General features: G+C 56.7%; 224 protein-coding genes, 1 tRNA gene, 1 pseudogene and 1 riboswitch (2 of these 227 only partly in view). Of the genes and pseudogenes, 120 read left to right on the top strand and 106 right to left on the bottom strand.

The genetic code is table 11. The features are described from left to right. The 7 genes in view from GOX61_RS12915 to GOX61_RS12885 are tightly spaced (at most 54 nt apart) and all read left to right on the top strand, a layout consistent with a single transcriptional unit that may run on beyond the window. Positions 1-29: the final stretch of an alcohol dehydrogenase family protein gene (locus tag GOX61_RS12915; protein ID WP_254436853.1), read on the top strand. The gene continues 1,054 nt to the left of window position 1, outside the view; only the last 29 of its 1,083 coding nucleotides appear in the window; its start codon lies beyond the left edge, outside the window; its stop codon occupies positions 27-29. After that, a complete protein-coding gene (locus tag GOX61_RS12910) occupies positions 26-622 on the top strand; it encodes a dimethylsulfonioproprionate lyase family protein (protein ID WP_170334273.1) in 597 nt (198 codons plus the stop codon). The genes GOX61_RS12915 and GOX61_RS12910 overlap by 4 nt, the downstream gene beginning before the upstream one ends. After that, a complete protein-coding gene (locus GOX61_RS12905) occupies positions 622-1,728 on the top strand; it encodes a mandelate racemase/muconate lactonizing enzyme family protein (RefSeq protein ID WP_170334271.1) in 1,107 nt (368 codons plus the stop codon). Before GOX61_RS12910 ends, GOX61_RS12905 begins: the two co-directional genes overlap by 1 nt. Next, the gene (locus GOX61_RS12900) at positions 1,725-2,009 is read left to right on the top strand and encodes a cupin domain-containing protein (protein ID WP_217353853.1); all 285 of its coding nucleotides are present in this window, start codon (positions 1,725-1,727) and stop codon (positions 2,007-2,009) included. The genes GOX61_RS12905 and GOX61_RS12900 overlap by 4 nt, the downstream gene beginning before the upstream one ends. Beyond that, positions 2,006-3,112 (top strand): mandelate racemase/muconate lactonizing enzyme family protein, encoded by a 1,107-nt coding sequence (locus GOX61_RS12895; RefSeq protein ID WP_170334269.1) that lies wholly within the window; start codon positions 2,006-2,008, stop codon positions 3,110-3,112. The genes GOX61_RS12900 and GOX61_RS12895 overlap by 4 nt, the downstream gene beginning before the upstream one ends. Beyond that, complete coding sequence (locus tag GOX61_RS12890; RefSeq protein WP_170334267.1) at positions 3,109-4,215, top strand: mandelate racemase/muconate lactonizing enzyme family protein; 1,107 nt, start codon at positions 3,109-3,111, stop codon at positions 4,213-4,215. The genes GOX61_RS12895 and GOX61_RS12890 overlap by 4 nt, the downstream gene beginning before the upstream one ends. Before the next feature lie 54 nt (positions 4,216-4,269). Further along, entirely contained in the window at positions 4,270-5,550 is a 1,281-nt protein-coding gene (locus GOX61_RS12885; RefSeq protein ID WP_170334266.1) for an aspartate aminotransferase family protein, read from the top strand. A 14-nt stretch (positions 5,551-5,564) separates the two neighbouring features. On the opposite strand, the gene GOX61_RS12880 is transcribed toward GOX61_RS12885, so the two are convergent. The 3 genes from GOX61_RS12880 to GOX61_RS12870 form a co-directional block, all read right to left on the bottom strand. After that, a complete protein-coding gene (locus GOX61_RS12880) occupies positions 5,565-5,783 on the bottom strand; it encodes a DUF1127 domain-containing protein (RefSeq protein ID WP_367646965.1) in 219 nt (72 codons plus the stop codon). Positions 5,784-5,919: 136 nt separating this feature from the next. Next, positions 5,920-6,315 (bottom strand): carboxymuconolactone decarboxylase family protein, encoded by a 396-nt coding sequence (locus GOX61_RS12875; protein ID WP_170334264.1) that lies wholly within the window; start codon positions 6,313-6,315, stop codon positions 5,920-5,922. Positions 6,316-6,317: 2 nt separating this feature from the next. Continuing rightward, positions 6,318-7,136 (bottom strand): cyclase family protein, encoded by an 819-nt coding sequence (locus tag GOX61_RS12870; protein ID WP_170334262.1) that lies wholly within the window; start codon positions 7,134-7,136, stop codon positions 6,318-6,320. A 199-nt stretch (positions 7,137-7,335) separates the two neighbouring features. On the opposite strand from GOX61_RS12870, the gene GOX61_RS12865 reads away from it, so the two are divergent. Together GOX61_RS12865 and GOX61_RS12860 are read left to right on the top strand one after the other, a co-directional pair. Beyond that, positions 7,336-9,429: a 3-hydroxyacyl-CoA dehydrogenase NAD-binding domain-containing protein gene (locus GOX61_RS12865; RefSeq protein ID WP_170334260.1), complete on the top strand. Its 2,094-nt coding sequence runs from the start codon at positions 7,336-7,338 to the stop codon at positions 9,427-9,429. A gap of 130 nt (positions 9,430-9,559) precedes the next feature. After that, positions 9,560-9,976 carry a PaaI family thioesterase gene (locus GOX61_RS12860; protein ID WP_217353852.1) on the top strand — a complete coding sequence of 139 codons (417 nt, stop codon included), beginning with the start codon at positions 9,560-9,562 and terminating at the stop codon, positions 9,974-9,976. Positions 9,977-10,125: 149 nt separating this feature from the next. Here the strand turns inward: GOX61_RS12860 and rpe are convergent, their stop codons facing one another. Further along, positions 10,126-10,815 (bottom strand): ribulose-phosphate 3-epimerase, encoded by a 690-nt coding sequence (gene rpe, locus GOX61_RS12855; RefSeq protein ID WP_170334256.1) that lies wholly within the window; start codon positions 10,813-10,815, stop codon positions 10,126-10,128. Positions 10,816-11,023: 208 nt separating this feature from the next. Here rpe and GOX61_RS12850 point away from each other — a divergent pair, with 208 nt between their 5' ends. The 6 genes from GOX61_RS12850 (at position 11,024) to GOX61_RS12825 (ending at position 16,942) form a co-directional block, all read left to right on the top strand. Beyond that, entirely contained in the window at positions 11,024-12,082 is a 1,059-nt protein-coding gene (locus GOX61_RS12850) for a DUF4274 domain-containing protein (protein WP_170334254.1), read from the top strand. A 113-nt stretch (positions 12,083-12,195) separates the two neighbouring features. Beyond that, the gene (phnC, locus tag GOX61_RS12845; RefSeq protein ID WP_170334252.1) at positions 12,196-13,017 is read left to right on the top strand and encodes a phosphonate ABC transporter ATP-binding protein; all 822 of its coding nucleotides are present in this window, start codon (positions 12,196-12,198) and stop codon (positions 13,015-13,017) included. A gap of 68 nt (positions 13,018-13,085) precedes the next feature. Continuing rightward, a complete protein-coding gene (gene phnD / locus GOX61_RS12840) occupies positions 13,086-13,988 on the top strand; it encodes a phosphonate ABC transporter substrate-binding protein (protein WP_170334250.1) in 903 nt (300 codons plus the stop codon). 66 nt (positions 13,989-14,054) lie between these two features. Continuing rightward, positions 14,055-14,936 (top strand): phosphonate ABC transporter, permease protein PhnE, encoded by an 882-nt coding sequence (gene phnE, locus GOX61_RS12835; RefSeq protein ID WP_170334248.1) that lies wholly within the window; start codon positions 14,055-14,057, stop codon positions 14,934-14,936. After that, positions 14,933-16,300 carry a phosphonate ABC transporter, permease protein PhnE gene (gene phnE, locus GOX61_RS12830; protein ID WP_170334246.1) on the top strand — a complete coding sequence of 456 codons (1,368 nt, stop codon included), beginning with the start codon at positions 14,933-14,935 and terminating at the stop codon, positions 16,298-16,300. The genes phnE (GOX61_RS12835) and phnE (GOX61_RS12830) overlap by 4 nt, the downstream gene beginning before the upstream one ends. Positions 16,301-16,324: 24 nt before the next feature. After that, positions 16,325-16,942: a chloramphenicol acetyltransferase gene (locus tag GOX61_RS12825; RefSeq protein WP_170334244.1), complete on the top strand. Its 618-nt coding sequence runs from the start codon at positions 16,325-16,327 to the stop codon at positions 16,940-16,942. 106 nt (positions 16,943-17,048) lie between these two features. On the opposite strand, the gene phnF is transcribed toward GOX61_RS12825, so the two are convergent. After that, the gene (gene phnF / locus GOX61_RS12820; protein WP_155148831.1) at positions 17,049-17,759 is read right to left on the bottom strand and encodes a phosphonate metabolism transcriptional regulator PhnF; all 711 of its coding nucleotides are present in this window, start codon (positions 17,757-17,759) and stop codon (positions 17,049-17,051) included. Positions 17,760-17,862: 103 nt separating this feature from the next. Between phnF and phnG the strand changes: the two genes are divergently transcribed. Genes phnG through phnN form a run of 8 tightly spaced genes read left to right on the top strand, consistent with a single transcriptional unit; the run spans position 17,863 to position 23,448 of the window. Beyond that, a complete protein-coding gene (gene phnG, locus GOX61_RS12815) occupies positions 17,863-18,324 on the top strand; it encodes a phosphonate C-P lyase system protein PhnG (protein WP_170334242.1) in 462 nt (153 codons plus the stop codon). Further along, positions 18,321-18,896 carry a phosphonate C-P lyase system protein PhnH gene (gene phnH, locus GOX61_RS12810; RefSeq protein WP_170334240.1) on the top strand — a complete coding sequence of 192 codons (576 nt, stop codon included), beginning with the start codon at positions 18,321-18,323 and terminating at the stop codon, positions 18,894-18,896. The genes phnG and phnH overlap by 4 nt, the downstream gene beginning before the upstream one ends. A gap of 3 nt (positions 18,897-18,899) precedes the next feature. Beyond that, positions 18,900-19,991: a carbon-phosphorus lyase complex subunit PhnI gene (locus GOX61_RS12805; RefSeq protein WP_170334238.1), complete on the top strand. Its 1,092-nt coding sequence runs from the start codon at positions 18,900-18,902 to the stop codon at positions 19,989-19,991. After that, positions 19,988-20,584 carry an HAD family hydrolase gene (locus GOX61_RS12800; protein ID WP_155148839.1) on the top strand — a complete coding sequence of 199 codons (597 nt, stop codon included), beginning with the start codon at positions 19,988-19,990 and terminating at the stop codon, positions 20,582-20,584. Before GOX61_RS12805 ends, GOX61_RS12800 begins: the two co-directional genes overlap by 4 nt. Next, positions 20,581-21,441: an alpha-D-ribose 1-methylphosphonate 5-phosphate C-P-lyase PhnJ gene (locus GOX61_RS12795; RefSeq protein ID WP_170334236.1), complete on the top strand. Its 861-nt coding sequence runs from the start codon at positions 20,581-20,583 to the stop codon at positions 21,439-21,441. Before GOX61_RS12800 ends, GOX61_RS12795 begins: the two co-directional genes overlap by 4 nt. Continuing rightward, positions 21,438-22,208: a phosphonate C-P lyase system protein PhnK gene (phnK, locus tag GOX61_RS12790; protein ID WP_170334234.1), complete on the top strand. Its 771-nt coding sequence runs from the start codon at positions 21,438-21,440 to the stop codon at positions 22,206-22,208. The genes GOX61_RS12795 and phnK overlap by 4 nt, the downstream gene beginning before the upstream one ends. Positions 22,209-22,219: 11 nt before the next feature. Further along, a complete protein-coding gene (gene phnL, locus GOX61_RS12785) occupies positions 22,220-22,903 on the top strand; it encodes a phosphonate C-P lyase system protein PhnL (RefSeq protein WP_170334232.1) in 684 nt (227 codons plus the stop codon). After that, entirely contained in the window at positions 22,900-23,448 is a 549-nt protein-coding gene (gene phnN / locus GOX61_RS12780) for a phosphonate metabolism protein/1,5-bisphosphokinase (PRPP-forming) PhnN (protein WP_170334230.1), read from the top strand. The genes phnL and phnN overlap by 4 nt, the downstream gene beginning before the upstream one ends. Here phnN and GOX61_RS12775 read toward each other — a convergent pair. Next, positions 23,430-24,113, bottom strand: a complete 684-nt coding sequence (locus GOX61_RS12775; RefSeq protein ID WP_170334228.1) for a DUF1045 domain-containing protein — start codon at positions 24,111-24,113, stop codon at positions 23,430-23,432. The two genes, phnN and GOX61_RS12775, sit on opposite strands and share 19 nt — an antisense overlap. A gap of 53 nt (positions 24,114-24,166) precedes the next feature. On the opposite strand from GOX61_RS12775, the gene GOX61_RS12770 reads away from it, so the two are divergent. After that, on the top strand, positions 24,167-25,309 hold the full coding sequence (locus tag GOX61_RS12770) for an alpha-D-ribose 1-methylphosphonate 5-triphosphate diphosphatase (protein WP_170334227.1): 1,143 nt from the start codon (positions 24,167-24,169) through the stop codon (positions 25,307-25,309). A gap of 11 nt (positions 25,310-25,320) precedes the next feature. On the opposite strand, the gene GOX61_RS12765 is transcribed toward GOX61_RS12770, so the two are convergent. From GOX61_RS12765 to GOX61_RS12735, 7 genes are read right to left on the bottom strand one after another with little or no spacing between them, the layout of a single operon-like run. Beyond that, a complete protein-coding gene (locus tag GOX61_RS12765; protein WP_170334225.1) occupies positions 25,321-25,797 on the bottom strand; it encodes a class I SAM-dependent methyltransferase in 477 nt (158 codons plus the stop codon). Between the two features lie 18 nt (positions 25,798-25,815). Beyond that, positions 25,816-26,568: a polysaccharide deacetylase family protein gene (locus GOX61_RS12760; protein WP_170334223.1), complete on the bottom strand. Its 753-nt coding sequence runs from the start codon at positions 26,566-26,568 to the stop codon at positions 25,816-25,818. Continuing rightward, positions 26,565-27,707 carry a glycosyltransferase family protein gene (locus tag GOX61_RS12755; RefSeq protein WP_170334220.1) on the bottom strand — a complete coding sequence of 381 codons (1,143 nt, stop codon included), beginning with the start codon at positions 27,705-27,707 and terminating at the stop codon, positions 26,565-26,567. Before GOX61_RS12755 ends, GOX61_RS12760 begins: the two co-directional genes overlap by 4 nt. Next, positions 27,704-28,288, bottom strand: coding sequence for a histidine phosphatase family protein (locus GOX61_RS12750; RefSeq protein ID WP_155148860.1), 585 nt, complete (start codon positions 28,286-28,288; stop codon positions 27,704-27,706). Before GOX61_RS12750 ends, GOX61_RS12755 begins: the two co-directional genes overlap by 4 nt. Continuing rightward, the gene (locus tag GOX61_RS12745) at positions 28,285-29,361 is read right to left on the bottom strand and encodes a glycosyltransferase family 4 protein (protein ID WP_170334218.1); all 1,077 of its coding nucleotides are present in this window, start codon (positions 29,359-29,361) and stop codon (positions 28,285-28,287) included. Before GOX61_RS12745 ends, GOX61_RS12750 begins: the two co-directional genes overlap by 4 nt. After that, positions 29,361-30,608, bottom strand: a complete 1,248-nt coding sequence (locus tag GOX61_RS12740) for a glycosyltransferase family 4 protein (RefSeq protein ID WP_170334216.1) — start codon at positions 30,606-30,608, stop codon at positions 29,361-29,363. The genes GOX61_RS12745 and GOX61_RS12740 overlap by 1 nt, the downstream gene beginning before the upstream one ends. Further along, positions 30,605-31,819: a glycosyltransferase family protein gene (locus tag GOX61_RS12735; protein ID WP_170334214.1), complete on the bottom strand. Its 1,215-nt coding sequence runs from the start codon at positions 31,817-31,819 to the stop codon at positions 30,605-30,607. The genes GOX61_RS12740 and GOX61_RS12735 overlap by 4 nt, the downstream gene beginning before the upstream one ends. A 388-nt stretch (positions 31,820-32,207) precedes the next feature. On the opposite strand from GOX61_RS12735, the gene GOX61_RS12730 reads away from it, so the two are divergent. Further along, entirely contained in the window at positions 32,208-34,589 is a 2,382-nt protein-coding gene (locus tag GOX61_RS12730; RefSeq protein WP_170334212.1) for a mechanosensitive ion channel family protein, read from the top strand. Between the two features lie 89 nt (positions 34,590-34,678). On the opposite strand, the gene GOX61_RS12725 is transcribed toward GOX61_RS12730, so the two are convergent. The 5 genes from GOX61_RS12725 to GOX61_RS12705 are packed head-to-tail and all read right to left on the bottom strand — an operon-like array spanning position 34,679 to position 41,902. Next, positions 34,679-36,034, bottom strand: coding sequence for a CoA transferase (locus GOX61_RS12725; RefSeq protein ID WP_170334210.1), 1,356 nt, complete (start codon positions 36,032-36,034; stop codon positions 34,679-34,681). Beyond that, complete coding sequence (locus GOX61_RS12720) at positions 36,031-37,185, bottom strand: ABC transporter permease (protein WP_155148872.1); 1,155 nt, start codon at positions 37,183-37,185, stop codon at positions 36,031-36,033. Before GOX61_RS12720 ends, GOX61_RS12725 begins: the two co-directional genes overlap by 4 nt. Next, a complete protein-coding gene (locus tag GOX61_RS12715; RefSeq protein WP_170334208.1) occupies positions 37,182-38,210 on the bottom strand; it encodes an ABC transporter permease in 1,029 nt (342 codons plus the stop codon). Before GOX61_RS12715 ends, GOX61_RS12720 begins: the two co-directional genes overlap by 4 nt. 13 nt (positions 38,211-38,223) lie before the next feature. Then, complete coding sequence (locus GOX61_RS12710) at positions 38,224-40,137, bottom strand: ABC transporter substrate-binding protein (protein WP_170334206.1); 1,914 nt, start codon at positions 40,135-40,137, stop codon at positions 38,224-38,226. Beyond that, on the bottom strand, positions 40,130-41,902 hold the full coding sequence (locus tag GOX61_RS12705; protein WP_170334204.1) for an ABC transporter ATP-binding protein: 1,773 nt from the start codon (positions 41,900-41,902) through the stop codon (positions 40,130-40,132). Before GOX61_RS12705 ends, GOX61_RS12710 begins: the two co-directional genes overlap by 8 nt. A gap of 231 nt (positions 41,903-42,133) precedes the next feature. On the opposite strand from GOX61_RS12705, the gene GOX61_RS12700 reads away from it, so the two are divergent. The 7 genes from GOX61_RS12700 (at position 42,134) to GOX61_RS12670 (ending at position 50,176) form a co-directional block, all read left to right on the top strand. Next, a complete protein-coding gene (locus GOX61_RS12700) occupies positions 42,134-42,631 on the top strand; it encodes a class I SAM-dependent methyltransferase (protein WP_367646964.1) in 498 nt (165 codons plus the stop codon). Positions 42,632-42,726: 95 nt separating this feature from the next. After that, positions 42,727-43,356, top strand: coding sequence for a glutathione S-transferase family protein (locus GOX61_RS12695; protein ID WP_170334200.1), 630 nt, complete (start codon positions 42,727-42,729; stop codon positions 43,354-43,356). A gap of 113 nt (positions 43,357-43,469) precedes the next feature. Then, complete coding sequence (locus tag GOX61_RS12690) at positions 43,470-45,872, top strand: GcvT family protein (RefSeq protein WP_170334198.1); 2,403 nt, start codon at positions 43,470-43,472, stop codon at positions 45,870-45,872. After that, a complete protein-coding gene (locus tag GOX61_RS12685) occupies positions 45,869-47,389 on the top strand; it encodes a trimethylamine methyltransferase family protein (RefSeq protein ID WP_170334196.1) in 1,521 nt (506 codons plus the stop codon). Before GOX61_RS12690 ends, GOX61_RS12685 begins: the two co-directional genes overlap by 4 nt. Positions 47,390-47,403: 14 nt before the next feature. After that, entirely contained in the window at positions 47,404-48,078 is a 675-nt protein-coding gene (locus tag GOX61_RS12680; RefSeq protein ID WP_170334194.1) for a TetR/AcrR family transcriptional regulator, read from the top strand. Further along, positions 48,075-49,379, top strand: a complete 1,305-nt coding sequence (locus GOX61_RS12675) for an NAD(P)/FAD-dependent oxidoreductase (RefSeq protein ID WP_170334192.1) — start codon at positions 48,075-48,077, stop codon at positions 49,377-49,379. The genes GOX61_RS12680 and GOX61_RS12675 overlap by 4 nt, the downstream gene beginning before the upstream one ends. A gap of 56 nt (positions 49,380-49,435) precedes the next feature. After that, entirely contained in the window at positions 49,436-50,176 is a 741-nt protein-coding gene (locus GOX61_RS12670; protein ID WP_170334190.1) for a hypothetical protein, read from the top strand. Here the strand turns inward: GOX61_RS12670 and GOX61_RS12665 are convergent. Then, positions 50,155-53,583 carry an indolepyruvate ferredoxin oxidoreductase family protein gene (locus GOX61_RS12665; protein WP_170334187.1) on the bottom strand — a complete coding sequence of 1,143 codons (3,429 nt, stop codon included), beginning with the start codon at positions 53,581-53,583 and terminating at the stop codon, positions 50,155-50,157. The genes GOX61_RS12670 and GOX61_RS12665 overlap by 22 nt on opposite strands. Before the next feature lie 146 nt (positions 53,584-53,729). Here GOX61_RS12665 and GOX61_RS12660 point away from each other — a divergent pair, with 146 nt between their 5' ends. Continuing rightward, positions 53,730-54,188, top strand: coding sequence for an Lrp/AsnC family transcriptional regulator (locus GOX61_RS12660; protein ID WP_170334185.1), 459 nt, complete (start codon positions 53,730-53,732; stop codon positions 54,186-54,188). Positions 54,189-54,190: 2 nt separating this feature from the next. Here the strand turns inward: GOX61_RS12660 and GOX61_RS12655 are convergent, their stop codons facing one another. Further along, positions 54,191-54,580 (bottom strand): DUF3307 domain-containing protein, encoded by a 390-nt coding sequence (locus tag GOX61_RS12655; protein WP_155148899.1) that lies wholly within the window; start codon positions 54,578-54,580, stop codon positions 54,191-54,193. 171 nt (positions 54,581-54,751) lie between these two features. Here GOX61_RS12655 and GOX61_RS12650 point away from each other — a divergent pair, with 171 nt between their 5' ends. Then, positions 54,752-57,793: an ABC transporter transmembrane domain-containing protein gene (locus tag GOX61_RS12650; protein WP_170334183.1), complete on the top strand. Its 3,042-nt coding sequence runs from the start codon at positions 54,752-54,754 to the stop codon at positions 57,791-57,793. Positions 57,794-57,799: 6 nt separating this feature from the next. Here GOX61_RS12650 and GOX61_RS12645 read toward each other — a convergent pair whose 3' ends face one another. The 9 genes from GOX61_RS12645 to GOX61_RS12605 all read right to left on the bottom strand — a co-directional run bounded on the left by GOX61_RS12645 (position 57,800) and on the right by GOX61_RS12605 (position 66,040). Further along, positions 57,800-58,087: an ArsR/SmtB family transcription factor gene (locus tag GOX61_RS12645; RefSeq protein WP_155149177.1), complete on the bottom strand. Its 288-nt coding sequence runs from the start codon at positions 58,085-58,087 to the stop codon at positions 57,800-57,802. Between the two features lie 113 nt (positions 58,088-58,200). Next, positions 58,201-59,433 (bottom strand): mandelate racemase/muconate lactonizing enzyme family protein, encoded by a 1,233-nt coding sequence (locus GOX61_RS12640; protein WP_170334181.1) that lies wholly within the window; start codon positions 59,431-59,433, stop codon positions 58,201-58,203. A gap of 24 nt (positions 59,434-59,457) precedes the next feature. After that, the gene (locus GOX61_RS12635) at positions 59,458-60,552 is read right to left on the bottom strand and encodes a Zn-dependent alcohol dehydrogenase (protein WP_170334179.1); all 1,095 of its coding nucleotides are present in this window, start codon (positions 60,550-60,552) and stop codon (positions 59,458-59,460) included. Between the two features lie 83 nt (positions 60,553-60,635). Beyond that, on the bottom strand, positions 60,636-61,835 hold the full coding sequence (locus GOX61_RS12630; RefSeq protein WP_170334177.1) for a TCR/Tet family MFS transporter: 1,200 nt from the start codon (positions 61,833-61,835) through the stop codon (positions 60,636-60,638). Positions 61,836-61,964: 129 nt separating this feature from the next. Next, complete coding sequence (locus tag GOX61_RS12625; protein ID WP_170334175.1) at positions 61,965-62,678, bottom strand: alpha/beta fold hydrolase; 714 nt, start codon at positions 62,676-62,678, stop codon at positions 61,965-61,967. Positions 62,679-62,690: 12 nt separating this feature from the next. Further along, the gene (gene pcaD / locus GOX61_RS12620; protein WP_170334173.1) at positions 62,691-63,479 is read right to left on the bottom strand and encodes a 3-oxoadipate enol-lactonase; all 789 of its coding nucleotides are present in this window, start codon (positions 63,477-63,479) and stop codon (positions 62,691-62,693) included. A gap of 76 nt (positions 63,480-63,555) precedes the next feature. Continuing rightward, entirely contained in the window at positions 63,556-64,530 is a 975-nt protein-coding gene (locus GOX61_RS12615) for a threonine ammonia-lyase (RefSeq protein ID WP_170334171.1), read from the bottom strand. After that, the gene (locus GOX61_RS12610; protein WP_170334168.1) at positions 64,527-65,354 is read right to left on the bottom strand and encodes an alpha/beta fold hydrolase; all 828 of its coding nucleotides are present in this window, start codon (positions 65,352-65,354) and stop codon (positions 64,527-64,529) included. Before GOX61_RS12610 ends, GOX61_RS12615 begins: the two co-directional genes overlap by 4 nt. Then, the gene (locus GOX61_RS12605) at positions 65,354-66,040 is read right to left on the bottom strand and encodes a haloacid dehalogenase type II (RefSeq protein WP_170334166.1); all 687 of its coding nucleotides are present in this window, start codon (positions 66,038-66,040) and stop codon (positions 65,354-65,356) included. Before GOX61_RS12605 ends, GOX61_RS12610 begins: the two co-directional genes overlap by 1 nt. 125 nt (positions 66,041-66,165) lie before the next feature. Here GOX61_RS12605 and GOX61_RS12600 point away from each other — a divergent pair, with 125 nt between their 5' ends. After that, positions 66,166-66,594, top strand: coding sequence for an FKBP-type peptidyl-prolyl cis-trans isomerase (locus tag GOX61_RS12600; protein ID WP_155148912.1), 429 nt, complete (start codon positions 66,166-66,168; stop codon positions 66,592-66,594). A 10-nt stretch (positions 66,595-66,604) separates the two neighbouring features. Here the strand turns inward: GOX61_RS12600 and GOX61_RS12595 are convergent, their stop codons facing one another. The 4 genes from GOX61_RS12595 to fabA are packed head-to-tail and all read right to left on the bottom strand — an operon-like array spanning position 66,605 to position 69,443. After that, positions 66,605-66,799: a hypothetical protein gene (locus GOX61_RS12595; RefSeq protein WP_155148914.1), complete on the bottom strand. Its 195-nt coding sequence runs from the start codon at positions 66,797-66,799 to the stop codon at positions 66,605-66,607. A 59-nt stretch (positions 66,800-66,858) separates the two neighbouring features. Continuing rightward, positions 66,859-67,650 (bottom strand): enoyl-ACP reductase FabI, encoded by a 792-nt coding sequence (locus GOX61_RS12590; RefSeq protein ID WP_155148916.1) that lies wholly within the window; start codon positions 67,648-67,650, stop codon positions 66,859-66,861. Between the two features lie 5 nt (positions 67,651-67,655). Continuing rightward, positions 67,656-68,885, bottom strand: coding sequence for a beta-ketoacyl-ACP synthase I (gene fabB, locus GOX61_RS12585; RefSeq protein ID WP_155148918.1), 1,230 nt, complete (start codon positions 68,883-68,885; stop codon positions 67,656-67,658). Between the two features lie 48 nt (positions 68,886-68,933). Continuing rightward, complete coding sequence (gene fabA, locus GOX61_RS12580; RefSeq protein ID WP_093964585.1) at positions 68,934-69,443, bottom strand: bifunctional 3-hydroxydecanoyl-ACP dehydratase/trans-2-decenoyl-ACP isomerase; 510 nt, start codon at positions 69,441-69,443, stop codon at positions 68,934-68,936. Between the two features lie 188 nt (positions 69,444-69,631). Between fabA and irrA the strand changes: the two genes are divergently transcribed. Beyond that, positions 69,632-70,051 (top strand): iron response transcriptional regulator IrrA, encoded by a 420-nt coding sequence (irrA, locus tag GOX61_RS12575; RefSeq protein ID WP_155148920.1) that lies wholly within the window; start codon positions 69,632-69,634, stop codon positions 70,049-70,051. Here irrA and GOX61_RS12570 read toward each other — a convergent pair whose 3' ends face one another. Beyond that, a complete protein-coding gene (locus tag GOX61_RS12570; protein ID WP_170334164.1) occupies positions 70,052-70,948 on the bottom strand; it encodes a LysR family transcriptional regulator in 897 nt (298 codons plus the stop codon). Between the two features lie 86 nt (positions 70,949-71,034). Between GOX61_RS12570 and GOX61_RS12565 the strand changes: the two genes are divergently transcribed. After that, positions 71,035-71,832 (top strand): phytanoyl-CoA dioxygenase family protein, encoded by a 798-nt coding sequence (locus tag GOX61_RS12565; protein WP_170334162.1) that lies wholly within the window; start codon positions 71,035-71,037, stop codon positions 71,830-71,832. Positions 71,833-71,838: 6 nt separating this feature from the next. Here the strand turns inward: GOX61_RS12565 and GOX61_RS12560 are convergent, their stop codons facing one another. Next, entirely contained in the window at positions 71,839-72,702 is an 864-nt protein-coding gene (locus tag GOX61_RS12560) for a hypothetical protein (protein ID WP_170334160.1), read from the bottom strand. 123 nt (positions 72,703-72,825) lie between these two features. Here GOX61_RS12560 and miaB point away from each other — a divergent pair, with 123 nt between their 5' ends. The 11 genes from miaB (at position 72,826) to cmk (ending at position 84,618) form a co-directional block, all read left to right on the top strand. Next, the gene (gene miaB / locus GOX61_RS12555; protein WP_155148928.1) at positions 72,826-74,145 is read left to right on the top strand and encodes a tRNA (N6-isopentenyl adenosine(37)-C2)-methylthiotransferase MiaB; all 1,320 of its coding nucleotides are present in this window, start codon (positions 72,826-72,828) and stop codon (positions 74,143-74,145) included. Positions 74,146-74,320: 175 nt separating this feature from the next. Beyond that, positions 74,321-75,085: an outer membrane protein gene (locus tag GOX61_RS12550; protein WP_367646963.1), complete on the top strand. Its 765-nt coding sequence runs from the start codon at positions 74,321-74,323 to the stop codon at positions 75,083-75,085. 162 nt (positions 75,086-75,247) lie between these two features. After that, positions 75,248-76,270, top strand: a complete 1,023-nt coding sequence (locus tag GOX61_RS12545; protein WP_155148930.1) for a PhoH family protein — start codon at positions 75,248-75,250, stop codon at positions 76,268-76,270. Between the two features lie 45 nt (positions 76,271-76,315). Continuing rightward, the gene (ybeY, locus tag GOX61_RS12540; protein WP_170334157.1) at positions 76,316-76,810 is read left to right on the top strand and encodes an rRNA maturation RNase YbeY; all 495 of its coding nucleotides are present in this window, start codon (positions 76,316-76,318) and stop codon (positions 76,808-76,810) included. 36 nt (positions 76,811-76,846) lie between these two features. Beyond that, positions 76,847-77,734, top strand: coding sequence for a hemolysin family protein (locus GOX61_RS12535; RefSeq protein WP_170334148.1), 888 nt, complete (start codon positions 76,847-76,849; stop codon positions 77,732-77,734). Continuing rightward, complete coding sequence (lnt, locus tag GOX61_RS12530) at positions 77,731-79,230, top strand: apolipoprotein N-acyltransferase (RefSeq protein ID WP_170334146.1); 1,500 nt, start codon at positions 77,731-77,733, stop codon at positions 79,228-79,230. Before GOX61_RS12535 ends, lnt begins: the two co-directional genes overlap by 4 nt. A gap of 48 nt (positions 79,231-79,278) precedes the next feature. Then, positions 79,279-79,327: riboswitch (SAM-SAH riboswitch) on the top strand. 5 nt (positions 79,328-79,332) lie between these two features. Beyond that, a complete protein-coding gene (gene metK / locus GOX61_RS12525; protein WP_170334144.1) occupies positions 79,333-80,514 on the top strand; it encodes a methionine adenosyltransferase in 1,182 nt (393 codons plus the stop codon). A 114-nt stretch (positions 80,515-80,628) separates the two neighbouring features. Beyond that, on the top strand, positions 80,629-81,342 hold the full coding sequence (trmB, locus tag GOX61_RS12520; protein WP_170334142.1) for a tRNA (guanosine(46)-N7)-methyltransferase TrmB: 714 nt from the start codon (positions 80,629-80,631) through the stop codon (positions 81,340-81,342). Between the two features lie 90 nt (positions 81,343-81,432). Next, positions 81,433-82,506: an amidohydrolase family protein gene (locus tag GOX61_RS12515; protein WP_170334140.1), complete on the top strand. Its 1,074-nt coding sequence runs from the start codon at positions 81,433-81,435 to the stop codon at positions 82,504-82,506. 97 nt (positions 82,507-82,603) lie between these two features. Then, positions 82,604-83,956, top strand: coding sequence for a 3-phosphoshikimate 1-carboxyvinyltransferase (gene aroA / locus GOX61_RS12510; protein WP_170334138.1), 1,353 nt, complete (start codon positions 82,604-82,606; stop codon positions 83,954-83,956). Positions 83,957-83,961: 5 nt separating this feature from the next. Beyond that, positions 83,962-84,618, top strand: a complete 657-nt coding sequence (gene cmk / locus GOX61_RS12505; protein ID WP_170334135.1) for a (d)CMP kinase — start codon at positions 83,962-83,964, stop codon at positions 84,616-84,618. On the opposite strand, the gene GOX61_RS12500 is transcribed toward cmk, so the two are convergent. Then, positions 84,615-85,094: a YHS domain-containing (seleno)protein gene (locus GOX61_RS12500; protein WP_170334134.1), complete on the bottom strand. Its 480-nt coding sequence runs from the start codon at positions 85,092-85,094 to the stop codon at positions 84,615-84,617. The genes cmk and GOX61_RS12500 overlap by 4 nt on opposite strands. Before the next feature lie 217 nt (positions 85,095-85,311). Here GOX61_RS12500 and GOX61_RS12495 point away from each other — a divergent pair, with 217 nt between their 5' ends. Together GOX61_RS12495 and GOX61_RS12490 are read left to right on the top strand one after the other, a co-directional pair. Then, positions 85,312-85,827 carry a hypothetical protein gene (locus GOX61_RS12495; protein ID WP_170334131.1) on the top strand — a complete coding sequence of 172 codons (516 nt, stop codon included), beginning with the start codon at positions 85,312-85,314 and terminating at the stop codon, positions 85,825-85,827. Between the two features lie 182 nt (positions 85,828-86,009). Next, positions 86,010-87,695: a tryptophan halogenase family protein gene (locus GOX61_RS12490; RefSeq protein WP_155148951.1), complete on the top strand. Its 1,686-nt coding sequence runs from the start codon at positions 86,010-86,012 to the stop codon at positions 87,693-87,695. A 97-nt stretch (positions 87,696-87,792) separates the two neighbouring features. Here the strand turns inward: GOX61_RS12490 and GOX61_RS12485 are convergent, their stop codons facing one another. Further along, positions 87,793-89,268: a sulfatase-like hydrolase/transferase gene (locus GOX61_RS12485; protein ID WP_170334130.1), complete on the bottom strand. Its 1,476-nt coding sequence runs from the start codon at positions 89,266-89,268 to the stop codon at positions 87,793-87,795. A gap of 437 nt (positions 89,269-89,705) precedes the next feature. On the opposite strand from GOX61_RS12485, the gene rpsA reads away from it, so the two are divergent. The 7 genes from rpsA to GOX61_RS12450 all read left to right on the top strand — a co-directional run bounded on the left by rpsA (position 89,706) and on the right by GOX61_RS12450 (position 95,328). Then, complete coding sequence (gene rpsA / locus GOX61_RS12480; protein ID WP_039532111.1) at positions 89,706-91,382, top strand: 30S ribosomal protein S1; 1,677 nt, start codon at positions 89,706-89,708, stop codon at positions 91,380-91,382. Positions 91,383-91,652: 270 nt separating this feature from the next. Further along, positions 91,653-91,937, top strand: a complete 285-nt coding sequence (gene ihfB, locus GOX61_RS12475) for an integration host factor subunit beta (RefSeq protein ID WP_050603110.1) — start codon at positions 91,653-91,655, stop codon at positions 91,935-91,937. A 7-nt stretch (positions 91,938-91,944) separates the two neighbouring features. Next, positions 91,945-92,295 (top strand): lipopolysaccharide assembly protein LapA domain-containing protein, encoded by a 351-nt coding sequence (locus GOX61_RS12470; RefSeq protein ID WP_170334128.1) that lies wholly within the window; start codon positions 91,945-91,947, stop codon positions 92,293-92,295. Positions 92,296-92,304: 9 nt separating this feature from the next. Beyond that, positions 92,305-92,949, top strand: coding sequence for a phosphoribosylanthranilate isomerase (locus tag GOX61_RS12465; RefSeq protein WP_155148957.1), 645 nt, complete (start codon positions 92,305-92,307; stop codon positions 92,947-92,949). Positions 92,950-92,995: 46 nt separating this feature from the next. After that, complete coding sequence (locus tag GOX61_RS12460; RefSeq protein WP_155148959.1) at positions 92,996-93,331, top strand: hypothetical protein; 336 nt, start codon at positions 92,996-92,998, stop codon at positions 93,329-93,331. A 67-nt stretch (positions 93,332-93,398) separates the two neighbouring features. Next, on the top strand, positions 93,399-94,646 hold the full coding sequence (trpB, locus tag GOX61_RS12455; RefSeq protein WP_155148961.1) for a tryptophan synthase subunit beta: 1,248 nt from the start codon (positions 93,399-93,401) through the stop codon (positions 94,644-94,646). A 49-nt stretch (positions 94,647-94,695) separates the two neighbouring features. Next, a complete protein-coding gene (locus GOX61_RS12450) occupies positions 94,696-95,328 on the top strand; it encodes a class I SAM-dependent methyltransferase (protein ID WP_254436852.1) in 633 nt (210 codons plus the stop codon). Here the strand turns inward: GOX61_RS12450 and GOX61_RS22545 are convergent. From GOX61_RS22545 to GOX61_RS12420, 7 genes are all read right to left on the bottom strand, one after another. Then, the gene (locus tag GOX61_RS22545) at positions 95,316-95,438 is read right to left on the bottom strand and encodes a hypothetical protein (RefSeq protein ID WP_302478289.1); all 123 of its coding nucleotides are present in this window, start codon (positions 95,436-95,438) and stop codon (positions 95,316-95,318) included. The genes GOX61_RS12450 and GOX61_RS22545 overlap by 13 nt on opposite strands. A gap of 11 nt (positions 95,439-95,449) precedes the next feature. Next, positions 95,450-95,770, bottom strand: a complete 321-nt coding sequence (locus GOX61_RS12445) for an antibiotic biosynthesis monooxygenase family protein (RefSeq protein WP_170334126.1) — start codon at positions 95,768-95,770, stop codon at positions 95,450-95,452. 85 nt (positions 95,771-95,855) lie between these two features. Further along, positions 95,856-96,233, bottom strand: coding sequence for a DUF2237 family protein (locus tag GOX61_RS12440; RefSeq protein ID WP_170334124.1), 378 nt, complete (start codon positions 96,231-96,233; stop codon positions 95,856-95,858). 9 nt (positions 96,234-96,242) lie between these two features. Then, a complete protein-coding gene (locus GOX61_RS12435; protein ID WP_170334123.1) occupies positions 96,243-97,406 on the bottom strand; it encodes a serine hydrolase domain-containing protein in 1,164 nt (387 codons plus the stop codon). Positions 97,407-97,488: 82 nt separating this feature from the next. Next, positions 97,489-98,172 carry an aminoacyl-tRNA hydrolase gene (gene pth / locus GOX61_RS12430; RefSeq protein WP_170334121.1) on the bottom strand — a complete coding sequence of 228 codons (684 nt, stop codon included), beginning with the start codon at positions 98,170-98,172 and terminating at the stop codon, positions 97,489-97,491. 91 nt (positions 98,173-98,263) lie between these two features. Beyond that, a complete protein-coding gene (locus tag GOX61_RS12425; protein WP_170334119.1) occupies positions 98,264-100,183 on the bottom strand; it encodes a DUF3604 domain-containing protein in 1,920 nt (639 codons plus the stop codon). A 166-nt stretch (positions 100,184-100,349) separates the two neighbouring features. Beyond that, positions 100,350-101,006 (bottom strand): 50S ribosomal protein L25/general stress protein Ctc, encoded by a 657-nt coding sequence (locus tag GOX61_RS12420; protein ID WP_155148972.1) that lies wholly within the window; start codon positions 101,004-101,006, stop codon positions 100,350-100,352. A 148-nt stretch (positions 101,007-101,154) separates the two neighbouring features. On the opposite strand from GOX61_RS12420, the gene GOX61_RS12415 reads away from it, so the two are divergent. After that, a complete protein-coding gene (locus tag GOX61_RS12415) occupies positions 101,155-102,327 on the top strand; it encodes an MFS transporter (RefSeq protein WP_170334118.1) in 1,173 nt (390 codons plus the stop codon). Positions 102,328-102,359: 32 nt separating this feature from the next. On the opposite strand, the gene GOX61_RS12410 is transcribed toward GOX61_RS12415, so the two are convergent. The 3 genes from GOX61_RS12410 to GOX61_RS12400 form a co-directional block, all read right to left on the bottom strand. After that, the gene (locus tag GOX61_RS12410; protein ID WP_170334117.1) at positions 102,360-103,526 is read right to left on the bottom strand and encodes an alpha-hydroxy acid oxidase; all 1,167 of its coding nucleotides are present in this window, start codon (positions 103,524-103,526) and stop codon (positions 102,360-102,362) included. 161 nt (positions 103,527-103,687) lie between these two features. Continuing rightward, positions 103,688-104,479 (bottom strand): tryptophan synthase subunit alpha, encoded by a 792-nt coding sequence (gene trpA, locus GOX61_RS12405; protein ID WP_155148978.1) that lies wholly within the window; start codon positions 104,477-104,479, stop codon positions 103,688-103,690. A gap of 79 nt (positions 104,480-104,558) precedes the next feature. Continuing rightward, positions 104,559-105,044 (bottom strand): acyloxyacyl hydrolase, encoded by a 486-nt coding sequence (locus GOX61_RS12400; protein WP_170334116.1) that lies wholly within the window; start codon positions 105,042-105,044, stop codon positions 104,559-104,561. Positions 105,045-105,244: 200 nt separating this feature from the next. Between GOX61_RS12400 and ychF the strand changes: the two genes are divergently transcribed. Further along, complete coding sequence (gene ychF, locus GOX61_RS12395) at positions 105,245-106,342, top strand: redox-regulated ATPase YchF (protein WP_170334113.1); 1,098 nt, start codon at positions 105,245-105,247, stop codon at positions 106,340-106,342. 55 nt (positions 106,343-106,397) lie between these two features. Here the strand turns inward: ychF and GOX61_RS12390 are convergent, their stop codons facing one another. Continuing rightward, a complete protein-coding gene (locus GOX61_RS12390) occupies positions 106,398-106,910 on the bottom strand; it encodes an ester cyclase (RefSeq protein WP_170334112.1) in 513 nt (170 codons plus the stop codon). A gap of 165 nt (positions 106,911-107,075) precedes the next feature. On the opposite strand from GOX61_RS12390, the gene GOX61_RS12385 reads away from it, so the two are divergent. From GOX61_RS12385 to GOX61_RS12365, 5 genes are all read left to right on the top strand, one after another. Then, positions 107,076-107,957, top strand: a complete 882-nt coding sequence (locus GOX61_RS12385; RefSeq protein WP_155148986.1) for a LysR family transcriptional regulator — start codon at positions 107,076-107,078, stop codon at positions 107,955-107,957. 86 nt (positions 107,958-108,043) lie between these two features. Further along, on the top strand, positions 108,044-109,744 hold the full coding sequence (locus GOX61_RS12380; protein WP_170334110.1) for an NAD(P)H-dependent oxidoreductase subunit E: 1,701 nt from the start codon (positions 108,044-108,046) through the stop codon (positions 109,742-109,744). A gap of 13 nt (positions 109,745-109,757) precedes the next feature. Then, positions 109,758-112,541, top strand: a complete 2,784-nt coding sequence (gene fdhF / locus GOX61_RS12375) for a formate dehydrogenase subunit alpha (protein ID WP_170334108.1) — start codon at positions 109,758-109,760, stop codon at positions 112,539-112,541. Positions 112,542-112,657: 116 nt separating this feature from the next. After that, a complete protein-coding gene (locus GOX61_RS12370) occupies positions 112,658-113,434 on the top strand; it encodes a cyclase family protein (protein WP_170334106.1) in 777 nt (258 codons plus the stop codon). Positions 113,435-113,577: 143 nt separating this feature from the next. Continuing rightward, a complete protein-coding gene (locus GOX61_RS12365) occupies positions 113,578-114,099 on the top strand; it encodes a thioesterase family protein (RefSeq protein ID WP_367646962.1) in 522 nt (173 codons plus the stop codon). Between the two features lie 6 nt (positions 114,100-114,105). Here the strand turns inward: GOX61_RS12365 and GOX61_RS12360 are convergent, their stop codons facing one another. The 4 genes from GOX61_RS12360 to GOX61_RS12345 form a co-directional block, all read right to left on the bottom strand. Further along, a complete protein-coding gene (locus tag GOX61_RS12360) occupies positions 114,106-115,890 on the bottom strand; it encodes a gamma-glutamyltransferase family protein (RefSeq protein WP_217353851.1) in 1,785 nt (594 codons plus the stop codon). 74 nt (positions 115,891-115,964) lie between these two features. Then, positions 115,965-120,053: a translocation/assembly module TamB domain-containing protein gene (locus GOX61_RS12355; RefSeq protein WP_170334104.1), complete on the bottom strand. Its 4,089-nt coding sequence runs from the start codon at positions 120,051-120,053 to the stop codon at positions 115,965-115,967. Continuing rightward, on the bottom strand, positions 120,053-121,858 hold the full coding sequence (locus GOX61_RS12350; protein WP_170334102.1) for an autotransporter assembly complex protein TamA: 1,806 nt from the start codon (positions 121,856-121,858) through the stop codon (positions 120,053-120,055). The genes GOX61_RS12355 and GOX61_RS12350 overlap by 1 nt, the downstream gene beginning before the upstream one ends. Positions 121,859-122,006: 148 nt before the next feature. Next, entirely contained in the window at positions 122,007-123,230 is a 1,224-nt protein-coding gene (locus GOX61_RS12345) for a urate hydroxylase PuuD (protein ID WP_170334101.1), read from the bottom strand. 95 nt (positions 123,231-123,325) lie between these two features. On the opposite strand from GOX61_RS12345, the gene GOX61_RS12340 reads away from it, so the two are divergent. Beyond that, entirely contained in the window at positions 123,326-124,240 is a 915-nt protein-coding gene (locus tag GOX61_RS12340; protein WP_170334099.1) for a LysR family transcriptional regulator, read from the top strand. 4 nt (positions 124,241-124,244) lie between these two features. Here the strand turns inward: GOX61_RS12340 and uraH are convergent, their stop codons facing one another. Beyond that, positions 124,245-124,601: a hydroxyisourate hydrolase gene (gene uraH / locus GOX61_RS12335; protein ID WP_170334097.1), complete on the bottom strand. Its 357-nt coding sequence runs from the start codon at positions 124,599-124,601 to the stop codon at positions 124,245-124,247. Positions 124,602-124,810: 209 nt separating this feature from the next. Here uraH and puuE point away from each other — a divergent pair, with 209 nt between their 5' ends. The 3 genes from puuE (at position 124,811) to GOX61_RS12320 (ending at position 128,203) form a co-directional block, all read left to right on the top strand. Further along, on the top strand, positions 124,811-126,229 hold the full coding sequence (gene puuE, locus GOX61_RS12330) for an allantoinase PuuE (RefSeq protein WP_170334095.1): 1,419 nt from the start codon (positions 124,811-124,813) through the stop codon (positions 126,227-126,229). Next, positions 126,226-126,711 (top strand): ureidoglycolate lyase, encoded by a 486-nt coding sequence (locus GOX61_RS12325; protein WP_170334093.1) that lies wholly within the window; start codon positions 126,226-126,228, stop codon positions 126,709-126,711. Before puuE ends, GOX61_RS12325 begins: the two co-directional genes overlap by 4 nt. Positions 126,712-126,775: 64 nt before the next feature. Next, positions 126,776-128,203 carry a nucleobase:cation symporter-2 family protein gene (locus tag GOX61_RS12320; protein ID WP_170334091.1) on the top strand — a complete coding sequence of 476 codons (1,428 nt, stop codon included), beginning with the start codon at positions 126,776-126,778 and terminating at the stop codon, positions 128,201-128,203. A gap of 49 nt (positions 128,204-128,252) precedes the next feature. Here GOX61_RS12320 and GOX61_RS12315 read toward each other — a convergent pair whose 3' ends face one another. From GOX61_RS12315 to GOX61_RS12305, 3 genes are all read right to left on the bottom strand, one after another. Continuing rightward, on the bottom strand, positions 128,253-129,239 hold the full coding sequence (locus tag GOX61_RS12315; RefSeq protein WP_170334089.1) for a type I glyceraldehyde-3-phosphate dehydrogenase: 987 nt from the start codon (positions 129,237-129,239) through the stop codon (positions 128,253-128,255). 54 nt (positions 129,240-129,293) lie between these two features. Next, on the bottom strand, positions 129,294-129,617 hold the full coding sequence (locus GOX61_RS12310; RefSeq protein WP_254436851.1) for a hypothetical protein: 324 nt from the start codon (positions 129,615-129,617) through the stop codon (positions 129,294-129,296). 108 nt (positions 129,618-129,725) lie between these two features. After that, on the bottom strand, positions 129,726-130,559 hold the full coding sequence (locus tag GOX61_RS12305) for a bifunctional allantoicase/(S)-ureidoglycine aminohydrolase (RefSeq protein WP_170334087.1): 834 nt from the start codon (positions 130,557-130,559) through the stop codon (positions 129,726-129,728). Positions 130,560-130,731: 172 nt separating this feature from the next. Between GOX61_RS12305 and GOX61_RS12300 the strand changes: the two genes are divergently transcribed. Next, entirely contained in the window at positions 130,732-131,088 is a 357-nt protein-coding gene (locus tag GOX61_RS12300) for a hypothetical protein (protein WP_170334085.1), read from the top strand. A gap of 12 nt (positions 131,089-131,100) precedes the next feature. Here the strand turns inward: GOX61_RS12300 and GOX61_RS12295 are convergent, their stop codons facing one another. After that, positions 131,101-131,397, bottom strand: coding sequence for a DUF1330 domain-containing protein (locus GOX61_RS12295; protein ID WP_155149016.1), 297 nt, complete (start codon positions 131,395-131,397; stop codon positions 131,101-131,103). Beyond that, complete coding sequence (locus GOX61_RS12290) at positions 131,390-132,082, bottom strand: GntR family transcriptional regulator (RefSeq protein WP_170334083.1); 693 nt, start codon at positions 132,080-132,082, stop codon at positions 131,390-131,392. The genes GOX61_RS12295 and GOX61_RS12290 overlap by 8 nt, the downstream gene beginning before the upstream one ends. Before the next feature lie 103 nt (positions 132,083-132,185). Between GOX61_RS12290 and GOX61_RS12285 the strand changes: the two genes are divergently transcribed. The 7 genes from GOX61_RS12285 (at position 132,186) to GOX61_RS12255 (ending at position 140,297) form a co-directional block, all read left to right on the top strand. Continuing rightward, the gene (locus GOX61_RS12285) at positions 132,186-132,788 is read left to right on the top strand and encodes an amino acid synthesis family protein (protein WP_170334081.1); all 603 of its coding nucleotides are present in this window, start codon (positions 132,186-132,188) and stop codon (positions 132,786-132,788) included. Continuing rightward, positions 132,760-133,587, top strand: coding sequence for an alpha/beta fold hydrolase (locus GOX61_RS12280; RefSeq protein WP_170334080.1), 828 nt, complete (start codon positions 132,760-132,762; stop codon positions 133,585-133,587). The genes GOX61_RS12285 and GOX61_RS12280 overlap by 29 nt, the downstream gene beginning before the upstream one ends. Next, a complete protein-coding gene (locus GOX61_RS12275) occupies positions 133,584-134,519 on the top strand; it encodes a flavin reductase family protein (RefSeq protein ID WP_254436850.1) in 936 nt (311 codons plus the stop codon). The genes GOX61_RS12280 and GOX61_RS12275 overlap by 4 nt, the downstream gene beginning before the upstream one ends. Before the next feature lie 6 nt (positions 134,520-134,525). Beyond that, positions 134,526-135,563, top strand: a complete 1,038-nt coding sequence (locus GOX61_RS12270; RefSeq protein ID WP_170334078.1) for an LLM class flavin-dependent oxidoreductase — start codon at positions 134,526-134,528, stop codon at positions 135,561-135,563. Positions 135,564-135,577: 14 nt separating this feature from the next. Continuing rightward, positions 135,578-137,041 (top strand): aldehyde dehydrogenase, encoded by a 1,464-nt coding sequence (locus GOX61_RS12265; protein ID WP_170334074.1) that lies wholly within the window; start codon positions 135,578-135,580, stop codon positions 137,039-137,041. A gap of 66 nt (positions 137,042-137,107) precedes the next feature. Next, positions 137,108-138,778, top strand: coding sequence for a BCCT family transporter (locus GOX61_RS12260; protein ID WP_170334072.1), 1,671 nt, complete (start codon positions 137,108-137,110; stop codon positions 138,776-138,778). A gap of 70 nt (positions 138,779-138,848) precedes the next feature. Then, a complete protein-coding gene (locus GOX61_RS12255) occupies positions 138,849-140,297 on the top strand; it encodes an NAD-dependent succinate-semialdehyde dehydrogenase (protein ID WP_170334070.1) in 1,449 nt (482 codons plus the stop codon). A gap of 434 nt (positions 140,298-140,731) precedes the next feature. On the opposite strand, the gene GOX61_RS12250 is transcribed toward GOX61_RS12255, so the two are convergent. Next, entirely contained in the window at positions 140,732-141,136 is a 405-nt protein-coding gene (locus GOX61_RS12250; protein WP_170334068.1) for a helix-turn-helix domain-containing protein, read from the bottom strand. Between the two features lie 65 nt (positions 141,137-141,201). Here GOX61_RS12250 and GOX61_RS12245 point away from each other — a divergent pair, with 65 nt between their 5' ends. After that, positions 141,202-141,693, top strand: a complete 492-nt coding sequence (locus tag GOX61_RS12245) for a DUF2938 family protein (protein ID WP_170334066.1) — start codon at positions 141,202-141,204, stop codon at positions 141,691-141,693. 273 nt (positions 141,694-141,966) lie between these two features. Next, positions 141,967-142,785 (top strand): DUF2189 domain-containing protein, encoded by an 819-nt coding sequence (locus GOX61_RS12240; protein WP_170334064.1) that lies wholly within the window; start codon positions 141,967-141,969, stop codon positions 142,783-142,785. Between the two features lie 212 nt (positions 142,786-142,997). Here GOX61_RS12240 and GOX61_RS12235 read toward each other — a convergent pair whose 3' ends face one another. Further along, positions 142,998-143,942 (bottom strand): LysR family transcriptional regulator, encoded by a 945-nt coding sequence (locus tag GOX61_RS12235; RefSeq protein ID WP_170334062.1) that lies wholly within the window; start codon positions 143,940-143,942, stop codon positions 142,998-143,000. Between the two features lie 64 nt (positions 143,943-144,006). On the opposite strand from GOX61_RS12235, the gene GOX61_RS12230 reads away from it, so the two are divergent. The 4 genes from GOX61_RS12230 to GOX61_RS12215 all read left to right on the top strand — a co-directional run bounded on the left by GOX61_RS12230 (position 144,007) and on the right by GOX61_RS12215 (position 148,120). After that, a complete protein-coding gene (locus GOX61_RS12230) occupies positions 144,007-144,966 on the top strand; it encodes a tripartite tricarboxylate transporter substrate binding protein (RefSeq protein WP_170334060.1) in 960 nt (319 codons plus the stop codon). A 67-nt stretch (positions 144,967-145,033) separates the two neighbouring features. Further along, positions 145,034-145,501, top strand: coding sequence for a tripartite tricarboxylate transporter TctB family protein (locus GOX61_RS12225; protein WP_170334059.1), 468 nt, complete (start codon positions 145,034-145,036; stop codon positions 145,499-145,501). Between the two features lie 5 nt (positions 145,502-145,506). Next, on the top strand, positions 145,507-147,021 hold the full coding sequence (locus tag GOX61_RS12220; protein WP_170334056.1) for a tripartite tricarboxylate transporter permease: 1,515 nt from the start codon (positions 145,507-145,509) through the stop codon (positions 147,019-147,021). Next, positions 147,014-148,120 carry a lyase family protein gene (locus GOX61_RS12215; RefSeq protein ID WP_170334054.1) on the top strand — a complete coding sequence of 369 codons (1,107 nt, stop codon included), beginning with the start codon at positions 147,014-147,016 and terminating at the stop codon, positions 148,118-148,120. Before GOX61_RS12220 ends, GOX61_RS12215 begins: the two co-directional genes overlap by 8 nt. 350 nt (positions 148,121-148,470) lie before the next feature. Here the strand turns inward: GOX61_RS12215 and GOX61_RS12210 are convergent, their stop codons facing one another. Then, the gene (locus GOX61_RS12210) at positions 148,471-148,854 is read right to left on the bottom strand and encodes a ribonuclease E inhibitor RraB (protein ID WP_170334052.1); all 384 of its coding nucleotides are present in this window, start codon (positions 148,852-148,854) and stop codon (positions 148,471-148,473) included. 288 nt (positions 148,855-149,142) lie between these two features. Then, on the bottom strand, positions 149,143-149,445 hold the full coding sequence (locus GOX61_RS12205; RefSeq protein ID WP_170334049.1) for an SH3 domain-containing protein: 303 nt from the start codon (positions 149,443-149,445) through the stop codon (positions 149,143-149,145). Positions 149,446-150,237: 792 nt separating this feature from the next. Here GOX61_RS12205 and GOX61_RS12200 point away from each other — a divergent pair. The 10 genes from GOX61_RS12200 (at position 150,238) to GOX61_RS12145 (ending at position 167,890) form a co-directional block, all read left to right on the top strand. Beyond that, entirely contained in the window at positions 150,238-151,050 is an 813-nt protein-coding gene (locus GOX61_RS12200) for a tetratricopeptide repeat protein (RefSeq protein ID WP_170334047.1), read from the top strand. A gap of 413 nt (positions 151,051-151,463) precedes the next feature. Continuing rightward, positions 151,464-151,985, top strand: a complete 522-nt coding sequence (locus GOX61_RS12195) for an invasion associated locus B family protein (RefSeq protein WP_170334046.1) — start codon at positions 151,464-151,466, stop codon at positions 151,983-151,985. Next, a complete protein-coding gene (locus tag GOX61_RS12190; RefSeq protein ID WP_170334044.1) occupies positions 151,985-153,709 on the top strand; it encodes a ShlB/FhaC/HecB family hemolysin secretion/activation protein in 1,725 nt (574 codons plus the stop codon). Before GOX61_RS12195 ends, GOX61_RS12190 begins: the two co-directional genes overlap by 1 nt. Positions 153,710-153,751: 42 nt before the next feature. Next, positions 153,752-161,044: a two-partner secretion domain-containing protein gene (locus GOX61_RS12180; protein ID WP_217353849.1), complete on the top strand. Its 7,293-nt coding sequence runs from the start codon at positions 153,752-153,754 to the stop codon at positions 161,042-161,044. After that, entirely contained in the window at positions 161,041-161,298 is a 258-nt protein-coding gene (locus GOX61_RS12170) for a hypothetical protein (RefSeq protein WP_170334042.1), read from the top strand. The genes GOX61_RS12180 and GOX61_RS12170 overlap by 4 nt, the downstream gene beginning before the upstream one ends. 123 nt (positions 161,299-161,421) lie before the next feature. Continuing rightward, a complete protein-coding gene (locus GOX61_RS12165; RefSeq protein ID WP_170334040.1) occupies positions 161,422-161,865 on the top strand; it encodes an SMI1/KNR4 family protein in 444 nt (147 codons plus the stop codon). Between the two features lie 144 nt (positions 161,866-162,009). Further along, positions 162,010-162,237, top strand: coding sequence for a DUF7660 family protein (locus GOX61_RS12160; RefSeq protein ID WP_170334038.1), 228 nt, complete (start codon positions 162,010-162,012; stop codon positions 162,235-162,237). Positions 162,238-162,382: 145 nt separating this feature from the next. After that, the gene (locus tag GOX61_RS12155) at positions 162,383-162,874 is read left to right on the top strand and encodes a hypothetical protein (protein ID WP_170334036.1); all 492 of its coding nucleotides are present in this window, start codon (positions 162,383-162,385) and stop codon (positions 162,872-162,874) included. 759 nt (positions 162,875-163,633) lie between these two features. Next, on the top strand, positions 163,634-164,770 hold the full coding sequence (locus GOX61_RS12150; RefSeq protein ID WP_254436849.1) for an efflux RND transporter periplasmic adaptor subunit: 1,137 nt from the start codon (positions 163,634-163,636) through the stop codon (positions 164,768-164,770). Then, entirely contained in the window at positions 164,771-167,890 is a 3,120-nt protein-coding gene (locus GOX61_RS12145) for an efflux RND transporter permease subunit (RefSeq protein ID WP_170334032.1), read from the top strand. It begins immediately after the preceding gene. A gap of 34 nt (positions 167,891-167,924) precedes the next feature. On the opposite strand, the gene GOX61_RS12140 is transcribed toward GOX61_RS12145, so the two are convergent. Together GOX61_RS12140 and GOX61_RS12135 are read right to left on the bottom strand one after the other, a co-directional pair. Continuing rightward, positions 167,925-168,680 carry an isochorismatase family protein gene (locus tag GOX61_RS12140; RefSeq protein WP_170334030.1) on the bottom strand — a complete coding sequence of 252 codons (756 nt, stop codon included), beginning with the start codon at positions 168,678-168,680 and terminating at the stop codon, positions 167,925-167,927. A 16-nt stretch (positions 168,681-168,696) separates the two neighbouring features. Further along, positions 168,697-169,128, bottom strand: a complete 432-nt coding sequence (locus tag GOX61_RS12135) for a VOC family protein (protein WP_170334028.1) — start codon at positions 169,126-169,128, stop codon at positions 168,697-168,699. Between the two features lie 85 nt (positions 169,129-169,213). Here GOX61_RS12135 and GOX61_RS12130 point away from each other — a divergent pair, with 85 nt between their 5' ends. Further along, positions 169,214-170,110 (top strand): LysR family transcriptional regulator, encoded by an 897-nt coding sequence (locus GOX61_RS12130; RefSeq protein WP_170334027.1) that lies wholly within the window; start codon positions 169,214-169,216, stop codon positions 170,108-170,110. A 114-nt stretch (positions 170,111-170,224) separates the two neighbouring features. Here GOX61_RS12130 and GOX61_RS12125 read toward each other — a convergent pair whose 3' ends face one another. The 3 genes from GOX61_RS12125 to GOX61_RS12115 are packed head-to-tail and all read right to left on the bottom strand — an operon-like array spanning position 170,225 to position 172,688. Further along, entirely contained in the window at positions 170,225-170,863 is a 639-nt protein-coding gene (locus GOX61_RS12125) for an MBL fold metallo-hydrolase (RefSeq protein ID WP_170334025.1), read from the bottom strand. Between the two features lie 4 nt (positions 170,864-170,867). Continuing rightward, complete coding sequence (locus GOX61_RS12120) at positions 170,868-172,289, bottom strand: MFS transporter (protein WP_170334023.1); 1,422 nt, start codon at positions 172,287-172,289, stop codon at positions 170,868-170,870. A gap of 27 nt (positions 172,290-172,316) precedes the next feature. Next, on the bottom strand, positions 172,317-172,688 hold the full coding sequence (locus tag GOX61_RS12115) for a DUF1330 domain-containing protein (RefSeq protein WP_170334021.1): 372 nt from the start codon (positions 172,686-172,688) through the stop codon (positions 172,317-172,319). Between the two features lie 102 nt (positions 172,689-172,790). On the opposite strand from GOX61_RS12115, the gene soxR reads away from it, so the two are divergent. Continuing rightward, positions 172,791-173,264: a redox-sensitive transcriptional activator SoxR gene (soxR, locus tag GOX61_RS12110; RefSeq protein WP_170334019.1), complete on the top strand. Its 474-nt coding sequence runs from the start codon at positions 172,791-172,793 to the stop codon at positions 173,262-173,264. Between the two features lie 436 nt (positions 173,265-173,700). Here the strand turns inward: soxR and GOX61_RS12105 are convergent. Both GOX61_RS12105 and GOX61_RS12100 read right to left on the bottom strand, forming a co-directional pair. Further along, positions 173,701-173,776, bottom strand: a tRNA-Ala gene (locus GOX61_RS12105). A 143-nt stretch (positions 173,777-173,919) separates the two neighbouring features. Further along, the gene (locus tag GOX61_RS12100; protein WP_155149090.1) at positions 173,920-174,246 is read right to left on the bottom strand and encodes a TIGR02300 family protein; all 327 of its coding nucleotides are present in this window, start codon (positions 174,244-174,246) and stop codon (positions 173,920-173,922) included. A gap of 100 nt (positions 174,247-174,346) precedes the next feature. Between GOX61_RS12100 and GOX61_RS12095 the strand changes: the two genes are divergently transcribed. From GOX61_RS12095 to GOX61_RS12085, 3 genes are all read left to right on the top strand, one after another. Beyond that, positions 174,347-175,039: a M48 family metallopeptidase gene (locus GOX61_RS12095; RefSeq protein ID WP_254436848.1), complete on the top strand. Its 693-nt coding sequence runs from the start codon at positions 174,347-174,349 to the stop codon at positions 175,037-175,039. Between the two features lie 35 nt (positions 175,040-175,074). After that, positions 175,075-175,722 (top strand): GntR family transcriptional regulator, encoded by a 648-nt coding sequence (locus tag GOX61_RS12090; protein WP_155149093.1) that lies wholly within the window; start codon positions 175,075-175,077, stop codon positions 175,720-175,722. Between the two features lie 123 nt (positions 175,723-175,845). Further along, positions 175,846-176,976, top strand: a complete 1,131-nt coding sequence (locus tag GOX61_RS12085) for a lytic murein transglycosylase (RefSeq protein ID WP_170334015.1) — start codon at positions 175,846-175,848, stop codon at positions 176,974-176,976. Positions 176,977-176,980: 4 nt separating this feature from the next. Here GOX61_RS12085 and GOX61_RS12080 read toward each other — a convergent pair whose 3' ends face one another. Continuing rightward, complete coding sequence (locus GOX61_RS12080) at positions 176,981-177,943, bottom strand: acetyl-CoA carboxylase carboxyltransferase subunit alpha (protein WP_170334013.1); 963 nt, start codon at positions 177,941-177,943, stop codon at positions 176,981-176,983. Between the two features lie 124 nt (positions 177,944-178,067). On the opposite strand from GOX61_RS12080, the pseudogene GOX61_RS12075 reads away from it, so the two are divergent. Both GOX61_RS12075 and GOX61_RS12070 read left to right on the top strand, forming a co-directional pair. Then, positions 178,068-178,283: pseudogene (locus GOX61_RS12075) on the top strand (AraC family transcriptional regulator); the annotation flags it as partial. Between the two features lie 297 nt (positions 178,284-178,580). Further along, on the top strand, positions 178,581-181,574 hold the full coding sequence (locus tag GOX61_RS12070; RefSeq protein ID WP_170334011.1) for a glycoside hydrolase family 99-like domain-containing protein: 2,994 nt from the start codon (positions 178,581-178,583) through the stop codon (positions 181,572-181,574). A 223-nt stretch (positions 181,575-181,797) separates the two neighbouring features. Here the strand turns inward: GOX61_RS12070 and GOX61_RS12065 are convergent, their stop codons facing one another. Continuing rightward, positions 181,798-182,394, bottom strand: coding sequence for a LysE family translocator (locus GOX61_RS12065; protein WP_170334009.1), 597 nt, complete (start codon positions 182,392-182,394; stop codon positions 181,798-181,800). A 73-nt stretch (positions 182,395-182,467) separates the two neighbouring features. On the opposite strand from GOX61_RS12065, the gene GOX61_RS12060 reads away from it, so the two are divergent. Both GOX61_RS12060 and GOX61_RS12055 read left to right on the top strand, forming a co-directional pair. Then, positions 182,468-182,920 carry an Lrp/AsnC family transcriptional regulator gene (locus GOX61_RS12060; protein ID WP_170334007.1) on the top strand — a complete coding sequence of 151 codons (453 nt, stop codon included), beginning with the start codon at positions 182,468-182,470 and terminating at the stop codon, positions 182,918-182,920. Between the two features lie 120 nt (positions 182,921-183,040). Beyond that, positions 183,041-183,619, top strand: a complete 579-nt coding sequence (locus tag GOX61_RS12055) for a PA14 domain-containing protein (protein WP_155149105.1) — start codon at positions 183,041-183,043, stop codon at positions 183,617-183,619. A gap of 71 nt (positions 183,620-183,690) precedes the next feature. Here the strand turns inward: GOX61_RS12055 and GOX61_RS12050 are convergent, their stop codons facing one another. Beyond that, a complete protein-coding gene (locus GOX61_RS12050; RefSeq protein ID WP_170334005.1) occupies positions 183,691-184,653 on the bottom strand; it encodes an L-malyl-CoA/beta-methylmalyl-CoA lyase in 963 nt (320 codons plus the stop codon). 295 nt (positions 184,654-184,948) lie between these two features. Between GOX61_RS12050 and dgcN the strand changes: the two genes are divergently transcribed. The 3 genes from dgcN to GOX61_RS12035 all read left to right on the top strand — a co-directional run bounded on the left by dgcN (position 184,949) and on the right by GOX61_RS12035 (position 187,851). Next, complete coding sequence (gene dgcN / locus GOX61_RS12045; RefSeq protein ID WP_170334003.1) at positions 184,949-185,950, top strand: N-acetyltransferase DgcN; 1,002 nt, start codon at positions 184,949-184,951, stop codon at positions 185,948-185,950. 63 nt (positions 185,951-186,013) lie between these two features. Continuing rightward, positions 186,014-186,979 (top strand): N-acetyl-D-Glu racemase DgcA, encoded by a 966-nt coding sequence (gene dgcA, locus GOX61_RS12040; protein WP_170334002.1) that lies wholly within the window; start codon positions 186,014-186,016, stop codon positions 186,977-186,979. Positions 186,980-186,990: 11 nt separating this feature from the next. Further along, a complete protein-coding gene (locus tag GOX61_RS12035) occupies positions 186,991-187,851 on the top strand; it encodes a D-amino-acid transaminase (protein WP_170333999.1) in 861 nt (286 codons plus the stop codon). 72 nt (positions 187,852-187,923) lie between these two features. Here the strand turns inward: GOX61_RS12035 and GOX61_RS12030 are convergent, their stop codons facing one another. The 3 genes from GOX61_RS12030 to GOX61_RS12020 form a co-directional block, all read right to left on the bottom strand. Further along, positions 187,924-188,238, bottom strand: coding sequence for a DUF1244 domain-containing protein (locus tag GOX61_RS12030; protein ID WP_155149113.1), 315 nt, complete (start codon positions 188,236-188,238; stop codon positions 187,924-187,926). Positions 188,239-188,347: 109 nt separating this feature from the next. Further along, complete coding sequence (locus GOX61_RS12025) at positions 188,348-188,587, bottom strand: DUF6868 family protein (RefSeq protein WP_155149115.1); 240 nt, start codon at positions 188,585-188,587, stop codon at positions 188,348-188,350. An 87-nt stretch (positions 188,588-188,674) separates the two neighbouring features. Beyond that, the gene (locus GOX61_RS12020) at positions 188,675-189,412 is read right to left on the bottom strand and encodes an N-formylglutamate amidohydrolase (RefSeq protein ID WP_170333997.1); all 738 of its coding nucleotides are present in this window, start codon (positions 189,410-189,412) and stop codon (positions 188,675-188,677) included. A 118-nt stretch (positions 189,413-189,530) separates the two neighbouring features. Between GOX61_RS12020 and pyk the strand changes: the two genes are divergently transcribed. The 5 genes from pyk to rplT all read left to right on the top strand — a co-directional run bounded on the left by pyk (position 189,531) and on the right by rplT (position 194,013). Further along, a complete protein-coding gene (gene pyk, locus GOX61_RS12015; RefSeq protein ID WP_155149118.1) occupies positions 189,531-190,976 on the top strand; it encodes a pyruvate kinase in 1,446 nt (481 codons plus the stop codon). 268 nt (positions 190,977-191,244) lie between these two features. Beyond that, positions 191,245-191,682, top strand: coding sequence for a universal stress protein (locus tag GOX61_RS12010; RefSeq protein ID WP_170333989.1), 438 nt, complete (start codon positions 191,245-191,247; stop codon positions 191,680-191,682). Positions 191,683-191,696: 14 nt separating this feature from the next. Continuing rightward, positions 191,697-193,250 (top strand): alanine/glycine:cation symporter family protein, encoded by a 1,554-nt coding sequence (locus GOX61_RS12005; RefSeq protein ID WP_170333987.1) that lies wholly within the window; start codon positions 191,697-191,699, stop codon positions 193,248-193,250. Between the two features lie 182 nt (positions 193,251-193,432). Then, complete coding sequence (gene rpmI / locus GOX61_RS12000) at positions 193,433-193,633, top strand: 50S ribosomal protein L35 (protein ID WP_005981143.1); 201 nt, start codon at positions 193,433-193,435, stop codon at positions 193,631-193,633. Positions 193,634-193,647: 14 nt separating this feature from the next. Beyond that, entirely contained in the window at positions 193,648-194,013 is a 366-nt protein-coding gene (gene rplT, locus GOX61_RS11995; RefSeq protein ID WP_008756009.1) for a 50S ribosomal protein L20, read from the top strand. 108 nt (positions 194,014-194,121) lie between these two features. Here the strand turns inward: rplT and GOX61_RS11990 are convergent, their stop codons facing one another. From GOX61_RS11990 to GOX61_RS11980, 3 genes are all read right to left on the bottom strand, one after another. Continuing rightward, a complete protein-coding gene (locus GOX61_RS11990) occupies positions 194,122-194,385 on the bottom strand; it encodes a hypothetical protein (RefSeq protein WP_155149122.1) in 264 nt (87 codons plus the stop codon). 124 nt (positions 194,386-194,509) lie between these two features. After that, positions 194,510-194,971 carry a hypothetical protein gene (locus tag GOX61_RS11985; RefSeq protein WP_155149124.1) on the bottom strand — a complete coding sequence of 154 codons (462 nt, stop codon included), beginning with the start codon at positions 194,969-194,971 and terminating at the stop codon, positions 194,510-194,512. Positions 194,972-195,133: 162 nt separating this feature from the next. Beyond that, on the bottom strand, positions 195,134-196,531 hold the full coding sequence (locus GOX61_RS11980) for an aminotransferase family protein (protein ID WP_155149125.1): 1,398 nt from the start codon (positions 196,529-196,531) through the stop codon (positions 195,134-195,136). 223 nt (positions 196,532-196,754) lie between these two features. On the opposite strand from GOX61_RS11980, the gene GOX61_RS11975 reads away from it, so the two are divergent. Then, positions 196,755-198,386: an acyl-CoA synthetase gene (locus tag GOX61_RS11975; protein WP_170333985.1), complete on the top strand. Its 1,632-nt coding sequence runs from the start codon at positions 196,755-196,757 to the stop codon at positions 198,384-198,386. Here GOX61_RS11975 and GOX61_RS11970 read toward each other — a convergent pair. The 8 genes from GOX61_RS11970 to hmgA all read right to left on the bottom strand — a co-directional run bounded on the left by GOX61_RS11970 (position 198,383) and on the right by hmgA (position 205,663). Then, positions 198,383-198,724, bottom strand: a complete 342-nt coding sequence (locus GOX61_RS11970; protein ID WP_170333983.1) for a DOPA 4,5-dioxygenase family protein — start codon at positions 198,722-198,724, stop codon at positions 198,383-198,385. The genes GOX61_RS11975 and GOX61_RS11970 overlap by 4 nt on opposite strands. A gap of 87 nt (positions 198,725-198,811) precedes the next feature. Further along, positions 198,812-199,450: a maleylacetoacetate isomerase gene (gene maiA / locus GOX61_RS11965; protein ID WP_170333982.1), complete on the bottom strand. Its 639-nt coding sequence runs from the start codon at positions 199,448-199,450 to the stop codon at positions 198,812-198,814. 10 nt (positions 199,451-199,460) lie between these two features. Further along, positions 199,461-199,658 (bottom strand): DUF2783 domain-containing protein, encoded by a 198-nt coding sequence (locus GOX61_RS11960; protein ID WP_170333979.1) that lies wholly within the window; start codon positions 199,656-199,658, stop codon positions 199,461-199,463. A gap of 5 nt (positions 199,659-199,663) precedes the next feature. Next, entirely contained in the window at positions 199,664-201,274 is a 1,611-nt protein-coding gene (locus GOX61_RS11955) for an FAD-dependent oxidoreductase (RefSeq protein WP_170333977.1), read from the bottom strand. Between the two features lie 137 nt (positions 201,275-201,411). After that, on the bottom strand, positions 201,412-202,362 hold the full coding sequence (locus GOX61_RS11950; protein WP_170333975.1) for an MBL fold metallo-hydrolase: 951 nt from the start codon (positions 202,360-202,362) through the stop codon (positions 201,412-201,414). Between the two features lie 10 nt (positions 202,363-202,372). Next, entirely contained in the window at positions 202,373-203,629 is a 1,257-nt protein-coding gene (fahA, locus tag GOX61_RS11945) for a fumarylacetoacetase (protein WP_170333973.1), read from the bottom strand. A gap of 45 nt (positions 203,630-203,674) precedes the next feature. Beyond that, entirely contained in the window at positions 203,675-204,298 is a 624-nt protein-coding gene (locus tag GOX61_RS11940) for a LysE family translocator (RefSeq protein WP_170333972.1), read from the bottom strand. A gap of 9 nt (positions 204,299-204,307) precedes the next feature. Further along, positions 204,308-205,663, bottom strand: a complete 1,356-nt coding sequence (gene hmgA, locus GOX61_RS11935) for a homogentisate 1,2-dioxygenase (RefSeq protein ID WP_155149142.1) — start codon at positions 205,661-205,663, stop codon at positions 204,308-204,310. A 57-nt stretch (positions 205,664-205,720) separates the two neighbouring features. Here hmgA and GOX61_RS11930 point away from each other — a divergent pair, with 57 nt between their 5' ends. Together GOX61_RS11930 and GOX61_RS11925 are read left to right on the top strand one after the other, a co-directional pair. Next, complete coding sequence (locus tag GOX61_RS11930; RefSeq protein WP_170333970.1) at positions 205,721-206,173, top strand: MarR family winged helix-turn-helix transcriptional regulator; 453 nt, start codon at positions 205,721-205,723, stop codon at positions 206,171-206,173. 61 nt (positions 206,174-206,234) lie between these two features. Beyond that, a complete protein-coding gene (locus GOX61_RS11925) occupies positions 206,235-207,470 on the top strand; it encodes an adenylate/guanylate cyclase domain-containing protein (RefSeq protein WP_170333968.1) in 1,236 nt (411 codons plus the stop codon). On the opposite strand, the gene GOX61_RS11920 is transcribed toward GOX61_RS11925, so the two are convergent. Beyond that, positions 207,467-208,276, bottom strand: coding sequence for a division plane positioning ATPase MipZ (locus GOX61_RS11920; protein WP_155149148.1), 810 nt, complete (start codon positions 208,274-208,276; stop codon positions 207,467-207,469). The genes GOX61_RS11925 and GOX61_RS11920 overlap by 4 nt on opposite strands. 218 nt (positions 208,277-208,494) lie before the next feature. Here GOX61_RS11920 and GOX61_RS11915 point away from each other — a divergent pair, with 218 nt between their 5' ends. The 3 genes from GOX61_RS11915 to GOX61_RS11905 all read left to right on the top strand — a co-directional run bounded on the left by GOX61_RS11915 (position 208,495) and on the right by GOX61_RS11905 (position 211,263). Continuing rightward, the gene (locus GOX61_RS11915; RefSeq protein WP_170333960.1) at positions 208,495-209,382 is read left to right on the top strand and encodes an AEC family transporter; all 888 of its coding nucleotides are present in this window, start codon (positions 208,495-208,497) and stop codon (positions 209,380-209,382) included. 178 nt (positions 209,383-209,560) lie between these two features. Then, a complete protein-coding gene (locus GOX61_RS11910; protein WP_170333958.1) occupies positions 209,561-210,565 on the top strand; it encodes a fatty acid desaturase in 1,005 nt (334 codons plus the stop codon). Positions 210,566-210,585: 20 nt separating this feature from the next. Beyond that, on the top strand, positions 210,586-211,263 hold the full coding sequence (locus GOX61_RS11905) for a hypothetical protein (RefSeq protein WP_170333957.1): 678 nt from the start codon (positions 210,586-210,588) through the stop codon (positions 211,261-211,263). A gap of 100 nt (positions 211,264-211,363) precedes the next feature. Here the strand turns inward: GOX61_RS11905 and rpmE are convergent, their stop codons facing one another. Continuing rightward, on the bottom strand, positions 211,364-211,585 hold the full coding sequence (gene rpmE, locus GOX61_RS11900; RefSeq protein WP_155149154.1) for a 50S ribosomal protein L31: 222 nt from the start codon (positions 211,583-211,585) through the stop codon (positions 211,364-211,366). An 11-nt stretch (positions 211,586-211,596) separates the two neighbouring features. Continuing rightward, entirely contained in the window at positions 211,597-211,980 is a 384-nt protein-coding gene (gene rplS / locus GOX61_RS11895; protein ID WP_155149156.1) for a 50S ribosomal protein L19, read from the bottom strand. Positions 211,981-212,372: 392 nt separating this feature from the next. Here rplS and GOX61_RS11890 point away from each other — a divergent pair, with 392 nt between their 5' ends. Then, complete coding sequence (locus tag GOX61_RS11890) at positions 212,373-213,179, top strand: glycoside hydrolase family 25 protein (protein WP_170333955.1); 807 nt, start codon at positions 212,373-212,375, stop codon at positions 213,177-213,179. A gap of 5 nt (positions 213,180-213,184) precedes the next feature. Here the strand turns inward: GOX61_RS11890 and GOX61_RS11885 are convergent, their stop codons facing one another. From GOX61_RS11885 to GOX61_RS11820, 14 genes are all read right to left on the bottom strand, one after another. After that, on the bottom strand, positions 213,185-213,601 hold the full coding sequence (locus GOX61_RS11885; RefSeq protein WP_170333952.1) for a hypothetical protein: 417 nt from the start codon (positions 213,599-213,601) through the stop codon (positions 213,185-213,187). A 135-nt stretch (positions 213,602-213,736) separates the two neighbouring features. Further along, complete coding sequence (gene trmD, locus GOX61_RS11880) at positions 213,737-214,546, bottom strand: tRNA (guanosine(37)-N1)-methyltransferase TrmD (RefSeq protein WP_155149162.1); 810 nt, start codon at positions 214,544-214,546, stop codon at positions 213,737-213,739. Then, positions 214,543-215,358, bottom strand: coding sequence for a hypothetical protein (locus GOX61_RS11875; protein WP_170333950.1), 816 nt, complete (start codon positions 215,356-215,358; stop codon positions 214,543-214,545). The genes trmD and GOX61_RS11875 overlap by 4 nt, the downstream gene beginning before the upstream one ends. Beyond that, entirely contained in the window at positions 215,358-215,861 is a 504-nt protein-coding gene (gene rimM / locus GOX61_RS11870) for a ribosome maturation factor RimM (RefSeq protein ID WP_170333948.1), read from the bottom strand. Before rimM ends, GOX61_RS11875 begins: the two co-directional genes overlap by 1 nt. Next, positions 215,854-216,003, bottom strand: coding sequence for a hypothetical protein (locus tag GOX61_RS11865; RefSeq protein WP_170333946.1), 150 nt, complete (start codon positions 216,001-216,003; stop codon positions 215,854-215,856). Before GOX61_RS11865 ends, rimM begins: the two co-directional genes overlap by 8 nt. A gap of 6 nt (positions 216,004-216,009) precedes the next feature. Continuing rightward, complete coding sequence (gene bluB / locus GOX61_RS11860; RefSeq protein WP_170333944.1) at positions 216,010-216,645, bottom strand: 5,6-dimethylbenzimidazole synthase; 636 nt, start codon at positions 216,643-216,645, stop codon at positions 216,010-216,012. Between the two features lie 13 nt (positions 216,646-216,658). Then, positions 216,659-217,048, bottom strand: a complete 390-nt coding sequence (rpsP, locus tag GOX61_RS11855; RefSeq protein WP_010437590.1) for a 30S ribosomal protein S16 — start codon at positions 217,046-217,048, stop codon at positions 216,659-216,661. A gap of 67 nt (positions 217,049-217,115) precedes the next feature. Further along, positions 217,116-217,412, bottom strand: a complete 297-nt coding sequence (locus GOX61_RS11850; protein WP_155142187.1) for a chorismate mutase — start codon at positions 217,410-217,412, stop codon at positions 217,116-217,118. Then, complete coding sequence (locus GOX61_RS11845) at positions 217,409-217,960, bottom strand: GNAT family N-acetyltransferase (RefSeq protein WP_170333942.1); 552 nt, start codon at positions 217,958-217,960, stop codon at positions 217,409-217,411. Before GOX61_RS11845 ends, GOX61_RS11850 begins: the two co-directional genes overlap by 4 nt. Further along, a complete protein-coding gene (locus tag GOX61_RS11840) occupies positions 217,957-218,493 on the bottom strand; it encodes a GNAT family N-acetyltransferase (protein WP_170333940.1) in 537 nt (178 codons plus the stop codon). Before GOX61_RS11840 ends, GOX61_RS11845 begins: the two co-directional genes overlap by 4 nt. Then, the gene (locus GOX61_RS11835; protein ID WP_155142192.1) at positions 218,490-219,041 is read right to left on the bottom strand and encodes a GNAT family N-acetyltransferase; all 552 of its coding nucleotides are present in this window, start codon (positions 219,039-219,041) and stop codon (positions 218,490-218,492) included. The genes GOX61_RS11840 and GOX61_RS11835 overlap by 4 nt, the downstream gene beginning before the upstream one ends. Next, on the bottom strand, positions 219,038-219,550 hold the full coding sequence (locus tag GOX61_RS11830; protein WP_170333938.1) for a GNAT family N-acetyltransferase: 513 nt from the start codon (positions 219,548-219,550) through the stop codon (positions 219,038-219,040). The genes GOX61_RS11835 and GOX61_RS11830 overlap by 4 nt, the downstream gene beginning before the upstream one ends. 41 nt (positions 219,551-219,591) lie before the next feature. After that, entirely contained in the window at positions 219,592-221,097 is a 1,506-nt protein-coding gene (gene ffh / locus GOX61_RS11825; protein ID WP_170333936.1) for a signal recognition particle protein, read from the bottom strand. Between the two features lie 160 nt (positions 221,098-221,257). Further along, complete coding sequence (locus GOX61_RS11820; RefSeq protein ID WP_155142198.1) at positions 221,258-221,776, bottom strand: hypothetical protein; 519 nt, start codon at positions 221,774-221,776, stop codon at positions 221,258-221,260. A gap of 88 nt (positions 221,777-221,864) precedes the next feature. On the opposite strand from GOX61_RS11820, the gene GOX61_RS11815 reads away from it, so the two are divergent. After that, positions 221,865-222,395 (top strand): prolyl-tRNA synthetase associated domain-containing protein, encoded by a 531-nt coding sequence (locus GOX61_RS11815; protein ID WP_170333934.1) that lies wholly within the window; start codon positions 221,865-221,867, stop codon positions 222,393-222,395. Between the two features lie 5 nt (positions 222,396-222,400). Here GOX61_RS11815 and GOX61_RS11810 read toward each other — a convergent pair whose 3' ends face one another. Together GOX61_RS11810 and GOX61_RS11805 are read right to left on the bottom strand one after the other, a co-directional pair. Further along, positions 222,401-223,141, bottom strand: coding sequence for an aspartate/glutamate racemase family protein (locus GOX61_RS11810; protein WP_170333933.1), 741 nt, complete (start codon positions 223,139-223,141; stop codon positions 222,401-222,403). A gap of 73 nt (positions 223,142-223,214) precedes the next feature. Continuing rightward, positions 223,215-223,796, bottom strand: coding sequence for an FMN-dependent NADH-azoreductase (locus GOX61_RS11805; protein ID WP_170333931.1), 582 nt, complete (start codon positions 223,794-223,796; stop codon positions 223,215-223,217). Between the two features lie 117 nt (positions 223,797-223,913). On the opposite strand from GOX61_RS11805, the gene GOX61_RS11800 reads away from it, so the two are divergent. Beyond that, positions 223,914-224,792 carry a LysR family transcriptional regulator gene (locus GOX61_RS11800; protein ID WP_170333929.1) on the top strand — a complete coding sequence of 293 codons (879 nt, stop codon included), beginning with the start codon at positions 223,914-223,916 and terminating at the stop codon, positions 224,790-224,792. Beyond that, positions 224,789-225,709: a DMT family transporter gene (locus tag GOX61_RS11795; RefSeq protein WP_170333927.1), complete on the top strand. Its 921-nt coding sequence runs from the start codon at positions 224,789-224,791 to the stop codon at positions 225,707-225,709. The genes GOX61_RS11800 and GOX61_RS11795 overlap by 4 nt, the downstream gene beginning before the upstream one ends. On the opposite strand, the gene GOX61_RS11790 is transcribed toward GOX61_RS11795, so the two are convergent. Then, positions 225,706-226,050 carry an ArsR/SmtB family transcription factor gene (locus GOX61_RS11790; protein WP_170333925.1) on the bottom strand — a complete coding sequence of 115 codons (345 nt, stop codon included), beginning with the start codon at positions 226,048-226,050 and terminating at the stop codon, positions 225,706-225,708. The genes GOX61_RS11795 and GOX61_RS11790 overlap by 4 nt on opposite strands. A gap of 84 nt (positions 226,051-226,134) precedes the next feature. Between GOX61_RS11790 and GOX61_RS11785 the strand changes: the two genes are divergently transcribed. After that, positions 226,135-226,239 carry the start of a DMT family transporter gene (locus GOX61_RS11785; RefSeq protein WP_170334390.1) on the top strand. It continues 807 nt past the right edge of the window, so 105 of the gene's 912 nt are visible here — the first part of the coding sequence; it begins with the start codon at positions 226,135-226,137; the stop codon falls past the right edge of the window.

Genomic DNA, 226,239 nt, shown 5'->3' with positions numbered 1-226,239 from the left:
ATACCGGCAACATTGTGGTGATCCCGTGACCCGACCTGCATTTGAAAATCTACTGGAACAGGCGCGTACCGCGCATGGCAGTCAGGCCTGCCTGACTCAGTTCTGTCCTTTTCCGGACGACCTGCGTGAACAGTCTGTAGAGCCCTTCCACATCCCGGCTGCGGATATTCTGAGCCGTGAAACCGGTCTTTATTCGGATGCTTTGTCAGAGTTCCGCGATGCTTTTGTTGCGGCCAGCCCGGTGGCGCAATGGCGCGAGACCTATAAGGGCACGGATATCGGCCAGGATTTCATGGATCGGTTTGCCTGCTACACGCTGATCGGTGAGGGTGGTCCGTGGCTGAGCGCGCAGATGAGCAGCTATGTGGTCTATATGCCGCCCAACCTCTATTACCCCTGGCATCATCATCCTGCCGAAGAAATGTATCTGGTTCTGGCGGGTGAGGCCGAGTTTATGCGTGAAGGTGACGAGCCGGAAACGTTGCGGCCCGGCGATCACTCCTTCCATGCCAGCAATCAACCGCACGCCATGCGGACCGGGGATCATCCGGTTATGGCCTATGTGTTGTGGCGCAACAATCTGGAATCCCCTCCGGTTCTGACAGAACGCGACGTTGCCTGATGAAGATCACCCGTATCCGTATTTTCCAGACCGGTCTGCCCTATGTGGGCGGTGCTTATGTCTGGGGTGCGGGGAATGCGATTGAGACGGCCACGGCGTCAGTCGTTGTCATCGATACGGATGCGGGTTTGCAGGGTTGTGGTGAGTTCACGCCCTGCGGCGAGAATTACATGGTGGCCCATTCCGAAGGAGTGCCGGCACTGGCCCGGCTGGTTGCTCCGCATCTGTTGGGAGAAGACCCACGCAACGTGGCGCGGATCGAACAGGTCATGGATCATCTGGTGCAGGGGCATGGCTATGCCAAGTCCCCGTTTGATGCGGCCTGCTGGGATGTTCTCGCGCAGTCGCTGAGCGCCCCTTTATATGCGGTTTGGGGCGGCAAGCTGACGGACGGTGCGCCGATGTACAGGGTCGCACCGCAAAAGGGGACCGAGGAGACCATTGCTGAGATGGACCGGTACCGCGAACAGGGCTATCGGCAGTTTCAGATCAAGGTCGGTGGCGATTGGGCTGCGGATATTGACCGCATTCGTTCGACCGTTCCCCTTTTGAAATCTGGTGAGAAGGCCATGGCCGACGCCAATCAGGGCTGGCGGGTGGACAATGCTCTGCGGGTGGCGCGGGAGACGCGGGATCTGGACTACATCTTTGAACAACCCTGCCGTACTTATGAGGAGTGCATGCAGGTCCGTGCCCGCATCGATCTGCCGATGAAGCTGGACGAATGCGTGACCGGCATGCACATGGCGCAGCGCATCGTGGCGGATCATGCAGCGGAGCTGGTATGTCTGAAAATCTCGAACCTTGGTGGCCTGAGCAAGGCAAAGCGGGTGCGCGACTATCTGATCGAGAACCGCATCCCCGTGGTCGCCGAAGACACCTGGGGTGGTGAGATCACAACAGCGGCGCTGGCGCATTTCGCGGCAACAACGCCACACGAATACCTGCACAACACCACAGACCTGATGAATTACAACACCCGGTCGACCGGTATTGGCGGGGCAACGGCGCGTGACGGGAAACTGTATGCACCCGAGACGCCCGGCCTTGGCGTGGCTCCGGATTTCGACAGCTTGGGTGATCCGGTAGAGGAGTTCAGCGCATGACAGAGCAGGCCATCGCAACCGTGATGATCGACGATGACCGCGTGCGGGTAACGCGGTTCGATTTTGCCCCCGGGGCGGAAACCGGCTGGCATCGCCATGCGATGGACTATGTGATCACCGCCGTGACCGATTGTCATATGCGTCTGGAGCAACCCGATGGCACCGCAAAGGATGTCATCGTTCCGGCCGGAACGGCCTATCGCCGGGATGAAGGTGTCGAACACAACGTCATCAATGCCGGAACTGAGCCCATGTCTTTTGTCGAAGTGGAGCTGAAATGAAGATTACCCGCATCTCGGTCTATCACGTCGATTTGCCGCTAGAGCATCCCTATTGGCTGTCCGGCGGACGGTTGAAGTTCGAGGTTCTGGACGCGACTCTGGTCAAGATCGAAACCGATGCGGGGCTGACAGGCTGGGGTGAGGGTACGCCGTGGGGGCATACCTATGTGCCCGCCCATGGCCCCGGCATTCGCGCCGGGATCGAGACGATGGCGCCGTTTGTCATGGGCCTTGATCCACGCCGGGTGCTGGATGTGGAGCGGGCGATGGATATCGCCTTGCCTGGGCATCTGTATGCCAAAAGCCCCATCGACATGGCATGCTGGGACATTGCCGGGCAGGCGGCAGGTTTGCCGATTGCCGATCTGATGGGCGGTGGCTCCCGCACGCCGCGCCCGATTGCTTCGTCAGTCGGGGCCAAGACGGTGGATGAAACCCGCGGCGTGATGGAGCGGTACCGCAGTCGCGGATACATCGCGCATTCCGTGAAGATCGGCGGCGATGTCGAGCGCGATATTGCCCGGGTCCGGGATGTCGAAAGCATCCGGAAACCCGGCGAGATCGTCCTTTATGATGTGAACCGGGGCTGGACCCGTCAGCAGGCTTTGCGGGTCATGACCGCTTGTGAAGACCTGAACGTGATGTTCGAACAGCCATGCGAGACACTCGATGATATCGCCGCAATCTCGGGCCGCCATGGGTCGCCTGTTTCCGTGGATGAAAGCCTGGTGACCTTGCAGGATGCTGCACGGATTGCCCGTGATGGATTGGCTGAGGTTTTTGGGATCAAGCTCAACCGGGTTGGCGGGCTGACCAAGGGGGCACGGATGCGGGATATCGCCCTTGCGCATGGGATCGATATCTTCGTCATGGCTACCGGCGGCACGGTTCTGGCGGATACCGAAGCATTGCATCTGTCGGCGACCATTCCCGATGATAACTGCCATGCGGTCTGGGCGTGTCAGGATATGATCACGGTCGATATCGCGGGTGGGCGTGGTCCACGCAATGTCGAGGGCCATTTGCACCTTCCAGAAACTCCGGGCCTTGGTGTGCATCCTGATGAAGAGACGTTGGGCGATCCGGTGGCGGTATATCAATGACCAAAATTACGCGGATATCGCTGTGGCATGTGCCACTGACCAGCCACGAGGCCTATTACATGGCCGATGGCAAAACCTGTGACACGGTCGAGACCGTAGTTCTGGCAATTGATACCGATGATGGGCGGACGGGTTGGGGAGAGGTCTGTCCGATCCCGCACTATCTGCCAGCCTATGCGCGAGGTGTGGCGCCTGCAGTGCAGGAGATGGCGTTTGTCCTGTTGGGCGCCGATCCGGTCGGGCCTGAGGCGTTAATGGCGCAGCTGGACCGGCATTTGCAGGGGCATGTGTATGCCAAGTCTGCCATCGATATTGCATTGTGGGACCTGACCGGGCAGGTCGCAGGTCTGCCGCTTTATGCCTTGCTGGGCGGGCGGCGTGCAGAGACGATGACGCTTTATCATTCGATCACCTGCATCGCACCTGATGAGATGGCCCGGATCGCACAGGAAACGCAGAATCAGGGCATCCGGCAGTTTCAGGTCAAGCTGGGCGCTGATGGGGACTGGCAGGCAGATGTCGCGCGGTTGCGGCTGGTGCGCGAGGCGGTCGGCGATGGCCCATTGGTCTATGGCGACTGGAACTGCGGGGCTACCTCTCTGGATGCAACCCGGGTGGGCCGGGCCGTAGCTGATCTTGATGTCATGCTGGAACAACCCTGCGCCACGATAGACGATTGCGCCCGCGTACGCGCGGCGACCGGGTTGCCGATGAAGATGGATGAAAGCGCCCATGATACCGCCAGCTTGCTTGAGGCCCACGCCAAGGGGTGCATGGATGCGGTGGCGGTGAAACTGTCGAAATTCGGTGGCTTGTCCGCCTCGCGCCGTGCGCGTGATCTGTGCCAGCATTTGGGTGCAAAGATGTGCATCGAGGATACGTGGGGATCGGATATCACCACCGCTGCCCTGTTGCATCTAGGAGCGTCTACCGACCCGGCGAGGGTGATGAATGTGTGTGACCTGTCGGGCTATGTCGCGCCACGCCTCGCCCCGATGGGGCCGGTTCGAAAGGATGGACGTATTGCGCCGCCTGAGGGGGCTGGACTTGGGGTTGCGCCGGACCGGCATTCATTGCCTGAACCGGATATGGTTCTTGACTGAAATTTGACTCTTTGGTCAAAATTAACACAGCCGAACGCCAGAGGAACGGATCACATGGACAAAATCATCTCACAGACTGACTGGATCGAGCGCGCCAAAGCTGTGCTGCCGGGTGGCGGGTTCGGGAACTTTGACCCTTCGATCTTTATTCGCGATGGCCAGGGCAGCCGGGTCTGGGATGAGGATGGCAAGGAATATGTCGATCTTCTGATCGGATCGGGTCCGATGTTGCTGGGCCATGGTCACCCGGAGGTTCTGGAGGCCGTTGCCGAACAGATGCCCAAGGGCATGACCTTTTTCGCCAACAATGCCCGCGCCATCGAACTGGCCGAAGAGATCTGTTCGGCTGTCCCATGCGCCGAGCAGATCCGCTATGTCTCATCCGGCGGTGAGGCAGATATGTACGCGATCCGTCTGGCCCGCGCCTTTACCGGTCGCGACAAGATCGTGAAATTCGAAGGCGGTTATCACGGGATGAGTGCCGAGGCGCAGATGAGCCTTGCACCCGACCGGATGGTAAACTTCCCGCAGGCCGTTCCGGATAGCGCGGGCATTCCCGAAAGCGTTCAGGCCGAGATGCTGATCGCGCCGTTCAACGATCCGGACTATATCCGTTCGCTGCTGGCTGAACATGGGGACGAGGTCGCCGGGATCATCGTCGAACCGCTGCAACGGATCATCCCGCCCGAACCCGGATTCCTGCAGCTGCTGCGGGAAGAGGCGGACAAATACGGTATCGTGCTGATCTTTGATGAGGTCGTCACCGGTTTCCGCTTTGCCTATGGCGGCGCGCAGGAGCTGTATGGCGTGACGCCGGATTTGGCGACACTCGGCAAGATTATCGGCGGGGGCTTTCCGCTGGCCGCGATTGCCGGACGCACTGATATCATGGCGCATTTCGACAAGGCTGCTGTCGGGGCCGATAAGTGGCTGATGCAGCTGGGTACGCTGTCCGGTAACCCGGTTGCGGCGGTCGCGGGCCTCAAGACGATGGAAGTGCTGAAGCGGGATGGTCAGTTCGACCTGCTGCGGGCCAATGGGCAGCGGCTGATGGATATGGCCAAGGCAGCGCTGGACACGCATGGCATCGCGCATCGGATCGTCGGAGACCGTACCCTGTTCGAGATCGTGTTCACCAATGGTGAGATTCGCGATTATCGCGATGTATTTGGCGCGGATACGACCAAAGGCGCGAAGTTCAATGCGGTCCTGATGCAAAACGGTATGTTCAAATCGGCAGGCAAGACTTATCCATCACTGGCGCTGACGGACGCTGATTTCGAACTGTGCGAAGCCGCCTATGCCAAGGCCGCACAGGCGGTTGCCGAAATGTAGCGGGCAGGCGGGGCTCAGTACACGTCTGCCATGACGAGGCGCACAATGTCCTCGCGCTGGATGCCGCGGGCTGCAAGCTCTTCGTCGGTCAGCTCGTGCAGGGCCTTGATTCTGAGGACCTTTGCATTGGCTTCCCCAACGCTGATCAGGGCCTCGTAGATACCGTTGAATATATCGCCGACGACCGCCAGCAGGTTCATGGCGGCTGAACGATGAGATGTGGAATGTGCCACGAGCAGTTCCCCTTTTGGTCTGAAACCGACGCGGGGAACTTAAGCTCTGTGCTGCGGTGCAGCTAGCCGCTTTTGCGAATAGCCGCTGTGCGTTTCGTGCAAATCTGCATTGGAAATGCCAGATTTACGGGCGGGTTCAAGCCGAAAACATCTCATCTGTCGGCACCTGCAGGGCTGTTGCCAGTGCATTGGTCTGGCTTGCCATTGCGATAACTGCAAGCAACTCGCCATACATCTCGTCCGTCATGCCCTTGGCGCGTGCGGCTGCAGAATGTGAATGGACGCAGTATTCGCAGTTGTTTGCCGTCGATACGGCGACATAAAGCAGTTCCTTGACCAACGGATCAAGCGCACCCGGTGCCATCACTGTTTTCAACCGGTTCCATGTCGCGCGCAACAGATCGGGGTCATGGGCTAGCGCGCGCCAGAAGTTGTTGATGTATTCCGTGCCTCGGGTGGCGCGAATATCTTCAAAGACAGCCAGCGCCTCGGCGCTGACGTCTTCGTCCGTCAAAAGGCGAACTGTTGCCATGATCAGGCCATCGCAAAGATGCGGGCCGGGCCGCCCGAGCCGCCCCGGTGGGCTGGAGCTCCAACAACCAGCGTTGCGCCTGTGGCCGGAACCTTGTCGAGATTGGCAAGGTTCTCGATACCGTAGCGGTTGGTTGGCAGCCAGGCATAGTGGGTCGCGAAATCAGCTGACGGCCCGTGATCCAGCGACAGCGTATCAACGGCCATTGCAATGGCCCCGGTGTCTTCCATCAGCATCTGCGCGGCTTCGACGTGGAAGCCGGGAAAATGCATCTTGCCTTCGCCATCGGCATTCCGGAACCCGGGGGTTGCGGTTTTGGGCCCCCAGCCGGAATGCATGGCAATGCAGAACCTTTCGGGGAACGGGCCATTGGTGTCGATCCAGATGTTCAGATCATCAGGCGTGACCTGCGTATCCGGATCATCCTGCGCCCGCTCGGCGATATCCACAACGCATAGCGGGCAAACCAGATTTGAAACCGGGATTTCGTCGACGGACTGGCCATCGGCAGAAAAGTGCAGCGGGGCATCAATATGCGTACCGGTGTGTTCGTTCACAGCCAGATTGAACAGATTGAAGCCATGGTCCTTGAAATTGAAGGCCTGGGTCGCCTCAATCCCGGGTTCCCCGAAATAGGTCGGGAATTCGGCGTCATAGACATGGGTCATATCCACAACCTCACCATGGCCCTGAGCCATTGCAGGTGTTCCGGCTACTGTTCCCAGTGTCGCTCCGGCGGCCATTGCAGCACCGCCTTTGAAAAATGACCGCCGTGACAGCATTCTGTCTTTCACGGCGTTCATCACGCAAACATCACACATAATAAAGCTCCCTGTTCTAAAAATTCCCTGTAGGTCCGGAGTTTGCGCCGGATACGTTGATCAACCTAGCACGAATCCCCGATTGTCCCCTTTATGGGGTTGAACATACCTTTCGATGCGTTCAATTTGTTGCGAAATACAATTCCGCATAGCGAAATCATGCATCGTGAATGCTGATTTGAAAGAGGAGACAGGGCTGATGTCCCAGGCAGTCGAATATGAATGTATCGGCGAAATCGCGGTGCTTGCGGCAAACAACCCGCCGGTCAATGCGCTGGGTGTTGACGTGCGTCGTGGCCTGCTGGCCGGGATCGAACGCGCCGAATCCGAGGGGGCAAAGGCCGTTCTGATTTACGGAAAAGGCCGGACGTTTTTTGCCGGGGCAGACATTCGTGAATTCGGTAAACCACCTCTGGAACCCTTTTTGCCGTCGTTGTGCAATCGGATCGAGGCGTCTCCTTTGCTTGTCGTCGCAGCCCTGCATGGAACGGCGTTGGGAGGCGGGCTGGAGGTTGCATTGTCATGCCATTATCGCATCGCTGTCCCCTCGGCCAAAGTCGGACTGCCCGAGGTCAAGCTGGGAATCATTCCCGGTGCAGGCGGGACGCAGCGCCTACCCCGTATCACCGGTGTCGAGGCCGCATTGGATGTGATCACCACGGGACGGCAGGTGCAGGCTGATGAGGCTCTGGAATTGGGCGTTGTCGATAAGGTTGAGGACGGCGAACCGCGCGACGTCGGGTTGGCCTACGTCCGGGAGTTGCTGGACATGGATGCGCCGCGCCGCGCCGTGGGCGAGTTGCCTGTTCCTGATCCGGTAGATTTCGATTCTGTCTATGATTCCGTGTTGAAGAAAGGCCGTGGTCAGCTGTCTCCGGCGGTCGCGGTGCGCGCTGTGCAGGCCTGCTGCGAAGCCGAGAGTTTTGCGGACGGCATGGCGCGTGAGCGAGAGCTTTTCCAGGATCTTTTGGTGTCGGATCAGAGCAAGGGTCTGAGGCATGCCTTTGCCGCCGAACGCACCGTGGGAAAGCTGCCGGAACTGAAAGACGTGGACCCGCGAATGGTGCATCAGATCGGTGTGATCGGTGGCGGTACGATGGGTGCGGGGATTGCCACGGCGGCTTTGCTGTCGGGGTTACCCGTTGTTCTGTTGGAAATGTCCAATGAGGCTGCAATTGCTGCGAAGGAGCGGATTGCAGGAAATCTGGCCGGGGCCGTGAAGCGTGGAAAGCTGAGCACGGAAGACCACGACGACATTCTGGAGAACAAGCTTGAGCTTGCCACCGGCTATGGTGCACTGAGCGGCGTTGATCTGGTGATCGAAGCCGTGTTCGAAGACATGGCGGTCAAAAAGCAGGTCTTCACCCAGTTGGATGAGGTCTGCAAAAAGGGTGCGGTTCTGGCGACCAACACCTCATATCTTGATGTGAACGAGATCGCGGCGATGACCAGCCGGCCAGAGGATGTGATCGGGCTGCATTTCTTCTCGCCCGCGCATGTCATGAAGTTGCTGGAGATTGTGGTTGCGGACAAAACCGCGCCTGACGTGGTTGCAACCGGGTTTGCCCTGGGGCAGCGGCTGCGCAAGGTTTCGGTGCGGGCGGGGGTTTGTGACGGCTTTATCGGCAACCGTATCCTGAACACATATCGCGCCTGTGCCGATCACATGGTTCTGGACGGTGCCAGCCCGTATCAGATCGACAAAGCGCTGACGGATTTCGGTTTTGCCATGGGGCCGTTTGCGGTGTCGGATCTGGCGGGACTGGATATCGGTTGGGCGGGGCGCAAGCGTCGTCGGGCCGAGGGGATGGATCCACGTGCACGCGACAGCTCATACGCAGACAAGCTGTGCGAGGACGGTCATTTCGGTCAAAAGACCGGCAAGGGCTACTACATCTACGAGAAGGGCAAGCGCGGCGGCGTGCCGAACCCGGATGTGATGCCATTGATCGAGGCGGATTGTGCTGCGCAAGGGATCACGCCGCGGGATTTTTCTGATGAGGAAATTGTACGCCGGTATATGACCGCCATGGTCAATGAGGCTGCTAGGGTCGTGGGCGAAGGTATCGCGCGCCGTCCGTTGGATGTGGATGTGACGCTGCTCTATGGTTACGGGTTTCCGCGCTATCGCGGCGGACCACTGAAATGGGCTGATCTGCAAGGGTTGGCCGGGGTGTTGTCAGATATCCGGAACTGGTCGGAGGAAGATGACTATTTCTGGCAACCGGCACCTTTGCTGGAGCAGCTGGTGGCTGAAGGGCGCACATTTGAAGATCTGAACAAAGCTGGTTGAGAATTTGGCTTCAGGTGTAGTCTCGAGGGAAGGCCTGACAGCACGCCGGCATATCCGTAGCCGTATTGCAAAACGCATTGGCTGATCGCAGTGTTGGCTTGCAGTTTATGTTCGGAGCGGTGAAGTGCACTTGAAACAGAATGACGGAGATCACCCACGGGTCCGGCGATCGGGCTGCCAAAATGCGGTCGGGTTCGAGATTGATTTGTCAGACCCCGAGGGATGTGCTCGCTGTCACCTTACGATCTGTGAGGATCACCTGAACAGTCAGGGCATCCTGCATGGCGGGATCATCGCCATGTTGCTGGATGTGGCATGTGGGAACACTGCCTCTGCCTGGTTCGATCGCCAAGAGCACCCTATGGTGCTGACGCTTTCGCTGAACACCAGCTACGTTGCAGCAATCAGAAAAGGCCGGGTGACCGCCGTGGGACGACCGTCAGGAGGCGGACGCAAGCTGGCCCATATCCATGGAGAACTGCACAGTCAGGATGGCGTTTTGATCGCCACGGCAGCAGGAGTGTTCAAGCGCGGTTCCGCAAGATAAAGCGCGGAGTTCGTTCGTGTCCGCGCGACATTGGCTTTACCAATCCAGCCAGTGGTTTTGGGCCCGGCATCGCGCAACGCGCGATGCCGGGCCCAACAGACGGAGATGTTCCGTCAGGAACATTAACGACTGGCGGGAGAGCGCCGAGGTTAGTCGAGCGCCGTTTCTGCCGCCGCACGAACGGCGCGGATGTTTTCGCCATACACCTCGGGATTGGATACGGAGCCACCCTTGAAGACCGCTGAACCGGCCACCAGAACATCAGCGCCAGCGGCTGCAACCAGTGGAGCGGTTTTTGGGTCGACACCGCCATCAATTTCGATGTGGATCGGGCGGTCTCCGATCATGGATCGCAGCCGGCGGACCTTGTCGGTCATGTCGATGAATTTCTGGCCGCCAAACCCCGGGTTCACTGTCATCACGCAGACAAGATCTGCAAGGTCCAGAAGATGCTCAACCGCTTCAGCCGGAGTGCCGGGGTTCAGTGCGACACCGGCTTTCATTCCAGCCGCCCGGATTGCTTGCAGCGTGCGATGGGTGTGAGGTCCTGCCTCGACATGGGCCGTCAGGATATCAGCCCCGGCGTCAGCATAGGCCTGAATGTAAGGGTCGACCGGAGCGATCATCAGATGCACGTCCATCACGGTTTTCACATGTGGCCGAAAGGCTTTTACTGCTGGCGGACCAAATGTCAGGTTCGGAACGAAATGCCCGTCCATCACGTCGACATGGACCCAGTCGGCGCCCTGCGCCTCGATGGCCTGAATCTCCTGCCCGAAATTGGCGAAATCGGCGGAAAGGATCGACGGAGCGATCTTGATGCTGCGGTCAAAGCTCATGCTGGCCTCGTGGATTGGAGTGCGTTGCGGCTGATATAGGTGGTTTTTGCGGTCGCGGACAGTCGTATCTGCGTAAACGCGGTGCATTGTGGTGCTGCAAATTGATCTGCTACAACCTGTGCTGTTCACCGCAAATTCTGATTTCAGTTGAGGACTTAGGACCTGTACTCGGATTGTCTGACCCGTATCTTCATAACTATATGAAGAGATGAACTATTTCGGGGAACGGACAATGTTCGGTTTCAGGTCATCCAAAAAAGGCGCGCAGGTGCAGGCCGACTACGAAAAAGGCCGGAAGGATGTACTCTACTCAAAACAGCTCAGTAAACGTGGCCGAAAAATGATGTGCTGGTTGTCAATCGGGCTGATCATGGCACGCGCGAAAGTGAGTGGTGCGGAGAAACCCGACTTTTCGTTGATTCCCGCTTGGGCCAGTCTTGCACCGGTCGAGCGCAAAGCGCTGAGAATTGCGCATCTTGCCATGTACGGGGATGAGGGTGATGTGATCGATGCGATGACTGCCCACCCGCATTTGAGCGGCTGGGTCATGTCCATTCAGAGCAGCGCCAGAAGCTACATGGAAGAACTGGGTAGCAAGACCCTTGATCGTGCGATGCTCTATCATGAATATCTGACCGATTTCGGTCACTGGTCGAATCTAAAGCCCTATCCCCATGCAGAGGGCGCGGCCCGCGTGCCGCATTTCATTGCGGTCCTCGTCTATACGACCCTCTCAGCCGAACTGCGTTTTCTTGACAGGCGATACACCCTTCCCGACCCGGGTTTTGAAATCTCGATCAGTGACAATGGGTTTCTCAATTGGCTTGAAGAATACCGTGATCCGGATTTCTGGCCTGAACTGATCCGGGGAATGAACCCGGATCTGGATTCGGCGCTGCCTGTCATCGGATGGATCGTTCAGCAGCCAGATTGCGATCGTGCTACTGCGGCGCAGGCGTTTGTTCTTTTGGATGGAGACAGCATTGTTGGCAAAAGCAGGGCAGACTTGTATGGCCAGCGCGAGAACCTTTGCGCGGATATCTGCGAGCGGGCCGCGAATGGTGGTTATGAGCGTCAGGAGTTGTCATTGGCGGCAGTGGGTCTGGCCGAGGACCCGGCGGAACGGTTTCGAAGATACGCGAACGCCGAGATCAGCGGCGACATTCCTTCACCTGCTGCCCTGTTCGCTGGTTCTGTCGATGGAAGAGCCCTACAAACACCGTTTTACATTCACTCGGAAGATACAGTCGCGCTGGCACTGATCTGACCGTTGGCTGATGGGCAGCCCGCCCGCCGCCGTTACAAAACTTTCATCGCAGTGACACACAGCCGTTGATTCCGAGCTTTAGCTGACCCCCCAACACGATTTGGGGGTGGCACGTGCTGCGCATAGAAAAACTGACCAAGCGCTTCGGCGAAAATGTTGCCGTGGATGCTGCGACGCTTGATGTAGACAAGCCGTGTATGATCGGAATTATCGGTCGGTCCGGTGCAGGCAAGTCGACACTGCTGCGGATGATCAACCGCCTTACGGATTCGAGTGACGGTCAGATCCTGTTTGAAGGTCGGGACATCACTCAACTGAAAGGTCGCGACAAGCGCGCGTGGCAGGCTGACTGTGCGATGATCTTTCAGCAGTTCAATCTGGTACCCCGCCTTGATGTCGTATCAAACGTTCTGCACGGGACGCTGAACCGGCATTCGACCCTGGCCACAATGTTCAACCTGTTCCCGATGGAGGATATCCACCGGGCCATCGATATCCTGGACCGCCTGGGCATTGCCGAGCATGCGCCTAAGCGGGCCGAAGCCTTGTCGGGCGGCCAGCAGCAGCGCGTCGCCATCGCGCGCGCTCTGATGCAGGATCCCAGCATCATTCTGGCGGATGAGCCGATTGCCTCGCTGGACCCGATGAATGCGCAGGTCGTGATGCAGGCCCTGCGCCGTATCCACGAAGAGGACGGCCGCACTGTCATCGCAAACCTTCACACGCTGGATACCGCACGTCGCTATTGCGATCGCGTGGTTGGCATGCGCGACGGGCGCATCGTGTTTGACGGGTTGCCCGAGCAGCTGACCACGGGGGTTGCCCGCGAAATCTATGGCGCCGACGCCAGCTTCTCGGAAGAAGCGACATCGACCGAGATCGAAACGCTCGACGCCACCCAAAAGGCCCTGATGGAAGCCGAGGCCACCATCTGAGCCACCCCCACCACCTTTCATCGCCCGGCCCGATGAGAGGTCGGGGTAATCAAACTGGAGAGAGACAGATGAAAATACTAATGGCTGCCCTTGTTGCGACCACTGCCATGGCCGCACCTGCAATGGCTCAGGACATCAGCGAATTCCGCATCGGTATTCTGGGCGGCGAAAACGCTCAGGACCGTCTTAACAACAACGAGTGCCTGCGGGAATATACCGAAGATGCGCTGGGCGTTGAGACCAAGCTGTTTGCCCCAGCCGACTATAACGGTGTTATTCAGGGTCTGCTGGGCGGCACCATCGACATGGCATGGCTGGGCGCGTCGGGCTACGCCAAAACATATCTGAGCGATCCTGAGGCGGTTGAGCCGGTTCTGGTCAAAGTGAATGTCGACGGCGGCTACGGCTACTACTCGATCGGGTTTGCCCGCAAGGACAGCGGCATCACCTCGCTGGACGACATGAAGGGCAAGACCTTTGGTTTTGGCGACCCGAACTCGACCTCGGGCTATCTGATACCGTCGATCGAAATCCCGCAGGCCACTGGTGCGACCATGGATTCAGGCGACTACTTTGGTGAAGTGAAGTTCACCGGCGGTCACGAGCAAACCATCGTTGCAGTCAACAATGGCGACGTTGACGGTGGCGTTACCTGGGCTGACGGTCTGGGCAACTGGGAAGACGGCTACAACTCGGGCGCCCTGCGCCGCGCTGTTGATGCCGGTCTGGTCGACATGAACGACATGGTCGAAATCTGGAAATCCAAGCCGATCCCGGAAGGTCCGGTAGTTCTGCGCACCGCGCTGCCTGCGGATGTCAAAGAAAAGATGACTGCCCTGATGGCTGGCCTGCATGAGAAAGACCGCGAATGCTTCTACGGTGTTGCCGCGGGTGAGGCAAAAGCGTTCGAGCCGATCACGCATGACGCCTACGAAATCATCATCGAAGCACGCAAGCTGAAGTCCAACTAAGCCTGCTTATCCAATGATCGGGGTCTGGTATTGAACCGGACCCCGTTTTCCCTTCAGGAGCATTCCATGACAGACCTGACTGCAGGGTCCCAAAGCGTCGATCAGATCCGCGACGAATATACAGCGATGACGCGACGCAAGAGGGTCTATGGTGGTATCCTTCTGATCCTGTTCGTGGCTTTGATGGCTGCGGGATTCCGCACCGCTGACAGCCGCAATGCGGGAAGCTTCACCGACGGCTGGCATCGCATTCTGGACTATCCGGCAGAGGTGCTAACGGAAGCTTGGGAAAAGATCGGCGCGATGCCGGCGAACCTTGTCGAGTTTTTTCCCGCATTGATCGAGACGCTGAACATCGCGGCGGCGGCGACTTTGGTCGGGACGATCGGCGGAACGTTTCTGGCGCTGATGTCGACGCGGGGCATGGCGCTTTGGCCATCCCTGATCCCGGTCTTCCGCCGGATCTCGGATATCTTCCGCGCCATACCCGAGATCGTGATTGCGCTGGTTCTTATCTTCATTCTGGGTGGTGGCCCGATCCCGGCGATGATCGCCATTGCCATTCACACGGCGGGCGCGCTGGGCAAGCTGTTCTCAGAGGTCAATGAAAACGCCTCGCTAAAACCGGTTGAAGGGTTGCAGTCGGTCGGGGCCAACTGGTCGCAGCGCATGTATCTGGGCGTGATCCCGCAGGTCGGGCCGAACTATGTCAGCTATGCGCTATTGCGGTTCGAGATCAACATCCGCGCCTCGGCCATTCTGGGCTTCGTCGGTGCGGGTGGTCTGGGCTATGAGCTGCGTAATGCCATGTCCTGGGGACAGGGGCGTTACGATGAGGCTGCGGCCATCTTCATCCTGCTTTTCGTCACCATCGTTATCGTGGATCAGCTGTCCGGGCTGCTGCGCGATCGCCTGACCCACGGGTCGGAAAAAGGAGCTACGGCATGAGTACCTTTGCCACCGACCTGTCGATAGATGACCTCAAGGCCGAGGCCGACCGCCTGTTCAGCCGCAAGCGTATCGTGAACTTTGGATTGCCGGGTCTGGTTGTTCTGTACCTGATCTATGTCTTCTTCGCCTTTGACGTGCCCGGGCTGGCCGAACGCGCCAATTGGGAAAACGGCAAGACGTTGGTTTCGGACAGCTACAGCTACAAAACCCATGTCGAGCGCGACAACCGCAATGGAGAAGTCTCGGTTGCCATCGAGGGTGAGCGCAAGGGTGCCTATCCCGAGGGGACCGCACCGGATTGGGTCGCGTTGGGTGAGACGACCGTGATCGATCTGGAAGACGGACACGTTGTGCGCTTTGGTCCCGATACGGTCGAGTACGACATCCCCGGTTATGGTATGGTACGCGCGACACCCAGCCGATCCGCTGGCGTGCAGGCGGAATTGCCATCAGAGGATGTGCCTGAATGGATCAATGTCTCCAAGAACCGTTTGGCGATCACGACGGATGCGGGCCGTCTGACGGTTACCCGCAACCGATCAGAAGTGTTCCGCTATTTCACCGGTTGGGAGCTGTTCTGGTTCACGCTGGATAGCCCGTATTACGGAAAATCCTTCTCGGAGTTGATGGGGCGTGCCGCATCAGGTGAAGCCGGTGCGATCTTCAATGACTTCTGGACCAACAAGATGTGGCGGCATCAGGATGTGGCCTGGGCGATCTTTGAGACCATTCTGATGGCCTTTCTGGGAACCCTTGGGGCTGGCCTGATCGCATTGCCGCTGGCCTTCATGGCGACGCGCAATTTCAATCCGTTGCGGTCGGTACGCTTTGTCACGCGCCGGGTGTTCGATTTTGTCCGTGGCGTGGATGCGCTGATCTGGACAGTTGTTCTGGCCCGGGCCTTTGGTCCCGGTCCGCTGACAGGGGCGCTGGCCATTCTGGTGACGGATACCGGCACATTCGGCAAGATTTTCTCGGAGGCGCTGGAAAATGTGGATCAGAAGCAGATCGAAGGTGTGCAATCCACCGGAGCGAACGCGCCACAGCGCTATCGCTTTGGCGTGATTCCGCAGATCACTCCGGTGTTGTTGAGCCAGTTGCTTTACTTCCTCGAATCCAACACCCGCAGTGCCACCGTAATCGGTGCGATCACCGGCGGCGGAATCGGTCTGCTGCTGACGCAAGCCATCATCACGCAAAAAGACTGGGAAGAGGTCGCCTACTACATTGTTCTGATCATCCTGATGGTGATGCTGATGGATTGGTTCTCGGGCTGGCTGCGCCGACGTCTGATCCAGGGTGAAACCGGAAAGACGCGCAAGCCGCGGGATCGCAAGGGCAAGCCGTTCCTATTGCCGTGACCTAAGAACAAGGACAAAAAGACCATGGCGCGACTGCGTTCTGACCAGCCGTTCATCCATCCCGATTGCCAGATTACCGGCAGCACTTTTGGCGAGTTTGTCGAGATCGGTGCTGGTACCCGCGTAGCGAATTCCGAGTTCGGCGATTACTCCTATTGCGACCGAACCTGCGACATCGCCAATGCCCGGATCGGCAAGTTTGCGAACATCGCCAGTTTCACTCGGATCGGGGCGACCGATCATCCGATGGAGAAAGCCTCGCTGCATCATTTCCACTATCGGTCAGCTGACTATTGGGACGATGCCGAGGACGATGCCGACTGGTTTGCCCATCGCGCGGGTCGCACAGCGTTTATCGGCCATGACACGTGGATTGGTCATGCCGCGATCATCAAGCCCGAGGTTACCATAGGCCATGGCGCGGTCGTCGCCTCGGGTGCGATTGTCACCAAGGATGTAGCGCCCTACACGATTGTTGCTGGTGTGACTGCACAACCGGTGCGTCGTCGCTTTCCCGAGGATATTGCAGATCGCATGATGGCACTGGCCTGGTGGGATTGGGACAACAGCAGGCTTCGTACTGCCCTGCCAGATTTCCGTGCCATGTCTGCCGAAGCATTTCTGGAAAAACACGAGGCGTGATCCAGTCAGCCAAGACGACTCCCGCGCCCGCAGGGGCATAGGCTGCGCCGGGCCCAACGGGATGAGGCCTCCGTCAGGAGGCTGAAGACGTGCAGGAGCACTCCATTTATTCATCGCTTAGGGTGAGTGTCACGCGCTCACCCGCGAATACGGTCTTGCCATATTCAACGGGCTGTCCGTCAGGATCAGCGTTTACCCCCAGCGAATGCAGCACGGGGGCGCCTTCGGTCAAATGCAGGTGCAGTGCCTGCGTTGCGCTGGCGGATCGCGCGGTCAGGCGGGTCGAAATACGGGTGTAATCCGGCACCCCACAGGTCTGCAGTGCCTTTGTAACCGATGCATTTTCGGACAGGGCATCCAGCAGATCGGGAAATCGCTCTGCCGGAAAGACGCTCTGAAACAGACCCACAGGTTGCCCGTCAGCCAGAGACAAGCCGTCATAGACATGAACCGGGTCACCTGTTTGCAGGCCGAGCGCTTCGGCCTCGGCCTCATCAGACGCGCGGGTTGTCAGGGCCAGCACTCGTTTGCCCGGGATCTTGCCGCTGGCCGAGATGTTCTTGTGGTATCTGACACGTTTGCCAATCGGGTAGTCGGTGGGGCGAGCCGAAACAAAAACGCCTGCACCGCGCCGGGCGTGGACCAGCCCGCGCTCGGCCAGATCGGACAGCGCCCGTCGGACGGTATGCCGGTTTACGCCATGGGTGGCGGCTAATTGCGCTTCGGTGGGCAGGCGGTCGCCGGTGTTGTAGCGGCCCTCGGCAATGTCCGAGGTCAGGGTCAGAGCGATGCTTTTCCAGATCGGTGTTTTGCTCATGTCATAAAAACTTCACGGCTGAGGAGATTGCGACTCGAGATCGACAGGTGTAATATTTGTCTAGTTGTATAGTAAAAATAGACAACCTGGCCAAGAGGCTTTGATGGTGGAACAGACAGATAAATCAGCCGAAGCGCGGCAAGCATGGATGGGTGTGCTGGCCCGGGCGCCGCAGGATGCCCTGATGGCACTATGGGACGGCCTGCAGCTGAACCCGACATATGAATGGCTGCGTGCGCCCGAAATCGGTGGCGTCATGGTGCGGGGTCGCACGGGTGGCACGGGTGCCCCGTTCAATCTGGGTGAGATGACAGTGACGCGATGCTCACTGCTGCTGAAGGATGGCACGGTCGGGCACGGCTATGTTCAGGGTAGGTCCCGGGATAAGGCCCGGACGGCAGCTTTGGTCGATGCGCTGATGCAGACCGGGTCTGCCGACATGGTCCGGGCAAAAGTGATAGATCCGCTGACGATGCAGATGCAGGCCGCCAAAACGGCACGTGCGGCCAAGGCAGCAGCCACCAAAGTCGAGTTCTTCACCATGGTACGCGGAGAAGACCAATGAACGCACAAACCCAATTCTCGGGCGGTTTCCGAAACGCTCCGGTTGATGCCTCACATGCCTTTCGTGCGGCAATGACCGTCATGGCGCGACCTGGAGAGATTCGTGACCTGACTGGCGCTGAACCCCCTGCACCTTTGTCCATAGCGGCGGGTACGTTGCTGTTGACCCTATGTGATCCAGAAACCCGCGTTCACCTTGCCGGGGAGGCTGATACCGAAGCGGTGCGGAAATGGCTGACCTTCCAAACCGGTGCGCCGATTGTTGCGGCAGCCGAGGCCGATTTTGCGGTGGGTCGCTGGGATGATCTCATGCCGCTGAACACCTACCGGATCGGTACGTCGGAGTATCCCGACCGGTCTGCCACGCTGATCGTGGAATGCGATGCGCTCGAACAGCAGGGTGCAGTACTCAGCGGACCGGGCATCAAGGAGGTGGCGCATCTTTCGCTTCCGGATATCGCTGTCCTGACAGGCAATGCGGCGCTCTACCCACTGGGATGCGACTTCTTTTTCACCAGCGGAACGCAAGTCGCGGCATTGCCGCGCAGCACGCAGATCAGGGCGGAGGGTTAAGCGATGTATGTTGCTGTAAAAGGTGGTGAGAAGGCCATCGAAAACGCCCATGCCTGGCTGGCTGAGGAACGGCGCGGATCAACGGATGTTACCGAACTGAGCCTTGCGCAGATCCGGGAACAACTGAGCCTTGCCGTGAACCGCGTGATGGCCGAAGGATCCCTGTTCGATCCTGATCTTGCGGCGCTGGCGATCAAACAGGCGCGCGGCGATCTGATAGAGGCGATTTTCCTGATCCGGGCCTATCGCACGACACTGCCGAGATTTGGCTATTCCAATCCGGTTGAAACAGGTGACATGGCGTGTGACCGTCGTATCTCAGCCACTTTCAAGGATGCGCCAGGCGGGCAGGTGCTGGGCCCGACTTTTGATTACACGCACCGTCTGCTGGATTTCAAGCTGGCCGCTGACGGAGAGGTGGCTGCCGCGCCCGAAGGTTCTGCCCGGCAGGAGCCAACACCTCATATCACCGAATTCCTCAAGGGTGAGGATATCATTCAGGACGAACCGCCCAGCGACGCAACACCGGGAGACCTAACGCGCGAGCCGATGGAATTTCCGTCAAACCGGCCACTGCGCCTGCAATCCCTGACACGCGGGGATGAGGGGTTTGTGCTGGGCATGGCTTACTCAACTCAGCGTGGCTATGCCCGCAACCACGCTTTTGTCGGAGAGTTGCGGATCGGCAAGGTCGCTGTTGAGATGGATATCCCCGAACTGGGGTTTGCCATTGAGATCGGCGAGATCGAGTTGACCGAATGCGAAACGGTGAACCAGTTCAAGGGTTCCAAAACCGAACCGCCGCAGTTCACGCGCGGATATGGGCTGGTATTCGGCCAGTCGGAACGTAAATCCATCGCCATGGCTCTGGTAGACCGTGCCCTGCGCTGGGAAGAATTGGGTGAGGACAATCTTGGCGCCCCTGCGCAGGATGAGGAATTTGTCCTCAGCCACTCAGACAACATTCAGGCCACCGGATTCCTCGAACACATCAAGCTACCGCATTACGTGGATTTCCAATCCGAGCTGGAACTGGTCCGCAAACTGCGCCGTGAGGCCGAAGAGCGGATCACACCGAAGGAGGCAGCGGAATGAAGGCCGTCGTTTTTGATATCGGTGGCGTGCTGATTGACTGGCAGCCGCATCTTGCCTGGGTTGAAGTATTGGGCTCAGAAGAGGCCGCGCACGCGTTCATTGAGCGCACGGATTTCCTGACGCGTAATGCCCGCGGAGACAACGGCGAACGCTTTGCCGATCTGGCGCAGGAACTTGAGGACCCGCAGGATCAAACCCTGTTTGCCGCTTACGTCGAACTGTACACGCGCACCGTTGAAAACCCGATCCATGGTACATGGGATGTGCTGGAGCGGCTTAAGACGCAGGGGACTCCGGTTCATGCCATCACCAACTGGTCAGCTGAAACTTGGCCGGAAGGGTTGAAGGTTCATCCGCGTCTTGGCGATGTTTTCGGAACGCTTGTCGTTTCGGGGCAGGAGGGTGTGATGAAGCCCGACGCGCGGATTTTCGAGCTGCTCTGCGAACGAGCAGGTATCGCGCCTCAGGACTGCGTGTTCATTGATGACGGTTTGCACAATGTCGAAGGCGCGCGCGCTGTCGGCATGGACGGCATACACTTTACCACTCCGCGAGCCTTGGAGATTGAGTTGACCGAAAGAGGTTTCCTATGAGCGAGTATAATTTCGCCTATCTGGATGAACAAACCAAACGAATGATCCGCCGCGCCATTCTCAAAGGGCTGGCGGTGCCGGGTTATCAGGTGCCTTTTGCCAGTCGCGAAATGCCGATGCCCTATGGCTGGGGAACAGGCGGGGTGCAGGTTTCTGCCGCAACCCTGACGCCCGAGGATACGTTCAAGGTGATCGATCAGGGTGCGGATGATACGACCAACGCCGTTTCTATCCGTAAGTTCTTTGAAAACACCGCAGGTGTTGAGACCACGGAAGAGACCGAGAAAGCAACGGTCATCCAGACGCGCCACCGTATCCCCGAGGCAAAGCTGCGCGAGGATCAGATCATCGTCTATCAGGTGCCGATCCCGGAGCCTCTGCGCTTTCTAGAGCCGCGCGAGACCGAGACGCGCAAGATGCACAGCCTCGAGGAATACGGTCTGATGCATGTGAAGCTGTACGAGGATATCAGCCAGCACGGGGCGATTTCGACCGCCTATGCCTATCCGGTGAAAGTCTCGGATCGCTATGTCATGGACCCGTCGCCGATCCCGAAATTCGACAACCCCAAGCTTGAGATGGACGCGATCCAACTGTTTGGTGCGGGGCGCGAGCAGCGGATTTACGCGGTACCCCCGCATACCAAGGTCGTGAGCCTTGATTTCGAGGATTACCCGTTCGAGGCGACCAAGGCCAATCATCCATGTGACCTGTGCGGGGCCGAAGACAGCTATCTGGACGAGGTGATCATGGATGACGCAGGCAACCGGATGTTTGTTTGCTCGGATACCGATTATTGCCGGTCACGCCGCGAGGCGGGCCATGTGGGCCGACTGGCCGAGGAGGACGCGGCATGACCCCCCTGTTGCAGGTCAAAGGCATCGAGAAACGCTATGGCGCGCGGATCGGATGCACGGATGTAGGTTTCGATCTCTACCGTGGTGAGGTGATGGGGATTGTCGGTGAAAGCGGATCGGGCAAGTCGACGCTGCTGAATTGTCTGGCCGGGCATCTTGAGCCTGATGCAGGGCAGGTGGTTTTTGATACCCGTGCCGATGGGCCGGTGGATACGGTTACCATGTCGGAACCCGAGCGCCGGATGCTGAGCCGAACGGACTGGGCTTTCGTGCATCAACATGCGCGTGATGGCCTGCGCATGTCAGTCAGTGCCGGGGGCAACATCGGAGAGCGGCTGATGGCCGTTGGTGACCGGCACTATGGTGATATCCGCGATAAGGCGATCGACTGGCTTGGGCGGGTCGAGATTGAAGCGGCGCGGGTTGATGACCGGCCAACAGCGTTTTCGGGCGGGATGCAACAGCGCCTGCAGATTGCGCGCAATCTGGTGACCGGCCCCCGGCTGGTGTTCATGGACGAACCAACGGGTGGTCTGGATGTTTCGGTTCAGGCGCGTTTGCTGGACCTGCTGCGCGGACTGGTGCGCGAAATGGGGCTGAGCGCCATCATTGTTACCCATGATCTGGCGGTCGTTCGCCTGTTGGCGGACCGGTTGATGGTGATGAAAGACGGTCACGTGGTCGAGGCCGGGCTAACCGATCAAGTATTGGATGATCCGCAGCATGCTTACACTCAATTGCTGGTCTCCAGTGTGCTGCAGGTGTGAGGGCGAGGAAGATGATTGAACTCAAGGACGTGAGCAAAAGCTTCACACTGCACAATCAGGGCAGTGCGGTAATCCCGGTGATGGAAGGCGCTTCGCTAAAGGTTGCCCCCGGAGAATGTGTTGCCCTGACCGGTGCGTCAGGCGCAGGCAAATCGACGCTGATGCGGGTGATTTATGGCAACTATCTCGCCGCATCGGGTCAGGTGCTGGTAGGTGGGCTTGATGTGGCCAAAGCCGAGCCACGCGAGATTCTGGCGCTGCGCCGGGAAACGCTTGGTTATGTCAGCCAGTTTCTGCGCGTCGTGCCGCGGGTGCCGACGCTCGAAGTCGTGGCAGAGCCTTTATTGGCTGTGGGTTGTGAGAAGCAGGCGGCGCTGGACAAGGCGGCTGAATTGTTGAAGCGGTTGAACATACCTGAACGTTTGTGGACCCTCAGCCCGACAACATTCTCGGGCGGTGAACAGCAGCGGGTGAACATTGCGCGCGGGTTTGCGCATGAATACCCCGCGATGCTGCTGGATGAACCGACGGCCAGCCTGGACGCACAGAACAGGGAAACCGTTCTGTCGCTGATCAAAGAGGCAAAGGAACGCGGTGCAGCAATTGTCGGGATCTTTCACGATGTAGATGCGCGGGAACGGGTTTGCGATCGCGAGGTCAACGTTTCGGAATTCACGCCGGGGGTGGCCGCATGAGGCTGGCGCCTGTCATAGCGGTTGTCGGACCTTCCGGGGTCGGCAAGGACAGCGTGATGGAGGCGCTGGAGGCGCGGGCCAACGGCATTCAGCGGGTTAGGCGGGTTATCACGCGTCCTGAAGGTGAAGAAGGCGAAGAATTTGAGAGGGTCTCGGTCGATGTGTTCGAGCAGATGTTGCTGGATGGCGCATTTGCTTTGCACTGGCCTGCACATGGTCTGCATTATGGAATTCCGCAAGAGATTGTGGAACAGCGGCGAGAGGCAAAGGCCGTTCTGGTCAATCTGTCGCGATCCGTATTGTTGCAGGCGCAGGACGAGTTTGGTGAGTTGATCGTGGTTTCGCTAACTGCTGATGCAGAGGTTCTTGCGCAGCGCCTTTCGTCGCGCGGCCGGGAAAGCTCGGCAGAGCAGATGCGTCGATTGGGCCGGGCGAGGGCACCGCTGCCTGAAGGTCTGAACCGGGTTATCGAAGTCGATAACTCCGGATCGCTTGATGACACGGTGAATGAAATCCTGACCGGTCTTCAACCGGAGAGGGCGTAGCGATGGATCAGGTGAAACCGACCGTCATCAGCCTCGCCCATCAGTGCCAGATCATTGATCCGGAATGGGGTGGGCAACAGCGGACCAAGACGGGTTTCCAGCGCCGCTTGAACACTACTCAGCGTGGGCTTGTCCAGTTTGCCGCTGAGCGTGATGTGAAAGCGAAACGAGTCCAGAACATAAGGGTAGCCCCAGTTGGTCAGGTTGGCATCCTGTTCCATCGACAGGCCCGCAGCGCGACGGCGGGCCAGTTCATCCTCGGTCGCGGGTGCCCGGAACCGGTCGAGGTCACGCACGCAGGCAGCAGCCAGCTCCCCAAGCTGGCCGGTATTGCCGTGAGGGCGCAGAGCCAGGAAACGGCCCAACCGCGCAATCTCCAAACCATCCAGCGAGATCGGGGCGTAAGACGCGGCAAGTTGCGCGCAAGCATCCTGCAGCTGCGTTACCGACCGCCCCTGGTACAGGCGGAAGGGCGGTTTCATAGTGGCATGCAGCCCATATTTGCGCGGAGTTTCGGTAACCGAGGCCACATCGATACCATCGACGACCGGATGCGCCGCCTCGGATCCGGCTTCCATGTCCCAACCCAACCAGTTGGTTGCGAATTTCGTCCAGTCCGCATCGGCGGGTGGCGCAAAATAGATCGCGTATCGCGTGAATGTCACATTGGCCTCCTATTGCGTGGCCTACCCAATAGTTCAAACTACGTGAAGTTCAGATGACAGAAGAATTGATCCTTGCCAATGCCACGCTTGTTCTGCCCGAAGAAACTGTAATCGGCAGTGTCCGGATTGTCGGCGAGAACATCACCGAAATCGATACGGGTAACTCGGTTCCTGCGGGCGCGATCGATTGTGAGGGGGACTACATCAGTCCCGGTCTGGTCGAGCTGCACACCGACAATCTGGAGCGTCATATTCAGCCACGCCCGAAAGTGGACTGGCCTCATGCTGCAGCGATCATTGCGCATGATGCTGAACTGGCAAGCACGGGTATCACGACGGTGTTTGACGCCATGCGTGTGGGGTCGATCCCCAGTGGTCAGGCCCGGTATCTGAAATATGCGCGCGGATTGTCCGAAGAGCTTTGGCAGCTACGGGAACAGGATGCGCTGAAGATCAGCCACTTCCTGCATTTGCGGGCCGAGGTTTGTTCCGAGACGCTGGTTGATGAGCTGGATGAGTTTGGCCCCGAGGATCGCGTCGGTCTGGTGTCTCTGATGGATCATACACCTGGGCAGAGGCAGTTTCGCGACCTCTCAAAGCTCAAGGCTTATGTACAGGGCAAGCACAGCATGGACGATGATATGTTCAAGCAGCATATCGACCAGTTGCAGGGGCTGCGGGACCGGAACGGTGACCGGCACGAGGTCGAAACGGTCAAGGCAGCCCGCCGCTTTGGCGCGGTGCTGGCCAGCCATGATGACACGACCGAGGATCAGGTTCGTGTCTCGGCAGGGCACGGTATTCGCCTTGCCGAGTTTCCAACCACGGTCGAGGCCGCACGCGCCTGCCATGATCACGGTATCAAGGTGATGATGGGCGCACCGAACGTCATCCGGGGTGGGTCGCATTCGGGCAATGTGGCGGCGCGAGAGCTGGCCGAGCTTGGCCATCTGGACATCATGTCTTCGGATTACGTGCCGTCAGCATTGCTGCTTTCCGCAGCGATGCTGGGCGAGATGTGGGGTGATCTGGCAAGGGGTATGAAAACCGTCACGCTTACCCCTGCACAGGCCGCCGGTTTGACTGACCGTGGAGAATTGCGGGCCGGAACGCGCGCCGATCTGATCCGGTTCCGGATGCGTGCCGGTGTTCCGGCGCTGAGTGCAGTCTGGTCCCGAGGGCGTCGGGTCGCCTGACGAAGGGCCGTTCAGGTGCGATAGAACAGATAACGGTCCGGGGCTATGGTCTCGGGCCCTTTGATCTGATCGAAGCCTACCAGAGGCTGGCCAGAGATCAGCAATCCACCCGGCAACATTACATTGGCAATCATCGGGCTGAGCCGCGCGGCCTCGGCCACGTCTTCGGATTTGATGCCGCGCCCGAAATCGTAATGCGCCATAGCAATGCCCCTACCGTTTTGTGCCAGTTTTTCCAGCATCGGTTCGGCCTCGCCCTGCAGAAAGTCCTCGGCTGGCGGAGTGCTGTCGGGATGGCACTGCAGCACACGGTCCATCACCCAGATCCGGCGGCTGGGCAGGATTTCGCGCAGGTGATCATAGGTGCGGCCATTCCCGAGCCCCATATCCAGAACATCGCCGTCGACGCCGCTGATCTGTGCGGCAGCCCAGTTCAGACCATCGCGCTGCGCGGTCAGGCGGCGCAGCATGGAATCCAGTCGGCTCATCGGGAACTCCTTGAGTAGTCAGTCGCGCGGCATTGTCCAGACGGTTGCCGGACCGTCCAGAAGTCTGCGCAGTAAATCTTCGGTAAAGGTCCAGATGTCTTGATCATGAACAAGGTGATGGGTCAACACGCCAAAGGGTTCGGTGTTATCTCCAGAACCTTCTCGGCGGTCTTTCAGTAACTGGACGGTTTTGGCGATCAGCATATCTGGGGCCGCCAAGCCGCGCGTACCGCGCCAGTCAATGGGGTCAAGATGGGTGTTGATCTGTTCCAGTCCGGGTGCCGCGTTTGCGGCCTTTCGTGGCGTGGCAGTCGACAGAACACGATAACCCATCCCCGGAAGCTCGGCGGCAACCTCTGAATCAATTCGGTTCCACGGGGGAACGAACATCGGTCGCAGCGTTTCACCAAACAGCTCCCGTAGTCTTGTCAGGCCCGCTTTTGCATCGGCAGTGATGTCATCCAGCGAGCGGTGCAGGCGGAATTCGGCCTTCTTTTCCTTTTTCGGAGCGTGATTTTGATGCGCCCAGCCGTGTACGACAGGGATCAGGGCAGGCTCTTTGGCCATATATTTTGACAGTGCCTGATCCGCATCGCGGGGAATGACGGCAAGGTGGACGGGCAGGTCGAGGCGGTTGCTCAGGTCGGTTAAGACATCCAGTTGTGGGGTTGGGGTCACGGCGTCATCATCGCGCCACCAAAGCGGAAGGGTCAGACCTTGGGTCTGCCATTCCTCCAATTCTGCGTGCAGGGGGCGCCAGTCTGGGGTCATTGTCTGCGCTCCAGTAAGCCTGTTGCGATTTCAACAGATCGCTTAGCACCGTCAAAGCCGTGCTGCATCGCGTCGCGCGGCCCGTCCGTGATGACGCGCATCAGCGCATCAGACAGGCTTTGTCCGTTCAATTCACTGCTGGGCAGAACCTCGATTGCCGGAAGTTGTGCGAGGCTTTGCCCCCGCAGGCCTTGCTCGACCTCTTTGCCATCGTCAAACGGTATCAGAACGGACGGAGTGCCGGATTGCAGCAGGTCCATCGCAGTGTTGTAGCCGCACATGCTGACCGATGCCTTGGCCAGCGGCAGCATCTGGCGAAAGTCAGGGCGTACCGGTTCAAGTGTTACAGGTGCATCACCAGCAAGCTGTGCCAGTTCACTGATGCGGGTGGTTGCATCCTGACCGCCGACCAACATGCGCCAGTGCGTGTTTGGCATCTTTCGGGCGGCCTCGATGGCTGCGCGAAAGATCGGTTGTCCGACCGAGCCTCCACCAGCGCTGACCAGAATCTCGTCTGTTCCGATGCTTTCGGGATGGGGTGATGGCGCAGAGGGCGCAACGAAACCCGTATAGTGCAGCCGGTCCGCCAGAGCTTCCGATACCGGCCAACTGATGTTCAGCGGCGTGATCCGGGGATCAGAGTGCACGAGAATTCCGTCATAGTACTGTGCCACAACCTCATCGGCACGTTCTGCCTTTGAGGGTTTTGAGGGCGGCGCGAGGATATCGCGGATCGAGCCCAGAATGACGGGGCGTGTAGGGAGCTCCTGTGCGGCCTCAAGTGCGGCCTGAAACTCTGCCGCCAGACTGCGGCGTCCGAACGGATAAAGCTCGGTTATCAGAATCTGAGGCTGAAAGCTGCCGACAGCCTGTATCAGCGCATTGGCGCGAGCCTCCTGATAGGCTGGCGTGGCGATGTCGCCGGTCTGGGTCAGAAGTCGCGTGAAATCGGTGCCGTCTGATCGCAGGGGCGGCAAACCAAGCAAAGTCATTCCGCTGGTGTCCAGCTGCGGTGCGGGCATCCCGCCGGAGACCACAAACACGTCATGCCCTTGTTCAACGAAGGCACGGCCAAGGGTCAGGGCCCGGCTCAGATGACCGGTTCCCAGCAGATGGGTGACGACGATCATCACCCTCATGCGGACACCTCGCGCGGCGTCAGGCGGACGGGTTCAGGCACCGGGGCCATCGTGTCGAGATCCACGACGAAAAGGCGGTTGCGTTTGATCTTGAACGGGGCGGGACCAGAGAAATCCCAACCCCACGCTTTTGCCAGAATGACCCGCATGATACCGATATGGCACACGGCAATTGCATCGTTCTGCAATCCCGACACCCACGGCTCGAGACGCGCCCAGAGCTCCGCAGGGCTTTCGCCATTCGGGGGGCGGAAATCCCAGCCCCAGTCTTCGATGTGGCGATAGCCGCTGTCCGCCTCTTCGATGAGGTCGACGCCGCGCTGTCCTTCCCAGTCGCCCCAGTTCATCTCGATCAACGCATCTGAAGTCTGTGGATCATGGCCAGCCACCAGTTGCGCCGTCTCAAAGGCGCGGCCAAGTGGGCTTGCCCACAGCGAGGCCGTGTTCCACGGGTCCGGCAGTTGGTACCCGGCCAATTCAGCGCGCGCCTGCTCATCAAGTGCAATGTCGCTGCGGCCCTGAATGCGACCCGCGCGGTTCCAGTCGGTATGGCCATGACGCAGCAGTGCCAGTTTGCTCATGAGTGTTTCTCCAGCAGGGGTCGAACTGTGGCCCAGAACCGTTCTGTTGCAGATGGGATCAAATGGCGTTGGGCAACATAGGCCCGCGCCTTCGCACCCTCGGACTGACGCAATGCGGGATCGGCCAGCAATGTCTGAATTCGTTTGGCCAGCCCCTTTGCACCCGTTTCAATGGCAGGATGGTCCGCTGACATCAGCACATCGCGGACACCGGGGCGATCCTGCGCCACCACTGGCAGGCCGCTTGCCTGCGCTTCCAGATAGATCATTCCATAGGCCTCGTTCACACCGGGCCAGACAAGCATCGAAGCGGTTTCGTACACCTTCTGCAATGCGGTACGATCGAGCTGACCCAGAAACTGTACCCTATCATCAAAGGGTGCCACCAGGGTCTCGACCTCGGCACGGGCAGGGCCATCGCCTGCGATGTTCAGCTGCCAGTCGCCAGAGAGATGTTCCAGCGTGTCGGCCAGAATTTCATATGAGGCGAATTTGTCGCCGTGGCGCATCATCCCCACCGCCAGCATCGGCCCGTTGCAGGAAGACGCACCGGGAAGTTCGGAAATGGGCAGAAAGGGTGGCAGCTCGGACAGGGTTTGATTGCCGTACCGCTCCCGCTTTAGCGTGATCAGGTCGTTGGCGGTGTGATAGAAAATCACCTGTGCCGCGTCACAGGCATCGTGCGCAGATTGCGCAAAGCCGGACCATGGCCCCGTAAGTCGGCTGGTCGCACGTGTGCTTTCAAGCTGTACATACGGAATGCCGCGCGCGTGGGCGACCTTTGGACCCAGCAGGTCAGGGGCTTTGTAGTAGTTGTGGTAGGTCACCCAAAGATCGGTATCCCCGGGCATTTCCGCGACTAGGCGTGTAGCCTCCGCCTCGGCCGCTGTACGCAGCCTGTCCTGAATGGTGCTGTCGCCTGTTTTGTCGTAGATCCGCAATTCGGAGACCAGATCGACCCTATCGCCCTGTGCACCGATCGCATGCATCAGGTTCCGGGCCATTTCGCGATCACCCGAAGGAACCGGGCTTTGGGGTGACTTCATCGGAGCATAGAAGGCGACCCGGGCCATCAGGCCTCTTCCATGCACAATGCGTTCAGGCGTTCGGACAGGCGTGCGATACCGGGATCCATGCGGAATTCGGCGATCAGGCGATCGTAGGCCGCCTTTGCCATCCGTTCAGCTGCGCCGGGATTATTGGCCAGCGTTGTGATTGCCTGAGCCAAAGCAGCGGGATCATCATCGGACAGGATGCCGTGGACACCGGTTTCGATAAATTCGGGGATAGCCGATACGGGTGTGGAGAGGATGGGCAGACGCTGCGAAGCGGCTTCCATCAGCACATTCGGTAAACCGTCGCGGTCACCATCCTCGGCAATGCGGCTGGGCAGAACGAACAAATCGGCCTTGCGCATTTCGGCAATGACTTCGGGCTGATCACACGCGCCTTTCCATGTGATCCGCTCCGACAGACCTGCAGCTGCTGCGCGATCCTGAAGCGCCTTGTCGAGGGTACCGCCACCGATATGGGTCCAGTGCCAATCCAGCGAGGATGGCAGCATGGCAAAGGCATCAATCAGCCGGTCAAAGCCTTTCTTTTCGACCAGCCGGCCCACCGATATCATGTGGAATGGGCCATCCGGTAAACGAGGGTCACGCTGTGGCGGATCAGGAAAGCGCGACAGATCAAGCCCGTGGTAGATGAGTTCAACCCGCGCGGGGTCATCAGCCAGCTCGCGCAAATGCCGCGCACCGATTGCGGTGCAGGTCGCCCCGAAGGTGGCGCCATAGGTCGCGGCCTGCAGCTTTTCCTGCTTTTCCCAATCCGGGGATGTCCAGATGTCCTTGGCGTGGGCGGCAAAGCTCCACGGTATGTCGCGCATGATGGCAGCGTAGCGCGCGACCGAAGATGGCGTGTGCATGAAATGCGCATACATTGCATGGGTCGAAGCAGGAAGCTCGGCCGCCAGCACACAGGCCTGACCGAAACGCCGGATGCGATTGTGGGTCGGATCACGGCGCAGGTCTTGCCGCCAGATTTCGTAGGCCCGGGCGTAGCCGGGCAGGCGTTTTGCAACTTCGCGCGCGGCCCAGATACGTTCGGGTACATCGTAAAGATATTCAGGCAGGTAATGCACCTGACCCTTGAACCGGTCATGCAGCGGGTGCCGTTTGGTATCGGTCGGATGGCGCAGCGACCAGATGTCGAACTGATGCCCGGCATCCTGAAGGGCCACCAGTTCCTGTGCAATAAACGTCTCGGACAGGCGCGGCCACCCTTTGACCAGCACCGCCAGTTTGGGTTCGGTTGTGGTCATCCGGTTGCCCGTTCCTGTTCCCCACCCAGAAGGGCGTCAATGCGATGGGTGACGTAGTCCAGCCCATCCAGCAGACCGCTGCTGATTGCCTGCGACGGCAGCGGCTGATGTGGCAGGTTGCGGATCGCCTGGATCATCGCATCTGCGCTGAGCCCGTCGCGGGTTTCATCCAGCATCCGAACAAGCCCAAGATCCTCGGCACGCGAGGCGCGGATCCACTGTTCGAGCCGTGGTGTGGTGCGCGGGACGATGACGGCGCGCTTGTCGAAGGACAACACCTCGCAGAAGGTGTTGTAGCCGCCCATGCACACAACGCCTGCAGCACCGGCAAACAGCGTTTCGATCTGAGATTCGAAGCCAACGGCGGTGACACGGCCGTTCAACGCGGCAACACGCGTCTCGAATTCTTCGCGAAGCTCGCCCGACAGGAAGGGGCCATAGACCAGAACGGCGCGTGGTGACAGTTCGGGGTCTTTCTCGTAAGCCGACAGGACCTGATTGACCATCGCCTTACCGTCGCCACCCCCACCGGGAGTGATGAGGATATAAGGTTGTTCGGGCGGTTCGCCGACCGGACCCAGATCGCGGCGCAAATACCCGGTCCAGTGGATACGGGATTGCGCCGCGGGGCTAAGCGGCAATCCTTTGGTCGGGTCATAAACAGACTTCAGGCCGTAGACCCATATTTCGTGATAAAAGCGCTCGGTTGCGGCCACGGCTTCTTTACGTGCCCATTCAGCGGCCAGAACCTCGGGTTCGTCCAGAACGTCGCGCAGGCCAAGAACCAGCTTTGTGCGGTGCGATCTTTCGAGACGCTCAAGCGTTGGCAGCAACTCACCTCGAAACCCGGTTGGTTCCTTGTCGACGATCAGAATATCGGGGTCAAACTGCTGCACAGCAGTCTGAATCAGGCCCGAACGCAGCTCGGTCACTTCATCGATGCCCATGCCGATGGTTTGTGCGGCATAGGATCCGTCAGCCCGTTTCGTCACGCCGGGCAGGCGAACATGATCGACGCGGCGGGGAAAGGTGAAACGGCCAGCCACTGGCGAGCCTGTCAGAATCAGTGCCGAGGCAAGCGGATCGGCCTGTGTCATCGCCGCTGCCAGAGCGCGAGAGCGTCGCAGATGCCCAAGTCCGAACGTATCATGGCTGTAGAAAAGTATGCGCGGCGCTCGGCCGGTTTTGTCTTTCGAGATGCCTAGGCTCATGCCCTCGCCCGTTTTCCTGGTTTCGGTGCAATATCCGCGCGTCCGCACCTGATATCGCATATTTTCCGGTTCCGCTTGCCAAAGGATGCCAAACCATGCAGCAAATGCGCCAAGCATTGCGATTTGGCAACAGCATTTTGAGTGTTTTCAGACATGTTAAACCACTGTGCAGCGCCGCTGGCAGATGGTGGACAAAATCAAAACCTTGCCAGCATCCGCTTACGAAACCGGTCATATTCAATTTTTGCTAACATGAAAATACCCGGCCCGGATCATTGCGCCAAGAACACGGGTCCACACGATGTCAAAAATGTCCGTGGGAGTATTTGAACACCGCCCGGGGGTTCTGTAGTCTGTCGGGCAGCAATCGAGTTGGATGCAAGACCCTATGAAAACGAACTTTCTCGCCGGACTAATTCTGGTCATTTGGACTGCGGCCTTAGCCTTTGCTACGGGTGCGGTGGCGCAAACCTCGTTAATCCCGGGCTATTCCTCGGGTTCAAGTAGCGAAACGGCGACCACGACCGACAGCGATCTGGCCACGGCAATCCGTTCTGCCACCGAGGCCGGAGCCAGTGTGATTGTGATCGACAGCGCGGGTCAGGTCGTTTCGTCGGCGGGTCAGCAGACTGATGCCGCAGCCGAGGCGGCATCTTCCGATCCCATGGGGGACGGATCGCAGCTGATGAAGGCACAGGAGCGGTTTTCCAAGTTCCGCGAGTCGCTTGTATCCCGTCTTCAGGCATTGCCCTATTCGATTTTTGAAGTGCAATACATTCTGCGCCAAACCAGTCCGGACGGCCGTATTCAGACCTATTTCGAAGTGCTTGGCTGGAACATCCTGTTCCTGTTGCTGGGCCGGTGGCTGTCGATCGAGATCTACGGAAAACGCATAGCCAAGCGGCTGGTTGTCGCGCGGATCAAGGAAAATCCGCAGGGCTATCGCGAGAAGATGCCGTTCCTGGTGTTCCGCTTCCTTATGGGGATCGGTGCCACGATATTTGCCATGATCATGGCGCTGATCGTTGGGTATCTGTTCTTTGGCGAAGCCGAAGATATCTCGATCCAGTTCACGATAACGGCAATCTTTAGCGCGTTTTTCCTGGCCCGCACCGTATCCGATCTGTGGCGGATGGTGCTGTCACCTTTCCTGAGCCAATATCGCTTGCCTCCGTTCTCCGATCGCGATGCAAAGCGGTTGTATATCTGGGCGTCGGCACTGGCGACTTATGATATTTCGGTCGTCCTGTTTGCGACCTGGGTGGCTGATTTTGGCCTTAACTACAACGTCTATGCCATGGTGTACGGCAGCCTGACCATGGTGGGTGCATTGGGGAACATCCTGATGATCCTGTTCAATGCGCGCGCCATTTCGAATGCCATCCGGGGCGGGCGTGCGGCGGATCAGGTCTCGTGGCTGCTGCGCTTTGTTTCGTTTGGATGGGCACCGGCACTAATCGTCTATATCGGGTTCAGCTGGTTCCGTCTGGCGGTTGACCTTGCGTTGGAAAACCCGACGCCGTTGCCGTTGATCGTCAGCTCTTACCTGATCTTCATGTCCGTGGTCATCGCCTATGGCGCGATGAACTATATGCTGGAACGCTACTTCGATCGCTCGCGCAAGATCGAAGAGATGAATGCCGAAGTGGTTGAGGGCGAAGTTGTCGAAATGGCTGAGACCGCCGAGGCTGAGCAGAGAAAACACTATCTGCTAACCTATGAAGATCTGGCCCGGCGGGTCGCAGGTATTCTGGCCTTTGTCATCGGGGCCTATGCGCTTGTCGTGATCTGGTATCCCGAAGCCGACTGGAGTCAGGACCTGCCGGTTGAGCGGGCGCTGGATGTGATGGTGATCATCTTCATCGGCTATATCCTTTTCCATTTTTTCCGCATCTGGATCGACAGCAAAATCGCCGAGGAATCCGATGACGGAACCGCAGAAGCTGAGCTGGGCGATGAAGGTGGTGAGGGCGGACAGAGCCGGCTGGCAACATTGTTGCCATTGTTCCGGGGTGCAATCCTGGCCGTCGTCGTTGTTACCATCGTTCTGATCGTGCTGATGGAACTGGGCATCAATGTCAGCCCGCTGTTCGCCGGTGCGGGTGTTGTCGGACTGGCTGTTGGTTTCGGTTCTCAGACCTTGGTGCGGGATATCTTTTCGGGGGCGTTCTTCCTGTTGGACGACGCGTTCCGGAAGGGCGAATATATCGATATCGGTGATGTCAAAGGGACGGTCGAGAAAATCTCGGTCCGCTCCATGCAACTGCGTCACCATCTGGGTGCGCTGAACACCATTCCCTTTGGTGAGATCAAGGTTCTGACCAACTATTCCCGTGACTGGGTGATCATGAAATTGCCGCTGCGGGTCACCTATGACACGGATGTCGAAAAGGTGCGGAAACTGATCAAGAAGCTGGGCCAGCAATTGCTGAGCGACCCGGTGATCGGCGAGAACTTTATCCAGCCGTTGAAATCGCAGGGTGTGATCGAAATGCAGGATTCGGCCATGATCATCCGGGTCAAGTTCATGACCAAGCCGGGGGATCAGTGGCTGGTGCGCAAGAAAGTGTATCAGGAAATCCGAGAGCTGTTTGCCCGTGAAGGTATCCGCTTTGCCCACCGTGAAGTCACCGTCCGGCTGGCGGATGGGAAAGAAGCCGAAGACCTGACCCCCAAACAGCGCGAAGCTGTGACTGGCGCGGTACAGGCCGCCATCGACGAGGATTATCTGGATGATATCGGTCCGGGCGGCGGCGGGGATGATCGGTAAGAGCCTCTCCCGCCCCATTTGATCTGCGTCTCTGACGAGACGCCCGTCAAAAGCATTGGGCTGGGTCGCGAGTTCGACCCAGTGGGTGCTCAGGGTTGCGATGAGGGCCAGGCCGGTTCGGAGGTTCCCGTTTTTGGTGCAGGCAGAGACCAGCGCATAGTCGCGTTTCCGACGCTTAATGCGGGTTTCAGCCTGTGGCCTGGTCCCCAGCCTGAGGCTTCGGTGTTTTCGGTATAGTCGTCGGCTTTGGCGGCCGTGATGTCTTCGCCCTCGCTGGATTTAGCAAGGCTCGCCAACAGCTCAGCCGTACGGGCGAGGGACAGGCGCGCATCCATCACGGCGTTATGCAAGGCAGCCTCGGCCAGAGCCGAGAGCACGGCTGCGGCCATGAAGTAACCGGTCGCATGGTCCAGCGCCTGTACGGGCAACGGGGTTGGTTTATCAGCCTTGGCCCATTCGCGCCCGGCATCCGCGATACCCGAGCTCATCTGAACAAGGCTGTCGAACCCTCGCCGCATGGCCCAGGGCCCTTGCCAGCCGTAAGCGTCCAGTGTGACCTCAATTCGGTTGGGCGCCAGTGAATCTCGTTGAGTTTTGTCCAACCCAAGCGCGTCGAGCGCGCCGGGGCGGTATCCATGCACGAACACATCGGCCTGCGTCAGAAGTTCCTTCAGTCGCTCAAGACCAGCGGGCGACTTCAGATCCAGATACGCGCAGGTTTTGCCAAGGGAGATGTCCGGGATCACCCCGGGTTCGTCCCAGCCGGGTGGATCAAGGCGCAGAACCTCGGCCCCGAAACCGGCCAGAGTACGGGTCGAGACCGGACCGGCCAAAACACGGGTCAGGTCCAATACGCGCAGGCCTGCCAACGGGCGATCAGTCGTTGCCTCAGGGCGTTCGCGCAAAGTGATGCTGCGTGGCCCCTGCCAACCGATCAGGGGATCACGGGCCACGGCCCGTCCCTGTGGGTGATCCAGCCACTCAGTCCGACTGCGCATGGCGGCGGCAACGCCACCCTCGGCCACGATCGCGGTTTCAAGATCGGAAATTGCCCAGTCCCTAATGGCCTGACCAACGATTGAACGATCGGCCTTGGTGCCGAGAACCTTCAAAGCGGCGGCACGGTGATGCGGCAGGTTGGTGTGCAGCCTGATCCAACCATCCGAGGCCCTGTAGTCACCAGCCACGGCGTCCCAGAGGCTGGGCATTTCCCAACCATCGGGTTTGAAGGAGTAGCCGTACCACAGCGAGGCGAGCCGATGATCGACCGTTACCTTGGGTAGTTTATCGGTCAGGTTCTGAGCAACCAGAAAACGCGCCAGTTCCTGACCCACCGCAGCAAAACTGGCCGTGGCGAGTTCGGACACCGCAAACACGCTGGGCCGCGCGCCTGTGCCCGTTACTTCATAGGTGTCAGTTGAGGGAAGCGACGCGAGCAGTGTCATTGCTGATACGGATCCAGACTGTCGCGCAGGCCATCACCCAGGAAGTTGAACGCCAGAACAACTACGATGATCGGCAACATCGGGATCGCTGTCCATGGATAGATCTCGATCGAGGCGAGGTTCTGCGCGTCGTTCAGCATGACGCCCCAACTGACCGCCGGAGCACGCAGGCCGAGGCCGAGGAAGCTGAGTGCGGTTTCCCCGAGGATCATGGCGGGTATCGAAAGTGTGGCCGAAGCGATCAGGTGCGACATGAAATTGGGCAGAAGGTGCTTTCGGATCACGCGGCCCGAGCTTGCGCCCATCATTTCAGCCGCGCGTACATATTCCTCTTCGCGTAACGACAGGAATTTGGCGCGCACGGATCGGGCGAGGCCAGGCCAGTCGAGAATGCCGAGAATGATCGAGATGATGAAGAAGACCGCAACGGGGCTCCAGTTCGACGGGACCGCGGCAGACAGTGCCAGCCACAACGGCAGTTCAGGCAGGGACCGCAGAATCTCGATGACCCGGTTGATCACCCAGTCGATGCGCCCGCCAAAGTATCCCGCCATCGAACCGAACAAGATGCCGAGGAAGAAAGAGACCGAGATACCGATCAGGCCAACAGTCAGCGACAGTTGGGCTCCATAAAGAATACGGCTGAACACGTCGCGCCCCAGACGGTCTGATCCCCATAGGAACAGGGTCGCGCCTTCGGGGGCGCAGAACAGGTGGGTGTCCGATTTGATCAGGCCCGCAAGCTTGTATTCCGATCCTTCACAGAAGAATCGGATCGGGCGCGGGTCTTCGGTATCGGGGACGAATTTCCACTGGAAGGTTTCCAGATCGGCCTCGGCAACGATGGGATAGATGTAAGGCCCGATGAACTTGCCATCGTGGAACCAGTTCACCGATTGCGGTGGGGCATAGAGATGTTCGCCATTGCGGTCATTGGGTCCGTAAGGGGCGATGAAGCCCGCAAATGGCAGCATCAGGTAGCACAGGAGCAGGAAGATGCCCGAAATCAGGCCCAGCTTGTGCGTTTTGAACTTGCGCCAGACCAATACCCAGTTGGGGGCATCCAGATCCTTGCGTTCAAGCTGTTGCAGGGCGGCCTGCGGATCGAATGGGGCGTCGTCAACATAACGACCGTCGGGTTTATGGGTCATGCTTCACGCCCCTCGTACCGGATGCGCGGGTCAAGCATGACCAGCAGGATGTCAGAGATCATGGTGCCAATCAGGGTCAGCAAGGCCACGAACATCAGTATGAAAGCGGACAGGAACTGGTCCTGAGTTTTCAGAGCCGTCAGCAGGGTGGGGCCGATGGTTTGCAGGCCGAGAACAACCGAGACCAGAACCGAGCCTGAAACCATCGACGGCAGCAGGTTGCCGATATCGGCCACAAAAGGGTTGAACGCCACGCGCAGCGGATACTTGGTTAGCATTCGCGTCGGGGCCATGCCTTTGGCGATGGCCGTTTCGACATAGGGTTTGCCAAGTTCGTCCAGCATGTTGGCGCGCAAGCGCTGCATCATGGCGGAGGCACCCGAGGTGCCGATGACGAAGGTAGGCACGATCAGGTGTACCAGTATGGATTTGAGCTTTTCCCAGCTCATCGGCTGGCCTTCGAAGGACGGGTCCATCAGGCCGCCGATCGGCAGGTTGAAGTAGCGGTGACCATAATAGAAAAGGATCAGCGCCAGCAGGAAGTTTGGAGTTGCCAGACCCAGATAACCGACGAAGGCCGATGTATAGTCAATCCATGTTCGTGATCTGGCCGCGGCAATGACGCCCAATGGCAGAGCAACGGCATAGACAAACAGGATCGCAGCCAGGTTCACAACGACGGTTAGCCAGAGTGTGTCGCCGACGATCTCACGCACGGGCCGGTCAAATTCGAACGACCAGCCATAGTTGCCTTGCAGTAATCCTTCGAAGCCGTGTGGACCGGGCCAAAATCCGATCCAGATCAGATATTGCTCCCACATGGGGCGATCCAGCGCATATTCCTTGCGCAGGAACTCAGCCTTGGCGACTCCGGCCGATTGGCCCGAGGCCTGCAGTTCGGCAATCTGATTGCTCAGGTAATCGCCGGGCGGCAGGTTGATGATCACGAAGATCAACACCGACACCACCAGCAGCGTCAGCAGCATCGTGAAAAAGCGGTACACCGCGTAGCGCAGCATGATCATTTAGCTGCTCCTGTCAGTCGGCGAAAAAGAACTCATCAGGGCGGTGGATACCGAAATGCGCCCCCGGTTCCCATGCCCACATTGCCTTTTCAGGCACGTTACGCAGGCGGTTCGAAACGACGATGGGTTGAGGGGCACCGTTCAGAATTCCGATTGCATAGAGCTGATTGGCGTGAATCTTGAGCATTTCGGACCAGACAGCCTCACGCTCTTCGTCGGTTGTGGCAACCTCCCAGTCATGGGCCAGAGCCATCAGGCGTTCCGCGTCGGGCATGTCAGGCGGCTCACCGGCTTCGCCGCCAGTCTGATAGTACTGACCCCATTTGGGCCAGGCCAGAAAGACCTGATCGGTCGGTGCAAGGTAAGCAGGCGAGGTATGGGCCTGTGGAATGCCATCATCCCAGCCGAACCAGACAGAGGCCATGGTGTTGCCGGAAAATACACGGTTGCGCAGGATGTCCCGATCCAGCGGACGCATGACCAGTTTGACACCTATGTCGCGCCAGTTGTCAGTCACGATCTGCAGGGCGTTCTCAACCTCTTGCCGCTCGCCCGCTGTTTCAATCACTAACTCCATAGGGCGGCCATCAGGCAGCAGGCGGATGCCATTGCCGTCACGTTGATCCAGCCCAGCCTCGTCCAGCAGGGCATTGGCCTGATCGATGTCATATTGCGCCCACGCCTGAGCGTTTTCTTCGTCATAGAAGGGGGAAGCCGGCAGCACCGACATCGCACCGGGGTGGGCCAGCTTGAAGTAGAGCGCCTGATTGATCGTCTTGCGATCGATGGCAAGCGACAGTGCACGGCGGACGCGTACATCCCTCAGCACTTCACGCCAGCCATCATCGGCAAAATTCAGGTTCGGATAAATCGCAATCTGCGAGGCCACTCCGGTCTTCCAAAGCAAAGTCTTGTAGTTGCCTTGTTCCTCGCCCTTTTTCAGGATCGAGGCGTCACGGAACGCCAGCCCGCGTCCTTGCAGATCGCTTTCACCCGCATTCGTCTTGGCTGCGACCAGACCCGGAGCCACGATCTCCATCTCGACAACATCGATATAGGGCAGTTGAACACCGTTTGTATCGACGCGGTGGTAGTATGGATTGCGCACAAAGTTGTGGCGGATTTTCTTGCCCGAGCTTGCATTCAGCCAAGGCTGCAAGGTGGGCAGTTGGTGATTGTCGAACTTGTAGAGGTTATCCAGTTTGTTGTGCAGCGCAGCCCAGCTTTTGACCCGCGCGTCGTCGACCTCAAACGCCAGTTTGTCGGGATCGGCGAATTTCTCGTGATACTGCTTCAGAAACTCGGCCGGACGATAGATGAAGGGTGGGCGGGCCTGGGCAAGCGATTGCAGAAAGTCCGGATTGGGATCTTCCCATTCGTAGACAATGGTTGTTTCATTCGGGAAGGAAACTGTTGGCAGCTTGTCTTCGACAATCAGGAAATCTGGCGGGCCGGAGGGGCTGAGCAGTTCGTTATTGGCGACATCTTCCCACCAATAACGGAAGTCTTCCGAGGAAAAGGGTGTTCCGTCGGACCACTTGTGCCCGTCGCGCAGATGTAGCGTGAATTTCCGGTTACCCTCGTTTTCATAGGATTCCAGAAGATCGGGAACTATTTTGTAGTTCTCGTCAAAACCAACCAGCCGGGCGTAGCCATAGACCACCATCTGCCGGATGTCTTTCGAACGGGTAACCATGGTGCGCAGGGTTCCGCCAGGCGTTCCGAACTCGCGCCCTTTGGCGGACAGATCGACGATCAGGGGTTCTTGAGGGATACGATCCTGAACCGGAGGAAGGTTTCCGTTTTCGACTTCAGACTTCCAGAATGCGCTTTCCTGAAGATCAGGGATGTTTCCTGCCGTGGCGGGCAGCATCCAGGACACGGCCAGAGATGTGGCCAGAAACAAATTTCGAGTGGTCTTAAACATGGCAACGTACCTTATGGCCGGGCTCCATCTCCACGAGTGAGGGTATCACGGAGTCGGAGAATCTAAAGGCGTCATCCCAACTGTCTGGCGCACCAGCGCCCAATGCAACCAGTTTCAGGTCGATCGGGCGATTGATGTCAGGCTCGGGCTGGGCGGCGATCAACGCCTTGGTGTATGGGTGGCGGGGGTTGTAAAACAGTGTTTCGGGAGGGGCCTGTTCGACGACGAGACCCTGCCGCATGACGGCAACTTCGTCGGCGATGCGCGCGACAACCGCCAAATCGTGAGAGATAAAGAAGTAGGACAGGTTCAGGCTGTCCTGCAGTTCTTCCAAAAGCGTAAGTATCTGTTCTTGAACGGATACATCCAGTGCGGAGGTCGGTTCGTCACAAACGATCAGCGACGGATCCAGCATCATGGCACGGGCGATCGACAGGCGCTGGCGCTGCCCGCCAGAAAAGGCGTGAGGGTAGCGTTTGAGCATATCGGAGTTCAGGCCGACACGCTTGAGCATTTCAGCTGCCTTGTCGCGCTGCTCGGAGGTTGTACCTATGCGATGGATTTCCAACGGTTCGGTCATCGCGTCCTGAATGCGCATTCTGGGGCTGAGCGAACTGTAGGGGTCTTGAAACACCATCTGTGCCTTGCGCTGAAACGCCGTACGTTCTGCGCGAGTCATGCGATGAACTTTGATCGTGTCATCATCGGGGCCGGGCCGAAACAGGACCTCTCCGCCCTCGTCGGGCAGTTCAGCGCCGAGGGCGATCCGGGCTGTGGTGGTCTTGCCGGATCCGCTTTCACCCACTACGGCCAGCGTTTTGCCGCGGGCCAGCTTCAGATCGACACCGCGACAGGCGAAGATCTGTTTATCCGACCGCCAGCCTTTGCTGGATCGCATCGTGTAGGTTTTGCAGACATCCTTCATCTCGAGGATCAGATCTTCCTCTGGCATCGGAATGCCGACGGCGTCCTGATCGGGGATTTCCGGTGCTGCGTCAAAGAGTTGGCGTGTGTATGGGTGGGCGGGATCGTTCAGGATCAGCTCGGCCGGTCCGGCCTCCATCACGCGACCCTTGTGCATGACAACGACCTGTTCGGCCATATTCGCAACTACGCCCAGATCGTGGGTCACAAGGATCAGGGCCATGCCCGTTTCCTGCTGCAGTTCCTTGATCAGCCCAAGAACCTGCGCCTGTGTGGTCACATCAAGTGCGGTCGTCGGTTCGTCGGCAATCAGCAGATCCGGTTTCGAGACCATCGCCATGGCAATCATCGCCCGCTGACGCATGCCGCCAGACAACTCGAACGGGTAGGAATCGTATGCGCGGGCAGGATCGGGAAAGCCGACCCGCTCGAACTGGGTCAGAACTTCTTTGCGCGCTTGCGCCTCGGACGCGTTGCGGTGCAGCCACAGAACTTCGCTGACCTGATTGCCGATCTTATGAAGCGGGGACAAAGAACGCATGGGTTCCTGAAAAATCATCGAGATTCGGTTGCCGCGGATATCGCGCATTTGCCGCTCGGTGATTTTGGTGAGTTCTGCCGTGCCCTTCGAATCGTTCAGCGTGATTGAGCCGCTGCGAATTTGCGCTGTTCGGGGCAGAATGCGGAGCGCAGCGCGGCAAGAGATGGTTTTTCCAGACCCGGATTCGCCAACCAATGCCAGAGTTTGCCCGGGTTCAACGTCAAAATTTACGTCTTTGACAACGGCTTCATCTGCGCCAAAGCCGATGCTCAGGTCGCGCACAGATAACAAGGCCGTCATGCGGAATCCCCGCCTGGTTGGCCGTGTATTGAGGTCGGCATTACAACTCCCTGTTTTTTTGTCACAGTTTCGCGCGCTTGGGACTCAATAGTCAAACCCCTTCTTGGGCTGAAATGTCGCGGAATTGTGAAACTGAGGGCAATGCACCTACACAAAGTGTTGAGTTTTTGTCATCTAGGGCACGCTCGGCACCATCCTGGCTGCCAACAGGTATCAAAGAGAGATTTTAACGTGTCCGACAATCAAAGCCGTCTGGATCTTTTCATCGACCGCATGGTGTCACAGCGTGCGTGTCTGGATTTTGCCATCGATCAGACAGCGGATCAGACAGGTCCTGTGTTCGAGCTTGGGCTGGGGAACGGTCGCACGTACCACCACATGATGCAGCGCATTCAAGGGCGTCCGATCTACGTTTTTGAAAGAGCAGTGGCCTCGCACCCGGATTCCACTCCGTCAGATGACCAGCTTATTCTGGGCGATGTGCGTGAAACCCTGCCAGCTTCGGTCGAGCGGTTTGGGGCCACAGCCAGCCTGATCCATGCGGACCTTGGTGGTCACAACCGGGAAAAGAACGATGTCTTTGCCCGTTTCGTCTCTCCCCTGATTGAACCATTGCTGGCCCCCGGTGGGCTGATGGTATCGAGTGACCGGATGTATTTTGAAGGTCTGTCAGAGCTTCCGCTGCCCGAAGGTGCGGTCGAAGGCCGGTGTTTCATCTATCGCCGCTAAATACTGGTGCCGCAGGGTCACATCAGGATGTGACTCGATCCGCTATGTGAATGCAGTCTAACCTTCGGGTGTTTGCCCGAGGAAGGACTGCGCCGATGTTATTCTACGATTGCTCAACCGCCCCCAATCCACGCCGCGCACGGATGTTCATTGCGGAAAAGGGTTTGGAGATCGAGACACGCGAGATTTCGATCGCCAAGGGCGAACAGTTGAGCGATGCGTTTCGCGCCGTGAATCCGCGCGCAACGATCCCCGCTTTGGTCACCGACGAGGGTAGCGTGTTGACCGAAAACCTTGGGATAGCGGCTTATCTCGAAGCGCGTTTTCCCGAACCGCCACTCATGGGACGAACCCCTGATGAAAAGGGTATGGTCCTGATGTGGAATTCGATTGTCGAGCAGCAGGGCGGTGCGCCTGTGGCCGACGCTTTGCGCAATACGCACCCTGCGTTCAAGGATCGGGCTATTCCGGGGACAGTGAACTACGAGCAGATTCCTGCGCTTGCACAGCGAGGGATTGCTCGGGTGGGCGCCTTCTTTGATCTGCTGGAAGAGCGGCTTCAGGACAGTCCGTTTGTCGCCGGAGAGGCGTTTTCGCTCGCCGATATCTCGACGTTTGTGTTTGTCGATTTCGCACGTGTGATCAAAATGCGAATTCCAGAGGGGAATACTGCCACTCTCGAATGGTTTGAAAAGGTTCAGGCCCGCCCCAGCGCCAGTCTTTGAAAATTGACCAGCAAATGGTGCAGTCATCATTTGCTTTGGACTGTACAGAAATGTCTAGACAGAAGTGAACAGTGCAACTAGCGTCTGCTGTGAATCATCCAGGGGAGGTCGGGATGAAATCTCAGTATCGCGTAGTAGTCATCGGTGGTGGCGTTGTTGGCGCCTCAGTTCTCTATCATCTGGCCAAGTTTGGCTGGTCGGACGTGGTGATGTTGGAACGCAGGCGTCTGGCATCGGGGTCTTCGTGGCACGCGGCCGGGGGTATTCATGCGCTGAATGCCGACCCGAACATGGCATCGCTGCAGGCCTATACGATTGATCTGCTGAGCGAGATCGAGAAAGAGTCGGGGCAGAACATCGGCTTGCATATGACCGGTGGTCTGACCCTTGCCGGCACGCCTGAGCGCTGGGAATGGCTGCAGGCCAACTATCGTATCTTCCAGTCCATCGGCATTGATGATTGTGAGTTGCTGTCACCTGAAGAGGCTCAGCGCCGATGCCCGATCATGTCAACTGATGGTGTGCTGGGTGCGATGTGGGCAGATCGTGAGGGGTATATCGATACGACCGGCACGGTTCAGGCCTATGCAACGGCGGCAAAGAAACGCGGCGCGGAGTATTTCGAGGAAACCAAGGTCGAGGAGCTGATCCAGACTGATGATGGCTGGCAGGTCGTGACCGACAAGGGCACGATCACCTGTGAACATGTGGTCAATGCGGCCGGGCTTTGGGCCAAGCAAGTGGGCCGTATGGCAGGCGTCGAACTGCCGGTTTCGCCGCTCAAACACCATTACCTGATTACTGACTCGGTCCCCGAAGTGGCTGCTGCTGATTTCGAGATGCCGATGACAGTCGATCTCGAAGGTTTCACCTATATGCGGCAGGACCAGAAGGGTGTTCTGGTCGGGATTTACGAGGTCGATCACGAACACTGGGCCATGGATGGCGCGCCGTGGAACTATGGTGAAGAGTTGTTTCAGGAACAGCTCGACAGGATCGAGAACGAGTTGACGCTGGGTTTTGAACGGTACCCGTCGATCCAGAATGTCGGCATCAAGACTTGGGTGAATGGCGCCTTTACCTTCTCACCAGACGGCAACCCACTGGTCGGTCCTGTGCCGGGCAAGCGGGGCTATTGGTCGGCCTGCGCTGTGATGGCGGGTTTCCTGCAGGGTGGCGGTGTCGGCAAGACATTGGCCGAGTGGATGATCCACGGAGAGCCCGAGGCGGATGCGTGGCCGATGGACGTGGCGCGCTATGGTGATTTTGCCCAGAACAAACGTTACATCCGCGAAACCACGGGTCAGTTCTATTCCCGCCGCTTCGTGATGACCTATCCGAACGAACAGCTTCCAGCGGGGCGCCCGCTAAAGATGGCCCCGGCGCATGATGCGATGGCCGAAGCGGGCTGTAAGTGGGGCGTGAGCTGGGATCTAGAAGTACCGCTCTATTTTGCACCGAAAGGGTTTGAGGAAACGCCCACGCTCAAGCGGTCAAACGCGCATGACATCGTAGCCGAAGAGTGCAGAGTAATCAGGGAAGGCGTCGGCCTGATGGATATCTCGGGCTTTTCCCGTTTCGAGGTCTCCGGGCCGAATGCAGAACTCTGGCTGGATAAGGTGATGGCCTCCAAGCTCCCCGCGCCGGGTCGTGCGAAACTGGCCCCGATGTTGGGTGAGAACGGGCGACTGAAGGGTGATCTGACGGTGCTGAACTGGGGCGACGGTACCTGGTGGATCATGGGCAGTTACTACCTGCGTGCCTGGCATATGCGCTGGTTTGACGATCATATGATAGATGGCGTCGAGATTCGGGATCTGGGCGAGGAATACTGCGGCTTTGCTGTTGTTGGGCCGAAATCGCAGGATGTGGTCGAAAAGCTGGCCGAGCAGGACATCTCGGGACTGAAGTTCATGGGATGTGGCGATTTCGATATCGGCCTTGTGCGGGCCAGAGTCGCGCGCATGTCGGTCACAGGCGAAAAGGGTTATGAGATCAACTGCCGTTACGGCGATCATATCAAGCTGCGCCGGATGCTGCTTGAGGCCGGAGCTGACCAAGGTATTCGCGAATGCGGCTTCAACGCGATGCTGTCAACGCGGCTGGAAAAGAGCTTTGGCATCTGGTCGGCGGAGTTCACGCAACTCTATACCCCCGGGATGACGGGGATGGATCGCTGGATCGACTGGGGCAAGGATTTTATCGGTAAAGATGCCGCCTTGGCAGAGCGTGATGGAAATGGTCCGGCACAGGTACAGGTGACGTTGGAAGTTGATGCGCTGGATGCGGATGCCAGCGGGTATGAACCCGTCTGGCAAGACGGTGAGCGTGTCGGGTTTGTGACGTCAGGCGGGTATGGGCACTACACGGGTAAGTCACTGGCCATGGCGCTGGTTGATCACGACAAGGCTGAACCGGGGACAGAGTTGTCGGTTCACGTTGTTGGTGTCGAAAGGCCTGCACGTGTGATTGCGCCATCCCCTTATGATCCGCAAGGCAAGGCGATGCGCGCATGACACGGCGCGGTCGCAGAGCACGAGCCGAAGCTGCGGAAACACCGCAGCGGCAGGTGGACTATCGCAATCTGCGCAATCCGTTCCCGCCCATGGCGGCTTTCACCGAGGATCGGATCGAAGCACTGCATCAGGCCTCACTGACCGTTCTGGAAGAGATCGGGATCAAGGTCTTGCTGCCTGAGGCGCGCAGGCTGTTTCAGCAGGGCGGCGCGCGCGTCGATGATGAGATGGTCTATATCGGCCGTGAAATGGTCGAGGCTGCGCTGTCAACCGCGCCACGTTCTATCGTCATGAAAGGGGCGGTGCCGGATCGGGACATCACGCTGGAACTGGGGCGACTGGTCTTTCAGCCGGGTGCCGGTGCACCACATGCGACCGACCTTGAACGCGGGCGGCGGCCGGGAACACTGAGCGATTTTCGCGAGATGGTTCAGATCACCCAAGCCTTCGATGTTCTGCACATGGTTCCGCCTTTGGTCGAGGCGCAGGACATTCCTATGCACCTGCGCCACTACGCGATGACCGAGGCAGAACTGACGCTGAGCGACAAGGTTCCATTCATCTATTCCCGCGGTACGCCTCAGGTGATGGACGGGTTCGAGATGGTGCGCAGTTTTCGCGGACTGACCGACGATGAATTCAACGCGCAACCCTGGTGTTACACGATTATCAACACAAACTCGCCGCGTGTGATTGACATGCCTATGGCCCAAGGTCTGATCGACTTCGCACGCGCAGGTCAAATGTCCATCGTGACACCGTTTACGCTGATGGGGGCGATGGCCCCGATCACCGTAGCAGGGGCTATGACGCTGAGCCACGCCGAGGCACTGGCGGCGATCACACTGACCCAGCTTGCCAAACCCGGCGCACCGGTTTGCTACGGGACCTTTACCAGCAATGTGGACATGAAATCCGGGGCACCTGCATTTGGGACGCCCGAGCATTTCACCGCTTCACTGGTTGCGGGCCAACTGGCCCGTCGGGTCGGGCTGCCTTGGCGTTGTGCCGGGGGCAGCGCGGCCAATATCAATGACGCGCAGGCCGCGAACGAGACACAGTTCGGCCTGTGGGGGTGCCTGATGGCAGGCGCCACGGTGGTCATCCATTCTGCAGGTTGGCTGGAAGGCGGGCTGACGGTTTCGTTTGAAAAGATCATCACTGATCTGGAAGTGTTGCAGATGGTGGCTGAGCTGTGTGCGGGTACTCCGGCAACGGATGCCGACATTGCGCTGGACGCATTGCGCGAGGTTCAACCATCGGGCCATTTCTTTGGTGCCGGGCACACGATGGAGCGGTATCAGACCCAGTTCTACGAGCCGTTGGTTGGGGACTGGTCCAATTTTGGTACCTGGAGCGAACGCGGCGCGATTGACGCCAATCACAGGGCCACAGGGATCTGGAAGAATATCGTTGAGAACTTCGACGCCCCGGCTCATGATGCGGATCGGTCAGAGGCGTTGCGTGCGTTCATTGCCCGTCGTACGGAAGAGGGCGGCGCACCGCCGGAAAGCTGATCGGGTTCAATATCATGACCACCAAACCTGTACTCCACCGTGACGATCCCGATGCCGAACCTCTGGTCGGCAACATCAAGGTGACACGTGACGACTGGCTGAATGTGGCCATGGATGTGCTGATTTCGGATGGGGTCGAGCAGGTCAAGGTGCTGAATCTGGCCGAGCGGATGGCGGTCTCGCGATCATCTTTTTACTGGTACTTCAAATCCCGGCAGGAATTACTGGACGCATTGCTGGCACGCTGGCAGGCCACGAATACGGCTGCGTTGATTGCGCAGACCGAGGCCCCGGCTCAAACGATCACGGCCGCCGTCTGCAATGTGCATCGCTGTGTCGTCAATACAGCGCTGTTTGACACCGCGCTGGATTTTGCGGTGCGGGATTGGGCCCGCAGGTCTGGCAAGGTGCGTCGGATGCTGGATCAGTCGGACGCAAAACGACTGCAAGCGTTGCACGCGATGTTTGCACGCTTTGGGTATTCGGCGGATGAGGCCGAGACGCGGGCGCGAGTTCTTTACTACATGCAGATCGGTTATGACCTCGCACAGTTGAACGAGCCGCTGGCCACGCGGTTGTCGCTGGTTCCGCACTATCTTTATGTTTTCACAGGGGTCGAGCCGCGACCGGAAGAGATCGAAGAATTCAGCGCCTATGCGCGACGTTTCTGGGAAGGGGATCCATCATGAGCCAGCCTGATGCAATCATCATCGGCACCGGCGTAATCGGTGCGGCCATCGCGTTCGAGATGTCCAAGGCAGGGTGGAAGACCCTGTCGCTGGATCGGAACACGCAAGTAGGCCACGGCTCAACCGCCGGGTCCTGCGCGATCATAAGAATGCACTATTCCACATTCGACGGGACTGCGTTCGCTTGGGAGGGTTATCACTATTGGCGCGACTGGGCCGAATATCTGGGACTGCCTGTGGAAACCAATCTGGCGCAGTTTCGCGAAACCGGATGTCTGGTCATGAAGACTGCAGCCAATGAATTTCTGGAAAAGCACAAGAAATACAGCGCTGAACTGGATTGTCCGTTCGAAGAGTGGGGGGCAGAGCAGATCAAAGATCGGCTGCCTGTCTACACATTGGACAGCTTTGCCCCGGCCAAACGCATGGATGATCCCGACTTTGGTCAACCCAACGGAGGGCATATGGAAGGCGCGGTCTATTGGCCTCAGGCAGGTTACGTGACTGACCCGGCGCTTTCAGCGCAGAACCTGATGGATGCTGCGAAACTGCACGGGGCTGGATTGCGAACCGGGGCTGAGGTCGTCGAAATACTGACCGCGGGGGGCCGTGTCTCCGGGGTTCGGCTGGCGTCAGGCGAAGAAATCCACGCAAAGGTAGTTATTAACGTTGCCGGTCCCGGTTCTGCAATCATCAACCGGATGGCAGGTGTTCTGGATGACATGACAATCGAAACCCGCCCCCTGCGGCAAGAGGTGGTACATGTTCCGGCCCCGGATGGGTTCGATTTCGAACAGGATGGCACGATCGTATCTGACAGCGATATCGCCTGCTATTGCCGTCCGGAACATGGCAATCACATTCTGATCGGATCGGAAGACCCGGAATGCGATCCCCACCAGTGGTGCGAGGATGACGTTAACTACAATCACGATTTCACGGATCAGTGGACGACGCAGGCAATGCGTTATGCCCAGCGCGTGCCTAGCCTTGGTATCCCGTCGAAAACCCGCGGGGTGGTTGATCTGTACGATGCGTCGACCGATTGGATTCCGATCTACGACAAGTCCAGCCTACCCGGATTTTACATGGCCTGCGGAACCAGCGGCAACCAATACAAGAATGCGCCGATTGCGGGCAAGATGATGACGTCCCTGATCGAGTACTGCGAGGGTGGGGCCGATCACGATGCTGATCCTCTGAAATTTGAGCTGCCTTATATCAAGCGCAGCATCAATGTGGGGTTCTATTCGCGCAAACGGCCGATCAACGAAGAAAGCAGTTTTTCCGTTTTGGGCTAGAGAGACAGAAAAAACGGACTAAGTCGCCTGTGGAGTGGTAAGAGGCCCAGCAAGGCATGACCGATAAACGTCCAAAAGTTCTGATACTTGGAAGCGCCCCTTCGGCGATGGCTGCGCGGGACTGGCCGCGTGGCCCGTTTTCGCATGTGCTTGCGATCAACAACGCCTGGCGGATTCGCGATGACTGGGACATTTTGGTTCATCCCGAAGATTTCCCAGTCGAAAACAGACCCAGGAGAACTGAGCGGTCTCAGAGAATTGTCAGCGCAAAAGAGTATGTCCCGGCGCAGAACAAGTATGGCGGCTTTGTCTATGCCGGTGGAACGATGGCGTTCACCGCAGGGTATTGGGCTCTGGCTGCTCTGAACCCGGCGGTCCTTGCCTATCTTGGATGTGACATGGTGTATCCCAAGTCGGGTAAATCTCATTTTTACGGGCGGGGCACTGCGGACCCCCTGCGCCCCGATGTGACTCTGCGATCGCTGGAGGCAAAATCAGCGCGGCTTGCCCTGATGGGCGCTGGGCAGGGATGCCATGTGGTCCGGTTGTCGTCTGGGCACAGCCGTTTGGCGTTTCCCAGCGTTTCAAAGGACGATCTGAGTGCTGCAGGTTTGCCCGATGCAACTGGAATGCAACGCGCGTTGAGCGCCGAAGCAAAGATCGATTACTCCGTTCCGTCAGGACGATATTGGGAAGTCGAACAGAGGTTCGACCCCAATGTAGTAGACAGGTTGGATCGGCTATGGCTGTCGACCTACAAAGCCTCGATTCCGGATCAGGCAGTCTGTTCTGTCTGATCCTGAACCATTTGCGAAACATTTTTGCGGGCCGTTTCTGCAGACTTGATCCGAACTGGACCATAGCCACGGATTTCGTCGGCACAGGCGAATATCTCCACCCATGTACCCGCATTCGCGTCAGTATAGCTTGTCATGAGTTGGTCCAGCAGATCCTGGTACCACGACAGTAGCTCTCGATGCAGTCTCGCCTCTTCATGGTAGCCGAAGGGATTGAATACGGTGCCGCGCAGGGGGCGGGCATTAGACAGAACTTTCAGAACGGGTTGCAGCCATGGACCAAAGACCTGTTTGAGTGGGCGACCGCGTTCATCTTTGCCACGGCTCAGAAGAGGGGGCGCCATGTGGAATTTTACCGAAAAGTCGCCTTCGAATTTCTCGGATAGCTCCTTGGTGAATTGGCCGTTTGTCATCAGGCGTGCCACTTCGAATTCGTCTTTGTAGGCCATAAAGCGGAACAGGTTTTTGGCAACGCTCTGCAGCAATTTCTCATCTGCATTGGGTAGCGCGCTTCGAAGCTCAGCGATCCGATCCTTGTACTTTTGGCTGTATTTTTCGTTCTGATAGTCACGCAGAAACTCGGCGCGACGTTCAATCATCTGATCCAGTGTTTCTTCGTTGGCGGTGGTATCGCCAAACCGGGTCAACTCGTCGGGCCGTGCAGCGATATTGCGCCCGATGGCAAAGGCCAGCCGGTTCTTTTCGATCGCAACACCGTTGAGTAATATGGCCTGACCCAGCGCGCTATGTGAAACCGGAACAAGCCCTTTTTGCCACGCATATCCCAACATGATGACGTTGGCGAAGACGGCATCGCCCAGCATGTTTTCAGCGGCGGCGTTGGCGTCAAATCCGGACAGGTTATCTGCCCCAACGACACGTTCGATGGCCTCCTCCCGCGCCTTCACGTCCAGCTGTGCATCGCGGCGCAGAACCAGATCGCCCGTCGGCATTTCTGCGCGGTTCAAAACCACCTGAGTCCCTTTGCGATAATGCGCCGAAGCTTTGGGTGCGGAACTGACCACAACGTCGCATCCAATCACCGCATCTGCGGTTCCCTGATCAATCCGGACCTGATTGAGCGCGTCGGGAGAACCTCCCAGACGGATATAGCTGAGGACGGTCCCAAACTTCTGCGCAAAGCCTGTGAAATCCAGTACCGATGCACCTTTCCCTTCGAGATGTGCGGCCATGGTGATCAAGGCCCCGACCGTGACAACGCCAGTGCCACCGACCCCGGTGACCAGCAGATCAAATGGCCGACCCAGTTCAGGCAGGTCGGGGTGCGGCAGGCCGCTTTCGAGCCTGCCCGGATCCAAATCGACCGCTTTCTTATGCCTTGTTGCACCCTCGACCGTGACAAAGCTGGGGCAGAAGCCGTTCAGGCAGGAAAAGTCCTTGTTGCAGGAGCTCAGATTGATTTTGCGTTTTCTGCCAAGCGGTGTTTCGCGCGGCTCGACGCTCAGACAGTTGGAGGCGACCGAGCAATCCCCGCATCCTTCGCAAACCAGATCGTTGATCCAGACAAAGCGTTTGGGATCCTCCATGGTTCCGCGCTTGCGTCTGCGGCGCTTTTCGGTGGCGCAGGTCTGTTCGTAGATCAGGACCGTTACACCGGGTATTTCCCGCATCTCGCGCTGCAGAGTATCCAACGCGCCCCTGTCATGGAACGTGGTCTGGGGCGGAAAGTCTGTGCCATGAAACTTGGAGATGTCATCCGAGACAATCGCTATTCGTTCGACGCCTTCGGCGCGGCAGGTTTGGGCGATAGCGGCAACGCTGACCGGGCCATCGACAGGTTGCCCGCCTGTCATGGCGACGGCATCATTGTAGAGGATCTTGTAGGTGATGTTTGCACCCGCTGCGACGGCTTGCCGGATCGCAAGAGAGCCCGAGTGATACCAGGTGCCTTCGCCCAGATTCTGAAAGATATGCTTGCCGCCGTTGAACTTGGAGGCGACCACATGCGGCACACCTTCGCCGCCCATCTGCGCGTAACCCACTGTCTGCCGATCCATCCAGCTGGCCATGACATGACACCCGATCCCGCTGGCCGCGGTTGAGCCTTCGGGCACTTTGGTCGAGGTGTTATGCGGGCAGCCCGAGCAGAAATAGGGCGTGCGTGTAGCGCCGGGCACATTGATGAGCTGTGGGGGTGTATCGGTTAGGGCTTTGGCTTTGGTGGGCAGGTTTTCTTCGGGGAAGAACCGATCCAGCCGAGCCGCCACAATAGGAGCCAGCATCAGCGGGCTCAGCTCACCCGTCCATGGGATCAGAGGCTCGCCATGACTATCGTATTTCCCGACCATCTTGTGCGGCTTGTCGCCGGGCCAGTCATAGAAGTACTCCTTGAACTGGCTCTCAATAATGCCGCGTTTTTCCTCGACAACCAGAACCTCGGCTTTTCCCTTCACAAAGCGTAGCGCGTTGCGCCGGGCCAGCGGCCAGACCATGCCGACCTTGTAGATATCGATGCCCAGACGGCGGCAGGCGGCTTCATCCAGACCCAGCAGGCGCAGGGCCTCCATCAGGTCCAGATGGCCTTTGCCGGTAGTGACAAATCCAAAACTGGCCTTGTCGATGTCATAGATGCGCCGGTCTATCGGGTTGGCTTCGGCGAAGGCGCGAACAGCGCGCAGTTTTTGCCGAATGCGGGTTTCGATCTCCGGAGAGGGCAAGTCGGCCGAACGTACATGCAACCCGCCTGCGGGCAGATCGATCTCGGGCAGGACAAAGTTTCGGTCAGGTTTCAATTCGACCGAACGCGCGCTTTCGACGGTTTCCGATATCGCCTTGAACCCGACCCACGTGCCGGAATAGCGGGAGAGCGCCAACCCATATTCGCCGAACTCGAGATATTCATCTACCGAGGCCGGGTTCAGGGTCGGCATGAACCACGCCATGAAGGCCACATCAGACTGATGCGGCATTGAGGAACTGACACAGCCGTGGTCGTCCCCGGCCACTACAAGCACACCGCCCTTGGGTGACGATCCATAGGCGTTTCCGTGCTTGAGCGCATCGCCAGACCGGTCCACGCCGGGGCCTTTGCCGTACCACATGGAAAAGATACCTTCGACCTCGCACTGTGGATCGAGGGTGGCTTGCTGTGCGCCCAGAACGGCGGTGGCCCCGAGATCTTCGTTCACTGCGGGCATGAATGTGATGCGCTCATCCTTCAGCCGCGCTTTCGAACGCCACAACTCCAAGTCCAGCCCGCCCAGAGGTGAGCCGCGATAGCCGGAGACAAAGCCTGCAGTGTTCAAGCCAGCCTCGCGATCCCGTCGGGCCTGATCCATCATGATTCTGGCCAGAGCTTGAGTGCCGGTGAGGAAGACCCGTCCGGTCGTCAGGTCATAACGGTCTTCAAGTTGGTATGTTCGGGGGGCGGGGTCATGATGGCTCATTGCTCAGTTCCATGGGGCTGCCTTTGGAATTGAGGAAGATTAAACCGGTTCAGGTGGAAATTTATGCCTGATTGGTCGGAGTATTGTACGTGAAGTGAAAATATTGTTCAATTTTGCCATGATTTACGGAAAGTGTGGCCAAATCTATGTTGCTAGATGAACGAGACCGTCGAATTCTAACGATGTTGCAGAAGGACAGCCGCATCTCGAATGCTGATCTGGCCGAAGCCGTTGGTATGTCGGCATCGGCATTGTGGCGCCGGGTTCGCAGCCTGGAAGAGGCAGGGATCATCGAGCGCTATGGTGCTGTCGTGAACCCAACCGCGATGGGGCTGAGCTTTGAAGCTATCGTGCATGTTCACCTGACGCGGCATGACCCCGAGAAGATTGTCGAGTTCATTCGTGCCATCGAAATCAGCCGGGAAGTGCAGGACTGCTACGCAACAACAGGGCAGGCGGACTACCACCTGCGCGTATTGTGCGCTGATCTGGCCGCATACAATTCCTTCCTTGAGGATTTCCTGTTCCGCCTGCCTGCTGTTGCCAGCGCGCAGACGAATGTGGTTTTGCGACCGATCAAGCGGAACCGTCCTGTTGAATTCTGAGATCAGGCCACGAATTTCACCCATGCCCAGGCCATGGCGATATAGGTCAGATTGTGCATGCACTGATCCAGCCCGGCCGCACGCCAGAACGCAGCCTGATCAGGCTGCAGCTTTTTCTTGTCTGAATAGCTGGCTTTGAAAAAGTCGATGTTGAAATGAACAATCCACTCTAGTGCGGCGATGATCAGGATGAACTGAAGTGGCGCGCCAATAACCAGAAAAACAAGAACAGACCCAACAACATGCACTGCGGCATGCTGGGCGCGTCCAACGTGAAAATATTCCCCTCGCCCAGAGAGCATCTTGGGCGTTTGCAAGTAAAAGTCGGCAAACATGTGCTTGATCTGCAATAGGCAGAGCAAAAGCAACACCGTGCCAAGAGTAGCAGGCAAAAGTACCTCCCGATATCGTCCTGGATGTAGAGACTAGGCACTAAAATCGTGTCGCGCAAATGAACTAGTTCACACAAGCTAAATAAAAGTGAAAAAATAGGAAACTATTTGCCTAGCCTGATGCCGATGCAGTAAATTCCCAGTGCTAGGTCTGGGTAAAGATCGCCATATTTGGATAACGGTTCAGTTGCAGGGGCAGGTGCCATAGAACGCACAATCTTCCGTTTCATCTGGAAATACTCAAAACGCGATCAGCTGATCCTGCTGGCCGTGACGGCGACGCTGTTTCCGCTGTTGTATCTGACGTTGGAGTTGCCAAAACGCATCATCAACGACGCGATCGGCGCAACCAGTTCGATCGTCAATGTCTGGGGCTACAGTCTTGAGCAAACCACCTTTCTGGTGATTCTGTGTTTTGCCTTTCTTGCTGCTGTTCTTGCGCATGGTCTGATGAAAATGCGGATCAACACCATGAAAGGTGTGCTGAGCGAACGTATGCTGCGCAGGTTCCGCTATCAGCTGATCAGCCGGGCTCTGCGATTCCCGCAGCCGTATTTCGAACGCGTCAGTCAGGGTGAACTGGTCTCGATGGTCACCGCCGAAAGCGAGCCGATGGGCGGCCTGATGGGGGATGCCATCAGTCAGCCGGTTCTGCAGGCCGGGCAGATGCTGACGATCCTGTCCTTTTTGTTCCTTCAAAGCGTTTGGTTCGGGCTTGCCGCAATTGCGCTGATCCCGTTGCAGGCCTGGCTGATCCCGCGCCTGCAGCGCCAGATCAATCTGCTGAACAAGAAACGCATTCAGGAAGTGCGCGTGCTGGCCGCGCAGATCGGCGAAAACGCGGCCGGGGCCTCGACGTTGCGGGCAAATGGTGGCTGGCGCTATCGGCGCGCGATGATCTCGGATCAGTTAGGCCGCCTGTTTGGCATTCGGTTCGAGATCTACCAAAAGAAGTTCTTTATGAAGTTCATAAACAACTTCATCTCGCAGCTGACGCCGTTCATGTTCTATCTGATTGGTGGACTTCTGGTTTTGCAGGGATCGGTTTCGCTGGGCGCGCTGGTGGCGGCGCTTGCAGCCTATAAGGATCTGAGCTCACCCTGGAAAGAGCTGCTGACATACTACAACCAGACACAGGACATGTCGCTGCGCTGGGAAGTTGTCATCGAACGCTTTGCACCGGATGGTATGCTGGATGAAAAGCTGTTCGAAGGAGAGCCGACTGAGCGGCCAAGACTGAACGGCGACATCGTGCTGGATCACGTTTCGGTTCGCGATATGGACGGAAATCAGGTTCTGGATGACCTGGATCTCACATTCCCCTCGGGCAAAACAATCGGTATCGCGGCCCCCAGCGAAGAAGATCGCCGTGCCCTGGCGGAAACGCTGACGCGTGAGATATTGCCAAGTTCCGGTAAGGTAGGGATTGGCGGGGTAAACCTGTCTGATCTGCATCAGGGCGTTGTTGCGGCAAGGATCGGGCACGCCACCTCGCGCCCGGTGATGTTTCAGGGAACTGTGGGCGATAACGTCATGATGCCGATGCGGTTCAAGCCGCTCTCGGATCAAGCCAACGATCCCGATTTTCACGAGACATTGCGTGCAGGAAACAGCAGCGATCCTTTCCGGACCGAATGGTTGGATCCGTCACTAGCCGGGTTTGAGAACCCCTATCTGCTGCGCAACTGGTGGCTGCAACTGATCGACGGCATGGGATCAGGCGCGACCCTGTTCCAGCGCGGCAGTGAACAGGTCTTTGACGCCGCCGAGCATCCTGAACTTGCGGCCAAGCTTGTTGAACTGCGCCCGCTGGTGCAGGTGGCCGTTCGTCGGGAGGGGTTGGAGCAACAGGCACTGGTCTTTGACCGGGCGACATATAATCCTGCATTGCCGGTGGTCGAAAACCTGTTGTTTGCCACACCACGGGTTCCGGTCACGCAAAAGTTGCTGTCAGAGCAAACGATTTTCCTGGGTCAGTTGCGGGAACTGGGCCTGGATGAAACCCTGATCAGCTTGACGCGTGACGTGATCGAGATGTTGCGCCAGATCTTTGGTTTGGATGGCACCGACCATCCGCTTTTCCGCAAACTGGGGCTTGAGGCTTCGACCTATGAGGCCGCTGTTGAGTTGGTCGAAAAGACGCGCAAAGACGGCGCTGTTGGTCTGGATGATGAGCAGCTTGCCAGTATGCTGGCTGTGCCTTTTGTCATTTCGGCCGAACAGATCGGTCCTGCCTTCAGTGAAGAACTAAAAAGCCGCATTCTGGAGTTGCGACACAGCCATTCAGCTGAGCTGATGGAACGGTTGTATGATGTGTTCGTCCCGCTGGATCCATCAGAATTCGCACCCGGTCTGACCGTCATGGAAAACGCCCTGTTCGGTAAGGTCAGCCAGATCGGCGGCGCGCGTTCGGACGAAGCACGCAAAGTAATTGTGGATGTTCTGGCTGAAAACGGAGCCCGGTCTCTGGTGGTCGAGCTGATTTATGACGTGCCTGTTGCGCTGGGTGGGCAGAACCTTCCGGCAGCGTTGGCTGAGCCGCTGGCCTTTACACGGGCCACGATCAAGAAGCCCGACATTTTGATCCTCGAAAATGCGCTGGCCAGCTATGACATGGACACGCAGATCGCGGTGTACAAAAACCTTCGGGAACTTCTGCCTGAAACCACCGTCATCTACCTGAACGATCAGTTTGAAGAGCCAGATGTCTTCGACATGTTCGTTGAGATCCGACAGGGCCGGGTCGTTTCTGATCAGGGACCGGCAGATGTTGAGGGCGATGGCGCGGCGTCGGCAGACCTGGCGCGCAAACTACGGGCACTGGAGCAGACGCCACTCTTTTCTGGCCTGGATCGCCGGCAGCTACGCCTGCTGGCCTTTGGTGCGCGCTGGTTTGAGGCCAAAGCTGGTGAGGTTGTGTTCCTGAAAGACGACCAGCCAACCGATGGCGCGTATATGATCCTTGAGGGCGAGGCGGGCTTGTATCTGCCGCAGGATTCCGACCCGGATCAGTTGATCACGCGCGTGGGTGGCGGAACGCTGGTGGGCGAGCTTGGATTGATCCGCAAAGAACCTCGCGCGCTGAGCATGGTTGCCGAAACGGATCTGGTCTGCCTGCGCATCGGTGAAGAAGAATTCCTGGCCGTTGTCGAGAATGATGCGGCCACGGCGTTCAAGCTGTTGCAGGTTGTTGCGGGATACGTTGCGAGCTAGTGCAACTTAGCCATCCGCCTTGCAGAACTGGGAATAGAGCAGCTCAATGACCTGTGCTGTGTTGCCATCACTCAGCGAGTAATAGATCGTCTTGCCTTCGCGTCGGGTTGTCACAAGGCCTTCTTCACGCAGCCGTGCCAGCATCTGACTGACCGCGGCCTGACGCAGTTCCAGCAACGCCTCCAGCTCTCCGACGGATCGTTCACCCGCACCCAGATGACACAGGATCATCAGGCGACCTTCGTGTGCAAGCGTCTTGAGAAACGCGGCGGCCTTCGCTGCGCTTTCCTTCATGTTTGCCGGTGTTTCGGGCGGCAGGTTTTGCGGTTCGATATCTTGAATTGTCACGGAAGTGCCGGTCTGGGGGTTTGGGGTTGGCGCAATATGCCCCAACCCAAGCTAATTTGTCACCCCTCTGTCGCGGGAGCACCACCCTGAAAGGCGTTGCCGTTGACATAGTCGCAGGGTTCTTCCTGCATCTGCAGGTGCAAGCCATCGCCAGAATAGGGATGCGCGCGGGCCAGATCTTCGTCCACCTCAATTCCCAGACCCGGCGTTGTCGGCGGAGTGACGAAGCCGTTTTCAACGCGGATCGAGCCTTTGATCAACTGATCGTGGAATGGGGTCTCAATGGTTTCGAGTAGCAGCAGGTTCGGAATCGAAGCCGCCAAATGGATGTTTGCTGCCCATTCCACCGGACCCGCATAGAGGTGCGGTGCCATTTGCGCATTGAATACCTCTGCAATGGCGGCAACTTTCTTCATTTCCCATATCCCGCCTGCACGCCCCAGCGCCGGTTGCAGGATTTCCGCTGCACCTGCACGCAAGACCGCACCAAACTCGGCTTTTGTGGTCATGCGTTCGCCGGTTGCGACCGGAATGCGGACGTTGCGTGCCACACGCGCCATGTCCTCGATCATGTCCGGCGGTGTCGGCTCCTCGAACCAAAGTGGAGAGTAGGGTTCCAGTGCTTGTCCAAGACGGATCGCACCCGCGGTGTTGAACTGACCATGAGTGCCGAACAGCAGGTCGGCTTTGTTGCCGACTGCTTCTCGGATCGCTTTACAGAATGCCACGGACATCGAGATGTCGGACATGGCCGGCATATGCCCGCCGCGCAAGGTGTAAGGGCCTGCCGGGTCGAACTTGACGGCCGTAAAGCCGCGCCGAACCATTTCAGCGGCGCATTCCCCGGCCTGCTCGGGAGAGGTCCAGAAATCCGTCAGATTATGTTGCGGCAGCGGATAGAGGTAAGTGTAGGCGCGAATGCGTTCATTCATCTTGCCGCCGAGCAGAGCATAGACTGGGCGGTCGCGATCTTTACCCAGGATATCCCAGCACGCGATTTCCAGCCCCGAGAATGCGCCCATGACGGTTAGGTCGGGTCTTTGGGTAAAGCCACTGGAATAGGCGCGCCGGAACATCAGTTCGATGTTTTCGGGGTTTTCGCCTGCCATGTGCCGTTCGAACACGTCCCGAATGACGTGCTCCATTGCCTTTGGCCCGACAGAGGAAGCATAGCATTCCCCCCAACCCGTGATGCCGGTATCGGTGGTGACTTTCACCAGTATCCAATACCGGCCACCCCAGCCCGGTGGGGGCGGCGCGGTGACGATGATATCAAGATCCTGCAGTTTCATCGGGTGTTCTCCCCCTGAATGGCGTCAGCCCCGGTCAAACAGGATCACGTTGCGCTTGGCCGATCCGGTTTTGGTGTCTTCGATCGCGTCGTTGATCTGATCCAGCGACCATCGGCCCGAAATCAGTTCATCCAGTTTCAGTCGCCCCTGTTCGTACAGGTCGATCATCCATGGGATGTCGCGCTGAATGACAACATCACCCATTTTCGAACCGATCAGACCTTGTCCGATGGCGGCCAGAATGACGGGCTCATAGCTTGCCTGAGCGCCGGAATGGGGCATGCCGATCATGATCGCCTTGCCGCCGCGACCCAGATAGCGAGGGGCCTGATCATAAGCGGGTATCGCACCGACCGTGATCAGAACCGCATCAGCACCGCGCCCGCCAAGTGCCTTGTAAGACGCTTTCCAGGGTTCTTTGAGAGTTGCCAGAACACCATGGGTGGCGCCGAATTCTTTGGCAATCTCAAGCTTCTCTTCCGTCATATCGACTGCCACGATGCGCCGCGCGCCTGCCAGCCGTGCACCCTGAATGGCGTTCAGGCCGACGCCACCTGCTCCGATCACCACGACATCCTGACCCGGGCGCAAACCGGCGGCGTTGACCGCAGCGCCCACGCCTGTGATCACGCCGCAAGACAATAGGCTTGCCACATCCTTGGGCATGTTTTGTGGAATTTTGACAATTTGCCGGTGACTGACCACAACCTTTTCAGCAAAAGCACCACAGGCCATCGCCTGTTCAAGAGGGCCACCATCGGCGGTGCGCAGCGGGCCCTTGACGGTATCGTAAGGTGTTTCGCAAATGGTCGGCTTACCGCTGGCGCACGAGGGGCAGGAGCCACAGGCGCGGATCAGTGTCACAACAACCGAATCCCCAACCTGAAAATCCCCTGCCGCATCTCCGACAGCGGTAATGATGCCTGCCGCTTCGTGCCCGTAAACGGCTGGCAGGAAACCGCCCCACGCGCCGCTGGCATAGGTGATGTCCGAGTGGCAGATGGCTACCGCGTCCAGAGTAACCTCGACCTCGCCCATCCCGGGCGGGGCGATTTGGATTTCCTCAATCACCAGTGGTTCATTAAAGGCGCGGCATACGGCGGCTTTGATGGTTTGCATGGCTTCCCCAAAATTTGCTTTGGGTCACGGTGGCGCGTCGAGCATCAAGCTGCAAGGCGGAAACCGCCATAGATGTGTCGTTGTTACACCTCGGCAGGGCGAGAGCGCAGAAAAAGGACAAATCCGACCAGCATCAGGCCCAGGGCCAGCAGGAACGGTGCCCCAGGGAGGTATATTGGTGCGCTTTCCTTTGCGAATTGGGCGAACACACTGGTCATAACCAGCGGGGACAGGATCATGGACAGCGCATGCAGGGCTGCAAGAACCCCCTGTAACTCACCCTGCTGAGAATCGGGCGTTGCACGGGACATCATGGCCTGTAGTGCCGGTGTCACGACTGCGCCCAATGCCGTTATCGGGATCAACATCAACGCGATTTTGCCACTGGTCAAAAACGCCAGCAGCGCAAAGCTGATGACTTCAAAACCCATACCGGCGAATATCGTTACCCGCTCACCCAGATACCGCGTTGCGGGGCGGATCAGGCCACCCTGAACCGCTGCCATGCCGATTCCATATATCCCCAGCGAGAACCCGATGATCTGTGGGGACCAGCCAAAACGTTCGACTGTGAAGTAGGACCAGATTGCCGGATAGACGTAGATCGAGACCGAGTAGAGGAAGTATACCCACAGCATCGGTCGAATGCCCGGCAGCGCAGCGATGGCCTTTAAAGAGCCGGCCGGATTGGCACGACGCCAGTTGAAGGCACGCCGGGTTTTGTCCGTTACGGTTTCCGGCATTACGAGGCAGCCCGCGATAAAGCCAAGTGCAGATAATCCGGCAGCAGCCCAAAAGGGAGCGCGCGTTCCAAATTCGCTCAACAGCCCGCCAAGCAGGGGGCCGAGAACAAAACCTACTCCAAATGCTGCGCCAAGCAGACCAAAGTTCGCTGCCTTCTCATGTGGCTTTGAGACATCTGCCATGAACGCCGCCGCGGTCGAATGTGTGGCGGCAGTTATCCCACCGACGATGCGGCCGATCAGCAGCAGCCAGATCGATCCCGCAATTGCCATCACTACGTAATCCAACGCCATCACGAACAGCGAAACCAACAGAACCGTCCTGCGTCCGTATGCGTCTGACAGGTTTCCAAGAACCGGGCCGAACAGGAATTGCATGGTGGCAAAAGCCGTGCTCAGCACGCCGCCCCAGATCGCGGCATTGGCCAGCGATCCGCCCTGAACCTCGACGATCAGCTCGGGCATGATCGGCAGGACAAGACCGATACCCATCGCGTCGATCATCACGGTGCAGAGTACAAACAGAAAAGGCAGGCGCATGGGAACCGGGTTCAAGTATCTTTGGGCGGACCCTAGCCCCGGTCGCATCCGGTTGAAAGAGATGCTTTTGGGCAAATCACCTCTGGTTCACCTGACGTTCCGTAAGTCGCGGAGTGTGGTGACCTGAACTTAGAAATTCCGGGTGATCTGATGGATCATTCCCGCCAGCGTCTGGGGGTGAGAAAAGAACGGAGAATGCGACCCATCTATGTTCAAACGCATGTCGGGAGATGCGCAATGGCTCATTTGTTCTTCGTATTCGGTCGGAATGGTATGGTCATCCAATGCGCGGATATAGCCTTTTGGCACTGAGGCAAAATTCTCGCTGAGCTGTAGCGGCGTATCCTGAGGCAGGATCGCCTGAGGACACAATCTGGGCAGAGCGTAAGACGTCACTTCGGGCGGGCAATCATGGTAGAAAAGATCATGCACGCGATCCGGCAGAACCGTGTAGGACAATCCATCTGCGGACTTTTCGACAGCGCCTTCGGTCAGCTGTCGCGGTGCTCGTTTGCGCATTTCAATCATCGAAACACCGGATTGCGGGACGTAGGCACAGACATAGATCAATGCGCGCATTGAGTCGGGTGAGGCCTCTGCAGCGGCGCTGATCGGATAGCCGCCCCAGGAATGACCGACGACGATGGTTTCCGGGCTGGATGCCTTCAGAACCGCATCCCGGCAGCTGTCCAATGTAACCTCGGCGATTGGGGTTGGGTCCGATCCATGGCTGGGCAGATCAATCGCACGTGCGGTGTGACCGAGCGCCGCCAGTTCGGGTAGCAGATCGCGCCAGCACCAGGCGCCATGACAGGAACCATGAACCAATAAGAAATCGGCCAAAGAAACTCTCCTTCAAATATGCCCAATATCGACTAAAAATTCTTTGAGTATCTCGGCGTACCTGACCGGCTGTTCAACACAGGGCAGATGCCCGGCTTTGCGCATCAATTCAAATCTTGAGCCGGGGATCAGGTTGATGGTCTCACGAACCAGATCAGGGGGTGTTGATCCGTCATCGCTGCCCGCGATGCCAAGCGTGGGCAGGCGTAAACCGCTGGTGGGGGTGTAGAAATCTGTGCCTGAAATTGCTGAACAACAACCCAGATACCCTTCCAGCGGCTGGCGCACCATCATGTTTCGCCAGAGCTCCATCGCTGGCGTTTCGCGGAAGGTTTTGGTGAACCAGCGTTCCATTGTGGCATCGGCAATCGCCTCGATGCCGCTTGCACGGATTGCATCAATGCGATCCTGCCAGATCGATGGGGTCGCGATTTTTGCGGCGGTGTTCGACAGCACCAGCGCCCGCACTTGATCCATGCGTTTGACGGCCAGACCCTGCGCGATCATGCCGCCGATGGACAAGCCGACAAAGACGCAATCTTTGACTTGCAAGTGATCTAGCAGGTTCTCGGCATCTCGGACCAAAGCGCCCATCGAGTAAGGCGCGGGCGGCTGCGAAGACAGGCCATGGCCCCGCTTGTCATAGCGGATGATCTGGAGACCTGCGGGCAGCAGCGGCAGGATTGGGTCCCATAGACGCATGTCTGTGCCCAGTGAATTCGCGAACACAATGGGTGCGCCATCGGGATCGCCATCGATCCGATAATGCAACTTTACGTCCCCGAGATCGGCGATCTTCATAAATCGGCCCTTGTCTGCGCTTTTTCCGGTCGGAATTTGTGGTGCCTGTCCAGATTGCACCGGTTTCCGTCCGTTGTCAGGTCAGGAATTCCAACGCTTTAGCAAAAATTTGCGGATCAACATTCCCGCCCGAGGCAACAACAATCACCGCATCCCCCTCGATCTGATCCTTGCGGAACAGCGCCGAGGCCAGCGAGACGGCCCCGCCGGGTTCCAGCACGATGTTCAAGCGCAGGAATGCCAGCGCCATCGCATGCAGTGCTTCTTGCTCGGAAACGGCAAGACCCGGCCCACAGAGACGGTTCAGGATCGGGAAGGTGATCTGCCCGGGTTGAGGCGTCAGGATCGCATCGCAGATATTGCCGGATGTTGCGTTGTTGTTCTGAATGCTACCCGATGCAAGCGAGCGTTTGACGTCGTCAAAACCTTCGGGCTCGCAGGGGCGGGGCCGCAGGCCGGGGGCGTGTTTTTCCAACGCCAGCGCGATGCCGGACGTCAGGCCTCCGCCACCACAGCACACCAGAACATCGGCTTCTGTCACGCCCAGTTCTTGCGACTGGCGGGCGATCTCAAGCCCGGTCGTGCCTTGTCCGGCTATGACCAGCGGTTCGTCATAAGGACGGATCAGGGTCAGCCCGCGCTCGGCAGCCAGTGCTTCGCCAATTTCTTCCCGGCTTTCATTGGCGCGGTCATAGAGGACAACTTCGCCCCCCAGCGCACGGGTATTGTTGATCTTCAGCTGAGGCGCGTCCGATGGCATGATGATCACCGACGCTATCCCGTGTTTTGAGGCCGCCATCGCGACACCCTGAGCGTGATTGCCTGATGAATAGGCGATAACACCACGCTGACGGGCAGAATCATCAAGGGCTGAAATCGCAGACCACGCACCCCGAAATTTGAAGCTGCCTGTATGCTGCAGGCATTCCGGTTTGATCAGCACTTTTCGACCTGCAATCTCATCCAGAAACGGAGAGGTCAGGATCGGCGTCTCCCGAACATGCCCGTTCAGCCGCTCGGCGGCCGCCTCGATCATCTCAATATTGCTCATGCGGCGTCCAATACTTTGCGAATGAGTTCAAGTGACTGTGGTTCATCCAGAAACGGGACGTGACCCCGATCCGGTATTTCGGCTGAAACAAGGTTGGGATGGCGTATGTGCATCTCCGCCAGTGTTGCGGCCCCAAGTACATCGGAGTTCGCCCCGCGGATCACACCAGTTGGTATGCTGCGCAGTGCGTCGAAAAGGTCCCACAGATCCGGCGGTACACCCGCAGCAGCCTGTTCGATCAGCGCAGTTCGCAAGGCGGGATCATAGCGCAGAGCCAGACCATCCGCGGTTTCGCGATACTGAGCTTCGGCATGCTTGCGCCAGACAGTCAGCGGAACGCCGGGAAACTGGGGCTCCAGCGCTTGTTTCAGAGTTTGTGCCGCCTCGTCATAGGTCTTTGAGGCGGGTGGTTTGCCAACATATTCCATGATCCGCGCAATCCCGGTGGGCTCGATCACCGGACCAACGTCGTTCAGGATCACCCCGGCCAAACGCTCGGGGTGGCTGACGGCAAGCGCCATCGCGATCAGGCCGCCGCGTGAAGTGCCGATGACCAATGCCTTGTCCAGTCCCAGGTGATCAAGCAATTCGATTGCGTCCTGGGCTTCGCGAATGATGTTGTAGTTCATGTAGTCGGGGTCGTAATCCGACTGACCGCGCCCCCGATAATCCATGGCGATCATGCGCAGATCTTTCACATGTGGTGCCAGCGATGCAAAATCCTGCGTGTTGCGCGTCAGCCCGGCCAGGCAGAGAACCGACGTGCCATTGCCGGTATCCTCGAAATAGAGGCGCATGCCGTCAGACGCAGTGAAAAATGCCATCAAAGCCCAGCCAGTTTCGGGATCGTCGTCAGGTCGGACAGTACATGTGCAGGCGTCCAAGGCAAGCGGTCCATTGGCTCACCGGCACGATTGACCCAGGCGGTCACAAAACCATACCCGCTGGCCCCCGCAGCGTCCCATCCGTTCGAGCTGACGAACAGCACTTCATCCCGGGCGCATCCAAATCGGTCCTGCACCAGATCATAAACCTTTGCATGGGGTTTGAAGACGCCGACACTCTCAACCGACAGGACATCGTCCAACACATCCCCAATCCCGGCAGATTGTACGGCCCCATCCAGCATTGGCGGTGAACCATTCGACAGAATAGCCGTCTGCATACCACCCGCTTTCAGTGCCTTTAGCATTTCAGGAACTTCGGGATAGGCTTGCAACTCCCAATACAGATCCAATAGCCGCTGGCGCAGGGTCGCGTCGCCCTGCAGGCCTGTCGCCTCAAGCGCCCAGTCCAGACCATCCTGCGTCACGTCCCAGAAATCGGTATGCGCATCGGCAACGGCCCTGAGCCAGGTATATTGCAACTGCTTCAAACGCCAGTGATTGGCCAGTTCCGGCCATTTTTTCTGCAGGGCCTCAAATCCCGGCTCTCCTGCGGCCTGACGTGCAGCCGCTGCAACATCGAACAAAGTGCCATAGGCATCGAAAACGCAAGTCGTGATTGCCATCTGCTTCTCCCCTGATCCGGCGCAGGTTGGCACAAGAGCTGAAGGGGTAAAAGAGCCAAGGGTTTACATTGTCGTGTTAGCCCCTAGGCTTGGCCGTTCCTTTCCTTATGAGGCCGGAGGCCAATATGACCGCAATCAAACAGGGCGACACGGTTCGCATCCATTACACCGGAACTTTGCTGGACGGTAACGTCTTTGACAGTTCCGAGGGACGCGATCCGTTGGAATTTGCGGTCGGGTCCGGGCAGATCATTCCGGGGCTGGATGCTGCGATTCCGGGAATGGAAGTTGGCGAGAAGAAGCGTGTCGAAATCCCGTGCACCGAGGCATATGGCCCGATCAACCCGGCGATGCGGCAGGATATCCCGCGCGAGGGTATCCCGGATGATATCCCGCTTGAGCCCGGTACGCAGCTGCAGATGCAAACTCCAGATGGGCAGGCCCTGCCGGTGACTGTGGTCGAGGCCAACGAGGCGACCGTTACGCTGGACGCAAATCACCCGTTGGCGGGACAGGATCTGATTTTTGATATCGAGATCGTTTCGGTTAACTGATCAGTCTGACCTACAGGCCCGGCAACTGGTTCAGAAACGGCCCAACCGCGTCACGCACCTGCGGTTGGGTGTAGAAGACGAACAGAATCAGCAGTGTGGAGAGGGTCAGCAGCATGATACGCGCGCGGTTGCTGCGCATCCCCGACTTGCGCCGGGATTGAGCTGCACGCGCGTTGCTTGCGATAATCTGGTCAAGTTTGTTCATAATGCCATCCCTGCCGCTGAAAGATGGTCAAATCTTGGCGGCGACAGGGAAAGATATGGTCACATAGAATCGGGCTGAGGCATGCCCAAAACGTGGAAGCCGCCATCGACGCGAATGATTTCGCCCGAGGTGCAGGCGCCAGCGTCCGAAGTCAGATAAACGGCGGTGCCACCGACGGCTTCGAGCGTTGCGTTTGAGCGCATCGGAGCGTTCTGATCGCAGAACTTGTAGGTCTTGCGCGCGCCACCGATCGCAGCACCGGCTAATGTCTTCATCGGGCCGGGCGAGATCGCGTTTACGCGGATACCTTCGGGGCCAAGATCGTTGGCCAGATAACGGGTTGCCGATTCCAGTGCGGCTTTGGCGACGCCCATGACGTTGTAGTTCGGAACAACCCGGTTTGACCCCTGATAGGTCAGGGTCAGCAGCGTGCCGCCATTTTCCTTCATCATCGGATAGGCGCGGCGGGCCACTTCGATGAACGAATAAGCCGAAACATCCATGGAATGTTTGAAGTTGGCACGGGTGGTGTTCAGGAACCGTCCGGTTAGTTCGGACTTGTCCGAATAGGCGATGGCGTGCACGACAAAGTCGATGGTTGGCCAGCGCTCGGCCAGTTCACCAAATGCGCGGTCCAGGGATTCGTCGTCAGTGACATCCGCATCAACCATAAAGTCGCTGCCAAGGCTTTGGGCCAGCGGTTCCAGCCGCTTGCCGAATGCCTCGCCCTGATAGGTGAATGCCAGTTCAGCGCCGGCCTCGTGCATGGCCTTGGCGATGCCCCATGCAATTGAGCGGTCATTGGCCACGCCCATGATCAGGCCGCGTTTACCCTTTAGAAGATCCGACATCATTTTCACCCGTTATACTTTGACAGAACCATGGATCCGTTCGTGCCGCCAAAGCCGAAGCTATTGGTCATGACACTGTCCAAGCCTGCGTTTTCAACTACTTGAGTTGCAATTTCACCGGGCAGGATGCCTTCGGCAAGTGTGTCGACGTTGATCGACGGAGTAATAAAATCGTTGTCCAGCATGAGCAGGCAGAAGATCGCCTCAAGCGCGCCCGCCGCGCCCTGTGCGTGCCCTGTCATTGATTTTGTTGAAGAAATCGGAGGGACATTACCTTCGCCAAAGATGCGGCGAACAGCTTCGACCTCACCCACGTCCCCGACTGGTGTCGAAGTGCCGTGCGCGTTGATGTAGCCAACCTTACGTCCTTCGGGAACGGTCGAAAGCGCCAGACGCATCGCGCGCTCACCACCTTCACCGGACGGGGCCACCATGTCATGGCCATCCGAAGTAGCGGCATAGCCGGTGACTTCGGCATAGATTTTTGCGCCGCGTGCCAACGCGTGATCCAGATCTTCCAGAACGACGATGCCGCCGCCGCCAGAGATGACAAAGCCATCACGGTTCTGGTCGAACGCGCGTGAGGCCTTATCCGGCGTGTCATTGTATTTCGAAGACATAGCGCCCATGGCGTCGAACAGGCAGGACAACGTCCAGTCCAGTTCCTCACCGCCGCCCGCGAACATGACGTCCTGCTTGCCCAGCATGATCTGCTCGGCGGCGTTGCCGATGCAGTGCAGCGAAGTCGAGCAGGCCGATGTGATCGAGTAGTTGATACCCTTGATCTTGAACGCGGTCGCCAAGTTGGCGGAAATGGTCGAGCACATGCATTTCGGCACGGCAAAGGGGCCGATGCGCTTGGTCGCACCGTTTTTCAGAACTGTCTGATGTGCGGTCAGCATCGCGCTGGTCGACGGGCCGCCGGATCCAGCGACCAGACCGGTACGTGGATTCACAACCTGATCTTCGGTCAAACCTGCGTCGGCAATCGCCTGGCTCATGGCGATATGGGCATAGGCCGCACCGGGGCCCATGAAACGCAAGGTGCGCTTGTCCACATGTTCCGTGACGTCGATCTTGAGCGAGCCGGCGATCTGGCTGCGGAAGCCATGTTCAACCATCTGCTCATTGGCCTCGATGCCGGATTTGCCTGCTTTGAGCGAGGCGAGGACCTCTTCGGCATTGTTCCCGATGGAGGAGACTACCCCCAGACCGGTGACGACGACGCGACGCATAAGCGTACTCCTGTGTTCCGTTCCCTGTTGCTTGTCCGTCAGTTGGGGTCAGCTCTCGGACAATGCAACCTTCATGTCTTTGACCTGATAGATCACTTCACCATCGGCTTCGACCCGACCATCCGCCACACCCATGGTCAGGCGGCGTGTCTGCACAGCCTTTGTGAAATCTACATAATAGGTCAGCATCTTGCGGTCGGGGCGCACCATTCCGGTCAGTTTGACCTCGCCTACACCCAGTGCGTATCCACGACCCTGCCAGCCGCGCCAGCCCAGGTTAAAGCCTGTCAGCTGCCACAGGCCATCCAGGCCGAGGCATCCGGGCATGATCGGGTTGCCGGGGAAGTGGCAGTCAAAGAACCACAGGTCAGGTGTGATGTCGAACTCGGCCACAACATGACCTTTGCCATGCGCGCCGCCATCACCCGAGATATCGGTGATCCGGTCCATCATCAGCATCGGCGGGGCAGGCAATTGTGCGTTGCCGGGGCCGAATAATTCGCCACGGGCGCATTTCAGCAGATCGTCCTTGTCAAAGCTGCTCGGGAATTGGGCCATTCTGCCGCCTCTCCTGCCAGGGGTCCGTTTATTCAATCTGGCCTCGTCTAGCACCCGTATGCAAGGTCCTGCAAGAGCAGCGGACAACATCGTGTCGCACGTAGTGCATTCTTTGCGAATGAATTTCATTTGAAATTCCCATCAGACCGCACTTATATATATGGTCAGCAAAAACGGGTATCGGATTCATGACGCCTCAGAGCCGGAACATCGCTACAAATTGGTTGGTTGATGCAGGATTGCGTCCCACACGTCAGAGGGTTGCCCTGGCGGAGTTGCTGGTTGGCGACGGACGTCATCGCCATGTAACCGCCGAAAGCCTGTTCGAGTCGGCCAAGAAAAACGGCGACGCGGTATCGCTGGCGACTGTTTACAACACACTGCGCGCGTTCTGTGACGCCGGAGTGTTGCAGGAAATCACCGTTGACGGATCAAAAAGCTATTTTGATACCAACACACACGATCACCCGCATTTCTTCTGGGAAGACGAAAGCCGCCTGAGCGATGCACCGTCTGATCAACTGGTCATCCAGCGTTTGCCCGAAGCACCCGAAGGGGTCGAGATCGCTTCGGTTGATGTGGTGATCCGCCTGCGCAAAAAGCCGTAACTACTCAGTTCGCAAACATTCGATGAGCGACCGCTCGGCTGCTGCAATAAGCGAGTCGGTGGGCCCGGTGCCGTGGCGGGCCAGAACGACGGCTTCGGTCGCATCGGGGTCGGCAATGGGCAGGCTGACCAAGGGCATGTGATCATAACTGAACTCACTATCCGGGCTGGCATAGCTGATGCCGATCCCTTCGCCGTGAGCGGCCAGACTGCGTTGAATTTCAAGCGATTCTGCCCGGTGAGAAACGGTGGGGTTCAGGCCGCGGCTCCGGAACAGTCCAAGTACGTGCTGGGCGGACAATCCTTCTTTGGACAGGATCAGCGGATATGCTTCGAGTTCTGTGAGTGATGTCTGGTGTGACGCTGCCAGAGGATGATCTGGTGCCACAAGTGCGCGCGGACCGCTACTGAACAGTCTTTGGCGTGTAAAACCGGCATCCATTCCCAGATCATAGGTGACCGCCAAATCAAACTGACCGTCGGTCAGACCGGTGATCAGGCCTTCGAAACTCTCGACGCCATGAGTCACAACAACATCGGGGAGCGTGTCGCGGAGTGTGTGGAGGGCTTTGGCCAAAAGAAATGGCGCCAGATCCACGAAACACCCAAGCCTCAATCGGCTGGCACCCGTCACCGGTTGCTTCGAATCTTCCAGCAAGGCGGCGCTGTTCAGCAGGGCTTCGGCCTCTTCAATGAACTTTCGTCCCTGTGGTGTCAGCGCCATCGCCGCCCCACGCCTGCGTGAGAACAACGGGTACCCCAGATGTGATTCGACACGGGTAAGTGCATTGGACAGAGCAGGCTGTGACACGTTCAGGTGTTGCGCCGCTGAAGACAGGCTGCCGTGGCGGCCAATGGCGCACACATATTCGTATTGCCGCAGTGAGATATATAACATGAAGTTAATAGTTAGTTTGAAAGATATGATTTGAACAGTGGTCACAAACATGCGCAGATCGGGTCGAGCTATCCAAGGAGACCATCATGACCCACCCCCTTGTTTCCCAAGAGATGATCGACACCTACCAGACAGACGGCGTTGTCTTGGTCAAAGGCCTGTTCGCTGATCATGTTGAAGCGTTGCGCGACGGCGTCGCCGCCAACATGGCCGAGCCCGGGCCTTATGCATCTGAAAACAAGAAAGAGGGTGAGACCGGTCGTTTCTTTGATGATTACTGCAACTGGTCGCGAATTCCGCAATTCAAAGAGGTCATTGAAACCTCGCCGGCTGCCGAAGTGGCTGCAGACCTCATGAAGTCGCAGTCCGTCCAGATGTTCCATGATCATGTGCTGGTCAAGGAACCCGGGACGTCGATGGCCACGCCGTGGCATCAGGACGGCCCTTACTATTTTGTCGAAGGGCAACAAACGATCAGCTTCTGGTCTCCGCTTGATGCTGTAAAGAAGGCCACTCTGCGCTGCGTTGCGGGCTCACATCGCTGGGAAAAGGAGGTCCTGCCGACACGGTGGGTGTCTGAGGAAGGGTTCTTTGCGGATGAGGGTCAGTACATTCCTGTTCCGGATCCTGACGCCGAAGGTATGAAAGTCGTGGAGTTCGAAATGGAACCCGGCGATGCGGTAGCCTTCAACTACAAGACATTGCATGGCGCGCGCGGCAATCAGTCTGACAGCCGACGCAGAGCGTTCTCGCTGCGGCTTGTTGGTGATGATGCGCGATACGTGGAACGTCCGGGCCGCACATCGCCCCCTTATCCGGGCCATGACATGCAGCCGGGTCAGCGTCTGCGCGAAGACTGGTTCCCGATTTTGTTGCAGCGCTGAGGCTGATCAGAACCACTGGCCGGGTTCGATCAGACCCAAATCCATCAGCTGGCGCGAATTCCACTGGAACGGAACGGAATTGCGCCAGCGGAAGCTGGGGATATCAAAGGTCGATCCCGCATTGCTTTTCAGCGCCTTGGCTGCGCGGAACGAACAGATTGCTGCGGTCAGGTTATGGTGCCAGGGGCAGGAATAGGTGTTGTATTCCGGTTCATTGAACGTGTGATCCGGTAGCAGGGTGAGGCCCTTCTTTGCCTTGAACAACGCGATCCGGTCGATGCGCCGCCGCTCATAGGGAATGTGATCCTCGAACCGCCAGCGCAGGCCGCCTGACATGTCCAACTGGCGCTCCAGCAGTTGCCCTCTCGCATCATGCCGGGCGTGAGCATAGTAGCCGGTGCCGTCCAGCATCGCGTGATCGACATCCACACCGTTGGGGTGTGTCGTGAGGTCGTCAGCATAAAGATCGATGACGTGGCTGAGCATCGCATTGCGGCGTTCTTCAGTGTGAAAGGCCAGCATCTCACCGACGCTGCGTGTCTCGCAGAAGGGAAAGTAGAGATACTCGGCGTTATAGCAGTAGTACATCCAGACACCGGGAGCGGCCTGAATGATCTGGTTGATGATCTCGAAGACGACTGATCTGGGCGCGCAAGTCAGTGTGACCCGGTGAATTTGCTCTGTCACTTCCTCGGACAGTTTGAAATCCAAAGGCATGAAGGTGATCACTGATTTGAAACCGAGATCGATGTGATGTCGTAGCGTATTGTCCAGTTCTACGTCGTCCTCGACAAACACCAGTGCGATTGGTCCCTTGGCCAAGGCGCTTTGGCCGGTTTTCAGAAAGTGGTCGAGGGATTCGTACTGCATCGCTTGTATTGTGTTTGGACCTTGCTGGAATTTCCGGCCAAATTCGGGTAATTGCGCCAGCATTGCAAGCGGCGTTCTAAGGGTATAGACGACGCCGACCCAGCGAATGCAAAGGCCCGTTCCATGTCCGAACCGAAAAAGCTGTTTATCAAGACCTATGGCTGTCAGATGAATGTCTATGACAGCGAGCGTATGGCCGAAGCGCTGGGCGGTCAGGGTTATGTCGAGACCAAAAGCCCTGACGACGCGGACATGATCCTGCTGAACACCTGCCATATTCGCGAAAAAGCTGCCGAAAAAATCTATTCTGAGCTGGGGCGCTTTAAGGGGCTGAAAGCTGAAAATCCTGATCTGAAGATCGGTGTCGCTGGCTGTGTTGCGCAGGCAGAAGGCCAGGAAATCATGCGCCGTCAGCCGATGGTTGATCTGGTTGTCGGACCGCAAAGCTATCACCGCCTGCCCGAGATGGAAGCGAAGACGCGCGCGGGTGAAAAGGCACTGGATACGGATTTTCCCGAAGAGGACAAGTTCGAGAAACTCAAGGGCCGCCCCAAGGCTAAGCGCGGCCCCACCGCATTTCTGACGGTTCAGGAAGGTTGCGATAAGTTCTGCGCGTTCTGTGTGGTGCCTTATACGCGTGGGGCGGAAGTCAGCCGTCCGGCAGATCGTATCCTGCGCGAAGCAAATGAACTGGTTGAACGCGGCGTGCGGGAAATCACGCTGCTGGGGCAGAATGTGAACGCCTATCACGGCGCAGGTCCAAATGGGGACATGACGCTGGCCGGTCTGATCTGGGAGCTGAACAAAGTTGATGGGCTCGAGCGCATCCGCTTTACCACTTCGCATCCCAATGACATGGCCGATGATCTGATTGAGGCGCACGCGACCTGCGATAAGCTCATGCCTTACCTGCATCTGCCTGTGCAGTCGGGATCAGACAAGATTCTGAAGCGCATGAACCGCAGCCACACCGCCGAAAGCTATCTGCGATTGATTGAACGCATTCGCGAAGCGCGTCCGGATATCCTGATGTCGGGTGATTTCATTGTCGGCTTCCCGGAGGAAACCGAAGAGGACTTTCAGGCGACCTTGGATCTCGTGGAAGAGGTCAGATACGGTTATGCCTATTCTTTCAAGTACTCTACCCGCCCGGGAACGCCTGCGGCAGAACGGCCACAGGTGGACCAAGAAGCGGCAGATGACCGTCTGCAGCGGCTTCAGGCAATGATTACGCGCCACCAGCGTGAGATTCAGGATTCCATGGTTGGCAAGAAAGTCAGTGTTCTGTTTGAAAAGCCGGGCCGCTTACCTGGCCAGATGGTCGGGAAATCCGAATATCTTCATGCGGTTCACGTCTCGGGCGGGGAAATTGCCAAGGGCGAGTTGAGGGATGTCATGATCACGGCATCCGGTGCCAATTCCCTTGCTGGCGAGCTGCTGTAAGCTTGTAGTTATTCTCGCTTTAGACACCATACATGGTGTTTGTTTCCAATTTTTACCCTTGATTTGTTGCTTGGAACCATGTTCCGAGAATAGTTAACTTTTTTCCGGGGCGGCGTCAGCGCACAATGCGGGCGGGTCGTCGTGACCGGGTGTTTGTTTGTGATGGAGGGTACGAGTGGCAATCTTTGCGAAGGCTTTGAGGCCGAAGGGCAAGCAAGTTTTGTTCGGGGCGGCCTTGACCGTCTCGTTTGCTGGCGCGACGGTTGCCGGTGATTTGACAACTCCTGTCTCGGACCCAGTGGTTGTTGGCCCTGAACGATATTCTGATGATGTCAGTGCGTTTTATCTTGGTCTGAATGCGGGTTACGGATTTGGTGGAACTGATCGGTTCGGGTTGAGAACCGGCGGTGGTACCTTCGATGTCGGAAACCTCAAGCCTTCCGGGACCTACGGTGGCATTCGTGGAGGATGGCGCGGTGTCGTGCCAGCAACGGGCGGTCGCGACTATGTCTACGGTTTTGAGCTTGGGTATGATTTTGGCTCGTTGGAAGATACGGTTTCAAGACAGATCGGTACTACGACTGTCACGGGCGGGTCTGAGATATCGGATGTGCTGTCGCTCAAATTTCGGAATGGCCTGACAAACAAGAGTGGAAGCGTTTTGTACTTCGTGTCATTTGGTCTGGTGCAGGGTGAGGTCGCGACGACGAACAGCACCACCAGCGGGGGGGCAACCCGGGCCTTTGAGGATAAAGGACGCCGCAACGGGTTGTCTGCCAGTATCGGAGCCGAGCACCAGTTGAATGACAGCTGGTCGATCACCGGTGAGTACGAGTATGTCCAGTTCGAGTCGAAAGATGTGGTTTTCGGTTCGGGATTCTCAACGAAGTCTACGCCAAAATACAGCGGCCTGCGGGTTGGCCTGAACTACAAGTTTTAATCCACCACGAGGTTCTTCGGCCTTAAATCGCCTTGTTCCAAGGCGGATTTTTGCGTGCCATTGGCGGTTTTATCATAAGGTGTAAATTTTTAGAAACTGCGGCTTGCGCCGACCCGGTTTTGTTGTCACGCTTGAGGTGAAACGCCAAGACAGGAGAACGGATTGGCCATCGGTGCCCTTACCCCACCGCAAGATGAGATGCCCCAACGCGAGGCGCTTGTAGAATTTCCTGACAATCGGTTGCTGATAGATCTGTGCGGCGAGTATGACCGCAATCTGACTGATATTGAGCAGAAGCTTTCGGTTCAGATCGTGAGGCGTGGCAATCAGCTTGTCATCATGGGCGAAGAGGATGCCCAGAAACAGGCCATTGAGGTGTTGCAGGCGCTATACACTCGGCTGGAAGGTGGCCGCGACGTTGAAGCCGCCGATGTCGACCGGGAATTGCGGATGGGCAATTCCGAGGTTGGAACAGGTTCGCGTGATGGTGACCAGCTCGAAATGTTCAAGGGCGGCACGGTCGAGATCAAGACCCGTAAAAAGCTGGTCGAGCCGCGTACGGACGCTCAAAAGGCTTATGTTCAGTCTCTGTTCAACAATGAACTGGCCTTTGGCATTGGACCAGCGGGCACCGGTAAGACCTATCTGGCAGTCGCTGTTGGTGTGTCGATGTTCATAGGGGGTCATGTTGACCGGATCATCCTCAGCCGTCCGGCGGTCGAGGCCGGAGAAAAGCTGGGCTACCTTCCGGGTGACATGAAGGACAAGGTCGATCCGTACATGCAGCCGCTATACGATGCCTTGAACGACTTCCTGCCGGGCAAACAGCTTGCCAAGCTGATTGAAGAGAAGCGAATCGAAATCGCGCCGCTGGCCTTCATGCGGGGACGGACGCTGGCAAATGCCTTTGTCGTGCTGGACGAAGCACAAAACGCCACCACGATGCAAATGAAGATGTTCCTGACCCGTCTGGGCGAGGGGAGCCGGATGGTCATTACAGGCGACCGGTCTCAGGTGGATCTGCCTCGTGGGGTTCAATCCGGTCTGGCCGATGCCGAGAGGTTGCTGAAAACGATCCCGAATATCAGCTTCAATTACTTCACCTCCAAGGATGTGGTGCGTCATCCGCTTGTCGCTGCGATCATCGAGGCGTATGAGGCCGATGCGGGCCGTGAAACAGGATAGAATGCCGGGCCTCTGATAAGTTGGGGCCTCAAGGAATATAGTGGCATGAACCTGGAATTATCCGTTGAGGACGCACGCTGGACCGATCTGGAGCTTTTGTCCGGGCGGGCGATCGATGCTGTTCTGGAACGGTTCGGGATCGATTCCGACATATGCGAAATCAGCCTGCTGGGGTGTGATGACGCCAGAATTGCTGAATTGAACGCCGAATTCCGTGAAAAGCCGTCAGCGACAAATGTGTTAAGCTGGCCTGCAGAAGATCTGGCCGCAGAGGAAGCGGGGCAGCATCCGTCTCTGCCGAGCCCTGATTTTACAGGGGAAATTGCTTTGGGTGACATCGCAATTTCGTACGACACATGTGCCCGCGAGGCGGAGGCCGCCGGGAAATCCATGGATGATCACGTGACCCATTTGATCATTCACGCAATGTTGCATTTGCTTGGTTACGATCACATTCGTGACCGCGACGCCACTTTGATGGAAAGCATCGAGGTCGAGATACTTGGCAAAATGGGTATTGATGACCCATATAATGGGTAATGTGGGCAATTCTGCCTGAATAGTTGGAACAGGATAATGGGCGATACAGACGGCAGTTCTAGGGCGGCGCAAAGCGCGCTTCCAGAGAACGGCAACAATGACACCGAAGAGAAAAGCGGATTTTTTACTCGAATAATTGATGCCTTCTCCTCGCATGGTGAGGAAGAGGCCGGGTTGATAAACGGCCACGAAAGCGTGAGCTCTCAGCCTCGGGGCATGATAAACCTGCGCCGGATGCGGGTTGAAGACGTTGCGATCCCGACGGCGGAAATCGTGTCAGTTCCCTCGACAATCGCCAAGGATGAACTTGCGCAGGTGTTCCGCGATAGCGGTCTTTCCCGGATCCCTGTGTATGATGGTACCTTGGATACGCCTTTGGGATTTGTGCACCTCAAGGATTTTGCCCTGACGCACGGCTTCAATGGCGGGTCGTCCGAGTTCGATTTGCGATCAATGCTCAGAACGCTTCTGTTTGTGCCGCCGTCCATGCCCATCGGGGTTCTGCTGACTAAGATGCAGACCGAACGCCGCCATATGGCACTGGTGATCGATGAATACGGTGGTGTCGATGGTCTGTTGACGATCGAAGATTTGATTGAACAGGTCGTTGGTGAAATCGCGGACGAGCACGACGCCGACGAAGATCAGCTGTGGATCCAGGAAAAACCGGGCTGTTATGTGGTTCAGGCCCGGGTCTCGCTTGAGGATTTTGAGGCCGAGATCGGCCGCTCGTTGACCAGCCACGAAGATGTGGATGAAGAAGAGATCGACACTCTGGGCGGACTGGTCTTCATGTTGTCGGGTCGTGTACCTGCGCGGGGCGAGGTTGTGTTGCATCCTGAAGGACCCGAATTTGAGGTGATCGATGCCGATCCACGCCGCATCAAGCGTCTGCGTGTCATGTTACCGGATATCGCTGCATGAACCCTGCCACAGGCTGGCCCTTTTGGCTGATACTTGCGTTAGCAGCCTTGCTAGGCGCAGTTGGTGCTTATGGGTTGGCCCCATTCGGCTATTGGGGCGCGACACTGATTGCACTGGTGTTGATTGCCCCACTGTTTCTGGCCAGTGAAACCCGGGCCAGAGCAGCCTGGATTGGATGGTTCTTCGCAACCGGTTATTTCGCCCATGCGTTGAACTGGATCATCGAACCCTTTCAGGTCGATGCTGACCGCCATGCCTGGATGGCACCTTTCGCCCTTGTTTTCATGGCGGGAGGGTTGGCCCTGTTCTGGGCACCTGCCTTTTGGATATCGCGAAGGCCAGCGTTTTCAGCTGTGCGACAGAGTGTATTGCTTGCTGTAGCTTTATCCATCACTGAATTCGCGCGAGGTTACGTGCTGACCGGATTTCCGTGGGCAGGTGTCTCGCAGGTTTGGGTGAACACGCTGGTCGCGCAGCTGTTATCCCTGATCGGTCCCTACGGATTGGCCGCACTGACCTTCGCCGCGACGCTGCCGTTGGGGGCTGCCTTGTCTGCACCCAAGGGGTCACGAGCAGTGGTCCTTCCTTTGGCTCTGAGTGTTGGCTTTGCTGTGCTGGCGCTGGGCTACGCATCGATCCGCCCGGCTGTAGTTGAAACCGAAAACACCGTGCGTCTGGTGCAACCCAATGCGCCGCAACATCAGAAATGGGATCCGGATTACGCGCCACTGTTTTTCGCGCGACAGATTGAGTTCACCGCAGCAGAGCCACAGCCGGATCTGATCGTCTGGCCGGAAACATCTGTTCCCGCCTGGTTGGCAAGCGCCCAGCCGTATCTCAGCGCTATTGCACATGCGGCTGACGGAACGCCGGTCTTTCTGGGTATTCAGCGCGGAGACGGTCCGCGTATCTACAACTCGATGATCTATCTCGATGAGAACGGGCGGCAAAGCGGTCTATACGACAAGCATCATCTTGCGCCGTTTGGTGAATATGTGCCCTTCGGCGATCTCATGGCGCGGTTTGGGATTTTCGGTCTTGCCGCGACCACCGGCAATGGCTTCAGTGCAGGACCCGGTGCTGCGCTGATGGATGCAGGTAAGCTTGGTAAGGCGTTGCCATTGATCTGCTATGAGGCAGTTTTTACGCAGGATGTATTGGCGGCCCCGGACAGGGCAGACTTTCTGTTGCAAATCACCAACGATGCCTGGTTTGGAACGCGGTCAGGGCCGTATCAACATCTGGCACAGGCACAGATGCGCGCGATCGAGCAGGGTCTGCCGATGATGCGTTCGGCCAATACAGGCGTATCTGCGATGATTGATCCGCTTGGGCGGGTGACACACTCCCTGGCACTTGATCAGGCTGGGTATGTGGACGCGACATTGCCGCAGCCACTGAAACCCACGATTTATGCCCGAACGGGCGATTTTCCGGTATTTCTGATGTTATCCGCCCTGTTTCTGCTGCTTGTGCGCAACGTCCGGAAGGATTGAGGCTAATTTCCGATTGACCCTTTGTTTTTCTGGGCGTATCCCGTCGGGCGCCTGTCACAACGGCTTCCTGACGTGGCAGGGAAATCTCAATGGAGCACTTTCATGTCCAGACTGAACTACACATTTACTTCGGAATCCGTATCCGAAGGGCACCCGGATAAGGTCTGTGACCGTATTTCCGATGCAGTACTCGACGCATTTCTGAATGAAGAACCCGAAGCGCGCGTGGCGTGCGAAACCTTTGCTACGACCAACCGGGTCGTCATCGGTGGAGAAGTAGGTCTGTCTGATCAGGAAAAGCTGCATGACTACATGGGCCGTATCGAAGAAATCGCGCGCGCCTGTGTCAAAGACATCGGTTACGAGCAGGATAAATTCCACCACGAAACCGTTGAAGTAACAAACCTGTTGCACGAGCAGTCTGCGCATATTGCCCAGGGCGTTGATGCATCCAGCGATAAAGACGAAGGCGCTGGTGACCAGGGCATCATGTTCGGTTATGCGACGACCGAAACACCTGCACTGATGCCTGCACCGATCCAGTACTCGCACGCGATTCTGCGCCGTCTGGCCGAAGTGCGTAAGAACGGCACCGAGCCTGCGCTGGGCCCGGACGCGAAATCGCAGCTGTCGGTTATCTATCGTGACGGCAAGCCGGTCGGCGTAAGCTCGATCGTTCTGTCGACGCAGCATTTGGATGAATCCCTGACATCGGACGATATCCGCAAGATTGTTGAGCCCTACATCACTGAATCCCTGCCCGAAGGCTGGCTGAGCGACGAGACCGAGTGGCACGTGAACCCGACGGGAAAATTCGTAATTGGCGGCCCTGATGGTGATGCCGGTTTGACCGGTCGCAAGATCATTGTGGATACCTACGGTGGTGCCGCACCTCATGGTGGTGGCGCCTTCTCGGGTAAAGACCCGACCAAGGTTGACCGTTCGGCGGCTTACGCTGCGCGCTATCTGGCCAAGAACGTTGTGGCTGCCGGCATGGCCGAGCGCTGCACCATCCAGCTGAGCTATGCGATTGGTGTTTCCAAGCCGCTGTCGATCTACGCGGACGCACATGGCACAGGTCAGATCGCGAATGCTGAGATTGAAAAGGCAGTTAGCGAAGCCATGGACCTGACGCCGCGTGGCATTCGTGAGCATCTGCAGCTGAACAAGCCGATCTATCAGCGCACGGCAGCATATGGCCACTTTGGCCGCGAACCGGATGCAGATGGTGGCTTTAGCTGGGAGCGCACCGATCTGGTCGACACCCTGAAAAAAGCAGTCTGATCTGCAAACATTGCAAAGCGCGCCCTCCGGGGCGCGTTTTTCGTTGCGGGAGCGTCATGGTTCACCTGACCTCGCCTCTTGCAACGGTACCGGTCTCAAAGTAAGGCCACCGCCATGAGCACCGAGACCCCAAAACGCCCCCGCAGGAATTTCTATGGCCGCTTCAAGGGAAAAACCCTGAAGCCCAGCCAAAAGACCTATCTGTCCGAGGATCTGTCCGATCTTTCGCCGGGTGCAGTGGATTGGGAGACCAACCCCGAACGGACACCGATCGATCTGGATGCACGGTTCGGTGGCAAACCCGTCTGGCTGGAAATTGGCTTTGGTGGGGGCGAACATCTGGTGCATCAGGCGCAGCAGAACCCGGACATCGGAATCATTGGCGCTGAACCTTTCATCAACGGTGTGGCCATGCTGTTGGGCAAAATCCGCAAGGCGGGTGTCGAAAATCTGGCGGTGCATCCTGGGGATGCGCGTGATCTGTTCGATGTGTTGCCAGACGCCAGCATTTCACGCGCGTTTCTGCTGTATCCCGATCCATGGCCTAAAAAGCGGCACCACCGCCGCCGCTTTGTCACGCCTGAACACCTTGAGCCGCTGGCTCGGGTGCTGAAGCCCGGATCGATTTTTCGGGTTGCAACGGATATTCCCGACTACGTTCGCCAGACCCTCGAAGAGGTTCCGCGCGCAGGCTTTGAATGGCTGGCTGAACGACCGTCCGACTGGCGCGAGCCTTGGGATGACTGGATCTCGACACGGTATGAGCAAAAGGCTCTGCGCGAAGGGCGGACACCTCATTATCTGACCTTCCGCCGGACCGAGGGCTGATCCCTTTCAGATTTCTGTAATCCTGATCGCTATGCTAGGCTGGGAACGCCACGCGCGTTTCTTTCGCACAAGTATTTTTCAGGAATTGCCATGTCTGATATTCAGATCACAAATTGCCATACCCACTTATTCCACGGGCGGCATGTGCCCGAGGATTATCCTTATCCGGCGCTCAAGCCCTTCAAGAAAATGCCATGGCTTCTAAAGCTGCTGGCATTTGGGGCCCGCCTGATCGGACAACATCCCGTTGCGGAAAAGTTGGATCGGCTGTCGCGTTTCCAACAGGAGACTGCAGAAGACAGCCAACGCGACATTCTCGACAACATGCGGCGACACTATCCGGGCAACACCCGATTTGTCGTTCTGCCGATGGAGCTGTCTGCATTTGGGTACGGCGCACCAGAGGTTCCGCTTAATGCCCAGCATGACGAGTTGGCCAAGCTTGCTGGTGACCCTGAGGTCGGTGGGTCTGTTATTCCATTTGCTACCATTGACCCACGTGCTGACCCGCAGGCAAAGGAGGTGTGGCGCGCAATTGACGGTCTGAAATTTCGTGGCCTCAAGCTATACCCCCGGCTGGGGTTTGCCCCGGATGATCCGGTATTGATGCAATATGTCTATCCTCGTCTGGAGGAAATGAACCTGCCGGTCATGTCTCACTGCTCGCGCGGTGGAGTGCAGGGGCGTTATCTGTCCGATTACTGGGCAGACCGGTACACAGAGCCCGAGGCCTTTATCCCGGTAATGCGGGCTCATCCCAAGCTTAGGATTTGTCTTGCGCATTTCGGTGGGCAACGCGACTGGGAAGCCTATGCCAACCCGGATCGGGAAGAACCTCTGGACGATGCATTCAGCCAGAACTGGCAAGTGGAGATCCGGCGTATGATTGGCAGCGGAGATTATCCGGGCCTCTGGACTGACATCTCGTACACGCTGTTTCAGTTCGAGGACTATGCGCCTTTCCTGAGAATGTTTCTGACCGGAGATGATGAGGAAAGCGAGAGATTGCGCTCCCGGGTTCTGTTCGGGTCGGATTATTACATGACCCGTCAGGAAAAGCTGTCGGAGAAGGCAGTATGTATTCGTTTGCGGAATGCGCTGGGGGAAGAAGTGTTCCGGCAGATCGCCGAAGAGAATCCGGCAAAATGGCTGGGAGAGGCCTGACAAACCGCGTTGCGGTCAATGTGCATATCATTGCCGCTGGACCAAGCGGCCCCAATTCGCTAATCGGCCTAGGACTGATAGCGCAAAAGGAGCCCCCATGTCCGGACACGGCACGCCCATCCCGATGACCTCGCATCCCTGCGGCCCGCTGACCGGTACAGCTGAGGTGCCCGGAGACAAGTCGATATCGCACCGTTCGCTGATCCTTGGCGCCATGGCTGTGGGTGAGACGAAAATCTCGGGCCTGCTTGAGGGTGAGGATGTACTGGATACAGCCAAGGCGATGCGGGCTTTTGGGGCTGAAGTCACGGATCACGGCGGCGGAGAGTGGACCGTGCATGGTGTGGGTGTCGGCGGCTTTGCCGAGCCTGATCAGGTGATCGATTGCGGCAACTCGGGCACCGGTGTTCGACTAATCATGGGCGCGATGGCGACTTGTCCGATCAATGCAACCTTCACGGGCGACGCCAGCCTGAACAAACGTCCCATGGCGCGCGTCACCGATCCGTTGGCATTGTTCGGAACTCAGGCGGTTGGCCGTTCGGGTGGCCGTCTGCCGATGACCATTGTTGGTGCTGCTGACCCAACCCCGGTGCGGTATGAGGTTCCGGTGCCGTCGGCTCAGGTTAAATCGGCGGTGCTGCTGGCGGGTCTGAACGCTCCTGGCCAGACCGTAGTGATCGAGAAAGAGGCCACGCGCGACCATTCCGAGCGTATGCTGGCCGGTTTCGGTGCAGAGATCACTGTTGAAGACACGGATGAGGGGCGTGTGATCACCCTGACTGGTCGTCCCGAACTCAAGCCGCAAGTCATCGCGGTTCCGCGTGATCCGTCCAGCGCGGCGTTCCCGGTCTGCGCGGCGCTTATCACGCCGGGATCGGATGTTCTGGTGCCGGGGATCGGTCTGAACCCGACCCGCGCAGGCCTGTTCACAACCCTGCGTGAGATGGGCGCCGATCTGACCTATGAGAATGAGCGCGAAGAAGGTGGCGAGCCTGTCGCCGATCTGCGCGCGCGCTACTCGCCAGACATGAAGGGCATCAATGTTCCGGCGGAACGAGCGGCCTCGATGATTGATGAATACCCGGTTCTGTCGGTTATCGCGGCAAATGCCACCGGAACCACGATGATGGGCGGTGTCAAGGAACTGCGTGTCAAGGAAAGCGACCGGATCGATGCAATGGCGCGTGGTTTGCGCGCAAATGGCGTGACAGTCGAAGAGGGTGATGATTGGTGGTCTGTCGAAGGGCTGGGTATCGGCGGAGTGCCCGGTAACGGCACTTGCGAGAGCTTTCTCGATCACCGCATTGCCATGTCCTTCATGATTCTGGGGATGGGTGCAAAACAGGGCGTTACGGTTGATGATGCAGGCCCTATCGCCACATCTTTCCCGATATTTGAGCCTTTGATGGCAAGTCTTGGCGCTCAGCTGCGCCGGAACAATCGGTAAATCCGATGCCGACAGCCAGCTTCACAGTCGCGATCGACGGACCGGCAGCTGCCGGGAAGGGTACCATTTCCAAAGGGGTGGCGGCCCGGTTCGGGTTGGCACATCTGGATACCGGATTGTTGTACCGCGCCGTTGGGCGACGCACGCTGGATGGTGTTGACCCGGTTACCGCAGCGCAATCGCTAACTGCCGAGGAGCTGGAGCAGGGTGATCTGCGTACGGCCGATATCGCTCAGGCTGCATCGAAAGTTGCGGTTATTCCCGAGGTTCGGTCTGCGCTGGTCGACTTTCAGCGCGCCTTTGCCCGCAGGGCAGGCGGTGCTGTACTGGATGGTCGGGACATCGGGACCGTGATCTGCCCGCATGCCGAAGTAAAGCTGTTCGTAACGGCGAGCCCTGAGGTCCGGGCTGAGCGTCGCTATCTGGAGCTGAACGCCAAAGGCGCAGACGTGACGCGGGAACAGGTATTGGCCGATGTGCGGGAGCGTGATTCCCGCGATGCCGCGCGAAGCGCGGCCCCTATGAAAGCGGCAGATGACGCTGTTCTACTGGATACTTCAGATTTGAGCATTGATGACGCTTTGGCACAGGCAATTGCGGTTGTGCAAAAGAAGTTGCCCGTAGCGGATCAACGCCACGGGCAGAGAGCAGGCAAAATTTAAAGTTCGCCCACAGCGATGCTCTTGATCTTAGACCACTGATCATCTGCAGTTTTTGCCGTGGCGGTTACGTCCTCCAGGAAGCTGGCGCGGGTTGCAGCGTTCAGGAACAGATAGAGCTTGCCATCGGCAACAAGATACTGATCCGGATCCCCGTCGAACTTTTTGCCGACAGATACCCCAAACGAGCAAAAACCACCGTGCTGCGGAAGATAGGCTGCAGGGTTGGCCTCGAATGCCTCGCGGTTCTCGGATGAGGTGAAGTAATAGGATGCACCGTCATATGTGGCCGAGTGGTTGGCAAATCCTTCGACCGGATTGCCGTCCTGAACCAGCGCAACCAGATCGACACCATGTGCCGCCAGCGGTGCACCACCCGCCGAGATACCATTCGAGACGTTGATCTCATCTGCAGCAAAAGCGGGGGCGGCAATCAGGGGCAGGGTTGCGATAAGCGTGGTCAAAACAAGGGACTTCATTCTGTTTTCCTTTCAATTTGGGTTTGGGTCAGATGCGTTTCCGACCGGTATTGCGAAAGTAGGGGCAGATGGCTGAACGTGTTATCGCAGGTAGGACAGCAAACATTGCAGAACGTTCAGAGTTTGGGATTAGCCGAATATCCCGCTCACCAAGCTTTGTTTGGCCAGTGTGAAACCAGCCGCCTATTGTCGAGGTATAATTTGCAGGAGTGACCCAATGATCCGACTAGTCCTGATAATGATGTTTCTGGCCACAGGGCTTGCCGCACAAGAGGCTGAGCCACCGATGACTTATGAGCGGCTGGGTAAGATCATCTTTGCCCTTGATCCGGATGCGCAGCCGCAAGGTCCAGGGTTTGAGTTTACGGTGTCGGATGTGCCTGTGTTGGTCATTACCGATACAAATGCGGATCGAATGCGGGCCATGGTTGCGATCCGCAGCGCCGAAGAATTATCGAACCAGGACCTTCAGCGCATGATGCAGGCCAATTTCGATAGTACGCTCGATGCGCGTTATGCGATCGCAAACGGAACTCTGTGGGCTACGTATATTCATCCGTTGTCATCGCTGGAAAAGGACCAACTGATCTCAGGGTTGGCACAAACCGTAAATATCGCAAATACTTACGGCACCTTGTATTCTGGCGGCGCCGCGGAGTTTGGCGGGGGTGACAGCCATGATCTTCAGCGGGAGCTGATTGAAGACCTCTTGAAGAAAGGCGAGGAAATTTGAGGATCGTGTGGATTTCGCATCTGTTCTGATGGCGCGGAAACCGTTGCGTCACAGGCCCTAGCTGGATGCAGGAAAGCTGCTATAGTCTCTCATAAGCTAAAAGGGAAAGCTGCTCTACAAGCCCAAAAACAAAAAAGGGCAAGCGGCTACAAAATCCCTCAAGCCAACAGGGACAAAAAAATATGAATAATCGTTTGCGCAAGATCACCATCGTTGGTGGTGGCACAGCGGGATGGATGACCGCGCTAATCTTGGACATGGTGTTTTCTCGCACCTCAGCAGAAAAGGATCGTCCGCGTATCTGCCTGATCGAAAGCCCCAATATCTCTACAGTGGGTGTCGGCGAGGCTACGGTGCCGCGAATGCCGGTCACTATCCGTCAGGCGGGCATTTCAGAGCGAGACTTTTTCCGCGAGACCAACGCGTCTTTCAAGCTGGGTGTGAAATTTTGCAACTGGAACAAGGACCCCAAGGGTAATCGCATCGACTATGTGAACCCCTTTGCCCACGGCCAGATGGTCGAGGGATTGGAGGCCGCCGAGTATTTCCTGCGCTTTGGCAACGGGGACCGGGATTTTACACAATCAATCTCGCCGCACGATCATCTGGGCCGCATGTGCAAAGGCGCACGCCAGCTTGGCCAGCCTGAGTTTGAGCAGCGGTTTGGTTATGCCTATCATCTGGACGCTGTTAAATTTGCGGGCATGCTCACCAAGGTCTGCACCAAACGCGGTGTGGAGCATATTCAGGATGAAGTGCAGGCGGTTGAGCTGGATGAGCAGGGCAATGTCAGCCATCTGATGTTAGAGCGCAAAGGTCGTCACGACATCGAGATGGTCGTGGATTGCACCGGGTTCCGCGGGCTGATTATCAATCAGGCCCTTGGCGAGCCGTTCATGGACTACTCGGATTATCTGCCCAACGATCGCGCCATGGCGTTGCAGATCGAGCATCCTGATCCAGATAAGATCGAAAGCCTCACGCGTTCTACCGCGCTAGGCGCAGGCTGGACATGGCGGGTGCCGCTCTACAACCGTGTGGGCACAGGCTATGTGTTCTCATCCGCGCATCGAACTGATGATCAGGCGGCAGATGAATACCTTGAATGGCTGGGCGACAGTGGAAAGGGTGCGACGCCGCGCGTGATTCCGATGCGCGTCGGGCGTGTGCGCAATGCCTGGGTCAAGAACTGTGTGGCGGTCGGTCTGTCCGGTGGGTTTATCGAACCGCTGGAGAGCACCGCGATCCATATGATCGATCACGCGGTGCGCTGGTTTGCCGAGCACCTGCCAACCCGGGATATCGAGCCGTCGCTGCGGGACAGATATAACCGGCAGATGGACAAGCTGTATAATGAGGTTCTGGAGTTTATCTGCCTGCATTATCGATTGGGCAACCGCACCGATGACCAATACTGGATCGACGCGCGCACCGAGATGAAACTGCCAGACCGGTTGGCCGAGAACCTGGAACTGTGGCAACACCGTTTGCCCATGGACCACGATATCGAGTTTGCCACGCTCTTCGACAGCCGCGTTTATCAGACGGTTCTTCTGGGCAAACAGGTCTATGATACGGGCTATGGTCCCGGTATCCGGGACCGTCTGCGGCCGTTGAAGAAACCGATTTGGTATCAGGGCATGAAGACTGCGAAAGCGGACCTTGCTCAGATACTCAAAATGATGCCGGACCACAAAACGCTGCTGCGCGATATACGCGGAGAGCTAGAGCAGCCAGCCTTTGGTATGGCGGCCGCAATGCAGCCGACAGTGGCAATGCCGGGCGCAGCACCGGCACCTGTTGCGATCCAAAACATGCCCAACTTTGCAGAAATTCAAAGTGGCGAAAAGGATCTGCAATTGTTCTAGAGGTTCTTTGCGATCCACTTGTTTAGCGGCGGTGACAGGTGTTGCCTGCACCGCGCGCTGATCATGGGACCGCACAGAAGAGGCTGAAAGAGCTGAGCTAGAGCGCGGGGCCTTCGCGCAGCTTGTCCTGTTCGGACGGAGTTGGGGTGTGATTGAACACGAATGCAGTGCGGCAGGCTTCTTCGCCGCCCAGCTCCTCGATCTTCTTGCGCTGATCAGCAAAGGCGCGGGCGTTGACCTCTTCGGGGTCGCAGATTTCGCGTAAGCGCCGTTCACCTTCAATCAGTGCCGCCTGAACCTGTGGATCATTCACCCGATCCAGCGCGCGATTGACCTGTTCATGCGGATCAGATGCCAGATCGAACAACTGCGGCGGGTGGCCTACGTAATATACGTATTTCCAACTGCCCCATCGCACCATGAAGCTGCCGGTTTTTGATCCGCCATCATGATATTCGCTGAACCCGGTTCGCTCAGCTTTGTCCGGCGCGTTGGCCAATCCAACCAGAGAGGTGCCGGGTTGGTTGGCGTTTCCATCGTCATCTTCTACGCCGCAGACATCGCGGGCGGTGGCGGCTATGTCCGTCAGGTTGGTGCATGTCGTAACGCGTCGCCCCTCCGGGATGCCCGGGCCAGCCGCGATCATCGGAACACCGGCGCTGGCCTCGTACATGACCTGCTTGGTCCAGAAACCCTGATCGCCCATCATATCCCCATGATCTGACACATAGACCACAACGGTATTGTCTGCCTGACCACTATCGGACAGGGCTTTTAGGATACGCCCAACGCAATCATCCATCAGGGAGGTCAGGCCGTAATAGGCTGCCTTTGCCTCTCGCATCTTCTGCGCATCAAAGTAGTCGTCGTAGTTGAAGAACGATGCGATGTTGCGCAACTCCTCATGATTGGGCAGCCCTTCACCGTAGCCGACTGGCAGATCCATTTTGGCGGGATCATAGAGATCGTACCATTCCTTGGGGCAGGTCAGGGGATAGTGCGGACTGACCAGTGACACGAACGCGGCCCATGGCTGATCCTGACGCGCTGAGTCTGCGAGCCACGCCTCGGATGCCGCAGTGATATCCAGATCATAGTCGGTGTATGTGCTGGAGCCTACGCCCACGTCGCCCGCCAGTTCTGCCGCCGAATCGTATTCAGGTGGGTTTTCACGAAGCAGACCGACCGCCCAGCCGACACCGCCAACTACGTGCATCGGCAGGATTTCCTGCGAGAACCCGTTGTCGTCCTCGGCGGACCGGAAGTGCAGCTTTCCGATCGAAACTACCTCTCGTCCGGCGTCCCTCAGCTGGCGCATCCAGCTCCGCGGCTTTCCGGTATAGGGCGTTGCGCTGTCCCAGTTTCCTGTCTTGTGAACCCAGTCACCCGTCGCGAGTGCCGCCCGCGTGGGGACGCACATGGGCGAGGGCGTGTAGGCGGATTCGAACATCGTGCCCCGTGCGGCCAGTGCGTCCAGATTTGGTGTTTTGACAATCGGATGGCCGGCGCAGCCCATGGCGTCTTTACGGTGTTCGTCTGAAATGATCACAAGAAAGTTGGGTTGCTGGCTCATAAGGTCCTCCGCTTTTGGCAAAGATGCGTTTTGCAGCTGCCTTGTGCTTTTCGAAACGCGACATTCCTCACCGGAAACGGCCGGTTTGGACAGTCTGCCTGAACGCGATCGCGCAATCCTAGTTTCAGCGGGATGCGCGAATTTGGGCTCCCAAGGGGTGATCAGGCTGATCGGCAGGATCGCGCCAAAGGTGCCCCGGGCCTTGCATAACAGGGCTTTGCTCTTGCACCTGCCGGGGAATCCGCCTATACGCGCGCTGTCGATACAAGGGCGGTCAACGTCCGGATGACGTTTCTGAGCAGGGCCGGGTAACCTCGGCCCTTTGTGTTTGTTTGCTCAGGAGCGCACCGGGTCACGTCTGAAGACATCATGAAACAAGACCGGCGGAGACAACCGCTCGGCCAGCAAAAACGTACTGTAAAGGAAAATGACGCCACATGGCTAACGCATCCATGGAGGAATTCGAAGCCCTCCTGAATGAAAGCTTCGAAATGGACACACCCGAAGAGGGTTCTGTTGTCAAAGGTAAGGTTCTGGCGATCGAAGCCGGCCAAGCCATCATCGACGTAGGCTACAAAATGGAAGGCCGCGTTGATCTGAAAGAATTCGCTAATCCCGGCGAAGCCCCAGAAATCGCTGTTGGTGACGAGGTCGAAGTTTACCTGCGTGCCGCAGAAAACGCCCGTGGCGAAGCCGTCATCTCGCGCGAGATGGCCCGCCGTGAAGAGGCATGGGACCGTCTGGAAAAAGCATACGCCGACGACCAGCGCGTCGAAGGTGCAATCTTTGGCCGCGTCAAAGGTGGTTTCACTGTCGATCTGGGTGGCGCAGTTGCGTTCCTGCCCGGTTCGCAGGTTGATGTTCGCCCCGTGCGCGACGCTGGCCCGCTGATGGGTCTGAAGCAGCCGTTCCAGATTCTGAAAATGGACCGCCGCCGTGGCAACATCGTTGTCTCGCGTCGCGCAATCCTGGAAGAATCGCGTGCCGAACAGCGTGCCGAAGTTATCGGCAACCTGTCCGAAGGTCAGACCGTCGAGGGTGTTGTCAAGAACATCACCGAGTACGGTGCATTCGTTGACCTGGGCGGCGTTGACGGCCTGCTGCACGTCACCGACATGGCATGGCGCCGTGTGAACCACCCGTCCGAGATCCTGACGATCGGCGAAACCATCAAGGTTCAGGTCATCAAGATCAACAAAGAGACCCACCGCATCAGCCTGGGCATGAAGCAGCTGCAGGAAGATCCATGGGATCTGGTTGCTGCGAAATACCCGCTGGGCTCGGTCCATCAGGGTCGCGTCACCAACATCACCGACTACGGCGCGTTCGTCGAGCTGGAAGCCGGTGTCGAAGGTCTGGTGCACGTGTCCGAGATGTCCTGGACCAAGAAAAACGTTCACCCCGGCAAGATCGTTTCGACCAGCCAGGAAGTCGACGTCATGGTTCTGGAAATCGACGGCGCCAAGCGTCGCGTGTCTCTGGGCCTGAAGCAGACTCAGCGCAACCCATGGGAAGTGTTTGCAGAAACGCACCCCGAGGGCACCGAGGTCGAAGGCGAAGTCAAGAACATCACCGAATTCGGTCTGTTCATTGGCCTCGAAGGCGACATCGACGGCATGGTTCACCTGTCGGACCTGTCCTGGGACGAGCGTGGCGAGGATGCGATCCAGAACTACCGCAAAGGCGACATGGTTTCGGCCGTCGTTTCGGAAGTTGACGTTGAGAAAGAGCGTATCTCGCTGTCGATCAAAGCCCTGGGCGGTGACAAGTTCGCCGAAGCCGTGGGCGGCGTGAAGCGTGGCTCGGTCATCACCGTTGAAGTCACCGCGATTGAAGACGGCGGCATCGAGGTCGAGTACGAAGGCATGAAGTCGTTCATCCGTCGTTCGGACCTGTCGCGTGACCGTGCCGAACAGCGCCCCGAGCGTTTCTCGGTCGGTGACAAGGTCGACGTCCGCGTCACCAACGTTGACAGCAAGACCCGTCGTCTGGGCCTGTCGATCAAGGCACGCGAGATCGCCGAAGAGAAAGAGGCCGTGGAACAGTACGGTTCCTCCGACTCGGGCGCGTCGCTGGGCGATATCCTGGGTGCAGCGCTGAAATCCGGCGACTAATCCGGGGCACATCCCAAAGTGAATTTACGGCCTCGCACCATGGTGCGGGGCCGTTTTTGTTGCGAATCAATGTGTTCCAAATTCCAGCGTTGAATTTGAATATGTACACGCATTAAGTGTCCAAACCGGGGTTCAACCCCAAAAATTATCGAAGTTTCCTAAAAAAGGGGACCCGGACACACAGAGTTTACGTTCCCCCCCACGGCGTTTTTTCCTATACTGACCAGACCAGTAGACGACGTAACACGGTGACCTGGGAGGGTAGCACGCATGATCCGTTCAGAACTGATTCAGAAAATCGCCGACGAGAACCCGCATCTTTATCAGCGCGATGTCGAGCGGATCGTGAATACCGTTTTCGAGGAAGTAACTGATGCAATGGCGCGCGGTGATCGGGTTGAACTGCGCGGCTTTGGCGCATTCTCAGTGAAGAAGCGGGACGCCCGGGTGGGCCGCAACCCAAGAACCGGCGAAACTGTGCAGGTCGAGGAAAAATGTGTGCCGTTTTTCAAAACAGGTAAGTTGCTACGGGACCGTTTGAACGGTAAAGCGTGATCTCATGATGCGCTACATTCGCTATGCTTTTCTTGCGATCCTCGGGATCGTTCTGGTTTCAGTTTCACTGGCCAATCGCCAGATAGTTGAACTGAAACTGATGCCCGACGCTTTGTCCGAGCTATTAGGCTTTAACCCATCCACCTCTCTGCCGCTGTTTTTAGTGGTCCTGGGGGGCGTGGTTGCCGGATTGGTGATCGGATTTCTTTGGGAATGGCTGCGCGAACATAAGCATCGTCGCGACGCCACCGCCAAAACCAGCGAAGTGCGCAAGCTTGAGCGTGAGGTCAAGAAGCTTAAGAAAAAGCAGAATCAGGGACAGGATGATGTTCTCGCCCTGTTGGACGAGGCAAGCTGAGGCCCTCTGATGTCGGACAATGTGAGCGTAAAGATCTGCGGATTGACCGCACCGGAACACGTGCGCGCTGCAGCTGATGCTGGTGCACGTTATGTTGGGTTTGTGTTCTTTCCCAAGTCTCCCCGACATCTGGAGATCTCCAAAGCGGCAGAGCTTGCACATCTGGTTCCGGCCGGTGTTGCAAAAGTCGCGCTCACCGTAAACGCGACAGATGAGGACTTGGACCAGATTTTGGCGACCGTTCCGCTGGACATGCTGCAACTGCATGGCAAGGAAAGCCCTGATCGCGTTTCCGAAGTCCGGGACCGATTTGGTCTGCCGGTGATGAAAGCTGTAGGTGTAGCCGAGGCAGAGGATCTGGCTGCCATAGACCTTTATTCCGAGGTCGCGGATCAACTGTTGATCGACGCCAAACCACCGAGGCATTCAGAGTTGCCGGGTGGCAATGGGCTGGCTTTTGACTGGCGTTTGCTGGCCGGACGAAAGTACTGGAGCCGACCCTGGATGCTTGCAGGTGGTCTGACGTCCGATAACGTGGCCGAAGCGATCCGCATGACCGGGGCACGACAGGTTGATGTTTCTTCAGGTGTTGAAAGCGCACCGGGGATCAAGGATCCGATCCGTATCAGAGACTTCATCGACGCGGCAAAGTGATCTGACCAATACCATGCTGCGTATCACTGGTCGGGGAGGATTAGTGATGCTGGCTGCGATTGGTGGAGTTTCCTTAAAACACTGGTACAACGCGCCCGAGTTCTTTTGGCGCGCGGGGCGTGCGTTGCAACAGGCAAGGGGCGATGCGCTTTGCCTTCATGCCTCGGTCTTCCCCCATAACGGGCTCTATTTTTCTTACAGTGTCTGGCAGGATATCGAGGCCATGCTGACCTTTTCACAGTCTGGTCCACATCGCCGTGTGCTGCAGGTGACAACGCGTCTGGCCAGCACTTACAGGTTTTGTCATTTCTCCTGTATCGCCGTGCCGTCCCAGGAGCAGGCCTTGCGTATCTGGAGTGAACGGGGTCTAGCCGCGAAATGATGCGTTTTGCCATGGCAAATCCTGCCGCCACCTCCTATGAACAACGGGCACGACGATGGAGACACCCATGGCCAATGATCTTTTCAACTCCTTCATGTCCGGTCCTGATGAGCAGGGCCGTTTTGGCATCTTCGGCGGACGGTTCGTCAGCGAAACGCTGATGCCACTAATCCTGTCGCTGGAAGAAGAATACGAGAAAGCTAAGGATGATCCGACATTCTGGGCAGAAATGGATGATCTCTGGGCGAATTACGTCGGTCGCCCGTCGCCGCTGTATTACGCTGAACGCCTGACCGAGCATCTGGGCGGCGCCAAAGTCTATATGAAGCGGGATGAGCTGAACCACACTGGTGCTCACAAGATCAACAACGTACTGGGCCAGATCATTCTGGCGCGCCGTATGGGGAAGACCCGGATTATCGCTGAGACCGGTGCGGGCCAGCACGGCGTGGCAACAGCCACCGTCTGTGCCAAGTTTGGTCTGAAATGCGTGGTCTATATGGGTGCACATGACGTTCAACGTCAGGCCCCGAACGTGTTCCGTATGCGTCTGCTAGGGGCCGAGGTCGTGCCGGTGACATCTGGTCGAGGTACGCTGAAAGATGCGATGAATGACGCGTTGCGCGACTGGGTAACCAATGTTCGTGACACGTTTTATTGCATCGGCACCGTGGCTGGCCCGCATCCCTATCCCGCGATGGTTCGCGATTTTCAGTCGATCATCGGTAAGGAGGCCAAGCAACAGATGCAGAAGGCCGAAGGCCGTCTACCCGACACCATCATTGCCGCGATCGGCGGTGGTTCGAACGCGATGGGCCTGTTCTTCCCGTTCCTCGACGATAAAGAGGTCAACATCATCGGCGTCGAGGCAGGTGGTCGCGGTGTGAACGAAAAGATGGAGCATTGTGCGTCGCTGACAGGTGGCCGCCCCGGCGTTCTGCATGGCAATCGCACCTATTTGCTGCAGGATGATGATGGTCAGATTCTCGAGGGCTATTCGATTTCAGCTGGCCTGGACTATCCGGGTATCGGCCCGGAGCATTCGTGGCTGCATGAAGTGGGTCGTGCGCAGTATGTCTCGATCACCGACAAAGAGGCGCTTGAGGCGTTCCAGCTGTGCTGCGCGACCGAAGGTATTATTCCGGCGCTCGAACCCAGCCACGCTTTGGCTCATGTGATGAAGATTGCACCTGATCTGCCTAAAGATCACATCATCTGCATGAACATGTGTGGCCGGGGTGACAAAGACATCTTCACCGTAGCCAAGCATCTGGGCTTTGACATGTCCGATACCGAAGGTCGCGACGCGGACTGAGTTTGCGCGAAGACTGTTCGCCCTAACTGAATTGTGTCAGGTTGCGCTTATGCGCAACCTGACCTCACCAATCAGTAAAAAGCAGCTCGATCAGAAATACGACGCTGCCGCCCCTGGCTGGGCGGACAAGATGCGTTTGCTTGGCTACTTTGATGCCTATCTGGGGTTTCTTTCAGCGGATCCATCCATGGAAATGGGTTGTAATGCGCTGGATGTCGGATGCGGAACCGGAGCGTTTGCCGAAGCGCGCGCAGTCGTGCAGTCCAAGGGACGCATCACACTGCTGGAGCCGTCGGTGAAGATGCTGCAGCAAGCCAAACATGCATTGTCCGCCCGTGGTATTGACGCCGACACATCGCATTCCAGACTAGAGGATTTTCAGGCAAGCAGGCCTTTTGACTGTGTTATGGCGGCACATGTTCTGGAGCATTGCACTGACCCCGTGGCTGCACTGCGACGGATGCGAAATCTGGCAGAGCCGGGCGCCACACTGTGGCTGGTGGTCAGCAAACCTCATTGGTGCAATGCCATCATCTGGTTTCAGTGGCGGCATCGGTCTTACCGTCCAGAAGCGGTGGCGGAAATGTTGGAGAAGGCGGGATGGCAGCTGACGGCTGAACACTGTTTTCCAACCGGTCCTCCATCACGTACATCGCGTGGGTATAGGGCTCAAGCGGTCTGACCCCAGACGGTGTCTGTGGCGCGTTTCGGAAGGCTGCAGATCGCATGGCTGCTTGCCAGTTCATTGGCAATAGGGGCAGCGATGAAGTGATGCTGCCCGCTATAACTCATGCGGTTGGTTGCTAACCCTCTTGCAGGACGGTTTCAAACCCTTCGAACTGCGGCGGCCCCATCAACGCAGACTGGGTGTTGCTTTTCCCTGCATTCCTGTGGGCATCGCGAAATTGCTCAGACTTGGTCCAGGCTTCGAAATCCTCGCGCCGATCCCAGATCACATGGCTTGAATACAGGCGATATCCATCCCCTTCCGGCCCTTTCAGCAGTCGAAATTCCCGGAAGCCGGGCAGTTCGTTCAGCCGGCTCTGACGTGATTTCCAGACTGTTTCGAAATCTGTTTCACTACCCAGCCGGACTTTGAACCGGTTCATGGCGATAAAGCTCATGGCTTACCTCATTCGTTTGTGGTGCAGCGCTGGCTTAACGGTGGTCTGGCTCGCCTTTTGATAGGGGTGGAGTAATACGTCGTGATCAACCCGTCTGCACGGCATGTTGCCGCAGAATATTCAGGGGTACGATCTCCAGAGCCCTCTGGTGGGTCGCCTCCAGATGGACTTTTGGGGCGCATCCTTCGTCATGGGCCTGGAGGAATCGACCGGCGCACAGGCACCAGCTGTCACCGGGTTTGAGGCCAGAAAAGTCGAACTCGGGCCGAGGGGTACTCAGATCATTACCGACATACTTGGAATAGGCCAGAAACTCGGCTGTCATGACCGCGCAGACCGTGTGGCTGCCCTGATCCTCGGGGCAGGTATTACAGGCGCCATCACGAAAGAACCCTGTCAGGGGATCGCGTGAACAGGGGGCAAGTACGCCCCCCAGCACATTGATGCTGTCTTGCTTTTGCATGCGAGCACCTTACAGGCTTTGAGCGATCTTGCGGAACATTTCGATATTTTGCTCGTTGACGCCTTGTTCACGGAACTTTCGATCCGCACCAGTCGACACTATCAGGACGCCGCGCGGCTGATCGAAGTAGATATATTGGCCATAGACACCACGCGCCAGAAACTCACCTTCATGCGCGCCAAGCGGGATCCACCATTGGTAACCATATCCGATTTTTCCCTGAGCAGTCGGTGCACTGGGCTGGGTGGATTCCGCGATCCAATCAGCAGGCACCAGTTGCTGGCCATCATGCACCCCATTTTGCAGGATCATCTGGCCGAAACGCGCGAAATCACGGGTGGTGAAGTTCAGCCCCCCCAGGACAAAGGCAACGCCGGCCCCGTCAGTGATGTAATATCCATCGCGTTCCAGCCCCAAAGGTTGCACGATTTTCTCTGTCATCAACTCGGATACGCTGCGGCCTGTGGCCCCGCGGATCACCATGCCGATCACATGGGTGTCGATTGAGACGTATTGCCAGGTCTCTCCGGGTGTCGTGAAACTCTCCTCCAGCGAAGCTGCGAAATCATCCAGCTCTCCACCAAGGGCGACGACACGGCCCATCCGGTTGATGTCTGAGTTGTAGTCCAGATAGTCTTCATCGAAGGTCACACCGCTGGCCATGTTCAGGACATTTCGGATCGTTGCGTCCTGATAGGCACTGCCTTCCAACTTGGGCGCATACTTGGTTACCGGGTCATCCAGCGAAGCAATGGCGCCTTCTTCCATCAGAATGCCAAACAATGCCGACAGATAGCTTTTGGCGACCGACCACGAAATCCTTCGGTCATCAGCCCCGGTCCCAAGGTAATACTCTTCGAACCGGATCTGACCGTCCTGCATCACCAGCAACGAGGTAACCGCGCGATCTTCGATCCATTGATCCGTCCCCTCGGGCAGGTCGAATCCGCTTCCGTAAGAGAGTTCCGAGGTCGCTCCATCCCCGCGGGGCAGGTCGATTGTCAGAAAAGCCTCGTTCATGTGCGAAAAGTTGTGAACGATCTTGTCCTCGGAGAACAAAGAGTTCACGGCCATCAGCCGCTGAATCTCTTCACGTTTCCAGATCCCTACAACAACTGCCGCCAGTACAAAGACCAATACAATACGCAGCAGCCACTTAAAAAATGTTCGCATCTGTCGCCTCCCTATATGGGCGACATTGGAGCGTGACGTGACCCGTTCCGCAATTGATACGTTACGGAAACCTGCGGTCAGATTATTTAAACTTGTCCAACAGCTTTTGCATTGCCGAGCGATTATCAGGTTCTGGTTCCGGCTCTGCCACGGCTTTTACCGCTGGCTGAGGTTTGGCTGGTGACTTTGAAGAACGTGCGGGGGCTGTTCGCAAGGCAACCGCGTTCATGAATTTACCGCCTTCACCATCGGCCAGCTGACCCGCGCCATCCGAAACGCCGCGCAAGACATCGTCCAGCCAGTCCGCCTCGGATTTGGCAAAATCGCTCAGGACATAGGGTGAGACCATTTCCTTGCGCCCCGGATGTCCGATACCCAAACGCACTCGATCATAAGCGGCACCGATGTGATCATGGATCGAGCGCAGCCCATTGTGGCCCGCATGGCCACCACCGGCTTTAACGCGCACCTTGCCCGGTGCCAGATCGAGCTCGTCGTGAAAAACAGTCACATCGGTCGAGTCGAGTTTGTAGAACCTCATCGCTTCGCCCACGGACTGGCCCGAGCGGTTCATGAAGGTTTGCGGCTTGATAAGCAGCACTTTCTCAGTGCCCAACCGACCCTCGGAAATTTCGGCCTGAAACTTGGATTTCCACGGGCCGAACCCATGATCGTCGGCTATCCTGTCCAGCGCCATGAAGCCGATATTGTGCCGGTTCCGGGCATACTTCTGACCCGGATTTCCCAGTCCGACAAACAGTTTCATGGCTCTGCTCCGCGCTTCCTTGTTCGCTTTGCCCTCTCATGCCCCGAATTGGATCGGAAATCCAGCCGGGGCAGGGAACAAAGGACGGGTCTCAGCCTTCGGGCGTGTACCAGATTGGCGAAGTATAGGCGCGTTCGGTCGTCGTCATCGGCACGTTGGAATCCATCTGGACGTTGAACCGTTTGGCCTCGTACGCTGTCCAGCGCGGTGTCGGTATTTCGATGACGCGGACGTAGTAGAACGCCCGTTGCGACGGATCGAAGTCGGGATCCTGCCAATACGTGATCAGCTCTGGTGCACCTATTGTGTTGGTCCAAGTGGCGTTTTCCACGTCAACGGTGTTGCCGACCGAGGGCAGCTTGCCGTCTGCTCCGGGTGCGCGATCACCGCCCCACGCCACGTCATAGACCTTTTCGCCCCGCGTCCCGTCGGCGTTCAACCAACCTTTGACGACCTGAACGCGGTCAAGGTTTCCGCTGTAGGGGTCTTTCAGCGCTGCAATCAGGAAGTTTGGCGCACCGTCACTTGGGTTGTTTGGCAGGTCCGATCCCATCGGAACACCCTTGGCATAGCCGATATCGGCCGGCAGTCGGGAAAGCGCATCCTCTTCCGCAAAGTCCCAACCTCCGAAGAACCGTACAAGGATACGAGAGCCAGTAGTGCCGTAGACTTCGCGCCGCTCCAGCGCATCAAAGATAGCTTCACGCGTGTTTTCGGCGGCCCAAACCGCCGCGTAGCCGCCTGAGGCCTGTTTCCATCCATAAATCGAGAACTCGGGGTCCGGCGCTTCGATCACCAGATGCTCCCACCGGTTTGGTTCAGGTTCAACGCCGGAATGCTTGCCAAAGAAGTTTTCTTCTTCCACAGCAGCCATACCCGTATGTGCATCGGTCGAGCCAATCTGACCGACCTTGTAGGGATTGATGCCCAGCTGCTCTTCCAGCATCAGCCCGGTTTTGTAGGCCTCGCGCGAGTATTCGTACTGCAGCATGTCCTGAGTTTTGGCCTCGGTACCGTTCAAGTTCGACGCATCCCAGGTGTCGAAATCAGCAAACTCGTCGTCTGGGCTCAGGAATGGATGCGCCTCACTGTCACCTTTGATCTGGGTCGTTTCGATGACCGGTTCGAACCGGGCACGCAAACGCGCGTTTTCTTCTGTCAGCGGGGTGCCGTCGAAATTCGACACAGAAAACAGACGTCCATTGGAAAGGTTGCCGTTATGCGGAATCGCCAAAACGTCGCCACCGGTTCGATCTTCGTAGTCAGCCAGATGTGCCCAGAGTTTTTCAGGGTTTTTGCTGTCGAATTGCGAGAACGGCAGCACCTGATTGGCCATGGCTGCGCCATCCCTGAAGATCACGTTGCGATGGATGTTGTCTCCACCTTCAGACGTCCATTCGTACCCGATCAGCGCTGTAAATACGCCCGGCTCGTTATAATGATCTGCGAGCGCCGTATAGTTTTGCCAGGCATCCTTGATCGCTCTGGGGTTATCTATCGGCGGTTCATCACCTGACAGTGAGGCGACAATTTCCATTGCGGTCGCAAAGACCAGATCGGAATCGTTGCTGGTCAGCGCATCGTACCAGGCTTTGCCCTGTGGCGTGGACAGGACATTCTGATCGCCTCCAAGCAACTGAGGCATCAGCCCATACATCTCTGCATGGTCCGAGATAACAAGCCAATCCAGTGGCCGAGACAGTTTCGCCTGAAGCCCGTGCGTCGTGGTGACCTCATGACCACGCGCAAAGCGGAAGGCATCTTCCTGGCTCAGCCGGGTCATCGTTCCAGCGTCTACAGATACCTCAGTGTGGAGATGGGTATCACCCCACAGAGGCTGCGTCGGGAAATTTCGGCCCGCATAGGGCGAGAAATGATCCGAAGTGAACCGTTCGGCGACATCGTCCTTACTGGGCAAAGTGTCCTGTACCTGCGCATACGCAGCGCAGCTGCAAGCAATTCCGCCAATCGTTGAAATCAAGGTTGCTGAAAATCTGTAACGCTTGGACATCATTGCAGGCTCCGTTGAACTGATCGCTGGCAAGTGACCCTGAACTGCGGTCACTGGCGACGAGCCTAGCATAGTTTGCGTTCAAATTCTAAAATTCGCATTTTGCAAAACGAAAACGGGGCTCCGATGGAACCCCGTTTCAAAATCAGAACAGTCGAAACTGAACTTATTCTTCAGCTTCCTGACCGACGACTTCAACTTCGTCTGCGGCCACTTCTGCTTCATCACCTTCTTCGTCGTCGCTGGTCGACAGACCGGTCGGTGCCGAAACGTTCGCGATCACGAAGTCACGGTCGATGGTCGGCTTGGTGCCTGCGGGCAGGTCAACCGACGAAATGGTGACAACGTCGTTGATGTTCATTCCGGTCACGTCGACAACGATCTTCTCAGGAATGTCACCTGCGGTGCACATCAGTTCGACTTCCGGGCGGACAACGGTCAGAACGCCGCCCTTTTTGATGCCGGGAGCTGCATCTTCGTTGATGAACTCAACGGGGATGAACAGCGCGATCTTGGTGGTCCGACGCAGGCGCATCAGGTCCAGGTGGGTCGGCAGGTCTTTGACAACGTCACGCTGAACGTCGCGGCAGATGACGCGAACGTCTTCGTGGCCTTCGACTTTCAGGTTCCACAGGGTCGACTTGAACCGGCCTGCTTTCAGGCGCTTGAACAGGACGTTGAACGGGATCTGGATCGGCAGTGGCTCTTTGTCACCACCAAAAACAATGCCCGGAACCATGCCGTCGCGGCGTGCCTGACGAGCGGCGCCCTTGCCTGTCCCCGTCCGTTCCAGAGCTACGAGATCAGGAATCTCTCCAGCCATGATAATTCTCCAATGTTAGGGCGGGCATCCTCCAAGGCTGTATGCCCGCGTGAAGGCTGCCGTTTAAACCGGATTGACGAGGTTGAAAAGGCCTAAAATGCTATGGTTTTGGCTGGACGAGCGCAATTGGCTGTGTCAGCGGTAGCGTATGCGAATTAAGGACGATCTGTACGCGTCACGACGGGCGCTGGCCGGTTTTGTCGTGATTGGGCTGGGCTGGGCAAGTTTCTCAGCCCAAATGCCTGTGATCAAGGCGCAGGTGGACGTAAGCGATGGGTTCTGGGGAACCCTGGTTCTAATGGGGTCGACAGGGGCCTTGATGGCGATGTGGCTGGCCCCTCTGGTCTATCGGGTATTGGGGGCATGGGCGATGATCGCCGGTGCCTTCGTGATGGCAAGTGGCTTTGTGCTGGTCGGAATGGCACATGGGCCGTTCGTTCTGGGCCTGGCGCTGTTCCTTGCCGCAGGTGGGTCAGGTGTGGCGGACGTGTTGGCCAATGCCGAGGTCAGCGAAGCTGAGGCTGAGACAGGTCGGAGCCTGATGAACCTGAACCACGGATGCTTTTCGTTGTTCTACGCCTTCGCCGCTGTTTGCGTAGGTGCAGCGCGAGGCGCTGGATTAGGGCCGGTGATGATATTCACTGGGACCGCGCTGGCGATCGCGATCCTCGCGATCTGGATGAAACTGCCAGATCGTCAAGAGCATGATGATGACCCTGCCGAAGCGAAAGGTATGCCCTACGGGCTTGTCTGGGTCGGTGGCTTGGTCGTGCTGTCCGCATTTCTGGGTGAGGCCGCTTCGGAAGGTTGGTCGGCCCTGCATGTGGAGCGCACATTGGGCGGTGGTCCTGCCGAGGGTGCGATGGGCCCGGCGCTTCTGGCCGCAGGGATGGCCGTCGGTCGGCTTGGTGGACACGTGATCGGGGCAGGCTGGCCGCCAATACGAACGATGATAATCGCCTCGTGTATTGCTGGGTCTGGTTTGGCGCTGTCGGGGATCGCGCCAGATATTCCAGTCGCCTATGCGGGTTTCTTGCTGGGCGGGCTGGGAGTTTCTGTTGTAGGCCCCCTGGCCCTGGGCCTTGTCGGTCAGGCAGTGCCGGGGCATTTGCGATTGGCTGCGATTTCGCAAGCCGCAGCTCTGGGCTATGCGGCGTTTTTCCTAGGGCCAGTCTTGATGGGCTACGTGGCAGAAGGTTTCGGACTACGCGTTTCGTTTTATGTGATCGCTGCGGTGATGTTTATGGTCGCTGCAGTGCTTGTCCCATTGTGGGCGCGACTGTTGGCAGGGCAGCGCGCAGGTCGGCACATCCGTTCCTGAAACTGACGCGTGCCGACCAAGAGTGGGCTACATTATTCCTGCCAGCGACCTTCAAAACCTTCGGGGACAAGCAGATTGTGACGTCCCAGATCGCAGACATTCCGCTCTCCGCAGAGCGCCATGGTGGTGTCGAGCTCTTTCTGGATAACCTCCAGCGCTGTGGTCACGCCCTTTTGCCCCATAGCGCCAAGCCCATAAACAAAGGCGCGCCCGATATAGGTGCCCTTGGCCCCCAAAGCGAGAGCCTTGAGGACGTCCTGTCCAGAACGTATGCCGCTGTCGAGATGTACTTCAACGTCACCGCCCACGGCGTCCATGATCTGGGGCAGCATGCGGATCGAACTCAGCGCGCCGTCCAACTGCCGGCCGCCATGGTTGGAGACGACAATCGCATCTGCGCCAAGTTTGGCCGCCATTTTGGCATCTTCGGCATCCAGAATACCTTTGAGGATGACCTTGCCACCCCATTGCTCCATCAGCTTTTCGATCTTGTTCCAATCGAGGCTTGGATCAAACTGTTCAGCAGTCCAGGCGCCCAATGAAGATGCGTCTGAAATGCCTTCGACATGACCGACGATATTGCCGAATTCACGTCGCTTGGCCCCCAGCATCTCGATGCCCCATGCCCATTTGGTCATCAGGTTGGCAATGGTCTTCGCAGTCAGCTTTGGCGGCGCGGACAATCCGTTTTTCAGGTCTTTGTGGCGTTGGCCAAGAATCTGCAGATCCAGCGTAATCACCAGCGCAGAGCATTTGGCATCCTTGGCGCGCTGGATCAGGCGGCTGACATAATCCTCGTCTTTCATTGTGTAGAGCTGGAACCAGAACGGTGCGCTGGTGTGTTCCGCCACATCTTCGATCGAGTTGATCGACATGGTGGACAAGGTGAAGGGGGCGCCGAACTCCTCAGCTGCTTTTGCGGCTTTCATTTCCCCATCAGCGTGCTGCATGCCGGTCAGGCCCACAGGTGCCAGGGCCACGGGCATCGATACATCCTGGCCAATCATTTGCGAGGCTGTTGACCGGCCTGCCATATCAACGGCGACCCGTTGGCGCAGGCGGATATCTTCGAAATCCGAGCTGTTTTCACGAAATGTCTGTTCAGTCCAGCTGCCGCTTTCAGCATAGTCGTAGAACATGCGAGGCACACGGCGTTCGTAGATACGCTTCAGGTCTTCGATGTTGGTGATAACGGGCATAAAATCAGACCTCGGGGAGTTTTGGTTAGGTTTTCTTACCAATTCAGGGGCGCGATCGCAATGATCTAGCTTGTCGCAGTATTCAGTCACTGCAATTCAAAAAAACCGCCGCAGAATTGGGTTCTGCGGCGGTTAGTCGATTTGCTCTCTTAAGCTCTGTATCAGGCGCTGTGTGCACCATCCGAAAGCGATTTTACAAACTCAAGCACTTCGCCAACGGGTTTGCCCGCGCCGATCTGGCTGACGATTGCAGAGCCTACGACTGCGCCGTCAGATACACTTGCGATATTGCGGGACTTCTCTGGTGTGTTGATCCCGAACCCGACAATTACTGGCAGATCGGTTGCTGCTTTGATACGTGCGACTTCCGGTCCGACATCAGTTGCCTGCGCTTCGGCTGCGCCTGTGATCCCGGTGATCGATACGTAATATACAAAGCCCGAGGTGTTCTGAAGAACGCGCGGCAAGCGCTTGTCATCGGTGGTCGGGGTGGCCAGACGGATAAAGTTCAGGCCTGCAGCCTGAGCAGGCAGGCACAGCTCCTCATCTTCTTCGGGCGGCAGATCCACAACGATCAGCCCGTCGATGCCTGCATCTTTTGCGTCGACCAGAAACTTATCGACGCCACGGCTGTAGATCGGGTTGTAATACCCCATAAGAACAATCGGCGTGGTGTCATCGGTTTCCCGAAACGCCTTTGCCAGATCCAGCGTACGCTGCAGGGTCATGCCGCTGTCCAGCGCCCGCTGTCCGGCAGCCTGAATTGTTGGTCCGTCCGCCATCGGGTCGGTGAAGGGCAGACCCAACTCGATTACATCCACACCCGCGCCGGGAAGACCTTTGACCACCTCAAGAGAGGTTTCATAGTCGGGATCCCCTGCCATGACATAGGCGACAAAGGCTTTTTTCCCTTCCGCTTTCAGGGCGGCAAACTTGGCGTCGATACGGGTCATCGGATGTCCTTGCGATCAGGTTTCGACCTGATGTGCAGAAACTTTGCCCGAAAATCAATCCCGCTCCTGATCGGATAAGTCAGAAGCCGTAGTGATACCGAACCAGAAGTGAGTTGACGCCCGGGTTATTATCCTGCGTGCTGGCGTTTGATTTATGGGTAATAGCCATCGAAATCTTGTTGCCGCTGTTCAGTGTATAACCGACGCCGAACAGGCTGCGGATCTGAAAGCTGCCACCCAGATCATTCAGAGCGTTTGACTCGTCATAGTAACCGGGCATGACGCTGCCTTCGAGGAACCAGCGGTCAGCAAAGGTGTAGATCCCGATCAGGCCAACACCAACATGTGTATCGCCGTCCTTGTCGACCGAAAGCGCACCGCCCCATGTGGCGCTGAAACGGGTGGCTTCGTGAAAGGGCCTGTGCTGATACTCAAGCGAGAAAATCGCCTGATCAACTGATTGGCTGTCGGAGTAGTCCGCATATCCGGCGCCAAAGATTAACGACTGGGCCTGCGCCGCTGATGCAGCGGCCAAAATCGCAACAGAAACGAGTAAAGATCTCATGATGGGGCTTCGCTAATTGTTTGTTCGCAAATCGTTAGGTGGTCATCCTAGGGATCAAATTTCAATGTGCGCAACTGCGCAGGGCGACAACAATTTTGTGATGTTGCCAATTGATCCTAGTTCTGCAGGTCGTTTGTCTGGCTTGCGCATCGACGCTGACCTGCATAGAAGCAGCCGTCGAATGGCTTCAGGAGACCGTCATGGGCTTTAAAATGGGAATCGTGGGTTTGCCGAATGTAGGCAAGTCGACCCTCTTCAATGCGTTGACCAAAACCGCAGCCGCACAGGCGGCGAACTTCCCGTTCTGCACCATCGAGCCCAATGTGGGTGATGTGGCTGTACCTGATGATCGTCTGGACAATCTGGCGGCCATTGCCAGCTCAAAACAGATCATCCCGACCCGGATGACGTTCGTGGATATTGCGGGCCTTGTGAAGGGTGCGTCCAAAGGCGAGGGATTGGGCAACCAGTTTCTGGCCAACATTCGCGAAACCGACGCTATTGCCCACGTGTTGCGTTGCTTCGAAGACGGCGACGTAACCCACGTGGACGGCCGCGTCGATCCCGTGGCCGATGCCGACACGATCGAAACCGAACTGATGCTGGCCGATCTGGAAAGCATCGAAAAGCGTCGCGCCAATCTGGTGCGTAAGCTGAAGGGCAACGACAAAGAGGCCCAGCAACAGGACCGTCTGCTGGCCGAAGCACAAGCGATGCTGGAAAACGGCAAGCCCGCGCGTCTGGTCGAAGTGTCGGACGAAGACGCCAAGGCCTGGAAAGTGTTGCAGCTGCTGACCACCAAACCGGTCCTCTACGTCTGCAACGTTTCCGAAGAGGAAGCAGCAGACGGCAACGAGTATTCTGCCAAGGTTGCCGAGATGGCTGCGGCACAAGGCAACTCTCACGTCATCATCAGCGCCAAGATCGAAGAAGAGATCAGCCTGTTGGAAGATGACGAGGCGCAGATGTTCCTTGAGGAGATGGGCCTGGAAGAGCCCGGTCTCGATCGTCTGATCCGCGCCGGTTATGACTTGCTGAAACTGGAAACCTATTTCACCGTTGGCCCCAAAGAGGCCCGCGCCTGGACCATCCGCACCGGTACCGCTGCACCGCAGGCGGCGGGTGTGATTCACGGTGACTTCGAAAAGGGTTTCATCCGCGCCGAGACCATCGCCTATGACGACTACATCGCCGCAAACGGTGAGCAGGGTGCGAAAGAGGCTGGCAAGATGCGCGCCGAAGGTAAGGGCTACATCGTCAAGGATGGCGATGTGATGCACTTCCTGTTCAACACCTGATTAGTGCTGAATTGCCCGGCCTACTGTCAGGCCGGGCGCACTGTATTCGCGGCTCTTAGTTTTCCAAACCAAGCTGCTGTCGCTGCGTGAAGAAATCCCACACAACCCAGCTTTCTGCTATTTGGCCATTAGAAAACCGGTCGATCTGAATGCCGGTCCAGTCAACCGACCGCCCAGTGGCGGGCAGCCCGAGATAAGCGCCCTTCTGGGTTCCATAAAAGCGCCAATGGGTGGATACGCGGTCGCCTTCGGCAGTCTGCCCCAAAATCTCAACCTTCAGGTCTGGAAAGGCCTTATGGTTCTCTTCGACGATGCTGACCCAGGTGGTCAGGTCGATGCTGCCGGTGCCTCCGGTAGCCAAGGGGGCTTGATGGTTCTGATAGCCATCGGCGAAAATCGATTCATCAATCGTGGAATCTGCGGCCCACATCTCGAGGACCTGTCGGGACAGGTTTTTTGCTGTTGAAATGTCGTTCTCCTGCGCCATGGCACCTCCTACTGCCGTAAAAGCAAGCGATACTGTCAGTATCCAGATATGCGCGACCAAGCCGAATTGCTGTCTGACCATTGAAATCCTCCGCCCGTCATCTCGACTCTGTTTCACGATAGCGCGCTGTTCGTGAAAGAAGAAAGCGCATTTCACAGCTCAACTTCATAGTCGAACTACAACTATAGCTTTCACCGCGACGCAAACGCGTTACTGTGCATCTGGTCAGATTTGGGACAACGCTGAATGATCGAAATCCGCGATTTGCAATTGCTCAGCGCTTTGGCGCGGCACCGACACTTTGCCAAGGCAGCGGAGGAATGCGGGATTTCTCAGCCTGCCTTTTCCATGCGCATCCGCAACCTTGAGGATCGCCTGGGAGTCTCCATCGTCCGTCGCGCCAATCGGTTTCAGGGTCTGACCGAAGAGGGCGAGATGATCGTCCAGCGGGCACGTCGTATACTGGATGATACCAAGGCACTGGAACAGCAGGTGCTGGCGGCCAAAGGCGAGATCACGGGCACTCTCATCCTAGGTGTGATCCCAACCGCGATTGCATTTACCGGGCGGCTCACCAAGCGATTGCGGCAGGCGCACCCGCGTATTGTGACGCGCATCGAGACGATGTCCGCTTCCGCCATCCAGCATCGGTTGGACGAGGGGAGTCTGGATGCAGGCGTGACCTATGGCGATAGTATAGGGACTGACTTGCGTCAGGTGCAGCCGCTCTACGAAGAGACGTACGTATTGCTTGTTCCGACGCATATGACAGACGAAACCGGGCCGGTTCCCTGGGCGCGTGTGGCCGAGTTTCCTTTGAGCTTGCTGGAGCCTCAGATGCAGAACCGGCGCATTCTCGACCGAATCTTTGCTGATCAGGGGCTGCATCCCGATGTTGTTGCCGAAACCAGCGGATTTACAGCGTCCATGGTCATGGCGCGCGAAGGGTTGGCGGCAACTGTTGTACCTCGTGTACTGGTTCGTGCGCTGGGCGATCTCAAGGGGACGAAAGTGCTGCCTCTGGTCGATCCTGTTGTAAGTAAACCAATTTGTCTGGCGACGCTGACGCGGGATCCGGAATTGCCAACTGTCGAGGCTTTGCGAGCTGTGGTGACGTCTTTACGGTGATAATCTTTCGTTATCGTGCGATTGAGATTTGCGATTTGACGATATGCTACTCTGATGAGAGACGGATGTCTCATACGGAGGAAAGCATGGCACCACTGGATACCAAGCCATCCGACGCAAAGGGCGTTTGGAAGTCAGGTAAAGGCAAAGGGCGGCACACGCCCAAAGGCCGACAGTTTACGGATGAAGCACAGGCCGAAATTGCGCGCCTGCTGGGTGATCGCCCGCGTCGCCGCGACCTGCTGATCGAGTTCCTGCATTTGATTCAGGATGAACATGGCCATATCAGCGCCGATCATATCGCCGCACTGGCCGTTGAGATGCGGATCGGGCAGGCCGAGATTTACGAAACTGCGACCTTCTATGCCCATTTCGATGTGGTCAAAGAGGATGAAACGCCCCCTCCGGCGTTGACGATCCGTGTCTGCGATTCCCTGTCCTGCGAAATGGCTGGTGCCCAGCAGTTGCAGAAGGCGCTGGAAGATGGACTTGATCCTTCCGAAGTTCGTGTGCTGCGCGCGCCTTGTATGGGCCGTTGTGACACCGCTCCGGTGCTCGAGATCGGTCACAACCACATCGACCATGCGACACCGGAAAAAGTGCAGGCTGCCATAGCTGCCGATGATACCCATGCTCACCTACCCGACTACGAAACCTTCGCGGCCTATGAAGCCGATGGCGGCTATGCCAAGCTAAAAGAACTGCGTGACGGCGGCGACTGGGAAAAGGTACAGGAGAATGTTCTGTCCTCGGGCTTGCGCGGTCTGGGCGGCGCCGGTTTCCCGTCCGGCAAGAAATGGGGCTTTGTTAGAATGAACGAAGGTCCGCGCTATCTGGCCGTGAACGGCGATGAGGGCGAGCCCGGTACATTCAAGGATCGCTACTATCTGGAGCGTACGCCGCATGTCTTTCTTGAGGGTATGCTGATCGCGGCATGGGCGGTCGAGGCTGAGACCTGCTTCATCTACATGCGCGACGAATATCCGGCCGTTCTGGAAATTCTGCGCCGTGAGATTACGGCGCTGGAAGAGGCCGGGATCGTTGAGCCGGGCTACATCGACCTGCGCCGCGGTGCTGGTGCTTATATCTGCGGTGAAGAATCCGCGATGATCGAGTCGATTGAGGGCAAAAAAGGTCTACCGCGTCACCGTCCCCCGTTCGTGGCGCAAGTTGGGGTCTTTAACCGTCCAACGCTCGTGCACAATGTTGAGACACTTTATTGGGTCTCGAAGATCTGCCGCGAAGGGCCGCAGATCCTGAATTCTGTTGAAAAGAATGGCCGCAAAGGTCTGCGCAGCTACTCGGTTTCAGGCCGTGTAGTGAAGCCCGGTGTTTACCTGCTGCCAGCAGGGTCGACCATTCTTGACGTGATTGATGCCGCCGGCGGCATGGCCGAAGGTCATGTGTTCAAGGCGTATCAACCGGGCGGGCCGTCGTCAGGTCTTCTCCCCTCCAGCATCGACGACGTCCCGCTCGACTTTGACACACTGCAGCCGTTGGGCACCTTCATCGGGTCTGCCGCTGTGGTGGTTCTGTCTGATCAGGACACTGCCCGCGATGCGGCGCTGAACATGCTGCGGTTCTTCGAGGATGAAAGCTGCGGCCAGTGCACGCCCTGCCGGGCGGGCTGCGAAAAGGCTGTGAAGCTGATGCAGGCCGACAAGTGGGATCAGGACCTACTGGAGGACCTGTGCCAGGTCATGGGCGACGCGTCCATCTGCGGTCTGGGGCAGGCAGCCCCGAACCCGATCCGCCTGGTCATGAAACATTTCGCTGACGAAATCTGAGGGAGACAGAGCCATGCTTGATGCAAGCCCAACCAAGACCGTCACCTTCAACCTGAACGGCGAAGACGTTACCGTCCCCGAGGGCTGGACCATCTGGGAAGCCGCCAAGGGGCAGGGGTTCACTATCCCCCACCTGTGCCACAAGCCACAGCCGGGCTATCGCCCCGACGGCAACTGCCGTGCCTGTATGGTCGAGGTGGAAGGCGAGCGCACTCTGGTCGCCTCGTGTATCCGTCCTGCAGCCGAGGGAATGGTCGTCAAGACCGACAGCGACCGCGCCGAGAAATCACGGGCCATGGTCATGGAACTGCTGGTTGCCGACCAGCCCGAGGAAGCGCACGATAAATCGAGCCACTTTTGGGATATGGCCAAGCTGAACGATGTCAGCGACAGCCGTTTCCCGGCAAAAGAGGCCGAGAAGATACCGCTGCTAGATGACAGCCACGTTGCGATGCGCGTCAACCTGGACGCCTGTATCAACTGCAACCTCTGCGTGCGTGCATGCCGTGAAGTGCAGGTCAATGACGTGATCGGCATGGCTGGTCGTGGCCACACCTCACAGGTTGTGTTTGACCAGAACGACCCGATGGGCGCATCAACCTGTGTTGCGTGTGGCGAATGCGTTCAGGCCTGCCCAACCGGGGCGCTTATGCCTGCAACTGTGTTGGACGACAAGCAGCAGGGCGACAGCAAGGACTATGATTCCGAGACTGAAAGCGTCTGCCCGTTCTGCGGTGTGGGCTGCAAGGTCTCGCTGAAAGTCAAAGACGGCAAGGTCAAGTATGTCGAGGGCATCAACGGCCCTGCGAACGAAGGTCGTCTGTGTGTCAAAGGTCGCTTTGGCTTTGACTATATCCATCACCCGCACCGCCTGACCAAGCCGTTGATCCGGCGTGAGGATGCGCCAGAGAAGGGCCTGAACGTCGATCCGGGCAATCTGTCGACCCACTTCCGCGAAGCAACGTGGGAAGAGGCGATGGACCTGGCTGCCACCAAACTGAAAGCCCTGCGCGCCGAAGATCCGCGCTCGGTTGCAGGCTTTGGTTCGGCCAAATGCACGAACGAAGAAGCCTATCTGTTCCAGAAGTTCATTCGTCAGGGATTCAAGCACAACAACGTCGACCACTGCACGCGTCTGTGTCACGCCTCTTCCGTGGCGGCATTGATCGAAAACGTTGGTTCAGGTGCGGTGACCGCGACCTTCAATGAGGTCGAAAACTCGGACGTGGTTATCATCATCGGAGCTAACCCGATCGAGAACCACCCGGTTGCGGCGACTTACTTCAAGCAGTTCACCAAACGTGGCGGCAAGCTGATCGTGATGGACCCGCGCGGCGTTGGCATGCGCAAGTTCGCAGACGAAATGCTGCAGTTCCGCCCCGGTGCCGATGTTTCGATGCTCAATGCGATCATGAACGTGATCGTCGAAGAGGAACTGTACGACAGCCAGTACATCCACCGCTGGACCGAAAACTGGGAAGCCGAGAAAGAGCACCTGCGTCAGTTCACGCCCGAGGCGATGGCGCCGATTTGTGGCATCGAACCGGATCAGTTGCGCCGTGTCGCGCGCACCTTTGCGCAGGCCAAGGCCGGCCTGATCTTCTGGGGTATGGGGGTTAGCCAGCACATCCACGGAACGGACAACTCGCGCTGCTTGATCAGTCTCGCGTTGATGACCGGCAATGTCGGTAAGCCCGGTGCCGGTCTGCACCCGCTGCGTGGTCAGAACAACGTACAGGGCGCGTCTGACGCGGGCCTGATCCCGATGTTCCTGCCGGACTATCAGTCGGTCACCGATGACGGTATCCGCGCGAAGTTCAATAACGTGTGGGACTCAGATGATTTCTCGAACGAGAAAGGCCTGACAGTCACCGAGATCATCGACCAAGCCTATGCGGGCAACATCAAGGGTATGTACATTCAGGGTGAAAACCCGGCCATGTCAGACCCGGATGTTGGCCACGCGCGTGATGCGCTGGCCAAGCTGGAACTGATGATCGTGCAGGATATCTTCCTGACCGAGACCGCGAACTACGCCGACATCATTCTGCCGGCCTCGGCGCTGTATGAAAAGAACGGCACCGTGTCGAACACCAACCGTCAGGTGCAGCGGGTGCGGCCCGCCGTGGCACCTCCGGGTGAGGCGCGCGAGGACTGGAAGATCACAGTCGAACTGGCACAGCGGATCGGTCTGAACTGGGATTACACCGATGTGTCTCAGGTCTTTGACGAGATGAAGCTGACGATGAACTCGCTCGACAATATCACTTGGGATCGTCTGAAAACCGAAACGATCACCTACCCCTCGCTCAGCGAGACTGACCCGGGGCAGGCGATTGTGTTTGGTGATGGCTTCCCGCGTGCTGACGGCAAGGCCCGGTTCACTCCGGCCAGCGTCATCCCACCGGATGAGGCACCGGATGAGGAATATCCGATGATCGCCACCACGGGTCGTCAGCTGGAGCATTGGCATACGGGTTCGATGACCCGCCGGTCGAATGTTCTGGACGCTGTTGAGCCGGAAGCGAACTGTTCGATGAACCCGCGAACGCTGAAACTGATGGGGATCGAACCGGGTGAAATGATCCGTCTGACAACCCGCCGTGGCTCAATCGAGATCATGGTGCGGGCTGATCGGGCCATTGCCGAGGATATGGTGTTCATCCCGTTTGCCTATGTTGAAGCAGCGGCGAACATCCTGACCAACTCGGCCATCGACCCCTATGGTAAAATCCCCGAGTTCAAGTTCTCGGCGATCCGGGTCGAGAAGATCAAAGACGCCATCGCGGCGGAGTAATACCACTACCACTCACGAAGCAGGATCAGGCGGCCCGAAAGGGTCGCCTTTTTCACTTCTTGACAGTCGCTTACGCGCAGCCAACCCTTAGGTGGAGTGCAGCCGGGGAGGAATTCATGCCGCGCCGTTTTGTCGATCTGTCCGTACCTCTGGAAACCGGTATCGTATCGGACCCGCCGATCATGTTGCCGGAAATTGAGTACATGAGCCATGACCAGACTGCAGAGCAGGTCATGTCATTCTTTCCAGGATTGAAAAAAGAAGACCTGCCCGATGGGGAAGGTTGGGCCATTGAACGGCTGCAGATCGCGACACATAACGGGACCCATCTGGATGCGCCGTATCACCATCATTCGACCATGAACAAAGGCGAGCGTGCGATCACAATCGACGAAGTCCCATTAGAATGGTGCATGAACCCCGGCGTAAAGCTGGATTTCCGCCATTTCGATGATGGCTATGTCGCCACCGCAGCCGACATCGAAGCCGAACTGAAGCGCATCGGTCACGAGTTGCAGCCGCTTGACATCGTTGTGGTCAATACTGCTGCCGGGACACGCTATGGCGAGGCTGACTATCTGATGAAAGGCTGCGGGATCGGGCGCGAGGCGACGCTCTATCTGACAGAGCGTGGGGTACGTGTAACCGGCACCGATGCCTGGAGCTGGGATGCCCCATTTCCTTTAACCGCGCAGGAATATGCAGAAACGCATGACCCTTCGATCATCTGGGAGGGACACCGCGCCTCGATGGATATCGGGTATTGCCACATCGAAAAGCTGACCAATCTGGAAGACCTGCCACCAACAGGGTTCGAGATTTCCTGTTTCCCTTTCAAGATCAAAGGTGCTTCTGCCGGGTTTGTACGGGCCGTGGCTATTTTTGAGGAATAGGACTCTTTTCATGTGATTAGGTGTCTGATGCGTCCAATTTGGTCAGCGTACCGGACAACGTTGCGACCCAGATAGCGACGCAGGTTTTCGCGGCGGGCGTTCTGCTGCATCATGAGTGGATGAACACACGGAGGAAGACGTAAGTGTCATCAGCTGAAACGACAGGAGCGGGATACGACGGGCCCTATCCCGCGCCGATCGAAGTTCATGGTTTTACCGCAAAACCAGAGTGGATCGACTACAACGGCCATATGAACGTCGGCTACTATGGGGTCGCCTTTGACAACGCGCTCGAGGTATTCATGGTTGACCATCTGGGTCTGGGTGAAGTGCAGGTGGCTCAGTCCGGGCAGGGCCCATACATCATCCAGTCGCATCTGCATTTTGTCCGAGAGGTCTTGGAAGGTGCGGCGTTTTATATCCGAGTTCGCCTGCTGGATGCCGATCACAAGCGCGGGCACTACTTCGCTGAGATGTTGACTGAGGCCGATCACAGCCTGTGTGCAACGCAGGAAGCGTTGTTTATGAATGTCTGCCACGAAACGGGGCGCTCCATACCCTATCCCGGCTGGGCCGCCGCTCGACTTGCGCAAATGGTGCAGGATCACAGCGGATTGGAGCCCGTATCCCAGATCGGCCAACCAATCGGCATTCGCCGGAAATAGGTGGGCTTAGCGCCCAATCGCATAGGCCTGCATCAGGCGCGGAGTCGCTGCGGCATGCAGCAGGCCGTCAGTCTGTCGGCGCGCCGCCGTCAATCTGCCCACAGTCCAGGGCTCTGCCTGTTCGATTTTGTGGCCGCGGGCCTGAAGGTTAGCGATGGCCTCGGACCCAAATCCAGGCTCGATCATCAAATGCCCGGGCCTTGTTTCGCGAGGATAGAACGAGCTTTGGAAGTGAGCTGTATGGAACAGCGGTGCATCAATAGCTTCCTGAAGGTTCATGCCATGATGAACCAATCGCAGCAGATAGATGAGCTGCCACTGATCCTGTTGGTCGCCACCGGGTGTGCCAAAGGCAAGTTCGCTGCCATCAGGTGCACGTGCCATGCTGGGCGACAGGGTCGTACGCGGGCGTCGGCCGGGGGCTAGTGATGTTGGCAATCCCTCCTCAAGCCAGAACATCTGAGCGCGAGTGTTGAGCGGCATTCCTAGCCCGGGAACAACTGGAGAAGATTGCAGCCACCCGCCCGAAGGTGTGGCGGACACCATGTTGCCCCAGCGGTCGATTACGTCCAGATGTACCGTGTCGCCGCGCTTTTCAGTCAGATGCGCCATGGTAGGCTCACCCGCGCCGATCTGATCTGCTGGCTGATAGGCTTCAGACGCATGGGTAAGCGCCGCATCGACCCAATGCTCATATCCGGGAAGACGACCCGGTCTTTGATCGGTTGATGCAGAAGCACTGATCAAAGCGCGGCGCGCATCTGCATATTCTGCTGACAGAAGTGTATCGATGGGAATGTCTACCTGAGTCGGGTCCCCGTAGTAAGCCTCACGGTCGGCAAAGCTGAGCTTCATTGCTTCAGTCACGAGATGGACAAACTCGACATCATCTGCGGCGTTCAGATCGAACCCAGTCAGCAGATTGAGCGATTGCAACAGCGTGGGTCCTTGGGTCCAGAGGCCCCCCTTCCAGACAGTCCAGTCGTGATAACTGGTTGAAATTGGGGGCTCATAACCGGCCTGCCATTCGGCCATGTCCTGCCCCGTCAGAACGCCTTTGTGCCGATGGCCCGACGCATCCATAACGCAGGCGTCGCGTAGAAAATGGTCGATGGCCTCGGCAATGAATCCGCGATAGAAAACCTGTCGCGCCTTTTCGAATTGTGCGGTTCTATCGCCAACCGTTTCCGCTTCGTTCAGCAGCCGCTGCCAGGTTGCAGCAAGCTGTGCATTTCGCATCAACGCCCCAGCGACCGGAGCCGACCCGCCCGGTATCCACGTATCATAGGAAGTCGGCCATTCTTCGTGAAAGAACTCAGCCAAACCGGCAATCGTATTGGCAACACGGGGCAGGGCCGGATGTCCAAACTCGGCATAGTGGATGGCTGGTTCCAGTATGTCTCGCAGAGGCAGTGAACCATGATCACGCAGCGTGATCATCCACGCATCAAAGGCGCCGGGAATAACGGTGGCCAAAAGCCCCGTGCCAGGTATGCGCTGTAAACCCTGATCCCGGTAATGCGCGATCGTGGCCCCGGCAGGCGCGGTACCCTGACCGCAGACCATGGTTGGTGTTTCCGAGCCTGCAGGTTTGATCAGCATTGGCATATCGCCAAGCGGGCCGTTCAGATGTGGCTCGACCACATGCAGGACAAACCCCATGGCAGCGGCGGCATCAAAGGCGTTGCCGCCTTGTTCAAGGATCTTCATGCCGACGGCAGATGCAATCCAGTGCGTGCTTGTCGCGACACCGAATGTACCGGCGATTTCGGGGCGTGTGGTAAAGGTCATAATGGCTCGGCTGCTGTTTCAAGCCGATCCTGCATGCCCCTGACAGAGGGTCAAGTCACCGCTGCGAGAGGCATTTAATAGTCGCGTTCAAAAAAGATACCAATGCCGGTTTCTCCACGTCCGTCTACCGTGCCACGTACCGTGAAACTGTCTGTGACATCCAAGTTCAGGTTCACCTCAGTGTCGCCCTCAGTATTCACAGTGAAATCGGTGTAGAGATTGTCACTGAGATATGCGCCGGCGCCCAGACGGCCAGCGCCGCCTTCGGTTGCGCCAATATCGATCGTATCGACACCGGTTGCGTCCCTCAGACCTTTGGTCGCGTCCCCGCCTGCGCCGCTCAACTGCGCCAGAGAAGCTGCCATCTGGGCGATAACGAATGGGGAGAGTTCTGAGAAGCGGTTGCCGAACAACAGCATCGCCAGCGCTTCTTCTGCCGGGCGTTCCGGGTCTGAGAAGACGTCAACTTCGGGTGAATCCAGCGGACCGGCGATTTCGATTGTGGCAGTGCCATCAGATGTACTGGTCGAAGATTCGAACTCGATATAGGGCGTCAGGTCGCCTTGCAGCGTGACGATGCCTTTGGTCAAGGCCAGTCGGCGCCCGAGAATGTCGATGTTACCCCGGATCAGTTCGATCTGCCCCGATGGAACGACGGCGGCCGTCGTCCCTCCGATCTGGATTCGGCCGCCGAGTTCAGCGTTTACACCACGACCGCGTACAAAGACTGCTTTGGGAGCTGACAGGCCAATGTCCAGAGAGATGCGCGAGTTGCTTTTTTTGGCGCCTTCCACTTCGACCAGTCCGGCCCGTTCCCGGGTGACATAGCTGGCGCTGCTTTCGTTCAGGTGTTCGATCTCGGGGATCGGTGCCGCGCCGACGGCACCGGTAGCCGCGGCAAGATTGATATTGGTTTCGCCAAAGTTGATCTGCCCGGCGAGCGAGCTGTTCCCCGCCAGTGCCCCCGTCAACGCAATTTGGCCGTTCAGGATCGTTTCGTACAGCAACTGATCTGTCAGCACGAGATTATTGAGCGCTGTCGTGATCTGCGCATTGAAAGGTGGTTTGAGATCTACTGGACCACTGACAGTAAAGTTCCCTCCGGCACGGACCCCACCCTGCAGCGAGACCGTGGCCCGGCTTTGCGCCAGATCGACCGATCCACCGATGCCGGTAAAGGTCAGGCCGACATCCGGGATTGCCATCGAGGTGCCCGAAGTGGTGACCGACCCGCTCAGCGCATCCAGCGACGGTTTACCTTTCAGCGCCAGATTGAACTGAGCGGTTCCATCGATCTTGTTGGGGGTGATGAAGATATTCGCAATACCGATATTCACGCTGCCCTGAGCGGTCAAGTCGGCCGCGGTTGTTGCCTCGTCAAAGGTGCCGGCCACTTTGCCATTGATGCCTGCCGGGCCTTCTGCGCTCGCATCGATCGTCCATTCACCGTTGTCGCGCTTGGCGCTGCCTTTGGCTGCAAGGCTGCCCGGGAATTCTGGTGCAAAACGTTCGATACGATTGAACTTCGCATCGAAGTCCAGATCGGCTGCGCCGTTGGTGTCGACTGTGCCGACTAGATTTGCATATGAGCTATCGGGCCCCTGAAGCCGTGCAGTGCCCTCAATCCCGGTGTCTGTCGGGGCCACGTTCCCATCCAGTTTCAGCGGCCCAGACAAAGTGGCCGACAGACGGCTGAGATCATCCAATGCAGCAGAGAAATTCAGTCCACCAGCTTCCCGATCCAGTTGACCCGACGCGTTGGCGGACAAGGCCGTTCCGCTGAGGCGGAAGTTTCGAATGTTCAGCCCCTGATCGTCATTCAATGCGTCTACCGTGAGTGTTGTGCGCCCCTGGATAAGAGAATCGACTGTATCAATGCCGGTTTTGATGTCGTTGGCATCCACACTGCCCTGAATATCGAAGGTCTTGCTGCCTTTTGCACCTTTGCCTTTTGCATTCGCTTTGACCGATCCAGCCAGATCCCGACCGGTAATACCAGAGAATAAAGACAGATCAGGTGCGTTGACCTGCGCCTGCCCATCGACGGACAGGTTGCCAGTAAGGTCATCGATTGTGGCTGCAACACGCGCGGTCAGCGCATTGCCATTGACGGTGGCATTTCGGATTACCACCTGATCGCCGGATTTGGCGCCGTCAAATTTGATGGTTGTACGCCCGTTCAGCAGTGGGTCAAACTCTGCCATGCCGGTTTGGATGTCATCACCGGTTACGCTGGCTGTGCCGTCGAACTCGAGTGTCTGAACCGTGCCCTTGCCGTCGAGCTGCGCTTGCAATGCACCTGACAGATCTCGCTGCGCGAGGCCTGAGAAGATCGACAAGTCGGTGGCGTTTACATTGGCTTGCCCGTCAATGGTCAGGTTCCCATCCGGGGTGGTGACATCGCCATTCGCCTGCGCATTGAGGGTTTCACCAGTGATGGTGAACTCCCGAATGGTCACACCGTCCGATCCGCGTTTGCCATCCAGTACGATGTCGGTTTCTCCGGCAATTACTGGATCAATGTCATCGCGACCGGTGGAAAGGTCGCGCCCGCTGACAACCAGTTTGCCGTCAAAACTGCCTTCCAGCGGCGATCCGTTGCCTTCAACCCGAGCCGAAGCGGATCCACCAAGGTCGAGTTTGGCAAGCTCGGAAAAGCGCGACAGATCGGTCGCCTGTAACGAAGCTGAGCCATCGATCTGCAGACCGGTTGCGAGCCCACTGATCTGCGCATCGGCCCCAAGCTCATAGTCGCTTCCGACCAGCTCAAAGCCCGACAGCCTAAGCGACTGATCGCTTCCATAGTCGAACTGACCATCCAGTGTGATGCGGTCACCAATGGCGGTATTAAGTGCGGGATCGGCCATATCGATCCCGTCGAGTGCCGCCTGCAGGTCACCATCGACGCTCAGGCCGCTGGTCTGATCCAGGGTCCCCTGACCGGTAATGCGCGCGTGGTTCAGACTGATTTGACGCGAGTTGACGTCGTCTGCCGTAACGCTCAGATCCCAGAGATTACCGTTCTTTGCGTCGAACAGTGCCGAAATCTGAGCTGCACCAATCGAAGTGTCCCCACCGCTGACCGGCAAAACTACTTTGTCTCCATCAGGCGGCGTGATGCGGCCCTGCAATGCAGCCAATTGCAATTTGCCACCTGCTGCGAGGCTGAGTTGGCTTTCCAGTTTCAGAGCCTGCGAGGTGATTTCGATATCTGAAACATCCAGCGCGCCATCGGAATGGGTTTGCCCATCAACGAACAAGCGTGTGTCTGTGCCAAAGAACGTATCCATGTTCTCAGCCAGAAACGGGGTCAGGTCGCCATTCAGATCGGCAGTGAAGGCGATGCCATCGGTGGATGTCTCATTTGTCTGGTCTGCACTGCGCAATCGAACCTGACCAGAGACCCGATCAACATTGTCGCTGCTCAACCCGATGTCGGCAGTAAAATCGGTGACCGGACCTGATCCCTCGGCCGTCAACCCGATTGGCGGACTGTCGGGAATACCCAGCGCAGTCGAGATCAGGCCGCCAGACGCTTCGGCCACAGTCAGATCCAGATCGATCTGCCGCGTTTCATTCTGGAACCCGGCGGCCAGATTGATTGAATCTCCGGCTCGATCCAACCGATTGATGGCTAGATTTGTATCCAGCGCGCCATCCGCGAGCGATAGATTGCCGTTCACCGCAAGCTCAGCGGCCACGCCGATCAACGGTTCGCCCAGCGAGACTTCGTCAATGCGTATCTCGCCAATTTCGATGGATACGGGGAGCTCGGGAAGCTGAAAGGGCTGGGTCTCTGCCGAGGTGGGTTCTGCCTCTTTTGTTGTCGTACCGGGTGCCCGGGCGACATCAATTTCTTCTGCGGTCAAAGCGTTTACCGAAAACCGGCCGCGTATAAGTGCCAGCCGGTTCCAGTCCAGTACCGCGTTTTTAACCGTTAGCCAGACGCCTTCGTCATCCGCGACCGTAATCTCTTCGATAGTTGCACGAGAACTCAGCGCGCCCTGCAGCCCGATAACCTTGATGTTCCGGTCTTCCCCGGACAGCGTGTCCTGCAGGAAATTTTCGAGCATGCTGCCGCCGCCATCCTCCTGCGCCTGCACTGCAACAGGCGCTGCGACCATCATGGTTGTAAAGACCAGAGGATATGAAACGCGTCGCATCAAAAGGCTTGTCCGATCCCAAGATAGAATTGCAACCCATCGCCGGTATCGCCCTGAACGGGGTAGGCCAGATCAAACCGAAGCGGCCCGAAGCCGCCCAGATCATACCTGACGCCGATCCCCGCACCTGAATGGAATTCTGCGTCTGCGGTTACGAAGGACGAAGTATCGACCATACCGTAGTCGTAAAACCCAACCAGCGACAACTTTTCTGATACTTTGCCGCGCACTTCACCCGAGAAGCCAAGGAAAGACTTACCGCCCGCAACCCCTGTGCCAACAGGAATGCCCAGACTCTCATAGGGTTGACCGCGAACCGTTCCGGCCCCGCCCGAGAAGAACAGAAAGTCAGGTGTCACCCCATCTGCCGGAGGTCCGATTACAGACCCAAGCTGTATGCGACCGGCCAGTACCAGCCGACCAGAAGTGCGAAGATCCGTGTAGGCGCGACCGTCAAAGAATAGCCGCAGACCTGATTTGGTTCCTGAAACGCCAACGAATGGCATGGCCTGGCTATCCAGATAAAAGCCGCGCGTAGCACTTACCTTGCTGTCGCGTTCATCCCATTCAGAACGGAACGGAACGATAAAGTATCGAAACTTGCGGCCATCACCATATGCGTCATCTGCGTTCGATACCGAGAAGCCAACGGCTGCTTCGGCATAAAGCCTGTCAGAGAATGTGCGACGAGCACCATAGGCCAGCGAGGCTACGCTCACATTGTAATTCTCTGTGTTTCTGCGTTCCAGCAATGCGCTCCAGAAGGTGTTGTCATCCGGACCCAGACGATCGGGTTGATCAAGGCGCAGGCCGATGCGGCCATCGATATCTTCGGCCCCGCCTATGTTTCGGATGGCAGCTTCAAAGCGTAGCCGCTCGGCTCGTTTAAAAACGTTACGGTGGGTCCAGGTTGCTGTGACGTCGAGACCATCCCGGGATGCAAGCTCGACACCGAATGTCAGCCGACGTTTGGGCAGATCTTCGAATGTTGCATCAAAATCCAGCGTGCCATCGGGATTGGGTGTATCGCGCTCCTGAATCGAAACGACACTGAATGTTCCGGTGCGTCGCAACCGGGTGCCGACCTTTTGAATCTGCTGCGGTGAATAGACCTCGCCCGTCGGAAAACCGGCGATTTTTTCAATCGAACGGGTGCGGACATCCGTGTCGCCATGGATGAACATCTTGCCGAATGTAAGCCGACGTCCGGGATCAAGATCAATCTGGGCATCCAGACGTGCCTGAGCGTGACGTGCGATGACCTTCTGGTCGGCCACATCGGCCTTCGCGTGCCCTGCATCCCGCCAGCCCTGAACTCCGGCCGAGGCAGCCTGTTGTATCGCCCCGGTGGTTGCCCGTTTTCCGGGGGCAAAATCAGCGGGCAGTTCGGTTTCGGGGGCCAGTGGTTGCACCACCGCGGTTCCGAAGTTGTATGGAGGCCCGGGATCAACAGTGATCGTGGCGCGGTTGATTTGCGCAGGCACGGTCAGAGAGCTGATGGTCGCGGCCTCTTGCCCATCCAGTTTGATGCTGACAACCGGGGCGAAATACCCCTCGTCATACATGATCTGAACGATCGTGCGGTAATCGGACAGGGCGGCAGACAAAATCTCCAGAGGCGTATCAAGCCCACGCGCTTCGGCAGTTGTGACCGAGGAGGTTTCCTTAAGACGCTCAACCAGTTCCTTGGGGGCGCCGGGGGCCGCCAGGGTGGTTTCAAGTGCGAACAGAGCGGTTGGCGCCAAAGCCGTCAGAGTGCCCAAAAGCCAGCACCCCAGAATGCCTCGCGGCCTGCTTCTCTGCATCAGATGGCTCCAACTGCCCCTAGTCGAAATCACTCGCGCCGCATTGTGTCTTGCTGCAGCTCGTTAAATTCATGTTAGAGCATTTGAACCCGTTCAGGGAAAGGGGTTTAGTGCGCTGGCCGGTATTTTGACCTGAACTGTGGTCGCTTTACAGGCCCGCGTTTCTGAACCAGCGAATGATGGCTTCGCGATCTTCGGGTTCCATATAGGTCACGTTGGCAGGGGGCATTGCATGTGTGACGCCCGACTGCAGATAGATTTGCTGCGCATTCCGCGCGATGTCACCTTCGGTTTCCAGCAGAACGCCTTTGGGAGCCCATAGAATGCCTTCCCAAACCGGTTCGCGGGCGTGGCACATGGAACAGCGGCCCAGCACGATATCGTGCGCCTCTTCAAACCCGTCCGCGGCCGCGAATTTCTGTTCATAAGGCGTCAGCGGCTGTGCTTCGGCCTCTTCCAGCGGTTTGTACATGGGGGCAGTGGACAGCCACATGATCGCGATGAATAGCAGTGCGGTGACCAACCACGTCCATGTCGGGTCACCTGCACGTGCGTGCCGGGTGTTGAAGTAGTGCCGGATTGTGACACCCATCAGGAACACCAGCGCCGCAATGATCCAGTTGTATTCGGTCGCGAAGGCCAGCGGGTAATGGTTCGACAGCATCAGGAACACGACCGGCAATGTCAGGTAGTTGTTGTGCGTCGACCGAAGCTTGGCGATCTTGCCGTATTTCGGGTCGGGCGTGCGGCCGTTCTTCAGGTCGTCCACCACAATCCGCTGGTTCGGCATGATGATGAAGAACACGTTTGCGGTCATGATCGTGGCGGTGAAGGCACCAAGGTGCAGCATCATCGCGCGGCCGGTGAAGATCTGGTTGTATCCCCAACCCATCGCCACCAGCAGAACAAACAGCAGCACCATCAACAGGGTCGGACGCTCTCCCAGACCGGATTTGCACAGGAAATCATAGACCAGCCAACCCACAGTCAGCGACGCAGCCGAGATCAGGATGCCCTGCCATAGTGCCAGATCGGCTTTCTGCGCGTCGATCAGATACAGCTCTCCGCCCACCCAATAAATGATCATCAGCAATCCGGCCCCGCTGAGCCAGGTCGCATAGCTTTCCCATTTGAACCAGGTCAGGTGGTCCGGCATCCGTTCGGGTGCCACTAGGTATTTCTGGATGTGATAGAAGCCACCACCGTGTACCTGCCATTCCTCCCCGTCAGCGGGTCCGGGAATATCCCGGTTCAGGCCAAGATCCAGCGCGATGAAATAAAAGGACGATCCGATCCACGCGATGGCGGTAATCACGTGCAGCCAGCGCACAGCGAATGCCATCCAGTCCCAGAACACGGCGAAGTCGTACATGCAGATGTCTCCGATTGCTTGCGGCCACACTAGGCAAGCGGGCTTTTCTTCGGTATTCCCGTATATTGTCAAACTGTATCAAAAAAAACGAGAAGATGTCCTACCTCGATAACATCCGAACCTTTGTCAGGGTCTACGATCTGGGCAGCATGTCTGCTGCAGGGCGCGATTTGCGTATCTCACCTGCGGTAACTTCAGCGCGGATTTCGCAGTTGGAGGACCATCTGGGCGTGCGCCTGTTCCAGCGAACCACCCGGAACCTGACGCCAACCGAACAGGGGCGAGCCTTCTATCCCGGTGCTGTTGGGGTTCTGGATGCCGTAGACGAGGCCGAAGCACAGGTCGTGCATCTGACCGAAGCGCCGCGGGGGTCATTGTTTGTTGCCGCACCTCTCGGGGTGGGGCGTCGATTACTTGCGCCGCATGTCCCTGACTTTCTTTCAGAATACCCTGAAATCGATGTCCGGCTGCGACTGACGGACCGATCAGTTGATCTGACGACCGAAGGTCTGGATCTGGCGTTCTTCATCGGACAGCCCGAGGACAGCACGTTGCGTATCCGCAAGATTGCGGACTGTCAGCGCGTGCTGTGCGCGGCACCAGACTATGTTGAACGTCGCGGTATGCCGGAAACAGGGGCGGACCTGATCTCGGACGGGCATGAGTGTCTGAACCTGCGCTTCCCCGGGGCAACCGAGTTTCAATGGCTGCTTGAAACGCCCGATGGGCCAAAGCGGTTCGCAGTCTCGGGCCGTTTTGAATGTGATGACGGTGATGTGCTGACCGATTGGGCGCTGTCAGGGCAGGGCATCGCGATGAAGCCGGTTTTTGAGGTGGCTGATCATCTCAAGGCCGGACGCCTGGTGAAGGTAGCTGCACAAACGCCTCCGGTTCCGGTGCAGATGGCGTGTTTGTACACCCATCGCCGCCACCAGGACCCGAAGGCGCGTCTGTTCATGGACTTTATGATTTCGCACATCGCGAAAGTGGTTAAGAGCGCAGAAGCCTGAGTGATCAGCTGCCGCGATAGGTTGAATACCCAAAGGGCGACAACAATAGAGGCACGTGATAATGCGCCTCTTCATCTGACATGCCAAATCGGATTGGGACCTGATCCAGGAACAGAGGATCCTCTGCCGCCTGACCTGTCGCATGCAGGTAATCACCGGCGAAAAATATCAACTCGTAGGTGCCTGCCTTGAATTTCTCTTTTGGCAGGATCGGGCTATCTGTCCGGCCATCGGCGTTGGTTTCCATCTCGACCAGTTTCTTGTGCGAGTTGCCGGATACCCGATAAAGCGCGATTTTCAGGCCTTCTGCCGGGCAGCCGCGGGCCGTGTCCAATACATGGGTTGTCAGATAGCCTGCCACGGTCATCTCCTGTTATCCTGTCGATATTCCCGTTTGCCGCATGTCGCGAACCTTGGCAAACAGGTTTGGTTTGACACAGTCTCAATTGAATTCACAGACTTTGGGAACGCAGAAAGAAATGGAAACAGCGTTCGGATTGATTTGATAATCGTCTGCCGTTTTCTGCGCTATTGATTGAATATTGTAACCAGACGAAGACGGAACACAGCATGCAGCCCCCTCGTTACCCCCGTGATCTGATCGGATACGGAGCCAACCCGCCTGATGCGCAATGGCCCGGTGGCGCAAAGCTCGCTGTACAGATTGTACTGAACTACGAGGAAGGTGGTGAAAACTGCGTTCTGCATGGGGATGCCGCGTCCGAGGCGTTTCTGTCTGAGATCGTGGGCGCGGCGCAATGGCCGGGTCAGCGCCATTGGAATATGGAATCCATCTATGAATACGGCGCGCGGGCAGGGTTCTGGCGATTGCATCGGTTGATGAAGGATTTGCCTATCACTGTCTATGGTGTGGCGACAGCACTGGCGCGCTCGCCCGATCAGGTTGCCGCGATGCAAGATGCAGGCTGGGAAATTGCCAGCCACGGGCTGAAATGGGTCGAACACAAAGACATACCCGAAGACGAAGAGCGTGCACAGATTGCCGAGGCGATCCGCCTGCACACCGAAGTCGTGGGGGAACGCCCGCGTGGGTGGTACACTGGCCGCTGTTCAGAAAATACCGTTCGGCTGGTCGGTGAAGAAGGCGGGTTTTCCTATGTCGCGGATACCTATGCTGATGATCTGCCTTATTGGACGCAGTCAGGTGGGCGCGATCAGTTGATCGTGCCTTATACGCTGGATTGCAACGATATGCGCTTTGCAACGCCGCAGGGGTTCAATTCGGGCGATCAGTTCTATTCCTATCTCAAGGACAGCTTTGATGCGCTGTACGAAGAGGGCGAGGCGGGTGCACCCAAGATGTTGTCGATAGGCCTGCATTGCCGCCTGATCGGACGTCCCGGGCGTGTCATGGCCCTCAAGCGGTTCCTGGACTATGCGCGCGGCTTTTCTGATGTGTGGTTTGCGACGCGGTTGCAGATTGCCGAACATTGGGCCGAGGCCCATCCGCCACAGCATCATCCAAAACCCTCGCAGATGGGGCGAGAAGAGTTCGTGCAGACCTATGGCGGGATTTTCGAACATTCGGCATGGATTGCCGAGCGCGCCCATGACCTTGAACTTGGCCCTGCACATGACACGGCCGGAGGATTGCACAACGCTTTGACCCGCATGTTCCGCTCAGCCTCCGAAACGGAGCGGTTGGGGGTACTGACGGCGCACCCGGATCTGGCGGGTAAGCTGGCACAAGCCAAGCGCCTGACCCAAGAAAGCACGTCTGAACAGGCTTCTGCCGGTTTGGATGCGCTGACCGATGAGGAACGAACCACGTTCACCGAACTGAACAGTCAGTATACGAAAAAATTCGGTTTCCCTTTCATCATTGCGGTACGCGATCACGATAAGGCGTCGATCCTGCGGGCTTTCCACCGGCGGATCGACCACGATCGTGCAACGGAGTTTGCCGAAGCCTGCCGACAGGTTGAACGGATCGCCGAATTCCGTCTGCGGGATGTGCTGCCGTCATGAGTCGCCAGATCGTGATTGAGCCGATCTCGGCAGAGGCATTCGCCCCGTTTGGCGATGTTATCGACACATCCGGAACGCCCGATAAGATCATCAATCAGGGGCAATGTGGCCGGTACCATGACCGGGCTGCACTTGATTTCTCGGGCGGGTGCGCCGGTATCAGTTTGTTCGACGCCAACCCGCGGGAACTGCCCTATCGGTTGGAGATGGTTGAACGGCACCCCGATGGAAGCCAGGCGTTTATTCCGATGACGCACCAACCCTTTTTGGTCATCGTTGCGCCGGATGAAGGTGGCAAGCCGGGTGAGCCAAAGGCGTTTTTGACGCTGCCCGGGCAGGCGGTGAACTATCATCGCGGTACATGGCATGGTGTTCTGACGCCATTGCACGGGCCCGGTCTGTTTGCAGTGGTCGACAGGATCGGCGCAGGAAGCAATCTCGAAGAATACTGGTTCGACACACCCTATGAGGTCGTGCCGTAACCCAATGAAGCCGCGGGATAAGCGGCAATAACCCCGTGAAATCTGAACTGGGAGGACAGTACTCATGGCCGAAACTTCAATAGGAACACCCGAACAGCTTCGGGATCCAAACTATACACCGGCACTGCACAAGGCGATCCCGTTGGGTATCCAGCATGTGCTGGCGATGTTCGTCTCGAATGTTACGCCTGCCATTATCGTTGCGGGGGCGGCAGGCTTCGGGTTCGGATCGAATTCGCCCGATTTCCCTGAACTTTTGTATCTGATCCAGATGTCGATGCTGTTTGCGGGTATCGCAACGTTGTTGCAGACCATCACTCTGGGCCCAGTAGGGGCGGCCCTGCCCATCGTTCAGGGGACAAGCTTTGCCTACTTGCCGATCATGATCCCGCTTGTGGCGGGTAAAGGCGTTGACGGACTTTCCGCGCTGTTCTGTGGCGTGATCGTCGGTGGAGTGTTTCACGCTTGTCTGGGGGCGGTGATCGGTAAAATCCGGTTCGCTTTGCCACCGCTTGTCACCGGCCTCGTTGTTACCATGATTGGTCTGGCGCTCGTCAAAGTCGGTATCCAGTATGCTGCAGGTGGAGTGCCAGCCATCGGAACGCCGGAATATGGCTCAATGTTGAACTGGTCCGCAGCAATGGTCGTTGTTGTCGTAACCCTTGCGCTGAAGTTCTTTACCCGGGGGATGCTCTCGGTATCGGCTGTTCTGATCGGTCTTGCGGTTGGTTATGCCTATGCGCTGATGGTGGGGATGGTTACCTTCGAGGCGATCGGTACAAGCTGGAGCCGTGCGTCGGCCTTTGCGCTGCCCGTTCCGTTCAAATACGGCTTTGAGTTCTCGTTTGCAGCGGTGATCGGCTTTTGCCTGATGGCGTTTGTCTCGGCGATTGAAACCGTAGGGGATGTGTCTGGAGTGACCAAAGGTGGTGCCGGGCGCGAAGCGACGGATAAAGAGATCGCAGGCGCCACCTATGCTGATGGTTTTGGTTCGGCTCTGGCAGGTGTGTTCGGTGGATTGCCTAATACGTCCTTCAGTCAGAATGTCGGCCTGATTGCGATGACTGGCGTGATGAGCCGCCATGTCGTCACCATCGGTGCCTTGTTCCTGATCCTGTGCGGTCTGGTTCCCAAGGTTGGTGCAATCATCCGCACCGTCCCGATCGAAGTGCTGGGTGGCGGTGTGATCGTCATGTTCGGTATGGTTGTGGCGGCCGGTGTCTCGATGCTGTCCGATGTCGACTGGAACCGGCGCAACATGGTGATCTTTGCCATCTCGCTTTCCATCGGGTTCGGTCTTCAGCTTGAACCGGATGCGGTTCAACACTTGCCAGATACGCTTGGCATTCTGATGAAAAGCGGCCTGCTGCCTGCAGCGTTGATTGCCATCGTCCTCAACCTGATCCTGCCCGAGGAACTGGCCGAAGAAGCAACCGAAGAAGTGTCGGGCGGTATGGCTGGCCACGGGTCGGGAAGCCTGCCTGGCGAATAGTGTCGGGATGAGAAAGCAGATCGCAGCGCGAGCCAGCGCTGCGGTCTGATCAGGTATCAGCCATCAGACGGGCAACATCCAGCATGCGTGCGGAAAAGCCCCATTCATTGTCATACCAGCCAAACACGCGAACCTGGTTCTGGCCCACCATTCGGGTTTCCGGACCTGCAATGACCAGAGATTCTGGGCGCGCGCGCAGATCAGATGACACCAGCGGCAGATCAGTCCAGCCGAGCACAGGTGAGTCCTCGACAGCATTGCACAAGCTCGACAAGAATGCTTCAGCGCTCATGCTTTTCTCTAGCGTCACGATCAGATCCACTGCCGAAACACTGGCGGTTGGAACACGCACCGCTGCACCGGATATGCGACCCGCCAGATGCGGTAAAACCACATCGATCAAATGTGTTGCGCTTGAAGTCGTCGGAACCATGGACATGGCTCCGGCACGGGAGCGGGCCAGATCCCCACGCGGGGCATCCACCATGGGCTGGCTGTTGGTGTAGCAGTGGATCGTGGTCATGTGACCCGATGCGATGCCACCCAGGCCATCCAGCAACTTGACCAGCGGCGCAAGCCCGTTGGTGGTGCACGAAGCGTTTGAGACGATCCGGGCGGTGCCCAATTCATCTTCGTTGGCACCCAACACAATTGTTGTTTCAGCTGCAGGCGACGGGCCCGAGATCAGGACCTTGCTGGCACCCGCGCTCAACCCCCTGCGCGCGACATCGGAGCTTCTTGCAATTCCGGTGCAATCAAGCATCACATCGACGCCGGTCAGGTCCACTCGTGTCAGGTCGGAGCTGTGGGACATCGGAATGACATGGCCGTCAATCACAAGCGCCGCGTCACCTTCCAGCACCGTTCCGGGATATGGGCCAAATGTGCTGTCGTACTTGAACAGATATGCGCAGGTTTCCAGCGGTGCGATGTCGTTGATCAACACCAGCTCGATGTCAGATTCTTTTGGCAGGGCCAGAACCTGCCGCAGAATTGTACGACCGATACGGCCGAATCCGTTGATTGCGAGTCTCATGCGCAAGCTATGGCAGGCCGCCGGGGCGACCTCAATGGCCGTTCTGACGCAGTGTCAGTTGCAGCTGACTTGTGAAAAGAACTGACCCGAGATGTTCTGATACATGCTGGGCACAATCGGTTTGCATCCGGTTGCCTTCTGGATCGCTGCAATCGCCTGAATTGTGCGCAGGCGTGGCGGCGGGCCAAAGGGATTCAGATTGTTGTTGTCGCGGGTTGCGCGATAGATGACCGGAGAATCCGACACCTGAGTAACAGCCCAGGTGCGGCTCATGACAAAGACGGATTTGGTCGTTTCCTTGGCTGCGACGGGTGCAGCGTCGACAGCTGCAAACGTGGCAATCGCGGCAAGTGTCATCAAAGGTGTACGCAGTTTCATGGACCAATCTCCAATACTCGAAAAAGGAATTTAGAGTTATTTCAGCAAATTCCAACGCTTATGTGAACCCCCGGACCGAAAAATGGCCCGAAACCGGGCCACCCTAAGTTATCGTGATGACAGGGATAGGGGCATGTGCCGGTTTACGTCCTTATAGAGCAGATAGCGGAAACGCCCCGGACCCCCAGCATAGCAGGCCTGCGGGCAGAAGGCGCGCAACCACATGTAATCGCCTGCTTCCACCTCGACCCAATCCTGATTGAGCCGGTAAACTGCCTTGCCCTCCAGCACGTATAGTCCGTGTTCCATGACATGGGTTTCGGCAAACGGAATCACACCGCCCGGTTCGAAGGTAACGATGTTCACATGCATGTCGTGGCGCAGATCTTCGGGATCGGCAAATCGGGTGGTGGCCCAGCGCCCCTCGGTCCCTGGCATCGGAGTTGGGGCAATGTCCTGTTCATTGGTGATGATTGGATCAGGTGCGGGCAGGCCCGGCACTGCTTCGTAAGCCTTGCGTACCCAGTGGAACCGGGCAGTTGCGTCAGACCGATTGCGCAGGGTCCATTCGATTCCTGCTGGAATATAAGCGTAACCGCCGGTTTCCAGTACATGTTCCGCTCCGGCAAGTGTCAGCGACACCGTTCCTTCGACCACAAAGATCACGCCTTGCGCTTTGGCATCGGTTTCTGGCTGATTGCTACCGCCACCCGGTTGAACTTCCATGATGTACTGAGAAAATGTTTCGGCAAATCCGCTTAGAGGACGGGACAGCACCCACAGGCGCGTACCCTCCCAAAAGGGCAGATAGCTGGTCACGATATCGCGCATCGTGCCTTTGGGGATCACTGCGTAAGCGTCGGTAAACATGGCGCGGTCAGTTAAAAGCTGTTCCTGTCCGGGATGTCCGCCATTTGGAGCATAGTAGTTTGGTTGTGCCATCGAGTGCCTCATCGTTTCAGAGTTACTATGAAGGCAACGATTGCCCTGTCCTAGCGCTGGTCATGCAATAGGTTTGTTCGGGATAATTTGAAGGTGCGGATCCGGGGCTTGGCCATGCCTGCGCAGAGGTATATCCTTGAGGGTAAATATATTTCAAAAAAGTGAGGCCAGCATGAAAGCCTGGGTTTCGTCCGCATTGATCGCGATGATGTTGTTGGGAACTGGAGCAGTAGCTCAGGCCAAGTCACTTTCCCGAATCATTGCAGAAATGGGCCTTAGCCCTGCGGATTTCGAAGTTCTCAACGCCGCGTCAAACTCGTTGCTGACTACGGGTACACCAAGCGTTGGTCAGGAGCGGTCGTGGGTGAACGATCAGACCGGATCAAAAGGTACGATCCGAGTGCGAGACATTCGGGACAATTGTGTTCACCTGCAGCACTTCATCCAGCCGGAAGGCGCTGACAAGACCCGTGAAATCAGAACGCGCCGTTGTAAAGACGCCAGTGGCAACTGGATACTGACGCCCTGAGACGAATAAGTGTCACTCTAGGCCTTCAATCAAAGCTATATCCGCGAGACAGGCACTGGCACGTTTTCCTCGCGCGGCCCGGTATTCATCTGAAGCATAGCACTCACGCGCTTGTTCCATGCTGTCGAATTCAATGATGACCCGTCTCTGCCACTGTTGACCTTCCAGTGTTTCCGCCTCCCCTCGCGCCAGAAACCGGGCGCCGTATTTGCGGAAGGCTTCGGGGGCGATCGCCTGATAGCCCTGATAGGCTTCGGGGTCAGTCACGGTAACATTGGCGATCCAATAGGCTTTGGGTGTATTAGTCATCGCTGTTCTTCTCTTCTTCAGCAAGCAAACGGTCTGCGATTGAGGTTGTGTCATCCAGATGCATTTCGACGGCGACCCGCGCAGCATCAGGATTGCCCGAAATGATGGCTTCGCAGATCCGTTCCATATGCGCGATGCCGGGGCGGTCACGGTCGGTGGCCGACAAGGTCATCATGCGCAGACGGCTGATGCGACCGTTCAGGCGCTGGACGACATCCCAGGCGATGTAGTGCCCTGCGCCGTCAAAGATCTCGGAATAGAAATCGGCGGTGGCACGAAACAGCGCCCCGGGGGTCCGATCAGAAAATCCCTGTTTCAGACGCTTCAAAGCATCTTTGAGAGATCGCGCGCGTTCGGGCGTGATCTTGCGGGCGCAGTTTTCGGCTGCAGCCGTCTCCAGCATTCGGCGAATATCGTAGATTTGGCGTGCGTCTTCGCGGCTCATGGTGGCTACTATGGGTCCGCGGCCCGGTAGAATTTCCACCAGCCCCTCGGCCTCGAGATAGCGGATGGTTTCGCGAATCACTGTTCTGCTGACGCCCAGCTGGTCGCAAAGCGGGCGTTCGACAAGCCTTTGACCGGGCTCGAATAATCCTTCGATGATCGCCTCGCGCATGCGTTCCTGCACCATGTCTCGCAGGGTGGCAGGCGGGTGATCGATTTTCGTCAGTTTGGGTGTGCTCATGGCAGCGACGCTATCGGTTTGGCATTTTTTGCACAAGGTATGATTGACAGTTGGTATGATGGTATACCATCTTACAACGCAACGAATCGCAAGGAATACCGACATGCCCGCCGAAATCCGAAAAACACTGCTGCACGTAGAAAACACCCTGATCGAAGGGGGCAAGGTCGCCGAGCAGCCATTGAAGATGATTGCAGCGATTGCGGTGATCCGGAACCCGTGGGCTGGCCGTGGTTTTGTTGACGATCTGAAGCCTGAGATTCACGATTGTGCACCGGGCCTTGGCAGCTTGTTGACCGACATGGTGCTCGACGCCGCAGGTGGCGGGGACAAGGTCGAAGCGTACGGCAAGGCTGCGATCGTTGGTGTAAATGGCGAAGTCGAACATGGTTCGGCGCTGATCCACACCCTGCGTTTTGGTAACTTTTATCGTGAGGCGGTTGGCGCAAAATCCTATCTGGCGTTCACCAACACGCGTGGCCCGGCAAATGCCTCGATGCAAATCCCGCTGATGGACAAGAACGACGGCGGTCGGCGCAGCCACTACCTGACCATTCAGTTGCAAGTGGCAGACGCGCCCGCGCCGGATGAGATCATGATCGCGCTTGGTGCCTCGATCGGTGGTCGCCCGCATCACCGTATCGGTGACCGTTATCAGGATCTCAAGGAACTGGGTCATGACGTCGACAACCCTGCAGCTGTCTAAGCCGTTCGGCACTGTCGCCTATCGCGAGGCGGGGCTTTCCCACGTCGGGAAAGCTGCCCCCGTTGTGCTGATCCATGGCGTGGGCATGCAATCGGCGGCGTGGGGTCCTCAGATCGAGTTTCTCGAACAAACGCACCATGTGATTGCGCTGGATATGCCCGGCCATGGCAGCAGCGATCAGATCGCAGCAGGTTCTGAACTGCCGGTGTTTCTGGATTGGCTGCTGGCGGTTCTGGATGCACTGAAGCTGCAGCGTATCAATCTTGCAGGCCATTCAATGGGCGCTTTGATTGCTGGCGGATTTGCTGTCCGCAACCCGGGCCGGGTTGAGCGGGTCGCGCTGCTGAACGGAGTATTCTGCAGAGACAAGGCTTCAAGCAAATCCGTAATCGAGCGTGCCAAGCTGATCGGCACCGGATCTTTTGACGTCGAAACCCCGCTGCGGCGTTGGTTTGGTGAGACGCCTGTCGAACAGGCTGCGCGTGACGATGTTGCGGCATGGCTTTCAGCCGTTAATATCGAAGGCTACGCCACCGCCTATAACGCTTTTGCACGCGGCGATGCCCTGTATGCGAAAGGGTTCGGGACAATTGCCTGTCCACTGCTGGCCCTGACCGGGGATGGCGATCCGAATTCGACGCCGGCCATGTCTTACGCAATGGCAGAGGCCGCGCCGTACGGGACGGCCATCGTGATCGAAAATCACCGGCACATGGTGAATCTGACCGCGCCGGAAACCGTGAATGCAGCTTTGGAAGCCTGGTTGCAAACCCCATCGGAAGAGGTTGACCCAAAATGATCGAATTCGACCCGCGCATGCTGAGCAACCCGCGCGCCCTGCGCAACGCGTTTGGCACTTATATGACCGGTGTCACTGTCGTGACCGCACATGATGAGGGCGGAAACCCGCTGGGCTTTACCGCAAATTCCTTTGCCTCGGTTTCTCTCGAGCCGCCTTTGGTGCTGGTGTGTCTTGCCAACACCTCAAGCAACTATGAAACCTTCGCGAATACATCGAAATTCGCGATCAACATTCTGTCCGAAGGCCAGATCGAGGTGTCGAACACCTTTGCCCGCCCGGTCGAGGATCGGTTCGCGACAGTTGACTGGCAGCCTGGCCCCAACGGATCGCCGATCCTAGATGACGTATCGGCCTGGTTCGACTGTGACATGTCCAGAACCGTTGATGCAGGCGACCACTTGATCTTGGTCGGTGAAGTCAAAGCCTTTGATCACAATATTGCACCTGGCTTGGGCTATGCCCGGGGTGCTTATGTAACCCCCGCTGCCGAAGCCAAGGCCCTGAGCAAACGGACAGGATTGGTCGTGTCCGCCCTGATCGAACGGGATGGGAAAATCTTGCTGCAGGGTGACGGCAATGGCCGCCTGACAATCCCGTCCACCGATGATGTTGCCGATGGTGCCAACGCCGCCCTGGGCCGTCTAATCAGCGAGAGCGGCGTACAGGCGGAGCCGGGGTTTATCTACTCAGTTTATCAGGATGAAGCGCGCAAACTTCAACACATCTCGTTCCTGTGTCAGGCCGATGATGGCGATCCGGAAAATGGTGTTTTCACCGGGATCAGCGAGTCCACACTGATGGATATCGCCGATCCGGCCATCTGCACCATGCTCGAGCGGTTCGCCAAAGAAAGTCGCATCGGGAATTTCGGGGTGTATTACGGAAATGAGGTGAGTGGCGAAGTCAAACCACTCACTGCGGGGAGCTAACTTGGCATGAAATTCTCACTCTTTGCGCATATGGAGCGGATCTCTCCGGATCAGGACCAGAAGCAGCTGTATGATGAGTTCATTCAGCTGTGCAAAATCGCCGACGAAGGCGGAATGCATGCGGTCTGGACCGGTGAACACCACGGGATGAACTTTACCATCGCGCCGAACCCGTTTCTGAATCTGGTCGATGTCGCGCGACACACCAAGAACGTGCGGCTTGGGACGGGTACAGTGATCGCTCCGTTCTGGCATCCGATCCGTCTGGCGGGTGAAGCGGCGATGGCCGATATCATCACCGACGGGCGTCTGGATCTTGGCATCGCGCGCGGGGCCTACAGCTTTGAGTATGAGCGCATCATGCCCGGCATGGATGCGTGGGAAGCCGGTCAGCGCATGCGCGAGCTCATTCCTGCCGTTCAGAATCTGTGGAAGGGTGATTACGCGCATGAGGGTGAGTTCCACCAGTTCCCGAAAACGACCTCTGCACCGTTGCCATTGCAGCAGGATGGTCCCCCGATCTGGGTTGCGGCCCGTGATCCGAACAGCCACGAATTCGCGGTCCAGAATGGCTGCAACGTTCAAGTGACACCGCTTTGGAATGGCGATGATGAGGTCGCAGACCTTATGTCCAAATTCAACGCGGCCTGCGAGAAATTCCCGGATATTGCGCGGCCGAACATCATGCTTCTGCGTCATACCTATGTGGCCGAAGATGAGGCGGACGTGAAACAGGCGGCGATCGAGCTGAACCGCTTCTATTGCTATTTCGGTGCCTGGTTCATGAACAAACGGGATATCACGCAAGGTCTGATCGACCCGCTGAGCGACGAAGATATCGCCGCGCATCCATTTTATACTCCCGAAAACATGGAGCGTGATCTGGTCATCGGCACCGCTGATACCGTCATCGACCGCCTCCGCATTAGCGAAGAGCTTGGGTACGACGAATACTCGTTCTGGATCGATTCAAGCATGCCGTTCGAGCGCAAGAAAGCCTCGCTGGAGCGGTTCATCAAAGACGTCATGCCGGCGTTTCAGTAAGGGAATGACGTAAAATGCAGCAGTTTCAACAGTATATCGACGGCGCGTTCTCGGATGGGTCAGGGCAGTTCGACAGTCTGGATCCGGCCACAGGCGCGGTCTGGGCCAGGATGCCCGACGCAAGTGCCGAGGACGTCAATCAAGCTGTTGAAGCTGCTGATCAGGCATTCTTCTCGCCCGAATGGGCGGGTATGACCGCAACAGCGCGCGGTAAGCTGCTGCACCGTCTGGCCGACCTGATCGCGCAAAACGCTCCGCGTCTGGCCGAGTTGGAGACCCGCGATACCGGCAAGATCATCCGCGAGACATCGGCGCAGATTGCCTATGTAGCCGAATATTACCGGTACTATGCGGGGCTGGCCGACAAGATCGAAGGCGCGCATCTGCCGATCGACAAACCGGATATGGAGGTGTGGCTGCACCGTGAACCAATCGGTGTTGTGGCCGCTATTGTGCCGTGGAACTCTCAGCTTTTTCTGTCGGCGGTCAAAATTGGTCCGGCCTTGGCGGCGGGATGCACGGTCGTCCTGAAAGCCTCGGAAGAAGGGCCCGCGCCGATGCTGGAATTTGCGCGCATCTTCGATGAGGCCGGGTTCCCCAAGGGCGTCTTGAACATCATTACCGGTGGTCCTGTGGCGGGGGCCACGTTAACCAGCCATCCGAAAGTTGCCCATGTCGCCTTTACGGGCGGGCCCGAAACAGCGCGTCACATTGTGCGCAACTCGGCTGAAAATCTGGCCTCAACCTCGCTGGAACTGGGTGGCAAGTCCCCGTTTATCGTCTTTGAGGACGCCGATATGGAAAGCGCCGTGAATGCGCAGGTGTCGGGAATCTTTGCTGCCACCGGCCAGAGCTGCGTTGCGGGCTCGCGCCTCGTAGTGCAGGCCTCGATCAAAGACGCGTTTCTGGCACGGCTCAAGGAAAAGGCCGAGGCTGTCATTATCGGAGCACCAGATGATATGGCGACCGAGGTTGGCCCGCTGTGCACAAAGCGTCAGCGAGACGTCGCAGTTGGTCTGATCGAGCGATCGATTGCGCAGGGAGCCAAACTGGTAACAGGTGGTAAGCCAATTGACCGCGACGGGTTCTTTTTTCCCCCGACCATTCTGGATTGCTCGGACGTACCGGATGCGGACAGCCTGACCAATGAGTTCTTTGGGCCTGTTCTGTCAGTGACCACGTTTGAAACCGAAGCAGAAGCCATTGCAATCGCGAATGACACGAAATTCGGGTTGGCCTCGGGCCTCTTCACCCAGAACCTGACCCGTGCGCATCGCATGATCCGCGCCATTCGGGCGGGCATCGTCTGGGTCAACACATATCGTGCCGTCAGCCCCATCGCTCCGTTCGGAGGTCATGGTCTTTCGGGTCATGGGCGCGAGGGCGGACTGCAGGCCGCACTGGATTACACCAAGATCAAATCAGTCTGGCTGCGCACCAGTGACGATCCGATCCCGGATCCGTTTGTCATGCGCTGATCTGAAACTCTTCACCGCGAACAAGGGCAAGCGGTGCGTTTATCTGTCAATGGGAGGAATACCAACATGGCTGACATCCAGCCCCCCAATAGTGGTGACCATCTGGTCTCTGACAAGGGGATATTCAAAGGGTTGCACAACGGGATGAGCATCGCTTCCAAAGCGATGATCGCGGCCTTTGTGCTATTCACTATTCTCAACGTCGACTTCGCCAGCGGTGTCTACAAAGGCGTTCGTTCATGGGTCGAGGGCGCGCTGAGCTGGTACTATATCAGTTCGGTCGTAATCCTGTTCTTCGTTTGTCTATATCTGATGTTCAGCCGGTTCGGTTCCATCCGCCTGGGCGACGATGACAGCCGGCCGGAATTCTCCAACTTCTCATGGTTCGCCATGCTGTTTTCAGCGGGCGTTTCCATAGGCATCCTGTTCTTCGGAATCGCCGAGCCATTGTTCTACTTCGACAATGCGGCCGGTTGGGGTTATCCAAACAACCCGTTCGCTGACGCTGCTGGGCACACCGAAATGAACATGCAGCGGGCCGTTGATGCGGTGGTCGTCACGAACTTCCATTGGGGTCTGCATGGCTGGGCAATCTATACGATGACGGGTCTTGCGCTGGGGTATTTTGCCTTCCGCAAAAAGCTGCCGCTGACCTTCCGCTCGGCGCTGTACCCGATCCTGGGCGACCGCATCTATGGACCGGCCGGGCACGCCGTGGATCTGCTGGCCGTGTTCGGCACGGTGTTTGGTATCGCAACCTCCATGGGTCTAGGCGTTACGCAAATGGCCGAAGGACTGAACGTTCTGTTCAACACGGGCACGAGCACGATGCTCAAGGTCGGGCTGGTCGTTGGCATCTCGATCGTTGCGACCCTGTCGGCGGTTTCGGGGATCGGTAAAGGCATCCGCATCCTGTCGGAGTGGAACATCATCCTGTCGATCCTGCTGGTTCTGTTCTTCCTGTTCGCGGGTCCGACCCAGTGGCTTATCGGATTCTTCATGAACGCCATGGGTGACTATGCCACCGGTCTGTGGTCGATGGGTTTCTGGACCGCGTCCGAGCCCGGCGACGTTGCCTGGCAAGGTGCGTGGACCATGTTCTATTGGGGTTGGTGGCTGAGCTGGGCACCCTTTGTGGGCATGTTCGTAGCGCGTATTTCCAAAGGGCGTACAATCCGTGAATTCATGCTGGGCGCCATGTTTGTTCCCACCACCATGGCCTTCATCTGGATTTCGATCTTCAGCGGCAACGCGTTGTTCATCGAAATGAATGCCGCAGATGGTGTCGGCACCGCCGGCCTGATCGAAATGGTCAATAGTTGGAACCTGGGTGGTACGCTTTACGGAACGATTGACCTGTTGGCCTCCAACGGCACGCTGTCCTGGTTGATCTCGGCTCTGGCCACCTTCCTGCTGGCGACGTGGTTCATCACAAGCTCGGACTCGGGCACTCTGGTCGTGACCACGATCTTGTCTATGGGCAATGCGCACCCGCCGAAATTGCACCGCGTCGTGTGGGGCGCTGCACAAGGTCTGGTTGCTGCCGTTCTGCTGATCGCTGGTGGCCTGTCTGCCCTGCAAACCGCCGCCATTGCAGCCGCGCTTCCGATCTCGATCCTCGTGGTCCTGATGGCATGGGGTGTCATCAAGTCCCTCTACGAGGACAGCTCGGCTACCACGGTTTCGTCCGAGGTTGCACCGGATGGAACAGCGCTCGACGGTGATCTACACGCCTGAGCCGGCGTCACCAACCAATTTGAACGGGCGGGGACATCCTCGCCCGTTTGCAATCACACAGGAGACACCAATGCTGACTTTGAAGCGTGCCGATCTTTTGATTGAAGCGGCCTATCTGAACGGAGAATGGGCGGCGCGCGATACCCGGTTCGATGTCACGAACCCTTCGACCGGAGAGGTTATTGCGCAGGTTACGGACTGCTCGGTTGCTGACGCAAATGCGGCCATCGACGTCGCGCAATCTGCCCAAAAGGACTGGGCCGCACTAACGGGCAAGGAACGTGCCGCAATCTTGCACAAGTGGTTCGACCTGATGGTCGCAAACGTGGATGATCTGGGTGCGATCCTGACGGCTGAGATGGGCAAGCCACTGGCCGAGGCCAAGGGCGAAATCATGTATGGTGCCAGCTTTGTCGAATGGTTCGGCGAAGAGGCCAAACGTGTCTACGGCGATACGATTCCGGGCCATCAGCGCGACAAGCGCATTGTGGTGATGAAACAACCCGTTGGTGTTGTGGGTGCTATTACCCCTTGGAACTTCCCAAACGCGATGATCGCGCGCAAAGTGGCCCCGGCGCTGGCCGCTGGTTGTGCCATGGTGGTTAAACCTGCAGCCGAAACGCCTTTATCTGCACTGGCGATGGCGAAGTTGGGAGAAGAGGCTGGCATCCCACCGGGAGTATTCTCAGTTGTGACGTCAACCGACAGCATCGGTATAGGCCAAGCGTTCAGCGAAAACCCTGTGATGCGTAAGATCAGCTTTACTGGTTCGACCCGTGTTGGAAAAATCCTGATGCAGCAGGGTGCTGATCAAGTCAAAAAGTTGTCACTGGAATTGGGCGGCAACGCGCCATTCATCGTGTGTGACGATGCTGATCTGGATAAGGCTGTCGAAGGCGCGATGATCTCGAAATTCCGCAATGCCGGGCAAACTTGCGTCTGCACCAATCGGTTCTATGTGCAGGATGGTATCCATGATGCCTTTGTCGAAAAGCTGACACAGGCGGTTGCTGCGCTGCCCGTTGGGGACGGGTTTACAGACGGTTCGGCAATTGGTCCGCTGATCACACCCGCAGCCGTTTCCAAAGTCCGTGAGCACATTGCTGATGCGGTCGATAAAGGCGGAGAAATTTCTACTGGTGGTTCAGAGCATGAGCTGGGCGGGACCTTCTTTCAGCCGACCGTCATCACGGGCGCAACACGGGACATGGCGGTTGCGCGGGAAGAGACCTTTGGTCCACTAGCGCCCGTATTCCGGTTCTCGGAGATTGGCGATGCCGTCGCTGCTGCGAATGATACCGAATTTGGGCTGGCATCATATGTCTACACTCAAAACCTGTCGCAGGTTTGGCAATTTATGGAAGAGCTTGAGTATGGCATGGTCGGAGTAAACACGGGTCTGATCTCTACCGAAGTGGCACCATTTGGTGGCATTAAGGAAAGCGGACTGGGGCGCGAAGGATCAAAGTACGGGATCGAAGACTATCTCGAACTAAAATATTGTTGCCTGAGCATCTGACGTGAAGAGCAAAAACCGGTGTCGAGACTCGTTTTGCCGCATAGCAGAACATGGTGTTTGCTATGAAGGCGACCGTCGATAGACAGACCTTGGGATACCTGTTGCACCGAGTGGCAACGCGCCGCCAGCCATTGGACCTGCCGAACATGATCGCTGTTCGCGTACGGTGCTTATGGCGGCGCTTGTCTTATTGCACAGATATCTTGCTTTGTTTCCGTCCAGAGATGCGGTCTATTACGTCAGACCCACCAACACTCTGTCTGAACGATCTGACAGCGTGACTCCACAATAGGGCACGGGATTGATGCGCAGACTGACGTTCAATGGGCATCAGTTGCGTTTGCAGAAAGTCGCCAACTTAGCGATGCGGACGTTCGCGGCCACCGCTGAAAGGCAAGTATGCAGGCCGAGATCTGGTAGTTGGACTTCGACCCTCAATGCCCACCAGAATTGAGAACGTCCTTAAGCAAGGCTTGGAATCTGGGGCATTCCAGGTGGGAAGGTGCCGTGCAGGCAGCGATATGATCCAGAAGGTCTGCGGTTGCCTGCAATTTTTGCGCTTGATTGCGCAAGTTAGCTGCCTGGTTTCGTAATTCGTGCCTACTTAGATCCAGCTTACCTCCCTGGGGCCGAAACAAAGCCGCGATTTCATCCAAGGTGTAACCAGCCCGCTGACCCAATGAGATCAATGCGAGCCTTGTGAGCACACTATCATCATATTGCCGACGTAACCCTTGCCTGCCATCTGAGGCGATAAGGCCTCGCTTTTCGTAGTAGCGCAAAGTGGATGGGGGGAAGCCGCTGTGCTGGGCGACTTCGGCGATATCAAGGCGGAACATGTTGACTTAAACCTAGCTTCAAGTTGCACAAAAAATGTAAGGATTCGACATGAAAAGGAAAGATCATGAATGTCGCAGAGTTATTGATTTGGGGCGCGGTTGTCGGTTTTGGCGCAACAGTTTTCACTGATCTTGTTGGGCTGTTGCGCCAGGGATGGCCTGCAACAAATGGGTTCTACTGTTTGGTTGGACGTTGGATAGGATCGGTTCCTCGCACCGGCTTCTTACATGCCGACATTCGCACCACCGCACCTGTAGATGGAGAGGCGGTGCTGGGGTGGGGCGCTCATTTTTTTCTGGGTTTACTCTTCGGGATCGGTTTCGTTTTTCTGTTTGGGCCGACAGCGCTCGATGCTCCTAAAGCCTGGCAAGGTCTGAGCTTTGGCCTGGGAACGGTCTTGGTGCCTTGGCTGATTTTTCAACCGCTCTTTGGCTGGGGGGTAGCTGTTTCAAAGGCACCTGAAGCTTGGAAACTGCGGTTGCGTAGTGTTATTACACACGCGGTTTTCGGGATAGGTCTTTGGTTAAGCGCATTGGCGTTAAAGCCTTATTTCTGATCTGTACCGCAATGCAGAAATATTGTGATTTGGATACATTGCCTCCATTGAACCAGTCTTCACCTTTCTTCGAGCGACGTGTTGCCAGAGTGCGAAAATCGACCTTCGGCCTGATTTAGTGCAAGACAGTTAAGCGCAACAAAGCTGCCATTGCCCTCGTTGCCCTTATGCTTCTCGTGATGCAAATTTGTAGGTGGAAGAGGGAGGTCTGTATCATAGTTGTCCTGTTGCCAAACGGACTAACGCAGTACCGTGCTTTGGGAGGAGTGTATCATGACGTCCAAGACCGCAGGTTCTACACCACCAGACAACCCAGCGCCGCAGCAGCAGGGCATGCCCAAGATAAACACGGTGACGGCGGGCGATATCACAGCATCTTTGAAAGCAGGGTTTTCGGACTTTGTGGCGCGCCCTTTAATGAGCGGTTTCTTCGGCTTGTTCTATGCGGTTTTTGGGATCCTGTTCGTCTGGAGCCTGATCTGGCTCGGTAAGATCTGGATGATCATCCCCGCTGTAATTGGTTTTCCGCTGGTTGCGCCGTTTGCTGCTGCCGGGCTTTATGAGATGTCACGACGAATGCAGAAGGGGGAGAGTTTCGGCTGGTCTGAAATCCTCACCGTCATGGCCGATCAGCGCAAGCGCGAAATGGGCTGGATGGCCTTTGTCACCCTGTTCATTTTCTGGGTGTGGGTTTACCAAGTACGGCTATGGCTGGCGATTATCCTGCAGAAGGCTTCGTTTTCGGATTTTGACGGGTTTTTGAATGCAGTCCTCTTCACGCCGCAGGGTTGGACATTCCTTGCAGTTGGCACATGCGTTGGCGCGTTTTTGTCGGCTGTGTTGTTCTCGGTGACCGTCGTCGCGATGCCCATGCTGCTCGACCGGGAAACCAATTTTGTTTCCGCCATGTTAACATCGATCCGTGTCGTGACTGAAAACCCGGTAGTCATGCTCGGTTGGGCAGCAATCATCTCGGTTACTATGCTGTTGTCGATGATTCCGGCGTTTCTGGGCCTCATCTTCACTTTGCCAATCCTGGGCCACACCACATGGCATCTTTATCAGCGGGCCGTCTCACCTGCTGAGGGGTGATCTATCCGGTCATCATCTTGGGAAGCTACCGTTTGCTGCGGCTAATTGGGGCGCCTGCTCAACGAGGCAACTGGTCTATGACTGCACCTGAATGAATGCTTGGACGATGCAACTACCACGCTGAAGCGGAAAAGAACGAATTCGGTGTCGCCGATTGATTTTGCCTGCTTGTCACTATTCTCAAATAGACACGAGACCAACTTCACCTCACTTCAGGCTAATTCGAGGGTAGGACTCTGATCGACGAGTTCGCGAGCAACCTCCGATAATGCCGTTTCAAATTCATTTGGTGTTTTTCGTCGGGATATTGGGAACAATAAGCCAAAGGTCATCCAGCGCTCGGGCACAATGGGAACAAGAGCAATCCGCTCGAGACCAGTTTGAGCCGCAACGAGTTCGTCGGCGATCGTGAGGCCCACACCCTCTGCAACCAGAGAACAGGCAAGTTGGGATGCGGCAACCTCGCAGGTCTGCCTTGGGGTTACGCCTGCTGAGCGGAAGATATCGTCGAGTTGATCCCGCAGCAGCAGGCCGTGCATCAGACGTATGATCGGTTCCTGTGCAATATCGCGCGCATTCAGTTCGTTCCGGTCAGCAAGCGGGTGCTCTTTGGGCAAAACTACCTGAGCACGAACGCGAAGAAGGGGTTTGGTCGCTATGCCCGGATGATCAACGGGCAATGCGCCGATTCCGATGTCATATTCTCGCCCTGCGAGCCATTTGCCAGCCTCTCGTCTGGCGCGAACATCCAGGCTGACATTGGTTTCAGGGTTAGTTTTCAGGAACTTTGCAACGGCTGGAACAGAAAGCGAGTGCGCAATCCTGGGCATCGTCACAACGCGTAGTGTCTCGGTGCGCCCGGCTCGAATTTCTGCAGCTATGCGCGGAACTTCATCCAGATTGTCGAGGATACGGCCCGCCTCGCGATAAAAGGCCAGCCCCTCTGGCGTTGGTGTTAAGGCGCGGCCACTGCGATCAAAGAGCTTGAGCTTCAACTCAGCTTCCAGACCAGAGATCAGTCGACTCACGGCCGGCTGGCTCAGGTGCAATCTCTCCGACGCCGCGACCAGAGAGCCCTCGGACAATGTTGCTGTGAATGCGCGGAGCCCTTTGATGTTCATCTCAATAATTCCATATTTTGCAAGAGTAGATAACATATTTGCAATTTTTGCAATTGTGGTTTGGGTATAGACTGCGGGTGACCGAGCTAGGGAGGACCCGATGAAAAGACGTAGTATTCTGACCACCGCGTTTGCAGCGATTGCGATTGCCGCAACAGCCACGGCCAGCTTTGCCGCTGATTGGCCCAAACGACCGATCAATCTGATTGTGCCTTACAAAGCCGGTGGCGGTACCGATGCATATGCCCGGGCCATCTCGGCTGCAGCAGAAGGTATTCTGGATGTGCCTGTAGTGGTTGTGAATAAGCCCGGGTCTGGCGGGTTGAACGGAGCAAACTCGGTCGTGGGCGCACGCCCGGATGGCTACACCATGATGATGACCTCGGGCGGTTCGTTCCTGCTGTCGACGATGACGCGTGACACCGACATTGACGCGCTGGAGAGCTTTGAATTCGTCGCACAAGTCGGCCAGCTGCAGACCTCGCTTATGGTGCCCAAGAACAGCCCGTTCCAATCAGTTCAGGATGTGATCGACGCAGCCAGGGCGGAACCGGGCTCATTGCGTTGGGCACATTCGGGTCGCGGTGGCTTCCATCATGTCGGTGGGTTGGGCTTTCTGGCCAATAACGGAATCGAAGCTCAGGATGTGCCTTTCAAGGGTGGCGGACCAACCCGCGCCGCTTTGATCGGTGAGCAGGCGGATTTTGGCTTTCTGGGCGTCCAGCAACTTGCCGGTTTCGAAGATCAACTGCGCGCGCTGGCCGTCAACAGTCAGGAGCGTGACGGTATCATGGCCGAGGTGCCGTCCTTCGGTGAACTGGGTATTCCGTTTGCCGCTGTTTCTTCGCCGGTCATCGTCTTCGCCCCCAAAGACACACCTGCGGAAGTGGTGGCAGCCATGGAAGTGGCGTTGGAGCAAATCGCAGCCAAACCGGAATTTGCTGAACTCCTGGCCTCTCGCGGAACCGGCCCGGTATTTCAGAAGGGTGCAGATGCCAAGGCTACGCTCACCTCAATGAAAGCAGACTCCCAACCGCTTGTTGAGAGCCTTACCAACTGACCCAAAAACGGATCGGGCGGATATGCCACCCGATCCAGTGCTTTTCGCAGAATACAGGGAGGATGCCATGCGCGCCTATGTCGAAGGTTTGGTGCTTGCGACCCTATCACTTGTTGCTGTCTGGGGGGCCTGGCAGGTTCCGGCCGCCTCGCCTGGTGATACATGGGCTGGGATTGTCCCATTCGCAGCATCAGTTGCTCTGCTGTTTCTGTCGATCCTGCTGATCTTGGGCGCATCGCGCCAAACTGCAGGGATCGCGCCTGTAAGCACAGACAAAGGTGCTGCGTTTCAAGTTATCGCGTTGTTCGTAATCGCGCTGATCTATCAGCAATCGTTCCGGTGGTTCGGCTACCTTCTGCCCACTGCGATTGTGGCACCCGTTGTGTTTTATATGTTCGGCGTGCGCAGCTGGATCGGATTGGCGTCGTCCGCCGTTCTGTGCCCGCTCATTTTCCACATCATTTTCTTCGTGCTGCTTGGTGTCTTTCCGCCCTACGGCGAAGTGTTCGACCTGCTCAGCTGGATACAGGGGTAATTCTTATGGAAATCTTCCCAGCGCTGCTTTCAGTCATCACTGATCCGATGCTGCTTTTTGCTATTGTTCTTGCAGCCGTAGTTGGCATGATCGTCGGGGCCACCCCGGGCCTGACCGCCTCGGCCGCGATTGCAATGCTGTTGCCGATCACTTTCTATATGTCGCCGCTGTTTGCGTTGGCCTTTCTCTATGTGATCGGTAAGTCGGGTCGATATGGCGGCTCGATAGCTGCCATCCTGTTTAATACGCCGGGAACCGCTGCGAGCGCTGCTACGCAGATCGACGGCTACCCGCTGGCACGCGCTGGCAAGGCTGGCAAAGCGATGAAGGTTGCCACGATTTCGTCCGTCATCGGCGATTTCATGGGAGATGTTCTGCTGGTCGTCGGCGTAGGATTTATCGCAGCCATAGCGCTGAAGCTGGGGCCACCAGAGACCTTTGCCATTTACTTTGCCGCCTTTGTGGTCATCGGGTCGGTCATTGGTAAGTCGATTGTCAAAGGACTGGCCTCGGCTCTGTTGGGCATTTTGGTGGCCATGGTCGGCCTCGACCCGATTTCAAGCGAAGAACGCTATACCTTTGGCTCGTTCGACCTGTCGAATGGTATCGGTCTTGTCCCCCTGATGATCGGTGTGTTTGTTTTAGGTGAGGTTTTTGCCCAGCTCGAAGAACGCCGCAAGGCGACAGGTGAGACCCAGGAAAACGAAAGCTCAGCCAGTGGCAATGAGTTGACATGGGAAGAATACAAGCCCTGTCTGCCTCACGCTCTGCGCGGTGGATTCATCGGCGCGGGTATCGGCGTGCTGCCAGGGCTGGGCTCCGCTATCGCGGCATTCATCTCATACGGTGAGGGTAAGCGCCGGGCCAAGAATCCGGAACAATGGGGCAGGGGCGCGCTGGAAGGCGTTGCTGCGCCTGAGGCTGCCAACAACGCAGTTTCCGGGCCATCCATGGCACCATTGCTGACGCTGGGTATTCCGGGCTCGACCATTGGTGCGATCCTTCTGGGTGTGTTCCTGATCCACGGTATTCAGGTTGGTCCGACTCTGTTTCTGACGGATAAGGAACTGGTCTACAAACTCTTTGCCTGCGGGATGTTGGGGATCTTCGCATATGGCCTGATCGGCTATTTTGGTGCCACGCAGGTTGCGCGTCTGATCCTCAAAATTCCGACCAATGTGCTCTATCCATTGATCTTCATGACAGCTTTCGTCGCTGCCTATTCCGCGCGCGGGTCGATGTTCGACGTCACCGTGATGACCTGCGCTGGTTTCGCTGGCTGGCTGATGCGCAAGTTTGACTTCAACATTGCGGCCTTTGTGATCTCATTCGTGCTGGCGAAGGGTGCAGAAGAGACGTTTCGCCAGGCGTTGCTGATGTCTGATGGTGGCGCGATGATCTTTGTCGAGCGCCCTATCGCATTGGCATTCCTGATCCTTGGTGTTGGCGCGATAGCCTTCCGTATCCGGGGCATCATGAAAGAGCGCAGTTTGGCCGAGGGGGGGCTGGGCGATGCTTGATTTCGGCCTCTATCGCGACTGCCTTTCGACTTCAGATATGCGATCAATCTGGTCCGAACACGCCACGCTCTCGGCTTGGCTGAAGGTTGAGCAGACGCTTGCGACCTTTCAGGCGAAGGCTGGGCTGATCCCGGCTGAGGCTGCAAGTGCGCTAAACACGATCTCAGTTTCCGACCTGAACCAAAGCCAATTGCATGATGACATGATGCTTGTCGGCCGGCCCATAGTCGGATTGGTGCGGCAACTGAGAACGCTGATGGGAGACTTCGCTGAGTTCGTCCATTTTCGAGCTACGACTCAGGACATTATGGATACGGCCATGTCTTTGCAGATGAGGTATGGGATCGATCAGATCGATGCGGGGATCACGCAACTCGTTGCAGAGCTGGATCGGCATATCCATGACAGTAGTGGAGCGAAGATGATGGGGCGGACCAATGGGCAGCATGCTTTGCCCATTCGGTTGGAAACCAAGTTGGGTGTCTGGCGTTCAGAGCTGGAACGTCGCCGTGCCGCTTTGTCTGATGCTGCCGCGCGGGGGCTGAACGTTCAGGTTGGCGGGCCGGTGGGAGATTTACAGGCCTATGAGAACGAGGACGGTCAAATCATCAAAAGCAATGTCGCCAAGGCATTAGGGCTCAACACGATTGATCCGCATTGGCAGAACGCCCGCGACGGAGTGGCGGAAGTTGTTACTGCGCTTGGGTTGCTCTGTAGCAGTTTGTGCAAGATCGCCCATAATGTGAATCTGCTGTCCTCGTCGGATATTGGTGAGATCTATGAGCGCCCGGTTAACGGTAAAGGCGTGTCTTCGGCCATGGGGCACAAGAAAAATCAGCGAGCTTCGGAGTTCGGTGAAGCCGTTGCCCGATTGGGACGTCAACGTGCGGATCAGATTGGAGAGTTGACCCTCCACGAACATGAGCGTTCGGGCGGCATGTGGATCGCTGAGTGGATCGTGGTACCTGAAACTTTCCTGCTGACGTCAGGGGCTCTGGAATGGTCAAACAGAATGTTCCAGTGTCTGATCGTCGATCAAAAAGCGATGGAGCGGTTACTTCTTGGAGAGAAAATAAACATCGGAACTCAGTTTCATTGATATAGGGTGATCGATTGCTGACACTCCTCGCGAACACCGGTTCCTGTTAAATGTTTGCTTTTGAGGGTTGCCGAGTGTCACTGAACTATAACGACTAACTAACGGCGTGCGCACCATCCTCAGAAGGTTAGGTGCAGCGGAATGACCTCGCTCTCTATTGTCATTGCTTTCAATTGGATGATCCAGGCATTGCCCAGAGTATTGGATTTTCTGATCGTTTAGGGAGACTAAAAGATCAGTGACCTGTCGCAACCAGATATGACAGGTGCCCGAATGCTATCGAGTCCGCAATCGCCCCGGATGCTAACTTCATTTCCCGGTTATTAAACCTGAGCCCATATCGAAGTTGGTCAGTAGAAAACGGCCTCTTCATCAGAGTAGGTGATACTGTAATCATCATAGCGGGCAGGGAATTTGCTCACGAGTGTTCGAAAAAAATCTTCTTGTTGAGTGACTTCATTTTCATTGCCAAGAATTTTTGTTTCGGCTTCCACCTCATACGGGTATGGATCTTCTTCTTCGGTTTCTCGGGTGATTTTATAGCCTTTGCTTTCGAGCATAGCGGCAACGCCGTCAGCGTCATCAGAATTGCGGAAAGATATGTAAAATGTGAAGGGTATGGGCTCTGAGAGATCCACGCCTTGGTCCGCAGCGGATGATAACATTTGTGCATTGGACGGCTTAAAAAACTGATCGACGGTCCTGGCATGAATGTCTCTCAAGAGTGACTTCACTGGTTCATATCCTCAACCTTGATGCCTCCGAACTTTAAACAAATGGAGCCTCATTCTTCAACTAAGGTTGTCCCCGTTCTTCTTCCTTACCCTACTCGACCAGTGCATTCGGCCTTTTGAGACATGCTGCAAAAGCGCAATTTCAGGTGGCAGCGAAGGTCCGGCTAGGGCTGTTCGTGCCCATGTGCCTGATGAACTCTCTTTATGAAACGCTCAATAGAACCGAAAGGAAGTTTCCGATGGGTATTTAAGGGTGTCGTCAAAACGACAGAGCTAACAGCCTTTGAATCAGATTTTTCGCAAATATGCCCAGGAGACATATCCCTTTAGTCCACGTGCGCGTTGCAAGGACACACGGCACCAACGCGTGCCGCCGGTCTGTTCGCAACTGTGGACTCGTAAAGCTGTTCCATTTGGAAGACCCACGATCACATTGAAACCTATTCCGGGTCCCGCCCGCAGTTTCAGCATGTCACCATCTTCAACGCCAAAAACCTCGTATTGTCCGAGAGAAGCTGCCGCTGCAGTTTCAGCTTGTACAATGACGCCAAGGAAAAATGCTGCCAAGGGTAATAAGATTGCTTTGCGCATCACGTTAACCTGCCTGTTGCCTCGAGCGCTATTGTAATGACTCAGAGCATCAAGCGGAACTACCTGACAACAAAAATGCATCCTTCTTGTACTTCCACTGAAGAAAATTTCTCAGTTGTGCCAGAGGTAAGGTGTGAGCTCTTTTTCCACTCAACGTTCAAAAAACGAGCTGGAATTGATCCTTGCCCGAAGGTTGCTGCAACACCGGACCGCGTTTCAGGTATTGGACAGATTTGAAACCGTTTTGCAGCGGGCTGACGAACTCGGCAACGTCGATTCTGACTTCGACTTATAGGCTTATTTGGACGAGATGTGGGGAGATAAGTGAAATCTGACGGGATGGATTCTTGAATTGGTGTATCCTACCTCGAAGACACTCTCCTGCGGCTGAGCCATTCTCGCTGCGATAGGCGTCGCAATTGTTCCGCGACGCTCATGTTTTGCTAAAAAGCTTGGGCGAAAACTTCCGTCGTGTATCTGTCTGAAGGTAGCCGCACCATCCCGCCGATACAGTTTTCAGACAAACTGATTCGTCGTTTTAGAACCCTAAAGCCGGATCAACTGTGTTCCGGGTAAGTTCGGAATCGTTAAAAGCTCAGACATTTTGTTTTCGTGTGTAAAAATGTGGCGACAAAACGACCGCTCAGGGCTCCTCTTGTAGCGTCGCGCCACATTGCGGTCACAGACCGAAGACGTGTAACTTTTTAGTGAAGTTCGATTTGATTTTCCCCCTTAACGTGTGTTTCGACCTTTGTTAGCCAGAAGATAATAAGGCAAACAAAAGGTTACGGAATGCGTATTTTGAGGACCGCTTTTGGCGGAGTAGTTTCCGCATCTATTGCGTGTGCTGCATTTGCTGACGTTCCTGCGGGCATTGCCGCCCTTGAAGCTGGTAATGTTTCGGGCGCAGTCGAGGAGTTTCAGGCTGGTTTTGACGACGGTGACGCAGATGGTGCGTTCTTCATCGGGCGCCTGTTTGAGATGGGCCTGGGAACTGAGCGCGACATGCGCCGCGCTGTCGAACTCTATAGCGCGGCAGCTGAACAGGGCAGTGCGTTGGCGCAGAACCGGCTCGGTTTGATGTATCTGAATGGCGAATTGGTCTTGCAGGATTATCAGCGCGCTGCGGAGTTGATTTGTACAGCGGCTGAGTCAGGAGATGCCAACAGCGCATTCAACTGCGGGTTGCTGTTCGCAGATGGACAAGGTGTGGAACAGGATGCGGCCATGGCGGTGGCATTCTGGCGGGAAGCCGCAGAGCAGAACCACGTGGCTGCAATCAACTATCTGGGCCAAGCCTACCGTGATGGCACGGGTGTAACGCAGAGTTATGAGACGGCCTTCGACAACTTCTCTCGCACCGGGGAAGCTGGCAACCCGTTAGGGCTCTTCGAATTGGCCAAAGCTTATCAGTCAGGAAACGGCGTGAACCCGGATCTCATCAAGGCGCATGGGTACGCCAACCTGGCGGCTGCACGAGGGATGGAGGAGGCTCGAACTCTCAGAGATACCCTGAATGCACAACTGAGCCGCGGCGATCTGGAGGCAGCTCAAAGCTTCGCCCGCGAGTGGGAAGCTACGCCACTGGATCAGGTTGCGCAGTAGCCGCGTTTTCAAGTTCTCGAGTTCTCGTCAGTTCAGGTTGATTCAGCTGTAATGAAAAATCCTTTCTTACTAATCTTTTCTTTTCTGTGTGTCCTGAGCGGTTGCTCAGAGACTTCTCCTGAGCAGCTCAGAGAAATCTACGGCGTTTCGCGATCGAGTGACGGCGGCTACACGGCATCCATAGAAGTGCGCGCAAACCATGCCGCTCAGCAGGACAAGTTCAGCCAGAACGCATTCAATGAGATTTGTGCGGGACAAGCGACTATCACGTCCCGCTCTGTCTCCGCCCCGTTCGACAAACAGACCACATACACACAAAAAACATGGAACCCAGCCATTGGCCAATTGGTCCAAACAGCAAGTTTTCCGGTGAACACGCCACACGTTCGCATGACATACAGGTTTGAGTGCGCATGAGGAGCGGTTCTCTATACCGGCTGGCCATGAGTATCGGTCTCGCCCTCTTCCAGTCGGCGGCTTTGGCGCAAGTGGTTGAACCCCAGCCCACGGAAGAGGTGTTTTCAGATTGGCTGGTTCTGTGCCAGCCGGCGGAACGGGATGCCGTCTGCCAGATGATGCAGAGCGTTGCCGCCGAAGAGAATGGCCCGCCTGTCTTTTTGATGAGTGTGTCTGACGATGAAAACACGGATCGTAGCTATGCAGTCATGACGGTTCCAGTTGGTGTCTATCTGGCCCCGGGCATCGAGCTACATGTAGACAACCGTCGCCCCTTCAAGGTCCTGTATGAAGTCTGCGACCAATTTGGTTGCCACGCTGGATTTCGGATGGAAGGGGATGTTCTGTCAGCCTTTCGCAAGGGGCTAGAGGTTAAGGCCCGAGTTTGGACCGCCCGCGACAAGGCCGTTGATTTTCCCGTTTCTCTGCGCGGGTTCACAGCCGCTTTTAGTCGGTTCAGCACTGCGGGGGACAACTGATGGGTTTGCGATCCCACTCGGTGACCGCAGCATTTGGATTCAGCGCTATTCTGTTGATGGCCACAAGCACTTGGGCGCAAGGCGTCTCGCCCGGTGATTTGCAGCGCATCGACAATGATATTCTTCAGCAACAAACTCAGCAGACCGAAGAACAGGAACGTCGCCGCAGGCAATTCGAAGAGCGTGAGGATGTGGTGCAGGATCAAACCGCTGGGGAGGAGTTTTATATCCCACCTCCCGGTGGTCCTTGTTTCGATATCCGCAGCATTAACCTCGAAGGTTTTGAAGCTTTCAAACATCAGCCCGAAGGGTATCGCGATCTGATTGGCACCTGTGCGACAGCGGCCGACATTGCGCAGACACTGAACCTGATCAACACATTCTATCAGGAGCTGGGTTACATCACGACCCGCGCTTATGTGCCGGAACAGGACATTGCAGATGGATCGCTTGCGATCACCATCGTGCCGGGCCGGATCGAAGGGTATGTCTACGGAACCGGCAAACCAGCAGATATGCGTCTGAATGCGGCCTTTCCGACTGCACGCGGTGACCTTCTGAATTTACGCGACTTGGAACAGGGACTGGAGAACATCAATGCACCCCGGTCGGCGAGCGGACAATTCCAGCTAGTGCCCGGAGAGACGCCTGGTGGTTCGTTCATCCAGGTTGATGTGCAGGACCGACGCCCGTGGTATCTGGATTTTCAGTTTGACAATTCCGGTTTCGAATCCACCGGCCGGATCAAAGGCACCAGCACCTTTGGTCTCGACAATGCATTGAATCTTAATGACCAGCTGCGGATTGGGATCACCACCACCCCCTTTGAAGAACGCGGTGAGCGGTATTCGGATTCTGTTTCTCTCAACTGGGGCCTGCCGGTGGGCAACTGGTTGTTCAATGCGGATCTTGGAGCCAGTGACTATCGCTTCATCACCCAGGGCATCAATCAGTCCTTTGTCACAGAGGGGCGCAGCCAATACCTGATCCTTCTGACCGAACGGCTATTGATGCGGAACCAGACCTCTAAGATTTACGCCTATGGTGATTTGAAGCTGAACAGAACTAAAACCGCGATTAATGGCATCGAGATCACCAGCCAACGTCAGCGCCTGACGATTGCGTCGCTTGGCCTGAGAGGTGAACAGACCATCGGACAGGGTCGGCTGTTCTGGAACATAGGCCTAAAGGCCGGACTCGATGCGCTGGGAGCTGACATTCCGGAACGGAGCGTCATCGATCAGGATTTCCGTCTGGTAAAACTCCGCGCTGATTTCTCTACTCCGATTGGGAAAAGCGGTTTGACCTATCGGGGTACGCTGGCCGGGCAATATTCGGACGATATCCTGCCGGGGATTGAGCAGTTCGGTATCGGTGGCTGGAGCACGGTTCGCGGCTTTCACGACAATAGCCTCTATGGCGATACCGGTATCTATCTGCGCAACACCGTCGAATGGGGTGCTTACAAGGCACCCAGATTTGAGGTCCGCATGAATGCTGGCCTCGATCTTGGGTATATCAAGCCGTCGGCGCTGCGACGCTGGTCACAGGACCATCTGGCAGGAGTTAGTCTGGGTGCGGATATCATCATGAACAGTCAGGTCACGTTGCAGATGCAGGTGGCGCACGCGTTAAGCCGACCTGAGGATTCCCCACCCAATACCAATCCAGCCTTCGAGTCCGACAAGACCGTTGGGTATGTCAGTCTGAGGTTGCAATTCTGATGAGATTTCTGGCCGTTCAAAGTAATTTGGGAAGTGTTGTCCATGCGTAGACGTGTATTTGAGAAAGTCGTTTCTTCAATTCTGACGATGGCGCTTACGATACAACCTGCGCTGCTTCATGCGCAGAACATCCAACCTGTGAACCCAGGTGCAGGTCCGCGTCCACATGTCGACCAGTCTCTGAACGGCACCACCGTAATCAACATCTCGACCCCGAATGGTGCGGGCGTCAGCCACGATGTCTACACCGATTTTCAGGCTAATGACCTGATCCTGAACAACTCGGCGACGATCACCAATACGCAATTGGGTGGCGTGATAGAAGGCAATGGCAACCTGGCGCCGGGACAAGAGGCCAATCTTTGGATCGGTGAGGTTGTTGGCGGAAATCAAACCCAGCTGGGCGGCATTCTGGAAGTGGCCGGAAAGCGCATGGACGTGGTGGTCGCCAACGAGTTTGGCATCACCTGCAACGGCTGTGGTTTCATCAACACGGGCCGTGCGACTCTGACAACCGGAAAGCCGCAATTCGGCAGTAATGGGGCACTGACTGGGTTCGATGTACGCCGAGGCACGGTTACAATCGGTGCCGGAGGTCTGAACCCGGAAAACCGGATCGCCCTGACCGACACCAGCCGCATCGATGTGATTGCACGAGCGGCTGCGATATACGGCAAGATGCGTGCGGATCAACTCAATGTCGTCGCTGGTGCCAACAGAGTGGACTATAACTGGTCTTACGATCCGGCAACGGGCGCGGTGACCGGGATCACCGAACAGGCGGGCGAAGGTGCAGCCCCGGCGTTGGCCGTGGATGTCGCCGCTCTTGGTGGCATGTATGCCAACGCAATCCGTCTGATCGCGACCGAGAATGGCGTGGGTGTGCGTCTGAACGGGGACATGGCGTCCTCAACCAATATTGCGCTGCGGGCTGATGGGAAACTGACGCTGGGTGCTCCTGCTGGTGGTCACACACCGCAAATTCGTGCGGGCAGTCGCATTCAGGTCCGCAACCAGGGACCAATCCTTCTTGAAGGCGCGATCACTTCCGAGAGCGGAGATCTGATCGACATCAGAACCAGCAACGGAGACATGACCTTCAACGGCCAGGCAGCGGGCGGTGCAATTCGTCTGGAAAGCGCCGGTATGCTAAACATCTCCGGCGCGATTGTTGCGCGCGAGGCGTTTGAGGCAACATCAACCGGTGCTTCCGTAGCGATGAACGGCACGTCGGAAATCTTCGCACAATCCATTAATGTGAATGCGCTGACACAGCTGACATTCGACGGAAAGTCAGCTGCCCTGGAAACGGCTTCGCTGACGGCCGGAACCGAGCTTAGAACAGGTGCCAGCTCAGAACTGGTCGCGGAATCTGCGGCTCTTACCGGAGGTGACGCTCGGATTGAAGGCCAGGTGCAAGCACTTGAAAACCTGACCATTGAAGCGACAGACGGGAGCGTCGACCACAGGGGTACGTCTCGCGGGCAAGCTGTCACGATAACAGGTGACGACATTCAAACGAGCGATGGATCGCAGATCGCGGCAGTAGGTGATTTGAGCGTAACCGCCGCAGAGCAAGCCAAGATCAGCGGAGAGCTAGTCGCCGGTAAGGGGCTGACACTCAAATCCACAGCAGCCGGGATAGCCGTTGAAACAAATGCCGAGATTCTGGCTGAATCCCTGAATGTTGAGGCGCAGACTCGTATTGATTTTGATGGCAAGGCCGCCGCACATGAGACAGCTTTTGTGTCGGCGGGAACCGAGCTGGCCACAGGGGCGGATTCAGAGCTGCTGGCCGACAGCGTGGCGCTCACCGGGGAAACTGCGCAGCTATCTGGTGAACTTCGTGCCGTTGATGGGCTGACGATTGAGGCAACGGATGGCGCGGTTGAGCATAGCGGTGTGTCTCGTGGGCAGAACGTCTCGATAATTGGCGACACTGTTGAGACTGGCGATACGTCCCAGATTGCTGCGGTGGATGGCCTCACTGTGACGGCAACTGATCAGATCCTCCTCGATGGCGAACTCGCCTCGGGGGCAGAGCTTGCAATCACATCGACCGGCGCGTCGGTAACCATCGAGGATGGCGCCGAACTGGTGGCGGATTCGCTCGATGTAGACGCTCAGACCCAAGTCGCGCTTAACGGACGTGCTGCGGTTCAGAACCGAGCCGAACTCAACGCCGGAGCCTCACTCACAACTGGAGACGCATCCGAGATTGTGGCCGGATCCATTGCTTTCTCCGGGACCACGGCTCAGATCGCCGGACAAGCCGAAGCACAGGACAGTGTTTCCATCGAAGCTCGTGATGGCTCTTTGGAGCATTCGGGCAGATCGCGTGGGCGGTCAGTCACCTTGTCTGGTGATCGTGTGCAAACCGGAGAAAGCTCGCAAATTGCAGCCATTGCAGATTTGCAGGTAACAGCAGCGGATCGGGCGGTCATTGATGGCACCATGATTGCAGGTCAACGGGCCGATCTTTCCGTGACAGCTGGAGACCTGGATCTTCAAGGGCAGATAAACGCCCGCAACACCAATATTACAACCTCCGGACAGACCAGCCTGGGTGCAGACGCGCTGGCGGTGGGCCAGTCGGTACTGGAGCTGCAATCCGGGTCGCTGAATGGAGGGCTTAGAGCCTCGCATTTCGATCAGTTGCGCGCTGGCGATGGTCTTGCGGTCACGTTGGAAACCGGTGGGCTTACCGTCGCCGCGTCAGAAAGGGTTGAGTTCGATGGAGATCTTCTGCTCGATCTCGAAGGTGACCTGGAGAACCGGGGTACGATCAAAGCGAGTGGTAATCTTCAACTGCGCAGTGGGTCTGATCTGAACAACCGCGGTGGTTTGTTGAAGTCCGGCGAGACAATGCAACTGGTTGCACGAGATGGTACGGTGCTGAACCAGTCCGGGCGTATTGAAGCAGATGGTGGCTTGGCCATCGAGGCGGAAACGTTTGTCAATCGTTTCAACAGTATTGTGACGGAACCCTCACAATCGGGCGTCGAGATATTTGCAGGAACCCCAGACAACAAAACACGTAGCCGAAGGGTCTCGACAAATCCAGCGGATCTGGAGTTGGGCAGCTGTTTCACGAGCAGCAGATCGAATGGAGGCGCGGACAGAGCGAGCAGTTGCGCCACAATCTACAGTTTTGATGGTGTCTACTCGAACCAGGGCGGCGTCACGTGGAGCACTGGCACCTCAGTTGCAGCCTCCGGGGCGAAGCCTGAAATCCTGTCTGGCGCGGGTATCGCCATTCAGGCGGGCACTGTGCGCAACGACGCCGGTCTGATTTCTGCTGAAGGCGGGATCGACGTTCAAAGCTCTAGTTTTGCAAACAATGGGTATCAGGACACAAGGGTCACGCACACGGCGACATACACAAGAAACCTGACCATCGAGATCAACGAGGGCAGCGGTGGTAGCGACGCGGCCTTCACCACGCGCACCGAAAGAGTAACGTATTCCCCGATCTCCCGCGAAACCTCTAACGGAGCAACGTCGGAGATCGGCCAAGTGTTGGCTGGTGGAGCTGTCAACATCAACAGCGCGTCAGTAGTGGCGAGCGGAGATATTCGATCCGGAACTGCTAGTGTTGTTCCTCCGCGGGAAAACTCCAACGTTACCCAGGCGTCTCTGCCTGATCTGATCGTTCCGGCTTCATCCCTGACACCAGTTCAGCCGGATGTTCTGGACTTGCCAGCGCTGGCACCGGTTCAACCGGATGTGGTGACTCTCCCGTCTCTTGACCCGGTTCAGCCCAAGCTTCAGACGCTTGCAAACCTGGATGCTTTGATTGGTGAAGGTCGTACCAATTTCGGAACCATGCCGGTTTCCTATGAGGACCTGCTTTCCTCTGATTACTTCCTGGATCGTTTGCAGATTCAGAATGAGCTGTTCCAAAACATCAATCGGCCCACCGAATGGAATGGATATCAAAGCGACGGCGTAAGCTTTGACGGTGAAAACGCAGTCCAAACACCCGGCTCAGAATTTGTCGGGTTCGGCGACCGGTTCGGCTTGTCCGAAAGCGGAGTGTTGGCATCGCTGGATAAAGCTAATGCATCTGAAAGTGGTGATCTGAAGATTACGGCTGGTAGCATCACGGGTTCTGGTGGGTCGCTGATTGCAGAAGGCGGCTCCCTGTCCCTGACGTCGTTCGGTAACATTGATTTTGAAGACACTGAACTTGGTGGAGACCTGGTCAATATCATCACAGGCGGAGATTTCTCCGGTAAAGCGCTGGTGATCAGATCGACTTCGGACACCTCTATATTTGCCGCCGGAAACGTCGTCATCGCAGGCCTGGCGCAAACAGAAGAATACTACACCAACACAAGTGTCACCAAGATCACTGAGAATCTTGCCTCGCGCTTTGACGTGGGTGGTGACCTGTCGATCATCTCCTCTGCTGACATGACACTGGCCGGTGTCCAGGCCCAGGTCACGGGGGACACGCGGCTGACTGCGGGTGGCAGCCTCTACCTGCTCACCGAGCAATCCGGCGTGCAATACAGTGAGGGCGATGCGAAGAACGGGACGGATCGACTGACCCTGACCGCCCAGGTTACGCAACTGTCTACAGGTGGAGACTTCATCGCCAATGCGGGCGGGGACGCGGTACTGATCGGTACACAGATTGATGCGGGCGGAAAGGCACATCTGGCAGCGGCTGGCGATGTAGTTCTGGCTGCCGCGCAGGACATAGCTAAATCGGAAACCCGCAAAACCAGCAGAGGGTTCCTGTCGAAGAAGAAGGAGACGCGATCTACACTTGCCGTCACCAACCGTGGTGTCGGAATCACAGCAGGTGGTGATATCGATATTGTCGCCGAGACAGGTGACCTGACCACTGCTGGTACAGAACTCGCCAGCGCCTCAGGTGATATCAACCTCACTGCGACTGAGGGCAACATCCTCGTCGGAACCTACACCGATGTGTTTGAAGAGACGCATACCAAAGAGAAGAGTTACCTTGGCGGATTGCTGAGCAAATCCAGCCAGCTGCATACGGTTGACCACATCAACACCGGCACAGATGCTTTGGCAGCGCTCGATCTCAGCATCGTGTCCGGCTCAGACACCACTTTGGTCGGTGCAACGCTGTCAGCTGGCCAGAACCTGAACATCAAAACCGGGGGTGATTTCTCGGTTCAGGCTGCTATCGACAGTCACCGTTCCGAGTTCTTCGAGACCGACATGGGTCTGGTCACCATGACCACGATCACCGAGACCAGCTTTACGGAAACGGCCGTTCTGACCGAATTGCTTGCCGGACAAGGCATGAGTTTTGACATCGGCGGTGATGCTGAGTTGGTAGTGTATCAAAACGCAGGTGTTGATGCACCAAACCCGCAAGATCTCTATCCTGAGGAACTTCTGGCCATCGACGGTCTGGAACTGATTAGTCAGGAACTGGCGGATGAGTATTTCTATGAAGAAAAAACTCAGCTCTCGCCCGCGTTCAAGGCGCTCGTTGCGATTGCGGTCGCTGCCTATGTCGCGCCCAATCTCGTGGGGAATTTGCTTCCAGAGCTTACAACTGCCGCAGCAGCAGAGGGCGCCACGGCGCTAACGACAGGTCTCTACAACGGAGCGACCGCCTTCACTTCAACGGCGCTCGTCGAAACGCTGGATGGCGTTGTTGCCGGAGATCTCGATCTGGGGGCGATTCTGGAAGCAGCTGCGTTCTCAGGCGTGTCAGCGGGACTCACATCAGGCATCAACCTGAATATCCCCGAAAACAGCCCCCTGAATGATGCATTGATCAATGGGTTCGGAAATGGTGACGTTGCTCAATTGACCATTGGTGGCATTCTGGAGGGCGCCTTGGATGGCGCGATTTCTTCCGGTCTGAGCTCGACCGTCTATGGAACCGATTTTGCAGAAGGGTTCTCAGCAAGCCTTGTCCAAACCGTTACCAACCTCGCTTTGGCGGATGCCCAGTTTGAAATCGGTGGGTTGTTCACCGACGAGGACGGTATCCCCATCAACGGTGGGGAAGGCTCGGCCGGCCATATGTTGTTGCATGCTTTGGCAGGATGTGCCGCAGCCGAAGCGTCCGGTGCGGACTGTAAATCAGGAGCGGCAGGCGGAATTGCGGCCAGTATCTATTCCGGTATCGCCGGGAATAGTTCTCTCAGCATTGAAGAGCAAAATCGATTGGCTTCTGTCGTTGGAGCCGTTGCCGGATATCTGGTTTCAGGTGGAGAAGCGGATAACGTCAGTACAGGATCATTCGTTGGCCAATCTGCTGTCCTCAACAACTATCTGAAACATACAGATCTGGCGAATATGCAAGCCGCTCTCGAAGCGTGCCATGCGCAGGACGGTGGATGCTCAAAGGCGGATCAACGCGATATTGCAGTTCATTTTGCCAATGTTGGTCTTCAGAATGACCGCGAGCTTGCAAATACGTGCTTCACCAACGAATGCATAGATAGCTTTTTGGCAGAAGCCGTAAGCTATGATGAAGCGATAGCTGCGTTGTCTTCGGAGAGCCCATATGCAGCACAACTTCTGAGTGTTTCGGGTGCGTTGTTTGTATCTGGCCCTGCGCAGCAGCAACTCGATCAGAACATCGATTTCCTGAACGGCTATGAGGACTACCAGGAAACCCGCTGCGGAGGCGTGTCCGATGGTGCTTGCGCCGAAGCCTACACTGAGGCTTACGCCGGCTACCTAAACGATGTCGAAACAGTCGAGGCGACGAAGCAGTTCCTAGCGGTGGTAACCGGTGCTGTGGCGCTCGGACCCTCTGTTTGTGCCGCTACTCCTCGAACCTGCGTTGCACTAGGTGTTTCTGACGTGATTGAATGCGCCTCTGGCAACATTACATCGTGTTCTCCTGGACCAAACCTTCAGGGCACCGGGATCAAGGTAGAAGGTAGTGCACCAAATAGGGCACCTGTCGCAAACCCTACTGCTGCACAGATAGCAAGTGCTGAGAAATTAGGTGTTGACACACGCTGGGTGAAGTCAAACGGTGAAATTGATTGGCCACCAAATTATGGTTTCGAAGGGCCGCCAACAATTAGAGAACTTCAACCAGGTCAAACATTCGACCGCTATGGTGGACGGTTTGATGAAAAAGGTAACTTCACCGATCGAGGAGCCTTTGTAGCACCTAGAGATGTACCCTTTGACCAACGCTCTTTACCGGATTCGAGTAAAAACTCGCCATATCGACAATATGAAGTGTTAAAGCCAATTCCACAGGTGAACTCTGGCAGTGCTGCACCTTGGTTTGGTAAAACCGGTGGAGGGACACAGTATCAGTTGCCGATGAGCATTGATGAGTTGGTAAAACAAGGTTTCATCAGGCAACTAAAATGACGGAGTTGATCAACATGAGCCTGCGAGAAATTACTGATTGTTTCTTTCAATACGCGCAGAAGAAAGGGAACCCATATGAGAGCTTTCCTCTGAGCACTGAAGTGGAAGAATTTGGGTCGCCATACATCGAGATTTTGGAAGACGGAAAGATGGCAATCGTTGCAAGAGAACGTGGCGAAGAATGCTTTCGCAAGGAAACTCGATCTTCCGCCGAATTGGCGCGGTGGGTGTACGAAATGTTCAACAAATCATGAGTTTGATACACGGAAGAAATACTCAGATGGAAGTCATCCGCTGCCTTCTCAAAATCCTATTGGCAAGAACGATATCAAGATTTTGTTAAATCAGGGCAAATAACTGAGTGAGAGTGTACGACAATGGATGTCAAAACAGAGTTTGATCAGATGTGTGCAGCTGGAGAAGTTGCCGGTCCATGTTCAGACCAAAAAATCTATGATGCGGAAGCTGAACTTATGGTTGTTTTTCCAGTTCAGTATCGCGAATTTTTGTCAGAATACGGTGCCGTAGTACTTGATGGTGTCGAAATCTATGGTCTGCCAAATGTTAATGATAGCGAGATGCCGCTCTGGCAAGACGTTGTTAAGGTTTCTCGGCAGCTTAAGGAGTGGCGGCAAGCCGGCAGTGAAGTCCCTGCTTACGTTCCTATCGCGGATGATGGCACGGGAGTTTATTTCTATCTGGACACAAATGCGGGGCCTAAAACGAGGATCATTGCGATAGGTCCAGGCATCGAGCAGGTAGTATCATCTGACTTGTTTGAGTTTGCACTAAGTATTTCTAATGGTGAACTAACTTTTTGATTTCCCCTACCCTGATGAAAAGGCGGGCTGCTAACCGAACTAAACCGTCAAGACCAGCGACGGCGGCAGAAATTAAGCATGATACCTTCAAGTTCACTACGCCAAACGGGGGGCAAGACATCGTGGTCAGGGGACACTAAGAATATGAATGACATCAAATCTAGCGCGGACTTCGCTGATGCACTTTCGTTCTTGTTGGACGGCGAGAGTTTTCCGGCTGAGAATACCGACACACGTAGATTCGTTGAAGCGATGCAGGCTTGGCTGAGGGACGTCGAGGGCAACAATAACTGGTTTGATAAGCCAAGCGATGATTACATCACTTGGTCGGATTTATATAAGCTTTTGCAGGCGGCGTCAGTCTATGAATAGATCATCCCGTCTCCAGTTTCCGGCGAGATCGATCTACTTCAGGTACGAGCGATCAGATTTGTAGTTTCTTGATGTTTCTCGGTGAAGATCTGTGAACTCTAGTAGATTTGTACGGACGCTGTGGATTATTGGACGCTGGAAGCAGTTGGATGTTTCAGCAATATGGTCTCAGTTTCACTACACAGGTATTCCAGATGAAACATCGGTCTCATTTGGATCGGCTGACATCAATCGGACTTCTATAAGGGCATCCAAAATCGAGGAGATTCTTGACGGTGCTCATGTTCCATCATTTGAAGTGTTGGGAGACGGGTTCAGCTTCAGCTATGGACAAAACGCCGGTCAAAATTACGATCACGTGTTCATCAAGTCTAACTTGGCTGTTTTAAACCCTGAGTTTTGCGATGAATTAATCTCAGCAACACTAGCGGACAGTCTAAATTTCACGCAGGCGCATTTAGTTGATGAAGACTATCAGTACTATCAGAATATTTGTGATCCGCTTGACTTTAAGGCGCTCGGCCTGTCGATGGAGGGCTTGCCCATGAAATCCAACGGTTTGCCATTCCCACTTGAGCAACAGATTGTAGATACCAGCCAAAATCCTGGCGCTACCGGCTCTGCCAAAATTATGTAGAAGTTGCTGCAGGATACATGTGGTTTGGAGACAGTTTTTGGAAGCTCATAGGGCGTTCTTCACAATGCGTTCGTGAACGTTTGCCTGCAGAGGTATCTCTAGTACACGCTGAGTGCTGGAAGCTGCGCTCTCAGGTGGGCGTTTTTACCAATAGTTGTACAGCTGAAATGCAAGAAGGCGTACGTTCAGCTCTGTTTGATGACGTTCCGCCAAATGGTTGACGCATGTCAAATGACCAACAAGAGAAGTGAGTAGCGTCGTCCAATACCAAATTTCTGGGAAGATTGTCGTGTTTCAGAGATACTTGGGCAGCGAAAGTCATGGCTGCAGTTCCTAATCGTTCAACTTGTCGCAGTTCTGCGAGAATTTCTTCTGGCTTGCGCTGCGTCGTTCCCGCTCTTTCTCTCAAAGCATCGCGTTGGATCACTTTTGGGCAAGCCTTAAATCTGCTTGGGTGTGTCGTGTGGCTTAGAGACTATACGACGAACGATGGTGGGGGATTTGCGGTGACGCGGCATTGTTCACGAGTTTTAACCTGAACAAAGATCCTGCGGGCTCAATCAAAACGACACTGACCAGAGGCGATACTCTCCCCGCCAAACCCCAGGCCCATTCGCTGAAAATCTTACGCTGGCAATCTTCACTAGAAATCGCGGGCGCACAAGAAACTGTTGTTGGTGATAAAATTGACAAATTAAGTTATCTGTTAGTCAGGGTATTGGTTTTTGGGAGGGGCGAGTGCGCATTGGGCAAGAGAAAATGGGAAAATGTTGGAGGGTACGCCATCTTTTGTCATTGTGCCCTCTGTTCCTCATTGTCGGTTGCTACGAGAATGAGCCGGATGAAACAAAAGCCACAGCCCCGAAAGTTGTTGTCGCCCAAGCAACAACGGAAGAGGTGCCACTTTTTCTTGAACTGACCGGGCGTACTGAGTCACCAAACACAGTGTTCGTCCGATCCCGGGTCGATGGTCATGTTGAATCTCGACCGTTCAAAGAGGGCACAGATATCGTGAAAGGCGACACTCTGTTTGTTATCGACCAGCGTCCTTATGCCACTGAGCTAAAACGGGTCATGGGCGAACGAGACAAAAACCAGGCTGGCTTTGATTTTGCAACCCGGGAGAAGGAGCGTTTTTCCGCTCTGGCAAGTGACGGGACTGTAGCCGAAGAGCAATTGGACCAGTCGACCACCAACGCAGCCCAAGCCAAGGGTGACCTCGACAGCAGCCAGGGCGCGGTGGACTCGGCTCAGGTCAACCTCGACTACGCTACTGTATCCGCCCCCATTAGTGGACGTATCGGACGGGTTTATCAGGATGTTGGCAATATCGTTTCGGCGAACGATACCGTCTTGACTGAACTGGTCCAGATGGATCCGCTTTTCGTCTATGTAAGCCCGAGCGAAACGCAATTTCTGGAACTGGAAAAATACAGATCGGCAAATCCGGATCTGAAGGTTGAGGTGACGCTGATTGACGGCAGCGTTCACCCGCACGCGGGTTCACTCGACTTTTCCGATCCGGGCGTTGATCCAACGACCGGTACGATCGCTGTACGCGCCGTATTTCCCAATCCCGAAAAAACGCTCCGCCCCGGTCAATACGCCAAAGTGGATATCCAGCTAGCAGAGCAGTCCGGCCAGATAACTGTACCTTCTGAGGCCATTTCTCAGGATCAAGCCGGTTTCTTTGTATTCGTCGTCGACAAGAATGACAAAGCCGAAACGCGTCGGGTAACTGTTGGGCGTAACTATGAGGGTCGCCGCATAGTTATGACGGGCCTGAAGGACGGCGAAGAGGTGATCGTGCAGGGCCAACAACGCGTCCGCTCTGGCATGGCGGTCGACGTCAAAAAACCATCCGCTGGTTCGGATGCTGACAAGGCTGATGGCTGAATGCTGAGCCGGTTCTTCATCTTCAGACCCGTTTTCGCTTCGGTAATCGCGCTGGTAATTGTAATCGCCGGGCTGATTTCGATCCCTCTGCTTCCCGTCGGTGAGTTCCCGGAAGTGGTGCCCCCGACGGTTGTTGTCAGCGCCACGTATACAGGCGGTAGCGCCGAAGTGGTCGAAGAGGCAGTGACCATTCCCCTTGAGGAACAGATCAACGGTGTCGAGGGTATGGTTTACATGGCCTCCACCAGCTCCAACGATGGCACTTCAAACATAACGGTCACTTTCGAGGAAGGTTACGATCTCAGTATCGCTGCCGTGGACACTCAGAACAGAGTATCCACGGCAATGGCGCAACTCCCGGACGAGGTCGTCGCTTCTGGCGTGACCGTCACAAAGGAGTCGGTTGACCTGACTATGGGGGTCAACCTTATTTCGCCAAACGGCGAGTTCGACGAACTGTTCATTTCCAATTACGCAGACATCCACATCACAGATCGCCTCAAGCGTATCCCCGGAGTTGGTACGGTTATGGTTTGGGGTGAACGGGTCTATGCAATGCGGATCTGGCTCGATCCTGAAAAAATGGCGAGCCTCGGCCTGACCACGTCTGACGTTTATGACGCGATCACAGAGCAAAATCAGCAGGTCGCTGCCGGTGCATTGGGTGCGCCACCGAATGGTGCAACTCAGAAATTCCAGCTGACACTGACGGCAAAGGGCAGGCTGCAAAGCAAGGAAGAGTTTGAAAAGATAGTTTTGGGCATTGGCGATGATAGTTCCGTCATAAGGCTCAAGGATATCGCACGCGTGGAACTGGGTGCCGAAGACTATTCGTTCAGTTCAACTCTCGACAGCAGTCCGACAGTGGGTCTTGGCGTTATGCAACTGCCGGGAGCTAATGCACTACAGCTGGCATCGCAGGTTCGCGAAACCATGGCGGAGCTGTCACAGGATTTCCCCGAGGGCCTTGAATACACGGTTATCTACGACACGACGAATTTTGATCGCGAAGCTATTCGTGATGTTCTTTTTACGCTTGGACAGGCGATCCTGCTGGTTGTTTTTGTCATCGTTGTTTTTCTACCCAATCTGCGGGCGGCACTTATTCCGGTAATTACGATTCCGGTCTGTCTGATCGGTACTTTCGCTTTGATGCTGGCCTTGGGCTTTTCCATCAATCTGCTGACGCTGTTTGGTCTGGTGCTGGCGGTTGGTCTGGTTGTCGATGACGCAATTGTCGTGGTCGAGAATGTATCTAGGCACATTGAGAACGGTGAAACAGATCCAAAGGTAGCAGCGCGCCGCGCAATGGACGAAGTCACCAGCCCGATTGTGGCCACTTCACTGGTTCTCATGGCGGTTTTTATACCTGTTGCTTTGATGCCCGGCCTGACAGGAAAACTGTACCAGCAATTCGCCCTTACGATTGCATCGGCTGTTGCGATTTCAGCAATTAACGCCCTGACACTCAGCCCAGCACTGTGTGGGTTACTATTGGGCGGTGCGCGACCGAAAGCCAAGATAATCCAGAAATTCGATACTGGTTTTGCTTGGTTCACGCGTCGTTACGAGGCGGTAGTTGGCTGGTTCATCCGGGTTTGGCAACCAGTCGCACTGGGGTTCGCGGCTTTATTGGCGGGAACTGTTTTTATGTTCACCGTTGTGCCCGCGGGTTTTATCCCAAACGAAGATCAGGGCTATTTCATCATCAGCCTTGAAGCACCGGAGGGCACAGCGCTGGGTCAGACACAGAAGGTTGTCGATGAGGCTTACGAAATTCTGCATGATCTTCCGGGCGTCAAGGGCGTCATTACTTTCACCGGCTTCAGCATTTTGACCAACACGTCTGCCCCCAATCAGGGTAACCTGTTCGCAATTCTCGAACCCTGGGACAAGAGAAAGGGTTCCGGTGAAAGCGTCACTGAGATCATGGCCAAAGCGCAGGCCAAGTTCGACGAACTTCCGGGTGGAATTCTTACAACACTGAACCCTCCCCCCATCTTCGGCCTTTCGCCAACCGGGGGTTTCCAGTTCGAACTGCAGGATACAAGTGGTGGCTCGCTTCAGGATCTGGAGCAGGTGACCCGGGAAATGGTTTCTTCTGGAAATGCCCGACCTGAGTTGTTTGGCCTGTTCAGCCCGTTTTCGGCGAGCACGCCGCAACTCCATATCGAACTTGATCGTACCAAAGCACTGACCGAGGGAATTTCGATTGGTGATGTTTTTGATGCATTGCAGACATTTTTAGGAGGCGTGTACGTCAACGATTTCAACATCTACGGCAGAGTGTACAAGGTCTATCTGCAGGCCGACGTCGATGCACGGCAAGCCGAAGAAGATATTGGCCGACTTTATGTGCGCAACGACCAAGGTAGTATGGTTCCACTAAGTGCTTTGGTGAAGCTTCAGCCTCAGATCGGCGCGCGCACGATCAACCACTATAACTTGTTCCGCTCGACCAGCATCAATGGTGCCGCAGGAGCAGGGCACAGTTCCAGTCAGGCTATCGCGGCCATGGATACCTTGGCGAAGCAAACGCTTCCACGCGGTTATACCTATGAGTGGACTGGCAATGCGTATCAGGAAATCAAGGCAGGGAATGTGGCTCCGATCCTCTTCGCGTTGGCGGTTGTCTTTGCCTTCCTGTTTCTGGCCGCCCAGTACGAGAGTTTCGTCATGCCCTTTATGGTATTGTTGGCGGTTCCACTCGCGATATTCGGTGCCCTCGTCGCGCAGTGGTTCCGCGGCTATGACAACAATATCTATTGCCAGATTGGGTTGGTCATGTTGATAGGTCTCGCAAGCAAGGGAGCCATCCTGATTGTCGAGTTCGCACGACGTCGACGCCAGGAGGGGCTTTCGATCGAGGAGTCGGCAATGGAGGCAGCGCGTATCCGAATTCGGCCATTGTTGATGACTGCGTTCGCTTTCATTCTGGGCGTTGTGCCACTGGTAATTGCCAGCGGTGCCGGGTCTGCGGCGCGCAGGTCTCTTGGAACGGCTGTCTTTGGCGGGATGATTGTCGCTACAATCCTTAGCCTCGTGCTTGTTCCGGTATTGTACGTGGTCATCGAGCGGCTGCGAGAGCGTCTAACAAAAAATTCTACGATCACCGGTTGAGGCCCCTGAGCGAAGCCTCTGACCGGCGTTGGGTTTACCAGGTTGAATCCGGATCGACTTTGAACAGATGTTCCATGAACACGCGGGTAACTGCCTGCAACTTGTCAGCACGCGCATGGTCGCGTTGCAACTCTGCCGGGACCACGTTCCATGTGATCGGTTCGACCCCTGCCTCGATCATGCGGCGCATTCCGTTCTCGTGGCTGAGCTGAGTGATTGAGCCTACAGTGTCCTCCGGCACATAGACATCATATCCGGCAAGTTCGGCCTCAATCGCGGGATAGGCCAGACAGACATCCGTCCACAGACCGCCCATGATCAGCTTCTTTCGGCCCGTTGCTTCAACCGCAGCTACAAACTCTGGCTCTTCCCAGGCGTTCACGTTGGTCCGGTCAACAAATACTGCGTTTGGGGCCATTTCGCTCAGTTCTTCGATCATCGGATCATAACCGTTCAGGCCTACGGCGACATGGCTGAAGATGATCGGAATATCATAAATCACGGCGGTTTTGATCAGTCCCGTGGTGTTGTTGATCAGCTCTTCATGGTCGATGTTCTTCACCCCAGCCAAAATTGGTGGCTGGTAGTCGATGAGGATCAGCGCCGAGTTGGTAGGCGACAGAAACGGGTCTTCGTCGGCGGCACGGATCGGTGTGCCCTGATAGCCTTCCGGATAGCTAGCTATTCCATCCACTGTTTTGATCATCGGGGTTTCCACCCATACCGGCAGCGCTGTGGCGGCAATGGTCAGGCTCAAGACCGCGGTGATCGGTTTTAGGGGAGTGATCATAATTGGTGTTTGGAATTCAGTTGTGCACATGCTCGGCGATCAGCTGCGCGACAGACGGACCAGGGCCGACAAGCTCCAACACATTGCGATCTGGATCGCGGATGAAGATGGTTTTGGTCCCGCGAAATTCGCGACGGCCCGTAATGGTGATGCCTTTTTCGGTGACAAAGGCTTCGGTTGCTTCTGCGTCCTTCACTTTGACAGCTAGGTGAGTGATGCCCGGATATTTCTCGAGCTCGTCCATCAGGATATTTGCGCCCGCCTTTGCCGTTGCCGGTCCCAGCAGGTTTATATTGATCCCCGAGGGATGTAGCATCACCAGCGGGTGGCCTTTGTCATAGCCACCGTCTGCGATCAGTTCGAATCCAAGCAGTTCATAAAAGGCGACGGAAGCATCGAGGTTGCTGATACGGATGCCAATGTGATCGAAGTTTCTGATGTCCAACATGGTTTGGCCTTTCCTTTGCTTGCAACAAAGGTAGCTATGCCTGTAGTGAACTTTAATAGCTTGGATGGAATGGCATTTATTCCGTATGGATCATAATAAGGACCTATTCGACGGCATGGTTCTGTTCTGCACAGTGGTAGAGCAGGAAGGTATGAGTGCGGGCGCCAAGCTATTGGGTCATACGCCCAGCCACGTCAGCAAAGAGATCGCCCGGCTTGAAACACGGCTGGGTACTCGACTCCTGAACCGGACAACACGCCAGATCAGTCTGACGGAATCCGGGCGCATATACTATGAAAACGCGCGGCGGATTGTGGATGACACCCGTGCGGTGCAGAACCGGTTGCATTCGGTCGGCGACCGACCCTTTGGGGAGCTGCGGATGAGCGTACCTGTGGTTTTCGCGCATGGGTGGCTGAATGGCTGGTTGCCCGAATTCCTTCAGCGATACCCCGAGGTTGATCTGAACATCGACGTATCCGAACGCCGCGCCGACATGATCGGTGAAGGCATCGACTTACTGGTGCGCATCGGTGATTTACCCCCGTCCGACCTGATCGCCCGCGAGATTTTTCGTACACAGGGTCTGACAGTGGCTTCGCCTTCCTACCTGAAACGATACGGCACACCCCTACACCCTGATGACCTAAAAGGGCATCAGCTTATTGATTTTTCGTTTCACGGGGTGACCCAAAACTGGGCCTACCCAGGGCCAGATGGAGAGGTGATAACAGTGCCAATCGCACCACGTATTCGATGCAATGATGGCCACACTGAAAAGGCGCTGGCCCTTGCCGGTCTTGGGATCACCCGTCTGCCGGAGCTTTCCTGTCAGGCTGAACTGGTTGCCGGAACTCTTGTTGCGATTTTGCCCGACTTCCGCGCGCCCCCGATCGGGGTCAACGTGATCTACGCCAGCCGCGATAACCTGCCCGCCAAAACCCGTGCCATGATCGATTTTCTGGTCGAGAAGAGCGGCTGAGCTCAGGTCCTGCAGATGTCCAACGCTTATGTAGGGTGGCATGCGGACCTGAACGCTCCTTTTGATTTGGCACATTATGAGTTTTTGGAATAAACGGCGCTGCCTGTTCCTAGTTCACTGCAAAGACAAGATGGCTGCATCCAATGCGGCGTACCAGTCGCTCTTGGTCAGTTCAGTTATTTGGTAGTTCCCGATGGCGACACTGGGGATGATAACATCGGCTTGGACGGCTTTGAGTTGTTCGAGTGTTTTTATCAACGTTTTCCTGTTCCCCCCGTGGCTTTCCATGACCAAAGCTCTCCACTCGCCGTTATCAGGGTACAAAGTGTCACCAACAAAGAGATACGTCTTACCGTGCGGTGAAACGTACCTATAGCTGATGTTGTTATCCGTATGCCCCGGCGTGTAGATCGCCTCCAACCCGCCGTTGAGTTTGACGCGACTATCCGTTTGAATCGTTTGGTCCAGCTTCAGGCCCTTTGGGAAGTACTGCTGCATCCTGGCGTGTCCAACCAAAGGCGCACCGAGTGTAGATTTCGCGTCGGCCAACCCGTCAGTGATCTCATGATTATGGCTGAGGTACAGGTGATCGACATTTCCGGATGTCTTGATGGCGTGCAGCGTCGACGGTTCCTCAGCAACATAGATCATATCTCGCCCTGCAGGATGCTGAAGGAGAAAGGCGTGGGACTTCAATGTCCCAAAGCGCAGTTCAAGCGGTGTTTGCCACAGGTCCGGGAATAGTTGTTCCATCCTGCTACTCCTTCTGTCCGGCAATCAGGGGGCGGCTGGCAAGAACGGCAACCCCGGCGACCAAACCGAATGTCACGAACAGCCAGATTGCAGAATTTGCTATGGTCAATTGGTTCCCAGCGTCGTTGAACCCGGTGAAATTGCCAACCAGACCTGCCGCGGCAGTCCCAAACGCGACTGCAAACATCTGCACCGTGGACAGGGCAGACGCGGCCATGTCCCGCTCGTTCTCATCCGTGAATTGCAGGATGAATGTATTGAGATGAGGCCAGCCAACGCCGATGCCAACACCCAGTACAATCAAGGCGATTGACAGCAGTGACGTCATGGCTGGTCCTGCATTTCCAAACATTGGTGTGGCCGCGCCAAGCACCACACACGCAATCATCATCAGGATTGGACCTGCGAGAACCGCTTGGTGCATTTTTCGACCTGTGAAGCGTGCGGAATAAACCTCTGACGCTGCCCATCCAATGGAAACCAACGCGGCCACATAACCTGCCATCAGCGGACTTAACCCATGCAGCCGCTGCAGATAAAACGGCATGAAGAACTCGGCATTGATGCAGAAAATCAAAAGAGCCATGACCGACAATGCCAGAAACAGAGGTGTTCCCGGGACGGTCGCACCACGAGGGAACAGCCGCACGGTTTCGATTTGTTCGCGGCGCATCAGCGATAACAAAAGCAAGATAGAAACCAGCACGGCCGCAACGGCCCATGTGATAGATGGTGCGATGCTTCCGAGTGAGATCGCCAACACCGAGCCTGCAAGCAGTACCAATTGCCCGAACGCAAGTGGTTCGGTCGGCCTATGATCCTGCGGACTGCGAGGAAGCAGTATTAAGGTCAGGGCGACAAACAAGGCGGTAATCGGCAGCATGATCCCGAACCCCATACGCCACATGCCAAACTCGGCGAAGATCCCTCCGATGGCTGGACCAAACAGCATTGTGATCCCCCAAGTTCCTGACAAAAGCGCCATCGCCCGGGACCACAGGCGTTCCGGATAGACGATGATGATCATGGAATAGCAGAGCGTGAACAGCATCCCGCCGCCCGCGCCCTGAATGACCCGCCCCACCAGCAAAACCGGCATGCTCCACGCCAATGCGGCAAGCAGGCTGCCTGTTGCAAAGACAATCCCGGCCATCCCAAACCCAAGGCGAACACCCGTGCGCCTTAACAATTTCCCGGTGACTGCCGCGCTGAGGATTGCGGCAAGCGTCGCGAGTGTGGCGTTCCAGGCGTAAAGACTGTGTCCGCCAATTTCTGCCACGATGGAAGGCAGCATCGTAGCGGAAAGGGTAATGTTCACTGCGTGAAGCGCGATGCCAGCCGCAAGGACGGCGGACACCGCTGAGAACTCTCCCCTCAGAATTTCATGCCACCCGGGCTCTGCTTTGTGCTCAACGGCTGTCGTCATGGTTCGCTCCGCGCTCAAAATGGGTGTTCAGTCTTTTTGGACATAGGTGTGATCGGGGTTTTGTGCTGCCCACTCGTCGGCATCAAACCCCTCAACCGCAAACGTAAAATTCGGAGGGATCACATCCGTTCTAAGGTGCTTAACAGCCTGATACTCTTCTGAATTCCAGAAGCCTTGCAGCGCTTCCATCGATGGGAACCGGAACAACGTGAACCGAGCATCATCTTTCCACTCACCCTCAAAAAAATCCATGAATTGCCCGGTCTCGCCCGCGACGATCAACTCACCACCCCACTTTTCCATGATTGGGTGCGTGGCCTGACCGTAAGGATCAAGAGCACCGTGCCCTTCCGGCATAAATGAACTGGCCACAAGGTAGGCTGGCTTCTGTTTCGGCATATCAATCTCCGTGTCTATTTGCTCGATGATTCGAGCCGCCTATTGCGTTGCTACTTCCTCAACTTAAGTTGAGGTCAAGCGATTGATGACAGGAGTTTCGGGATGAAGCGTCGTGGTGGTCTGACGGTAGGCGAAGTGGCGGAACGCAGCGGTATCGCTGTGTCTGCGGTGCATTTCTATGAGCGAAAAGGGCTGATCGCGTCGGTGCGCAACGATGCCAATCACCGCCGTTATTCTCCAACTGTTTTACGAAAGATCGCTATTATCCAGGTGGCGCAGCGAGTGGGCATACCGCTTCGGGAGATTGCCGAAGCAATGGATTTTCTGCCCCCCGAGGAAAAGGTTACGGTCAAACACTGGGAAAAACTCTCAATCCGGTGGACCGACGATTTGGATGACCGTATCGCACGTTTGCAGCGATTGAGAGACGGAATGGCTGGTTGTATCGGCTGCGGCTGCTTATCGATGGATACATGCAAGCTCGTCAATCCAGACGACAAGATCGGCACCAACGGCCCAGGTCCACGATATCTGGAAGAAGATGCGCCAGAGGTGGAAGGCTTTGTTGGTACATAGCCTGCATTGGTTCGGTTAACGTCGTGACAGCTCTGTTGTCATCAACAACTCATCTTGAAATGCTGGTATTGCTTGCGCGGAGAATGACTGCTTTGGTGAAGCTGCAGTGCGGCGTGGATTGACGAAATGAATGATGGATACGGGCCGCGCTCGGACCAACTCGCACGAGATAATCCGCGGCATTTTGGTCCAGCGAATAGATTCTTGCAGAGGATAGGTCGCTAAGAACTCTTTGCCAGTGCCGGCGGATTTCGACAGACAAGACCAGCTGTCTATCAGGGCCAGGCATATTCACAGGCTGTTCATTGTCAAAAGGCCAACGGAAGTAGTAAATGCCGTGTCTGGACAGCGAGAGATACGCATGCAGCTTCATTTTGTGTCACACCTGTGTGTCACACCACTCTAATGCTTGCTATCTATTTGCATTGTTAGGTTTTGGTGGAGCCTAGGGGAGTCGAACCCCTGACCTCTTGCATGCCATGCAAGCGCTCTCCCAACTGAGCTAAGGCCCCATGCAGGTACCGCCTTGGCGGTGGACGGACGTTTAAGAGACGCCGTTGAAGAGCGCAAGTCCAAAAACCAGATTCAGAGAAAAAGTTTTGAACCCGCCATCCGTAGATGCGGACGGGGCGGCAGGGGCCGCCCCGGACCGAAATCAGTTCTCGTCTTCCGACGACATGTCGGTGATGTCATCCAACGAAACATTGTCGTTGCTGTCGTCGTCATCGTCCAGAAGATCATCGTCCAGTTCGACGTCGACATTGTCGTCATCATCCAAAACCAGATCTTCGTCCGAGTCTGCGGCGCGCGCTTTCGCCGATGCTGCATCTTCGGCATCAGCAGCAATCATCCGGCTTTTGCCGGTTTCCAGTTCCACGATCTCGCCGGTGTAGGGGCTGATGATCGGATCCTTGTTCAGGTCATAAAACCGTTTGCCTGTTGTTGGGCAAACGCGCTTTACGCCCCATTCTTCCTTGGGCATGTCAAATCCCCTTGATATCAGGTGAGTCGTATAAACGATTCAGGTCACGTGCCACATGCAGCGGGCACTGTCAAAGCCTTTGCGCGAAGGAGAACGTACAATGGGGCGACATGCATTGCCCGGGCAGCCGCCAGTACCGCTGACATTGCGCAAATCGGCGCGGGCGCGGCGTATAAGTCTGAGAATTTCTCAACTGGATGGCCGCGTTACGCTGACCTACCCGCAGGGAGTTCCTGAATCAGAGGCACTGAGCTTTGCAAAGACCAAAGAAGACTGGATTCGCGAGCATCTGGAGGCGCGCCCTGATGCAGTTGATATCGGGTTTGGTGAGTCGATCCCGATCGAGGGTGTTGTGCGCCGAATCGTCCCTGCAGAGGGTCGTCGGATCTTGTTGGATCGGGATAATGTCAGTGTCCCAGCAGGAGGTGAGGCGCGCCGCCTCGCGCGTTTCCTGAAGGAGCTGGCACGTGACCGGCTAATCGGCGCCTGCGATGATTACGCCGCAATGTTGGGGCGGTCCTATTCCAGCCTCACGATGCGGGATACAAGATCCCGATGGGGGTCGTGCAGTTCGCATGGTGGGTTGATGTTTTCATGGCGGCTTATCCTCGCCCCGTCCGAGGTTTTGCACTATGTCGCAGCCCATGAGGTTGCGCATCTGGCAGAGATGAACCACTCGCCGGCGTTCTGGGCACAGGTCGAAAGGATTTTCGGCCCTTATTCCGAGCCGCGTAGGTGGTTACGAGAAAACGGGACCGATTTGCATCGCTATCGCTTTGATGCCGGAACCTAGTTGACGCCCCTTGGTTTTGTGATCACATGGAGGCCATGTTGAACGCGCGTCCCACGGATTCACAAACAGCAACTCATGACCGGGTATATCGTGCGCTTCGGTCTCGGATCATGCATGGGGAAATGGCTCCGGGGCAGGCGCTGACCCTTCGGGGGATTGGGAAAGAGTTCGGGGTCTCCATGACCCCGGCGCGAGAGGCGGTTCGAAGGTTGGCGGCTGAGGGCGCACTGTTCCTGTCTTCGTCTGGGCGCGTTTCCACCCCTGAACTGACCAACGATAGAATTGAAGAGCTTGCAGCGCTGCGTGCACTGCTTGAAGTGGAGCTGGCCAGCCGTGCCTTGCCACGGGCACATATGGCGCTGATTGACCGGCTGCAGACGATCAACATGACCGTCGCTGAAATGGTGACCAAGCGGGACGCGGTTGGGTATATCCGCTCGAATCTGGATTTTCATCGCACTCTGTACCTGCGTGCGCAGGCGCCAGCGATGCTGGCCATCGCCGAGACTGTCTGGCTGCAATTAGGCCCCACGATGCGCGCGTTGTATGGAAGGTTGCGCCGAACCGAGCCTCCTCACTATCACAAGCTGATTATCGCGGCCCTCAAAGCCGGAGATGAGCCGGGATTGCGTCTAGCTGTGCGATCGGATGTGACGCAGGGTTTGCGACTGCTGGTGGCCTGAGCGGCTTCTCGCTGACCAGTGATCAGGGATGAATCCAGATCACTGATGATGGATTTGCAAGCTGGTTTGGACAGCGCGTCTGCGATAGCATGAGGCAAATCACAACAAGAGCAGATTTCAGTTATGATCAATCGACGGACCTTTTCTATCGGACTCGGGTCAACGTTGCTGGCCGCGTGTTCAGGCGGTGGCACGCCCACCAGTGCACCGGCATCGCGGATGCGGGCGGTACCAAACGCTGGTTGGGATGCCTGGGTGGCGAGTTTCAAAGGGCGTGCGGCCTCACAGGGCATTTCGCAATCGACCATAGATCGTGCCTTTCAGGGGGCAGGTTATTTGCCCGATGTGATCGAGCGCGACCGCAATCAGGTTGAGTTCAAGCGATCACTTGAAGACTATCTGGCAATTGCTGCTTCGGATGAGCGGATCAGCACCGGCAAGCAAATGCTGCAAAAGCACAACGGAACGCTGTCGCAGATCGAGGCCCGGTACGGTGTCGACAAAGAGGTCGTTGTGGCCGTCTGGGGACTGGAAAGCCGTTATGGCGCGCGCCGTGGGGACGTACCGGTTATCTCGGCCACCTCAACCCTGGCCTATGACGGACGGCGAGGCGCATTTTTTGAAAAACAACTGGTGGCCGCGCTGAAGATCATTCAGGAGGGGGATACATCGCCCGCCAACATGACCGGCAGCTGGGCCGGGGCCATGGGGCATACGCAGTTCATCCCAACGTCTTACCTGGCTTACGCCGTGGATTTCACAGGCGACGGTCGTCGGGACATCTGGTCCGAGGACCCAACGGATTCGCTGGCCTCGACCGCCGCTTATCTGGCGCGGGCCGGTTGGGTGCGCGGACAACCATGGGGCGGCGAGGCGGGCACCGTCTCGGGCACCCCCGTTGCGGTATTGCAACCGCAAACGCCGGGGCCGCGCATAGCGGTGTTCCGCAATTTTCAGGTGATCAAGCGCTACAACAACTCTGACAGTTACGCGATTGGCGTTGGGCATCTGTCTGACCGGATCGCGGGCGGCGCACCGTTTCAGGCCTCGTTCGGCCCCGATGCAACCGGGCTGACGCTGGAGGACAGAAAAGAGCTGCAGCGCCGCCTGACATCGGCCGGATACGATACGCAGGGCGCAGATGGCGTCATCGGCAACAACACAAAATCCGCCATCAGCGACTATCAACGTGCCAAAGGTCTGCCGGTAACCGGAGACCCTTCGGCCGAATTGTTGCGCAGATTAGGTGGCTGACGGCTTACGCCGCCAACCCTTTGGAGCCGATATCCAGAAACTTTTGGCGGCGGTCCTTGACTAGGGCCGCCCCATCCTTGCCTTCCAGTTCTTTCAGCATGGCGGCAATGGCATTGCGCACGGATTCAACCGTTGCATCACGATCCCGATGGGCGCCGCCCTTGGGTTCATCGATGATATGGTCGCAAACGCCCAACTTGTGCAGGTCTTGGGCAGTCAGGCGCAGCGCCTCGGCGGCTTCGCGCATCTTCTCGGAATCCTTCCAGAGGATCGACGCGCAGCCTTCAGGCGAGATCACCGAATAAACAGAATGCTCCAGCATCGCGACGCGGTTGGCTGTTGCGAACGCAACCGCACCGCCTGAGCCACCTTCGCCGATAATCACGGACACCAACGGGACACCAATTTTCAGGCACATCTCAGTCGAACGCGCGATAGCCTCGGACTGGCCGCGTTCTTCAGCACCCTTGCCGGGATAAGCGCCGGCGGTATCAATCAGTGTGATGACGGGCAGGCCAAACCGACCGGCCATTTCCATTAGGCGCACGGCTTTGCGATAACCTTCAGGACGGGCCATGCCGAAATTGCGTTCGATCCGCGATTTGGTATCCGATCCCTTTTCATGTCCTATGACCATAACAGGCTGGTCATTGAAGCGCGCCAACCCACCGATCACGGCCAGATCGTCGGCAAAGTTCCGGTCCCCAGCGAGCGGGGTGAACTCGGTGAACAGGGCCTCGACATAGTCCTTGCAATGGGGGCGTTCCGGATGGCGCGCAACCTGGCATTTCCGCCAGGGCGTCAGATCGCCATACAGCTCGTCCAGCAACTTGGCGGCTTTGGCATCCAGTGCCGCTGCCTCTTCAGAAATATCCATCTCTTCGTTGGCGCGGGCCAGTGCACGCAATTCTTCTGCTTTGCCTTCGATCTCGGCCAGCGGTTTTTCGAAATCCAGATACTGAGTCATGACGCCTCTCAACGCGGAAGTTCCCTGCTATATGACCCGAGGTCGTCCCGGATGCAACTCAGCAAGATTTGTGGATCTGGATTGTGGCACCACCAAGAAGCAAACGGAAAGAAGGATGCCAAAGATGGCAACCAGTTACGAAGATCGGGTTCTGCGCGTGCTGACCCATATCTGCGATCATCTCGATGGAGATCTGTCGCTGGATGTTCTGGCCGATGTTGCGGCGGTGTCCTAATTTCACTGGCACCGCGTTTTTCGTGCCATCACTGGTGAAACCTGCGCGCAAGCCGTGCGAAGAGTGCGTTTGCATCGCGCAGCCATCCGGCTTGTTGGCGCGGACATAAAATCGCGCTGTCGACCCCCTGAGAAGTCAGCGTTAAACGATTTTCGCTGATGCGCCCCCTTCCACTAAATGAGAACGGACAGTGTGTGGGGTATCAGTCTCAATTATTGCGCCGCTTGGTGGTTCTGCAAAAAAGCCCGTGTCAGTCGCTGAGGTTCAGTCTAAAAGCCCCTGCGTAGAGAGTCGCAGGACTTCCGATGTAAGGTAATTGACCCAGCAGACCTTATTGAGGCTGGCCAGCTTGATGGATTATAAGCGATTTTCCGAACGAAATTTGGCTAGGAAAGTATTTCGATGACAAAGGACGGCATGGATCAACCTGCAAATCTCCCGCTTGATGGAGAGCGGAAACTTCCCGAACTCCAAAGAGTGGCCGAGATTGAACAGCTTCATCGGTACCAACTGGCCCGCAGTCTGGCCACCGGGCTGGATGTTCTGGATATTGCCTGTGGCGAGGGTCACGGAACCGACGCTATTGCCGCAAATGCCAAGTCGGTTGTCGGGGTGGACATCAGCGAGCCGGCTGTGAGGCATGCAAAGCTCCATTATCGAGATCCAAACCTCTCTTTCCACGTCGGCAGCGCCACGGATATTCCGCTTCCAGATGATTCCGTAGATATGGTCACTTCTTTTGAGACCATTGAACATCTGGAAGAATACGACCGCATGATGCAGGAATTGCAACGTGTACTTCGGCCCGGCGGATTATTGTTGATATCAAGCCCTAATAAACTCGAGAACCCCGGCAAGTCCCTGGGTGATAGCCCACTTCATGGGAAAGAGCTTTCAACTGACGAACTCGTTGAACTGGTCGACGGCTACTTTTCAAACACATGTCACTATGGCCAACGTCTGAGCACGGCGTCGCTCATTGCTAACGACCAGAGCGCTGCATTTCGTGTATTAGCCGACAGCGATATCCACGATAACGTCGCGAATGCTCGTCATGATCTTGTTCTTGCCTCGGACGGTGAACTGCCTGAACTGCCGAACTCGATCTATGAAATTCCTGGTGTTCCGCTGGAACCCTATTCCGTCGAGGACATGCAAAATGGCGCGACAGACCAGAAGGAAAAGCCAAAGCAGGCGATGGGCGAGCAAGAACAAAGTTCATCTCCGGAAGATTCTCTGAGCAAACTCAAGGGAACCTTGGCAGAGCGCGATGAGATCATTTCCCATCTCATCGAACATCTTCGGAGCACAACGATAGCTGCCAATGAGGTAGTTCAAAGTAGATTCTGGCGCAAAACCAGCCTGAAGCGGCGTCTGTCAAACAGCATGCGCAAACGCCGCGGACGACCCAAGAGAATTTGGCCGGAAAAATTTGAAACACCCGATTTCGTTGAGCGCATTCTGGCCGGTGACACCAATGTCAACTTGTTCCTGCCGGACCGACGCGCCAGTGCAGCGCAAGGTGTAATCCCACCTTTCGGTCGCTACGGAAAAGGGCCGAACCTGCCTGTTGTTCAATATTCACAGGTGAAGGAAGGCTTTGTTGACTATATCCCTCATGAGACGCTTGAAACTGTTGTAAAGGCCATTGCCTTTTATCTACCGCAATATCATCCTTTTCCCGAAAACGACAAATGGTGGGGCAAAGGTTTCACCGAGTGGACCAATGTAGGTAAAGCGCACCCTCTTTTTGCAGGGCACCATCAGCCACATTGCCCCATACACTTGGGATACTATGATCTGCGCCTTCCTGAGGTCATGGAAGAGCAGGCGAGATTGGCGCGCAACTATGGCGTGTCCGGGTTCGCATATTACTTCTACTGGTTTGCGGGCAAGCTGCTCATGGAAAAGCCGCTTGAAGCAATGCGCGACAACCCCAACGTAGACATGCCGTATTGCATGATCTGGGCCAACGAAAACTGGACTCGCCGCTGGGATGGGTTGGATCAGGAAATCCTGATCGCACAGGACCATTCGTTGGAAGATTCACGTGCTATGCTTCAGTATCTTGAATCCTTCATGAAGGACCCGCGGTACATTCGTATTAACGGGAAACCCCTGTTCATCGTTTATCGGGCACACCTGATTCCTGACTTCAAGGAAACCGTTCAGATGTGGCGGGAGCAGGCAAAAGAGATGGGGCTGGACGGATTGTATGTCGTTTCTGCTCAAACTGCCGATAGTGGAACGCCAGAAGAGCTTGGTCTGGATGCAGCCATGCAATTCCCACCTCATGCTGTTGATGCAAAGAATGTCACCAAACTCGTCGATAACCTAGCCAATGAGTTTGAGGGCGGCATCTATGACTACGATGATATTGTATCCAAGGAGGTCCGCAAAGAACCCTCGGCGAAGAAGACCTTCCGGACGGCCATGCTGTCTTGGGACAATACTGCGCGGCGGGGTCTGAAGGCATCGGTATTCACTGATTTCAGCCTGACCCGCTATAGCCAGTGGTTGTCTGCGAATGTCGAAAATGCAGCCAAGGACCCTAACCTGTCGGATGATGAGCGTATCGTGTTCATTAACGCGTGGAACGAATGGGCAGAGGGTACTCATCTGGAACCGGATCAACTCTACGGATATGGCTATCTGGATGCCACGCAGAAAGTCCTTGCCAACTATGACTCTGCTTCGGCGCCCTTCCTGCGCCCGGAAATTCCCGAAACTACTGAGGCTCAATATGCCATCGTAGCTCATGTGCATTATTCGGATACATGGCCAGAGTTGAAAGAACTGATCGACACGCTGCCGCAGGGCGCGGTGGATGTCTATGTAACGACTACAAGTCTGGAAGCGGCACTGATTGTCTCCAGAAGCATGCCGGAAGCTCATGTTGAGCTCGTCGACAACCGTGGCCGGGACGTTCGCCCATTCCTTATCACGGCGAAACGTATTGCGCACCTTAACTATCGGGCTGTCTGCAAGGTGCACGGCAAAAAGTCGGTTTACCGGGTCGATGGTGACAAAATCCGCAAGAGCACACTGAGCGCGCTGATCAACAAGTCGGCTATCAAGAAATTTGAAGCGGACCCCAAGCTGGGAATGCTGGCGACGAAGCAATCAGTTCATAAACACGAGTCAGTCAACATGCGCCACAATCGTGCGACTGTTAAAGAACTAGCGCGCGAGATTGGACTTGAATATCGAGATGGCCAGTTCATAGCAGGAACCATGTTCTGGATTACGCCGAAGGCCGTCGAGCCTCTGTTGAAGCTGAACATCAACGATTTTGACGTTGAACGCGGTTTGGCTGATGGCACCCTTGCCCATGCCGTAGAGCGCGTGTTCGTCAACCTCGTGGAAAAATCAGGTTATCGGCTGGAGTCTTTCTGAGGCAGGTGGATTGGTTGCTCCGGCAAGGAGTGGCGCTGCAAAAAGGTGCGGGAGCGTCGGCGCTCCTGCCCGAATGAACAAGAACTGTATTGTCCATGCAGGAATTCCAATGTGGCAGGCATTCGCGTCAAAACGGTGCTTTGACAAGCTGTGTTTCACAGATCGTCTTGTGCTTTCAGCTTTCTTTGTTCAGACGGACTTACCCTACGGTCTCTGAAACAGGTCATCCCGGCCAGAGAACCGGATAGAGCGAGGCGACCAGCAATATTGCCATTGTCCAGTTGAACATCACCAACCGTCGCGGGTTCGTCAGAATCCGCGCCATTTGCTGACCAAGTACCGTCCAGGTGCTGACCGAGGGCAGGTTTATTGCGCCGAACACCAGCGCAACGATGATGATCGCATTCAGCGTCTGACCGGGCGCGTAGGCGGTTGTTGCCGTCAACGCCATTGCCCATGCCTTGGGATTGACCCACTGAAACGCAGCCGCTTGCAAGAAAGTCATCGGGCTGCCTGTTGCGTCCCGGCTCTGAGCTGGAGCGGCGTGGGCGATTTTCCACGCCAGATATAGCAGATATACAACTGACGCGACTTTGAGCACCGTGTAGCTGACGGGATATCGGTCGAACAACTGAACAAGCCCGGCGCCAACCAGCAACACCATAAATGTAAAACCTAGTCCGATGCCCAGCATATGCGGGATCGTGCGGCGAAACCCGAAGTTGGCACCCGATGCCATCAGCATCAGATTGTTCGGTCCCGGAGTGATCGAGGACACGAAAGCAAAGGCAATCAGAGCAAGCAGTATTTCATAAGTCATGCTGCGATTAATTGCCTGTTATTGTTCTAATGAAATTGCGTTCTTGTGCGTATCGGTGATATTTTCGCAATTAATGACGAAGATGGATAAAATAAACCGCGATATATTGCGCGAATTGTCTTTGGATGGCCGCATCAGCAATCTGGATCTGGCAGATCGTATCGGCCTTTCGCCTTCGGCCTGTCTTCGGCGCGTGCAGGAACTTGAACGATCGGGCGTGATCTCGGGCTATCGGGCTGTGCTTGACCCCGCAGCTATGGGCGTGGGTTTTGTGGCTTATATCGGTGTAGGGTTGGGCGAGCATACCAAAGCGGCGCAAGAAGGTTTTGAGCGCGCCTTGCAGCGCGCGCCCGAAGTGGTCGAATGTCACAATATTACAGGCACCATTGAATATCTGTTGCGGGTCGAATGTGCAGATCTGCCCTCGTACAAGACATTCCACACAGAAGTGCTGGGAACGCTTGCGCATGTGACCTCGATAACGTCCTATGTCGTGATGGGATCGCCCAAGGATCTGAGGGCCTGAAGCCCAGAATGTGAACCTTAACCATCTTGCAGGGTTAATTTTCAGCGCCTAGTGTCATCACAAATATGTCGCTGACTGGGGTTATGACCCCAAAACGGCGCCAACATCAGGGAGATGACCATGAAACTCGTTCGGACAGGAGCGATGGCTGCAGCCGTAGCGTTGATTGCAGGTGCTGCCTTTGCGGCGCCATTGAAATTGCAACCGGCCAGCCCGCAGCCCTCAAATCCAAAAGCTGGCTTGAACGTCAAGTATGTCGGGAACGGCACGCAGCGAAAGATTAGAGATCTCAAACAGGCCAAACGGTTGTTGTCCAAGGCCAAACCAGGTCAACCGCTGCGCGGATTGGACTACCGTGACACGGATAAGGGTGATCCGGTTCTTACGTTCAGCGACCCTTACAACGTTGCAGCCGAGATTTCGGGCTACATCCGGTTTGATGCGCCGGGCGTCTACGAGCTTGAAACATGGTCGAATGACGGGATTGAGGCCTATGTGGGTGGCCAGCAGATCGGCTATGTCACCGGCATTCAAGGGTGCGAGGCCAACCAACGGACCGAAGTCGAAGTTCCCAAAGCGGGCTGGTATCCGGTCAAGATCAATTACTTCCAAAAGCTTGGAACATCGTGCCTGATGATGAAATGGGGCAAGAAGGGTGATCGCGTCACCTGGGTTCCCAACAACGTCTTTGGGCGCTGAGACCTCGATAGCGTTGCATCAATGAAAAAGGGCGCTCACCGAGCGCCCTTTAAATTTGCCTGTGGCAGATATCAGCTGCCTGCCGCGATCAGCTCGGCCTGCGCAACGATCACCTCGGCCTGCTTGATCGAGGCGATGTCGACCAACCGGCCTTTGTACACAGTAGCACCTTCGCCATTAGCCTTGGCCTGCTCCATGGCGGCCAGAATCTCGCGGGCTTCCGATACAGCCTCATCCGATGGGGTGAAGACCTGATTGGCCAACGCGATCTGCTTGGGATGGATCGCCCATTTGCCAACCATGCCCAGTGTCGCAGAGCGTTTGGCTTGTGCGATATAGCCTTCATCATCCGAGAAATCGCCAAACGGACCGTCAACCGGTAGCACACCATGGGTACGACATGCGGCAACGATCGCGGCTTGTGCCCAATGCCACGGGTCAGACCAGTGTTTCTCGCCTTCGCGCAGCATGTAGTAGTTTTCCTGCGTACCGCCGATGCCGGTGGTTTGCATGCCCATTGAGGCTGCGAAATCGGCAGCTCCCAGGCTCATTGCCTGCATGCGAGGCGACGAGGCTGCGATCTCTTCCACATGGGCGATCCCGGCCGCGGATTCTATGATCACTTCAAAGCTGACGGGCTTTGTGCGGCCTTTGGCGCGTTCGATTGCGGTGACCAATGCGTCGACTGCATAGACATCGGCAGCGCAACCTACTTTTGGGATCATGATCTGATCAAGGCGGTCACCGGCCTGCTCCAGCAGGTCAACAACGTCGCGATACCAATAGGGCGTATCCAGCCCGTTGATACGCACTGACATGTACTTATTGCCCCAACCGACGGTATTCAGCGCCTCGATCACGTTGGCGCGGGCGGCATCTTTGTCCGTCGGTGCGACCGAGTCCTCGAGGTCGAGGTTAATCACATCCGCAGCGGAAGCTGCCATTTTGGGGAACAGTTTTGTGTTCGAACCAGGGCCGAACAACTGGCACCGATTGGGACGTGCCGGGGCAGTGGGTTGGATGCGGAAACTCATCTGGACCTCGCGTGAGTAATGAAATTACGATTTTCCTGCTCAATGAGGTATTAAATTGCGCGAGTCTGCGCAAGCATCATTGTGCATCTGCGGCAATGCTGGCGCAGCATATCGTTTTGGAGTGGGTGATCGTGGTGATTAAAGTTTAATCAGTTTGTAAACTTCGAAGATTTTTGCGCGTTGTGAAAAAATAGCGCAAAAATCTTCCACCTGCATGGCGGTTAGTCGGGATATACGCGAAACGCTCGCCAAAACGGTTCTCTAGTTTATGCCGGAATCAAAGGAGTGCACCGCAATGATCGAGACACCGTATTTGCTGTTTTTGGGCGATGCGCCCGACCAATTGGCGGCCAAAGTGGCCCAGGGCATCAAAGACTGGCGCCCGGAAAACGCAGTAGGCCAGTTGCGCATGGATGGCTGCAAAGCCGATCTGGGCCTGAAGGACATGGACCTGATTGAAGCACGTGAAGCTGGTGCCAAAACACTTGTGATCGGCGTTGCCAACCGTGGTGGCGTGATCAGTAAAGAGTGGAAAAAAGTGCTTGTCGCCGCCCTTGAGGAAGGTTTCGACCTGGCATCCGGCTTGCACAACCTGCTGCGGGATGAGCCCGATCTTGTCGCGGTTGCAGAGGCAACCGGACAAAAACTTCACGACGTTCGCGTCCCCGAAGTGGACTATCCCATTGCAAACGGCATCAAGCGCAAAGGCAAACGTTGCCTTGCTGTCGGAACCGACTGTTCAGTGGGCAAAATGTATACGGCCATGGCGATGGATGCCGAAATGCGCAAGCGCGGCATGAAGTCGACCTTCCGCGCCACTGGTCAGACCGGCATCCTGATCACCGGTGATGGCGTACCGTTGGACGCGGTCATTGCTGATTTCATGGCCGGCTCGGTCGAATGGCTGACGCCTGACAATGATGAAGATCATTGGGACCTGATCGAAGGGCAAGGCTCGCTATTCCACGTATCGTATTCGGGCGTGACCATGGCGCTGGTCCACGGCGGCCAACCGGATGCCCTGATCCTGTCGCACGAGCCGACCCGCGAGCATATGCGCGGTCTGCCAACCTATCAGCTGCCGACACTGGAAGCGCTGCGTGATACCGCGCTGGCGATGGCCAAGGTTGCCAACCCGGACTGTCAGGTTGTCGGCGTTTCGGTCAATACGCAGCACATGAGTGAAGCGGACGCGACCGCCTATCTGGCAAAGGTCGAGGCCGATATGGGCCTGCCTGCCACCGATCCCTATCGCTTTGGTGCGGGCAAACTGGTCGACGCGCTGGCCGCGATGTGATCAATAAGACCCGCCGGGGGTGCCTCCGGCGGGCAAACTTTGACAAAGTGAAGGAGCGGGCGCGTGCAGATTGAAGTCTCTCGTGATGTATTCCGGCTGGCTCAGGTCTTTACGATCTCTCGCGGGTCGCGAACCGAAGCCAAGGTGCTGACTGTGCGTGTCTCGGACGGAACGCATCAGGGCTGGGGCGAGTGCGTGCCCTATGCGCGTTATGACGAAACGCTTGAGTCGGTCGAAGCCGAGATTGCTGGCCTGCCGAACGCGTTTGATCGTACCAAACTGATGGACCTGCTGCCTGCGGGCGCAGCGCGGAATGCGGTGGATTGTGCGCTATGGGATCTGGAGGCCAAACGGGCTGGAAAACGTGCCTGGGATCTGGCCGGATTGCCAATGCCGGGTCCTGAGATCACAGCGTATACCCTGTCGCTCGACACGCCTGAGAAAATGCAGGCGCAAGCAGCAGAAAACGCCTTTCGCCCCTTGCTAAAGATCAAGCTCGGTACGCCGGATGACATGCCGCGTTTGGAGGCCGTTCGCGCAGGAGCGCCGGACGCCAAGATCATCGTGGACGCCAACGAGGGCTGGTCGGCTGAAGTGTACGCTGATCTTGCCCCGCATCTGGTGAGGCTGGGTGTGGCGCTGGTCGAGCAACCTCTGCCCGCGGGAGAGGACGATGCGCTGATCGGAATGGATCGTCCGGTGCCGGTATGTGCAGACGAGTCCTGCCATGACCGCAGCAGCCTGCCAAAGCTGAAAGGCAAATATGATGTGGTCAACATCAAGCTCGACAAGACAGGCGGCCTGACCGAAGCGCTGGCCCTGCGCGAGCAGGCGCTGGTCGAGGGCTATCGCGTGATGGTTGGCTGCATGGTCGGAAGCTCTTTGGCGATGGCGCCTGCGACACTGTTGGCACAAGGAGCGATGGTAACGGACCTTGACGGCCCGTTGCTGCTGGCCGAAGACCGCGACAACCCGCTGATTTTTGATGATGCCGGAGTGCACCCGCCCAAAGCGGACCTCTGGGGTTGAGGAGACAAGATATGACCCGCACCGTTTATGTAAATGGCGAATACCTGCCCGAGACCGAGGCTAAGGTTTCGATCTTTGACCGTGGTTTTCTGTTCGCTGACGCGGTTTACGAAGTCACCAGCGTTCTGGATGGCAAGCTGATCGATTTCGAAGGCCATGCTGTGCGCCTGAAACGGTCGCTGGATGAGCTGGAGATGTCCGAGCCCTGCTCTAAGGACGAACTGCTGGAGATTCACCGCAAGCTGGTGGAACTGAACGGCATCGAGGAAGGTCTGATCTATTTGCAGGTTAGCCGTGGATCGGATGGCGATCGGGATTTTGTGTTCCCATCGGCAGATACAAAACCCAGCCTGGTGCTGTTCACTCAGAACAAGCCGGGTCTGGCCGATAGCCCCGCGGCCCAAAAGGGTGCCAAAATCATCTCGATCGAGGATATCCGCTGGGGCCGTCGCGACATCAAGACCGTGCAGCTTCTCTACCCTTCGATGGGCAAGATGATGGCCAAGAAGGCTGGTTGCGACGATGCGTGGCTGGTCGAAGATGGTTATGTAACCGAGGGCACCAGCAACAACGCCTATTTCGTCAAGAACGGAAAGATCGTCACGCGTCCGCTGTCAAACGACATTTTGCACGGCATCACCCGCAAGGCAGTGTTGCGGATGGCCGCCGAAGCCCAGATGGAAATCGAAGAGCGCCTGTTCACCATTGATGAGGCGAAAGAGGCAGATGAAGCCTTCACCACTTCGGCCAGCGCCTTTGTCATGCCTGTGGTCGAGATCGACGGAGTGACGCTGGGCGATGGTACCCCTGGTCCTATCGCAAAGCGTCTGCGTGAGATTTATCTGGACGAGAGCCGCAAGGCAGCGATCTGAGCATCCGTGAAATAGAAACTGAAAAAGGCCCGCTGATCCAGCGGGCCTTTGTTATTCTCGGCGAGGGCTAAGTTAGTCCTTTTTGCCGACATTCTCTTCGAAGGCGACTTCGAAAGCGGCCTGCTTTTCCGGGCTGGCCTCGGTCTGATAGTTTGCTTTCCATTCGGCCATGGTCATGCCGTAGAAAATCTCGCGGGCCTCATCCTTGCCCATCTCGATGCCTTTTTCGTTGGCTGCTTCCTGATACCAGCGCGACAGGCAGTTCCGGCAAAATCCTGCAAGGTTCATCATGTCGATGTTCTGCACATCAGTACGGTCTTGCATCAGATGCTTTTGCAGGCGGCGGAAAGCAGCGGCCTGAAGTTCAATTTCGGTTTGCTGGTCCATTGTCGGGCTCCGGATAAGTGTCTCGCGTCCTGTATCTGAACTACCAACCCGAAGGCTGCGATACAATAAACACAACGCTTGCTGGCGCCTTGCAGAATTAAATTGTGATTTATGCCAGCTTGAGCGCCAGCCACGGCATCAGGCAGAACACGATGGTCAGGATTTTATAATTCGCCAGATACCTGAAGTATGCCCTCTTTACGTCCGCACGCTCCATCTGGAACATTCGACCGTGAATGCCCGCGATCCAGTCCTGCAGGACAACAATCATCAAGGTCGTAAAAACCAAAAGGCCGAGGTTAAGAACCGTCATCCAGCCGAAGACGGTCGTCAGGAATTCCTGAGTCATGGTCGTCTCCTTTCCTCCAATATATGGGGTTCAGGATACGCGCTCTCAATAATATGAGGATCGGAAACTACCTGCTATGACCCTACGTCATAAGCCACTTTCACTGAGTGCGTCTTGCAGCACGGAGGCCAGGCGCTCCGCCCATTCGCGTTGTCCGGCATGGTCCCCGATCAGGTCATTGCGCAGCTCAATCAGTGCGTTTGGACGGCCAAAGGTAGTGCAGTGCTTATCAATCGCATCTCCGGGCAGAACGCCGGTATAGGGTTCATTGACCCCGACACACAGGTCCCCTTCCGCTTCGAGCCGATTGATGAGGGGGCGCGAGAAGCGTTCATCCGGGGTGTGCAGTACGCCGATATGCCACGGGCGCGGGTCACGGCCACGCAGTTGGCGGGTAAACGAGTGCATGGACACGATGACCGCATGGGGCAGGGCGGCCATTTGTGCCAGAGCTTCGTGATAAGGGCGATAGCACATATTCAGTCGCCGCTCACGCTCGGCCGCATCTGCGTGCCGGTTGCCGGGGATGATCGAGCCGTCATAGAGTTTCATCAGGAGGGTCGGATCATCCTCACCGCGGTTTGGATCAATCACAAGGCGTGAGAAATTGGCCGCGATAACAGGTGCGTTCAGGATCTCACCCAAATGCTTTGAGACTTCGTAGGCGCCCACATCATAGGCAATGTGACGTTCCATGTCTTCACGCGGCAGACCCAGATCGCCCCCGTTGATTTCAGGTGGTACGGTGTTGGTTGCATGGTCGCATGTGATCAGCCAGCGGGACGGGCGATCCGCGCCGTGTACGAAAAACGGGGTGTATGTCATGAGCCTGTCATCTAGTTTGCCGCAGGTGTAGGGCAGTTGCTTGAGAAAGGGAATTGCGCAATAAGCACACCAACGCAATGTTTGCGATAACATCGAGCGGACGAGGAGAGCAAAGCTAATGCGACGCCTGAGAAATGTGAAAATCGTGGCGACGCTGGGGCCGGCGTCCAATGACTATGATACAATCCGCGCCTTGCACGAGGCCGGGGCGGATGTATTCCGCCTGAATATGAGCCATGGCAGTCACGACGAAATTCGGGAACGGCATCGGATTATTCGGCAAGTAGAAAAAGATCTGGACAGCCCGATTGCTATTCTGGCGGATCTGCAGGGCCCGAAATTGCGTGTTGGGGTGTTTGCGAATGACGCGGAAGAACTGATTGAGGGTGAAGCGTTTCGGTTGGACCTTGATGAAGCGCCCGGTGACGCCAAGCGGGTTTGCTTGCCACATCCTGAGATCTTTGCCGCTCTTGAACCGGGTGCTCGCCTGCTGGTTAACGACGGAAAAATTCGTCTGACCGTTGAAGCCTGCGGCCGCGATTTTGCCGACTGTAAAGTTGAAACCGGAGGCACCATCTCGAACCGCAAGGGTGTGAATGTGCCAGACGTTGTTCTGCCGCTGGCGGCCCTTTCTGAAAAGGATCGCGACGATCTGGAGTTTGTTTGCCAGCTAGGCGTGGATTGGCTTGCCCTGAGCTTTGTTCAGCGCGCCAAGGACGTCTTCGAGGCGCGCTCGCTTGCAGATGGCCGAGCCGCGATCCTCTCCAAGATCGAAAAACCAGCTGCGGTAGAAGCGTTTGCCGATATTCTCGATGCCTCCGACGGGATCATGGTAGCGCGCGGTGATCTCGGTGTGGAATTGCCTGTATCTGCTGTGCCGCCAATCCAGAAAAGACTGGTCCGCAAATGCCGGGCAGCAGCCAAGCCGGTGATTGTGGCCACACAGATGCTGGAAAGCATGATCGAAAGCCCGATGCCGACGCGCGCTGAGGTCTCAGACGTTGCAACTGCGATCTACGAAGGCACAGACGCGATCATGCTGAGCGCGGAATCGGCGGCAGGCTCGTATCCGATCGAGGCTGTTCAGACCATGAACAAGGTCGCCATCGAGGTTGAGGCCGATCCGACCTATACTCAGATTATCGCAGCCTCCCGTACGGCCAAGGGCACGACTGTTGCAGATGGCATCGTTGCAGCAGCCCGTGAGATCGCGGAAAAGACTGAAATCAAGGCAATCTGTTGTTTCACGCAAAGCGGGACGACTGCGCTGCTGACTGCACGCGAACGCCCGGGAGTGCCGATCATTGCCATGACCTCGCTCAAGGGAACCGCGCGCAGGTTGTGCCTGAGCTGGGGTTGTAATTGCGTCATGACGCCCGAGCTTGAGCGGTTCAAAAGCGCTGTCGTCAACGCTGCCCGTGCAGCGCGCTCAGGTGGGTTTGCAGGGCAATCAGATCAGATAGTGGTGACAGCAGGCGTTCCGTTCAACGTTCCGGGGACAACCAACATCCTGCGCGTAGCGCCGTGTGATGAACGCATGATTTATAGCACCGATCCCGAGTAAGCCGGATCAGGTGAAATCTGCTAATTGCGGTTGGGTGAGATTGGACCTCATCGGGTTGGTTCCCGGTGAGGTCCTAACTTGATACGACCTGAAAAACTCTGATTTTTAAGCGGAATTTGACCGCTAGAGACGAATTTGGCAAAATGGTTTCCATTTTCAGGTGATTTATCCTGATACTTACAGTGGGCGGTCTCACAATAAGTTCCAAGTTCCGGCTGCCCTGTCGGGGACACGGGCCTCGATCAAACAAACAAAACGGAGGAACGGCATGACAACGAAAATTGTCATTGGACTGGACGGGACAGAAACCGGGGAACGCGCAATCGCTTTTGCCAAGGACATGGCTCAACGTATTGGATCGTGCGAACTTCTGGCAGTGTATGTCATTGAATGGTCCCCATTTACATTTCAAACACCGGAAGAAAATGCCCTGCGCCACAAACGGCGTGAGGAGGAAGTTGAACTCGCGACATCCCGAATTGTGAATCCAGCGGTGGATGCACTCAAACAAGCCGGGTTCGAAGCACATGGCATCGTGCGCCATGGCGATGTTGCCGAGACGCTGAACGAAATCACTGTCGAAAACGGTGGATCGCAAATTGTGGTCGGTCGGGCCTCGGCGGATGGCTTCAAGAAACGTCTGTTCGGAAGCTCGACACAAAACCTGGTCATGCATGCCGACGTTCCGGTCACGGTCGTGAACTGAGGGGAGGGATTGATATGAAAACGCTAAAACAACTAAGCCTTCCTGCAATCGTCGCAATGTTCGCGGCGGGCACTGCCACGGCTCAAGAAGCGCCGGGCATTGATGAAAAGATCAATCAGGCGTTTGCTGATTTTACTGGACCATTCGTCAGCTTCATTTTTGCACCATTTCCGGGAACCGGGTTTCCGTGGATCGTAGGGTGGCTGGTGATTGCGGCAACAGTATTCACGCTGTATTTCGCCTTTGTTCAGCTACGCTTCTTTGGCCATGCGATCAGCTTGGTAAAGGGCGACTATTCTGATCCCAACGATGCGGGCGAGGTCAGCCACTTTCAGGCATTGGCAACGGCGCTGTCCGGTACTGTTGGCCTTGGTAACATCGCCGGGGTGGCGGTGGCCGTGGGCATCGGCGGGCCGGGAGCGACCTTCTGGATGATCGTCGCGGGCCTGTTGGGCATGGCGTCGAAGTTCACCGAATGTACGCTTGGCGTGAAATACCGGAATGAATACGAAGACGGTACCGTTTCAGGTGGCCCGATGTACTACATGTCCAAAGGGTTTAACGAGTTGGGTCTGCCGGGCGGAAAGATACTGGCCGTTCTGTTCTCGATCTTCTGTATCCTTGGCGCGCTGGGCGGGGGCAACATGTTCCAGGCCAATCAGGCGCATCAGCAGATCGCAGGCATCTTCGGACAATACCCTGGCTGGATTACAGGTGTTGTCTTTGCAGGCATCGTTTTCGCAGTGATCGTCGGTGGTCTGAAATCCATTGCTCGGGTGACTGAAAAAGTCGTTCCGTTCATGGGTATCATGTACGTTCTGGCTGCCATCGTAATCATTGCGATGCACGCAGACCAGATCGGCTGGGCCTTCGGCCAGATCTTTGCAGGCGCTTTCACCGGACTGGGTGTTGCGGGCGGCATGGTCGGTGCGTTGATTCAGGGTTTCCGCCGGGCCGCCTTCTCGAACGAAGCAGGCGTGGGTTCCGCAGCCATTGCACACTCGGCCGTTCGGACCAAAGAGCCGATCACCGAGGGTTTTGTATCCCTGTTGGAGCCGTTCATCGACACAGTTGTGATCTGTACCATGACTGCGCTGGTGATCATCATCACGCAGCAGTTGATCGTCGATCCGGAAACCGGTCTTTACATGCTGACCGAGGATGGCAGCGGGATCGCCACCGTAGACGGCAATTCCGGCGTCAGCCTGACATCGGCGGCCTTTGGCAGTGCCTTTAGCTGGTTCCCGTATGTCCTCGCGATTGCGGTGGTGTTGTTTGCCTTTTCGACCATGATCAGCTGGTCCTATTATGGCCTCAAAGCCTGGACCTATCTGTTTGGTGAAGGCCACACCAAAGAACTGGTGTTCAAGATCATCTTCTGCATTTTTGTGGTGATCGGTGCAGCGGCCAATCTGGGGCCGGTCATTGACTTCTCGGATGCAGCAATCTTTGCGATGGCGGTTGTGAACGTCTTTGCGCTCTACTTCCTGATGAAAGTGGTGCGTCAGGAGTTGGCTTCCTACGCGTCGCGGCTTAAGAGCGGAGAAATCCGTAAGTTTGCGGACTAAAACGACTTCACCGGGGCGGTCTTGCTGCCCCGGTGACTGACCGGCGCCTGAAAAGCGCAAAAACTGGTCGAAAACCCCTTGCCAGTATGACCGAACTTGCGTAAACGGCGCTTCTGATCGCGTGACCGGCCGAGATGGCATGCCGAGTCGCGTTTGGAACCGAACCCCGAAAGGAGACGGAAATGCCTAAGATGAAGACAAAGTCGAGCGCCAAGAAGCGCTTCAAGGTGACTGCGACCGGTAAGGTCATGGCAGGCCAGGCCGGTAAACGGCACGGCATGATCAAGCGGACCAAGAAGTTCATCCGCGACGCCCGTGGCACCACCACCCTGTCCGCCCCCGACGCCAAGATCGTCAAGGGCTACATGCCCTACGACCGCTAAGAGGAGATTAAGAGATGTCCCGCGTTAAAGGTGGAACCGTAACTCACGCCCGTCACAAGAAGGTTATCAAGGCCGCCAAAGGTTACTATGGCCGCCGCAAGAGCACCTTCAAGGTTGCCCGTCAGGCCGTCGACAAGGCCAACCAGTATGCAACCCGCGACCGTAAGAACCGCAAGCGCAACTTCCGCGCGCTGTGGATCCAGCGTATCAACGCGGCTGTCCGTTCGCATGACGAAGCACTGACATATTCCCGCTTCATCAACGGCCTGAACCTGGCCGGTATCGAAGTGGACCGTAAAGTTCTGGCCGACCTGGCTGTGCACGAACCGGAAGCGTTCGGCGCGATCGTCGCCAAAGCTCAGGCCGCTCTGGCTGCCTGATCCTCTATTCAGAGAGACAGTGAATGAAGGGCCGCTCCGAAAGGAGCGGCCCTTTTCATTTCGATTGGTGCACTGTTCTTGGAGCGAGAAAAGCGAAGCGGGCTAATGCTACTGGGGACCAGAGGTCTGATAGTCCCGGCTCCACCCATCTTCGTACTCCCCCAGCACTCTGGAAAGATTCAGAAGTGAAGCAAAGAAACGGGCATAGACATCCCGTGACAACAAAGGCTTGTTGTCGTCCAGCAACTGTACAAATTTGACGACATCCGAGGCGATTGCTTCATAGACTTGCTTGTCCGCGGGCGTCGGGTCCAGGGTCCAGATATTATGTTCATCATAGTATCTGGCTGGCTGTGGTTCGTCATCGTTCATCAAGTGGTTCCTTCAGTTTGAAACACACTTGGGAGCGAAGAAAACACAGGCAATATCTGTGGCTTGAAGTCACAAGTAATTGGCGGGAGTAACAAAGTTTTTCTGATCAAAGCCGGTCAAATTATTAATTTTTGCCGTCCTTCTTCACCAGTTGCGCCGCAAAAGCCACGCCCGTTCCCGGACCGGCGTAAGTCACCATGATAACATCATCCAGATAGACTCCGTTGAAAATTCCGGACGATACGTCATCTCCGGATATCCCTGCTTCTGCTAGGACAAAGCGGGTAGGGTCGTCCAGACTAAACGTGCCCATCGCCTCTTCGACGATCCACTCGGTATCGCCAATCCGACGCCATCGGTTCGTGGCGGTGATCAGGTTGCCATCCAGCTTGGTGATCTCCAGCTCCATCTCGGTTTTCAGCAGGCCTTTTTCGTGGTTCGGGTTGGATTTGGCGAAGGCGACCAGATAGGTGCCATGCCAGGTGCCTACGATCTGCGGAAAGCCGCTGCCTTCGTCGGCGTTGGATGGGGTGGCGACCGCAAGAATGACCAAAGCGGCGAGGCTTCGGATGAAGTTTAGTACCATTGGACAATTCTCCTGCATTGCGATGAGGTGGAGGCAGGGTACCCGAGTTGGTTCTTTTGACAAACCCGTGTGAGCAAACACAAAAAAACCGGCGCGGTGGGCGCGCCGGTTTCGAGGTTTCCGCCTGATGGTGTGAGTGGTGGCGGAGGTAATGTACGCGCGTCAGCCGAATACACGCCCCAGTGCGCCATCAACCGCGTCAGTGATCTGGTCGATGTCGTCTGCGGTTGCAATCAGCGCAGGCGAGAAGCACAGCGTGTTGTTGCGGCTGGGGATCGAGCGGTTGGTAGCCCCGATGATGACGCCCTGCGCCATACAGTCCGCCACAACCGCCTGAACGCGTTTCTCGTCCATCGGATCTTTGGTGGCCCGGTCGGTAACCAGTTCAGCGCCCAGGAACAGGCCCTTGCCGCGTACGTCGCCGATCACCTTGTGCTTTTCCATCAGCGCCTGCAGGTTGCCCATCATGCGGTCACCCATGTCGGTGCAGTTCTGCAGCAGGTTTTCGTCTTCGATGATGCGCATGTTCTCGATTGCAGCAGCCGGACCGGCGGTGCAGCCACCAAAGGTTGAGATGTCACGGAAGTAGTTCAGCGGATCCGAGGCGTCGTCCTTGAACATGTCAAAGACTTCTTCGGTTGTGACCATCACAGCGATCGCTGCATAGCCTGAGGCAACGCCTTTGGCCATGGTCACGAAGTCCGGCTTGATGCCGTACTGCTGATAGCCGAACCAGGTGCCGGTACGACCCACGCCGCAGACAACCTCGTCAATGTGCAGCAGGACGTCGTACTTCTTGCAGATTTCCTGCACGCGTTCCCAATACCCTTCGGGCGCTTCGATAACGCCACCGCCTGCAGTCACTGGCTCGAGGCACAGCGCGCCAACGGTTTCGGGACCCTCGCGCAGGATTACCTCTTCGATTGCATCTGCAGATGCCTTGCCGAACGCCTCACCAGACAGGTCTTCCATGCCCAGTTCATGCTTGCGGTACTCCATGCAGTGCGGAACGCGAATGAAGTCAGGGGCAAACGGGCCGTACTGCGCAGTACGCTCGTCCTGACCACCTGCCGACATGGTCGCCAGGGTCGAGCCATGATAGTCGCGGTCGCGATACAGGATCTTGGTTTTCTTGCCGCCATAGCGCTTGTGCGCGATCTGGCGAACCATCTTGAACACCTTCTCGTTCGCCTCAGAGCCCGAGTTGGTGTAATAGACCCGGCTCATGCCCGGCATTTTGTCGATGAGCTTTTCAGCAAAGATCGAACCGGGGATCGAACCCGCGGTATTCGCGAAGTAGCACAGCTTCATCAGCTGGTCGTAGACGGCCTTGCAGATGGATTCGCGGCCATAGCCTACGTTTACCGTCCACACGCCGCCAGAGACCGCATCCAGATGCTCTTTGCCTTTCTGGTCCCAGACACGCATGCCTTTGCCTTCGACAATGATACGGGGATCATTGGTTTCAAAAGGCTTATGCTGGATCAGGTGATGCCAGATATGGGCGCGGTCGGCTTCGACCACACGGGAAAGATCGTTTTCGTTGAACGTGCCGTCCATGACATGTCCTTTCAAGAGTGAGGCAGCGTGCGGGAATCAAGTAGCCCGGTCAGCGCGTATTAACGTGATGCTGCAGATCAGCGCGAATGGCCGATGCGAAGTAGGGCCAGATTCGCTGATAGGTTATCTCCAGTATTTCTACCAGTTCGTATTTTTACGGGTTTGTATTGGTAGATGCTTTGTGCTCAATACGCCAATCCGACGATTTTGGGAGGAATGGCGGATGACATCCGACAGCATCTATCAGCGCCAGCTGGACAAGACCCCGGCGAACTTTACGCCGTTGTCACCGCTTAGCTATCTTGAACGAACGGCCGCCGTTTATCCGGATTACCCATCCGTGGTTTATGGTACGCGCCGCTATACATGGTCGCAGACCTATGACCGATGCCGCCGTCTGGCGAGTGCGTTGATTTCACGCGGAGTCGGGCAGGGCGATACTGTATCGATCATCGCCGCCAATATTCCCGAGATGTATGAGGCCCATTTTGGTGTACCGATGGCCGGAGCGGTCCTGAACGCGATCAACACGCGATTGGATGCCCCAATCATCGCCTTCATTCTGAACCACGCTGAGGCAAAGGTCCTTTTTGTTGATCCTGAGTTTTCATCGGTGGTCAAAGAGGCTCTGACACAGGTCGAGCGGCCTGATCTGCTGGTGATCGATATCGAAGACCCCAGTTTTGACGGGGGCGAACGGTTTGGGGACCTCACCTACGAAGCGTTGTTGGCGGAAGGTGATCCTGAATTCGATTGGTCATTGCCGCTGGATGAGTGGGACGCAATCACGCTCAACTATACGTCCGGAACGACGGGCAATCCCAAGGGTGTGGTTTACCATCATCGCGGTGCGGCGCTGAATGCGACATCGAACATACTGACCTGGGGCATGCCACAGCATTCGGTTTACCTGTGGACGCTGCCAATGTTCCACTGCAATGGCTGGTGTTTTCCATGGACCATGGCTGCGAATGCCGGTGTGTCAGTTTGTCTGAGGGCTGTACGGGACGAGCCGATCTATCAGGCCTTCCGCGAAGAGCGTGTCACTCATTTCTGCGGAGCACCCATTGTTCTGAACATGCTGGCCAATGCGCCTGATCACCTCAAGGACTTTGATCACCAGATCAAGGTAATGACTGCTGGCGCACCACCGCCAGCCGCTGTGATCGAAGCGATGGAAGGCATGGGGGTTGAAGTGACCCATGTCTATGGTCTGACCGAAACCTATGGGCCGTCGGTCGTTTGCGCATGGAAAGACGAATGGAACGACAAGGGTGCCGAGGATCGCGCAGCTTTGAAGGTTCGTCAGGGCGTAAAGTACGTCGCTTTGTCTGGTCTGATGGTTGCCGACCCAGACACGATGGAACCTGTTCCCGCGGATGGCGAGACGATGGGTGAGATATTCATGCAGGGCAACATCGTGATGAAAGGATACCTCAAGAACCCTGATGCCACTGACAAGGCGTTCAACGGTGGCTGGTTTGCTTCGGGCGATTTGGGCGTGATGCATCCCGATGGCTATATCGCACTGAAGGACCGGTCGAAGGACATCATCATTTCAGGGGGCGAGAACATCTCGTCCGTCGAAGTTGAAGGTATCCTGTACAAGCACCCATCAGTGATGGAGGCCGCGGTCGTCGCACGCCCGGACGACAAATGGGGTGAAACGCCCTGCGCCTTTGTCGAACTGAAGCCAGGGGCCGAAGTGACGGATGCCGAGTTGATCGCATTTTGCCGGGACAACATGGCCCACTTCAAGGCACCCAAAACTGTGGTGTTCGGGGCGCTGCCCAAGACCTCGACAGGCAAGATACAGAAGTTTGTACTACGTGATCAGGCGCGCGCGCTGACCTAGGCGTCGAGCCTGTCAAAGATCGAAAGGTCAAGATCCAGCATCTCGCCCATCCAGATGGCCCGATCCCGGTGATCCTCAAGATGTTCACCGGTTTCTGGATGGGTGAATACAGTTAGTCCCTTTCGGTTCAGCATGAGCCAGGGAATGACTTTGTCGAATGCATCTGCGGCAAAACCCAGCTGGCAACTCCAGCGTGGATGTGGACCGACATTGCGTGCATGCATTCTGCCCAACTGAACGGGAAACAGGCGCGCGGCCTCTTCGCAAACCTGCTGCGCTGTGTCTTGCGTTTCAGCGTCGAAATAGACATGCGCGTGATAACCTGTGATCTCTGGCATCGTGACCTCTTTTGTCTGTTTCGACGAAATTAGGGTCAGCCAGAGATGAATTGTACCCGTGTTTGCACACAGATTCTGTGCGTCGAACTAGGAAGGCGCGTTCGCTTTGGGATGCGCTACTGCAAATGCAGGGTGTTCGGTACAGGCTGCTTCAACGCCAAGAATGCGGGGCATGTCGGACAAGTCCACCTCCCAGCGTCGGGCGTTGTAGATCTGCGGCATCAGGCAGATGTCCGCCAATCCGGGGTCCGAACCTGTGCAATAAGGGGCTTGGTCAAACTCCCCCAGCATAGCTTCAAACGCCTGAAGACCGGGTCGGATGAAGTTACGCATCCAGTCGCCCGGCATACCCTCGGCACCGCCATTGAGTGCTGTCGCGTATTTGGCAACTGACAGATTGCAAACCGGATGAATATCCACGGCAATGGCATGTGCTAGGGCCTGAGCTCTTGCTCTTGGGCCGGGTTCAACTGGTAAAAGTTGCAATCCGCGCGTCTGGTCCAGGTAGTCAAGCATTGCAAGCGACTGCGTCAGACACAGGCCGTCAATCTCAAGCACCGGAACGAATCCCTGAGGGTTGCGCGTGAGATGAGCCGCCCCCCTTTGATCGCCTTTGACGAGGTCCACGACAACCGAGCGATAAGCGATGCCTGCCAGATTCAGCGCGATACGCACACGGTAGCTGGCCGATGACCGCCAATAATCATAGAGGACGACATCGCTCATCCCAATCTCCTTATTCGTCCGCCAGCGTGGCAGCTCTGATTGCCTGAGTCAGAACAGACCGGTCGCCGATGTGATTGGCCAAAACCAGTACAAGGCGCGCGTTCAGGGCGTCGCTGTCGGCTTTTTCCAGCCCCTCATGTGCGGCCAGAAGATCGGCATAGAAATCATCAGCGTCATCGATGTTCGGGGTGAGGATCAGGTCACTCATTGCGCTTACTCCTTACCGCTGGCCCGGCGGATGGCATGCCGGAATGCGTTGTCTTCATAATTGTCGCGCCGCGCGGCGACATGTTGATCCGGACGGATCAGGTAGACAGCACTGATCGCATCACCAAGGTAACGGCGTTTGAGTTCCAGTGTTGGATCGTCTTTGACCGACAAGGCCAGTCGGGTGACTTCGATACCGTCTTCCTCGATCATATCCGGGGCGTCAGCGTCGATTGTGAGTAGAGTGAATTTACCAGCCAGCTTCGGCAGCAGGAATTCATTCCCCAGTGGCGCATCGGGGCAGGGTGAGCCGGGTCGGGTGCGCGCAGGCCCATCCAGCGCGTCTGCCGAGTTTAGCGGCGATCCGTCATAGGTGCAGGGAACGCTCAGACGACCCGAATTCACCAGCGGGCGGGCAAATTCGTGATGCTCACTCAGATCCAGCACAGCATCCCGCAGGATGCGCGACATCTGGGATTTCGGCGTAATGAAATCGGTGGACCGGGTTGAATTGAGGATGTTTTCATCCGCGCCATGAACGCGCTCGACATCGTAGCTGTCGAGGAGCGATTCTGACGCTTTGCCATCAATCACCAGCTTCAGCTTCCAGCACAGGTTGTCAGTATCCTGCATTCCGGAATTGGCCCCGCGGGCACCAAACGGGCTGACCTGATGCGCGCTGTCGCCCGCAAAGATCACCCTGTTGTGGCGGAACTTTTCCATTCGACGACATTGGAAGGTGTAGATCGACACCCATTCCAGTTCAAACTGGACATCTTCGCCCAACATAGCCTTGAGGCGTGGGATCACGTTTTCGGGCCGCTTTTCCCGCTCTTTGTCGATATCCCATCCCAGTTGCAGGTCGATGCGCCACACACCATCGGGCTGTTTGTGTAGCAGCGCAGATTGTCCCTTGTTGAAGGGCGGATCGAACCAGAACCAGCGCTCGGTCGGAAAGTCGGCATCCATGATCACATCGGCGATCAGGAAATTGTCCTCGAATACGCGCCCGACAAAGTCGAGACCCAGCATCCGACGTGTGGGCGATCCTGCGCCGTCGCAGGCAATCAGCCAGTCTGCCTCGACAGTGTAGGAACCTTCAGGGGTCTCGACCTCAAGCTTGACGTGATCTTCATGGGTTCCGATCGCTTCGACCTTGTTGCGGCCACGAATCTCGATAGGCGCGCCTTGTTCCTGCAGTTCTCGGACACGGTCCACCATAAACTGCTCAAAATAGTATTGCTGAAGGTTGATAAAGGCAGGATTGGCATGCCCTTCCTCGGGCAGCAGGTTGAATTCATAGACCTGCCGTTCGTCGAAAAAGACCTTGCCAACATTCCATTGGACGCCTTTGTCTACCATCGGGCGGCCGCCGCCCAACCGATCAGCGATTTCGAGCGTGCGCTTGGCGAAGCAAATGGCACGGCTGCCAAAACTGACCTTGTCATTGTCATCCAGAACCACGACCTCGATACCTTGCTGGGCCAGATCGATTGCGGCGGCCAGGCCGATCGGTCCTGCTCCAATCACGATAACCTTGTGGCGAACCGGAGCCGGAACGTCCTGATCCGGGCTGCGCGTGTAGGCGTAGAGTGGAACTTCAAAAATCTTGTTCATGGGCTCTCCCCCCAATGCTCGTGCGCTTACGGCACACAAATCTGGTGCTCCGGCAAAGGATTGCCGGAGGTCATGACGAATGGTCTCATCGATTCTTGTCGGGCGACACGATCTGGATCAAAGCCGCCCGCATTTCCTCAACCCTGCAGAGCTTCCCACATCTCCAGATCGCGCTGGGCGGTCCAGATACGGGGCGTGTCGATGCCACGAGCCTCGTCGTATGCTCGGGCAACGTTGAATGGCAGGCAGTGTTCGTAAATCGCATATTCAGCAAATTTCGGGTCACATTCGGCCCGCACCGCATCCCATGCTTCTTTCAGAGAACCGCCACGTGCCGCTACTTTCGCCGCCGGGCGATAGGTGCTTTCGACAAAGTCGCGTGTGTTTTCGATGGCTGCATTGACCATGTCCTTGCCAACCAGCGCATCGCCCCGGCCCGGTGCGATGGCATCGACGTCGAACCATTTGATCTCGTCCAGCGTGTCACCCCAGTCACTGAAGTGACCGTCACCGCAATAGCAGGCCGAGTGATACTCAACGATGTCGCCGGTGAACATGACGTTCTGATCGGGCACGTGGATGACAATGTCTCCAGCGGTGTGGGCGCGGCCCAAATGCATCAGATCGACCCGGCGGTTGCCCAGATAGACGGTCATCGTGTCGCTGAATGTGGTGGTGGGCCATGTCAGGCCCGGGATGCTTTCATGCCCTTCGAACAGGCGCGGGAAACGCTGGAATTCGCTGTCCCAGTCTTCCTTGCCGCGTTCAACAACCATGGCGCGGGCCACGTCCGACATCAGGATCTGCTGCGCGCCAAAGGCACTGGCACCCAGTACACGGACCGCGTGGTAGTGTGTCAGCGCGACATGGGTGATCGGTTTGTCAGTGACCGAGCGCACGCATTCGATAACCTTGTTCGCCAGACGCGGGGTTGCCTGCGCCTCAACAATCATCACACTGTCATCGCCGATGATAACGCCCGAGTTCGGATCGCCCTCGGCGGTGAAGGCATACAGGCCTTCACCCACTTCGGTGAATGAGATTTTCTTTTCCGACATGTCTCCCTGGGACGCGAAAGCTTTTGCCATGATAGTTTCCTTATCGTGCGTAGGGGTTTTCAAGGGCAGGTAGGACGGTTCCGACACAGTCACCAAAGCCGATGGTGTAGCCATCCCCTTTGGCAGCACCTTTCAGGGTCAGTGTGTCACCATCTTCGATGAAATTACGGGTCTCACCGGTGTCCAGCGTCAGCGGTTCCTTTCCGCCCCAGCTAAGCTCCAGCAATGAGCCGCGTTCAGGCTTGGTTGCGCCCGAGATCGTTCCTGAGCCCAGCAAATCGCCAACATTCATCGGGCAGCCCGATGTCGAGTGATGTGCCAGCTGCTGAGCAGCAGAATAGTACATCTCTTTGTAGTTGGTTTCTGCGATGGTGGTTTCCGCTTTGCCCTCTGGTGCCATCGTAACCTTAAGGTCGATGTCATAAAGCATCGGGCCGCAATCTTTAAGGTGATCCAGCAATTCGAATTCGCGCTCGGGTGTGTCGCAGCGGAACGGCTCCAGCGCGGCTTTGGTCACGATCCATGGGCTGATCGATGTTGCAGTGGCCTTTGCCTGGAACGGGCCAAGCGGCTGGTACTCCCACGCCTGAATGTCCCGGGCAGACCAGTCGTTGAGCAGGACATAGCCAAAGATGTGATCATCCGCTTCCTGCACTGAAATTGGGCCTTCGGACGGGGTGCCGACAATCGCACCCATTTCCAGTTCGATGTCGAACCGGCGGCAGGGCAGGAATGCAGGTTTGTCGTGGTCGGGGGATTTCAATTGCCCCCACGGGCGGCGCACATCTGTGCCTGAAACGACGACCGACGAGGCGCGACCGTTGTAACCGATCGGGATGTGCAGCCAATTCGGAGGCAGCGCATTTTCCGGACCACGGAACATCGTTCCAACGTTAAAGGCATGGTTCCGACCGGCATAGAAATCCGTGTATTCGCTGACAGCGAAGGGCATATGCATCTCGGCATCTGCTTGGGCGACCAGCAGGGGCTCTACCTTGTCTTGTTCTTCTGCCCCATCCGCGAGCAGGGCAATCAGACGCTCACGCAGTGCGGCCCACACCGCGGGGCCTTCTTCCATCAACGGGTTCCAGAATGGCAGGTCGAAGAGCGGTTCATCAGTCAGTTCGATCAGGCCTTCATCTTCGGCTGCGGTCACGTCCAGGATCATATCACCGATGGCGACACCGCAGTGCGGATCCGATCCGTCTGTCGAGAAAACACCGTATGGCAGATTGTTCAACGGAAACGGGTGATTTGCGTCATTGGCCGAAGCTACCCAGGATTTCATCAAAGACATATGTTGTCCTTCTATTTTCGCGGGAACCAGCCCGCGGTAACGTGTTTAGGAGGCTGAACGAAGAGATTTGAACCCCAGCAACAGAGCGGCGACAATCATGAAGCTGCCACCAATCCGATCCAGCCACAATCTGGCGGGCCCCGTTAGCCGATTGGCTAACCAGCTTGCACTGCCGCCGTAGGCCACCAGAAACAAGCCGTCGATTGTTAAGTAGGTGGCAGAGAGAACCGTAAACTGCATCCAGAACGGTTGCTGCGCATCTATGAACAGCGGAAACAAAGCTGCGAAGAATACAACCGCTTTTGGGTTTGCCGCTGAGGTGATGAAGCCTTGCAGCCAAAGAGCTTTGCGACTGCTCAGGTGGGCCACTTTTGAGGCCTTGTTCTCAGCTTTCAAAATCATGCGCAGGCCCAGGAACACGAGATACGCTACGCCCAGCCACTTAATCACTGCCAGCGCCGTGCCAGATGCGGCGATGAGAGCGGCAAGGCCGAGGCCCGCCGCCAGCATCTGCAGTAAATTCGCAGTCAAATCGCCCGCTGCCGTGAACAATCCACGTCCCAATCCATTCGCGGCTGAATTTGACAACATCAGCAACTGGCTGGGCCCCGGAGTGCTCATCAACAGCAATACCGTAGCAACGTAGGTGATCCAGGTATCGAGGGTCATTTTGGGGCGCTACTTCCTTCCGGGGGTCCCATCGAACTTTTTGTCGATATCGGTCCAGCAATCGATGTAATCATCCTGCAATGGCGCTTCGTTCGCCGCAAACGCGGTCAGATGCTGCGGGAAGCGTGTTTCGAACATGAACGACATGGTGTTGTCGAGCTTATCCGGACCCAGATTAGAATTGGAGGCTTTTTCAAAGGCTTCCTTATCCGGTCCATGCGGGATCATCATGTTGTGCAGGCTCATGCCACCCGGGACAAATCCCTGCGGCTTGGCGTCGTACTGGCCGTAAATGTTGCCCATCAGTTCCGACATAATGTTCTTGTGATACCAGGGTGGGCGGAATGTATCTTCCATCACCATCCAGCGTTCACGGAACAGAACAAAGTCGATATTGGCGGTGCCGGGTTGACCCGAAGGAGCGGTCAGGACGGTAAAGATAGACGGATCCGGGTGATCAAACAGGATCGCACCGACCGGGCAATAGGTACGCAGATCATACTTATAGGGCGCGTAATTACCGTGCCACGCAACCACATCCAGAGGGCTGTGCCCGATTTTCGTCGTATGGAACTGGCCACACCACTTGATCGTCACCGTAGAAGGCACCTCTCGGTCCTCAAACGCTGCGACTGGGGCCTTGAAATCGCGCGGGTTGGCCATGCAGTTGGCCCCGATCGGTCCGCGACCGGGCAGCTCGAATTTTTGACCGTAGTTTTCGCAAACAAAGCCACGGGCCGGGCCTTCCAACACCTCGACACGGTACAGCAGCCCGCGCGGGATGATGGCGATCTCTTTGGGCTCCAGATCTATGATGCCCAGTTCGGTAGCAAAGCGCAGGCGACCTTCCTGTGGAACGACCAACAGCTCAGAGTCGGCTGAGAAGAAATAATCATCCACCATCGATTCCGTTACCAGGTAGATGTGGGTCGCCATGCCGACCTGAGTGTTCACGTCACCGGCGGTGGTCATCGTGCGCATACCTGTCAGCCAGTTCAGGCCTTCGTCAGAATGCGGGACCGCATCCCATCGATACTGGCCAAGGCTGATGACATCCGGATCAACGCAAGGTGCTGATTTCCAATATGGAAGATCAATTTTTTCGTAGCGATGTGAATGTTTTACCGATGGGCGGATGCGATAGCACCAGGTCCGCTCCGGCGGATTTGCGGTAAAGGCTGTGCCACTCAGCTGCTCGCCATAAAGGCCATAGTTGCACTTCTGAGGGCTGTTCATGCCTTGGGGCAAAGCGTCGGGCAGAGCTTCGGTTTCAAAATCGTTGCCAAAGCCGGGCATGTATCCGGCATGCGTGCCAACAGGAGTGCTGGCCTGGGTCATCTGATGCGGGTCGGTCGGACGATTCATCGTGTGTTCCTCCGTTTACTGCTTGTCGGATAATAGTTGATTTTGTAACTAACAAGCATGACACATCACGAAAATGACGAAAAAGATGAGTTTGATCTGCGGAATTTCCTGCCATTCCTGCTGAATCAGGCCGCTGAAGAGAGTGCGTTGGAGTTTCAGCGCGTCTATAAGAATCGCTACGGACTGCTGCGCACCGAATGGCGCGTCCTGTTCCATCTGGGCAATTATGGTGAGCTGACAGCCAAAGACATTGGCCTTCAGGCAAAAACGCATAAAACCAAGATCAGCCGGGCCGTCCACAAACTAGAGCAACGCCGTTATCTCAAGCGTGAGCGGGATGAGAGGGATCGCAGAGTTGAGCGCTTGACGCTAACACCCGCCGGGCAAACCGTGTATCGTGAACTTCGTAGTTTCGCTGAGGAATATGACGCCAGACTGACTGCAAAGTTCACCAAGGGCGAGGCTGCACTGCTGAGAATGATGTTACGTCGTCTCGCAGGTATGGAGTGACCACTGGTAATCGCGAGGTGGTGTTCCCAGATAAGCACTGGGACAGACACAGGAAAAAGAAATGACAACGACGGAGACCCCTGCCGCGAATGCGAATGATCTGATCGAATGGCTGGTCACGCGCGGGTTGGAAGGGGCCGAGCAAGAAGAGCTTTTAGACGGATATTGTAATCGGCTGGTCGAAATGGGCATCCCTCTGATGAGGTTTCATGCGGCACAATCGACACTGCATCCCGTCTATGGCGGAACTGGCTATAGCTGGTACCAGGATCGCGGTGGTGAGTATGCGACTTTCGAATATACGGAAGAGCCTAGTGAGGTATGGCGTAACAGCCCTCTATTCGCAATTTTGAACGAGGATCTGGATGATCTGCGCGAACGGCTTGTGGATCAGAACGAGCCCAGCCGGTATCCATTGTTGAACGAGCTGCGCGAGATCGGCGCGACTGACTACTATGCAACCGGAGTTTCTTATGGAGCTTCCGGACACATTCCTGCAAACGGCACTCAGAAAACCGGTGATGGGGTTCTGATGTCCTGGACTAGCAACGCCTCTGATGGATTTCAGGAACGCGACATTTCCCTAATACACGAGGCTCTGCCGCATCTGGGGCTGGCTCTGAAATCTGCGAAAAATGATAAGTTGGCTCGCGATCTGCTGCGCGTTTATCTGGGACGCGACGCTGGTAAGCGCGTCCTTTCAGGTGAAATACGGCGCGGTTCGCTTCAGCAGATAGATGCGGTTATCTGGAACTTTGATCTCGAAGGGTTCACCAGCCTTTCCGAGGAGATGCCGGGAAACGAGATCATCAAGATGCTGAATGATTACCTCGACGTTGCGGTGTCTGTTGTGCACGAATGCGATGGCAGCATTCTCAAGTTCATGGGTGATGGACTGATGGCCATGTTTGACGTGGGTGAGATTGATGCTGACGCCCGCGCAGCCCTGCGCGCGGTTGCTGTACTGCAGCAGCGTATGGCTGATCTTAACAAGAGACGCGAAGCAGAAGGGTTGCCGACTGCGAACTTCACACTGGCTTTGCATGCAGGTGAGATTCTGTATGGGAATATCGGGTCCGAGAACCGATTGGACTTTACGGTCATCGGTCCCACAGTGAATCAAGCTGCACGCATCGCGGAAATGCACCGGTCGCTTGGGCAGCGCATTCTGATTTCTGACGATGTGGCGCGTGCAGCGCAGCCCTGTGCGCAAAACCTGATCTCAGTCGGCCGCTACATGTTGCGCGGCGTACCTGAGCCCAAAGAGCTGTTTACGATATACCGGCCTGCGGCTTAGAAATCGACTTCCACGCCCGGCAGGTTCAGTTCGCGCATCATGTCGCGTAGTTCCTGCCGCGCAGCGATGTTTGAGATATTCAGCTGTTTGACCCCGATATCCTTGAGGTCCAGCAGAGTAAGCCCGCGGGGGAACAACTCACGGAAAATCACACGTTCCGAAAAGCCCGAGGCGACACGGAAACCAATCCTCTGCGAGAGCATCTCAATCGCGCGCTGCATCTTTTCCTTGTTGACCATACGCTGCGTACCGACACGGTTGCGTACCACCACCCAATCAATCGGTTTTAGGCCGGCCTGTGCCCGCAACTGGCGCGCGTTCCAGACCATCTCGGAATAGACTGAAGGGCCAAGAATCTTTTCACCTTTTGAATCGATCCGGGCCAGAAGGTCGAAATCGATGAAGCTGTCGTTCAGCGGCGTAATCAGCGTATCGGCGAGCGAATGTGCCACCTGGCTGAGGCGAGTGTGAGAGCCCGGACAGTCTATCAGGATGAAGTCACTATCACTTTCAAGCTCAGCAACAGCAGCAGACAGGCGGTGATCATAGATGTTCTCGCCCGGTTTCAGCGTACTGGCGTCAATCTCGGGGAGATCGTGATGCCGAGGGCTGGGCAGGGGGGCTTCTGCGCCATTCAGGAAATTGACGCGGTTCTCGAAGTACCGTCCAAGGCTGCGTTGCCGCAGGTCAAGATCCAGTGTGCTGACCTTATGACCTAACCGGGCAAGTGCCGTTGCCACATGCATCGATACGGTCGATTTGCCTGCGCCACCTTTTTCGTTCCCGACGACAATGATATGTGCCATGCTTGTATTCCCAAGTCTCGCCGTGTTTGTCTACACGTTGTTGTTGGCCACTATATGTTGTGGCGGCGCCGAAGGGAAGAACCCCAGACGGTTCTGTGTCGCAATATCAGTCTCTAATTTGGAAAATCTCGCAATGATCGTGGCTTGCACCCCACGCTTGCCAAAGGCCTTGGCCTGATTCACTGTCAGGATTGGGGTTTCGGCGGGGAGGGCCGGGATTGGATCACCTGTTTCTGAACGTGTTGAACGTGGTTCTTCCGGTGCTGATTTGCGCAGGAGTCGGTTATAGCCTGGCCCTGCTTAAGGCACCATTTGACAACAAAGTTGTGGGTGGCATCGTATCCAGGGTCGGGTATCCAACGCTTATCATCTCGCATCTGTCCGCGACCAAGCTCGAAATCAGTACTTTCCTCGATATGATGGCGGCGGCAGCACTGGCTATTGCAGCCTTTGGGGTACTGGGGTTTGCGACCCTCAAGATACTGCGGCTACCGGTTCGCGCCTTTCTGACGCCGTTGATGCACGGCAATGTGGGGAATATTGGTCTGCCCATTACGTTACTGGCGCTGGGCGATACCGGGATGGCCTATACTATGGCCTTTGTGGTGGTGGTGTTAATCAGCATTTTCACTGTTGGAATGTGGATACCGGCTGGAGAGTTTTCGCCCAAAAAGCTCGTCACCTCCCCGATTATCTATTCTGTGATCATCGCGCTGGGCCTTATGTCTACGGGGTACAGTCTGCCGCAGCCGGTGCTGAAGTCCTTTGATATACTGGGTGGCTTGTCGATCCCCCTGATGCTTCTGACACTGGGTCACACATTGGCCACGTTGCGGATCAAAGGTCTTGGTGTAGCGATGCTGCTGACGGCTTTGCATCTGGTTATGGCGGTCGCGATCGCCAGTACGTTGGTCTGGATTTTCGGGTTTGCGGGTGCCGAGCGGGGTGCGCTGATCCTGTGCTGTTTGATGCCATCCTCGGTGGCAACCTATCTGTTCATTGACCAGCATGTACCAGAATACGGGCCGGACGTGGCCGGGTTCATTTTGGTATCGACCATAGCAACTATTGTGACTCTGCCATTGGCGTTATCCTACTGGATCTGAGGGCTTTGCGAGATCTGAAGAACTGCTGCTTCAGTCGACCTGTCAATCCGCCAAACGTTAGGTAGGAAGCTGTTTTGTATAAACAAAATATTAATGTGTATTTTCCCTAAGCTTGACCGCAAGTCTGACGTGTGACTAGAATTCAGGATCGTATCCAGGTTGCGTGGAGACGAATGTAGTGAGTTTTGAACGTGAAGTTTATGCCGCATCACGCCGTTTTGCGCGGTCCGATGACCGTCGTGCGTGGTGGGAGTTGATAGTTAGTCTCACACTTTATACCGGTGCAATGGTAGCCGGGTTGTCGAGTATTGGAAATTGGTGGCTGATGGTGCCAGCTGTAGTTGTCGCAGCTGCTATGGGGCTGCGGATCTACATGATCCAGCACGATTGTCTGCACAGGTCCTTCTTCACCTCTCGAAATCTGAATGATCGGGTGGGCACACTGTTGTCGCCAATCGCGATGACCCCTTATCGCGCCACGCGCTATATTCATGGGCAGCACCACACGTATGTGAGCGACCTCGAAAGGCGCGATACATTCGAGATATTCACTATGACACTAACAGAGTGGCAATCCGCCCCTGCCTGGAAACGACTTCAGTATCGCATCTATCGAAGTCCGGTCCTGCTGATCCTGATCGGTCCGTTTGTGCTGTATGGCGTCTTGCGACGCATGCCGCTCTATGGGTTCAAAACCGGAGTAGGTGATCTGATCCTGCACAACCTGTTGCTTGGTGGCTACCTGGTGCTCATCTGGTGGCTCTCAGGATGGGGCGGCATAGCGTTCTGGGCCGCGTCCTTCTATTTGGCAAGCGTCTTCGGTGCATTGATCCCCTATGTTGTCCACAATTTTGAGGAAATCTTCTGGGGTAGACGCCCTGAGTTGACGTTCAAAACGGCGGCTCTTGAGGGCAGCGCGGTTCTGGACTGGGGCAGGCTGTTTGATTGGGTAACTATGAATATTGGTTATCATGACCTGCATCACCTGAACGCCAAGATTCCAGGCTACAAGCTCGGCACTGCTCACGCTGAGCTTGAGGCTGAGGGGCTGCTGCATTCCCGGAAGATCGGTTTTTGGCAAGGCCTCGGCTGTCTGCGATGGAAACTCTACGACGAAGAGAACGGGCGCATGGTTCCCTTTCCTCAGTACCAGCGCCGAGGCCGTGTCACTGCTGCAGAATGAGGGGGCGTCTGCTTTTGGCGATGACCTTTCTATTCGCCGCGTGCGGCGACAGCGGACCTGTTTATCCAATTCAGAGCGAGCTCTATGATTGGGTGAAAACTCCGGAGGCGATACATCCAGAATCCGATCAATCGCCCGTCATCTCTGATCCGGTTATTACGTTTCGCCTGAAGCGAGGCGAGAGGCAGTCGGCTCTAAGAGCTGGCGAGGATTGGCGGACTGGTCAGATCAGACTCTTCGGTTTTGACGTGCGGGTTGTGGGCAACATGTTGCCTTCGGAGGTCGTCGACGTATCGCAACTTTATCGGGTCGGGAGTCCTTCAACCAAGATCACTTCAGTGCAGCTTGATGCGAAACGAGGCGTAACCGTGTTTGGGCGCACGTGTATTGCCGCGAAAGACCTGGGTGCATGGCACAGGGTCGAGATGCGAATCCGGCTGCGCAACGATGACTTTGGGTATCTGGAGGTTTTCTGTGACCGAAAGCCAGTTTGGGCCAGAACAAACATCCGAACCACTTTCCCTCCGGTATGTCGCATCCGCGAAGGATGTAATTTGGCAGTGCCCGAGCCGCAGAGGTATGAGTGGCTGGTCGGTGTCATGGCAGATCACGGCGTGTCCAAACCTTTCACCCTGCAGATGCAGAGGTTGCATCACAGGCTGCTGATTTATACGCCAAATCGTGCTGGGAATTTGTGACACCTAGCCCACGGACTTGATCACCACCGCATGATGTTGGTTTTCACAAAAAAGGCCGTCCTTTCGGGACGGCCTTTTCTGAGAACAATCAGGTTGGGGTTTAGAAGCCCAGACCTTCGTATTTCTTCTTGAACTTCGACACTCGACCGCCGGCGTCCATCAGGCGCGACGAACCACCGGTCCACGCAGGGTGCGAGGAGGGGTCGATTTCCAGAGCCAGCTGATCGCCTTCGGCGCCCCAGGTGGATTTCATCTGTACTACGGAGCCATCGGTCATTTTGACGTTGATGAAGTGATAATCGGGATGGATGTCTTTTTTCATCTTTCCGCTCCTTACGCCTCGGCGCCAGCCTTGGGCTTGTAGTTGGTGACTTCTGCGATACGCGCGGACTTACCACGGCGCGAGCGCAGATAGTACAGTTTGGCGCGACGAACGCGGCCACGGCGGACAACCGTGATGCTGTCGATGTTGGTCGAATGCAGCGGGAACACACGCTCCACGCCTTCGCCAAACGAAATCTTGCGAACGGTGAACGAACCGGCGATGCCGTCGCCGTTTTTGCGCGCAATGCAGACACCTTCGTAGTTCTGCACACGGGTGCGCGACCCTTCGGTCACTTTAAAGCCGACACGGATGGTGTCACCGGCTTTGAAATCGGGGATGTCTTTCCCCAGGGCGGCAATCTGTTCCGCCTCAAGCTGTGCGATCAGGTCCATCGCAGTTTCTCCTATCTGCTCGTGGTTGGTCCACGAAGTTTGGGCACGGCCTGAGAGCTCTTGGTCTTCACCGGGTCCTGCGTACAGCCCGCCAGAGATCAGATCGAATGTTCCTTATGTCTGGTTCGTCTTGCCGCGCCGTGGCCGAAGAAAGCCGGGCGTCACGACATGATGCAAACCAAAACACCGGAGTCGCATGTCGCGACACCGGATTGCGCTGCTTTACGGGCTTTGGGGTCGGTGATCAAGCCCTTTGAGGCATGTTTTCCCAAGATAGCTGACTCTTTTGGCGGTGGGTTTTCGCCGCCCGCACAAATGCACCGTTGCCTTGATGCGTGGATTTGGCATTCTGTGGTCAATAATACGAGCAGAAATTTGAGACAGGAACAGTGATGCGCATTGCGATCTTGCTGGCACTCATGGGTGCTGTGCTTATGTCATGCGGCCGGCGTGGTCCGCAGCCTCAGGCCATAGAGCCTACACCGACTGCCGATGCCACAGCGCCCGCTGTAATCTATCCCAAATTCGGTGATGCTGATCCTCATGAGTGGGAGGGCCGCCATCCCGGACACTACCCTATCCACGGCCTCGATGTTTCGCGCTGGCAGGGTCCGATCGACTGGCATACCGCAAAAGCGTCGGGTGTCAGTTTCGCGTTTTTGAAAGCGACTGAAGGTGGTGATTTTGCGGATCCTTTGTTTGAGGATCATCGCAAGGGTGCACAGGCCGCGAATGTCCCTTGGGGCGCATATCACTACTATTATTTCTGCCGCCCAGCTGCAGAGCAGGCCCGTTGGTTTATTGAAAACGTACCCAAGGGCGCGGACCTGCCGCATGTGCTTGATATGGAATGGACCCCACATTCCAAAACCTGTACTTTGCGCCCTGATGGCAAAACCATCCGCTCCGAGGCGCAGAAATTCCTGAACATTCTGGAACGGCACTACGGCCGCAGACCCATTGTTTACACCACCGTGGATTTCTACGAGGACACCGATATCGGGCGCCTGCCAAAAACCGACTTCTGGCTCCGATCGGTGGCCGGGCATCCGCGACAGGTTTACCCGAATGCGATCTGGCGTTTCTGGCAGTATACCGGGACCGGGCTCGTGCCCGGCGTGCAGGGCAAGGTGGATATCAATACCTTCAACGGCACGCCGGAGATATGGGCCCTTTGGAAGGCCGGCAACTACTACTGATGCAGTTAGTTGCCGTAGGTCTCGATGGTGCCACCACCAATCAGATGGCCCAGTCGGCGTTCGCGCTCGTCGCCAAAGGAATTGTTTAGCCAGAACACTTCACCATCGGCCAGTTCGCGGCGCTTGAAACCACGCTCGGCCAGACAACGATGTACCTGATCGATTTCTCCCTGCGCTCGAAGACTATCCTCAGCCGGGATCGTCACTAGGGGGCCTATCACTACGCCAGCTATGAGAATGCTGGTCATGTAGCCCCCGACCACGGCGGCATTTCCACCTTCCGACGTCTCACCAATACAGGATTCCATAGCAGAGCGCGTTGAGTGCAGGTTATGGCCATCCTGCGTAGGGATATAACGCTCAAGTGGTTTTGTGGTGCAGGCCGAAGCAGCCAGCAGCGAAAGAACTAGTAACTTTTTCATTAAGCAGCCCGAATCGATTTATTCTGCAATTGCTTTTTTCAGCATCTTTATGCGTGAGTATATTGAGACTAAAACAACCGCAAATCGCAATTTGTCAAAACTCAACCCTGCGTCCTGTGCGCCACAGTCGGGATATCAATCAGAGTTTTCGTCGTGTGATTTCAGGTAGCTATCCCACACGTCGGGCCGTCTTTCACGCGTGATGTTTTCTGCCATTTTATGGCGCCACTCAGCGATGCGGCCGTGATGGCCCGACATCAGCACCTCGGGAATCGGTCGGCCTTTCCATTCCGCAGGACGCGTATATTGAGGATGCTCCAGCAGCCCCGATGAAAAGCTCTCTTCTTCGGTCGAAGCCTGATTTCCAAGAACTCCGGGGATCAATCTAACGGTAGCATCGATCAGCGCCTGCGCCGCAATCTCACCGCCGGTCATGACAAAATCGCCCAGCGATACTTCTTGAACGCCGTAGTGTTCCAATACTCGTTCATCGACGCCTTCAAACCGCCCACACAACAGTGTCATACCATCACACCGCGCCAGATTTTGCATCATGCGCTGATCCATTCGGCGACCGCGCGGGCTGAGATAGATCAGGGGCCAGTTGCCTCGGATACCTGCCATCGTGTGCTCGATTGCTTCGCCAAGAACATCGGCACGCAAAACCATACCCGCACCACCGCCTGCAGGCGTGTCATCCACGTTGCGGTGCTTGCCGACACCAAACTGTCTCAGATCAGTGGTTTCCAGCTGCCACAGTCCTTCCTGCAGCGCTTTGCCCGTCAGGCTTTCGCCGAGCACGCCCGGAAACGCCGACGGAAACAGCGTAATTATCTTTGCCTTCCATACACCATGAAGATCCGGCGTTGGTGTCATCAGCTCGCGCGGTTTCAGGGTCGGCCGGATAGCCTTGCGGCCATGGGATTTGCTGGGTTTGTCAGTCATGTCGTGGCAGTCAGGCTATTTTGAGCGGATTGGATGAGACCTGCTTTCTGTCTGACAAGCTCCGTATCGTCCAGTCCGGAACGATTTAGTTGTAACATCTGGGCAAGGGTGTTTTCAGGCAGACGCGGATTGGCGCGGGTTGGGCCAATCAGTTGGGACGCCTTACTGAGACGCAGGCCCAGAAATTCCGCGAACGGGCTGCCGGGGCCGTACTCTCTGTCAACCATTTCTTCAAGCCATTGGGTTTGAACATCGATCGATGGCAACCGCTCCTGAATGGCTTCAGCAGCGGTCCGAAGTGAAGGCAGCGTGTCAAGATGCGATCGGTAGGTTTCGAAGTCCTGAACCAGGCGCAAGCGTTGCAGATCGTGTGCCCAGAGGCTGTAAAGCCAGCTGCCGCGCTGCCTCAGGGACAGATAGATAGTAATATCGAGTTCTTCGCCTGCGAACCGATTACGAATTGTGTCAACCAGGCAGGCGGCAAGATCGGGTGCGGCTTCATAGCCAACCGCGACGTTGCGGCTGGGGCGCAGGCCCGAGAAGTTTTCTTCGCTTAGAATAAGACCGCGCTTGGTGCCAAAGTTTGTGGCCTCAAGGAAGTCGCGCATCTGATCGCCGAAATCGGCCAAGGTGCGTGCAGTACCATACAGAGAATGCCGGGTTGCGGCATCGGCCAGACCAGTTTTTCTGGTTTTGTATGGCAAGACCAATGCGTAGTGAGGCCAGATCAACTCGCGATTTTCGAAGAGGAACGATTGCGCGGCCGTGACGCCGGTTTTGTGCAGGCCTAAATGCAGGAAAACCCGCCGCATCAAAACAAACCATCGGGCGGATCGGCGACAACACGGCCACGTTCCAGATCAACTGTGGGTACGTTTGCAAGCGTAAACGGCAACAATACCGTGGCCTTCAAGCCAGGCCCGTGAACTTCCAACAGATCGGCTGCGCCATGGTTCTGTACTGATTTTACGCGCCCCAACAGGGCACCTCCGGTATCATAAACTTCCAACCCAATGAGGTCAGTATGATAGAATTCATCATCCGGCAGCGAGGGTAACTGATCCCGGTGCGCAAACAGACGCAGGCCTTTGATAGCATCGGCCTGTTCTTTAGTCTCAACTCCCCCCAAACGGGCGGCGAAACCATTCTTGATCGCACGCGTCAGGACCAGAGGATACCGTTCCGCACCGTTCTCGTCGGTCAGAGGCGAGTAGGTTTCGATATCTTCAGGAACGGCGCAATAGCTTTTGAGCCGTACTTCGCCGCGCACCCCGTAAGAGCCGGCAATACTTCCGACACAGATCAAATCAGTCATTGGGCGCTTCCGATGCTACACATAGTCCGTTCTGCCAAACACCACGTTCGGCACAGGCCTCGCGTTGGTTGCTGCGTTCAAAGAACACGCCCACAATAAATGCGATCAGCAGCAGGATGGGAAGTCGTATCAGTCCAAACATCTGCCTCTACCGCGTTTCGAGATGCAATCGGGCGCTGCGCTGTTCCCAGCCAGCGCGTTCAAGTTCGGGCCGTTCTGACATTTCTTCCGGCCAGCCTACACAGTAATAGCCGACCAGAGACCAATCGTCAGGCACGTTCAGGTCACGCTTCATTCGTTCGGGATCAAGGATCGAGACCCACCCCAGACCCAACCCTTCTGCCCGCAAGGCGAGCCAGAACAAGGTGATCGCGGCGACGACGGAATAGCGACGCATCTCGGGCATTGTGCCCGCGCCCAACCCCAGTCCTTTGTTGGTCGACTCGTCGGAAAAAACGGCCAGTTGAACGGGCGCTTCCTGCATGCCGGACAGTTTCAGGCGGCTGTACTTCAGCGCTTTGTCACCCGAATAGCCTGCAAGGGCCTGTTCATTGGCGTTTTGGAAATTCTCCAGCGCTGCGGCCCGTGCCACCGCGCTTTCGACGCGAATGACGCGCCAAGGTTCGCTCAGCCCAACCGAAGGGGCCAGTCGAAATGTGTCGAGGCAGCGCATCAGCACTGCCTCGTCCACAGGGTCGGTGCGAAACCGGCGCACATCGCGCCGGAGCCGCATCAACAGTTCGAACTGCGTGCGGAATTCGTCAGTGAATGTCTGATCCTGCACGCGCCCGCCTTGCTTATTCTTCAGCAGCAGCTTCTTCAGCCGGAGCAGCAGCGGCCTCAGCAGCTTCAGCTGCCTTCGCGGCTTTCTCTTCTGCGCGCTCCTGAGCTTTCTTGCCCGGGGTACCCTTGTTCGGGTTGTTGCGCTCGGCCTTGTCGCGTGCGCCTGCAGCTTCCAGCATACGTGCGATACGGTCAGTCGGCTGCGCGCCCTGGTCCAGCCAATACTGGATGCGCTCCATGTTCATTTTTACGCGCTCTTCGCTGTCTTTCGGCAGCAGCGGGTTGTAGGTGCCCAGCTTCTCGATGAAACGGCCATCGCGAGGCATGCGGCTGTCAGCAGCCACGATGCGATAGAAGGGACGTTTTTTCGAGCCGCCGCGGGCGAGACGAATTTTCATTGCCATGGTGGTATCTCCTTTGAATGGCATCACGCCGGGGGCGTGTCGTTTTAGTAGACCGGAGCAGATCCGGTTATTTCTGGTGTTTCTTGTGGTGTCGGATGACTTCCTGAATGATGAAATTCAGGACAGCCTTGGCAAAGTCGGGGTCCAGATCCGCCGTTTTCGCCAGGTCTTCTAACCGTGCGATCTGCGCTGCTTCGCGCGAGGGATCGGACGGGGGAAGGTCGTGTTCGGCCTTGAGCTTGCCAACGGCCTGCGTGTGCTTGAACCGCTCGGCCAGCGTATAGACGAGGATCGCGTCCAGCCGATCGATGCTTTCGCGATGCTCTTTCAGCAGCGTAGCCGCACGCGTCACAGGGTTGTTCATTGGCTAGTCCTTTCGGTGCTCAATGCAGGTTCGGAGAGGTCGATCTTTGGGTGGCGCCAGATTTCAGCGCGTTTGCCAAGCAATTCGCCTTCGCGTTCGTATCTGGCACCAAGACGTTCTGCCAGCGCCCGGGAGCGGTCGTTGGCGTGCGCGATATAGCTGATTACACCGTTCAGGCCCTGATGGCGTGCAACGTGATCGCGCGCTGCCAGTACCGCCTCAAAGGCCAGTCCTTTACCTTCAGCTTCGTGCAGCAGCGTCCAGCCCAGTTCAGGTTCATCCCAGCCGGGCGCATCTATAATTCCAACCCAACCAACGAAGGTGTCGCTGGCTTTCTCGGTCAAATGCCACAGGCCATAACCTTTCAGCGCCCAGTGTCCCAACCGGTTGGTCAAAGAGCTCCAGCTTTCCAGTGCGTCCTTCGGCCCACCGACCATATGGCTGCGTTCGGTCGCAAAGAAGCTGATCATGCCCGGTAAATCATCCTGCTGTGGCGCGCGCAGGATCAGGCGATCCGTTTCAATCGAAGGAATGGTGTAGGTTGTCATGCGCCCACCTCCGACAATTGATCGGGGCCGGGGTGGCGATACACCAGTTCGGTTCCATGTGACACATTCTGATAGCTGCGCTCGTAGTGCGCACCCAGCCGCTCAGCCAGAGCGATCGATCGGTCGTTGCCAGGGAAGATATTCGAACTCAACGTATCGAAGCCTAAAACTTCATAAGCATAGCGGCGGGCCTCTTCAGCGGCTTCGCGAGCAAATCCTTTGCCTTCGCTTCCGGCGAACATGACCCAGCCGAGTTCCGGTTCCGGCCAGCCTTCGGGCCCCCAGATGCCAACAAAGCCCACGGGCTGACCGTCGTGCGTTTCGACGGTCCAGAACCCATAATCATGCAGAACCCAATGGCCGATCATGCTGGCGAACCAGCGCCAAGCCTCATTACGGTTCATCGGGCCGCCAAAACCCCAGCTTCGATCCTTGTCGGCAAAGAAATCGGCGACATTTTCAAAGTCGCGCTCCTCGGGGCCGCGCAGGATCAGGCGTTCGGTTTTGAGTGTGGGAATCTGGAGGTCGATCATGCGTAGGCCTCCATCCCGCCGTTCACTAGATCAGCAGGCCCCGGGTGACGCCAGACTTCCATCGTGCCGAATTTGGGATGTTCATAGATGCTCTCGAACCGCGCACCCAGCCGTTCCGCGACAGCCTTGCTGCCCGCGTTCTGGGGATCGATCAAGGAGATCGATGTTTCCCATCCCAAAGCGTCATAGGCATAGGTTCGGGAGGCCTGCGCAGCCTCGGTCGCATAACCCTTGCCGGTCGCGTTGTTCATCAGCGTCCAGCCGATTTCAGGTTCGGGCCAGCCAAATGGGCACCACAGTCCTACATGGCCCACATAAATGCCCGTGTCTTTTTCCTCGACCCCCCAGAAACCATAGCCACGCATGGCCCAATGACCCAGCAAGGTCGCCACCATGCGCCACGTTTCATCCGGACGCAGCGGGCCACCTACAAATTTTGATGCATCGCTGGCAAAGAATTCCGCCTCGGCCTCAAAATCCGCCTCACGCGGTGCCCGCATGATCAGTCGCTCGGTTTCCAGCGTCGGGATCGGCATCGCAAGTGTCATGCCTTCACCTCGCTGTAGCGCCAGACATGCTGGTCCGCACCAAACGCTTGCTCGGCAACAGTGTCACGTGTCGCCCCCAACCGTTGGGCGAGGGCATTCGAGCGGGCGTTGGACTGTGATACGTAGCTTACGAATCGGCCGGATCCGAGAAGATCAAAGCCAAAGTCACGCACGGCAGTGCAGGCTTCGGTGGCATATCCCTGCAGGCGATGCTGAGCACTGAACAGGTATCCAAGCTCGGGCTCTTGATCGTCCCATTCCAGCCCCAGAATAACAAAGCCTACGACTTGATCGTCATCTTTCAGTGTAACTGTAAAGAGGCCGTGACCGTGCAGAAGCCAACCGGATGTATAGTAGGAAAATTCTGTCCAGGCTTCCTGATCGGTATCGCCAAAACTATCTCGGCAAATCGCGGTCCAAACCGGCAGATCTTCCAACTGTGGAGCACGCAGAACCAGCCGCCGGGTCTCAAGGACCGGCAGGGTTGCGCGATACTGCGCTGCTGCCATCGCCGCCTTTCCGGACGGGGGCTGGGTGCAGCGTGCTGGCGTCACTTTTTCTTTCCGAACCCGCTCAGGCCCGGGGGCAGGGCCATGCCGCCACCCATTCCGGGCATACCGGGCATCTTGCCGCCCATCGCCTTAGCCGCTTGTTCCAACGCTTTGGGATCCATACCCGCGGCCATTTCCTCGGGCGACGGGCCGCCTTTGCCGAACATGCCTTTCATGGCCTGTTTCAGCATCTTGCCTTTGCCCATCTTGCCCATCTTCTTCATCATGTCCGACATCTGCCGGTGCATCTTGAGCAGCTTGTTGAGGTCACTGACTTCCATGCCAGAACCCGCCGCGATACGTTTCTTGCGGCTGGCCTGCAGCAATTGTGGGTTGGCGCGTTCGCGTTTGGTCATCGACTGGATCATGGCGATCTGCTGGCGCAGGATCTTGTCGTCCAGCCCGGCCTGATCCATTTGCTTGGCCATTTTGCCCATGCCCGGCATCATGCCCATCATGCCCTGCATGCCGCCCATCTGGATCATCTGTTCCAGCTGCATCTTCAGGTCGTTCATGTTGAACTGACCCTTGACCATGCGCTTCATCATGCGCTCGGTCTGTTCGATCTCCATCGTTTCCTGAGCTTTTTCGACCAGGGCAACGATGTCGCCCATGCCCAGAATACGACCGGCGATCCGGTCCGGCTCGAAGGTTTCGAGCGCGTCCATCTTTTCGCCCAGACCGACAAAGCGGATCGGCTTGCCGGTGACCGCGCGCATCGACAGTGCCGCACCACCGCGGCCGTCACCATCCATCCGGGTCAGGACCACGCCCGAGATGCCGACCTTGGCGTCGAATTCCTCGGCCACCTCGACGGCAACCTGACCGGTCAGGCCATCGACGACCAGCAGGGTTTCGCGCGGGTCAACCGCGTTGCGGACCTGCTCGACCTCGTCCATCAGCACTTCGTCGATGTGCAGACGGCCCGCCGTGTCGAGCATGTAGACGTCATAGCCGCCCAGCGTCGCCTGCTGCTTGGCGCGCTTGGCGATATCGACAGGCTTCTGGCCTGGCACGATCGGCAGCGTATCAACGCCAACCTGCGTGCCAAGAACCGCCAGCTGATCCATCGCCGCCGGGCGGTAGACGTCCAGCGAGGCCATAAGGACCTTCTTGCCTTCTTTTTCTTTCAGGCGCTTTGCCAGTTTCCCGGTGGTGGTCGTCTTACCCGAGCCCTGCAGACCGACCATCAGGATCGGCGCGGGCGGGTTGTCGATCTTCAGCTTGCCGGGGTCTTCTTCGCCACGCAGCACGTCGACCAGCGCGTCGTGCACGATCTTGACGACCTGCTGGCCCGGTGTGATCGATTTGGTCACGGCCTGACCAGTGGCCTGATCCTGTACCTTCTTGACGAATTCGCGGGCCACCGGCAACGAGACGTCGGCCTCAAGCAGGGCCACGCGCACTTCGCGAAGGGCGGTCTTTACGTCTTCTTCGGACAGAGCACCCTGTTTGGTCAGCCGGTCAAAGACGCCAGAGAGGCGTTCGGATAGATTTTCAAACATGCCTTCGGCCTCCTTAGCCGGTTTTCTGGTGGCGCGTCCTAGATAGGATACGTCGGTTAAATGCACAAACGCCCCCACGGGCGAAACTCGCTGGTGGGGGGCGATCCCTGAACGACTCAAGGGACCGGAAGATCAGACACTTCCGGATGTTTGCGGCGATTTAGGCCGATTGGCTGGCAGAGTCAACCTTGCGCGCGGGTAGCCAGTCATTGACCGCGTCGACCAGCCGCTGCGCGCCATGTCCGCTGACATAAGCTTCGACAATCGGGTGGCGACCCGCGCTCATGCCTTTTTCCAGGATCAGAACGGGGCGATGCATCTTGGACGTGGTCCTGTCGCGGCGGGAGGTGGTGGTTTCCACCTCAGCATGAGACAGGTTCGACAGCTCATGTTCCACAGTGTCATATCCAAAGACCGATTGGCGGCGGATCACAATGCTATTGCTGTTGCGGTCCAGTATAACCTGCACGCGGCGCACAAAGACACAGAAAGCGCCGATCCCCATTCCGCCACCGAACACGGCAAAGAAGAGGCCAAACAGAATGCCCTCGCCGCCTTCGGTTGCCATGAAAAGGCCAGCGCCGACAAAGGCAAGGATGAAAAAGACCAGTGAGATGCCGATAAACCAGGGCGTGTTAGACAGGATCAATTGGTCGGGTGTGTTACGCGTCACTTTCATGGCGGCACGCTAACACTGAATTCTGGCACTGTCGTGGCTTGAATTCGTCCGCGTGTTGCGCGATGAGCGCGCCAAACAGGAGGTTCCCATGGACGCATCATCTGCTTTTCAGGATACTTTGCCGCTCAGCTCTGACGCGCTGTTGGCGCGACTGGATGAATGGGGATTGGCTTATCTTCTGCATACCCATGTCCCGTTGCGCACGGTCGAAGACTCCAAAGCGGTCGAGGATCAGTTCATGGTGCCGGGTGAAAACGCTCTGCGGCTCAAGAACCTCTACCTGCGCGACAAGAAAAAACGGAACTATCTGGTCACGCTGGAACAGAGCCGCGAGATTGACCTGAAGGCGCTGGGTGCAGAGCTTGGGATCGGCAACCTGTCGTTCGGGTCAGCGGATCGACTGATGCAAAACCTCGGTATCCGTCCGGGCGCGGTCAGCCCCTTGGCCATGATCAACGGTGTTGAAAACAACGTGCGCTTCTTCATGGATGCTGCCGCTCAGCAAGCCGACGTCATTTATATGCACCCTCTGGTCAATGATCGAACCGTTGCAATGAAGCGTGAAGACCTGACAGCCTTCTTCGAGCGTATCAATTGCGAGGTGACCTGGCTGCCGTGACGAGTTCACTCCGCCAGAGCTTCGGAAAGTGCTGCTGCAACATGCGCGGCTGACGGGTTCACGAATAAGAAACCCTCTGCTTCGAAGATCGGGTCGTCCAGATGATCCGGGAAAGCCAGCGGTAATTCGGTGCATGCCAACAGAATGGCGGTTCCCGGATTGGCATGGCGTTTGCAGAAGTCCAGCAGGCGAGGGCGTGCGTTCCTGGAGGCGCCGCCGTAGAACTCAGTATCAATCATCGCCTGCATCTCTGCGATCTGATCGTCAGGCAGGCGTTCGTTTGCAGAGATCTCCTCTACCGCAAGTCGCTCCGCATAGTTGCTGGCCAGCATCGTAACTGTGGTTCCGAGAACCAGTGCCTTTTCAGCCCCTGTGTCAGCAGTTGCGTCTGCGGTTGCATCGAAAATGCTGAGGATGGGCATGGTAACCCCACGTCTGATCGCATGCAGGCGGGCATGCGGCGTGTTCGATGCGATGATTGCAAAGTCGCAGCCTGCGCGTTCCAGATTCAGAAGCGCCTTCCGGAAAACAGCATCGAATTCAGCCCAGCTGTCTTCTTCGCCGGATGTGCCACGTAGTGCACGAGTATGCGCCTGCACAACGGATTCGATTGCCATAGGAGGGATAGGAAGCGGTGATCCATGCCCGCGTTCGGAAAAGTGCTTGCTCGCTCCCTCAGCGATGGCTCTGTAGTAGTCGACTGTAGATGCCCAACCAACACCACCCAGAATACCGATCTTTTTCATGAGATCCGCCCAATCTGCCCAGATAGATTCCCGCGCAGATTGGACGTTTTGCCAGCATATGGCCAGAGGGGGATCAGGCGGCCAGTTCTGCTACTGCTTTTTGCGCGTTGGTGAGGGTGTTTTCAGGGTCCATTGCCATTTGATCGGCCGCAACGACGTCGACATCTGTAATTCCGATGAAGCCCAGCACGTGGCGTGCGTAACCGGATGCATAGTCAATTTCGGACCCTACGGCCGTTCCACCCGAGGCAATTGCCAGAACTGCCCGCTTGCCTTCAAGCAGCCCTTTGGGCCCGTTTTCGGTGTAGCTGAAGGTCAGGCCGACGCGGGCAACAAGGTCAATCCACGCTTTGAATGCGGCGGGCACCGAAAAATTGTAGATCGGCAGGCCGATTACGATTGTGTCAGCCTCCTGCAGTTCCTGAACCAGTTCATCCGACAGGGCCAGTTGATCACGTTGCAGCGGATCACGCTGGTCCGCAGGGGTAAAGTTTGCCGCGATCCAGTCTTCGGTCAGCAGCGGCAAGGGTGTTGCCAGATCGCGGCGGATAATGCGACTGGCACCCAGATGTTTGACAACGCGGTCAGAGAGATCACGCGTTGCAGAGCCGGTGCGACGGGCGGACGCATCAATGTGCAGGATGGTTTTGGTCATTTCTTGAGGTCCTTTGTTCGGGGATTTTGCTTCTGCCTCCAATATGAATGTTGTGTAGATGAACAAAACTCGGATATATCAACATCAGTTGTTGGAAATTGCACAGTCGTGGTGATCATGGATAACTGGGATGAGGTAAGAACCGCCTATCAGGTGGCCCGGATGGGGACTGTTAGTGGCGCGGCCGAAGTATTGGGTGTGCACCATGCCACTGTCATTCGTCATATCGACGCGATCGAGGCCCGTTTAGGCGTCAAGCTATTCCAGCGTCACGCCCGCGGATACACCCCAACTGAAGCGGGAGAGGATCTGTTGCGTGTTGCGCAGGCAACCGAGGATCAGTTCAATCAGCTTGTCGGCCGGATGAAGGGACGTGGGGACGATGTTTCGGGAGAGTTGGTGGTCACATCACTGGCATCGTTGGCACCATTAGTCGTGCCTACACTTAGCGAGTTTCAGAAAACCCACCCCGAGCTTATCGTGCGTTATCTGACCGGAGATCGGTTGTTCAGGCTGGAATATGGTGAGGCACATGTGGCTATCCGCGCCGGTGCTGCGCCGGATCAGCCTGATAATGTTGTGCAGCCCTTCGTCTCGCAGGAGGTGGGCCTCTATGCCAGCAAGGGCTACATTGACCGTCGCGGAAAACCAACCGGCATCGAGGATTTTGCCAACCACGCCTTTGTTGGCAATGACGATGAAAACAGCCGTGCGCCGTTTTCCCAGTGGCTGCGCACCAATGCACCTGCCGAGGCGATCACTTTCCGCTGCTCGAACAATTTCACTGGCGCTGAAGCGGTTCGGGCCGGGGCCGGCATAGGATTTATGGCGCGTTGGGAAGCCGCACGTCATCCGGAATTGGAAGAGGTCATGGATCCGTTGCCCGAATGGTCAGGCAAACTGTGGTTGGTGACACATGTCGATCTGCACCGCACAACAAAGGTCCAGGCGTTCCTGACGTTCCTGAAAGAGCAGGCCAAGGATTGGCTGCCATGAGTTCTCAGGCCCGTGGCCATCTGGCCATGTTGGCTTTTTCTGCACTTGTCGCGGGCAGTTTTTCGCTTGGCTCAATGATCGCCAACGAGATTGCACCTGCCGCGCTAAACGCTGCACGATTTGCGATTGCTGCCGTCGTGATTGGTGTCGCTGCGCTGGTCACCACTGGCATACCGCGCAGTGCGGCCAAAGCACCCTGGCGCTATCTTGTGCTCGGCGGGCTGTTCGCGACCTACTTTGTGCTGATGTTCTACGGTCTGAAAACTGCACCGCCAGTCAGTGCTGCAGCCGTCTTCACTCTGACGCCTATACTATCTGCCATTGCCGGATGGATGTTGTTGCGGCAGGTCACGACCTCTCACATGGCCATGGCATTGTTAGTTGGGGCAGTAGGGGCTCTCTGGGTGATTTTCCGCGCAGACTGGCAAGCCTTTCACGCGTTTGAGATCGGTCAAGGTGAGATCATCTATTTCTGGGGGTGCGTCGCGCATGCGATCTACACCCCTATGGTACGCAAACTGAATCGTGGAGAACCAGCAGTGGTCTTTACATTCGGTATGCTATTGGCGGGATGTGCAGTTCTTTTGGTGTTCGGGTGGTCGGACATTCGCGCAACCGATTGGATGAACCTTCCGCCGATTGTCTGGATCGGGCTGTTCTACGTGGCGATTTTTGCAAGTGCCGCTACTTTCGTGCTGCTTCAATACGCAACGCTCTATCTGCCATCGGCGAAAGTCATGGCCTATACCTATCTGACACCCAGTTGGGTCATCCTGTGGGAAATCGCACTTGGAAACGGTGCCCCAACCGGGATGATCCTGATCGGAGTTGCATTGACTGTGATCGCGTTGCTGATGCTGCTGAAGCCTGAAGAGGAAGGACAGGCAGCGCATCGATCCCGCAGTCGCGAAGGCTAGGATTGTTTGCCTTCTTGTTCCCCAAGGTTTTCGGTTTCGAGAAAGCGTTCAAAGGCGTCCAGATTCACCGGTTCAAATTGTCCGAATCCCTGCATCCAAACTGAAGCCTGTCTCAGGGCGTCGGGCTCCAGCTTGCACCATTTCACCCGGCCCCGCTTTTCCTGAGAAATAAGCCCGGCCTTGGTCAGAATGACCAGATGTTTCGAGATCGCCGCTAGCGACATCTCGAATGGTTCAGCCACATCAGTGACGGCCATGTCATCCTCAAGCAGCATCGCCAGGATGGTGCGGCGCGTGGGGTCGGCAAGGGCCGCGAATACAGTGTCGAGATCGCTGGACATGGCTCCTTCCTAATATGCAGGAAGCTGTTTGACAATTTCCGAGCCCACGCCATGCTGCGCCGAAACTTGGAGGGGGGCGTGACGATGCCACTGAAATACTGGCTGGTGATCTGCGTCCTTGGCATCGGCTGGGGCATGTCCTTCATGTTCAACGCCATTTTGCTGCGTGAGCTTGGGCCATTGTCGGTC

The organism is Ruegeria arenilitoris, from assembly GCF_013030265.1.
Lineage (GTDB): Bacteria > Pseudomonadota > Alphaproteobacteria > Rhodobacterales > Rhodobacteraceae > Ruegeria > Ruegeria arenilitoris_E.
The sequence above is the reverse complement of the archived record's forward strand: the minus strand, read 5'-3'. Positions and strand labels throughout refer to the sequence as shown.

What these genes read in the sequence shown, in the direction of transcription:
- GOX61_RS11805 (WP_170333931.1), bottom strand. Translation starts at nt 223,796, where the DNA reads ATGACCAAAACCATCCTGCACATTGATGCGTCCGCCCGTCGCACCGGC.
- GOX61_RS12085 (WP_170334015.1), top strand. Translation starts at nt 175,846, where the DNA reads ATGATCAATCGACGGACCTTTTCTATCGGACTCGGGTCAACGTTGCTG.
- GOX61_RS11930 (WP_170333970.1), top strand. Translation starts at nt 205,721, where the DNA reads ATGACACATCACGAAAATGACGAAAAAGATGAGTTTGATCTGCGGAAT.
- GOX61_RS11955 (WP_170333977.1), bottom strand. Translation starts at nt 201,274, where the DNA reads ATGAACAAGATTTTTGAAGTTCCACTCTACGCCTACACGCGCAGCCCG.
- GOX61_RS12805 (WP_170334238.1), top strand. Translation starts at nt 18,900, where the DNA reads ATGTATGTTGCTGTAAAAGGTGGTGAGAAGGCCATCGAAAACGCCCAT.
- dgcN (WP_170334003.1), top strand. Translation starts at nt 184,949, where the DNA reads ATGATCGAGACACCGTATTTGCTGTTTTTGGGCGATGCGCCCGACCAA.
- GOX61_RS12600 (WP_155148912.1), top strand. Translation starts at nt 66,166, where the DNA reads ATGACCGCAATCAAACAGGGCGACACGGTTCGCATCCATTACACCGGA.
- phnL (WP_170334232.1), top strand. Translation starts at nt 22,220, where the DNA reads ATGATTGAACTCAAGGACGTGAGCAAAAGCTTCACACTGCACAATCAG.
- GOX61_RS12900 (WP_217353853.1), top strand. Translation starts at nt 1,725, where the DNA reads ATGACAGAGCAGGCCATCGCAACCGTGATGATCGACGATGACCGCGTG.
- GOX61_RS12275 (WP_254436850.1), top strand. Translation starts at nt 133,584, where the DNA reads ATGATCGAATTCGACCCGCGCATGCTGAGCAACCCGCGCGCCCTGCGC.
- trmB (WP_170334142.1), top strand. Translation starts at nt 80,629, where the DNA reads ATGAGCACCGAGACCCCAAAACGCCCCCGCAGGAATTTCTATGGCCGC.
- GOX61_RS12590 (WP_155148916.1), bottom strand. Translation starts at nt 67,650, where the DNA reads ATGTCGGATCTTCTAAAGGGTAAACGCGGCCTGATCATGGGCGTGGCC.
- GOX61_RS12680 (WP_170334194.1), top strand. Translation starts at nt 47,404, where the DNA reads ATGACCACCAAACCTGTACTCCACCGTGACGATCCCGATGCCGAACCT.
- GOX61_RS12190 (WP_170334044.1), top strand. Translation starts at nt 151,985, where the DNA reads ATGGGTTTGCGATCCCACTCGGTGACCGCAGCATTTGGATTCAGCGCT.
- trpB (WP_155148961.1), top strand. Translation starts at nt 93,399, where the DNA reads ATGGCCAATGATCTTTTCAACTCCTTCATGTCCGGTCCTGATGAGCAG.
- GOX61_RS12355 (WP_170334104.1), bottom strand. Translation starts at nt 120,053, where the DNA reads ATGCGACGCGTTTCATATCCTCTGGTCTTTACAACCATGATGGTCGCA.
- GOX61_RS11960 (WP_170333979.1), bottom strand. Translation starts at nt 199,658, where the DNA reads ATGAGTGACCTGATCCTCACCCCGAACATCGATGACGCTGATGATTTC.
- GOX61_RS12740 (WP_170334216.1), bottom strand. Translation starts at nt 30,608, where the DNA reads ATGACCACAACCGAACCCAAACTGGCGGTGCTGGTCAAAGGGTGGCCG.
- rpsP (WP_010437590.1), bottom strand. Translation starts at nt 217,048, where the DNA reads ATGGCAATGAAAATTCGTCTCGCCCGCGGCGGCTCGAAAAAACGTCCC.
- GOX61_RS12750 (WP_155148860.1), bottom strand. Translation starts at nt 28,288, where the DNA reads ATGAGCAAACTGGCACTGCTGCGTCATGGCCATACCGACTGGAACCGC.
- pcaD (WP_170334173.1), bottom strand. Translation starts at nt 63,479, where the DNA reads ATGAAGATCGCCGATCTCGGGGACGTAAAGTTGCATTATCGGATCGAT.
- GOX61_RS12145 (WP_170334032.1), top strand. Translation starts at nt 164,771, where the DNA reads ATGCTGAGCCGGTTCTTCATCTTCAGACCCGTTTTCGCTTCGGTAATC.
- GOX61_RS12215 (WP_170334054.1), top strand. Translation starts at nt 147,014, where the DNA reads ATGCTTGATTTCGGCCTCTATCGCGACTGCCTTTCGACTTCAGATATG.
- GOX61_RS12225 (WP_170334059.1), top strand. Translation starts at nt 145,034, where the DNA reads ATGCGCGCCTATGTCGAAGGTTTGGTGCTTGCGACCCTATCACTTGTT.
- pth (WP_170334121.1), bottom strand. Translation starts at nt 98,172, where the DNA reads ATGAAACTGTTTGTCGGACTGGGAAATCCGGGTCAGAAGTATGCCCGG.
- maiA (WP_170333982.1), bottom strand. Translation starts at nt 199,450, where the DNA reads ATGAGCGATGTCGTCCTCTATGATTATTGGCGGTCATCGGCCAGCTAC.
- ihfB (WP_050603110.1), top strand. Translation starts at nt 91,653, where the DNA reads ATGATCCGTTCAGAACTGATTCAGAAAATCGCCGACGAGAACCCGCAT.
- trpA (WP_155148978.1), bottom strand. Translation starts at nt 104,479, where the DNA reads ATGACCCGTATCGACGCCAAGTTTGCCGCCCTGAAAGCGGAAGGGAAA.
- GOX61_RS12870 (WP_170334262.1), bottom strand. Translation starts at nt 7,136, where the DNA reads ATGTGTGATGTTTGCGTGATGAACGCCGTGAAAGACAGAATGCTGTCA.
- GOX61_RS12665 (WP_170334187.1), bottom strand. Translation starts at nt 53,583, where the DNA reads ATGAGCCATCATGACCCCGCCCCCCGAACATACCAACTTGAAGACCGT.
- phnN (WP_170334230.1), top strand. Translation starts at nt 22,900, where the DNA reads ATGAGGCTGGCGCCTGTCATAGCGGTTGTCGGACCTTCCGGGGTCGGC.
- GOX61_RS12095 (WP_254436848.1), top strand. Translation starts at nt 174,347, where the DNA reads ATGGGGCGACATGCATTGCCCGGGCAGCCGCCAGTACCGCTGACATTG.
- GOX61_RS12100 (WP_155149090.1), bottom strand. Translation starts at nt 174,246, where the DNA reads ATGCCCAAGGAAGAATGGGGCGTAAAGCGCGTTTGCCCAACAACAGGC.
- GOX61_RS12055 (WP_155149105.1), top strand. Translation starts at nt 183,041, where the DNA reads ATGAAACTCGTTCGGACAGGAGCGATGGCTGCAGCCGTAGCGTTGATT.
- GOX61_RS12800 (WP_155148839.1), top strand. Translation starts at nt 19,988, where the DNA reads ATGAAGGCCGTCGTTTTTGATATCGGTGGCGTGCTGATTGACTGGCAG.
- GOX61_RS12120 (WP_170334023.1), bottom strand. Translation starts at nt 172,289, where the DNA reads ATGACGACAGCCGTTGAGCACAAAGCAGAGCCCGGGTGGCATGAAATT.
- puuE (WP_170334095.1), top strand. Translation starts at nt 124,811, where the DNA reads ATGCAGCCCCCTCGTTACCCCCGTGATCTGATCGGATACGGAGCCAAC.
- GOX61_RS12180 (WP_217353849.1), top strand. Translation starts at nt 153,752, where the DNA reads ATGCGTAGACGTGTATTTGAGAAAGTCGTTTCTTCAATTCTGACGATG.
- GOX61_RS12220 (WP_170334056.1), top strand. Translation starts at nt 145,507, where the DNA reads ATGGAAATCTTCCCAGCGCTGCTTTCAGTCATCACTGATCCGATGCTG.
- phnE (WP_170334248.1), top strand. Translation starts at nt 14,055, where the DNA reads ATGACAGACCTGACTGCAGGGTCCCAAAGCGTCGATCAGATCCGCGAC.
- GOX61_RS12250 (WP_170334068.1), bottom strand. Translation starts at nt 141,136, where the DNA reads ATGTTCCGCCTTGATATCGCCGAAGTCGCCCAGCACAGCGGCTTCCCC.
- GOX61_RS12360 (WP_217353851.1), bottom strand. Translation starts at nt 115,890, where the DNA reads ATGACCTTTACCACACGCCCCGAAATCGCCGGTACATTCGGTGTCGCG.
- GOX61_RS11985 (WP_155149124.1), bottom strand. Translation starts at nt 194,971, where the DNA reads ATGGTACTAAACTTCATCCGAAGCCTCGCCGCTTTGGTCATTCTTGCG.
- hmgA (WP_155149142.1), bottom strand. Translation starts at nt 205,663, where the DNA reads ATGAATCGTCCGACCGACCCGCATCAGATGACCCAGGCCAGCACTCCT.
- GOX61_RS12425 (WP_170334119.1), bottom strand. Translation starts at nt 100,183, where the DNA reads ATGTCCAAGCGTTACAGATTTTCAGCAACCTTGATTTCAACGATTGGC.
- GOX61_RS12050 (WP_170334005.1), bottom strand. Translation starts at nt 184,653, where the DNA reads ATGAGTTTCCGCATCCAACCCACTGCCCCGGCACGTCCCAATCGGTGC.
- GOX61_RS12195 (WP_170334046.1), top strand. Translation starts at nt 151,464, where the DNA reads ATGAGGAGCGGTTCTCTATACCGGCTGGCCATGAGTATCGGTCTCGCC.
- GOX61_RS12205 (WP_170334049.1), bottom strand. Translation starts at nt 149,445, where the DNA reads ATGCGCAAAGCAATCTTATTACCCTTGGCAGCATTTTTCCTTGGCGTC.
- GOX61_RS12380 (WP_170334110.1), top strand. Translation starts at nt 108,044, where the DNA reads ATGGCACCACTGGATACCAAGCCATCCGACGCAAAGGGCGTTTGGAAG.
- GOX61_RS12270 (WP_170334078.1), top strand. Translation starts at nt 134,526, where the DNA reads ATGAAATTCTCACTCTTTGCGCATATGGAGCGGATCTCTCCGGATCAG.
- GOX61_RS12010 (WP_170333989.1), top strand. Translation starts at nt 191,245, where the DNA reads ATGACAACGAAAATTGTCATTGGACTGGACGGGACAGAAACCGGGGAA.
- GOX61_RS11815 (WP_170333934.1), top strand. Translation starts at nt 221,865, where the DNA reads ATGGACGCATCATCTGCTTTTCAGGATACTTTGCCGCTCAGCTCTGAC.
- GOX61_RS12350 (WP_170334102.1), bottom strand. Translation starts at nt 121,858, where the DNA reads ATGCAGAGAAGCAGGCCGCGAGGCATTCTGGGGTGCTGGCTTTTGGGC.
- GOX61_RS11940 (WP_170333972.1), bottom strand. Translation starts at nt 204,298, where the DNA reads ATGACCCTCGATACCTGGATCACCTACGTTGCTACGGTATTGCTGTTG.
- lnt (WP_170334146.1), top strand. Translation starts at nt 77,731, where the DNA reads ATGAACCCTGCCACAGGCTGGCCCTTTTGGCTGATACTTGCGTTAGCA.
- GOX61_RS11845 (WP_170333942.1), bottom strand. Translation starts at nt 217,960, where the DNA reads ATGACAACCTACACCATTCCTTCGATTGAAACGGATCGCCTGATCCTG.
- GOX61_RS12885 (WP_170334266.1), top strand. Translation starts at nt 4,270, where the DNA reads ATGGACAAAATCATCTCACAGACTGACTGGATCGAGCGCGCCAAAGCT.
- GOX61_RS12500 (WP_170334134.1), bottom strand. Translation starts at nt 85,094, where the DNA reads ATGAAGTCCCTTGTTTTGACCACGCTTATCGCAACCCTGCCCCTGATT.
- GOX61_RS12260 (WP_170334072.1), top strand. Translation starts at nt 137,108, where the DNA reads ATGGCTGACATCCAGCCCCCCAATAGTGGTGACCATCTGGTCTCTGAC.
- phnH (WP_170334240.1), top strand. Translation starts at nt 18,321, where the DNA reads ATGAACGCACAAACCCAATTCTCGGGCGGTTTCCGAAACGCTCCGGTT.
- GOX61_RS12170 (WP_170334042.1), top strand. Translation starts at nt 161,041, where the DNA reads ATGACGGAGTTGATCAACATGAGCCTGCGAGAAATTACTGATTGTTTC.
- GOX61_RS11865 (WP_170333946.1), bottom strand. Translation starts at nt 216,003, where the DNA reads ATGTTTGGACTGATACGACTTCCCATCCTGCTGCTGATCGCATTTATT.
- GOX61_RS12435 (WP_170334123.1), bottom strand. Translation starts at nt 97,406, where the DNA reads ATGCGAACATTTTTTAAGTGGCTGCTGCGTATTGTATTGGTCTTTGTA.
- GOX61_RS12070 (WP_170334011.1), top strand. Translation starts at nt 178,581, where the DNA reads ATGACAAAGGACGGCATGGATCAACCTGCAAATCTCCCGCTTGATGGA.
- trmD (WP_155149162.1), bottom strand. Translation starts at nt 214,546, where the DNA reads ATGACTGACAAACCCAGCAAATCCCATGGCCGCAAGGCTATCCGGCCG.
- GOX61_RS11925 (WP_170333968.1), top strand. Translation starts at nt 206,235, where the DNA reads ATGACAACGACGGAGACCCCTGCCGCGAATGCGAATGATCTGATCGAA.
- GOX61_RS12470 (WP_170334128.1), top strand. Translation starts at nt 91,945, where the DNA reads ATGCGCTACATTCGCTATGCTTTTCTTGCGATCCTCGGGATCGTTCTG.
- phnF (WP_155148831.1), bottom strand. Translation starts at nt 17,759, where the DNA reads ATGAGCAAAACACCGATCTGGAAAAGCATCGCTCTGACCCTGACCTCG.
- GOX61_RS12645 (WP_155149177.1), bottom strand. Translation starts at nt 58,087, where the DNA reads ATGAAGGAAAGCGCAGCGAAGGCCGCCGCGTTTCTCAAGACGCTTGCA.
- GOX61_RS12675 (WP_170334192.1), top strand. Translation starts at nt 48,075, where the DNA reads ATGAGCCAGCCTGATGCAATCATCATCGGCACCGGCGTAATCGGTGCG.
- GOX61_RS12345 (WP_170334101.1), bottom strand. Translation starts at nt 123,230, where the DNA reads ATGTACGACTTCGCCGTGTTCTGGGACTGGATGGCATTCGCTGTGCGC.
- GOX61_RS11890 (WP_170333955.1), top strand. Translation starts at nt 212,373, where the DNA reads ATGCGCATTGCGATCTTGCTGGCACTCATGGGTGCTGTGCTTATGTCA.
- GOX61_RS12160 (WP_170334038.1), top strand. Translation starts at nt 162,010, where the DNA reads ATGAATGACATCAAATCTAGCGCGGACTTCGCTGATGCACTTTCGTTC.
- ybeY (WP_170334157.1), top strand. Translation starts at nt 76,316, where the DNA reads ATGAACCTGGAATTATCCGTTGAGGACGCACGCTGGACCGATCTGGAG.
- GOX61_RS12465 (WP_155148957.1), top strand. Translation starts at nt 92,305, where the DNA reads ATGTCGGACAATGTGAGCGTAAAGATCTGCGGATTGACCGCACCGGAA.
- GOX61_RS12310 (WP_254436851.1), bottom strand. Translation starts at nt 129,617, where the DNA reads ATGAAACTGCGTACACCTTTGATGACACTTGCCGCGATTGCCACGTTT.
- GOX61_RS11885 (WP_170333952.1), bottom strand. Translation starts at nt 213,601, where the DNA reads ATGAAAAAGTTACTAGTTCTTTCGCTGCTGGCTGCTTCGGCCTGCACC.
- GOX61_RS12035 (WP_170333999.1), top strand. Translation starts at nt 186,991, where the DNA reads ATGACCCGCACCGTTTATGTAAATGGCGAATACCTGCCCGAGACCGAG.
- fahA (WP_170333973.1), bottom strand. Translation starts at nt 203,629, where the DNA reads ATGTCTTTGATGAAATCCTGGGTAGCTTCGGCCAATGACGCAAATCAC.
- GOX61_RS12490 (WP_155148951.1), top strand. Translation starts at nt 86,010, where the DNA reads ATGAATAATCGTTTGCGCAAGATCACCATCGTTGGTGGTGGCACAGCG.
- GOX61_RS12200 (WP_170334047.1), top strand. Translation starts at nt 150,238, where the DNA reads ATGCGTATTTTGAGGACCGCTTTTGGCGGAGTAGTTTCCGCATCTATT.
- GOX61_RS12125 (WP_170334025.1), bottom strand. Translation starts at nt 170,863, where the DNA reads ATGGAACAACTATTCCCGGACCTGTGGCAAACACCGCTTGAACTGCGC.
- GOX61_RS12765 (WP_170334225.1), bottom strand. Translation starts at nt 25,797, where the DNA reads ATGAGCCGACTGGATTCCATGCTGCGCCGCCTGACCGCGCAGCGCGAT.
- GOX61_RS12755 (WP_170334220.1), bottom strand. Translation starts at nt 27,707, where the DNA reads ATGAGGGTGATGATCGTCGTCACCCATCTGCTGGGAACCGGTCATCTG.
- GOX61_RS12730 (WP_170334212.1), top strand. Translation starts at nt 32,208, where the DNA reads ATGAAAACGAACTTTCTCGCCGGACTAATTCTGGTCATTTGGACTGCG.
- GOX61_RS12640 (WP_170334181.1), bottom strand. Translation starts at nt 59,433, where the DNA reads ATGAAACTGCAGGATCTTGATATCATCGTCACCGCGCCGCCCCCACCG.
- GOX61_RS12710 (WP_170334206.1), bottom strand. Translation starts at nt 40,137, where the DNA reads ATGTTTAAGACCACTCGAAATTTGTTTCTGGCCACATCTCTGGCCGTG.
- ychF (WP_170334113.1), top strand. Translation starts at nt 105,245, where the DNA reads ATGGGCTTTAAAATGGGAATCGTGGGTTTGCCGAATGTAGGCAAGTCG.
- GOX61_RS12720 (WP_155148872.1), bottom strand. Translation starts at nt 37,185, where the DNA reads ATGACCCATAAACCCGACGGTCGTTATGTTGACGACGCCCCATTCGAT.
- GOX61_RS12735 (WP_170334214.1), bottom strand. Translation starts at nt 31,819, where the DNA reads ATGAGCCTAGGCATCTCGAAAGACAAAACCGGCCGAGCGCCGCGCATA.
- GOX61_RS12770 (WP_170334227.1), top strand. Translation starts at nt 24,167, where the DNA reads ATGACAGAAGAATTGATCCTTGCCAATGCCACGCTTGTTCTGCCCGAA.
- GOX61_RS11875 (WP_170333950.1), bottom strand. Translation starts at nt 215,358, where the DNA reads ATGCGGCGGGTTTTCCTGCATTTAGGCCTGCACAAAACCGGCGTCACG.
- GOX61_RS12130 (WP_170334027.1), top strand. Translation starts at nt 169,214, where the DNA reads ATGGATCATAATAAGGACCTATTCGACGGCATGGTTCTGTTCTGCACA.
- GOX61_RS12535 (WP_170334148.1), top strand. Translation starts at nt 76,847, where the DNA reads ATGGGCGATACAGACGGCAGTTCTAGGGCGGCGCAAAGCGCGCTTCCA.
- rpmI (WP_005981143.1), top strand. Translation starts at nt 193,433, where the DNA reads ATGCCTAAGATGAAGACAAAGTCGAGCGCCAAGAAGCGCTTCAAGGTG.
- GOX61_RS12300 (WP_170334085.1), top strand. Translation starts at nt 130,732, where the DNA reads ATGAAAGCCTGGGTTTCGTCCGCATTGATCGCGATGATGTTGTTGGGA.
- GOX61_RS12410 (WP_170334117.1), bottom strand. Translation starts at nt 103,526, where the DNA reads ATGCCCGTTATCACCAACATCGAAGACCTGAAGCGTATCTACGAACGC.
- GOX61_RS12240 (WP_170334064.1), top strand. Translation starts at nt 141,967, where the DNA reads ATGACGTCCAAGACCGCAGGTTCTACACCACCAGACAACCCAGCGCCG.
- GOX61_RS12440 (WP_170334124.1), bottom strand. Translation starts at nt 96,233, where the DNA reads ATGCAAAAGCAAGACAGCATCAATGTGCTGGGGGGCGTACTTGCCCCC.
- GOX61_RS12390 (WP_170334112.1), bottom strand. Translation starts at nt 106,910, where the DNA reads ATGGTCAGACAGCAATTCGGCTTGGTCGCGCATATCTGGATACTGACA.
- GOX61_RS12635 (WP_170334179.1), bottom strand. Translation starts at nt 60,552, where the DNA reads ATGCAAACCATCAAAGCCGCCGTATGCCGCGCCTTTAATGAACCACTG.
- GOX61_RS12315 (WP_170334089.1), bottom strand. Translation starts at nt 129,239, where the DNA reads ATGAGACTCGCAATCAACGGATTCGGCCGTATCGGTCGTACAATTCTG.
- phnE (WP_170334246.1), top strand. Translation starts at nt 14,933, where the DNA reads ATGAGTACCTTTGCCACCGACCTGTCGATAGATGACCTCAAGGCCGAG.
- GOX61_RS12065 (WP_170334009.1), bottom strand. Translation starts at nt 182,394, where the DNA reads ATGACTTATGAAATACTGCTTGCTCTGATTGCCTTTGCTTTCGTGTCC.
- GOX61_RS12460 (WP_155148959.1), top strand. Translation starts at nt 92,996, where the DNA reads ATGCTGGCTGCGATTGGTGGAGTTTCCTTAAAACACTGGTACAACGCG.
- GOX61_RS12685 (WP_170334196.1), top strand. Translation starts at nt 45,869, where the DNA reads ATGACACGGCGCGGTCGCAGAGCACGAGCCGAAGCTGCGGAAACACCG.
- GOX61_RS12495 (WP_170334131.1), top strand. Translation starts at nt 85,312, where the DNA reads ATGATCCGACTAGTCCTGATAATGATGTTTCTGGCCACAGGGCTTGCC.
- GOX61_RS12230 (WP_170334060.1), top strand. Translation starts at nt 144,007, where the DNA reads ATGAAAAGACGTAGTATTCTGACCACCGCGTTTGCAGCGATTGCGATT.
- GOX61_RS12140 (WP_170334030.1), bottom strand. Translation starts at nt 168,680, where the DNA reads ATGATCACTCCCCTAAAACCGATCACCGCGGTCTTGAGCCTGACCATT.
- GOX61_RS12235 (WP_170334062.1), bottom strand. Translation starts at nt 143,942, where the DNA reads ATGTTATCTACTCTTGCAAAATATGGAATTATTGAGATGAACATCAAA.
- ffh (WP_170333936.1), bottom strand. Translation starts at nt 221,097, where the DNA reads ATGTTTGAAAATCTATCCGAACGCCTCTCTGGCGTCTTTGACCGGCTG.
- GOX61_RS12570 (WP_170334164.1), bottom strand. Translation starts at nt 70,948, where the DNA reads ATGTTATATATCTCACTGCGGCAATACGAATATGTGTGCGCCATTGGC.
- GOX61_RS12670 (WP_170334190.1), top strand. Translation starts at nt 49,436, where the DNA reads ATGACCGATAAACGTCCAAAAGTTCTGATACTTGGAAGCGCCCCTTCG.
- GOX61_RS12295 (WP_155149016.1), bottom strand. Translation starts at nt 131,397, where the DNA reads ATGACTAATACACCCAAAGCCTATTGGATCGCCAATGTTACCGTGACT.
- GOX61_RS11810 (WP_170333933.1), bottom strand. Translation starts at nt 223,141, where the DNA reads ATGAAAAAGATCGGTATTCTGGGTGGTGTTGGTTGGGCATCTACAGTC.
- aroA (WP_170334138.1), top strand. Translation starts at nt 82,604, where the DNA reads ATGTCCGGACACGGCACGCCCATCCCGATGACCTCGCATCCCTGCGGC.
- phnK (WP_170334234.1), top strand. Translation starts at nt 21,438, where the DNA reads ATGACCCCCCTGTTGCAGGTCAAAGGCATCGAGAAACGCTATGGCGCG.
- GOX61_RS12795 (WP_170334236.1), top strand. Translation starts at nt 20,581, where the DNA reads ATGAGCGAGTATAATTTCGCCTATCTGGATGAACAAACCAAACGAATG.
- GOX61_RS12595 (WP_155148914.1), bottom strand. Translation starts at nt 66,799, where the DNA reads ATGAACAAACTTGACCAGATTATCGCAAGCAACGCGCGTGCAGCTCAA.
- GOX61_RS12020 (WP_170333997.1), bottom strand. Translation starts at nt 189,412, where the DNA reads ATGACATACACCCCGTTTTTCGTACACGGCGCGGATCGCCCGTCCCGC.
- GOX61_RS12610 (WP_170334168.1), bottom strand. Translation starts at nt 65,354, where the DNA reads ATGGCATTTTTCACTGCGTCTGACGGCATGCGCCTCTATTTCGAGGAT.
- GOX61_RS12690 (WP_170334198.1), top strand. Translation starts at nt 43,470, where the DNA reads ATGAAATCTCAGTATCGCGTAGTAGTCATCGGTGGTGGCGTTGTTGGC.
- GOX61_RS12445 (WP_170334126.1), bottom strand. Translation starts at nt 95,770, where the DNA reads ATGAGCTTTATCGCCATGAACCGGTTCAAAGTCCGGCTGGGTAGTGAA.
- GOX61_RS11830 (WP_170333938.1), bottom strand. Translation starts at nt 219,550, where the DNA reads ATGGCAGCAGCGCAGTATCGCGCAACCCTGCCGGTCCTTGAGACCCGG.
- fabA (WP_093964585.1), bottom strand. Translation starts at nt 69,443, where the DNA reads ATGGCCCAATTCCCGAGCAGCTTTGACAAGGACGATCTGCTGAAATGC.
- GOX61_RS12280 (WP_170334080.1), top strand. Translation starts at nt 132,760, where the DNA reads ATGACGTCGACAACCCTGCAGCTGTCTAAGCCGTTCGGCACTGTCGCC.
- GOX61_RS11920 (WP_155149148.1), bottom strand. Translation starts at nt 208,276, where the DNA reads ATGGCACATATCATTGTCGTCGGGAACGAAAAAGGTGGCGCAGGCAAA.
- soxR (WP_170334019.1), top strand. Translation starts at nt 172,791, where the DNA reads ATGAAGCGTCGTGGTGGTCTGACGGTAGGCGAAGTGGCGGAACGCAGC.
- GOX61_RS12715 (WP_170334208.1), bottom strand. Translation starts at nt 38,210, where the DNA reads ATGATCATGCTGCGCTACGCGGTGTACCGCTTTTTCACGATGCTGCTG.
- rimM (WP_170333948.1), bottom strand. Translation starts at nt 215,861, where the DNA reads ATGACTGATTTGATCTGTGTCGGAAGTATTGCCGGCTCTTACGGGGTG.
- GOX61_RS11835 (WP_155142192.1), bottom strand. Translation starts at nt 219,041, where the DNA reads ATGACACTTGCGATGCCGATCCCGACGCTGGAAACCGAGCGACTGATC.
- GOX61_RS12415 (WP_170334118.1), top strand. Translation starts at nt 101,155, where the DNA reads ATGCGAATTAAGGACGATCTGTACGCGTCACGACGGGCGCTGGCCGGT.
- GOX61_RS12660 (WP_170334185.1), top strand. Translation starts at nt 53,730, where the DNA reads ATGTTGCTAGATGAACGAGACCGTCGAATTCTAACGATGTTGCAGAAG.
- GOX61_RS12135 (WP_170334028.1), bottom strand. Translation starts at nt 169,128, where the DNA reads ATGTTGGACATCAGAAACTTCGATCACATTGGCATCCGTATCAGCAAC.
- GOX61_RS11820 (WP_155142198.1), bottom strand. Translation starts at nt 221,776, where the DNA reads ATGAAAGTGACGCGTAACACACCCGACCAATTGATCCTGTCTAACACG.
- GOX61_RS12725 (WP_170334210.1), bottom strand. Translation starts at nt 36,034, where the DNA reads ATGACACTGCTCGCGTCGCTTCCCTCAACTGACACCTATGAAGTAACG.
- GOX61_RS12630 (WP_170334177.1), bottom strand. Translation starts at nt 61,835, where the DNA reads ATGCGCCTGCCTTTTCTGTTTGTACTCTGCACCGTGATGATCGACGCG.
- GOX61_RS12895 (WP_170334269.1), top strand. Translation starts at nt 2,006, where the DNA reads ATGAAGATTACCCGCATCTCGGTCTATCACGTCGATTTGCCGCTAGAG.
- GOX61_RS12290 (WP_170334083.1), bottom strand. Translation starts at nt 132,082, where the DNA reads ATGAGCACACCCAAACTGACGAAAATCGATCACCCGCCTGCCACCCTG.
- GOX61_RS12115 (WP_170334021.1), bottom strand. Translation starts at nt 172,688, where the DNA reads ATGCCGAAACAGAAGCCAGCCTACCTTGTGGCCAGTTCATTTATGCCG.
- GOX61_RS11980 (WP_155149125.1), bottom strand. Translation starts at nt 196,531, where the DNA reads ATGGACGGCACGTTCAACGAAAACGATCTTTCCCGTGTGGTCGAAGCC.
- GOX61_RS12325 (WP_170334093.1), top strand. Translation starts at nt 126,226, where the DNA reads ATGAGTCGCCAGATCGTGATTGAGCCGATCTCGGCAGAGGCATTCGCC.
- GOX61_RS12865 (WP_170334260.1), top strand. Translation starts at nt 7,336, where the DNA reads ATGTCCCAGGCAGTCGAATATGAATGTATCGGCGAAATCGCGGTGCTT.
- GOX61_RS12320 (WP_170334091.1), top strand. Translation starts at nt 126,776, where the DNA reads ATGGCCGAAACTTCAATAGGAACACCCGAACAGCTTCGGGATCCAAAC.
- GOX61_RS12695 (WP_170334200.1), top strand. Translation starts at nt 42,727, where the DNA reads ATGTTATTCTACGATTGCTCAACCGCCCCCAATCCACGCCGCGCACGG.
- GOX61_RS12565 (WP_170334162.1), top strand. Translation starts at nt 71,035, where the DNA reads ATGACCCACCCCCTTGTTTCCCAAGAGATGATCGACACCTACCAGACA.
- GOX61_RS12370 (WP_170334106.1), top strand. Translation starts at nt 112,658, where the DNA reads ATGCCGCGCCGTTTTGTCGATCTGTCCGTACCTCTGGAAACCGGTATC.
- rpe (WP_170334256.1), bottom strand. Translation starts at nt 10,815, where the DNA reads ATGAGCTTTGACCGCAGCATCAAGATCGCTCCGTCGATCCTTTCCGCC.
- GOX61_RS12605 (WP_170334166.1), bottom strand. Translation starts at nt 66,040, where the DNA reads ATGGCAATCACGACTTGCGTTTTCGATGCCTATGGCACTTTGTTCGAT.
- GOX61_RS11950 (WP_170333975.1), bottom strand. Translation starts at nt 202,362, where the DNA reads ATGGCAAAAGCTTTCGCGTCCCAGGGAGACATGTCGGAAAAGAAAATC.
- phnG (WP_170334242.1), top strand. Translation starts at nt 17,863, where the DNA reads ATGGTGGAACAGACAGATAAATCAGCCGAAGCGCGGCAAGCATGGATG.
- GOX61_RS12745 (WP_170334218.1), bottom strand. Translation starts at nt 29,361, where the DNA reads ATGGCCCGGGTCGCCTTCTATGCTCCGATGAAGTCACCCCAAAGCCCG.
- GOX61_RS12005 (WP_170333987.1), top strand. Translation starts at nt 191,697, where the DNA reads ATGAAAACGCTAAAACAACTAAGCCTTCCTGCAATCGTCGCAATGTTC.
- rplS (WP_155149156.1), bottom strand. Translation starts at nt 211,980, where the DNA reads ATGGACCTGATCGCACAGCTTGAGGCGGAACAGATTGCCGCCCTGGGG.
- GOX61_RS12060 (WP_170334007.1), top strand. Translation starts at nt 182,468, where the DNA reads ATGACGAAGATGGATAAAATAAACCGCGATATATTGCGCGAATTGTCT.
- GOX61_RS12450 (WP_254436852.1), top strand. Translation starts at nt 94,696, where the DNA reads ATGCGCAACCTGACCTCACCAATCAGTAAAAAGCAGCTCGATCAGAAA.
- cmk (WP_170334135.1), top strand. Translation starts at nt 83,962, where the DNA reads ATGCCGACAGCCAGCTTCACAGTCGCGATCGACGGACCGGCAGCTGCC.
- GOX61_RS12340 (WP_170334099.1), top strand. Translation starts at nt 123,326, where the DNA reads ATGTCCTACCTCGATAACATCCGAACCTTTGTCAGGGTCTACGATCTG.
- GOX61_RS12905 (WP_170334271.1), top strand. Translation starts at nt 622, where the DNA reads ATGAAGATCACCCGTATCCGTATTTTCCAGACCGGTCTGCCCTATGTG.
- GOX61_RS12485 (WP_170334130.1), bottom strand. Translation starts at nt 89,268, where the DNA reads ATGAGCCAGCAACCCAACTTTCTTGTGATCATTTCAGACGAACACCGT.
- GOX61_RS11990 (WP_155149122.1), bottom strand. Translation starts at nt 194,385, where the DNA reads ATGAACGATGACGAACCACAGCCAGCCAGATACTATGATGAACATAAT.
- irrA (WP_155148920.1), top strand. Translation starts at nt 69,632, where the DNA reads ATGACGCCTCAGAGCCGGAACATCGCTACAAATTGGTTGGTTGATGCA.
- metK (WP_170334144.1), top strand. Translation starts at nt 79,333, where the DNA reads ATGTCCAGACTGAACTACACATTTACTTCGGAATCCGTATCCGAAGGG.
- GOX61_RS12245 (WP_170334066.1), top strand. Translation starts at nt 141,202, where the DNA reads ATGAATGTCGCAGAGTTATTGATTTGGGGCGCGGTTGTCGGTTTTGGC.
- GOX61_RS12560 (WP_170334160.1), bottom strand. Translation starts at nt 72,702, where the DNA reads ATGCAGTACGAATCCCTCGACCACTTTCTGAAAACCGGCCAAAGCGCC.
- GOX61_RS12025 (WP_155149115.1), bottom strand. Translation starts at nt 188,587, where the DNA reads ATGACTCAGGAATTCCTGACGACCGTCTTCGGCTGGATGACGGTTCTT.
- GOX61_RS12890 (WP_170334267.1), top strand. Translation starts at nt 3,109, where the DNA reads ATGACCAAAATTACGCGGATATCGCTGTGGCATGTGCCACTGACCAGC.
- fabB (WP_155148918.1), bottom strand. Translation starts at nt 68,885, where the DNA reads ATGCGTCGCGTCGTCGTCACCGGTCTGGGGGTAGTCTCCTCCATCGGG.
- GOX61_RS12150 (WP_254436849.1), top strand. Translation starts at nt 163,634, where the DNA reads ATGGGAAAATGTTGGAGGGTACGCCATCTTTTGTCATTGTGCCCTCTG.
- GOX61_RS12515 (WP_170334140.1), top strand. Translation starts at nt 81,433, where the DNA reads ATGTCTGATATTCAGATCACAAATTGCCATACCCACTTATTCCACGGG.
- fdhF (WP_170334108.1), top strand. Translation starts at nt 109,758, where the DNA reads ATGCTTGATGCAAGCCCAACCAAGACCGTCACCTTCAACCTGAACGGC.
- GOX61_RS11790 (WP_170333925.1), bottom strand. Translation starts at nt 226,050, where the DNA reads ATGTCCAGCGATCTCGACACTGTATTCGCGGCCCTTGCCGACCCCACG.
- GOX61_RS12080 (WP_170334013.1), bottom strand. Translation starts at nt 177,943, where the DNA reads ATGACTCAGTATCTGGATTTCGAAAAACCGCTGGCCGAGATCGAAGGC.
- GOX61_RS12875 (WP_170334264.1), bottom strand. Translation starts at nt 6,315, where the DNA reads ATGGCAACAGTTCGCCTTTTGACGGACGAAGACGTCAGCGCCGAGGCG.
- miaB (WP_155148928.1), top strand. Translation starts at nt 72,826, where the DNA reads ATGTCCGAACCGAAAAAGCTGTTTATCAAGACCTATGGCTGTCAGATG.
- GOX61_RS12705 (WP_170334204.1), bottom strand. Translation starts at nt 41,902, where the DNA reads ATGACGGCCTTGTTATCTGTGCGCGACCTGAGCATCGGCTTTGGCGCA.
- GOX61_RS11975 (WP_170333985.1), top strand. Translation starts at nt 196,755, where the DNA reads ATGACATCCGACAGCATCTATCAGCGCCAGCTGGACAAGACCCCGGCG.
- GOX61_RS12615 (WP_170334171.1), bottom strand. Translation starts at nt 64,530, where the DNA reads ATGAGCAATATTGAGATGATCGAGGCGGCCGCCGAGCGGCTGAACGGG.
- GOX61_RS12760 (WP_170334223.1), bottom strand. Translation starts at nt 26,568, where the DNA reads ATGACCCCAGACTGGCGCCCCCTGCACGCAGAATTGGAGGAATGGCAG.
- GOX61_RS11800 (WP_170333929.1), top strand. Translation starts at nt 223,914, where the DNA reads ATGGATAACTGGGATGAGGTAAGAACCGCCTATCAGGTGGCCCGGATG.
- GOX61_RS12420 (WP_155148972.1), bottom strand. Translation starts at nt 101,006, where the DNA reads ATGGCTGGAGAGATTCCTGATCTCGTAGCTCTGGAACGGACGGGGACA.
- GOX61_RS12165 (WP_170334040.1), top strand. Translation starts at nt 161,422, where the DNA reads ATGGATGTCAAAACAGAGTTTGATCAGATGTGTGCAGCTGGAGAAGTT.
- rpmE (WP_155149154.1), bottom strand. Translation starts at nt 211,585, where the DNA reads ATGAAAAAAGACATCCATCCCGATTATCACTTCATCAACGTCAAAATG.
- GOX61_RS12305 (WP_170334087.1), bottom strand. Translation starts at nt 130,559, where the DNA reads ATGGCACAACCAAACTACTATGCTCCAAATGGCGGACATCCCGGACAG.
- rpsA (WP_039532111.1), top strand. Translation starts at nt 89,706, where the DNA reads ATGGCTAACGCATCCATGGAGGAATTCGAAGCCCTCCTGAATGAAAGC.
- GOX61_RS12090 (WP_155149093.1), top strand. Translation starts at nt 175,075, where the DNA reads ATGTTGAACGCGCGTCCCACGGATTCACAAACAGCAACTCATGACCGG.
- GOX61_RS22545 (WP_302478289.1), bottom strand. Translation starts at nt 95,438, where the DNA reads ATGAGTTATAGCGGGCAGCATCACTTCATCGCTGCCCCTATTGCCAAT.
- GOX61_RS11970 (WP_170333983.1), bottom strand. Translation starts at nt 198,724, where the DNA reads ATGCCAGAGATCACAGGTTATCACGCGCATGTCTATTTCGACGCTGAA.
- rplT (WP_008756009.1), top strand. Translation starts at nt 193,648, where the DNA reads ATGTCCCGCGTTAAAGGTGGAACCGTAACTCACGCCCGTCACAAGAAG.
- GOX61_RS11795 (WP_170333927.1), top strand. Translation starts at nt 224,789, where the DNA reads ATGAGTTCTCAGGCCCGTGGCCATCTGGCCATGTTGGCTTTTTCTGCA.
- GOX61_RS12030 (WP_155149113.1), bottom strand. Translation starts at nt 188,238, where the DNA reads ATGGACCAGCAAACCGAAATTGAACTTCAGGCCGCTGCTTTCCGCCGC.
- GOX61_RS12400 (WP_170334116.1), bottom strand. Translation starts at nt 105,044, where the DNA reads ATGAGATCTTTACTCGTTTCTGTTGCGATTTTGGCCGCTGCATCAGCG.
- GOX61_RS12255 (WP_170334070.1), top strand. Translation starts at nt 138,849, where the DNA reads ATGCTGACTTTGAAGCGTGCCGATCTTTTGATTGAAGCGGCCTATCTG.
- GOX61_RS12285 (WP_170334081.1), top strand. Translation starts at nt 132,186, where the DNA reads ATGCCCGCCGAAATCCGAAAAACACTGCTGCACGTAGAAAACACCCTG.
- GOX61_RS12265 (WP_170334074.1), top strand. Translation starts at nt 135,578, where the DNA reads ATGCAGCAGTTTCAACAGTATATCGACGGCGCGTTCTCGGATGGGTCA.
- pyk (WP_155149118.1), top strand. Translation starts at nt 189,531, where the DNA reads ATGCGACGCCTGAGAAATGTGAAAATCGTGGCGACGCTGGGGCCGGCG.
- GOX61_RS12825 (WP_170334244.1), top strand. Translation starts at nt 16,325, where the DNA reads ATGGCGCGACTGCGTTCTGACCAGCCGTTCATCCATCCCGATTGCCAG.
- GOX61_RS11840 (WP_170333940.1), bottom strand. Translation starts at nt 218,493, where the DNA reads ATGATCGACCTCCAGATTCCCACACTCAAAACCGAACGCCTGATCCTG.
- GOX61_RS11905 (WP_170333957.1), top strand. Translation starts at nt 210,586, where the DNA reads ATGACCTTTCTATTCGCCGCGTGCGGCGACAGCGGACCTGTTTATCCA.
- GOX61_RS12850 (WP_170334254.1), top strand. Translation starts at nt 11,024, where the DNA reads ATGAACTATTTCGGGGAACGGACAATGTTCGGTTTCAGGTCATCCAAA.
- phnD (WP_170334250.1), top strand. Translation starts at nt 13,086, where the DNA reads ATGAAAATACTAATGGCTGCCCTTGTTGCGACCACTGCCATGGCCGCA.
- GOX61_RS12385 (WP_155148986.1), top strand. Translation starts at nt 107,076, where the DNA reads ATGATCGAAATCCGCGATTTGCAATTGCTCAGCGCTTTGGCGCGGCAC.
- GOX61_RS11850 (WP_155142187.1), bottom strand. Translation starts at nt 217,412, where the DNA reads ATGAACAACCCTGTGACGCGTGCGGCTACGCTGCTGAAAGAGCATCGC.